The 224,521-nt window shown below is 74.0% G+C and carries 199 protein-coding genes, 2 pseudogenes and 1 riboswitch (1 of these 202 running past the window's edge); of the genes and pseudogenes, 127 read left to right on the top strand and 74 right to left on the bottom strand.

Translation table 11 applies throughout. From position 1 onward, the window contains the following. Nucleotides 1–162 precede the first annotated feature (162 nt). From secY to truA, 11 genes are all read left to right on the top strand, one after another. Nucleotides 163–1,491, top strand: a complete 1,329-nt coding sequence (gene secY, locus ACVMYR_RS12560) for a preprotein translocase subunit SecY (protein WP_043965532.1) — start codon at nt 163–165, stop codon at nt 1,489–1,491. Next, entirely contained in the window at nt 1,492–2,145 is a 654-nt protein-coding gene (locus ACVMYR_RS12555; protein ID WP_043965534.1) for an adenylate kinase, read from the top strand. A gap of 133 nt (nt 2,146–2,278) precedes the next feature. After that, a complete protein-coding gene (map, locus tag ACVMYR_RS12550; protein ID WP_043965536.1) occupies nt 2,279–3,130 on the top strand; it encodes a type I methionyl aminopeptidase in 852 nt (283 codons plus the stop codon). A 285-nt stretch (nt 3,131–3,415) separates the two neighbouring features. Next, on the top strand, nt 3,416–3,637 hold the full coding sequence (infA, locus tag ACVMYR_RS12545) for a translation initiation factor IF-1 (RefSeq protein ID WP_007073013.1): 222 nt from the start codon (nt 3,416–3,418) through the stop codon (nt 3,635–3,637). Nucleotides 3,638–3,733: 96 nt separating this feature from the next. After that, on the top strand, nt 3,734–3,847 hold the full coding sequence (gene rpmJ / locus ACVMYR_RS12540) for a 50S ribosomal protein L36 (RefSeq protein WP_043965539.1): 114 nt from the start codon (nt 3,734–3,736) through the stop codon (nt 3,845–3,847). Between the two features lie 256 nt (nt 3,848–4,103). Further along, on the top strand, nt 4,104–4,484 hold the full coding sequence (gene rpsM / locus ACVMYR_RS12535) for a 30S ribosomal protein S13 (protein ID WP_043965541.1): 381 nt from the start codon (nt 4,104–4,106) through the stop codon (nt 4,482–4,484). A gap of 18 nt (nt 4,485–4,502) precedes the next feature. Beyond that, nucleotides 4,503–4,910 (top strand): 30S ribosomal protein S11, encoded by a 408-nt coding sequence (rpsK, locus tag ACVMYR_RS12530; protein WP_007073011.1) that lies wholly within the window; start codon nt 4,503–4,505, stop codon nt 4,908–4,910. 14 nt (nt 4,911–4,924) lie between these two features. Continuing rightward, entirely contained in the window at nt 4,925–5,551 is a 627-nt protein-coding gene (gene rpsD / locus ACVMYR_RS12525) for a 30S ribosomal protein S4 (RefSeq protein ID WP_043965544.1), read from the top strand. A 98-nt stretch (nt 5,552–5,649) separates the two neighbouring features. Beyond that, nucleotides 5,650–6,672, top strand: a complete 1,023-nt coding sequence (locus ACVMYR_RS12520) for a DNA-directed RNA polymerase subunit alpha (RefSeq protein ID WP_007073009.1) — start codon at nt 5,650–5,652, stop codon at nt 6,670–6,672. A 34-nt stretch (nt 6,673–6,706) separates the two neighbouring features. Continuing rightward, entirely contained in the window at nt 6,707–7,273 is a 567-nt protein-coding gene (gene rplQ / locus ACVMYR_RS12515; RefSeq protein ID WP_077938302.1) for a 50S ribosomal protein L17, read from the top strand. A gap of 70 nt (nt 7,274–7,343) precedes the next feature. Then, entirely contained in the window at nt 7,344–8,189 is an 846-nt protein-coding gene (truA, locus tag ACVMYR_RS12510; protein ID WP_396792862.1) for a tRNA pseudouridine(38-40) synthase TruA, read from the top strand. A gap of 29 nt (nt 8,190–8,218) precedes the next feature. Here truA and ACVMYR_RS12505 read toward each other — a convergent pair whose 3' ends face one another. After that, nucleotides 8,219–9,301, bottom strand: coding sequence for a hypothetical protein (locus ACVMYR_RS12505; protein ID WP_228986891.1), 1,083 nt, complete (start codon nt 9,299–9,301; stop codon nt 8,219–8,221). A gap of 148 nt (nt 9,302–9,449) precedes the next feature. On the opposite strand from ACVMYR_RS12505, the gene ACVMYR_RS12500 reads away from it, so the two are divergent. From ACVMYR_RS12500 to ACVMYR_RS12490, 3 genes are all read left to right on the top strand, one after another. Beyond that, nucleotides 9,450–10,055, top strand: coding sequence for a class I SAM-dependent methyltransferase (locus ACVMYR_RS12500; protein ID WP_396792858.1), 606 nt, complete (start codon nt 9,450–9,452; stop codon nt 10,053–10,055). 56 nt (nt 10,056–10,111) lie between these two features. Continuing rightward, entirely contained in the window at nt 10,112–11,788 is a 1,677-nt protein-coding gene (locus tag ACVMYR_RS12495) for an ABC-F family ATP-binding cassette domain-containing protein (protein ID WP_077938305.1), read from the top strand. A gap of 86 nt (nt 11,789–11,874) precedes the next feature. Next, nucleotides 11,875–12,819, top strand: a complete 945-nt coding sequence (locus ACVMYR_RS12490) for an aldo/keto reductase (protein ID WP_457122048.1) — start codon at nt 11,875–11,877, stop codon at nt 12,817–12,819. A gap of 117 nt (nt 12,820–12,936) precedes the next feature. On the opposite strand, the gene ACVMYR_RS12485 is transcribed toward ACVMYR_RS12490, so the two are convergent. Together ACVMYR_RS12485 and ACVMYR_RS12480 are read right to left on the bottom strand one after the other, a co-directional pair. Continuing rightward, complete coding sequence (locus ACVMYR_RS12485) at nt 12,937–13,485, bottom strand: hypothetical protein (RefSeq protein ID WP_091276459.1); 549 nt, start codon at nt 13,483–13,485, stop codon at nt 12,937–12,939. Between the two features lie 79 nt (nt 13,486–13,564). Further along, nucleotides 13,565–19,384, bottom strand: a complete 5,820-nt coding sequence (locus ACVMYR_RS12480) for a ThuA domain-containing protein (RefSeq protein WP_457121864.1) — start codon at nt 19,382–19,384, stop codon at nt 13,565–13,567. Between the two features lie 485 nt (nt 19,385–19,869). Beyond that, nucleotides 19,870–19,978, top strand: a riboswitch (TPP riboswitch). Between ACVMYR_RS12480 and ACVMYR_RS12475 the strand changes: the two genes are divergently transcribed. From ACVMYR_RS12475 to thiC, 7 genes are all read left to right on the top strand, one after another. Beyond that, entirely contained in the window at nt 19,973–20,599 is a 627-nt protein-coding gene (locus tag ACVMYR_RS12475) for a thiamine phosphate synthase (RefSeq protein ID WP_091276452.1), read from the top strand. It overlaps the preceding riboswitch by 6 nt. Before the next feature lie 89 nt (nt 20,600–20,688). Beyond that, a complete protein-coding gene (gene thiO, locus ACVMYR_RS12470; protein WP_077938309.1) occupies nt 20,689–21,774 on the top strand; it encodes a glycine oxidase ThiO in 1,086 nt (361 codons plus the stop codon). 150 nt (nt 21,775–21,924) lie between these two features. Continuing rightward, a complete protein-coding gene (thiS, locus tag ACVMYR_RS12465) occupies nt 21,925–22,125 on the top strand; it encodes a sulfur carrier protein ThiS (RefSeq protein WP_457121863.1) in 201 nt (66 codons plus the stop codon). A gap of 4 nt (nt 22,126–22,129) precedes the next feature. Then, nucleotides 22,130–22,915: a thiazole synthase gene (locus ACVMYR_RS12460; protein WP_396792848.1), complete on the top strand. Its 786-nt coding sequence runs from the start codon at nt 22,130–22,132 to the stop codon at nt 22,913–22,915. A gap of 74 nt (nt 22,916–22,989) precedes the next feature. Then, the gene (locus ACVMYR_RS12455; protein ID WP_457121862.1) at nt 22,990–23,841 is read left to right on the top strand and encodes a thiamine phosphate synthase; all 852 of its coding nucleotides are present in this window, start codon (nt 22,990–22,992) and stop codon (nt 23,839–23,841) included. Then, entirely contained in the window at nt 23,838–24,623 is a 786-nt protein-coding gene (thiD, locus tag ACVMYR_RS12450; RefSeq protein WP_457121861.1) for a bifunctional hydroxymethylpyrimidine kinase/phosphomethylpyrimidine kinase, read from the top strand. Before ACVMYR_RS12455 ends, thiD begins: the two co-directional genes overlap by 4 nt. Before the next feature lie 20 nt (nt 24,624–24,643). Continuing rightward, entirely contained in the window at nt 24,644–26,236 is a 1,593-nt protein-coding gene (thiC, locus tag ACVMYR_RS12445) for a phosphomethylpyrimidine synthase ThiC (RefSeq protein WP_228986889.1), read from the top strand. 172 nt (nt 26,237–26,408) lie between these two features. On the opposite strand, the gene ACVMYR_RS12440 is transcribed toward thiC, so the two are convergent. The 4 genes from ACVMYR_RS12440 to ACVMYR_RS12425 form a co-directional block, all read right to left on the bottom strand. Beyond that, nucleotides 26,409–28,862, bottom strand: coding sequence for a hypothetical protein (locus tag ACVMYR_RS12440; RefSeq protein WP_457121860.1), 2,454 nt, complete (start codon nt 28,860–28,862; stop codon nt 26,409–26,411). A 77-nt stretch (nt 28,863–28,939) separates the two neighbouring features. Further along, nucleotides 28,940–29,248, bottom strand: a complete 309-nt coding sequence (locus ACVMYR_RS12435; RefSeq protein WP_043965575.1) for a cupin domain-containing protein — start codon at nt 29,246–29,248, stop codon at nt 28,940–28,942. Between the two features lie 4 nt (nt 29,249–29,252). Beyond that, nucleotides 29,253–30,221, bottom strand: coding sequence for an LLM class F420-dependent oxidoreductase (locus ACVMYR_RS12430; RefSeq protein ID WP_457122047.1), 969 nt, complete (start codon nt 30,219–30,221; stop codon nt 29,253–29,255). A gap of 2 nt (nt 30,222–30,223) precedes the next feature. After that, nucleotides 30,224–31,039: an ABC transporter ATP-binding protein gene (locus ACVMYR_RS12425; RefSeq protein ID WP_457121859.1), complete on the bottom strand. Its 816-nt coding sequence runs from the start codon at nt 31,037–31,039 to the stop codon at nt 30,224–30,226. A 266-nt stretch (nt 31,040–31,305) separates the two neighbouring features. Here ACVMYR_RS12425 and ACVMYR_RS12420 point away from each other — a divergent pair, with 266 nt between their 5' ends. Then, nucleotides 31,306–32,334 (top strand): ABC transporter substrate-binding protein, encoded by a 1,029-nt coding sequence (locus ACVMYR_RS12420; RefSeq protein WP_077938317.1) that lies wholly within the window; start codon nt 31,306–31,308, stop codon nt 32,332–32,334. 100 nt (nt 32,335–32,434) lie between these two features. After that, the gene (locus ACVMYR_RS12415) at nt 32,435–33,295 is read left to right on the top strand and encodes an ABC transporter permease (protein WP_077938321.1); all 861 of its coding nucleotides are present in this window, start codon (nt 32,435–32,437) and stop codon (nt 33,293–33,295) included. A 54-nt stretch (nt 33,296–33,349) separates the two neighbouring features. Here the strand turns inward: ACVMYR_RS12415 and ACVMYR_RS12410 are convergent, their stop codons facing one another. Next, complete coding sequence (locus tag ACVMYR_RS12410; RefSeq protein ID WP_396792839.1) at nt 33,350–34,531, bottom strand: ABC transporter substrate-binding protein; 1,182 nt, start codon at nt 34,529–34,531, stop codon at nt 33,350–33,352. Nucleotides 34,532–34,979: 448 nt separating this feature from the next. On the opposite strand from ACVMYR_RS12410, the gene ACVMYR_RS12405 reads away from it, so the two are divergent. The 5 genes from ACVMYR_RS12405 (at nt 34,980) to ACVMYR_RS12385 (ending at nt 40,864) form a co-directional block, all read left to right on the top strand. After that, nucleotides 34,980–38,171: a nitrate- and nitrite sensing domain-containing protein gene (locus ACVMYR_RS12405; protein WP_457121858.1), complete on the top strand. Its 3,192-nt coding sequence runs from the start codon at nt 34,980–34,982 to the stop codon at nt 38,169–38,171. Beyond that, nucleotides 38,168–38,575, top strand: coding sequence for a roadblock/LC7 domain-containing protein (locus ACVMYR_RS12400; protein WP_007072984.1), 408 nt, complete (start codon nt 38,168–38,170; stop codon nt 38,573–38,575). The genes ACVMYR_RS12405 and ACVMYR_RS12400 overlap by 4 nt, the downstream gene beginning before the upstream one ends. Nucleotides 38,576–38,645: 70 nt before the next feature. After that, complete coding sequence (locus ACVMYR_RS12395) at nt 38,646–39,011, top strand: DUF742 domain-containing protein (RefSeq protein WP_007072983.1); 366 nt, start codon at nt 38,646–38,648, stop codon at nt 39,009–39,011. Next, a complete protein-coding gene (locus ACVMYR_RS12390; protein WP_043965589.1) occupies nt 38,992–39,615 on the top strand; it encodes a GTP-binding protein in 624 nt (207 codons plus the stop codon). Before ACVMYR_RS12395 ends, ACVMYR_RS12390 begins: the two co-directional genes overlap by 20 nt. 268 nt (nt 39,616–39,883) lie before the next feature. Then, a complete protein-coding gene (locus ACVMYR_RS12385) occupies nt 39,884–40,864 on the top strand; it encodes a ferritin family protein (protein WP_457121857.1) in 981 nt (326 codons plus the stop codon). Between the two features lie 191 nt (nt 40,865–41,055). Here ACVMYR_RS12385 and ACVMYR_RS12380 read toward each other — a convergent pair whose 3' ends face one another. Genes ACVMYR_RS12380 through ACVMYR_RS12360 form a run of 5 tightly spaced genes read right to left on the bottom strand, consistent with a single transcriptional unit; the run spans nt 41,056 to nt 48,741 of the window. Next, on the bottom strand, nt 41,056–42,144 hold the full coding sequence (locus ACVMYR_RS12380; protein ID WP_077938323.1) for a uroporphyrinogen-III synthase: 1,089 nt from the start codon (nt 42,142–42,144) through the stop codon (nt 41,056–41,058). Continuing rightward, nucleotides 42,145–42,522, bottom strand: a complete 378-nt coding sequence (gene nirD, locus ACVMYR_RS12375; protein WP_077938324.1) for a nitrite reductase small subunit NirD — start codon at nt 42,520–42,522, stop codon at nt 42,145–42,147. It abuts the gene before it with no gap. After that, a complete protein-coding gene (nirB, locus tag ACVMYR_RS12370) occupies nt 42,519–45,119 on the bottom strand; it encodes a nitrite reductase large subunit NirB (RefSeq protein WP_457121856.1) in 2,601 nt (866 codons plus the stop codon). The genes nirD and nirB overlap by 4 nt, the downstream gene beginning before the upstream one ends. Continuing rightward, entirely contained in the window at nt 45,119–46,630 is a 1,512-nt protein-coding gene (locus tag ACVMYR_RS12365) for an FAD-dependent oxidoreductase (RefSeq protein ID WP_357747132.1), read from the bottom strand. Before ACVMYR_RS12365 ends, nirB begins: the two co-directional genes overlap by 1 nt. Then, nucleotides 46,627–48,741: a molybdopterin oxidoreductase family protein gene (locus ACVMYR_RS12360; RefSeq protein ID WP_457121855.1), complete on the bottom strand. Its 2,115-nt coding sequence runs from the start codon at nt 48,739–48,741 to the stop codon at nt 46,627–46,629. The genes ACVMYR_RS12365 and ACVMYR_RS12360 overlap by 4 nt, the downstream gene beginning before the upstream one ends. A 544-nt stretch (nt 48,742–49,285) precedes the next feature. Here ACVMYR_RS12360 and ACVMYR_RS12355 point away from each other — a divergent pair. The 6 genes from ACVMYR_RS12355 (at nt 49,286) to glmM (ending at nt 54,008) form a co-directional block, all read left to right on the top strand. After that, a complete protein-coding gene (locus ACVMYR_RS12355) occupies nt 49,286–49,543 on the top strand; it encodes a DUF6364 family protein (protein WP_043965603.1) in 258 nt (85 codons plus the stop codon). Then, on the top strand, nt 49,533–49,826 hold the full coding sequence (locus ACVMYR_RS12350; protein WP_043966519.1) for a type II toxin-antitoxin system PemK/MazF family toxin: 294 nt from the start codon (nt 49,533–49,535) through the stop codon (nt 49,824–49,826). The genes ACVMYR_RS12355 and ACVMYR_RS12350 overlap by 11 nt, the downstream gene beginning before the upstream one ends. Nucleotides 49,827–50,030: 204 nt before the next feature. Continuing rightward, the gene (locus ACVMYR_RS12345; RefSeq protein WP_457121854.1) at nt 50,031–51,398 is read left to right on the top strand and encodes a NarK family nitrate/nitrite MFS transporter; all 1,368 of its coding nucleotides are present in this window, start codon (nt 50,031–50,033) and stop codon (nt 51,396–51,398) included. A gap of 210 nt (nt 51,399–51,608) precedes the next feature. Next, entirely contained in the window at nt 51,609–52,052 is a 444-nt protein-coding gene (gene rplM / locus ACVMYR_RS12340; RefSeq protein WP_043965607.1) for a 50S ribosomal protein L13, read from the top strand. Nucleotides 52,053–52,072: 20 nt separating this feature from the next. Further along, the gene (gene rpsI, locus ACVMYR_RS12335; protein ID WP_043965609.1) at nt 52,073–52,537 is read left to right on the top strand and encodes a 30S ribosomal protein S9; all 465 of its coding nucleotides are present in this window, start codon (nt 52,073–52,075) and stop codon (nt 52,535–52,537) included. A 115-nt stretch (nt 52,538–52,652) separates the two neighbouring features. After that, a complete protein-coding gene (gene glmM / locus ACVMYR_RS12330; protein WP_457121853.1) occupies nt 52,653–54,008 on the top strand; it encodes a phosphoglucosamine mutase in 1,356 nt (451 codons plus the stop codon). Between the two features lie 122 nt (nt 54,009–54,130). Here glmM and ACVMYR_RS12325 read toward each other — a convergent pair whose 3' ends face one another. Continuing rightward, nucleotides 54,131–55,321, bottom strand: a complete 1,191-nt coding sequence (locus ACVMYR_RS12325; protein ID WP_077938330.1) for a pyridoxal phosphate-dependent aminotransferase — start codon at nt 55,319–55,321, stop codon at nt 54,131–54,133. 245 nt (nt 55,322–55,566) lie between these two features. Here ACVMYR_RS12325 and glmS point away from each other — a divergent pair, with 245 nt between their 5' ends. Then, nucleotides 55,567–57,480, top strand: coding sequence for a glutamine--fructose-6-phosphate transaminase (isomerizing) (gene glmS / locus ACVMYR_RS12320; protein ID WP_077938331.1), 1,914 nt, complete (start codon nt 55,567–55,569; stop codon nt 57,478–57,480). 93 nt (nt 57,481–57,573) lie between these two features. Here glmS and ACVMYR_RS12315 read toward each other — a convergent pair whose 3' ends face one another. After that, a complete protein-coding gene (locus ACVMYR_RS12315) occupies nt 57,574–59,295 on the bottom strand; it encodes an alpha/beta hydrolase (RefSeq protein WP_457121852.1) in 1,722 nt (573 codons plus the stop codon). Continuing rightward, the gene (locus tag ACVMYR_RS12310) at nt 59,292–59,588 is read right to left on the bottom strand and encodes a hypothetical protein (RefSeq protein ID WP_077938333.1); all 297 of its coding nucleotides are present in this window, start codon (nt 59,586–59,588) and stop codon (nt 59,292–59,294) included. Before ACVMYR_RS12310 ends, ACVMYR_RS12315 begins: the two co-directional genes overlap by 4 nt. A gap of 332 nt (nt 59,589–59,920) precedes the next feature. Here ACVMYR_RS12310 and ACVMYR_RS12305 point away from each other — a divergent pair, with 332 nt between their 5' ends. The 10 genes from ACVMYR_RS12305 to ACVMYR_RS12260 all read left to right on the top strand — a co-directional run bounded on the left by ACVMYR_RS12305 (nt 59,921) and on the right by ACVMYR_RS12260 (nt 68,869). After that, entirely contained in the window at nt 59,921–61,411 is a 1,491-nt protein-coding gene (locus ACVMYR_RS12305; protein WP_396792816.1) for an NAD(P)H-hydrate dehydratase, read from the top strand. A 101-nt stretch (nt 61,412–61,512) separates the two neighbouring features. Then, nucleotides 61,513–62,631 (top strand): alanine racemase, encoded by a 1,119-nt coding sequence (gene alr / locus ACVMYR_RS12300; protein WP_077938335.1) that lies wholly within the window; start codon nt 61,513–61,515, stop codon nt 62,629–62,631. Continuing rightward, nucleotides 62,628–63,725 carry an alpha/beta fold hydrolase gene (locus ACVMYR_RS12295; RefSeq protein ID WP_457121851.1) on the top strand — a complete coding sequence of 366 codons (1,098 nt, stop codon included), beginning with the start codon at nt 62,628–62,630 and terminating at the stop codon, nt 63,723–63,725. The genes alr and ACVMYR_RS12295 overlap by 4 nt, the downstream gene beginning before the upstream one ends. Next, nucleotides 63,722–64,228, top strand: coding sequence for a tRNA (adenosine(37)-N6)-threonylcarbamoyltransferase complex ATPase subunit type 1 TsaE (gene tsaE, locus ACVMYR_RS12290; protein ID WP_229404695.1), 507 nt, complete (start codon nt 63,722–63,724; stop codon nt 64,226–64,228). The genes ACVMYR_RS12295 and tsaE overlap by 4 nt, the downstream gene beginning before the upstream one ends. 135 nt (nt 64,229–64,363) lie before the next feature. Continuing rightward, entirely contained in the window at nt 64,364–65,065 is a 702-nt protein-coding gene (locus ACVMYR_RS12285) for a uracil-DNA glycosylase (RefSeq protein WP_043965627.1), read from the top strand. Between the two features lie 219 nt (nt 65,066–65,284). Then, on the top strand, nt 65,285–66,145 hold the full coding sequence (locus ACVMYR_RS12280) for a maleylpyruvate isomerase family mycothiol-dependent enzyme (RefSeq protein WP_396792806.1): 861 nt from the start codon (nt 65,285–65,287) through the stop codon (nt 66,143–66,145). Nucleotides 66,146–66,260: 115 nt separating this feature from the next. After that, a complete protein-coding gene (tsaB, locus tag ACVMYR_RS12275; protein ID WP_457121850.1) occupies nt 66,261–66,938 on the top strand; it encodes a tRNA (adenosine(37)-N6)-threonylcarbamoyltransferase complex dimerization subunit type 1 TsaB in 678 nt (225 codons plus the stop codon). Between the two features lie 91 nt (nt 66,939–67,029). After that, complete coding sequence (rimI, locus tag ACVMYR_RS12270; protein ID WP_077938351.1) at nt 67,030–67,476, top strand: ribosomal protein S18-alanine N-acetyltransferase; 447 nt, start codon at nt 67,030–67,032, stop codon at nt 67,474–67,476. Nucleotides 67,477–67,482: 6 nt separating this feature from the next. Next, nucleotides 67,483–68,529, top strand: coding sequence for a tRNA (adenosine(37)-N6)-threonylcarbamoyltransferase complex transferase subunit TsaD (tsaD, locus tag ACVMYR_RS12265; protein ID WP_077938340.1), 1,047 nt, complete (start codon nt 67,483–67,485; stop codon nt 68,527–68,529). A gap of 85 nt (nt 68,530–68,614) precedes the next feature. Continuing rightward, nucleotides 68,615–68,869: a hypothetical protein gene (locus ACVMYR_RS12260; protein ID WP_043965635.1), complete on the top strand. Its 255-nt coding sequence runs from the start codon at nt 68,615–68,617 to the stop codon at nt 68,867–68,869. Nucleotides 68,870–68,945: 76 nt separating this feature from the next. On the opposite strand, the gene ACVMYR_RS12255 is transcribed toward ACVMYR_RS12260, so the two are convergent. From ACVMYR_RS12255 to ACVMYR_RS12220, 8 genes are all read right to left on the bottom strand, one after another. Further along, on the bottom strand, nt 68,946–69,689 hold the full coding sequence (locus tag ACVMYR_RS12255) for a DUF4142 domain-containing protein (protein ID WP_457121849.1): 744 nt from the start codon (nt 69,687–69,689) through the stop codon (nt 68,946–68,948). Nucleotides 69,690–69,918: 229 nt separating this feature from the next. After that, on the bottom strand, nt 69,919–70,206 hold the full coding sequence (locus tag ACVMYR_RS12250; RefSeq protein ID WP_077938342.1) for a DUF1707 SHOCT-like domain-containing protein: 288 nt from the start codon (nt 70,204–70,206) through the stop codon (nt 69,919–69,921). A gap of 56 nt (nt 70,207–70,262) precedes the next feature. Then, complete coding sequence (locus tag ACVMYR_RS12245; RefSeq protein ID WP_077938343.1) at nt 70,263–71,444, bottom strand: ROK family transcriptional regulator; 1,182 nt, start codon at nt 71,442–71,444, stop codon at nt 70,263–70,265. A 25-nt stretch (nt 71,445–71,469) separates the two neighbouring features. After that, complete coding sequence (locus ACVMYR_RS12240) at nt 71,470–72,729, bottom strand: sugar ABC transporter permease (RefSeq protein ID WP_457121848.1); 1,260 nt, start codon at nt 72,727–72,729, stop codon at nt 71,470–71,472. After that, nucleotides 72,726–73,547, bottom strand: a complete 822-nt coding sequence (locus ACVMYR_RS12235; RefSeq protein WP_077938345.1) for an ATP-binding cassette domain-containing protein — start codon at nt 73,545–73,547, stop codon at nt 72,726–72,728. Before ACVMYR_RS12235 ends, ACVMYR_RS12240 begins: the two co-directional genes overlap by 4 nt. 119 nt (nt 73,548–73,666) lie before the next feature. Further along, nucleotides 73,667–74,767, bottom strand: a complete 1,101-nt coding sequence (locus ACVMYR_RS12230; protein ID WP_077938346.1) for a sugar ABC transporter substrate-binding protein — start codon at nt 74,765–74,767, stop codon at nt 73,667–73,669. 367 nt (nt 74,768–75,134) lie between these two features. Beyond that, complete coding sequence (ybaK, locus tag ACVMYR_RS12225) at nt 75,135–75,614, bottom strand: Cys-tRNA(Pro) deacylase (RefSeq protein ID WP_074472570.1); 480 nt, start codon at nt 75,612–75,614, stop codon at nt 75,135–75,137. Between the two features lie 9 nt (nt 75,615–75,623). Continuing rightward, nucleotides 75,624–76,895 (bottom strand): THUMP-like domain-containing protein, encoded by a 1,272-nt coding sequence (locus ACVMYR_RS12220; protein ID WP_457121847.1) that lies wholly within the window; start codon nt 76,893–76,895, stop codon nt 75,624–75,626. A gap of 341 nt (nt 76,896–77,236) precedes the next feature. Between ACVMYR_RS12220 and groES the strand changes: the two genes are divergently transcribed. The 3 genes from groES to ACVMYR_RS12205 all read left to right on the top strand — a co-directional run bounded on the left by groES (nt 77,237) and on the right by ACVMYR_RS12205 (nt 81,022). Beyond that, the gene (gene groES, locus ACVMYR_RS12215; protein WP_018222648.1) at nt 77,237–77,551 is read left to right on the top strand and encodes a co-chaperone GroES; all 315 of its coding nucleotides are present in this window, start codon (nt 77,237–77,239) and stop codon (nt 77,549–77,551) included. A gap of 70 nt (nt 77,552–77,621) precedes the next feature. Continuing rightward, nucleotides 77,622–79,268, top strand: a complete 1,647-nt coding sequence (groL, locus tag ACVMYR_RS12210; protein ID WP_396793131.1) for a chaperonin GroEL — start codon at nt 77,622–77,624, stop codon at nt 79,266–79,268. 158 nt (nt 79,269–79,426) lie between these two features. Continuing rightward, nucleotides 79,427–81,022 (top strand): molybdopterin-dependent oxidoreductase, encoded by a 1,596-nt coding sequence (locus tag ACVMYR_RS12205; RefSeq protein WP_457121846.1) that lies wholly within the window; start codon nt 79,427–79,429, stop codon nt 81,020–81,022. 102 nt (nt 81,023–81,124) lie between these two features. Here ACVMYR_RS12205 and ACVMYR_RS12200 read toward each other — a convergent pair whose 3' ends face one another. Further along, nucleotides 81,125–81,508 carry a WhiB family transcriptional regulator gene (locus ACVMYR_RS12200; protein ID WP_043966530.1) on the bottom strand — a complete coding sequence of 128 codons (384 nt, stop codon included), beginning with the start codon at nt 81,506–81,508 and terminating at the stop codon, nt 81,125–81,127. Between the two features lie 254 nt (nt 81,509–81,762). Here ACVMYR_RS12200 and ACVMYR_RS12195 point away from each other — a divergent pair, with 254 nt between their 5' ends. Then, nucleotides 81,763–82,584: a helix-turn-helix transcriptional regulator gene (locus ACVMYR_RS12195; RefSeq protein WP_091276357.1), complete on the top strand. Its 822-nt coding sequence runs from the start codon at nt 81,763–81,765 to the stop codon at nt 82,582–82,584. Between the two features lie 530 nt (nt 82,585–83,114). On the opposite strand, the gene ACVMYR_RS12190 is transcribed toward ACVMYR_RS12195, so the two are convergent. Beyond that, entirely contained in the window at nt 83,115–83,519 is a 405-nt protein-coding gene (locus ACVMYR_RS12190) for a DUF5319 domain-containing protein (protein ID WP_043965658.1), read from the bottom strand. 233 nt (nt 83,520–83,752) lie between these two features. Here ACVMYR_RS12190 and guaB point away from each other — a divergent pair, with 233 nt between their 5' ends. From guaB to ACVMYR_RS12170, 4 genes are all read left to right on the top strand, one after another. Further along, nucleotides 83,753–85,315, top strand: coding sequence for an IMP dehydrogenase (guaB, locus tag ACVMYR_RS12185; protein WP_077940130.1), 1,563 nt, complete (start codon nt 83,753–83,755; stop codon nt 85,313–85,315). Nucleotides 85,316–85,349: 34 nt separating this feature from the next. Continuing rightward, nucleotides 85,350–86,468 (top strand): GuaB3 family IMP dehydrogenase-related protein, encoded by a 1,119-nt coding sequence (locus tag ACVMYR_RS12180; protein WP_457121845.1) that lies wholly within the window; start codon nt 85,350–85,352, stop codon nt 86,466–86,468. 165 nt (nt 86,469–86,633) lie between these two features. Then, on the top strand, nt 86,634–88,049 hold the full coding sequence (locus ACVMYR_RS12175) for a M1 family metallopeptidase (RefSeq protein ID WP_457121844.1): 1,416 nt from the start codon (nt 86,634–86,636) through the stop codon (nt 88,047–88,049). 179 nt (nt 88,050–88,228) lie between these two features. Continuing rightward, nucleotides 88,229–89,680: a M1 family metallopeptidase gene (locus ACVMYR_RS12170; protein ID WP_457122046.1), complete on the top strand. Its 1,452-nt coding sequence runs from the start codon at nt 88,229–88,231 to the stop codon at nt 89,678–89,680. A gap of 41 nt (nt 89,681–89,721) precedes the next feature. Here ACVMYR_RS12170 and ACVMYR_RS12165 read toward each other — a convergent pair whose 3' ends face one another. Then, nucleotides 89,722–90,453, bottom strand: a complete 732-nt coding sequence (locus tag ACVMYR_RS12165) for an SDR family oxidoreductase (protein WP_457121843.1) — start codon at nt 90,451–90,453, stop codon at nt 89,722–89,724. A 93-nt stretch (nt 90,454–90,546) separates the two neighbouring features. Here ACVMYR_RS12165 and ACVMYR_RS12160 point away from each other — a divergent pair, with 93 nt between their 5' ends. Continuing rightward, the gene (locus tag ACVMYR_RS12160; RefSeq protein ID WP_457121842.1) at nt 90,547–91,395 is read left to right on the top strand and encodes a LysR family transcriptional regulator; all 849 of its coding nucleotides are present in this window, start codon (nt 90,547–90,549) and stop codon (nt 91,393–91,395) included. 6 nt (nt 91,396–91,401) lie between these two features. On the opposite strand, the gene ACVMYR_RS12155 is transcribed toward ACVMYR_RS12160, so the two are convergent. Continuing rightward, nucleotides 91,402–92,523: an LCP family protein gene (locus tag ACVMYR_RS12155; protein WP_457121841.1), complete on the bottom strand. Its 1,122-nt coding sequence runs from the start codon at nt 92,521–92,523 to the stop codon at nt 91,402–91,404. Between the two features lie 139 nt (nt 92,524–92,662). Between ACVMYR_RS12155 and ACVMYR_RS12150 the strand changes: the two genes are divergently transcribed. Together ACVMYR_RS12150 and guaA are read left to right on the top strand one after the other, a co-directional pair. Next, complete coding sequence (locus tag ACVMYR_RS12150; protein ID WP_457121840.1) at nt 92,663–94,357, top strand: FAD-dependent oxidoreductase; 1,695 nt, start codon at nt 92,663–92,665, stop codon at nt 94,355–94,357. Between the two features lie 55 nt (nt 94,358–94,412). Next, nucleotides 94,413–95,969: a glutamine-hydrolyzing GMP synthase gene (gene guaA, locus ACVMYR_RS12145; RefSeq protein ID WP_396793143.1), complete on the top strand. Its 1,557-nt coding sequence runs from the start codon at nt 94,413–94,415 to the stop codon at nt 95,967–95,969. 18 nt (nt 95,970–95,987) lie between these two features. On the opposite strand, the gene ACVMYR_RS12140 is transcribed toward guaA, so the two are convergent. Continuing rightward, complete coding sequence (locus ACVMYR_RS12140) at nt 95,988–96,254, bottom strand: PspC domain-containing protein (protein WP_043965673.1); 267 nt, start codon at nt 96,252–96,254, stop codon at nt 95,988–95,990. A gap of 144 nt (nt 96,255–96,398) precedes the next feature. Between ACVMYR_RS12140 and ACVMYR_RS12135 the strand changes: the two genes are divergently transcribed. The 3 genes from ACVMYR_RS12135 to ACVMYR_RS12125 all read left to right on the top strand — a co-directional run bounded on the left by ACVMYR_RS12135 (nt 96,399) and on the right by ACVMYR_RS12125 (nt 99,663). Beyond that, nucleotides 96,399–97,346 carry an NUDIX hydrolase gene (locus tag ACVMYR_RS12135; protein ID WP_043965675.1) on the top strand — a complete coding sequence of 316 codons (948 nt, stop codon included), beginning with the start codon at nt 96,399–96,401 and terminating at the stop codon, nt 97,344–97,346. A 138-nt stretch (nt 97,347–97,484) separates the two neighbouring features. Beyond that, nucleotides 97,485–98,396, top strand: a complete 912-nt coding sequence (locus ACVMYR_RS12130; protein WP_228986536.1) for an NUDIX hydrolase — start codon at nt 97,485–97,487, stop codon at nt 98,394–98,396. 346 nt (nt 98,397–98,742) lie between these two features. Further along, nucleotides 98,743–99,663: a CDP-alcohol phosphatidyltransferase family protein gene (locus tag ACVMYR_RS12125; RefSeq protein WP_043965676.1), complete on the top strand. Its 921-nt coding sequence runs from the start codon at nt 98,743–98,745 to the stop codon at nt 99,661–99,663. A 60-nt stretch (nt 99,664–99,723) separates the two neighbouring features. On the opposite strand, the gene ACVMYR_RS12120 is transcribed toward ACVMYR_RS12125, so the two are convergent. The 3 genes and pseudogenes from ACVMYR_RS12120 to ACVMYR_RS12110 form a co-directional block, all read right to left on the bottom strand. Beyond that, nucleotides 99,724–100,977 (bottom strand): phosphatidylserine decarboxylase, encoded by a 1,254-nt coding sequence (locus ACVMYR_RS12120; protein ID WP_457121839.1) that lies wholly within the window; start codon nt 100,975–100,977, stop codon nt 99,724–99,726. 468 nt (nt 100,978–101,445) lie between these two features. Further along, nucleotides 101,446–101,629 (bottom strand): annotated as a pseudogene (locus ACVMYR_RS12115) (hypothetical protein); the annotation flags it as partial. Beyond that, a complete protein-coding gene (locus ACVMYR_RS12110; protein WP_457121838.1) occupies nt 101,626–103,452 on the bottom strand; it encodes a PspC domain-containing protein in 1,827 nt (608 codons plus the stop codon). The pseudogene ACVMYR_RS12115 and the gene ACVMYR_RS12110, both read right to left, overlap by 4 nt. Nucleotides 103,453–103,714: 262 nt before the next feature. Here ACVMYR_RS12110 and ACVMYR_RS12105 point away from each other — a divergent pair, with 262 nt between their 5' ends. From ACVMYR_RS12105 to ACVMYR_RS12075, 7 genes are all read left to right on the top strand, one after another. Then, nucleotides 103,715–104,911 (top strand): PspC domain-containing protein, encoded by a 1,197-nt coding sequence (locus ACVMYR_RS12105; RefSeq protein ID WP_228986552.1) that lies wholly within the window; start codon nt 103,715–103,717, stop codon nt 104,909–104,911. 2 nt (nt 104,912–104,913) lie between these two features. Further along, entirely contained in the window at nt 104,914–105,600 is a 687-nt protein-coding gene (locus tag ACVMYR_RS12100) for a response regulator (protein ID WP_043965680.1), read from the top strand. A 642-nt stretch (nt 105,601–106,242) separates the two neighbouring features. Then, a complete protein-coding gene (locus ACVMYR_RS12095) occupies nt 106,243–107,883 on the top strand; it encodes a peptide ABC transporter substrate-binding protein (protein ID WP_077938357.1) in 1,641 nt (546 codons plus the stop codon). A 147-nt stretch (nt 107,884–108,030) separates the two neighbouring features. Then, nucleotides 108,031–108,957 (top strand): ABC transporter permease, encoded by a 927-nt coding sequence (locus ACVMYR_RS12090; RefSeq protein WP_077938358.1) that lies wholly within the window; start codon nt 108,031–108,033, stop codon nt 108,955–108,957. 75 nt (nt 108,958–109,032) lie between these two features. Next, nucleotides 109,033–110,016: an ABC transporter permease gene (locus ACVMYR_RS12085; protein ID WP_077938359.1), complete on the top strand. Its 984-nt coding sequence runs from the start codon at nt 109,033–109,035 to the stop codon at nt 110,014–110,016. Nucleotides 110,017–110,042: 26 nt separating this feature from the next. Beyond that, complete coding sequence (locus ACVMYR_RS12080; protein WP_077938360.1) at nt 110,043–111,071, top strand: ABC transporter ATP-binding protein; 1,029 nt, start codon at nt 110,043–110,045, stop codon at nt 111,069–111,071. Further along, nucleotides 111,064–112,077, top strand: coding sequence for an ABC transporter ATP-binding protein (locus tag ACVMYR_RS12075; RefSeq protein ID WP_077938361.1), 1,014 nt, complete (start codon nt 111,064–111,066; stop codon nt 112,075–112,077). The genes ACVMYR_RS12080 and ACVMYR_RS12075 overlap by 8 nt, the downstream gene beginning before the upstream one ends. Before the next feature lie 108 nt (nt 112,078–112,185). Here ACVMYR_RS12075 and ACVMYR_RS12070 read toward each other — a convergent pair whose 3' ends face one another. Next, on the bottom strand, nt 112,186–112,530 hold the full coding sequence (locus ACVMYR_RS12070) for a chorismate mutase (protein WP_077938362.1): 345 nt from the start codon (nt 112,528–112,530) through the stop codon (nt 112,186–112,188). 338 nt (nt 112,531–112,868) lie between these two features. On the opposite strand from ACVMYR_RS12070, the gene ACVMYR_RS12065 reads away from it, so the two are divergent. Next, entirely contained in the window at nt 112,869–113,249 is a 381-nt protein-coding gene (locus ACVMYR_RS12065; RefSeq protein ID WP_144082693.1) for a hypothetical protein, read from the top strand. A gap of 134 nt (nt 113,250–113,383) precedes the next feature. On the opposite strand, the gene ACVMYR_RS12060 is transcribed toward ACVMYR_RS12065, so the two are convergent. Next, nucleotides 113,384–115,234 carry a bifunctional metallophosphatase/5'-nucleotidase gene (locus ACVMYR_RS12060; protein WP_077938364.1) on the bottom strand — a complete coding sequence of 617 codons (1,851 nt, stop codon included), beginning with the start codon at nt 115,232–115,234 and terminating at the stop codon, nt 113,384–113,386. Between the two features lie 205 nt (nt 115,235–115,439). Here ACVMYR_RS12060 and pcrA point away from each other — a divergent pair, with 205 nt between their 5' ends. Continuing rightward, complete coding sequence (gene pcrA / locus ACVMYR_RS12055) at nt 115,440–117,839, top strand: DNA helicase PcrA (protein WP_457121837.1); 2,400 nt, start codon at nt 115,440–115,442, stop codon at nt 117,837–117,839. A 14-nt stretch (nt 117,840–117,853) separates the two neighbouring features. Then, nucleotides 117,854–118,186, top strand: a complete 333-nt coding sequence (locus ACVMYR_RS12050; protein ID WP_091276312.1) for a tetratricopeptide repeat protein — start codon at nt 117,854–117,856, stop codon at nt 118,184–118,186. A gap of 54 nt (nt 118,187–118,240) precedes the next feature. Here the strand turns inward: ACVMYR_RS12050 and ACVMYR_RS12045 are convergent, their stop codons facing one another. Beyond that, on the bottom strand, nt 118,241–118,972 hold the full coding sequence (locus ACVMYR_RS12045) for a M23 family metallopeptidase (RefSeq protein WP_457122045.1): 732 nt from the start codon (nt 118,970–118,972) through the stop codon (nt 118,241–118,243). A 330-nt stretch (nt 118,973–119,302) separates the two neighbouring features. Continuing rightward, nucleotides 119,303–120,016, bottom strand: coding sequence for a M23 family metallopeptidase (locus tag ACVMYR_RS12040; RefSeq protein ID WP_077938368.1), 714 nt, complete (start codon nt 120,014–120,016; stop codon nt 119,303–119,305). Nucleotides 120,017–120,408: 392 nt separating this feature from the next. Here ACVMYR_RS12040 and ACVMYR_RS12035 point away from each other — a divergent pair, with 392 nt between their 5' ends. The 3 genes from ACVMYR_RS12035 (at nt 120,409) to sucD (ending at nt 123,305) form a co-directional block, all read left to right on the top strand. Next, nucleotides 120,409–120,813, top strand: coding sequence for a cobalamin B12-binding domain-containing protein (locus ACVMYR_RS12035; RefSeq protein WP_043965699.1), 405 nt, complete (start codon nt 120,409–120,411; stop codon nt 120,811–120,813). A gap of 423 nt (nt 120,814–121,236) precedes the next feature. Next, nucleotides 121,237–122,415, top strand: a complete 1,179-nt coding sequence (gene sucC / locus ACVMYR_RS12030; RefSeq protein ID WP_043965701.1) for an ADP-forming succinate--CoA ligase subunit beta — start codon at nt 121,237–121,239, stop codon at nt 122,413–122,415. Between the two features lie 2 nt (nt 122,416–122,417). Beyond that, nucleotides 122,418–123,305, top strand: coding sequence for a succinate--CoA ligase subunit alpha (sucD, locus tag ACVMYR_RS12025; RefSeq protein WP_077938369.1), 888 nt, complete (start codon nt 122,418–122,420; stop codon nt 123,303–123,305). A gap of 85 nt (nt 123,306–123,390) precedes the next feature. Here sucD and ACVMYR_RS12020 read toward each other — a convergent pair whose 3' ends face one another. Next, a complete protein-coding gene (locus tag ACVMYR_RS12020) occupies nt 123,391–123,654 on the bottom strand; it encodes a hypothetical protein (protein ID WP_043965704.1) in 264 nt (87 codons plus the stop codon). Between the two features lie 159 nt (nt 123,655–123,813). On the opposite strand from ACVMYR_RS12020, the gene ACVMYR_RS12015 reads away from it, so the two are divergent. Next, the gene (locus ACVMYR_RS12015; RefSeq protein WP_396793161.1) at nt 123,814–125,094 is read left to right on the top strand and encodes a cell division protein PerM; all 1,281 of its coding nucleotides are present in this window, start codon (nt 123,814–123,816) and stop codon (nt 125,092–125,094) included. Nucleotides 125,095–125,220: 126 nt separating this feature from the next. Here ACVMYR_RS12015 and ACVMYR_RS12010 read toward each other — a convergent pair whose 3' ends face one another. Both ACVMYR_RS12010 and ACVMYR_RS12005 read right to left on the bottom strand, forming a co-directional pair. Then, nucleotides 125,221–125,754, bottom strand: coding sequence for a DUF4190 domain-containing protein (locus ACVMYR_RS12010; RefSeq protein ID WP_363628788.1), 534 nt, complete (start codon nt 125,752–125,754; stop codon nt 125,221–125,223). Nucleotides 125,755–125,782: 28 nt separating this feature from the next. After that, complete coding sequence (locus ACVMYR_RS12005; RefSeq protein WP_228986539.1) at nt 125,783–126,037, bottom strand: CD225/dispanin family protein; 255 nt, start codon at nt 126,035–126,037, stop codon at nt 125,783–125,785. Nucleotides 126,038–126,332: 295 nt separating this feature from the next. On the opposite strand from ACVMYR_RS12005, the gene purN reads away from it, so the two are divergent. The 4 genes from purN (at nt 126,333) to mdh (ending at nt 130,665) form a co-directional block, all read left to right on the top strand. Next, on the top strand, nt 126,333–126,953 hold the full coding sequence (purN, locus tag ACVMYR_RS12000; protein WP_229404680.1) for a phosphoribosylglycinamide formyltransferase: 621 nt from the start codon (nt 126,333–126,335) through the stop codon (nt 126,951–126,953). Then, nucleotides 126,950–128,521: a bifunctional phosphoribosylaminoimidazolecarboxamide formyltransferase/IMP cyclohydrolase gene (purH, locus tag ACVMYR_RS11995; RefSeq protein WP_457121836.1), complete on the top strand. Its 1,572-nt coding sequence runs from the start codon at nt 126,950–126,952 to the stop codon at nt 128,519–128,521. The genes purN and purH overlap by 4 nt, the downstream gene beginning before the upstream one ends. 131 nt (nt 128,522–128,652) lie before the next feature. After that, entirely contained in the window at nt 128,653–129,513 is an 861-nt protein-coding gene (locus tag ACVMYR_RS11990; protein WP_043965711.1) for a bifunctional methylenetetrahydrofolate dehydrogenase/methenyltetrahydrofolate cyclohydrolase, read from the top strand. A 201-nt stretch (nt 129,514–129,714) separates the two neighbouring features. Continuing rightward, nucleotides 129,715–130,665, top strand: a complete 951-nt coding sequence (gene mdh / locus ACVMYR_RS11985) for a malate dehydrogenase (RefSeq protein WP_043965712.1) — start codon at nt 129,715–129,717, stop codon at nt 130,663–130,665. Between the two features lie 95 nt (nt 130,666–130,760). Here the strand turns inward: mdh and ACVMYR_RS11980 are convergent, their stop codons facing one another. Next, nucleotides 130,761–131,558 (bottom strand): MBL fold metallo-hydrolase, encoded by a 798-nt coding sequence (locus ACVMYR_RS11980; protein WP_363628864.1) that lies wholly within the window; start codon nt 131,556–131,558, stop codon nt 130,761–130,763. Nucleotides 131,559–131,694: 136 nt separating this feature from the next. On the opposite strand from ACVMYR_RS11980, the gene ACVMYR_RS11975 reads away from it, so the two are divergent. After that, nucleotides 131,695–132,912 carry an NADP-dependent isocitrate dehydrogenase gene (locus ACVMYR_RS11975; protein WP_077938374.1) on the top strand — a complete coding sequence of 406 codons (1,218 nt, stop codon included), beginning with the start codon at nt 131,695–131,697 and terminating at the stop codon, nt 132,910–132,912. A gap of 315 nt (nt 132,913–133,227) precedes the next feature. Here the strand turns inward: ACVMYR_RS11975 and galT are convergent, their stop codons facing one another. The 4 genes from galT to ACVMYR_RS11955 all read right to left on the bottom strand — a co-directional run bounded on the left by galT (nt 133,228) and on the right by ACVMYR_RS11955 (nt 137,608). Then, entirely contained in the window at nt 133,228–134,313 is a 1,086-nt protein-coding gene (galT, locus tag ACVMYR_RS11970; RefSeq protein ID WP_077938375.1) for a galactose-1-phosphate uridylyltransferase, read from the bottom strand. Then, entirely contained in the window at nt 134,310–135,179 is an 870-nt protein-coding gene (locus tag ACVMYR_RS11965) for a DeoR/GlpR family DNA-binding transcription regulator (protein WP_043965718.1), read from the bottom strand. Before ACVMYR_RS11965 ends, galT begins: the two co-directional genes overlap by 4 nt. A 205-nt stretch (nt 135,180–135,384) precedes the next feature. Next, nucleotides 135,385–136,914, bottom strand: a complete 1,530-nt coding sequence (cysC, locus tag ACVMYR_RS11960) for an adenylyl-sulfate kinase (RefSeq protein ID WP_043965720.1) — start codon at nt 136,912–136,914, stop codon at nt 135,385–135,387. A 97-nt stretch (nt 136,915–137,011) separates the two neighbouring features. Continuing rightward, nucleotides 137,012–137,608 (bottom strand): DM13 domain-containing protein, encoded by a 597-nt coding sequence (locus ACVMYR_RS11955; RefSeq protein WP_396789157.1) that lies wholly within the window; start codon nt 137,606–137,608, stop codon nt 137,012–137,014. A gap of 249 nt (nt 137,609–137,857) precedes the next feature. Between ACVMYR_RS11955 and ACVMYR_RS11950 the strand changes: the two genes are divergently transcribed. The 4 genes from ACVMYR_RS11950 to ACVMYR_RS11935 all read left to right on the top strand — a co-directional run bounded on the left by ACVMYR_RS11950 (nt 137,858) and on the right by ACVMYR_RS11935 (nt 142,044). Then, nucleotides 137,858–138,814, top strand: a complete 957-nt coding sequence (locus ACVMYR_RS11950) for a polyphosphate polymerase domain-containing protein (RefSeq protein ID WP_396789156.1) — start codon at nt 137,858–137,860, stop codon at nt 138,812–138,814. A gap of 13 nt (nt 138,815–138,827) precedes the next feature. Continuing rightward, on the top strand, nt 138,828–139,505 hold the full coding sequence (locus ACVMYR_RS11945) for a DUF4956 domain-containing protein (RefSeq protein WP_077938378.1): 678 nt from the start codon (nt 138,828–138,830) through the stop codon (nt 139,503–139,505). Beyond that, entirely contained in the window at nt 139,505–141,247 is a 1,743-nt protein-coding gene (locus ACVMYR_RS11940) for a CotH kinase family protein (protein ID WP_457121835.1), read from the top strand. The genes ACVMYR_RS11945 and ACVMYR_RS11940 overlap by 1 nt, the downstream gene beginning before the upstream one ends. Nucleotides 141,248–141,396: 149 nt before the next feature. Beyond that, nucleotides 141,397–142,044 (top strand): hypothetical protein, encoded by a 648-nt coding sequence (locus ACVMYR_RS11935; RefSeq protein WP_457121834.1) that lies wholly within the window; start codon nt 141,397–141,399, stop codon nt 142,042–142,044. An 87-nt stretch (nt 142,045–142,131) separates the two neighbouring features. On the opposite strand, the gene valS is transcribed toward ACVMYR_RS11935, so the two are convergent. From valS to ACVMYR_RS11910, 5 genes are all read right to left on the bottom strand, one after another. Next, a complete protein-coding gene (gene valS, locus ACVMYR_RS11930) occupies nt 142,132–144,696 on the bottom strand; it encodes a valine--tRNA ligase (RefSeq protein WP_457121833.1) in 2,565 nt (854 codons plus the stop codon). 56 nt (nt 144,697–144,752) lie between these two features. Then, nucleotides 144,753–146,591 carry an ABC transporter ATP-binding protein gene (locus tag ACVMYR_RS11925; RefSeq protein WP_457122044.1) on the bottom strand — a complete coding sequence of 613 codons (1,839 nt, stop codon included), beginning with the start codon at nt 146,589–146,591 and terminating at the stop codon, nt 144,753–144,755. An 86-nt stretch (nt 146,592–146,677) separates the two neighbouring features. Then, nucleotides 146,678–148,528 (bottom strand): ABC transporter ATP-binding protein, encoded by a 1,851-nt coding sequence (locus ACVMYR_RS11920; protein WP_457121832.1) that lies wholly within the window; start codon nt 148,526–148,528, stop codon nt 146,678–146,680. A 17-nt stretch (nt 148,529–148,545) separates the two neighbouring features. Further along, nucleotides 148,546–149,112, bottom strand: a complete 567-nt coding sequence (locus ACVMYR_RS11915; RefSeq protein WP_457121831.1) for a methylated-DNA--[protein]-cysteine S-methyltransferase — start codon at nt 149,110–149,112, stop codon at nt 148,546–148,548. Then, nucleotides 149,109–150,533: an AlkA N-terminal domain-containing protein gene (locus ACVMYR_RS11910; RefSeq protein ID WP_457121830.1), complete on the bottom strand. Its 1,425-nt coding sequence runs from the start codon at nt 150,531–150,533 to the stop codon at nt 149,109–149,111. The genes ACVMYR_RS11915 and ACVMYR_RS11910 overlap by 4 nt, the downstream gene beginning before the upstream one ends. 254 nt (nt 150,534–150,787) lie before the next feature. Here ACVMYR_RS11910 and ACVMYR_RS11905 point away from each other — a divergent pair, with 254 nt between their 5' ends. After that, nucleotides 150,788–151,246, top strand: a complete 459-nt coding sequence (locus tag ACVMYR_RS11905; protein WP_228986542.1) for a hypothetical protein — start codon at nt 150,788–150,790, stop codon at nt 151,244–151,246. Between the two features lie 215 nt (nt 151,247–151,461). On the opposite strand, the pseudogene ACVMYR_RS11900 reads toward ACVMYR_RS11905, so the two are convergent. Then, nucleotides 151,462–152,232 (bottom strand): annotated as a pseudogene (locus ACVMYR_RS11900) (EamA family transporter); the annotation flags it as partial. A gap of 92 nt (nt 152,233–152,324) precedes the next feature. Between ACVMYR_RS11900 and ACVMYR_RS11895 the strand changes: the two are divergent. The 9 genes from ACVMYR_RS11895 (at nt 152,325) to ACVMYR_RS11855 (ending at nt 158,387) form a co-directional block, all read left to right on the top strand. Then, entirely contained in the window at nt 152,325–152,864 is a 540-nt protein-coding gene (locus ACVMYR_RS11895; protein WP_228986543.1) for a MarR family winged helix-turn-helix transcriptional regulator, read from the top strand. 150 nt (nt 152,865–153,014) lie between these two features. Further along, nucleotides 153,015–153,779, top strand: a complete 765-nt coding sequence (locus ACVMYR_RS11890) for a Type 1 glutamine amidotransferase-like domain-containing protein (protein ID WP_077938389.1) — start codon at nt 153,015–153,017, stop codon at nt 153,777–153,779. Nucleotides 153,780–153,836: 57 nt separating this feature from the next. Next, nucleotides 153,837–154,922: a redox-regulated ATPase YchF gene (gene ychF / locus ACVMYR_RS11885; RefSeq protein ID WP_043965744.1), complete on the top strand. Its 1,086-nt coding sequence runs from the start codon at nt 153,837–153,839 to the stop codon at nt 154,920–154,922. A 72-nt stretch (nt 154,923–154,994) separates the two neighbouring features. Then, on the top strand, nt 154,995–155,234 hold the full coding sequence (locus tag ACVMYR_RS11880) for a hypothetical protein (RefSeq protein ID WP_077938390.1): 240 nt from the start codon (nt 154,995–154,997) through the stop codon (nt 155,232–155,234). Continuing rightward, a complete protein-coding gene (locus ACVMYR_RS11875) occupies nt 155,231–155,626 on the top strand; it encodes a PIN domain-containing protein (protein WP_457121829.1) in 396 nt (131 codons plus the stop codon). The genes ACVMYR_RS11880 and ACVMYR_RS11875 overlap by 4 nt, the downstream gene beginning before the upstream one ends. A gap of 150 nt (nt 155,627–155,776) precedes the next feature. Beyond that, a complete protein-coding gene (locus ACVMYR_RS11870; protein ID WP_091277208.1) occupies nt 155,777–156,304 on the top strand; it encodes a dihydrofolate reductase family protein in 528 nt (175 codons plus the stop codon). Nucleotides 156,305–156,357: 53 nt separating this feature from the next. Beyond that, on the top strand, nt 156,358–156,984 hold the full coding sequence (locus ACVMYR_RS11865; protein ID WP_043965748.1) for a histidine phosphatase family protein: 627 nt from the start codon (nt 156,358–156,360) through the stop codon (nt 156,982–156,984). Nucleotides 156,985–157,022: 38 nt separating this feature from the next. Beyond that, entirely contained in the window at nt 157,023–157,358 is a 336-nt protein-coding gene (locus ACVMYR_RS11860; RefSeq protein WP_457121828.1) for a glyoxalase superfamily protein, read from the top strand. A 135-nt stretch (nt 157,359–157,493) separates the two neighbouring features. Next, nucleotides 157,494–158,387: an alpha/beta hydrolase family protein gene (locus tag ACVMYR_RS11855; RefSeq protein ID WP_457121827.1), complete on the top strand. Its 894-nt coding sequence runs from the start codon at nt 157,494–157,496 to the stop codon at nt 158,385–158,387. 10 nt (nt 158,388–158,397) lie between these two features. On the opposite strand, the gene ACVMYR_RS11850 is transcribed toward ACVMYR_RS11855, so the two are convergent. Continuing rightward, on the bottom strand, nt 158,398–159,123 hold the full coding sequence (locus ACVMYR_RS11850; RefSeq protein ID WP_396789147.1) for a vancomycin high temperature exclusion protein: 726 nt from the start codon (nt 159,121–159,123) through the stop codon (nt 158,398–158,400). A gap of 99 nt (nt 159,124–159,222) precedes the next feature. Between ACVMYR_RS11850 and ACVMYR_RS11845 the strand changes: the two genes are divergently transcribed. The 3 genes from ACVMYR_RS11845 (at nt 159,223) to ACVMYR_RS11835 (ending at nt 162,008) form a co-directional block, all read left to right on the top strand. After that, complete coding sequence (locus ACVMYR_RS11845; RefSeq protein ID WP_457121826.1) at nt 159,223–159,558, top strand: DivIVA domain-containing protein; 336 nt, start codon at nt 159,223–159,225, stop codon at nt 159,556–159,558. Further along, a complete protein-coding gene (locus ACVMYR_RS11840; RefSeq protein ID WP_457121825.1) occupies nt 159,558–159,815 on the top strand; it encodes a hypothetical protein in 258 nt (85 codons plus the stop codon). Before ACVMYR_RS11845 ends, ACVMYR_RS11840 begins: the two co-directional genes overlap by 1 nt. 327 nt (nt 159,816–160,142) lie before the next feature. Beyond that, nucleotides 160,143–162,008 carry a hypothetical protein gene (locus ACVMYR_RS11835; RefSeq protein ID WP_457121824.1) on the top strand — a complete coding sequence of 622 codons (1,866 nt, stop codon included), beginning with the start codon at nt 160,143–160,145 and terminating at the stop codon, nt 162,006–162,008. 155 nt (nt 162,009–162,163) lie between these two features. Here the strand turns inward: ACVMYR_RS11835 and ACVMYR_RS11830 are convergent, their stop codons facing one another. The 3 genes from ACVMYR_RS11830 to ACVMYR_RS11820 are packed head-to-tail and all read right to left on the bottom strand — an operon-like array spanning nt 162,164 to nt 163,691. After that, the gene (locus ACVMYR_RS11830; protein WP_043965760.1) at nt 162,164–162,526 is read right to left on the bottom strand and encodes a PH domain-containing protein; all 363 of its coding nucleotides are present in this window, start codon (nt 162,524–162,526) and stop codon (nt 162,164–162,166) included. A gap of 27 nt (nt 162,527–162,553) precedes the next feature. Beyond that, entirely contained in the window at nt 162,554–163,348 is a 795-nt protein-coding gene (locus ACVMYR_RS11825) for a class I SAM-dependent methyltransferase (RefSeq protein ID WP_457121823.1), read from the bottom strand. Between the two features lie 34 nt (nt 163,349–163,382). Then, nucleotides 163,383–163,691, bottom strand: a complete 309-nt coding sequence (locus ACVMYR_RS11820) for a 4a-hydroxytetrahydrobiopterin dehydratase (protein WP_043965764.1) — start codon at nt 163,689–163,691, stop codon at nt 163,383–163,385. A gap of 183 nt (nt 163,692–163,874) precedes the next feature. Here ACVMYR_RS11820 and ACVMYR_RS11815 point away from each other — a divergent pair, with 183 nt between their 5' ends. Continuing rightward, the gene (locus ACVMYR_RS11815; protein WP_077938398.1) at nt 163,875–164,315 is read left to right on the top strand and encodes a (deoxy)nucleoside triphosphate pyrophosphohydrolase; all 441 of its coding nucleotides are present in this window, start codon (nt 163,875–163,877) and stop codon (nt 164,313–164,315) included. A gap of 115 nt (nt 164,316–164,430) precedes the next feature. On the opposite strand, the gene ACVMYR_RS11810 is transcribed toward ACVMYR_RS11815, so the two are convergent. The 6 genes from ACVMYR_RS11810 to ACVMYR_RS11785 form a co-directional block, all read right to left on the bottom strand. Next, the gene (locus tag ACVMYR_RS11810) at nt 164,431–165,495 is read right to left on the bottom strand and encodes a succinate dehydrogenase/fumarate reductase iron-sulfur subunit (protein WP_091277095.1); all 1,065 of its coding nucleotides are present in this window, start codon (nt 165,493–165,495) and stop codon (nt 164,431–164,433) included. Then, complete coding sequence (locus tag ACVMYR_RS11805; RefSeq protein ID WP_077938400.1) at nt 165,495–167,411, bottom strand: fumarate reductase/succinate dehydrogenase flavoprotein subunit; 1,917 nt, start codon at nt 167,409–167,411, stop codon at nt 165,495–165,497. The genes ACVMYR_RS11810 and ACVMYR_RS11805 overlap by 1 nt, the downstream gene beginning before the upstream one ends. A gap of 10 nt (nt 167,412–167,421) precedes the next feature. Continuing rightward, nucleotides 167,422–168,228 (bottom strand): hypothetical protein, encoded by an 807-nt coding sequence (locus tag ACVMYR_RS11800; protein ID WP_077938401.1) that lies wholly within the window; start codon nt 168,226–168,228, stop codon nt 167,422–167,424. A 286-nt stretch (nt 168,229–168,514) separates the two neighbouring features. Then, on the bottom strand, nt 168,515–169,996 hold the full coding sequence (locus tag ACVMYR_RS11795) for a TldD/PmbA family protein (RefSeq protein WP_457121822.1): 1,482 nt from the start codon (nt 169,994–169,996) through the stop codon (nt 168,515–168,517). A gap of 76 nt (nt 169,997–170,072) precedes the next feature. Further along, the gene (locus ACVMYR_RS11790) at nt 170,073–171,509 is read right to left on the bottom strand and encodes a TldD/PmbA family protein (protein ID WP_074472625.1); all 1,437 of its coding nucleotides are present in this window, start codon (nt 171,507–171,509) and stop codon (nt 170,073–170,075) included. 110 nt (nt 171,510–171,619) lie between these two features. Continuing rightward, nucleotides 171,620–172,168, bottom strand: coding sequence for a Uma2 family endonuclease (locus tag ACVMYR_RS11785; protein WP_457121821.1), 549 nt, complete (start codon nt 172,166–172,168; stop codon nt 171,620–171,622). 223 nt (nt 172,169–172,391) lie between these two features. On the opposite strand from ACVMYR_RS11785, the gene ACVMYR_RS11780 reads away from it, so the two are divergent. The 6 genes from ACVMYR_RS11780 (at nt 172,392) to ACVMYR_RS11755 (ending at nt 179,224) form a co-directional block, all read left to right on the top strand. Further along, entirely contained in the window at nt 172,392–173,447 is a 1,056-nt protein-coding gene (locus tag ACVMYR_RS11780) for an ABC transporter ATP-binding protein (RefSeq protein WP_457121820.1), read from the top strand. Beyond that, the gene (locus tag ACVMYR_RS11775; RefSeq protein ID WP_457121819.1) at nt 173,444–174,511 is read left to right on the top strand and encodes an ABC transporter ATP-binding protein; all 1,068 of its coding nucleotides are present in this window, start codon (nt 173,444–173,446) and stop codon (nt 174,509–174,511) included. The genes ACVMYR_RS11780 and ACVMYR_RS11775 overlap by 4 nt, the downstream gene beginning before the upstream one ends. Then, nucleotides 174,508–175,509, top strand: a complete 1,002-nt coding sequence (locus ACVMYR_RS11770; protein ID WP_457121818.1) for an ABC transporter permease — start codon at nt 174,508–174,510, stop codon at nt 175,507–175,509. Before ACVMYR_RS11775 ends, ACVMYR_RS11770 begins: the two co-directional genes overlap by 4 nt. A 12-nt stretch (nt 175,510–175,521) precedes the next feature. Beyond that, nucleotides 175,522–176,508 (top strand): ABC transporter permease, encoded by a 987-nt coding sequence (locus ACVMYR_RS11765; protein WP_431972776.1) that lies wholly within the window; start codon nt 175,522–175,524, stop codon nt 176,506–176,508. Nucleotides 176,509–176,545: 37 nt separating this feature from the next. Beyond that, nucleotides 176,546–178,288: an ABC transporter substrate-binding protein gene (locus ACVMYR_RS11760; protein WP_457121817.1), complete on the top strand. Its 1,743-nt coding sequence runs from the start codon at nt 176,546–176,548 to the stop codon at nt 178,286–178,288. Nucleotides 178,289–178,450: 162 nt separating this feature from the next. Next, on the top strand, nt 178,451–179,224 hold the full coding sequence (locus ACVMYR_RS11755) for a hypothetical protein (RefSeq protein ID WP_457121816.1): 774 nt from the start codon (nt 178,451–178,453) through the stop codon (nt 179,222–179,224). A 60-nt stretch (nt 179,225–179,284) separates the two neighbouring features. Here the strand turns inward: ACVMYR_RS11755 and ACVMYR_RS11750 are convergent, their stop codons facing one another. Further along, complete coding sequence (locus ACVMYR_RS11750) at nt 179,285–181,429, bottom strand: prolyl oligopeptidase family serine peptidase (protein WP_457121815.1); 2,145 nt, start codon at nt 181,427–181,429, stop codon at nt 179,285–179,287. A gap of 86 nt (nt 181,430–181,515) precedes the next feature. Here ACVMYR_RS11750 and mshB point away from each other — a divergent pair, with 86 nt between their 5' ends. The 3 genes from mshB (at nt 181,516) to ACVMYR_RS11735 (ending at nt 183,449) form a co-directional block, all read left to right on the top strand. Further along, a complete protein-coding gene (gene mshB / locus ACVMYR_RS11745; protein WP_091277068.1) occupies nt 181,516–182,445 on the top strand; it encodes an N-acetyl-1-D-myo-inositol-2-amino-2-deoxy-alpha-D-glucopyranoside deacetylase in 930 nt (309 codons plus the stop codon). Nucleotides 182,446–182,462: 17 nt separating this feature from the next. Next, the gene (locus ACVMYR_RS11740) at nt 182,463–182,903 is read left to right on the top strand and encodes a hypothetical protein (protein ID WP_043966549.1); all 441 of its coding nucleotides are present in this window, start codon (nt 182,463–182,465) and stop codon (nt 182,901–182,903) included. Between the two features lie 81 nt (nt 182,904–182,984). Beyond that, on the top strand, nt 182,985–183,449 hold the full coding sequence (locus ACVMYR_RS11735; RefSeq protein WP_457121814.1) for a hypothetical protein: 465 nt from the start codon (nt 182,985–182,987) through the stop codon (nt 183,447–183,449). 18 nt (nt 183,450–183,467) lie between these two features. Here ACVMYR_RS11735 and ACVMYR_RS11730 read toward each other — a convergent pair whose 3' ends face one another. Continuing rightward, nucleotides 183,468–184,520, bottom strand: a complete 1,053-nt coding sequence (locus ACVMYR_RS11730; RefSeq protein WP_457121813.1) for a GNAT family N-acetyltransferase — start codon at nt 184,518–184,520, stop codon at nt 183,468–183,470. A 78-nt stretch (nt 184,521–184,598) separates the two neighbouring features. Here ACVMYR_RS11730 and fdxA point away from each other — a divergent pair, with 78 nt between their 5' ends. The 5 genes from fdxA to ACVMYR_RS11705 are packed head-to-tail and all read left to right on the top strand — an operon-like array spanning nt 184,599 to nt 188,465. Beyond that, complete coding sequence (fdxA, locus tag ACVMYR_RS11725; RefSeq protein WP_007072862.1) at nt 184,599–184,925, top strand: ferredoxin; 327 nt, start codon at nt 184,599–184,601, stop codon at nt 184,923–184,925. Beyond that, nucleotides 184,922–186,037, top strand: a complete 1,116-nt coding sequence (gene dapC / locus ACVMYR_RS11720; protein ID WP_091277200.1) for a succinyldiaminopimelate transaminase — start codon at nt 184,922–184,924, stop codon at nt 186,035–186,037. The genes fdxA and dapC overlap by 4 nt, the downstream gene beginning before the upstream one ends. Nucleotides 186,038–186,046: 9 nt before the next feature. Further along, on the top strand, nt 186,047–187,108 hold the full coding sequence (locus tag ACVMYR_RS11715) for a prephenate dehydrogenase (RefSeq protein ID WP_457121812.1): 1,062 nt from the start codon (nt 186,047–186,049) through the stop codon (nt 187,106–187,108). A 59-nt stretch (nt 187,109–187,167) separates the two neighbouring features. Next, nucleotides 187,168–187,818 carry an SIMPL domain-containing protein gene (locus ACVMYR_RS11710; RefSeq protein WP_396789135.1) on the top strand — a complete coding sequence of 217 codons (651 nt, stop codon included), beginning with the start codon at nt 187,168–187,170 and terminating at the stop codon, nt 187,816–187,818. Then, nucleotides 187,818–188,465, top strand: a complete 648-nt coding sequence (locus ACVMYR_RS11705) for a nucleoside/nucleotide kinase family protein (protein WP_077938417.1) — start codon at nt 187,818–187,820, stop codon at nt 188,463–188,465. The genes ACVMYR_RS11710 and ACVMYR_RS11705 overlap by 1 nt, the downstream gene beginning before the upstream one ends. Nucleotides 188,466–188,582: 117 nt before the next feature. On the opposite strand, the gene ACVMYR_RS11700 is transcribed toward ACVMYR_RS11705, so the two are convergent. Continuing rightward, entirely contained in the window at nt 188,583–191,213 is a 2,631-nt protein-coding gene (locus ACVMYR_RS11700) for a hypothetical protein (protein WP_457121811.1), read from the bottom strand. A gap of 117 nt (nt 191,214–191,330) precedes the next feature. After that, nucleotides 191,331–191,888, bottom strand: a complete 558-nt coding sequence (locus tag ACVMYR_RS11695) for a sugar O-acetyltransferase (RefSeq protein ID WP_457121810.1) — start codon at nt 191,886–191,888, stop codon at nt 191,331–191,333. Nucleotides 191,889–192,078: 190 nt separating this feature from the next. Here ACVMYR_RS11695 and ACVMYR_RS11690 point away from each other — a divergent pair, with 190 nt between their 5' ends. Continuing rightward, on the top strand, nt 192,079–195,414 hold the full coding sequence (locus ACVMYR_RS11690) for a S8 family serine peptidase (protein ID WP_457122043.1): 3,336 nt from the start codon (nt 192,079–192,081) through the stop codon (nt 195,412–195,414). A gap of 106 nt (nt 195,415–195,520) precedes the next feature. Here the strand turns inward: ACVMYR_RS11690 and dapD are convergent, their stop codons facing one another. Continuing rightward, the gene (gene dapD, locus ACVMYR_RS11685; RefSeq protein ID WP_457121809.1) at nt 195,521–196,480 is read right to left on the bottom strand and encodes a 2,3,4,5-tetrahydropyridine-2,6-dicarboxylate N-succinyltransferase; all 960 of its coding nucleotides are present in this window, start codon (nt 196,478–196,480) and stop codon (nt 195,521–195,523) included. Nucleotides 196,481–196,504: 24 nt separating this feature from the next. Here dapD and dapE point away from each other — a divergent pair, with 24 nt between their 5' ends. Continuing rightward, the gene (gene dapE, locus ACVMYR_RS11680) at nt 196,505–197,578 is read left to right on the top strand and encodes a succinyl-diaminopimelate desuccinylase (protein ID WP_077936743.1); all 1,074 of its coding nucleotides are present in this window, start codon (nt 196,505–196,507) and stop codon (nt 197,576–197,578) included. A 113-nt stretch (nt 197,579–197,691) separates the two neighbouring features. Here dapE and ACVMYR_RS11675 read toward each other — a convergent pair whose 3' ends face one another. Then, a complete protein-coding gene (locus tag ACVMYR_RS11675) occupies nt 197,692–197,859 on the bottom strand; it encodes a hypothetical protein (RefSeq protein WP_176734749.1) in 168 nt (55 codons plus the stop codon). Between the two features lie 161 nt (nt 197,860–198,020). Between ACVMYR_RS11675 and ACVMYR_RS11670 the strand changes: the two genes are divergently transcribed. From ACVMYR_RS11670 to ACVMYR_RS11640, 7 genes are all read left to right on the top strand, one after another. Next, the gene (locus ACVMYR_RS11670; protein WP_077936744.1) at nt 198,021–198,905 is read left to right on the top strand and encodes an LOG family protein; all 885 of its coding nucleotides are present in this window, start codon (nt 198,021–198,023) and stop codon (nt 198,903–198,905) included. A gap of 4 nt (nt 198,906–198,909) precedes the next feature. Further along, nucleotides 198,910–199,455, top strand: coding sequence for an LOG family protein (locus ACVMYR_RS11665; protein ID WP_077936745.1), 546 nt, complete (start codon nt 198,910–198,912; stop codon nt 199,453–199,455). Nucleotides 199,456–199,625: 170 nt separating this feature from the next. Further along, complete coding sequence (locus tag ACVMYR_RS11660) at nt 199,626–203,504, top strand: ATP-dependent helicase (RefSeq protein ID WP_457121808.1); 3,879 nt, start codon at nt 199,626–199,628, stop codon at nt 203,502–203,504. A gap of 37 nt (nt 203,505–203,541) precedes the next feature. Next, nucleotides 203,542–207,039, top strand: coding sequence for an ATP-dependent helicase (locus ACVMYR_RS11655; protein WP_457121807.1), 3,498 nt, complete (start codon nt 203,542–203,544; stop codon nt 207,037–207,039). 222 nt (nt 207,040–207,261) lie between these two features. After that, nucleotides 207,262–207,465: a cold-shock protein gene (locus ACVMYR_RS11650; RefSeq protein ID WP_043965813.1), complete on the top strand. Its 204-nt coding sequence runs from the start codon at nt 207,262–207,264 to the stop codon at nt 207,463–207,465. A 197-nt stretch (nt 207,466–207,662) separates the two neighbouring features. Further along, entirely contained in the window at nt 207,663–209,075 is a 1,413-nt protein-coding gene (locus ACVMYR_RS11645; RefSeq protein ID WP_457121806.1) for a DEAD/DEAH box helicase, read from the top strand. A 222-nt stretch (nt 209,076–209,297) separates the two neighbouring features. Continuing rightward, nucleotides 209,298–209,519 carry a hypothetical protein gene (locus ACVMYR_RS11640; RefSeq protein WP_043965817.1) on the top strand — a complete coding sequence of 74 codons (222 nt, stop codon included), beginning with the start codon at nt 209,298–209,300 and terminating at the stop codon, nt 209,517–209,519. A 107-nt stretch (nt 209,520–209,626) separates the two neighbouring features. On the opposite strand, the gene ACVMYR_RS11635 is transcribed toward ACVMYR_RS11640, so the two are convergent. The 4 genes from ACVMYR_RS11635 to ACVMYR_RS11620 are packed head-to-tail and all read right to left on the bottom strand — an operon-like array spanning nt 209,627 to nt 212,849. After that, nucleotides 209,627–210,136 carry an RrF2 family transcriptional regulator gene (locus ACVMYR_RS11635; protein ID WP_431894035.1) on the bottom strand — a complete coding sequence of 170 codons (510 nt, stop codon included), beginning with the start codon at nt 210,134–210,136 and terminating at the stop codon, nt 209,627–209,629. 1 nt (nt 210,137) lies between these two features. Next, nucleotides 210,138–211,019 (bottom strand): ABC transporter permease, encoded by an 882-nt coding sequence (locus ACVMYR_RS11630; protein WP_077938422.1) that lies wholly within the window; start codon nt 211,017–211,019, stop codon nt 210,138–210,140. Beyond that, the gene (locus tag ACVMYR_RS11625; RefSeq protein ID WP_043965821.1) at nt 211,009–211,788 is read right to left on the bottom strand and encodes an ABC transporter ATP-binding protein; all 780 of its coding nucleotides are present in this window, start codon (nt 211,786–211,788) and stop codon (nt 211,009–211,011) included. Before ACVMYR_RS11625 ends, ACVMYR_RS11630 begins: the two co-directional genes overlap by 11 nt. Continuing rightward, nucleotides 211,785–212,849, bottom strand: coding sequence for an ABC transporter substrate-binding protein (locus ACVMYR_RS11620; RefSeq protein ID WP_091277022.1), 1,065 nt, complete (start codon nt 212,847–212,849; stop codon nt 211,785–211,787). The genes ACVMYR_RS11625 and ACVMYR_RS11620 overlap by 4 nt, the downstream gene beginning before the upstream one ends. Nucleotides 212,850–212,992: 143 nt before the next feature. Here ACVMYR_RS11620 and ACVMYR_RS11615 point away from each other — a divergent pair, with 143 nt between their 5' ends. From ACVMYR_RS11615 to nudC, 4 genes are read left to right on the top strand one after another with little or no spacing between them, the layout of a single operon-like run. Further along, on the top strand, nt 212,993–214,072 hold the full coding sequence (locus ACVMYR_RS11615; RefSeq protein WP_077938424.1) for an LLM class flavin-dependent oxidoreductase: 1,080 nt from the start codon (nt 212,993–212,995) through the stop codon (nt 214,070–214,072). 22 nt (nt 214,073–214,094) lie between these two features. Beyond that, nucleotides 214,095–215,405 carry a M16 family metallopeptidase gene (locus ACVMYR_RS11610; protein WP_091277019.1) on the top strand — a complete coding sequence of 437 codons (1,311 nt, stop codon included), beginning with the start codon at nt 214,095–214,097 and terminating at the stop codon, nt 215,403–215,405. Beyond that, nucleotides 215,402–216,742 (top strand): M16 family metallopeptidase, encoded by a 1,341-nt coding sequence (locus tag ACVMYR_RS11605; RefSeq protein WP_457121805.1) that lies wholly within the window; start codon nt 215,402–215,404, stop codon nt 216,740–216,742. The genes ACVMYR_RS11610 and ACVMYR_RS11605 overlap by 4 nt, the downstream gene beginning before the upstream one ends. Then, nucleotides 216,739–217,716: an NAD(+) diphosphatase gene (gene nudC / locus ACVMYR_RS11600; RefSeq protein ID WP_457121804.1), complete on the top strand. Its 978-nt coding sequence runs from the start codon at nt 216,739–216,741 to the stop codon at nt 217,714–217,716. Before ACVMYR_RS11605 ends, nudC begins: the two co-directional genes overlap by 4 nt. A gap of 490 nt (nt 217,717–218,206) precedes the next feature. On the opposite strand, the gene ACVMYR_RS11595 is transcribed toward nudC, so the two are convergent. The 3 genes from ACVMYR_RS11595 to ACVMYR_RS11585 form a co-directional block, all read right to left on the bottom strand. Beyond that, entirely contained in the window at nt 218,207–218,452 is a 246-nt protein-coding gene (locus tag ACVMYR_RS11595) for a hypothetical protein (protein ID WP_043965829.1), read from the bottom strand. A gap of 221 nt (nt 218,453–218,673) precedes the next feature. Then, a complete protein-coding gene (locus tag ACVMYR_RS11590; RefSeq protein WP_077938428.1) occupies nt 218,674–218,913 on the bottom strand; it encodes a DUF397 domain-containing protein in 240 nt (79 codons plus the stop codon). Nucleotides 218,914–218,978: 65 nt separating this feature from the next. Beyond that, a complete protein-coding gene (locus ACVMYR_RS11585; RefSeq protein WP_077938429.1) occupies nt 218,979–219,956 on the bottom strand; it encodes a helix-turn-helix domain-containing protein in 978 nt (325 codons plus the stop codon). A 168-nt stretch (nt 219,957–220,124) separates the two neighbouring features. Between ACVMYR_RS11585 and ACVMYR_RS11580 the strand changes: the two genes are divergently transcribed. Then, complete coding sequence (locus tag ACVMYR_RS11580; RefSeq protein ID WP_457121803.1) at nt 220,125–221,405, top strand: MFS transporter; 1,281 nt, start codon at nt 220,125–220,127, stop codon at nt 221,403–221,405. Nucleotides 221,406–221,465: 60 nt separating this feature from the next. On the opposite strand, the gene ACVMYR_RS11575 is transcribed toward ACVMYR_RS11580, so the two are convergent. Beyond that, nucleotides 221,466–221,708 carry a mycoredoxin gene (locus tag ACVMYR_RS11575; RefSeq protein ID WP_043965836.1) on the bottom strand — a complete coding sequence of 81 codons (243 nt, stop codon included), beginning with the start codon at nt 221,706–221,708 and terminating at the stop codon, nt 221,466–221,468. Between the two features lie 88 nt (nt 221,709–221,796). Here ACVMYR_RS11575 and ACVMYR_RS11570 point away from each other — a divergent pair, with 88 nt between their 5' ends. From ACVMYR_RS11570 to ACVMYR_RS11560, 3 genes are all read left to right on the top strand, one after another. Beyond that, nucleotides 221,797–223,959 (top strand): ATP-dependent DNA helicase UvrD2, encoded by a 2,163-nt coding sequence (locus ACVMYR_RS11570; RefSeq protein ID WP_457121802.1) that lies wholly within the window; start codon nt 221,797–221,799, stop codon nt 223,957–223,959. Nucleotides 223,960–224,085: 126 nt separating this feature from the next. After that, on the top strand, nt 224,086–224,340 hold the full coding sequence (locus ACVMYR_RS11565) for a hypothetical protein (RefSeq protein WP_043965840.1): 255 nt from the start codon (nt 224,086–224,088) through the stop codon (nt 224,338–224,340). A gap of 132 nt (nt 224,341–224,472) precedes the next feature. Beyond that, nucleotides 224,473–224,521: the 5' portion of a WhiB family transcriptional regulator gene (locus tag ACVMYR_RS11560; protein WP_043965842.1), read on the top strand. 317 nt of this gene lie beyond the right edge of the window; 49 of the gene's 366 nt are visible here — the first part of the coding sequence; it begins with the start codon at nt 224,473–224,475; the stop codon falls past the right edge of the window.

Below are 224,521 nucleotides of genomic sequence, written 5' to 3'. Positions count from 1 at the left end.
GGGTAATATCGGATTCGATTTATGTAGCCGGGCACACCTGCCCGGACCGGGACGGGGCTGTTAGGCTCCCATCCCAGCTATGGATATCGGGCGCTCGCCCGGCACCCACCCCGATCCGCCAGGGACCACCACCGGCGGCCCGCCTCGCGCAGGAGGAAGAAGTTGCTGTCCGCCTTTCTCAGTGCGTTCCGTACGCCTGACCTGCGCAAGAAGCTGCTGTTCACGGTAGGCATCATTGCCGTCTACCGGCTCGGCGCCACCCTGCCCAGCCCTGGTGTCTCGTACGGCAACGTCCAGAAGTGCCTCGACACCATCGGCAGCGCGAACACCGGGGTGCTGAACCTGCTGGACCTCTTCTCCGGCGGGGCGCTGCTGCAGCTCTCGGTCTTCGCGCTGGGCATCATGCCCTACATCACAGCGTCGATCATCCTGCAGCTGCTCACCGTGGTCATCCCGCGGCTGGAGCAGCTCCGCAAGGAGGGCCAGGCCGGCCAGGCGAAGATCACGCAGTACACCCGCTACCTCACGCTCGGCCTGGGCATCCTCCAGTCGTCGGCGTTCGTGGCGCTGGCCCGCTCGGGGCAGCTGTTCAACAACCAGTGCGACCAGTTCCCGATCGTGCCCAAGGGCACCGGCATCCCGGACTGGCTGACGCTGACGATCCTGGTCATGACGATGACCGCCGGCACCGGCGTGGTGATGTGGCTCGGCGAGCTGATCACCGACCGGGGCGTCGGCAACGGCATGTCGGTGCTGATCTTCACCTCGATCGCGGCCCGCCTCCCCAGCGAGGGCTGGCGGATCAAGACCCAGCAGGGCTGGTGGAAGTTCTTCCTGGTCCTGGCTCTGGTCCTGGTGGTCATCACCGCGGTGACGTTCATCGAGCAGGCGCAGCGCCGGATCCCGGTGCAGTACGCCAAGCGGATGATCGGCCGGCGGATGTACGGCGGCACCTCGACCTACATCCCGCTGAAGGTCAACCAGGCGGGTGTCATCCCGGTCATCTTCGGCTCGTCGCTGCTCTACCTGCCGCAGCTGGCGCTCCAGTTCTTCGACCAGACGAACCCTGGCAAGACCCAGGCCTGGATCCAGAACAACGTGGTCGACCCGTCGAGCCCGCTGCACATCGCGATCTACTTCCTGCTGATCATCTTCTTCACGTACTTCTACGTGTCGATCACGTTCAACCCGACCGAGGTCGCGGACAACATGAAGAAGTACGGCGGCTTCGTGCCGGGCATCCGCCCCGGCAAGCCGACCGCCGACTACCTCGACTTCATCCTCAGCCGGATCACCCTGCCGGGCGCGCTCTACCTGGGCATCGTCTCGATCCTGCCGAACTTCTTCTTCATCTGGCTGAACAGCGAGCAGTTCCAGAACTTCCCGTTCGGCGGCACCGCTGTGCTCATCATGGTCGGCGTCGGTCTGGAGACCGTGAAGCAGATCGAGAGCCAACTCATGCAGCGGAACTACGAAGGGTTCCTGCGGTAGATGCGACTCGTTCTGGTTGGCCCGCCGGGTGCGGGCAAGGGCACACAGGCGGAGTTCATCGCCGCTCACCTCTCGGTGCCGAAGATCTCGACCGGTGACATCTTCCGGGCGAACGTCTCGCAGGGCACGCCGTTGGGTGTCGAGGCGAAGCGCTACATGGACGCGGGCAAGCTGGTCCCGGACGAGGTGACCATCAACATGGTCCGGGACCGGCTCGCCGAGCCGGACGCCTCGGAGGGCTTCCTGCTCGACGGCTTCCCGCGCACCACGCCGCAGGCCGCCGCGCTGGACAAGCTCCTCGCCGACCTGGGCACCGCGCTGGACCTGGTGCTGGAGCTGGTCGTCGACGACGACGAGGTGATCCGGCGGCTGTCGGGCCGGCGCACCTGCCGGGGCTGCGGCAAGATCTGGCACGTCGAGTTCGACGCGACCACCCGGGACGGCATCTGCGACCGCTGCGGCGCCGAGCTGTTCCAGCGCGACGACGACAAGCCCGAGACCATCGCCGCCCGGCTGCGCGAGTACGCGGACAAGACCGCGCCGCTGGTCGACTACTACGGCGCCCAGGGCAAGCTGGTGGGCATCGACGCCACCGGCCCGGTGGAGGACGTCACCGTCCGCGCCATCGACGCCCTGCGCTCGTACGGCGGCTGACGAACGGTCGCACCGCGGCTGACGGAAGGTCGTCCGGCGACTGGCGGACGCCGGGGTCCCGGCGGATAGAGTGCGAACAGCGGGGTACGTGCGACGTGCCCCGCTGCTCCGCGCGACGAAAGGTAACGGCCCCATGCGTCGTCCCCAGCTGGACATCCAGCTGAAGACCCCCGACCAGATCGAGAAGATGCGCGCCGCCGGCCTCGTGGTGGCCGAGGCGCTGCGTCGGATGCGGGAGGCGGTGGCCCCCGGGGTCAGCACCGCCGACCTGGACGCGATCGCCGAGTCGACCATCCGGGAGGCGGGGGCGGTCCCGTCGTTCAAGGGCTACCACGGCTTCCCGGCCTCGATCTGCTCGTCGGTCAACGAGCAGGTGGTGCACGCGATCCCGTCGCCCGCCCAGGTGCTCCGCGAGGGCGACCTGATCTCGATCGACTGCGGCGCGGTGCTCGACGGCTGGCACGGCGACGCGGCGATCACGGTCGGCGTGGGGGAGGTCGACCCGGCGCTGCTGAAGATGGCTGCGGTGGCCGAGGACGCGATGTGGGCCGGGATCGCGGCGGCGGCGCGCGGGGCGGCCAACGGTCGCGGCCGGCTCACCGACATCTCGCACGCGGTGGAGAACGCGGTCCGCCGGGGCGGCCGGTACGGCATCGTCGACGGGTACGGCGGGCACGGCATCGGCACCGAGATGCACCAGGACCCGCACGTGCTCAACCACGGCCGGCCCGGCAAGGGCCCCCGGCTGGTGCACGGCATGGCGCTGGCCATCGAGCCGATGATCACGATGGGCTCGCCCCGCACGGTCGAGCTGGCCGACGGCTGGACCGTCGTCACCCGGGACGGGTCGATGGCGGTGCACGTCGAGCACTCGATGGCGCTGCTCCCGGACGGGGTCTGGGTGCTGACCGCGTTCGACGGCGGCCGGGGGCGCCTGGGCGATCTGGTCACCGCCCGCCAGCCCGCCGACTCGCCGGCGATCTGACCGCCGGGGCCCCTCCGGTCGGCGAGCAGGGGTGACCCCGGTCACTTCCGACTCGGGTCGGGGCGGGAAGTAATCCGGCCGGGTGACCTGACGGGTGGCCGGTTTGGCGGCGGCGTGCAGGCGGGCGTACACTTTCTGATCGGCGCACAGCGTCCACTCCGGCATGCCCACCCTGCGCTTCGGTGGGGCCGGAGCCGCGGCTGGCGCGGGCACCCGACAAGCGTCGGGGCCCGTGTAAGACGTTGTGGGCCGTCCGGAGTAACCGACGTCAGGACAGCGGAGGACATGCCGAAAAAAGACGGAGCCATCGAGATCGAGGGTCGGGTCATCGAGCCCCTGCCGAACGCCATGTTCCGGGTGGAGCTCGCGAACGGTCACAAGGTGCTGGCTCACATCAGTGGCAAGATGCGGCAGCACTACATCCGCATCCTGCCGGAGGACCGCGTCGTCGTCGAACTCTCGCCGTACGACCTGACCCGCGGGCGCATCGTCTACCGCTACAAGTAAGCGACCTGACGACGGCCGGGTAGTCCCCGTGTCCGTCCTCGACGTCCGGCGTCGCGCGTCGTCGCGCCTCCGGGCCAGATGGGAAGTAAGGCAACCGTGAAGGTCAAGCCGAGCGTCAAGAGGATCTGCAACAAGTGCCGGGTCATCCGCCGGCACGGCCGGGTCATGGTCATCTGCAGCGACCCGCGCCACAAGCAGCGCCAGGGCTGATCCAGCCCGACCGACCGTGAATCCACGGCCGGTCGGTCCGGTCCCGGCGTCGCAGATCCAGCCAACACATCATCAGCTCGTCCCAGCCGCGAGCGGTGCGCATCGCGTACCCCTGCGTGGTTGACCCCCGGTCGGAGGCCGGGGCCCGCTCGGGCAGCGGTCGTTCCTCCCGGCGCCACGGCGCCGGTCGGACGACCGGAGCGGGGTGGGGCGGGTGCAGACCTCCGCCAGGAAACCACAAGGAGTACGCCCGCACATGGCTCGTCTAGTCGGCGTGGACCTCCCCCGCGAGAAGCGGATGGAGATCGCGCTCACCTACATCTTCGGGGTCGGCCGCACCCGTGCCCTGGAGACGCTCGCCGCGACCGGTATCTCTCCGGACAAGCGCGCTCGGGACCTCACGGACGAGGAGCTGGTCCAGCTCCGCGACCACATCGAGGGCAACTACAAGGTTGAAGGCGACCTGCGCCGCGAGGTCGCCGCTGACATCCGCCGCAAGGTCGAGATCGGCTGCTACGCCGGTATCCGCCACCGCCGTGGTCTGCCGGTGCGTGGCCAGCGGACGCGGACCAACGCCCGCACCCGCAAGGGCCCGAAGCGGACCGTCGCCGGCAAGAAGAAGCCCGGCAAGAAGTAATTAGGAGCGCACAGACTTATGCCACCGAAGGCTCGTGCCGGAGCCGCCGTCAAGAAGGTCCGGCGCAAGGAACGCAAGAACGTCGCCCACGGGCAGGCGCACATCAAGAGCACCTTCAACAACACCATCGTGTCCATCACGGACCCGACCGGTGCGGTCATCTCCTGGGCCTCGGCCGGCCAGGTGGGCTTCAAGGGCTCCCGCAAGTCGACCCCGTTCGCCGCGCAGCTGGCCGCCGAGGCCGCCGCGCGTCGGGCGATGGAGCACGGCATGCGCAAGGTCGACGTGTTCGTCAAGGGCCCCGGCTCCGGCCGGGAGACCGCCATCCGTTCGCTGCAGGCCGTCGGGCTGGAGGTCGGTCAGATCTCCGACGTGACCCCGCAGCCGCACAACGGGTGCCGTCCGCCGAAGCGTCGCCGGGTCTGAGAGGTTAGAGAGAGATGGCTCGTTACACCGGTGCTGACTGCCGCCGTTGCCGGCGGGAGAAGATGAAGCTGTTCCTCAAGGGCAGCAAGTGCGATGGCCCGAAGTGCCCGTTCGAGTCCCGGCCGTTCCCGCCCGGGCAGCACGGCCGCGGCCGCACGAAGGAGACGGAGTACCTGCTCCAGCTCCGTGAGAAGCAGAAGGCCCGCCGCGTGTACGGCGTGCTGGAGAAGCAGTTCCGCGGTTACTACGAGGAGGCCGTGGCCAAGCAGGCCAAGACCGGTGAGGTCCTCCTGCAGATCCTCGAGTCGCGGCTGGACAACGTGGTCTACCGGGCCGGCTACGCCAAGTCCCGGGACATGGCCCGCCAGCTGGTCAAGCACGGTCACTTCACGGTGAACGGCAAGAAGGTCGACATCCCGTCGTACCGCGTCAAGGAGCACGACATCATCGAGGTCCGGGGCAAGAGCAAGGAGCTCACCCCGTTCATCGTGGCGCAGGCCGAGGCCGGCTCCAAGACGGTTCCGGCGTGGCTGGAGGCCATCCCGAGCCAGATGAAGGTGCTCGTGCACTCGCTCCCGGCCCGCCAGGTGATCGACACCCAGGTCCAGGAGCAGCTGATCGTCGAGCTCTACTCCAAGTAGTCGGGCTCGTTGCGGTGGTCCGCCCTGCGGGGCGGGCCACCGGAACGGTTTGTGTCGCGGACGTCAAATAGCGGGCGTCCCGGAAGAGAAGAGAAGACATGCTCATCAGCCAGCGACCGTCTCTGTCCGAAGAGTCGATCAACGAGACCCGCTCCCGGTTCACCATCGAGCCGCTGGAGCCGGGCTTCGGGTACACCCTGGGCAACTCGCTGCGGCGCACGCTGCTGTCGTCGATCCCGGGTGCGGCGGTCACCTCCATCAAGATCGACGGCGTGCTGCACGAGTTCACCACGATCCCCGGTGTCAAGGAGGACGTGGTCGAGCTCGTCATGAACATCAAGGAGCTGTGCGTCAGCTCCGAGCACGACGAGCCGGTCAGCATGTACCTGCGTAAGCAGGGCCCGGGCGACGTGACGGCGGGCGACATCCAGCCCCCGGCCGGCGTCTCGGTGCACAACCCGGACCTGAAGCTCGCCACCCTCAACGGCAAGGGCCGGCTCGACATGGAGCTGACCGTCGAGCGGGGTCGTGGCTATGTGACGGCGGCGCAGAACAAGCAGGCCGGCGCCGAGATCGGCCGGATCCCGGTCGACTCGATCTACTCGCCGGTGCTGAAGGTGACGTACCGCGTCGAGGCGACCCGGGTCGAGCAGCGGACCGACTTCGACCGGCTGATCATCGACGTCGAGACCAAGCCGTCGATGGGCCCGCGCACCGCGCTGGCCTCCGCCGGTTCGACGCTGGTGGAGCTCTTCGGGCTGGCCCGGGAGCTGGACGAGACCGCCGAGGGCATCGACATCGGGCCGTCCCCGCAGGACGCCCAGCTGGCGGCGGACCTGGCCCTGCCGATCGAGGAGCTGGACCTGACCGTCCGCTCCTACAACTGCCTCAAGCGCGAGGGCATCAACTCCGTCGGTGAGCTGATCGGGCGCACCGAGGCCGACCTCCTCGACATCCGCAACTTCGGCCAGAAGTCGATCGACGAGGTCAAGATGAAGCTGGCCGGGATGGGTCTGGGGCTGAAGGACTCGGCCCCGAACTTCGACCCGGCGCACGTCGTGGACGCCTTCGGTGAGGCCGACTACGACACCGACGACTACCGCGAGACCGAGCAGCTCTAGTCCCCGCTGCCGCCACACCTGAGGAGCACCAAGCATGCCCACGCCCACCAAGGGCCCCCGCCTCGGCGGCAGCCCCGCGCACGAGCGGCTGATGCTGGCCAACCTGGCCACCGCGCTGTTCCAGCACGGCAAGATCAAGACCACCGAGACGAAGGCCCGGCGGCTGCGTCCGCTGGCCGAGCAGCTCATCACCAAGGCCAAGCGGGGCGACCTCGCCTCCCGTCGGCGGGTGCTGGGCGTCGTCAAGGACAAGGACGTGGTCTACTCCCTGTTCGACCAGATCGCGCCCCGGTACGCGAACCGTCCGGGTGGCTACACCCGGATCGTGAAGACCGGTCCGCGCAAGGGCGACAACGCTCCGATGGCGATCATCGAGCTGGTCGAGGAGCTTCAGGTCGCCGAGCCGAAGGCGAACAAGAAGACCGCGACCCGCAAGGCCGCGCAGCAGGACAAGGTCGAGGCGCTCGCCCCGGCCGAGGAGACCCCCGCGTCGGCCGAGGCCGACCAGGACTCCGAGGCGCCGGTGTCGGCGTCCGGTGACACCGCCGCCGCCCGCGAGGACAGCGACGAGGCCGCCGAGGGCACCGAGAACAAGGCCTGAGCAACGGCAGCACCGTCGGGCCCGGCATCCCTTCCTGGGGTGCCGGGCCTGACCCGTGAGGAGGTACGAGGTGGACGATCGGGTCCGGCTGCGGCTGGCGGTCGCGTACGACGGGACCGGTTTCTCCGGTTGGGCGGCCCAGCCGACCCGGCGGACGGTGGCCGGCGTGCTCGCCGAGACCCTGGACCTGGTCCTCGGCGCGGGCGTGGCGACGGGGCTGACCGTGGCCGGGCGGACCGACGCCGGGGTGCACGCGACCGGCCAGGTCTGCCACCTCGACCTGCCGGCCGCCGTGTGGGCCGAGCACGAGGGGCGGCTGCTGCGCCGGCTGGCCCGGCTGCTCCCCACCGACGTGCGGGTGCGGGCGATGACGCCGGTGCCGGCGGACTTCGACGCCCGGTTCTCGGCGACCTTCCGGCGCTACGAGTACCGGGTGACCGACGCGCCCTTCGGCGCCGAGCCGCTGCGCCGGCACGAGGTGCTGGCCTGGCCGAGGCCGCTCGACCTCGACCTGCTCAACGCCGCGGCGGCGGGGCTGGTGGGGGAGCACGACTTCGCCGCGTACTGCCGGCGCAAGGAGCACGCCACCACCCTGCGCGAGGTGACCCGGCTGGACTGGCGGCGCGACCCCGACGGCCTGCTGGTCGCCACCGTCCAGGCCGACGCGTTCTGCCAGGCGATGGTGCGCAGCCTGGTCGGGGCGATGCTGGTGGCGGGGGACGGGCGGCGTCCGGTGCAGTGGCCGGGCAGCCTGTTGACCCGGCGGGAGCGGTCCAGCGAGGTGACGGTGGCCCCGGCGCACGGGCTCACGCTGGTCGCCGTCGGCTATCCCGACGACCCCGCCGAGTACGCCCGCCGCGCCGAGGCGACCCGCCGGCTCCGCGTGCCCACGGGCGGGCTCGCCGTCGAGGGCTGAGAGCCGCCCCGGCCGTTCCCGCCGTCGCCTCAGTCGTCCTCGCTGTCGCTGTCGTCCTCGTCGCTGCCGCTCGGGGTGGTCGTCGGCTGGCCGGCGCTGCCGCCGGTGGCCCGGCGCTCCAGCACCCCCTTGGTGAGGTGCGTCTCGATCAGGTCGAAGAGGATCTCGCGTACCTTCGGGTCGGCGGACTTGACCGGTTCACCGTCGGCGCGGACCACGAGGCAGTACGCGAGGTAGTGGCCGCGTACCTGCCAGCCGACCCGGGCGGGGGCCTCGGTCAGCGCCTCGGTGTCGTCCCCGGCCGGCAGGCCGCGGAACCGGCCCTCCCGCTCGTCGAGCAGTTGCCGCAGCCGGTCCCGGACGCGCTGGGCGGTGGCCTTGTCGGTCAGGTTGAACAGCCCGGCGGTGAGCAGGTGGTCCCCGTCGGGGGAGCGCAGGCTCGCCCGGACCACCTGGTTGCAGCCGAGCGTGGCGAGCAGGTCCGCCACCTCGCCGCTGGCGGCGACCGCGCAGCTGCCGCTGGACTGGGTCTTGAGCACCTCGTACGGGTCCGCGCCGTCGCCGACCGTGACCTGCCGGCCGGGGAAGACCTCCTTGACCGTCAGGGGAGCGGAGTCGGTGTCCCGCGAGTCGATGTCCTGCCGTTCGGTCTGGGACGGCGACGGGGCGGCGGCGGCCGGCGGGCTCGGCGCGACCTGGGGGTCGGTGGCCCGGTTGGCCAGCAGCGCGGCACCGCCGAGGCCGCAGAGGGCGAACAGCGCCAGAACCGCCGCCCCGCCGAACACCACCTGCCAGAGCCGGGCGCCGTGGCGGCCGGTGTCCCGGGCGCGCCGGGACCGGGGCAGGTGCAGCGGTTGCGTGGTGGCGTACCCGCCGGCCGGCGGGGCGGGGCGGGGCGCGGCCGGCGGCGGTGCGAAGGCCGACGCCGGGGGCGGGGGCGGGGCGGCCGCGGGCAGCGCGATCCGGCTGGTCCGGGGCAGTGACGGCGTCGGGAAGCGGGACGGCGCGGGCCCGGTACGGGCGGGCGGGCGGTTCCAGGCCACCGACAGGTCCGACCCCGGCCCGGGGTGCCCCTCGAAAGCGTCCTCATCGGACTCGTACCGATACACCATGCGACCCAGAGTAGGGGCTATTGTCCCTTTAGGGGGTAATACCCGGAAACTGCGGCGGGTCCGTCGGGCCGCCCCGGCGGGCACGCGGCTGGGCCGCCGCCCCGGACCCCGCCCGGCGGGCGGCGACGCCAGTGCGAGAATGCCGGGCGTGACCGGCGACCACTACTTCTCCGCTGAACCCGGAACCGCCGCCCGCCCCCGGGAGGTCGAGTTCACCGTCGCCGGGCGCGACTACACGCTGACCTCGGCCGGCGGCGTCTTCTCCGCCGACCGCCTCGACTCCGGCACCGCCGTGCTGCTGCGCAAGGCCGACCTGCCGGCCCCCGACGCCGCCGGGAACCTGCTGGACCTGGGCTGCGGCTTCGGCCCGATCGCCTGCGTGCTGGCCGGCAGCGCCCCGGCGGCCACCGTCTGGGCCGTCGACGTCAACGAGCGGGCCCGGGCGCTCACCGCCGCCAACGCCGAGCGGGTCGGCGCGGCCGACCGGGTCCGGGTCGCCGCCCCCGACGACGTGCCGGACGACGTGACGTTCGCCCAGCTCTGGTCCAACCCGCCCATCCGGATCGGCAAGGAGGGCCTGCACGAGCTGCTGCTGCGCTGGCTGCCCCGGCTCGCCCCCGACGGCGTGGCCTGGCTGGTGGTCGCCCGCCACCTCGGCGGCGACTCGCTGCACCGCTGGCTGACCGAGCAGGGCTGGCAGGTGGGCCGGCACGCCAGCCAGAAGGGCTACCGGGTGCTGCGGGTCACCCGCTGACCTGCGCACCGGTAATCGGCTGTCGCCGGGCCGGCCCGCTCAGGCAGGATGCCCGCGTGGGATACGTGGACGTGGCAGCCGTGGGGCACATCCTCCCCGACGGCCGGGAGCTCTTCACCGACGTGTCGTTCCGGGTCGGCGAGGGCGCCAAGGTGGCCCTGGTCGGGCCGAACGGCGCGGGCAAGACGACGCTGCTGCGGATGGTCGCCGGCGACCTGCCGGTGCGCAGCGGCGGGATCGCCCGCTCCGGCGGGCTCGGCGTGATGCGCCAGTTCATCGGCATGATCGGCGACGACTCCACCCTCGCCGACCTGGCCCTGTCGCTCGCCCCGCCGGCGCTGCGCGACGCCGGCCGCCGGCTCACCGAGACCGAGGCGGCCATGCGGGCGGCCGAGCTGCGCGGCAAGTTCGGCAACGCCGCCGCCAAGGCCCAGCTCGCGTACGCGGACGCGCTCGCCGCCTGGGGCGAGGCCGGCGGGTACGACGCCGAGGTCGTCTTCGACACCGTCGCGACGATCGTCCTCGACACGCCCTGGGAGGTGGCCCGGGAGCGTCCGGTGCGTACCCTCTCCGGCGGCCAGCAGAAGCGGTTCGCCCTCGAACTGCTGCTGCGCGGCCCCGACGAGGTGCTGCTGCTCGACGAGCCGGACAACTTCCTCGACGTGCCCGGCAAGCGGTGGCTGGAGGACCGGCTGCGCGAGTCGGCCAAGTCGGTGCTCTACGTCTCGCACGACCGGGAGCTGCTGGCCCGCACCGCAGACCGGGTCGTCGCCGTCGAGGGCGGCAGCGCCTGGGTCCACCCGGGCGGCTTCGCGAGCTGGCACGAGGCGCGGGTGGCCCGGCACGCCCGCCTCGACGAGCTGCGCCGCCGCTGGGACGAGGAGCACCAGAAGCTGCGCGAGCTGATGCTGATGTACAAGCAGAAGGCCGCGTACAACGACGGGTTGGCGTCGCGGTACCAGGCCGCGCAGACCCGGCTGCGCAAGTTCGAGGAGGCCGGGCCGCCGCCCGTACCGCCGAAGGACCAGGACATCCGGATGCGCCTGACCGGCGGGCGGACCGGCAAACGCGCGGTGATCGCCGAGCAGCTGGAGCTGGACGGCCTGACCTACCCGTTCGACCTGGAGATCTGGTTCGGCGACCGGGTCGCGGTGCTCGGGGCCAACGGCACCGGCAAGTCGCACTTCCTGCGGCTGCTGGCCCGGGGCGGCACCGACCCGGACCCGGCCAACGGCCCGGTCGACGGGGCCGCCGCGCTGGCCCCGGTGGCGCACGACGGGGTGGTCCGGCTCGGCGCGCGGGTCCGGCCCGGCCACTTCTCGCAGACCCACGACCGGCCCGAGCTGATGCAGAAGACCCTGGTCGAGGTGCTGTGGCGCGGCGACGACCACCGGGCCGGGATGGACCGGCACGCGGCGATGGCCGCGCTGAGCCGGTACGAGCTGGCCGGGCAGGGCGACCAGCGCTTCGGCACCCTCTCCGGCGGCCAGCAGGCCCGTTTCCTGGTGTTGCTGCTGGAGCTGTCCGGGGCGACGCTGCTGCTGCTCGACGAGCCGACGGACAACCTGGACCTGGCCAGCGCGGAGGCGCTGGAGGCCGGCCTGGCGGCGTTCGCGGGCACGGTGATCGCGGTGACCCACGACCGCTGGTTCACCCGCTCCTTCGACCGCTTCGTGCTGTTCGGCAAGGACGGCGAGGTCACTGAGACCCCCGACCCGGTCTGGGACGTGTGAGGAGTAAGGAAGGGCCCCCTGTTAACGCATAACGGTGTAGAAGGGGCCCTTCCTTGCACCTGGCATAGGGTTGGCGCGTGACTGAGATGACGTACCGCCGGCTGGGCGACTCCGGGCTCGTGGTGTCCGTGGTCGGCATCGGCTGCAACAACTTCGGCCGCAAGCTCGACCTCGACGGCACCCGGGCGGTGGTCGACGCGGCGCTCGACGCCGGCATCACCCTGTTCGACACCGCCGACATCTACGGCGAGCCGCAGGGCGCCTCCGAGGAGCTGCTCGGTCAGGCGCTCAAGGGCCGCCGCGACGAGGTGGTGCTGGCCACCAAGTTCGGCATGGACATGCACGGGGCCAACGGGGCGGACTTCGGCGCCCGGGGCTCCCGGCGCTACATCGCCCGCGCGGTCGAGGCGTCGCTGCGGCGGCTCGGCACCGACCACATCGACCTGTACCAGATGCACGAGCCCGACCCGGGCACCCCGGTCGACGAGACGCTCGCCGCCCTCGACGACCTGGTGCGCGCCGGCAAGGTGCGCTACCTGGGCAACTCCAACTTCGCCGGCTGGCAGATCGCCGACGCCGACTGGGTCGCCTCGTCCAACGGGCACACCCGGTTCGTCAGCGCGCAGAACCACTACTCGCTGCTGGAGCGGGGCGTCGAGGCCGAGGTCATCCCCGCCTGCGAGCGCTTCGGCCTCGGCATGCTGCCGTTCTTCCCGCTGGCGAACGGCCTGCTCACCGGCAAGTACCAGCGCGGGGAGGCCGCCCCGGCCGGCAGCCGGCTCTCCGGCGGCGGCCGGTACGCCGAGCGCCTCGCCGCGGCCCGCTGGGACACCATCGAGGCGATCGGGGCGTACGCCGCCGAGCGGGGGCTCACCATGCTGCAGGTGGCCATCGGCGGGCTGGCCGCCCGGCCCGCGGTGACCTCGGTCATCGCCGGGGCCACCACCCCGGAGCAGGTGCGCGCCAACGCCGGCGCCGGCGTGTGGCAGCCCGACGACGACGACCTGGCCGCGCTCGACGCCATCCTCTGAGCCGGTCGACGGGACGGGGCCGGCCGACGAGGGACCGGGCCGACCGGCAGGGCCGAAACGAAAGAGGGACGCCGGGGCGACTCGCCCCCGGCGTCCCTCGTCCGGCTTCCGGCCCGGTCAGGCAGCCGGCCCCCCGGGCCCGGCCGGCCGACGCCGCCGCACGAGCAGCAGCGGCACCGCCGCCAGCAGCGCGACGGCGACGAGCCCGCCGGCCGCGTACGTCCACCAGCCGCCCCCCGACCGGTCCCGCTCGTCGGGCCCGGCCTGCACGGCGACGGGCCGTGGCGCGGGCGCCGTCTGGGCGGGGCGGGCCTGCACCGTCGCGGTCGCCGACGTCTTGTACGGGGCCGGCGCGGTGACCGTCACCCGCCAGCGACCGGGGGAGAGCAGCGGGCCGCTGGAGTAGAAGCCCTGCCCCTCCCCGGACATTTCGAGCTGCACCGGACCTGCCGTCCGGTCGCCCTCGCCCTTGGCGGTGAGGGTCAACCGCACCGGCTGATCCAGTCGGTGGCCGTCGGAGTAGACGGCCAGCACGGTGACCCCGCCGGCCCCGTCGCCGCCCACCGACAGCTTGAGCTTTCCGCCGTGCGCCGCCGCCGGGCCCGCCGGCAGCGCCACCAGGCACGCCGCGACGAGCGCGGCGGCGAGGATCCTGAGGGTACGCATCACACGTGCTCCACTCGTTCGGTTCGGGTGGGGCCGCCCCCGCCGTCGTGGTGCACGGCGGGAGCGGCCCCGTCTTCCGTTACAGCGAACCGCCCTCGGCGATCCGGGTGGGGTCGGCGCCGAGCCGGCCCGCCCCGTCGACCGACTTGTTGTCGTTCGCCTTGACGCCGGCCTTGGTGGCCGCGCCACCGAGCCGGACGATCATGGCGTCGGCGTCCCGGACCAGCACGTCCCGGACGTCCGTGTCGGTCACCAGGGCGGCATCGGTGGCCAACGCCTTGAAGGCGGTCAACTGCTGCACCGCCCGCTTGTCGTTGCCCTCCGCCTCGGAGGCCCGCACCGCGTCCAGCTTGTTGGACAGCTTGCGGTGCGCCACGTTGGAGAGTCGTCCGGTCGCCTTGAACCGGTCCAGCAGGTTCTGCATGTCCCGGAACGAGGTGGTGACGTAGAACCGGACCGTCGAGGAGGTGGAGTTACCCGCCTTGTCGGTCGCGGTCACGACCAGCTCGTGCAGGCCGAGCGGCAGCTCGTACATGGGCTGCAGGGTGCCGCTGGCGTACGTCTTGCCGTCCAACTTGCCGGACATCGTCTTGACGCCGGAGGTCGGGTCGACCGCCTGCCACGAGATCCGCACGTCCTGGCTGTCGCCGTAGAGCTGGCCGTCGGCGATGCCGGAGACCAGCAGCGTCGGCTTGTCACCGTCGATCTTCACGACGGCCGACTTCAGCGACTCGGCGTTGCCGGCGGTGTCGGTGGCCCGGTAGAGCAGCTCGTGCGAGCCGTTCCCGGTCACCTCGACCGGCGCGGTGTACGCCGTCCAGGCCCCGCCGTCGAGCGACCACTCCAGCTTCTTGACCCCGGAACCGGCGTCGGTGGAGGTGAGCACCACCGGAACCGTGCCGGCGTGCCAGCCGTCGTCGTTCGCCGGGGCGAACGCCGCCGAGCTGACCGGCGCCGTGGCGTCGATCTTCACGGCGACCTTCTTGGCCTCCTCCACGTTGCCGGCCTTGTCGGTCGACCGGAACCGCACCTCGTGCGCGCCGTCACCGGTGACCTGCACCGGCTCGGTGTACGCGGTCCACGTGGTGGCCCCGTCGAGCTGGTACTCGGTGGCGGCCACCCCGCTGCCGCCGGCCTCGTCGGCCGCCGCGAGGGTGACCGTGACCGGCGCGGTGTGCCAGCCCTCGGTCGGGGTGCCGGAGACCGTGGCGGTGGTCACCGGCGCGGCCGTGTCGGCCACCTTGGTGGAGAGCCGGAAGTAGTCGAACGACGCGGTCTTCGACGTGGCCGCGTTGGCCCCGAGGGTGAACAGACCGATCTTCGGGGTGGCCCCGACGGCGGTGTTGCTCACCGTGCCGAGCGTCGTCCACTCCTGCCCGTCAGCCGAGTACGACCCGGTGAAGTCGTTCCCGGTGCGCGCCACCCGCAGGTACCACACGCCCGAGGTCAGGTTGGAGACCTGCGGCTGCGGGTTCTGCACGGTACCGCCGACCTCGCTGCGGAACTCGAGCCGCCGGGAGACCGTCTGACCGGCCTGGTTGTCCACGATGAAGTCGAACTTGACGTAGTTGTCGTCGTCGGCGTGGACGATCAGACCCGCCTGCTGGTACTGCTCGGCCAGCAGGCTGCCGTCGACCTTCGTCTCCAGGGTCCAGTCGCCCGAGGGCGCGGTCTGGAGGATGAAGTTCGTCGGGCCGGTGTTGCCGGTGCCGTAGATGTCACCCTTCGGCACGTCGATCTGCAGCGCGCCACCGGTCACCCGGTAGGTGGCCGCGTCCTCCCGCAGGATCGCGTTCCAGCGGCACTTGTCGAGCGCGGTGCCGCCGAACTCGTCCGACGGGTCGACCGGGCCGGCCGGCTCGTCGGGCGTAACCTGGAAGAAGTCGAACTGTGCGTCCACCACCGGGGCGGTGGTGCCGCCGTTGAGGGCGAACAGGCCGATCCGGGGGTTGCTGATCCCGGCGAGCGCGGCGGACCGGCCGACCGGGGTGAACGTGGTCCCGTCGCCGGACATCTCCGCCGTCAGGTTGGTGCCGTCGCTGGTCATCCGCAGCCAGATGGTGTCACCGGCCGGCGCGGCGGTGGCGTCCGCCCCCTCGTTGCGGGGCGACCCGGCCGTCTCCCGGATGAACTCCACCCGGCGGGAGCCGGAGTAGAGCAGGTCCAGCTTGGCGTAGTTGTCGTCGTCGCCGTAGATCAGCAGGCCGGCCTGCTGGTAGTTGGCGGTGACGGGCAGCGTGACCTTCGTGGTGGCCTGCCAGGACCCGCTGGGCGCGGGCTGGAGGACCAGGTTGGTGGCGCCGTTGGTCGTGCCGTACAGGTCACCGGAGGCGGTGGGCAGCCGCAGCGACCCGCCGGAGACCGAGTAGAGCTGGTTCTCCCGGACCACGGTCCAGCGGTCCTTGTCCAGGCTGGTGCCGACGAAGTCGTCCGAACGCGCCCCGAAGCAGGACGTGTTGGCCGCCTCCACCTTCACCGGGACGGTCACGTACGCCTTCGCGCCCCGGGCGTCGGTCACCGTCAGGGTGGCGGTGAAGGTGCCCGGCACGGTGTACGTGTGGGTGGCGTCGAGGGTCGACGCCGTCTTGCCGTCGCCGAAGTCCCAGGCGTACGTCAGCGGGGTGTCGCCCTCGGCGTCGGTGGCCGTGCCGTCGAAGGCGACGGTGACCGGCGCGATGCCGGTGGTCGGCGTCGCCGTGGCGCTGACCTGCGGCGGCGCGTTCTCGGTGACGCCGCGGCCGATGAAGTCCATCCAGTTGACGTTGAACAGCGAACCGGTGCCGCCGGCCGGGTCCTTGGCGAGGAAGTACAGCGTGCCCTCAGCCGGACCGGTGACCGGCGCGGTCACGTCGACGAACTGCTGCCAGCCGCCGGTGCCGGGCACGTCCGCGGACGCGACCAGCGGGCCGTCGACCGTGCCCGAGCGGACCTCGATCCGCCCGCCCTGGACCGACGAGGCCGCCCGGAAGCGGATCGAGTCGATCCCGGTCAGGCTCGCCGGGGCGAGCGACCACCAGTCACCGTCCTCGATGAAGCCGATGTTCTGGTTGCCGCCGGCGGTGTCGGTGGTGGTCTCCTTCTGCACGCCCGGGTCGCCGCCGCCGGTGCTGCCGGGGGCCCGGCCGGTGGCGGTGAAGTACTCGGCCTGCTTGCGCTTGGGCTGGAGCTGCTCGATCGCCCGGCCGGTCAGCTCGCCGGCGCCGCCGGCGCCGCCCTTGTCGGTGTACGTCGCCTCGAAGACGCCGAAGACGTTCGCCTCCGCGCCGTGGCCGGAGGCCAGCGAGGTCTGCACGGTGCCGGTGCAGCCGGTGTGCTGCTCCAGCGGGTGGGCGTGCTCGTCGTGGCCGAGCAGCACCTGGAGCTGGACCCGGTCACAGTCGATGGTGCCGTCCTCCGGGTCGGTCACCTTGATCGTGTACTTGACCTGGTCGCCCCACTCGAAGAACCCGCCGTTCGGCGGGAACTCGATGGTCACCGTCGGGGCGGTGTTGCCGACCGTCACCGGCACGTTCGCCACGGCGGTACGACCCGACGGGTTGGTGACGGTGAGCTGGGCGGTGTAGTCGCCGGCGGTGGCGTAGGTGTGCGTCGGGTTCGCCTCGGTGGAGGTCTGCCCGTCGCCGAACTTCCAGGCGTAGGTCAGCGTGCCGCCGTCGGGGTCGCGGGAACCGGCGCTGGAGAAGTTCACGGTCAGCGGCGCGGGCCCGGAGGTGGGGTCGGCGCTGGCCTGGGCGATCGGGGCCCGGGAACCGGCGGTGTAGTCGATCCGGTAGACCCCGGAGTTGTCGTTGTTGCCGCCGAAGCCGCTGCCCCACTCGATCAGGTAGAGCGCGCCGTCCGGCCCGAACTCGAAGTCCATCGGGCGGACCATGGTCATGCCGGTGAGCAGCTGGTTGATGTCGATCAGCGACTTGCCGTCCTGGCTGACCTGCATCGTGTACATCTTCGACTGGTTCCACTCGCCGAGGAGCGCCTTGCCGTCGTAGTACGCCGGCCACTTGCGGTCCGACGTGCTGTCGGCGTCGTACCGGTAGACCGGGCCGCCCATCGGGGCGCCGCCGCCGCCGATCTCGGGGAAGCGCGGGTCACCCGCGTAGCCGTAGTCCACGGTCGCCGGGATGGCCGGCGGCAGGTTGGTCAGGCCGGTGTTGTTCGGCGAGTCGTTCACCGGCGCGGCGCAGTTGAACTTCGCCCCGCTCGGCCCGTTCGGGAAGGTGTAGTCGTTGTACGCCTTGTTGTTGCCGGTGCAGTACGGCCAGCCGTAGTTGCCGGCGGTGGCGACGATGTTCCACTCCACCAGGCCCTCGGGGCCGCGGTCCGGGTTGGCCGAGTTGGCGTCCGGTCCGTAGTCGGCGACGTAGAGGGTGTCGGTCTTCTGGTCGACGCCGATCCGGAACGGGTTACGGAAGCCCATGCCGAAGATCTCGGGACGGGTCTTCGCGGTGCCCGGCGCGAACAGGTTCCCCGTGGGGATCGTGTACGTGCCGTCGTCCTCCGGGTGGATCCGGATCACCTTGCCGCGCAGGTCGTTGGTGTTGCCGGCGCTGCGCTGCGCGTCGTAGTCCTGCCGGCCGGCCCGCTCGTCGATCGGCGTGAACGCGTTCGACTCGAACGGGTTGGTGTTGTCGCCGGTGGCCAGGTACAGGTTGCCCTTCGAGTCGAAGGTCATGCTGCCGCCCGCGTGGCAGCAGGTGTTGCGCTGCGTGTCGACCTGGAGGACGACCTTCTCGGTGGCCTTGTCGATGGCGTCACCGTTGACGGTGAACCGGGACAGGTAGTTGCGGGGGCCGCCACCGGCCGGCGCGTAGTAGAGGTAGATCCACTTGTTGGTGGCGAAGTCCGGGTCGAGGCGGAGGCCGAGCAGGCCGTCCTCGTTGCCGGTGAAGACGTCCAGCTTGGTCGCGGTGACCGTGTTGCTGGTGTCCGGCTTGATGATCTGCACCCGGCCGTCACGCTCGGCGTAGAACACCCGACCGTCCGGAGCGATGTCCAGCTCCATCGGGTTGTTGGTGTTGCTGTCCAGCGTCACCTTGTCGAAGTTCGAGGTCTTCGAGGCGCCGCAGTCGGCCTTCTCCACGCCCGCGGCGGTGCGGATGCCGCCGAGCAGGTGGGTGAGGAACTCGGGCTCGACGTACGACTGCTGGGTGTGGCCGCCACCGGTGTACCAGGCCCGGCCGCCGTCGTAGTCCTGGCACCAGGCGGTGGGGTGGTCGGCGCCCATCGCGCCGCTGCCCGGGGTGTAGGACTTCTCGTCCAGGCTCGCCAGGACGTGCACGTTGGCGCGCGGGTTGGTCCGGAAGTTGTACCACTCGTCGAACCGGGACCACTTGTCCGGCAGCGTGGCCGTGGACGGGTGGGCGTGGTCCTCGACCTTGACGGTGGCCTGCTGGTTGGCGGGGTGGTTGTTGAAGTACGCCCCGACCAGCTTGCCGTACCAGGGCCAGTCGTACTCGGTGTCCGAGGCCGCGTGGACGCCGGCGTAGCCGCCGCCGGCCTTGATGTAGCGCTCGAACGCGGCCTGCTGGTCGGCGTTGAGGACGTCACCGGTGGTCGACAGCCAGATCACGGCCTGGTACTTCGCGAGGTTGGCGTCGTTGAACGCGGCGCCGTCCTCGGTCGTGTCGACGGTGAAGCCGTTGTCGACGCCGAGCTTCTGGATCGCGGCGATGCCGGCCGGGATCGCGTCGTGCCGGAAGGCGGCGGTCTTGGAGAAGACGAGCACCGAGAACGGGTCGGTGGCGGCGGCCGCTACGGGGGCCGCCAGGGGCGCCGCCTGCGCGGCGGCCGGTGCGGCCTGCGCGGGGGTGCCGGCGACCAGGCCGGTGGCGACGAGGGACAGGCTGAGAAGTGAGGAACTCAGGATGCCGCGAGGTATGCGGCGGCGGCGGGATGGAGACACTCCATGCTCCTTTTGTCCGAGCTGGACAGTGGTGGGCTCGGGGAGGACTTCGCCGCAGACCGTCCCCGGTCGGTGCGGTGCCTGGGTCAGACCAGGGCCCAGGCACCTGTAACGTCGGTGCGGGCCGGGCCCGCACCTGTCGGACCGGTACGCGAGGGGGTCGCGTACCGCTGGTCGGTGCGCGGCCACGCCAGGGCCGCTCACCGGTCGGATCGGGTGCGCGACCACGCCAGGGGCCGCGTACCGGTAGGTCGGTGCGGGCCACGCCGAGGCCACGCGCCGAAATATGTCGATCGGTTGAACAAATTAGCGCCGCTGGACTCGTTTCCGGCAAGGCGTCGGCGTGTAACGATTCGGTATCGGCGATCGACCTATCCGGCGCATGCGGAGGAATGGGGAGAAGCGGCTCGCCGGCCGGCTGACCGTGGTCTGGACCACCGGTCGGATCCCTTGGCGGATCAGCCGATTCGTCGTACGGTGACACGGACGTAACCCACGGGAGCCCGGTGTACCGGGCTGAGAGGGGGGCTGGAGCCCCCGACCGTCGAACCTGATCCGGGTAATGCCGGCGCAGGGAGGAGAGTTGCCGTGCCGTCCCTTGGGCGACTGCATCTGATCACCGACACCCGGCCGGGGCGGGACCCGCTCGCCGTGCTGCGCGCCGCCCTGCCGGTGGCCCGCGCCGAGCTGGTCGTCCAGGTCCGCGTCACCGACGACGCCACCGACCGCGAGGCGTACGACCTGGCCCGGCGGGCGGTCGCCCTGTGCGCCCCGTACGGAGCGATGTGCCTGGTCAACGACCGGCTGCACGTGGCGCTCGCGGTCGGCGCGGCCGGCGGCCACGTCGGCGCGGACGACCTGCCGGTCGCGGCGGCCCGCCGGGTCCTCGGCCCCACCGCGGTGCTCGGCGCGACCGCCCGCGCACCGGGGCCGGCCGCCGAGGCGGTGGCCGGCGGGGCCAGCTACCTCGGCGTCGGCCCCTGCCACGCCACCGACACCAAGGCTGGCCTGCCGGACCCGATCGGCCCCGAGGGGGTACGCGCCGTGACCGGGGCCGTGGCGGTGCCGGTGATCGCCATCGGCGGGGTGACCGCCGCAGCGGTGCCGGCGCTGCGCGCCGCCGGGGCGTACGGGGTGGCGGTGGTCGGGGCGCTCTCCGCCGCCGCCGATCCCGCGCGGGCCACCGCCGAGCTGCTCGGGGCGTTGACGTGCTAGCCCGCGCCGAGGTGCCAGCCCGCGCCGACGAGTTAGGAAGGGACCCTTCCTATGCAGAAAGCGTTAACAGGGGGCCCTTCCTTGCCGACGTGGCGGTGGTGGGGGGCGGGGCCGTCGGGCTGGCGGTCGCGTGGCGGTGCGCGGCGCGCGGGCTGCGCGTCACCGTGCACGACCCGGCCCCCGGGTCGGGCGCGTCCCACGTCGCCGCCGGGATGCTGTCGCCGGTCGCCGAGGCCTACTTCGGCGAGCGGGAGCTGACCGGGCTGCTGGTCGCCTCGGCCGCCCGCTGGCCCGCGTTCGCCGCCGAGCTGACCGCCGCCAGCGGCGTCGACCTCGGATACCGCACCGAGGGCACCCTCGTCGTCGGGCTCACCGGCGACGACCTGGCCGAGGCACAGCGGCTCTGGTCGTACCAGCGGGACCTCGGGCTGCCCATCAGCCCACTGCGCCCGTCGGAGCTGCGCGACCGCGAACCGGCGCTCGCCACCCGGGTGCGCGGCGGCGCGGTCGCCCCCGGCGACCACCAGGTCGACCCCCGGCGGCTGGTCACGGCGCTGCGCACCGCCGCCGAGCGGGCCGGCGCGACCCTCGTCACGGGCGCGGTGCGGGCGCTGTCCGACCTGGACGCCAGGGTCACCGTCGTTGCCGCCGGCTGCGGGGCCGCCGCCCTCACCGGGCTGCCGGTCCGGCCCGTCAAGGGCCAGATCCTGCGGCTGCGCGCGCCCGATGGCGGCCCGCCGGGCTTCCGGCACGTCGTCCGGGGGTACGCCGACGGCGAACCCGTCTACCTGGTGCCCCGCGAGGACGGGGAGGTGGTGGTCGGCGCGACCGTCGAGGAACGCGCCGACACCGACGTCACCGCCGGGGCGGTGCTGCGGCTGCTCCGCGCCGCCGTGGATCTCGTCCCCGAGCTGGCCGAGTACGAGCTGGTCGAGGCGACCGCCGGGCTGCGCCCCGGCACCCCCGACAACGCCCCGATCATCGGGCCGCTGCCCGGCCGGCCCGGCGTGCTCGTCGCCACCGGCCACCACCGGCACGGCATCGTGCTCACCCCGGTCACCGCGGACCTCGTCACCGACCTGATCGTCACCGGGCCGACGGCCCCCACGACGGCGGACCCGCTGCTCGCCCCCTGCACCCCCGAACGGTTCGCCGGCCAGCGACTGCCCGGCTGACCGTCGTCGCCCCGACCGACCCGACCGATCCGCGTCACCGATCCGCGTCACCGGTCCGACCGCGCCGCCGCCGGCCCGGCCGATCGCGTCCGGCCCGGCGCATCCCGTCCCGGTGGCGGGCCGAGGACGCATCCGAGGAGGAGCACCCACATGGAACTGACGGTGAACGGCACCGGGCGTACGCTGCCCGCCGGCGCGACCGTGGCCGACGCGATCGGCCTAGTCACCGACCAGCGGCGCGGCCTCGCCGTCGCGGTCAACGGCGAGGTCGTGCCGCGCGGCGGCTGGCCGGCGACCCCGCTGCGCGACGGCGACCACGTCGAGGTGCTCAGCGCCGCCCAGGGCGGGTGACGACATGTCCCACGAGGGCTCCTCGTTCGAGCTGGGCGGCGTGACGTTCGGGTCCCGGCTCATCCTCGGCACCGGCGGCGCGGCCAGCCTGCACGCGCTGGAGCAGGCGATCCGGGCGTCCGGCACCGAGCTGGTGACGCTCGCGCTGCGCCGCGTCGACACCGCCCCCGGCATGGGCGGCGGGCTGCTCGACCTGCTGGACCGGTGCGGGGTGCGGCTGCTGCCGAACACGGCCGGCTGCTACACGGCCGGCGAGGCGGTGAAGGTGGCCCACCTGGCCCGCGAGGCGTTCGGCACGGACTGGGTGAAGCTGGAGGTGATCGGCGACGAGCGCACGCTGCTGCCCGACGGGGTGGAGCTGCTGCGCGCCGCCGAGACCCTGGTCGCGGACGGGTTCACCGTGCTGCCGTACACGTCGGACGACCCGATCCTGGCGCGGCGGCTCGCCGACGTCGGCTGCGCGGCGGTGATGCCGGCGGGCGCGCCGATCGGCTCCGGCCTGGGCGTGAACAACCCGCACCACATCCGCCTGATCCGGCAGAGCGTCGACGTGCCGGTGATCCTCGACGCGGGAATCGGCACGGCGTCCGACGCGGCGCTGGCCATGGAGCTGGGCTGCGACGCCGTGCTGCTGGCCAGCGCCGTCACCCGCGCCGCCGACCCGGTCGCCATGGCGAGCGCCATGCGGTACGCGGTCGAGGCGGGCCGCCTGGCGGCCGGGGCGGGCCGCATCCCGCGCCGCTTCCACGCGCTGGCCTCCACCCCCGACGAGGGAAGGCCCGTCCTATGACCCCACCCCCCACCCCGCCCCTTGCGGATCTTGGAAGGAAATGGCCCCTCCAGGGGCCGGAATCTTCCAAGATCTTGCCACCGACGCCCTGCGGCGTCGTCCTGCTCGCCGATCGGGGAGGGGACGCCACGGGAGGGAGCGCGCCGGGGGCGCTCGTGCGGGTGGTGGCGGGTGCCGTGGCCGGGGGAGTGCGCTGGGTGGTGCTGCGGGAGAAGGACCTGCCCCGCGCCGAGCGGGCCGCGCTCGCCGCCGACCTGCGCCCGATCCTCGCCGAGGCCGGCGGCACCCTGATCGTGGCGGGCCCCGACCCGCTCGGCGGCGACGCCGTGCACCTCCCGGCCGCCGGCCGGTACCCGCCGCCGCGCCCCGACCACCCCGACCGCGCCCTCGCCGAACCGGTCCATCGCGCCGACCGTGCCGACCGCCCCGGCCCCGCCGGTCGCCCCGGCTACCCCGGCCCCGCTGATCGCCCCGGCCCCGCCGGTCGTCCCCGCACTTGGCTCGTCGGCCGCTCCTGCCACGACGCGGCCGAGCTGGCGCGACTGACCACCGAGGACTACGCGACCCTCTCCCCGGTGTATCCGAGCAGGTCGAAGCCCGGCTACGGCCCACCCCTCGGGCCGCGGCGGCTCGGCGAGCTGATCCGGTTCAGCCCCGTGCCGGTCCTCGCCCTCGGTGGCATCGAGACCCCGGAGCAGGTGCGCGCCTGCCTGGCGGCAGGCGCGGCGGGGGTGGCGGTGCAGGGCGCGATCATGCGCGCCCCGGAGCCGGCCGAGGCAGCCGCCACGCTGACGACCGCCTGGGCCGAGGCGCGAGCCGGCCAATCGTGCGCGCAGCCCTCCATCGCAACCACCGCCACAGTCCCGACCGCGACCCCGACCACCGACGCGACCACCGACCGCCGAGCGAGCGAGGCGACCAGGTGACCCCGACGACCGTGCTCACCATCGCCGGCTCAGACTCCGGCGGGGGCGCCGGCATCCAGGCCGACCTCAAGGTCTTCGCGGCGCTCGGCGCGTACGGCACCAGCGTCCTCACGGCCGTCACCGCACAGAACACCCGGGGCGTGGACGCCGTCCTGCCGCTGCCGCCGCGCACGGTCACCGAGCAGCTCGACAGCGTGCTCGGCGACTTCCGGGTGCGGGCGGTGAAGACCGGGATGCTCGGCAACCCGGCCGTCGCCGAGGCGGTCGCCGACGCCGCGCGGGCGGGGCGCCTGCCGCACCTCGTCGTCGACCCGGTGCTCGTCGCCACCAGCGGGCACCGGCTCGGCGTGGTCGAGGCGGTCGAGCGGCTGCTGCCGTACGCCGAGGTGGCGACGCCGAACTGCGCGGAGGCCGCCGCCCTCACCGGACGCCCGGTGACCACGGTCGAGGAGATGGTGGCCGCCGCCGAGGCCCTCGCCGCCGGCGGCCCGGCGCACGTGGTGGTCACCGGCGGCGATGTGGACGCGGCCGGCGAGTCGGTGGACGTGCTGGTCGGCGGCGGGGCGACCACGCTGCTGCGCGCCCGGCGGGTGCGCACCCGGCACAGCCACGGCACCGGCTGCTCGTTCTCGGCGGCGATCGCCGTGCGGCTGGCGGCCGGGGACCCGGTGCCGGCGGCGGTCGCGGCCGCCAAGGAGTACGTCACCCGCGCGCTGACCGGCGCACGGGACTGGGAACTGGGCGCGGGACGCGGCCCGCTGGACCACTTCGGCTGGTCCTGACCACCACCTGGGAGGCAGTCATGCAGGCACGACGCAAGGTCTACGTCGAGGGGGCCCGGCCGGACGTCCGGGTGCCGTTCGCCGAGGTCGACCTGACCGGCGACAACCCGCCGGTCCGGCTCTACGACACCTCCGGCCCCGGCTCCGACCCCGAGGTGGGGCTGCCGCCGCTGCGCGGGCCGTGGATCGCCGGGCGCGGCGACGTCGCGCCGGTGCGGGGGGCGGGCACCCCGCTCGCGGGGGCGGACGGGAAGCGCCCGACGCAGCTCGCGTACGCGCGGGCCGGGGTCGTCACCCCGGAGATGGAGTTCGTGGCGATCCGGGAGGGGATGGCCCCCGAGTTCGTCCGCGACGAGATCGCCGCCGGCCGGGCGGTCCTGCCGCTCAACGTCAACCACCCGGAGTGCGAGCCGGCGATCATCGGCAAGGCGTTCCTGGTGAAGGTCAACGCCAACATCGGCACCTCGGCGGTCACCTCCTCGGTGGCCGAGGAGGTGGAGAAGCTGACCTGGGCCACCCGGTGGGGCGCGGACACCGTGATGGACCTGTCCACGGGCAAGCGGATCCACGAGACCCGCGAGGCGATCGTGCGCAACTCGCCGGTGCCGATCGGGACGGTGCCGATCTACCAGGCCCTGGAGAAGGTCGGCGGCGACCCGGTGAAGCTGAGCTGGGAGGTGTTCCGCGAGACGGTGATCGAGCAGGCCGAGCAGGGCGTCGACTACATGACGGTGCACGCCGGGGTGCTGCTGCCGTACGTGCCGCTGGCCGTGGACCGGGTGACCGGGATCGTCTCCCGGGGCGGGTCGATCATGGCGGCCTGGTGCCTGGCGCACCACGAGGAGAACTTCCTCTACACCAACTTCCGCGAGCTGTGCGCGATCCTCGCCCGCTACGACGTGACGTTCTCCCTCGGCGACGGGCTGCGCCCCGGCTCCATCGCCGACGCCAACGACGAGGCCCAGTTCGCCGAGCTGCGCACCCTCGGCGAGCTGACGAGGATCGCCTGGGAGTACGACGTGCAGGTGATGATCGAGGGCCCCGGCCACGTGCCGATGCACAAGATCAAGGAGAACGTGGACCTCCAGCAGGAGTGGTGCCACGAGGCCCCGTTCTACACCCTCGGCCCGCTGACCACCGACATCGCCCCCGCGTACGACCACATCACGTCGGCGATCGGCGCGGCGATGATCGGCATGTTCGGCACCGCGATGCTCTGCTACGTCACGCCCAAGGAGCACCTCGGCCTGCCCGACCGGGACGACGTGAAGGCCGGCGTGATCGCGTACAAGATCGCGGCGCACGCGGCGGACCTCGCCAAGGGCCACCCCGGCGCGCAGGCGTGGGACGACGCGCTGTCGAAGGCGCGGTTCGAGTTCCGCTGGTCCGACCAGTTCAACCTCTCGCTGGACCCGGAGACGGCGCGGTCGTACCACGACGCGACCCTGCCGGCCGAGCCGGCGAAGACCGCGCACTTCTGCTCGATGTGCGGCCCGAAGTTCTGCTCCATGAAGATCACCCAGGAGCTGAAGGAGTACGCGGCGCGCGGCATGCAGGACAAGTCGGCGGAGTTCGTCTCCTCCGGCGGCCGGGTGTACCTGCCGCTGGCCTGACCCCGGCCCGCCCGCGCCCCGCCGGCTGGCCTTGCCGGCGCCCGGGGCCCGACGCGCGGAGCCCTGCGCCCGACGCGCGGCGCCCGTGGCGCCCGGAGCCCGGCGCCATGTCGGCGACGTGGGGGTGTCCCGCCGGGGCTGACCCCGCCACGTCGCCGACATGGCGGCGGGGTCAGTCCCGGTGGTGCCGGCCGGAGGGGCGCAGCGAGCGCCGGTCGGCGTCCGTCGACCCACCGTCCTCGCCCGACACGGGGCGGGCGAGGCCGGTGACCCAGTCGACGTACTCCTCGTCCTGCGCCGGCAGCGGTTCCGGGTCGTGGCGGTCGTCCCGCTCGGCCGCCGGGCCCACGTCGTCTCCCGCCCGCGTCCGGCCGCGCCGGAAGAGGGGCCGCAGGAGCCGGGACCGGCCGGCGGGCGCGTCCTCCGGAGACGTACCGGCATCTGCGGGGAGGGCGGCATCGGGCTCGCCGGCCGGGGCCGGTCCCGCCCCGTCGGCGGGGGCCGCGCCAGTCGTCCTCGCTGCGGCCTGCCAGAGCCCGCCCGGTTCGCCCGGTTCGACCGGTTCACTGCGTGGAAGCTGCGTCTCGCCGACCACGTGGCGCTCGGACGCCGGCCTGGCGAACCGCCGGGCGGCGTTGCCGAACGCGTCCCAGCTCGCCGCCTGGTCGAGGTCGGGCAGGGGCAGCCGGGGGCGGGGCCGCAGGGCCGGCTCGGTGGCCTGGCCGGTCAGGGCCGGGTCGATCAGCTCGCCGGTCGGGACGGGGTCGCTCAGTCCGCCGGTCGGGACCGGGCCGCTCAGTCCGCCGGTCAGGGCCGGGTCGGCGGCCTCGCCGGTCCCGCTCACGCTGGTGGCCTCGCCCGCCGACGCGGCGGGGACCTGACCCGCGGCGGCGACCTCACCGGCCTGGGCGGGGCCGGCGGCCTCGCCGGCTTCGGCGAAGGTGGCGGGCCCACCAGCTCGGGTGAAGGTGACGGGCTCGCCGGCTTGGGCGGCGGCGGGCTCGCCAGCCGGGGTGGTGTCGACGACCCCGCCGCTCGGGGTCGGATCGGTCGCCCCGCCGGTCCCGGTCGCGTCGGTGGGCCTGGTCGCCTCGCCGGTCCCGGCCGCGTCGGTGGTCCTGGCCGCCTCGCCGGTCCTGGTCGCCTCGCCGGTCCCGGCCGCGTCGGTGGTCCTGGCCGCCTCGCCGGTCCTGGTCGCCTCGCCGGTCCCGGCCGCGTCGGTGGGCCTGGCCGCGTCGGTGGATCGGGCGGCGGTCGTGCCGGAGGCCATCGGCCACTCCCAGTGGGCGGGGGGAGCGCCCGCCGGACCGTCGACCCCGACCCGGCCCTCGTCGCCCCGACTGCGGGGGCCTCCGCTGCGGGCGGCGTCGCCGGTGCGGTCGTCCGGCAGCGGGTCGCCGATGGTCGCCGGGACCCGGCGGGCCGTGGTCACGCCCGGCGGGGCGGCCAGGTCGGCCGGGCCGTCGGGCCCGTCAGCGTCGCCGGCCACCGGCGGGGTGGGCCCGGTCGGCAGCGGCCGGAGGATGTCCGTCGGCTCGATCGCGCCCTGCTGCCCGCCCGCGCGGGGCGAGCCGGGCAGGCCGACGCCGCGTCCCCTGGTCAGGCCGGCGGCGCGCATCCCGGACAGGGCCGCGCGGAGCGTCCCGGGCGGGCGGGCGCCGAGCGCTCCGGGCAGGGGCGCGCCCCCGGCCCGGGCCAGGTCGGCCGCCGGCACACCGGCTGCGGGATCGACGCCGGCCGGCCCGTCGGCCAGCGGGTCGGCGCCGGCGGAGCGGGCGAAGAGGGGCCAGCGGGCCAGGGCGGCGGCCGTGGCGCCGAGCAGGCCGGTGGCGACCGCGAGCAGGGCACCGTAGTAGGGCGCGAGCTGGTACCGGTCGGCCGAGTCGCCGGGGCCGGCGGTCAGATAGGCGAAGGCGACCAGCACGGGGCCCGCCGCCCCGGTCGCGCCGGCGATCAGCGGTGGGTGCCCACGTCGGCGGGCCAACGCGCCGGAGGCCGCGCCCGCGAGCAGGGCCACCAACGGCAGGACGATGGTGGCCAGCCCCTGCGCCGCGTCGGCGGCGAGCCAGCCCGGCTCGAACACCCCCAGGCGTACGGTCGGCAGCGGGCCGGTGCCGGCGAGGGCCGGCAGGGCCGAGACCAGGGCGACGAACCAGACCGTGCCGGCGACCGCCGCGACGTTCCAGCCCAGCGGTGGGCGCAGCAGCACGGCGAGCGCCGCGCCGGCACCGACCACCGCGCCGAGGGTCGCGCAGATGCCCATCGCCCAGACCGGGTCCACGCTGTTGAGCTGGGTGGCCCGGGCCGGCTGCATGCACAGCGGCGCGACGACGGTCGCGCCCAGGGCCGCCGCGCCGGCCAGGGCGAGCCGCCCGGTCGTGGTGCCGGTGACCGGGTCGGCGCTGACGAGCCGCTCGGTGACCACCGCGCCGACCACGGCGGCGAGCGCCGCGCACCAGCCCACCCAGACGAGCTGGGCGGGCCACCGGTTGACGGTGGCGTCGGTGAAGTCGCCGGCGATCCGCACGATGCCGAAGCCGTACGCGACGCCGAGCTGGCCGGCCCCGGCCAGCATGCTCACCCCGAGCGCGGTGGACAGCGGCTTGCCCCACGTCCGAAAGGCCATGTCGGGCACGTTACGGCCCGGTGCGCCCGATCGCCACCTTGGCACCGCGCGGCGCGCCCGACGCGCCCGGCCTGGGACTACTTGAGCTCGACCAGCCGCGCCAGGTACGTCGTATCCCCGACATTGGTGAGCATGTGGACGGCACCCGGGTCGCGGTAGACGACGCCGCCGGTCGGCTCGTCCGCGTCGATGGTGGTGCCGTCGATCGTCTGCACCACGTTCTTCGCGCCCTGGACGGCGATCACCAGGTACGGGTGGTCGTGCCGGTGCAGCGGCTGCCGCTCGCCCGGCTCCAGCCGGATGTGCCACACCCGCACCCGGTCGTTCTCGTAGACGATCTCCTGGCCCACCGGGCCCAGCTCGGTCCCGTCGATCACGTCGGTCATGCGGTCAGCCTCCAGTGGCGGGAGCGTCGGCGTGCCCCAGGTGCGGGAGCACCTCGGCGGCGACGAGCTCCAGGTGGTCGAGGTCGGCGAGGTTGGTCAGCCGCAGGTGCACCCGGGTCGCCCCGACGGCGGCGAACTCGCCGATCCGGTCGACGAGCCGGGCGGGCGAGCCGACCACCGCATCCTCCGGCGGCAGGGCGCTCCTGGCGTGCAGCGGCGCGGCCCGCAGCCGCGCCTCGGCGTCGGTGCGCCCGATCGCCACCGCGATGGCGGCGGAGAGGACGAGCGGCCCCCGCCCCGACGTCGGGCGGCCGTGCCGGTCGCACGCCTCGACCACCCGCTCGTACGCGGCGGCGGTCTCGGCGACGCTCTTGAACGGCACGTTGAACTCGTCGGCGTACCGGGCGGCCAGCTCGGGGGTGCGCCTGGGGCCGCTCCCGCCGACGATCACCGGTGGGCCGGGCCGCTGGACCGGCTTGGGCAGGGCGGGCGCGTCGACCAGGCGGTAGTGCTCGCCGGTGAAGCTGTACGTCTCGCCGACGGGGGTGCGCCACAGGCCGGTGACCACTTCGAGCTGCTCGGCGAGCCGGTCGAAGCGCTCGCCGACGGCGGGGAACGGGATGCCGTACGAGGTGTGCTCCCGCTCGTACCAGCCGGCGCCGATGCCCAGCTCGACCCGGCCGCCGCTCATCTGGTCGACCTGGGCGACCATGACGGCGAGCGGCCCGGGGAGCCGGAAGGTGGCCGAGGTGACGAGGGTGCCGAGGCGGATCCGGGTGGTCTCCCGGGCCAGCGCGGCGAGGGTGAGCCAGGCGTCGGTGGGGCCGGGCAGGCCGGGGTCGTCGCCCAGGAACTGGTAGTGGTCGGCCCGCAGGAACCCCTCGAAGCCGCCCGCCTCGACGGCCCGGGCGAAGCGCAACTGGTCGTCGTAGGTGGCGCCCCGGTGCGGCTCGGTGAAGACGCTGACCCGCATGGTCACCGCCCCTCCGCGCCGGCCCCGGTGGCGGCGGGCGCGGAGGCGGCGGGCGCGGCGGGGACGTCGCGCTCCATCAGCAGCTCGTGCAGCTCGGCGCTGACCCGGGCGACGTCGGCGAGGTGGGCGTTGCGGCCGAGGGTCCGGGGCCGGGGGATGTCGACCTCGACGATCGCGCGGATCCGGCCCGGCCGGGGGCTGAGCACGACCACCCGGTCGGCGAGCAGCACCGCCTCGTCGATGGAGTGGGTGACGAAGACGACGGTGGCCCCGCTGGTCATGTGCACCCGCTGGAGCTCACCGGAGAGCTCCTCGCGGGTGAGCGCGTCCAGGGCGGAGAACGGCTCGTCCATGAGCATCACCCGGGGGTCGCCGATCAGCGACCGGCACAGCGAGACGCGCTGCTGCATGCCGCCGGACAGCTCGTGCGGCAGCCGCTTCTCGAACCCGGCGAGCCCGGCCAGGTCGAGCAGCTCCCGGGCGCGCTCGCGGTGCCCGGCCCGCTTCCACCCGAAGATCTCCACGGGCAGCAGCACGTTGTCCAGCACCGACCGCCAGGGCAACAGGGCGGGGCGCTGGAACAGCATGGCGATGTCGCGGCGGGGGCGGGTGATGGGCGTGCCGGCGACGGTGATCTCCCCGGCGGTGGCCGGCAGCAGGCCGGCGATCATCCGCAGCAGGGTGGACTTGCCGCAGCCCGAGCGCCCGAGCACGGCGACGAACTCGCCCTCGGCGACGTCGAGGTCGATGCCCCGCAGCGCCTCGACCCGGCCGGCCCGGCCGTCGAAGGTGCGGGACACGCCGGACAGTCGGATCATCGCCGGTGTCCTCCCTGAGTGGACCATCAGGATCGCAGCTAGAGTAGCCCGCCGCCGTCCGGAGGCAACGGTCCGGGGTGGAGATCAGTTCGTTTCCGTTCCGAAACACACACTCCTCGCTACACCGGCAGGTCTCTTGCGTAGTCTGTGCCGGCGAAGAGTCCCCTCACGACGATGGCGTCGGCTCCCCCCTCTGTCGACGCCGTTGCTCTCGACGACCCGCCCGGAGGCGCATCGCCCCTGGTCGGAAAGGACATGGTGCACAGATGAACAGGCTGACCCGCACGGTCGCCGCGGCCCTCCTGGCCTCCGCCCTCACCCTGGTGTCCGCGTGCAGCAGCGACTCGGACGCGTCCGACGCCAAGGGCGGCGACGGCAAGTCACTGGAGAAAGTGACGTACCTCACTTCCTTTGGCAACTTCGGCCGGGACTCCTACGCCTGGGTGGCGAAGGAGAAGGGCTTCTTCAAGGAAGCCGGCTTCGACGTCGAGATCAAGCCCGGTCAGGGTACGGGCGCGGTGATCCAGACCATCGTCGGTGGTCAGGCCGACTTCGGCCCCATCGACCTCACCGGTGGTCTGCTCCAGCTCGGCAACGGCCAGGCCAAGGACTTCGTCGCCGTCGCGGCGATCCAGCAGCGCACCATGGCGGCCATCGTGACGGTCGAGGGCAAGAACATCGCCTCGCCGAAGGACCTGGAGGGCAAGAAGCTCGCCGACGCCCCGGCGTCCGTGGTCCGCAACCTCTTCCCGACGTACGCCCGGCTCGCCGGCGTGGACGTCAACAAGGTGACCTGGGTCAACGGCGAGCCGCAGACCCTGATGGGCACCCTCGCCTCCGGCTCCGTCGACGGCATCGGCCAGTTCGTCGTGGGCCAGCCGACGGTCGAGGCGGTCACCAAGAAGAAGGCCGTCCTGCTGCCCTACAGCAACGTGATGCAGGACCTCTACGGCAACGTGCTGATCACCTCCAGCAAGATCGCCAAGGAGAAGCCGGAGATGGTCAAGCGGTTCAGCGCCGCGCTGATCAAGGGCCTGGAGTACTCCCTGGCGAACCCCCAGGAGGCCGCCGAGCTGCTGAAGAAGAACGTCGACGCCACCAACCCGGCGGCGGCCGCCGCCGAGCTCCAGCTGATGGCCGGGTACGTCCGCTCCAACAACTCCGGCACCAAGATCGGCACGCTGGACAGCGGCCGGGTCGCCAAGAGCATCGCGATCCTCCAGGGCGCGGGCTCGCTCAAGCAGAACATCACCCCCGACCAGATCATCGACTTCAACCTCGTGCCGCAGTCCTGACCGGCCCGACAAGTCAGCAGGGGTACGTCCCGCCGGCCTCCGGCGGGACGTACCCCCGTTCCGTTCCCGGCCGCCGCGCCGGATGGATGAGGAGAAGAAGATGACCGACCTCCGGTCACCGGAACCGGCGCTCGCGGGCCCGCCCGCCGTCCAGCGCCGCACCGCCGTGGGGCGCGGCGCCCTCGGCACCGGCGCGCGGGCCGGCGCGAACGGCCTGCTGCTGCCCGGCGCGGGCCTGCTGGTCGCGTTCGCGGTGTGGTGGCTCACCGCCCGGCTGGAACTGGTGCACCCCGCCGCGCTGCCCACCCCCGGCTCGGTGCTGTCGGCGTTCACCGACAAGCCCGACCGGATGCTGGAGCACACGCTCGACACCATGCTGGAGATCCTGATCGGCTTCGCGCTCTCCGCCGTGGCCGGCGTCCTGCTCGGGCTGTCGCTGGCCGCCTCGCGCACCGTCGAGCGGATGTTCACCCCGCTGCTCGTCGCGGTCAACGCGGTCCCGAAGATCACCCTGGGGCCGCTGCTGGTGGTGGCGCTCGGCTGGGGTCAGAAGCCGATTCTGACCATGGTCTTCCTGCTCTGCTTCTTCCCGATCGTGCTCTCCACCGCGACCGGGCTGACCACCACGCCGTCCGACCTGGCCGAGCTGGTCCGCTCCCTGAACGCCTCCTGGTGGCAGGCGTTCCGCAAGGTGCGCTTCCCGGCCGCGCTGCCGCAGATCTTCGTCGGCCTGAAGGTGGCGATGCCGCTGGCCGCCATCGGCGCGGTGATCGGGGAGTTCCAGGCCGGCGAGAGCGGCCTCGGGTACGTCATCACCCAGTACGCCGGCATCGGCGACACCGCGACCGCCTGGGCGGCGATCATGCTGGTGGCGCTGGTCAGCATCCTGCTTTACTCGGCGCTGGTGTTCGTGGAGCGCCTGGCCCTGCCCTGGGTGCGGGCGACCACCTCGTCGAGGTGAGACGACGATGGGCCCGCCGGTCGACCGGCGGGCCCATCGTCGTCGTGCGTGCCGTCAGCCGGCGAGCCGCCAGCGGCCGCCCCGGGCGACCAGCGTCGTGAGGGCTTGCGGCATCAGCCCCGAGTGGTTGTCCGGCGTCATCCGGATCGGGCCGGAGAGGCCGTCCATCTGGGACGTCTCCAACACGTTGCGCAGCCCGTCGCGGCCGGCCTTGCCGGGCGCGCCGCCGGCCCGCAGTTCGGCATCGGCGATGAGCTGCACGGCGTCCGCGGCGAACGAGGAGAAGCCGTTGTAGCCGCCGAAGCGGGCCGTGTAGTCCTGGAACCACTGGCGGCGGGCCGCCTTGGCCGGGGTGGTGGCGATGACATCGTCGATGACCATCGTCTGGGTGAAGATCAGGGTGGCCCGCTCCGCCGACCGGGACGCCGCGCCCAGGAACAGCTCCCCGGCGGCCGAGGCGTCGAAGAACAGCGAGCCGGTGAACCCGGCCGTCTGGGCCGCGCCCGCGGCGAGCATCGCCTGCTCCGGCGGGGTCCAGACCACCATCGCCTCCGGCTCCCGCGCGGCCAGCGTGGCGACCTGCTGGCTGACGTCGGTGTCGGTGGTCTTCACCGACTGGTCGCTGAGCAGCTTGATGTTGGTCTTGTCGAACTCGCGGCGCAGCACGTCCAGCCCTTCCCGGCCGTAGCTGTCGTCGCTGTTGAGCACGGCCACCTTGCGGATCCCACGGCGGCGCAGCTCGGTGGTGAGGGCGGCGGCGCTGTCGGCCGCGTTCGGGGCCAGCTTGAACAGGTATCGCCGGTCGGCGACCGGGGTGGCCACGGCGCTGGACGAGGCGAGCGCGATCGTCGGGATCTTCTTCTCGTTGATCGTACGTGCCGCGCCGACGGCGCACTCGTTGCAGCCGCCCATGATGATCGCGCTCACCTGGGAGTCGTTGCTGAAGTCACCGATGTTGCGCAGCGATTCGCTCGCGTCCGACCGGTTGTCCTTCACCTTGAGCTCGATCCTGCGGGCACCGAGCGCGCCCGAGGCGTTCATCTGGTCGACCTTCAGTTCCAGCGCGCGCTGGTAAGCCTTGCCCACCGGGGCCGCGGAGCCGGACAGCTCCAGGTCCACGGCGATCACGATCGGGCTCGTATCCTGCTCCGCCGCGCCGAACTGGCAGCCGGTGAGCGTGGTGGCCAGGACGGCCGAGGCGAGCGCCGCGATGGTCGCGGAGCGGATGGGAGTCAACTCTGTCCTCCAGGTGCGGCGCGGGCAGATGCCCGGTCACCGCCGCTTGTTCCGTCCTCAGTGGAGAAACGGGATTGGTCTGCCGTACGGTGTGCGCGAAGCCTGCAAAACCTTGCCAATGCCGGGCCCTGTGGTCAAGCGCGGATGCTCCGAAGCTTTTCGGGACGGGCGTCCCACATGTTGGGGTAACCCGATGTTTGCAAACGCTTACTTTGCATAAGCGCGCGACCACTCTGGAGTCACATCCCCTGATCAGGGGCTTGGGGAAATGAAGGTATTAGTTGACCGGATCACGCGATGAGTGCCGTGCGACCGTTTCCTACCTCACCGCGGCTTCCCAAACACGATCTTCTCTGATGAAATCGCGGCCGTGCCGCGCGCGGCGCTGTCCGCTGCACCGGGCACGGGTCGGCGGTTCAGGCGTGGAAGAAACGACGGAGGCGATGTCGTGAGCACCGGACCTACGACCCTGCCCGAGAGCGGCGAGTCGAACGAGCGGGGCCGGCGACGGCTGCCCCGCCTCCGGGATGCCCGGATCCGCTCGAAGCTGGCGCTGATTCTGGTGGTGCCCGTCGCGGCGGTGATCCTGCTCGCCACCATCCGGCTCATCTCCACCGGTGAGGGCGCGCTGGAGGCGACCCAGCTGCGGTCGCTGACCGCCCTGTCGATCGACGTCTCGGCGCTGACCCAGGACCTGCACAAGGAGCGGATGGCCGCGGCCACCCTGCTGGCCCGTCCCGGGGAGAAGGGCCGGGTCGACGAGTTCAACCTGCGGGTCCGCAGCACCGACGCGCGCATCGAGGCGTACAACGCCGAGCGGGCCGGCATCGGCGAGGTCCCGGCCGACGTGCGGGACCGGCTCAAGGTCATCGACGACCACCTGAAGACGCTGAACAGCACCCGCCAGGAGGTGCTGGACCGCAAGCAGATGCCGGTGGCCGAGGCGTCGCTGCGCTACGGCGTCATCGTCACCGACCTGGTCTCCTACAACGACACGCTCGCCCAGCTGCCCGGCCAGGAGGCCCTGGCCGACAACCGCCGGGCGGTGGCCGCGTTCGCCCACGCCAAGGCCGCGGTCGCCGAGGAGCAGGCCGTCGCCTACACGGCGCTGTCCTCCGGCCGGCTCGACGAGGAGCAGTTCTCCTCCTTCGTGGCCACCCTCACCAGCCAGCAGGAGGCCCTGGTCTCCTTCTCGCTGTCGGCCGACCCGGCCCAGCGGGCCCTGGTCGACGGCACCGTCTCCGGCGACGCCGTCGTGCTCGCCGACCGGGTGGCCGCCGACCTGACCCGGTCGGTCGGGCAGACCCCGCTGGTCACCGCCGCCGACGTGTCCGCCTCCGTCGGCTCGGTCAACGACCTGATGCGGTGGGCGGAGATCCAGCTCCAGCGGCGGCTGCTCGACCAGACCGAGCAGGCCCGCGCGGACGTCATCCAGCAGGCCGTCATCGAGTCGGTGCTGGTGCTGCTGACCCTGATCATCGCCGTCACGCTGGCCGTGGTGCTGGCCCGCTCGCTCAACCACTCGCTGCGCCGGCTGCGCGAGGGCGCGCTGTCGGTGGCCAACCACGACCTGCCCGACGCGGTGCAGCGGCTGCAGTCCATCGGCAACGTCGGCGACGGCGGCGTGGAGGAGATCGTCCGGCAGGTCCGGGACCCGATCAAGCTCACCAACCGCGACGAGGTCGGCCAGGTGGCCCTGGCGTTCAACGTCGTCCACCGGGAGGCGGTCCGGGTCGCCGCCGAGCAGGCCGCGCTGCGCACCAGCGTCTCCGCGATGTTCCTCAACCTGGCCCGGCGCAGTCAGACGCTGGTCGACCGGATGATCGGCGAGCTGGACGCGATCGAGCGCGGCGAGGAGGACCCGAAGCGGCTCGCCCAGCTCTTCGAGCTGGACCACCTGGCCACCCGGATGCGCCGCAACGACGAGAACCTGCTGGTCCTCGCCGGTGCCGACTCCGCCGTGCCGCGCCGCGACGACGCCCTCCTGATCGACGTGCTGCGGGCGTCCCAGTCCGAGGTCGAGCAGTACAACCGGATCGAGTTCGGCACCGTCGACACCGACATCTCGGTCGCCGCGCACGCGGTGAACGACGTCGTCCGTCTGGTCGCCGAGCTGCTCGACAACGCCACCCGCTTCTCGCCGCCGAACACGGTGGTGGTCGCCGACGGCCGGCGGATCCGCGACTACGTGCTCATCCAGGTCGAGGACCGGGGCCTCGGCCTCACCGACGAGCAGCTCGACTCGCTCAACCGCCGGCTCTCCGCGCCGTCGACGGTGGACGTGGCCGCGTTCCGGCTGATGGGTCTGGCCGTGGTGAGCCGCCTCGCCTCCCGGTACAGCATCCGGGTGGAGCTGCGGCGCAACGTGGAGGGCGGCACCGTCGCCCAGGTGACCCTGCCCGCCTCGACCGTCGTGCTGCCGTCGCTGCGGGGACGCGAGCCGGCTCCGGCCCCGCTCACCCCGGCACGCCAGCCGGCCGCGGTGGAGCAGGCCCCGCCGAGCCCGGCCAGCTTCGGTGAGCCGGCGACCGCCGGCCGCACCGCCACCCTGACCGACCAGTGGCGCACCGCGGCGCCGACGCCGGCCCGGTGGCAGGTGCCCGGCGACGCCCGGGACGCGGCGCCGGCCGCGCCGTTCGGCAACCCGACCGTGTCCCAGCCGACGATCCCGACCGTGACACCCGTGTCGCAGCCGCCCGCCTCGCAGCCGGCCGGGCCGGCCCAGCCGGCGTACGCGCCCGGCGGTGGCGCGATCGGTAGCCCGACCGTGGCGTTCCCGGCGATCGATCCGCTGCCCCGACGGTCGCCGAACGGGGAGTCCGCCCAGCCGGCCACCCCGCTCGCCCCGGCCACCCCGACGGCGTCGTTCGCGCCGGCCGCTCCGCTCGCGCCGGCGACCCCGGCGTCGTTCGCGCCGGCGGCCCCGGCGCTGCCGGGTGGGCCGGTCGCCGGGATGGCACCCTCCGCCCCTTCCGCCCCGCCCGTGTCGGCAGCCCCGGCCACCCCGGTGGTCGCTCGCCCGGCCCAGCAGGCGGAGGCGCCGATCTTCCGCGAGATGGAGGCGGTATGGTTCCGCTCGCACGGTGATGACGTGACCGCGATCTTCCAGCGCCCCAACTTCGACGACGCGCCCGCCCCGGCACAGGCCACCGCCCTGCCGCAGGCCACCGCGCCGGCGCAGGCCACCGCCCCGCCGCGGGCTCCGCTGCCCACCCGTACCCCGGGGGCCACCGCCACGGACGGCCCGAGCGCGACGACCGCGCCGCCGGCCAGCACCATGCCGGTGGCACCGCCCCCGCAGCCGGCAGCCTCCGCGACCGGCGGGCCGGCGGCACCCACCCCGCCGCCGGCGGTGGACCCGGAGGCGTGGCGGACCGCCGCCGACGAGGGCTGGTCCCGGGCCAGCCGGGCAGCCGAACCGCCGGCCGCCGGCACCACCCGCTCCGGCCTGCCCAAGCGGGTGCCCCAGGCCCAGCTCGTCCCCGGGGGGATCGAACAGAAGAGCGGCCGGGACCGCAGCCGGCGCACCCCCGACGAGGTACGCGGCCTGCTGTCGGCCTATCACCGCGGCGTGCAGCGGGGGCGGACGGCCGGCGGGGCGGACCAGACCAGCAATTCGACCAAGGAGACGAGCCGATGAACAGGCCAGCGGCCATGCAGGACATGGGTTGGCTGCTCACCAACTTCGCCGACAGCGTGGCGGGCATCGCCCACGTGGTGGCGGTGTCCGCGGACGGGCTGCTGCTCGCCTCGTCCCGGGACCTCCCCGCGGACCGGGCCGACCAGCTCGCCGCCATCACCTCCGGCGTGGTGAGCCTGACCGAGGGCGCGGCCCGCATGTTCAGCGCCGGCGGGGTGCTCCAGACGGTCATCGAGATGGACAGCGGATACCTGTTCCTCATGTCGATCAGCGACGGCTCGTCGATGGCGGTGCTCGCCGCCCGCAGCTGCGACGTGGGGCAGGTCGGCTACGAGATGGCGCTGCTGGTCGAGCGGGTGGGCGCCGCGCTGGTGCCGCTGCCCCGCGACGCGGTGCGCGCGTAGCGCGGCCGGGCTGCACGGACAGATGACCAGACGTCGAGCGACGACGTCGACCGGGAGGAGGTGATCGCGGATGGACCAACGACGGGAGGACCCGCGCGGCGCGCTGGTGCGTCCGTACGCGGTCACCCGGGGCCGTACCGAGCCACGCCAGGACATCGCGCTGGAGGCGGTGCTGACGGCCAGCCCGACAGCCGTCGCCGAGTCCAGGTTCGCCGGTCACGACAAGCACCGGATCGCCACGATCTGCGAGGGTCGGCCCCAGTCGCTGGCCGAGGTTGCCGCGTACACCCGGATGCCCCTGGGTGTCGCCCGGGTCATCGTCGCCGACATGGTGGCCGAGGGCCTGCTGACCCTGCATACTGCCGCTCCCGCCGAGGGATACGAGGAGCGGATGGAAATTCTTGGAAGGGTGCTAAGTGGACTTCGCAGGCTATGACCCCGCCGGGGCGCGCCGCAACCGCGGGATCACCTCCGCGAAGATCGTGGTTGCGGGCGGCTTCGGCGTGGGCAAGACGACCCTGGTCGGCGCGGTCTCGGAGATCACTCCGCTGACCACCGAGGCGGTGATGACCTCGGCCGGCGTCGGCATCGACGACCCGTCGAAGGTGCCGGGGAAGCAGACGACGACGGTCGCCATGGACTTCGGCCGGATCACCATGGCCGAGGACCTGATCCTGTACCTCTTCGGCACGCCCGGCCAGACCCGGTTCTGGTTCATGTGGGACGAGATCATCAAGGGCGCGGTGGGCGCGGCGGTGCTGGTCGACACCCGCCGGATCACCGACGCGTTCGCCCCGCTGGACTACTTCGAGAACCGCCGCCTGCCGTACGTGGTGGCGCTCAACCGGTTCGACGGAGCCCCGCAGTACGAGCTGGAGGAGGTCCGCGAGGCCCTCGCCATCTCGCCCCAGGTGCCCCTGATCATGACCGACGCCCGGCACCGTGAGCCCGTCAAGCAGGTGCTGGTGACGGTCGTCGAGCACGCGATGATGCGCCTGCAGGCCGAGCACGGCCGGGGCTTCCCGACCCCGGTCGGCTGACGTCGGAAAGGCTGGCGGCGGTCCGGGTCGTCCGGACCGCCGCCAGCGCCGTCTGGCGGCCCCCTGCCTCGCAAGGCCGGCCGGGCGTGGCGCTGCCGCGCGGGTCCGGTTTGTCGTTACGGGCGCGACCCTCCGCGTTCACGTTCGCGGGCCCACGCGTGAGCCAGCGCGCCCCACACCGCCTTTGACCTGCGGCAACATACGCTTCTCCAAGATATTGACGCAGCGTGACCAGTGCGCCACGGCACGCTCGACACAGGAGGAGCACATGCGCAGAGCCACAGTGGTGTCCGCCGTCGTGGCGGGCGCGGTGATCGGCCTCGCCGGCCCGGCCCAGGCCGCCGGCCTGGACCCGCAGACCCGCCGCAACGCCCTGACCGCGATGGAGGGCGAGGCGTACGCCCACGCCAGTTACCTCGCGTACGCGCAGGAGGCGGAGCGGACCGACCAGGAGGGCATCGCCAGCCTGTTCCGCGCCACGGCGGAGACCGAACGGTACGACCACTTCGCGGCCGAGGCCGAGCTGATCAACTTCGTGCACGGCAACGCCGACAACCTGCGCGAGTCGATCGCCGGGGAAGAGCGCGAGGCGACCGTCGTCTACCCGTCGTACGCCGAGCAGGCCCGCCTGGACGACTGCCCCGAGGCGGCCGACCTGTTCACCGAGCTGGCCGGCGACGAGGCCACGCACGCCGCCCGGTTCCGGGTCGCGCTCGAAGCGGTGCTGAACCCCGGGTCCGGCATCGTCGTCCCCGTCGGTGAGGTGGTGCCGCCGGTGCCGATCGTCCGCAGCACGCCGGCCTGCTCGGGGCGGACCCAGGACAACCTGGAGACCACGCTGCGCGGCGAGGCGTTCGCCAACGCCAAGTACACCCTGTACGCCGAGCACGCCCGCGCCACCGGGCAGCGCCGGCTGGCCCGGCTCTGGGACAACACCGCCGGGCAGGAACTCGGCGAGCACTTCGCCCAGACCGCCATCCTGGCCGGGCTGGTCGGCAGCGACGCCGACAACCTGCGCAAAGCGATCGCGGGCGAGGAGCACGAGGCGACCACCATGTACCCGACCTTCTCCCGGCAGGCGGCGGCGGCCGGCGACGACCGGGCGGCGGCGCTGTTCGCCGAGATCGCCCACGACGAGGCCGACCACGCGTCGGCGTTCCTGCGGGCGCTGGTCGACCTGTCGCTCGGCGGGTCGGGCGGCGAAGAGGCGAAGAAGGGCGGCCGGCAGCCGACGAGCCCCAAGGTCTGACCGGGCCGGGCGCGGCGCCCCCGAAGGCGGTGCGGGCCGCCGGGGGTGCTGCGGGAGACACGATCGATGGCCGGCTGCGGTGCACTCGCGTCGGCGTGTCGTGTCCCGGAGGCAGCCACCGTTCCCGGCCCGTGGTCGGCGCACTTCGCCGCCGGCAGCCCCACGGGCCAGCCGGCCCCAGCGCAGGCCGGTCAGTCGACCCGGAGGCGGTAGCCGCGCTTCACCACCGTCTGCACCACCCGGGGGGCCTTCAGCCCGGCCCGCAGCCGGGCCACCGCCATCTCCACCGCGTGCTCGTCCGCGCCGCGCGGCAGCGTCCGCAGCAGGGCGGTGCGGGACAGCACCCGACCCGGTGAGGTGGCCAGGGCCCGCAGCACCGCCATCGGCGCCGGGGCCAGGGGGCGCAGCTCCCCGTCGACCACGGCCGCGTGCCCGCGCAGGGTCAGCAGGTGCCCGGCGGCCTTGATGCTGACCGTACGCCGTGGCAGCTCGTCCACGATGGTCCGGACCAGCGCGCCCAGCCGGGCCCGGCTCGGCGCGCTCACCGGCACCCCCCGCCGCACCAGCGGCTCGGCGGTGACCGCGCCCACGCAACTGGCCAGCACGTCGCCGCGCAGCGCCTCCAGCACCGTTTCGGTGCGGTCCCCGGCGGCGCGCAGCAGCGCCTCGGCAGCCGGGGCGGAGGTGAACGTGACCGCGTCCACCAGCCGGCCCGCGACCAGGTCGATGAGCCGGTGCAGCGGCGCGGGGTCGGTCGGCGGGGCCCACCGGTACACCGGGACCTCGATCACGGTCGCCCCTGCGTCCTCCAGCGCGCTCGTGCACTCGGGCTGCCGGTCGCCGTGCAACTGCATGGCGATCACCTGCCCGGCCACCCCGCGCCGCACCAGGTGCTCGACGACCTCCTCGCAGCTCTCCGAGTCCGGCGACCACTGGTCGTGCAGGCCGGCGGCGCGGATCGCCCCCCGCGCCTTGGGACCCCGGGCCACCACGTACGCCTGCGACAGCACGCCGCGCAGCGGCTCCGCCAGCCCCCAGCCCTCGGCGGCCTCCAGCCAGCCGCGCATCCCGATGCCGGTGTTGGCCATCAGCACGTCCGGCGGGCGGGCCAGGCACTCCCGGGTCGCCTCGCGCAGGTCCGTGTCGTCGGTCAGCGGCACGATCCGCAGGGCCGGCGCGATGACCACCCGCGCGCCGCGCCGTTGCAGCAGGGCGGCCAGCTCGTCGCGCCGGCGGTCAGCGGTGACCCCGATGGTGAAGCCGGCCAGCTCGTCGGCCATTCACCCCTCCCGTCTCAACCGCACCTCGACCAGGCCGTCCCGGCAGCGCACGTCGTGCCGGGGCACCGCCACGCCGGGCAGGTCCAGGCAGGCGCCGGTGCGCAGGTCGTACACCTGCTTGTGCAGCGGGGAGGCGACCGTCGGCGTGCCGCCCCGGCTGCCCACGATGCCCCGCGACAGCACGTACGCGCCGCCGACCGGGTCGAGGTTGTCCAGGGCGAACAGCTCGTCGCCGGCGCGGAACAGGGCGACCTGCGCCCCGTCGACCAGGGCCGCCACGCCCCGCTCCGGCTCCAGCTTCTCCAGCGGGCAGACCGGGCTCCAGCCCTGCGTGTCCGCCGCCGGGCGGCGCGTGTACGTGTCCGTCGCGATGCTCATCGCCGTACCTCCGGGAGGCCGAGGGTGACCGGTTGCCGGCGGCGGGCGGGCGCCTCGCCGTCGGGTGCCGCTGCCGCCGCGACCGGCCGGGCCCGGCCGGCGGGCACGGGCTGGCCGCGTTCGACGGCGAAGGTGATCGACGGGTCCGGCACGTCGGGCGCGTTGACGAACGACGAGAAGCGGCGCAGCCGCTCCGGGTCGTCGAGCACGTCGCGCCACTCATCCGAGTACCCCGCCACGTGCCGGGCCATCTCCGCCTCCAGCTCGGCGCAGAGGCCCAGCGAGTCGTCCACGATGACGGCGCGCAGGTGGTCGAGCCCGCCCTCCATCGCCTCGATCCAGGCGGCGGTGCGCTGCAAACGGTCCGCCGTGCGGATGTAGTACATGAGGAACCGGTCGATCAGCGGGATCAGCTCCGCCGTGGACAGGTCGGTGGCGAACAGGTCGGCGTGCCGGGGCCGGAAGCCGCCGTTGCCGCCGACGTAGAGGTTCCAGCCGGTGTCGGTGGCGATGATGCCGAAGTCCTTGCTGCGGGCCTCGGCGCATTCCCGGGCGCAGCCCGACACCGCCGACTTGAGCTTGTGCGGTGCGCGCAGCCCCCGGTAGCGCAGCTCCAGGGCCACGGCCAGGCCGACGGAGTCCTGCACCCCGTACCGGCACCAGGTCTCGCCGACGCACGACTTCACCGTGCGCAGCGCCTTGCCGTACGCGTGGCCCGACTCGAAGCCCGCGTCCACCAGCCGCCGCCAGATCTGCGGGAGCTGGTCGACCCGCGCCCCGAACAGGTCGATGCGCTGCCCTCCGGTGATCTTCGTGTAGAGCTTGAACTCCTGCGCCACCTGACCGATCACGATCAGCTTCTCCGGGGTGATCTCGCCGCCGGGGATCCGGGGCACCACCGAGTAGCTGCCGTCGCGTTGCAGGTTCGCCAGGTACGCGTCGTTGGTGTCCTGCAACGACGCCCGCTCGCCGTCGAGCACGTGCCCGGTGCCCAGCGACGCGAGGATCGAGGCGACCACCGGCTTGCAGATGTCGCAGCCCCGGCCCCGCCCGTGCTCGGCGATGAGCCGCGAGAAGGTGCGGATGCCGCGCACCCGCACCACGTCGAACAGCTCCTGCCGGCTCAGGTCGAAGTGCTCGCACAGCGCGGTGGACTGCTTCACCCCCGCCGCGTCGAGGAGCTGCTTGAGCATCGGCACGCACGACCCGCAGCTCGTGCCGGCCCGGGTGCACGCCTTCAGCGCCGGCACGTCCGCGCAGCCGCCGGCGATCGCCGCGTCGATGTCGTCGCGGGTGACCGCGTTGCACGAGCAGACCTGCGCGCTGCCGGGCAGCGCCCCGGCCCCGGCCGCCGCCCCGCCGGCCGGGGCCAGCAGCGCCAGCGGCGCGGCCGGCAGCGGCCCGCCGACGCTGGCCCGCAGCGTCGGGTAGGCGCTCGCGTCCCCGACCAGCACGCCGCCGAGCAGCGTCTTCGCGTCGTCGGAGAGGACCAGCTTCGCGTACGACCGGGTCGCCGGGTCGGTGAACGTCACGTCCAGGCTGCCCTCGGTGGTGCCGTGGGCGTCGCCGAACGACGCCACGTCCACCCCGAGCAGCTTCAGCTTCGTCGCGGTGTCCGCGCCGGGGAACGTCGCCGCGCCGCCCAGCAGCCGGTCGGCCACCACCTCCGCCGTGGCGTACCCGGGGGCGACCAGGCCGTGGCAGACCCCGTCGACGGCGGCGCACTCGCCGACCGCCCAGATCCGCTCGTCGCCGGTGCGGCACGTCGCGTCGACCAGCACCCCGCCGCGCGGGCCCAGCTCCAGGCCGGCCGCGCGGGCCAGGTCGTCGCGGGGCCGGATGCCGGCCGCCACCACCACCAGCTCGGCGTCGACCGTGCGGCCGTCGGACAGCTCCAGCGCGGTCACCGCCCCGTCCGCGCCGGGCCGCAGCGCGGTGGTCGCCACCCCGAGGTGGGTGGTTACCCCCAGCTCCTCGACGTAGCGGCGCAGCATCGCCCCGCCGGCCTCGTCGACCTGCACCGGCATCAGCCGGGGCGCGAACTCGATCACGTGGGTGACCAGGCCGAGCAGGCGCAGCGCGTTCGCCGCCTCCAGGCCGAGCAGGCCGCCGCCGATCACCGCGCCGACGCGCCGGCCCCGGGCGTGCTCCCGGATCGCCTCCAGGTCGTCGAGCGTGCGGTAGACGAACACCCCGGGCAGGTCCCGGCCCGCCACCGGCGGCACGAACGGGTACGAGCCGGTGGCCAGCACCACCGCGTCGTACGGATGCTCGCCGGTCGCCGTGACCACCACCCGCCGCTCGCGGTCGATGGCGGTGGCCGGCTCGCCGAGGCGCAGCTCCACCCCGTCGTCGGGGGTGTGCAGGTTCAGCTCCTCGGCGGACACCCCGTCGAAGAACGCCGACAGCCGCACCCGGTCGTACGCGGGCCGGCGCTCCTCGGCGAGCACCGTGACCTGCCAGCGGCGGTCGGTGTCCCGGGCGCGCAGCGCCTCGGTGAACCGCTGCCCCACCATGCCGTTGCCGATGACGACCACCCTGCCGCCGGTGGCGGCGTCGCCTCCGGCGGTGCCCGGCCCTGTCGTGTCGCCGTTCATCACGCCACCTCCACGCGGTCGTGTCGCGCCCTCGGGCTGTCGTCGTCGGTCGGGTCCGCCGGTTCGTCGGCCGCCGGGTCGACCTCGGCGAGCCAGCCGACGATGCCGGCGAGGGCGTCGCGGCACCCGCCGCAGCCGGTGCCGGCCCGGGTCGCCGCCGACATCGCCGCGACCGTCCGGGCCCCGGCCCGCCAGCAGGCCACCAGCGCGCCCTTGCTGACGTCGTTGCACTGGCACACGGTGGCCGCGTCCGGCATCAGCGCCGGTGACGCGGCCGGGGCGGCCGGCGCGCCGCCGAGCGCCCGGCCCAGCAGCAGCGCCCGCCGGTCGGACGGCACCGGCGCGCCCCGGTCGAACAGCTGCACCACCGTGCCGACGGCCGGGTTGTCGCCGAGCAGGATCGCCCCGGTCAGCCGCTCGTCGCGGATGCGCAGCCGGGCGTACGTGCCCCGGGCCGGGTCGGCGAAGGTCAGCTCCTCCACCGGCCCGTCACCGGCCCGGTCGCCCCCGGCGGCGGTGTCGCCCATCGCGGCGAGGTCGATCCCGGCCGCCTTGAGCCGGGTCACCGCCGGCCGGGGCCGGTACGCCGCGTGCGCGTCCGCGCCGCTGAGCAGCTGCGCCACCACCCGGGCCTGCGCCCAGGCCGGCGCGACCAGCCCGCTGGGCGTGCCGTCGTGCTGGGCGCAGTCGCCGATCGCCGAGACGTGCGGGTCGCTGGTGCGCAGCCGGTCGTCGACCACGACGCCCCGCTGCACCGCCAGCCCCGCCGCGGCGGCGAGGGCGGTGTCGGGGCGCACCCCGCAGGAGAGCACCAGCAGGTCGGCGGCGAGCGACGAGCCGTCGGACAGGTCGAGCCGGACGCCGTCGGCGTCGGCGGCGAGCCCCGTCGCGGACGCGCCGAGGTGGGCGCGCACGCCGAGGTCGGCGAGCGTGCCGGCGAGCACCGCGCCGGCCGTCGGGTCGAGCTGCCGCTCCATCAGGTGCCCGTTCGGGTGGACCACCGTCACGTCCAGCCCCCGGGCGGCGAGCCCCCGGGCCGCCTCCAGCCCGAGCAGGCCACCGCCGAGCACCAGCGCGCGGCGCGCGCCCCGGGACAGGGCCAGGATGCGCCGGCAGTCGTCCAGGGTGCGGAACACGGCCACCCGGTCCGGCAGGCGCGCGGGGTCCAGCCCCGGCAGCGGCGGCACCACGGCCCGGCTGCCGGTGGCGAGCACGAGGTGGTCGTACCCGATGCGTTCGCCGTCGCCGGTGCGCACCTCGCGGGCGGCCCGGTCGATCGCGGTCACCGCGACCCCGGTGCGCACGTCCACGCCGTGCCCGGCGGCCTCGGTCAGCTCCACGTCCGGCTCGTCGACCTTCCCGGCCAGCAGGGTGGAGAGCATGATCCGGTTGTACGCCCGGTGCGGCTCCGCCCCGAGCACGGTGACCTTGCGGTCCCCGGGGCGGGCGTGCAGCTCGGCGGCGAGCCGCGCGCCGGCCATCCCGTAGCCCACGATCACGACGGCGGTCATGGCTGAGCCCTCTCCACCCGGACGGCGCAGATCTTGAACTCCGGCATCCCGGAGACCGGGTCGACGGCGTCATTGGTGACCGAATTGGCCCGCGCGGCCCCGCCCCAGTGGAACGGCGCGAAGACCGTGTCGGGGCGGATCGTCGGGGTGAGCCGGGCCGGGGCGCGCAGCTCGCCGCGCCGCGAGGTGACGCGTACGTCCTCGCCGTCGCCGACGCCGAGCCGGGCGGCCAGGTCCGGGTGCAGCTCGACGAACGCACCCGGCGCGGCCCGGCGCAGCGCCGCCACCCGGCGGGTCTGCGCGCCGGACTGGTACTGGGCGAGCACCCGGCCGGTGGTCAGCCGCAGCGGATACTCGGCGCACACCTCCTCGGCCGCCGGCCGGTGGTCGACGGCGCGGAACCGGGCCCGCCCGTCGGGGGTGGGGAACGCGTCGGCGAACAGCCGCGGGGTGTCCGGCGCGTCCGCATCCGGGCAGGGCCAGAACACCCCGCCGGTGGCGTCGATCCGGTCGTAGCTCACCCCGGCGTAGTCGGCGACCCCGCCGGCCGAGGCCCGGCGCAGCTCGCCGAAGACCTCCGCCGGGTCGTCGCCGAAGCCCGCCTTCGCGCCGAGCCGGTCGGCCAGGTCGGCGATGATCGCCAGGTCGGTCCGCACGCCCGCCGGCGGCGTACGCACCGCGCGGCGGCGCAGCACCCGGCCCTCCAGGTTGGTCATCGTGCCGTCCTCCTCGGCCCACTGGGCGGTGGGCAGCACCACGTCGGCCAGCTCGGCGGTCTCCGAGCGCACCAGGTCGGCGACGACCAGCAGGTCCAGGTCGCGCAGCCGGCCCTCGACCCGGGCCGCGCGGGGCGCGGACACCACCGGGTTGGAGCCGAACACCAGCAGCGCCTTCGGGCCCGCCGGGGTGCCGAGGGAATCCAGGAGCTGGTACGCGGGCACGCCCGGCCCGGGCAGCTCGTCGGCGCTCACCCCCCACACCCCGGCGACGTGCGCGCGGGCCGCCGGGTCGGTGATGCTGCGGTAGCCGGGAAGCTGGTCGGCCTTCTGGCCGTGCTCCCGCCCGCCCTGGCCGTTGCCCTGGCCGGTGAGGCAGCCGTAGCCGGAGCCGGGCCGGCCGGGCAGGCCCAGCGCCAGGGCCAGGTTGATGAACGCCGTGACCGTGTCGACGCCCTTGGCGTGCTGCTCGGCCCCCCGGGCGGTGAGGATGATCGCGCCGCCCGCCGTCGCCAGGGCCCGCGCGGTGGCCTCCAGGTCGGCCACCGGCACGCCGGTCAGCCGCTCCACCTCGGCCGGCCAGTAGCCGGCCACCGTCCGCCGCACCTCGTCGAAGCCGGTGGTGCGCTCGGCGACGTACGCCCGGTCGACGTAACCCTCGGTGAGCGCGATGTGCAGCAGCGCGTTGGCCAGCGCGAGGTCGGTGCCGGGCACCGGTTGCAGGTGCAGGTCGGCCTGCCGGGCGGTGGCGGTGGCCCGGGGGTCCACCACGATCAGCGTCCCGCCGGCGGCCTGCTGGTCGGCGACGTGGCGCATCAGCGGCGGCATCGTCTCGGCCGGGTTCGCGCCCACCATCAGCAGGGTCCGCGCCCGGCCCAGGTCGGCCAGCGGGAACGGCAGCCCCCGGTCGACGCCGAACGCGCGGTTGCCGGCCGCCGCCGCCGACGACATGCACCAGCGCCCGTTGTAGTCGACGTGCCGGGTCCGCAGCGCCACCCGCGCGAACTTGCCCAGCGCGTACGCCTTCTCGTTGGTCAGCCCGCCGCCGCCGAAGACGGCGACCGCGTCGCGGCCGTGCCGGTCCTGGACGGCGCGCACGCCCCCGGCGACCCGCTCCATCGCCTCGGCCCAGGACGCCGGGCGCAGCTGCCCGGTGCCGGCGTCGCGCACCAGCGGGGTGGTCAGGCGGTCGGGGTGGTCGAGCAGCTCGGCGGCCGTCCAGCCCTTCTGGCAGAGGCCGCCACGGTTGGTGGGGAAGTCCCGGGGAAGGACCTCGACCCGCCCGCCGGTCTCGCGCAGCGTCATGCCGCACTGGAGGGCGCAGTACGGGCAGTGCGTCGCCGCCTCCCGGGGGGAGCCCCCCGGGGCAGTCGCCGGTCGCGCACCGTCTGTCATGTCGGCAAAGCGTGCCGCCGGGCGGTTTCGGGTCAGCGTCCCGTTTGTTTCGGTCCTGTCAAGAGCACCTCACACCGCACAGGAGAAACCCGCCGGACCTCCTGTTCGATCATCCAGGGCTGCCGGATCAAGGGGAGCGGGCGCCCCTTCTCGTGCCACATAGGGAGCTGAGTCACCTACGCCATCACGGCCGACGGATGATCATCGCGATCGCGATCGCGATCGCCGTCGCCGGTCGGCCCCTGGCCCCCGCTCCCCGCTCCCCGCTCCCCGGCCCCCGGCCCCCGGCCCCCGGCCGGTCGGTCGTCGGTCCGTCGGTCGTCGGTCGGTCGTCGGTCGGTGGTGGGCATGGGCTCGCGGGTCGGGGGTCGTCGACAGTGTGGGTCGGGGTGGGCCCTGATGTCGTATTCGACTCAGCTGCCTAGTGGCGACAGGAAGCCCTTCCGGCCAGACCCACCTCTCGACGGCGCGAGCTTTTCGCCGGTGCTGATGGCCCGGGGCAAGGGGGATGACCTGTGGTCATACCGGGAGTAGGGTGGGTGGCATGACTGCGAAGGTGACACTCTCGTTCTCCGACGACACGATCGAGGAGGCGCGCCGGTTCGCCAAGCGCGAGGGGCTGTCGCTCTCCGCCTGGATGGACCAGGCCGCCCGGGAGAAGGCGCTGCGCGAGGTCTTCACGGCGCACGCCGACGCCGTCAACCGGGCCGGGCTCGACCTGGAGACCGCCGCCGTCGCCGACGCACGCGAGGTGGCGATGGTCGACGACGTGCTCTTCGGCGGGCGGCCGCGTGCTGCGTAGGGGAGAGGTCTGGCGCATCTCCGGCGCCCGGGAGCGGCTCGGGCTGGTGATCAGCTCCGACGTCTACAACTCCACCGACGTGCCCATCGTGATGGTCGCCGAGGTGGTCGAAGCGGCGCTGCTGCGCGACTCGCCGCTGGCCGTGCCGATGGGCGGGCACGTGGTGATGCCCGACCGGCTCTCCTCGCCCATGAAGCAGTGGTTCACCGAGTGCGTGGACGTGGCCGACGCGGACACCATGCAGCGGGTCGCCCGCGCGTTGCGTATCCTGCAACAGCTCTGACCGCACCCCGCGCCGCTGGCCCCGCCCTGACCGGGATCTCACCATTGTCCCGACCCGCCCTGTGCGGCGGCTGTTGCGTCGGCGACTCCCGCGACGAATCTTCCGGTAATCCCGGCCTCCTAACTTGCTGGCGGAACCGCCCGTCGCCCGTCCCCTCGGCGTCGGGTGACGTGGACGCAGCGCCCGGCCGGGAGGAGACAGCGGATGACCAGCACGGTGGTCGAGACCGAACCCACAGGTGAGATCGACCTGCAACGCCGGCCGGGCCGGTGGATCGGGCACTGGGACCCCGAGGACCAGGGCTTCTGGCGGACCGTCGGCCGGTCGATCGCCCGCCGGAACCTCGTCTACTCGATCTTCGCCGAGCACATCGGCTTCTCGGTCTGGCTGCTCTGGAGCATCGTCGTCGTCCGGCTCGACGACGTCGGCTGGCAGCTCAGCACCAGCCAGGCGCTGTGGCTGACCGCCGTGCCCAGCGGGGTCGGCGCGCTGCTGCGGCTGCCGTACACCTTCGCGGTGCCGATCTTCGGCGGCCGTAACTGGAACGTCGTCTCCGCGCTGCTGCTGGTCCTGCCCTGCCTCGGCCTGGCGTGGGCGGTCGAGAACCCGGAGATCGGGTACGTCCCGCTGCTGCTGATCGCCGCCACCGCCGGCCTCGGCGGCGGCAACTTCGCCTCCAGCATGGCCAACATCTCCTTCTTCTACCCGGAGCGGGAGAAGGGCTGGGCGCTGGGCCTCAACGCCGCCGGCGGCAACATCGGCGTCGCGGTCGTGCAGTTCCTGGTGCCCCAGGTGGTCGTGCTGGGCGGCGGGCTCGCGCTCTCCCGGGCCGGCCTGATGTACGTCCCGCTCGCCGTCGCCGCGGCCGTCTGCGCGTACCTGTTCATGGACAACCTGGCCGAGGCGAAGGCGGACGTGAAGCCGGTCCTGTCCTCGCTGCGGCACGCCGACACCTGGATCATGTCGTTGCTGTACATCGGCACCTTCGGCTCGTTCATCGGCTACTCGGCCGCCTTCCCCACCCTGCTCAACTCGGTGTTCGGCCGGCCCGACATCGCGCTGAGCTGGGCGTTCATCGGCGCTGGGATCGGCTCGTTCTTCCGCCCGCTGGGCGGGCGGCTGGCCGACCGCATGGGCGGGGCCCGGGTCACCATCGGCAGCTTCGTGCTGATGGCCGTCGGGGCGTACGGCGCGCTCTGGTCGGTGCAGGAGCGCAGCCTGGGCGTGTTCTTCGCCGCGTTCATGCTGCTGTTCGTGGCGACCGGGATCGGCAACGGGTCGACGTACCGGATGATCTCCAAGATCTTCCGGGTCAAGGGGGAGGACCTGGGCGGCTCCCCGGAGACCATGCTGGCCATGCGCCGGCAGGCGGCCGGGGCGCTGGGCATCATCTCCTCCGTCGGCGCGTTCGGCGGCTTCCTCGTCCCGATCTGCTACGCCTGGGCCAAGTCCACCTATGGCGGCATCCAGCCGGCGCTGCGCTTCTACGTCGGCTTCTTCCTGGTGCTGCTGGTGGTCACCTGGGTCGCGTACGTGCGGCCCGGCTCCCGGATGGCCCGCGCCGGAGTGTGACCCTGGTCATGATCGAAACGGAGGGCCGCGCCGGGCGGCCCCCCGTTTTGACCTGCCGACCCGGCCCCGGGTATCGTTGCCTGCTGTTGTACGACATCTAGAGGCGTGCCGCATCAGGTACGCTTGGTCGTTCGTGCGCGCTGGTCCGGCCGGGTTGTCCTGGTCACCTCGGCGCGCGACCCCAGACCGACGACGAGACAAGGTAGACCTGTGCGTACGTACAGCCCGAAGCCGGGTGAGATCGAGCGTCAGTGGCACGTCATCGACGCCTCTGATGTCGTGCTGGGCCGCCTCGCGACCCACGCCGCCACGCTGCTGCGTGGCAAGCACAAGCCGACTTTCGCGCCGCACGTCGACACGGGCGACTTCGTCGTCGTCGTGAACGCGGGCAAGGTCGCGCTGACCGGCAACAAGCGCCAGCAGAAGGTCGCCTACCGCCACTCCGGTTACCCGGGCGGCCTCAAGCAGGTCGGCTACGAGGAGCTGCTCAGCAAGCGCCCCGAGCGGGCCATCGAGCTGGCCGTGAAGGGGATGCTCCCGCACAACAAGCTCGGCCGTCAGCTCATCAAGAAGCTGAAGGTCTACGCCGGTGCCGAGCACCCGCACGGCGCGCAGCAGCCGACGCCGTTCGAGATCAAGCAGATCGCGCAGTGAGCGCGGGCGAAGGAAACAGCATGACCGACATCACCGAGACCGAGGTTGCCCCCGAGGCCACCGAGGCGCCGGCGCCCGTCGTCCGCGCGCCCCGCGGCGACCGCCCGATCCAGACCGTTGGCCGCCGCAAGGAGGCCATCGTCCGGGTGCGCATCGTCCCCGGCAGCGGCAAGATCACCTGCAACGGCCGCGACCTCGAGGCCTACTTCCCGAGCAAGGTGCACCAGCAGCTCATCAAGGACCCGCTGGTGACCGCCGAGAAGCCCGAGGCCTTCGACGTCATCGCCAACCTGCGGGGCGGCGGCACCACCGGCCAGGCCGGTGCGCTGCGGCTCGCGATCGCGCGGGCGCTGATCGTCAGCGAGCCCGACGACCGCCCGGCCCTGAAGAAGGCCGGCTTCCTGACCCGTGACGCCCGGGTCAAGGAGAGCAAGAAGTACGGCCTCAAGAAGGCCCGTAAGGCTCCCCAGTACTCGAAGCGCTGACCAACAGCGGCACGTTGTACTTCTGACGAAACGGCCGGGTCCACCTCTCCTCGCCGGGAGGTGGCCCGGCCGTTTCGCTTTCTCTCTTGCACCATTTCATCGGAGGTTGGCGGGTATGGGCCGGTTGTTCGGCACGGACGGCGTACGCGGACGCGCGAACGCGGATCTCACCCCGGAGCTCGCGCTCGCGGTGGCGGTGGCCGCCGCCCACACACTGGCCGAGACGGACCGCAGCCATCCGCCGCTGGCCGTGGTCGGCCGGGACACCCGGGCCAGCGGCGAGATGCTGGAGGCCGCCGTGGTCGCCGGCCTCACCAGCGCGGGCGCCAACGTCGTGCGCGTCGGCGTGCTGCCCACCCCCGCCGTGGCGTTCCTCACCGCCGAGGCCAAGGCCGACCTGGGCGTGATGCTCTCCGCCTCGCACAACCCCATGCCCGACAACGGGATCAAGCTCTTCGCGGCCGGCGGCCACAAGCTGCCCGACGAGATCGAGACCCGGATCGAGGCGGCCGTCGAGGCGAACGCCGTCACCGCGTGGGACCGGCCGACCGGCGCCGGGGTGGGGCGCGTGCACGACCTGCTCGACGGCGCGGACCACTACGTGCAGCACCTCGTCGGCACGGTGCCGCACCGCCTCGACGGCATCAAGGTCGTGGTCGACTGCGCCAACGGTGCGGCGGCCGAGGTCGCGCCGGTGGCGTACCGGGAGGCGGGGGCCGAGGTCGTCGCCATCCACGCCGAGCCGGACGGCCTCAACATCAACGACGACTGCGGCTCCAACCACATCGACGCGCTGCGCGAGGCCGTGGTCGAGCACGGGGCGCACCTGGGCATCGCCCACGACGGCGACGCCGACCGGTGCGTGGCGGTCACCGCCGACGGGGTCGAGGTCGACGGCGACCAGGTGATGGCGATCCTCGCCGTGGCCATGCGGGAGGCCGGCGCGCTCACCGACGACACGCTCGTCGCCACCGTGATGAGCAACCTCGGCCTGCGGCTGGCCATGTCCGCGCAGGGCATCCGGCTGATCGAGACGAAGGTCGGCGACCGGTACGTCCTGGAGGAGCTGCGCGGCTCCGGCTTCGCCCTCGGCGGCGAGCAGAGCGGGCACATCGTCATGCCGGCCTACGCGACCACCGGCGACGGGGTGCTCACCGGGCTGCACCTGATGGCCCGGATGGCCGCCACCGGCCGCACCCTCGCCGACCTGGCCGCCGTGGTGACCAAGCTGCCCCAGGTGCTGATCAACGTGCCGGTCGGGGACCGCTCGGTGGGCGCCGCCGCGCCGGCCGTCCGGGCCGAGGTCGAGCGGGCCGAGGCGGAACTGGGCGAGACCGGCCGGGTGCTGCTGCGCCCCTCGGGCACCGAGCCCCTCGTCCGGGTGATGGTCGAGGCGGCCACCGAGCAGGCCGCCCGCGAGGTCGCCGAGCGCATCGCCGAGCAGGTCCGCGCCGCCAGCCCCGCCCAGTAGGGGTAAGGAAGGGCCCCTTGTTAACGCTTTCTGCATAGAAGGGGCCCCTTCTCACACCCGCCCGGCGGGAACGCCGGCGTTGTGGTGGCGGGTTCGGGTGCGGGCGGGTCGGGGAGCCCGGGTCAGGTCAGGTCGCGCAGCCGGGTGACGGCCTCGGCGAGCACCTCCGGTCGCTTGCAGAACGCGAACCGGACCAGCCGCCGGCCCGCCTCGGCGTCGTCGTAGAACACCTGCGTCGGCACGGCCACCACCCCGCACCGCGCCGGCAGCGACCGGCAGAACTCGACCCCGTCCCGCCCGCCGAGTGGGCCGATGTCGGCCGTGACGAAGTACGTCCCCTCGGGCGTGAGAACGCCGAAGCCCGCGTCGGTCAGCCCGGCGACCAGCTGGTCCCGGCGGGCCTGCATCCCGGCCGCGAGCTCCGCGAAGTAGGCGTCCGGCAGGGCCAGCGCCACCGCCACCGCCGGCTGCAGCGGCGCGCCGTTGACGTAGGTGAGGAACTGCTTGACCCGCAGCGCCGCCGAGACCAGCGGCGCCGGCCCGCTGATCCAGCCCACCTTCCACCCCGTGCAGGAGAACGTCTTGCCGGCCGACGAGATCCGCAGGGTGCGCTCGCGCATGCCGGGCAGGGTGGCCAGCGGCACGTGCGGCGTGGCGGCGTCGGCGAAGACCAGGTGCTCGTACACCTCGTCGGTCACCGCGTACGCGCCGTGCTCGCGGCACAGCTCGGCGACCAGGGTCAGCTCCTCGCGGGTGAAGACCTTGCCCGTCGGGTTGTGCGGGGAGTTCAGCAGGACCAGCCGCGTACGCGGCCCGAACGCGGCGCGCAGCGCCGCCGGGTCGAAGGCGTACCGGCCGTCGGCCTCGGGCCGCAGCGTCACCGGCCGCCGCACCGCGCCGGCGAGGGCGATCGAGGCCGCGTACGAGTCGTAGTACGGCTCGAAGCAGACCACCTCGTCGCCCGGCTCGCAGAGGGCGAGGATGCTCGCGGCGATCGCCTCGGTGGCCCCGGCGGTGATCACGACCTCGCCGTCCGGGTCGTACTCCAGGCCCCAGAACCGGCGCTGGTGGGCGGCGACGGCGGCCCGCAGCGCGGGAATGCCCGGACCGGGCGGGTACTGGTTCTGGCCGCCGCGCAGCGCCTCGGCGGCGGCGGCGAGCATCTCGGGCGGCCCGTCGGTGTCGGGGAAGCCCTGCCCCAGGTTGACCGCGCCGGTGCGGACGGCCAGGGCGGACATCTCGGCGAAAATGGTCGTCCCGAACGGCCGCATCCGGGCCACCAGCGGATCGACATCGGCGGGCGTCGTCGTCACCCGCGTCAGCCTACGGGCTCGCCCGGACCGCGCCCACCCTCGGCCGGCCGGCGGAGGGTGCCCGGTGGGCCCGCCTCGGGGGTACGGCCGGGTGGCCGCCAGCGGGCACGCGTCGGCACGGTGCCCGGGCGGGCCGGGAGATTCGTCCCCGGAGCGGCCCGCCCCACCAATTCGCTCAAGCTCGATGCTTGTTTACCCGGCTTCTGCGCACGCGTGGTGAGCGAAACTGGGTTAGGCTGCGGACCATGTGTGGAATCGTGGGTTACGCCGGCGCGCGCCCGGCGCTCGGCATCGTGCTCGACGGCTTGCGCCGCCTGGAGTACCGGGGCTACGACTCGGCCGGGGTGGCCGTCGTGTGCGCCGACGAGCTGCTGATGGAGAAGAAGGCGGGCAAGCTGGCCAACCTCGAGAAGGTGCTCGCCGAGCGGGCCGCCACCGACCCGGAGGCCTGCGCCGCCAGCCCGATCGGCATCGGGGACGGCACCACCGGCATCGGGCACACCCGGTGGGCCACCCACGGCGGCCCCACCGACCGCAACGCCCACCCGCACCTCGCCCCGGACGGGCGGGTCGCCGTGATCCACAACGGCATCATCGAGAACTTCGCGAAGCTCCGCGCCGAGCTGGAGGACGACGGCGTCCAGTTCAGCAGCGACACCGACACCGAGTGCGCCGCCCACCTGCTCTCCGCCGCGCTGGCCGACCTGCGCGCCGCCGGCGAGCCCGACGGCCCGCAGCTGCTCGCCGCCGCGATGCGGGTGGTCTGCCAGCGCCTCGAAGGCGCGTTCACGCTGCTCGCCGTCGACGCGGCGGTGCCCGGCGCGGTGGTCGGGGCCCGCCGCAACTCGCCACTGGTGGTCGGCCGGGGCGACGGGGAGAACTACCTCGCCAGCGACGTCGCGGCGTTCATCGAGCACACCCGCGACGCGGTCGAGCTGGGCCAGGACCAGATCGTCCTGATCACCGCCGACTCGATCGAGATCACCGACTTCGCCGGCCTGCCGGCCACCGGCAAGGACTTCCACATCGACTGGGACTCCTCGGCCGCCGAGAAGGGCGGCTACGACTGGTTCATGCTCAAGGAGATCGAGGAGCAGCCGCAGGCCGTCGCCGACACCCTGCTCGGCCGGCTCACCGACAGCGGCGAGATCATGCTCGACGAGGTCCGCCTCAGCGACCAGGACCTGCGCGACGTCGACAAGATCTTCATCGTCGCGTGCGGCACCGCCTACCACTCGGGTCTGGTCGCGAAGTATGCCATCGAGCACTGGACCCGGATCCCGTGTGAGGTGGAGCTGGCCAGCGAGTTCCGCTACCGCGACCCCGTCCTCGACCGGTCCACGCTGATCATCGTGATCTCCCAGTCGGGCGAGACCATGGACACGCTCATGGCGCTGCGGCACGCCAAGGAGCAGAAGGCCCGGGTGCTCGCCATCTGCAACACCAACGGCTCGACCATCCCGCGCGAGTCCGACGCCGTCCTCTACACCCACGGCGGGCCCGAGATCGCCGTCGCCTCCACCAAGGCGTTCCTCACCCAGCTCGTCGCCTGCTATCTCATCGGCCTGCACCTCGCCCAGGTGCGCGGGATCAAGTTCGCCGACGAGGTGGCCGCCGTCGTGGACCAGCTCCACCAGATGCCCGGCAAGCTGCGCGAGCTGCTGGGCCGGATCGAGCCCGTGCGGGAGCTGGCCCGGGAGATCAGGTCCGAGCCGACCGTGCTGTTCATCGGCCGGCACGTCGGCTACCCGGTCGCACTGGAGGGCGCGCTCAAGCTCAAGGAGCTGGCGTACATGCACGCCGAGGGCTTCGCCGCCGGCGAGCTCAAGCACGGCCCGATCGCGCTCATCGACCAGGGCACCCCGGTGATCTGCATCGTGCCGTCGCCCGTCGGCCGGGGCATGCTGCACGACAAGGTCGTCTCCAACATCCAGGAGGTACGCGCCCGGGGGGCCCGCACCATCGTGATCGCCGAGGAGGGCGACGAGGCGGTCGTCCGCTACGCCGACCACCTGATCCGGGTGCCGCGTACGCCGACGCTGCTCGCGCCCCTGGTGACCACCGTGCCGTTGCAGGTGCTCGCGGCGGAGATCGCGGCGGCCCGGGGCCACGACGTCGACCAGCCCCGCAACCTCGCCAAGTCCGTCACCGTCGAGTAGCGGCCCGGGGCCGGCCCTCCCGGAGCGTCGCGCGCCACCGGCCTGCCCGCCAGGGCGACGGGCCGGCGGCTCGCCGCCTGCGGGAGGGGCCGGTCACCGGCCCAGGACGACGCGGGCCATGCCGTCCAGGGCCGGGTTGGCCGGGTCCCAGTAGCCGGTGTGGCCGTACCGGCCGCTGGGGAAGGTGCGCCCGCCGAAGCCCGGGTCGGCCGGATCGTGGCCGAACCACAGCGCGTGGTCGTCCCGGCCGGTCAGCACGGCCGCCAGCGGACTGAGCCCGCGCAGGACGCGGCGGGGCAGCTCGTCGGGGGCGGGGGCCAGCCGGATCCCGTCGTCGGGCGCCGTGCTCGCCCAGACCTCGCCGCTGGGCAGCCGCAGCCCGTCGGCCCGGTCCACGCCGACGCCCGGCGAGCCGACGAAGACCAGCGCGTCGGCGGCGAGCCCGTGGTCGCGGGCGGCGGTGCCCACGACCAGCGAGCCGTAGCTGTGCCCCAGCACCGTCTGCCGGGCCGGCGGGCCCTCGTGCGTCGCCCGCAGCCCCTCCTGGAACCGGTGCAGCGCCGGGCCGGCGTCCCGGGCCTGGTGGGGCAGCACGGCCTCGTGCAGGAAGTCCGGCGCGTCGTAGTCCAGCCAGAGCACCGCCGCGGTGGACGCCGTCGGGTCCAGCGCCGCGCAGCGGGCCTGCACCCGGGCGGCCCGGCCCAGCTCACCCGTGGCGTCGGCGAGGCCGGCGGTCATCCCCGGCACGTAGGTCAGCACCCGGTCGGCCCGGTCCGGGTCGCCCAGCGCCACGACCGTCCGCCCCTCGCCGCCCGTGTCCAGCCCCAGCAGGTACGCCCGGGGCTGCCCGCCGCCGGTCAGCCGGGCCGCCAACGCGTCCAGCCCCGTCAGGGCCCCCTCCACCCGGGCCAGCCCGGCCAGCTCCACCGGCCCGCGCGGCAGCCGGTCGAGCAGCCGGCGGCGCTCGGCCAGCAGCACCGCCCGCCGCCGGTCGACCAGCAGCCGGTTCGCCTGGTCCCGGGCCGCCGCGGGCACCCCGTCGAGGCGGCCGACCAGCTCGGGCTCCCGGGCCACCAGCCAGCGGCGCTGCGCGGGCGTGAGCCCGGCCCACCAGGACCGGACGGTCGCCGGACTGGCACCCGGCGGCGGACGCCAGGGTGGGGGCGGGGCCACCCAGCCCGCGCCGGCCGCCCGGGTCAGCTCGTCGAGCCGGCCGGCGGCCTCCCGGTCGGCCGCGTCGGCCAGTTCCAGGGCCGCTGCCACGGCGGCGGCGACCCGCGCCACGGGGGCGGGCCCGCCGGGCTGCGCCCGCGCCGGGTCGGCGCTCGCCCGGCCCCGCCGGTCCAGCCGCACCCCGCCGGCGTCGGCGAGGGCGACCGCCTCGGTCAGCCGGGCCTTGGCCCGCTGCAACCGCACGGCCAGCTTGGCGAGCACCTGGTCGGTCTCGATCACCGCCGGCGCGAGGGCCGCCAGCTCGGACCGGAGCGCGCCGATCCGCCCGCCCGCCGCCCCGGCCGCAGCGCCCGCCCAGCCGCCCCGCAGCGCCCGGGCCGCCCCGTCCAGCTCGGCCGCCCGCCGGTCGACCAGCCCGGTCAGCCCCCGCCAGGCCGCGCCGGCCGCCGCCCACCGGCCCGGGTCGGCCGCCCACAGCCGGGCGTAGGCGTCGCCCCCGACGTCGGGGGACGCCCGCCCGCCGGCCGCGTCGGTGCCGCCGGCACGGCCAGCCCCACCGGCACCGGCCCTGGCCGGGCCGCCTTCCCCGCCGGCCGCCGCCGGGCTCCCGCCGCCCGCGCGCCCGCGCGCCGCCGTGCTCACCGGGGCAGCGTCGTGAGCCGGTGGGCGGCCCGCTCGTCGGCCGCCTGGTAGCCCTCGGCGGCGACGGTGAGCGCCCCCTGGGCGGCGGCGACCCGTGCGCCGAGCGCGCCACACCAGGCGTGCGCGGCCGACTCCAGGCCGGCCAGGGCGCCCGCCGACCGCCAGCCGGGCGCCGGCACCGCAAGCCCGGGCACGCCGGACAGCCCGTGCCCGAGCTGGTACGCGAGGTCGCCCAGCGCGCCGGCGACCTCCCGCAGCAGCTCCGGGCGGACGGTGAACGGCTCCTCGGTCATCGGCGGACTCCTCCGGCTCGGTGCCCCGTCACGAGATGACGGGCGGCGCGGCCGGCCCGGGTGGGCCGGCGACCCCGCCGTCGACGGGTGGACAACGACGCCGTCGACGCTAGGCAGCCGCCCCGCCGACCGGAACGCCCTGTGGACAACGGGCGACGGTCGTACCCTCGGGTTGTCCACAGGCATTGCCCACAGTCGACCCGACGGGTAATCTGCGGCCGCCTCCGCCGGTAGGGTGAGGCCATGATCCTCGACGGGCCGGGGCGGACCCGGCACGCGGACGATGCCGGCGACGGCGGCCCCGGCGCGACCGCCGGACGGGGCGTGGCGGCATGAAACCGGTGTGGCGGGTCGCGGACGTCCGGGCGGCGGAGGCCGGGCTGATGGCCACCCTCCCCGCCGGCACGCTGATGCACCGGGCGGCGGCCGGGCTGGCCCGCCGCTGCGCGCTGCTGCTCGCCGACCGGGGCGGGGTGTACGGGGCCCGGGTGCTGCTGCTGGTCGGCACGGGAGACAACGGCGGCGACGCCCTGTACGCGGGCCAGCGCCTGGCCCGCCGGGGTGCCGCCGTCTCGGTCCTGCTGCTCACCCCTGGCCGGGCGCACGCGGCGGGGCTGGCCGCGCTGCGTGCCGCCGGGGGCCGCCTGGTGGACCGGCCGCCCGCCGTGGTCGACCTGGTGGTGGACGGGATCGTCGGGATCGGCGGCACCGGCGGGCTGCGCGAGGCGGCCGACCGGCTGGCCGGCGAGCTGCCCGGCCTGCGCGGCCGCGACGGCGGGCGGGCCGCGGTGGTCGCCGTGGACGTGCCCAGCGGCGTGGCCGTGGACACCGGCCACGTGCCGCCGGCCGCCTCCGGGCGGCCGACCGCGATCCGGGCCGACGTGACGGTGGCGTTCGGCGCGCTGAAGCCCGCCCTGGTGGTGGGCCCGGCGGCGGCGCTGGCCGGCCAGGTCGAGCTGGTCGACATCGGCCTGGGGCCGTGGCTGCGCGGCACGCCCGCGCTGCGGGTCACCGAGCGTTCCGACGTCGTCGACTGGTGGCCCGAGCTGGGCCCGGCCGCCGAGAAGTACACCCGGGGCGTGGTGGGCCTGGCGACAGGCTCGGCGGCGTACCCGGGTGCGGCCGTGCTCTCCGTCGGCGGCGCGCTCGCCGGCCCGACGGGCCTGGTCCGCTACGCCGGCAGCGCCCGCGCCGACGTGCTGCTCCAGCACCCCTCCGTGATCGCGAGCGGCCGGGTCGCCGACGCCGGCCGCGTCCAGGCCTGGGTCTGCGGCTCGGGGCTGGGCACCGGCGAGGAGGCCGCCGCCGAGCTGCGGGCGGTGCTCGCCGCCCCGGTGCCGGTGGTGCTCGACGCCGACGCGCTGACCCTGCTCGTGGACGGGTCGATGGCGGACCGGCTGCGCCAGCGGGACGCGCCGATCGTGGTCACCCCGCACGACCGGGAGTTCGCGCGGCTCTGCGGGGAGGAGCCGGGCGCGGACCGGGCCGCCTCCGCGCTGCGGCTGGCCGCCTGGATGAACGCGGTGGTCCTGCTCAAGGGGGACCGCACGATCGTCGCCACCCCCGACGGCCGGGCGTACGTCAACCCGACCGGCACCCCCGCGCTGGCCACCGGGGGCACCGGCGACGTGCTCGCCGGGCTGCTCGGCTCGCTGCTCGCCGCCGGCCTGGCCCCGGAGCGGGCGGCCGCCGCGGCGGCGTACCTGCACGGGCTGGCCGGGCGGGAGGCGGCCCGGTCGGGCCCGGTGACCGCGCCCGACGTGGCCGCCGCGCTCCGCCCGGTCGTGGCCGGCCTGCTCCACGGGCGGCCGGACGCGGACTGATCGACACCATGCCGGCGACATGGCGGGGTCCTTCGCCCCCGGATACCGCCATCCGCCCGACATGGCAAAGCCTCCGGCACCCCGGTCAGTAGGCTGGGCACATGTGGCAGTCCGAGGTGCGGGTCGATCTTGACGCGATCCGGGAGAACGTGACGCGGCTGCGGGCCGGCACCGGCGCCGAGCTGATGGCGGTGGTCAAGGCCGACGGCTACGGCCACGGCATGGTGCCGTCGGCCCGCGCCGCGCTCGACGCCGGCGCGGACTGGCTCGGCGTCTGCACCCTCGACGAGGCGCTGACGCTGCGCCGGGCCGGCCTCGACGCGCCCGTGCTGGCCTGGCTGCTCGCCCCCGGGTTGCCGCTGCATGAGGGCGTCGCGGCCGGGGTGGACCTGGCCGCCGCGAGCCTCACCCAGCTCGACGAGATGGTCGAGGCCAGCCGGCTCGCCGACCGCCCGGCCCGGCTGCACCTCAAGATCGACACGGGGCTGGCCCGTGGCGGGGCCACCGTCGCCGACTGGCCGGCGCTGCTGGAGGCCGCCGCGAAGGCCCAGGCCGACGGCCTGGTCGAGGTGGTCGGCGTGTGGAGCCACTTCGTCTACGCGGACCTGCCCGGCCACCCGACGACCGACCGTCAGCTCGCGGTCTTCCACGAGGGGCTGGCCATGGTCGAGCGGGCGGGGCTGCGCCCGCGCTACCGGCACCTGGCCAACTCCGCCGCGACCCTGACCCGCCCCGACACCCACTTCGACCTGGTCCGGCCCGGGCTCGCGACCTACGGGCTGTCCCCGGTGGCCGGCGAGCGGTTCGGGCTGCGCCCGGCGATGACCGCCCGGGCCCGGGTCATGCTCACCAAGCGGGTGCCCGCCGGCAGCGGCGTGTCCTACGGGCACACCTACCTCACCGACGCCGACGCCAACCTGGCCGTGGTGCCGCTCGGCTACGCCGACGGGGTGCCCCGGCACGCCTCCAACACCGGCCCGGTGCAGCTCGCCGGCCAGCGGCGGACGGTCTCGGGCCGGGTCTGCATGGACCAGTTCGTGGTCGACTGCGGCGACGACCCGGTGGCGGCCGGCGACGTGGCGACCCTGTTCGGCCCCGGGGCCGACGGCGAGCCCACCGCCGACGACTGGGCCGAGGCGGTCGGCACGATCAACTACGAGATCGTCACCCGCTTCGGCGGGGTCCGGGTGCCCCGCGTCTACGACGGCGAGCGGCCGTGAGCGAGCGCAGGGGCTTCCGCATCCCCCGGCCCCGCACCGCCGCCGGCCGGGTGGCCGGGGTCGTCGGAGCGGCCGTCGGGGTGGCCGCCGCCGGGCTCGCGGCGGGCGTGGTGAGCGAGCGCGCCCTGGTCCGTCGGCTCAAGGCGGATCCCGCCGACCCGTACGCCGACGAGGTCTTCGGCCAGCAGCGCTACGACGAGGCGTTCCGGCTGGAGCTGCCCGACGGCACCGACATCCACGTCGAGGTGGTGGAGCCGACCCGGCCCGTCCCCGGGCACCCGACGGTGGTGCTGGTGCACGGCTTCTGCCTGGACATGGGCACCTTCCACTTCCAGCGCAAGATGCTCGCCGAGCGGGGCGAGCACCGCATCGTCGCGTACGACCAGCCGGGGCACGGCCGGTCGGGGCGGCTGGAGACCGGCGAATACGATCTCGCCGCGCTCGGCCGCACGCTGCGTCGGGTCATCGACCGGACCGCCCCGGAGGGCCCGCTCGTGCTCGTCGGCCACTCGATGGGCGGCATGACCATCATGGCGTTCGCCGAGCTCTACCCGGAGCTGTTCGGCGACCGGGTGGTCGGCACGGTGCTGATGGCCACCTCGGGCGGGCTGCTGGCCGAGACGAAGCTCGTCGCCCCGGCCCTGCTCGGCCGGGTCGGCGCGCCGGTGCTCTACATGGTGAGCAACGCCACCCGCTACGGCGGGCCGGCGATCGACGCCGCGCGCAAGTCGACGTCCAACGTGGCCTGGCTGCTCACCCGCAAGTACGGCTTCGGCACCCCCAGGCCCAGCCCGGCCCTCGTGTCGTACGTCGAGCTGATGAACTCCCGCACGTCGGCCGACACGGTCACCCGCTACCTGCGCACGCTGGCCACCCACTCCCGCTATCCGGCGCTGGCCGCGTTGGCCGGCACCCCGGTGCTGGTGGTGGTCGGCGACAAGGACATGATCACCCCCGTGACCCACTCGGAGGAGATCGTCCGGCGGCTGCCGCACGCCGAATACCTCAAGATCCACGACAGCGGGCACGTGGTGATGCTGGAGCACGCCGACGAGGTCAACGGAGCCCTGGCCCGCTTCCTGGAGGGGCTGTGAGCCGAGCCGACGCGGCCGGTGCCGGTGTGCGCGTGACGCTGCCGACGGTGGCGGACACCCACGCGTTCGGCCGCCGGCTCGCCGGGGTGCTGCACGCCGGTGACCTGCTGCTGCTCACCGGTCCACTCGGTGCCGGCAAGACCGCGTTGACCCAGGGCATCGGCGCGGGCCTCGGCGTGCTCGGCGACATCACCTCGCCGACCTTCGTGATCGCCCGGGTGCACCGGCCCGATCCGGTGCGGGGCCGGGGCGTCGCGCTGGTGCACGCCGACGCGTACCGGCTCGGGGACGCGGCCGACCCGCGCGCCGAGATCGACGACCTCGACCTGGACGCGTCGGTCGACGACTCGGTCACCGTCGTCGAGTGGGGCGAGGGGCTGGTCGAGCAGCTGGTCGACGCACACCTGCGGGTCCGGATCGACAGGCGCGACGACGACACCCGGCTGGTCGAGCTGGAGCCGGTCGGCGGCGACTGGGCTGCGAGGCTGGCCGCCCTCGCCTGACCGGACGCCGTCGGCCCGAGGCTTTCCGTGGTCTTTCGTCGGCCCGAGGCTTCCGTGTCCGCCGTCGGCCCGCCCCGCGCGGGGTGTCGGACCGGGCTGGTAGGAAGGGGGCCGACCGACTGCGAAAGGTTGCCGATGCCCCACGACGCCCCCACCCTCGACCTGCTCTCCCTGCTGCCCGAGGAGTGGCGCGCCCTGCTCACCCCGCACCTCGACCCGGCCCGCACGGCCGCGCTGGCCGAGTTCGTCGCCGGGGAGTACGCCACCCAGACCGTCTTCCCGCCGGTCGAGGATCTGTTCTCCGCGTACCGGCTGTGCGGGCCGGGTCAGACCCGGGTGCTGATCCTCGGGCAGGACCCCTACCACAAGGCGGGGCAGGCGCACGGGCTGAGCTTCAGCGTCCGCGAGGGAGTGTCCGTCCCGCCGTCGCTGCGCAACGTCTTCAAGGAGCTGACCGAGGACCTCGGGGTGGCGAAGCCGCGCAGCGGCAACCTCGACGGCTGGGCCGCGCAGGGGGTGCTGCTGCTCAACTCGGTGCTGACCGTCCGGCAGGCCACCCCCGGCTCGCACGCCAACAAGGGGTGGGAGGAGTTCACCGACGCGACGATCCGCGCCCTCGACGCCCTCGACCAGCGGGTCGTCTTCCTGCTCTGGGGCGGGTACGCCCGCAAGAAGGCGGCGTTGGTCACCAACCCGCAGCACGTGGTGCTGGAGGCCGGTCACCCGAGCCCGATGAACCCGCGCGGGTTCCTCGGCAGCCGCCCGTTCAGCGCGACCAACAAGGCCCTCGCCGACGCGGGCCTGCCGACCATCGACTGGGAGCGTTCGGCGGGCTGAGCGGGCTCCACCGCCGGCCGGGCGGGCCGCCGGGCAGGCCGCAGATGGACCGCTCGGCCCGGCAGACCGCCGGGTGGACCGCCCGGCGGGGAGGGCTGCCCGGCGCGTGGGTCGCGTCGCCCGGTCACACCGCACTTTCGGAGTGACCGGGCGATCACCGTCTGATTTAGACTGTCGGCATCCCGGTATCCCGGCGGCTCCACGGATCGGAGGCGGCACGTGGCGGCTACGGCGACGGTCAACCCGCAGCAGTGGCGCGCGGCCCAGGAGGCGCTGGCGGCGGCCACCGACCGGTTCGCCCGGCTCGTCGAGTCGGTCGACCGGCCGCAGACCATGGTGACCGCGCACTGGTCGGTCGCCGACACCGTCGTCCACCTGGTCTCGGTCGCCTGGTGGTATGCGACGAAGCTCGACCCGGAGCACCCGCCGCTGCCGATCCCGGGTCTCGACGCCCGGCTGCCGACGGTCACCGTGGACACCATCGAGGGCGTCAACGACCTGGTCCTGGCCCACCTGACGGAGCGCGATCCCGCGCCGCTGCTGGCGCAGTTCCGCGCCGACGTGGCGAAGATCCTCTCGATCGCCGCCGACCGCGGCCCCGACGAGTTGCTGCCCTGGTTCGGCGACGCCCGCGCCCCGCTCGCCGGCCTCTTCGGCCACCTCGTCAACGAGCTGCTCGTGCACGGGTGGGACATCGCCCGCGCCACCGGCCGGCCGTGGGAGATGCCCGGCCGGGAGGCCGTGCTGTTCTTCGAGGTGTTCCTCGTCGGGGTGGTCCGTGCCGGCTACGGGCGGCTGCTCGACAACGACGAGCCGCCCCGGGACCGCCCGATCACGGTGGAGTTCCGTTCGGCGTACTGCGCCGACGTCACCCTCGTCCTGCACCGGGGGCTGGTGTCGATCGCCGCGCCGGGCGCCCGCCCGGACGTGCGGGTGCGGTTCGACCCGGCGGCGCTCAACCTGATGCTGTTCGGCCGCGTGAGCCGCGTCCGCACCGCCCTCACCGGCGGCGTTTCGATCCGGGGCCGCCGCCCCTGGCTCCTGTTCCCCTTCCTCCGGGTCCTGCGCACCCCCAGCTGACTCCGCCCCGCCTGTCGATCAAGGGTTCGCGCCATCGTCGAGATCGGCCCCGCCAGGACGGGGCGCGGCGTGGGGGTGCGGGAGGGGCGGTGGGCGGGCGGTTAGGGTTGCGTTCGTGCTCGTACTGGTGGTGGACTCCTCGACCCCTGCGGTGACCGCGGCGCTGGTGGAGGTCACGGCGGACGGCGTGACGCCGCGCGCCCAGCGGCGCACCGTCGACGCCCGCGCGCACGGCGAGCTGCTCGCCCCACAGGTGCACGCCGTCCTCGCCGAGGTCGACGCCCGCCCGACCGACCTGACCGCGATCGTCGCCGGCCTCGGCCCCGGCCCCTTCACCGGGCTGCGGGTGGGGCTGGTCACCGCCGCCACCATGGCCCAGGTGCTCGGCGTCGCGGCGTACGGCGTCTGCTCGCTGGACGGGATCGGCCACCCGGCGGCGGCCGGCGAGCCGGTCCTGGCGGTCAGCGACGCCCGCCGCCGGGAGGTCTACTGGGCGGTGTACGACGGCGCGGGTCAGCGGATCGCCGGCCCCGACGTCGACGCCCCGGCGGTCGCCGCGCAGCGCGCCCGCGACCTGGGGGTCACCGCCGCGGTCGGCGACGGCGCCCACCGGTACGCCGACGTGCTCGGCCTGCCGCTGCGCGACGAGCCCCGCTACCCGGACCCGACCGCGCTGGTCCTGCTGGCGGCCGAGCGGATCCGGGCCGGCGCGCCCGGCGAGCCGCTCACCCCGCTGTACCTGCGCCGCCCCGACGCCGTGGCCGCCACCGCCCGCAAGTCGGTCCTGCCGTGAGCGGGCGGGAGGCCGGGCGGACAGGAACGCCTGCCGTGAGCGGGCGGGAGCGCCGGCCGTGAGCGGGACCGAGCGGCCCGGCCCGGACGGGATCCGGCTGGGCCGGTTCCGCTGGTGGCACGTCGACGAGGTGCTGCCGATCGAGGCGGACCTGTTCGGGGCCGAGCGGTGGTCGCCGGCGATGTTCTGGAACGAGTTGGCCAACGGCCACTTCTACCTGGTCGCCACCCCGGCCGACGGGGAGCGGGTGCTCGGCTACGCCGGGCTCGCCGTCGCCGCCCCGGACGAGGCGTGGGTGCAGAACATCGCCGTCGCCCGGGACGCCCAGCGGCGCGGGGTGGGCCGGGCGCTGCTGGAGGCGCTGCTCGCCGAGGCGGCCCGCCGGGGCGTACGCAGCACGCTGCTGGAGGTGGCGGCGGACAACGGCCCCGCCCAGCGGCTCTACGCAACGTACGGCTTCGAGCCGATCGGCGTCCGCCGCGGCTACTACCAACCCAGCAACACCGACGCGCTGGTCATGCGGCGCGACCAGGACTGAGGAGCCATGGCCGACGCACCGCTCATCCTCGGCATCGAGACCTCCTGCGACGAGACCGGCATCGGCATCGTGCGCGGGCACACCCTGCTCGCGGACGCGCTGGCCTCCAGCGTCGCCGAGCACGCCCGGTTCGGCGGGGTGGTGCCCGAGGTGGCCAGCCGCGCCCACCTGGAGGCCATCGTGCCCACCATGGACCGGGCGCTGGCCGAGGCGGGGGTGACCATCGCCGACATCGACGCCATCGCGGTGACGGCCGGCCCGGGGCTGGCCGGCGCGCTGCTGGTCGGCGTGGCCGCCGCGAAGGGCTACGCGCTGGCCGCCGAGAAGCCGGTGTACGGGGTGAACCACCTCGCCGCGCACGTCGCCGTGGACACTCTGGAGCACGGGCCGCTGCCCGAGCCGGCGATCGCCCTGCTGGTCTCCGGCGGGCACTCGTCCCTGCTGCTCGTCGACGACCTGGCCCGGGGCGTGACCCCGCTCGGCGCGACGATCGACGACGCCGCCGGTGAGGCGTTCGACAAGGTGGCCCGGCTGCTCGGCCTGCCGTTCCCCGGCGGCCCGTACGTCGACCGGGAGGCCGCCGCGGGTGACCCGGCCGCGATCGGCTTCCCGCGCGGCCTCACCGCCGCGAAGGACCTCGCCGCCCACCGCTACGACTTCTCGTTCTCCGGCTTGAAGACGGCCGTGGCCCGCTGGGTGGAGGCCCGCCAGCGGGCCGGCGAGCCGGTGCCGGTGGCCGACGTGGCCGCGTCCTTCCAGGAGGCGGTGTGCGACGTGCTCACCGCGAAGGCGCTGGCCGCGTGCCAGGCCCACGGGGTGGACACGCTGGTGATCGGCGGGGGAGTGGCGGCGAACTCGCGGCTGCGGGTGCTGGCCGAGCAGCGGGCGGCGAAGCTCGGCATCCGGGTGCGGGTGCCCCGGCCGAAGCTGTGCACCGACAACGGGGCGATGGTGGCCGCGCTGGGCTCGCACCTGGTCGCGGCGGGGGTCGCGCCCAGCCGGCTGGACCTGCCGGCCGACTCGGCCCTGCCGCTGACCACGGTCAGCGTGTGACGGCTCGACCTGGCCGGGGAGCGCCGCCAAAGGCTCGACCCGGGAGCGCCGCCGGCGGCCCGACAGGAGCGAGGGGAGTGACGACGTGATCGTACGGATGTGGGAGGCGCGGGCGGAGCCCTACGGCTTCGCCGACCTGATCACCTGGGTCTGCGACACGGCGCTGCCGGAGGTCGAGCACGACCCGCTGCACGTGTCCAGCGAGGTGTTCAGCTCCACCGACCACCGGGTGGTGGTGATCTCGAAGTGGCGCAGCAGCCCTCGGCCGCTGCCCGACCCGCCCGCGACGCTGCTGGCCCGCCCCCCGCACGCGTGGGACTTCACCGAGGTCGACCGCTGACGGCGCAAGGACGCAAGGAAGGGCCCCCTGTTAACGCTTTCTGTTGCACAGGGGGCCCTTCCTAACCAGGCAGCAGTCAACTCCGGCGCAGGATGCGGTACGTGGCGATGCCACCGGTGCCGAGCGCGGCGATGAAGACCAGCCACACCACCGTCGTGCTGACGCCGAGCCGGCCGCCGCTGCCGACGTTCGCGGCTGCCGCCGCGACCAGCGAGTCGCTCTGTGCCGGCGGGAGGGCGGCGGGCGGGAGCTGCTCCCAGCGGACCAGGCCGGTGCTCTCCAGCATCGCCATGTGGTCGGAGACGAAGTCGTTGGCCTCGTCGGCGAGCTTGCGGACGGTCGCGTCCCGGGTGCTGGCGCGCACCGCGCCGATGACCGGGAAGATCTTGCCGTGCGCCACCCGGAGCCGGGTCACGAAGATCTGGTCGAACCGGCCGCCGGTGGACTCCTGCATCTCCTTGAGCCACCCCTTCTGCTCGGCGGTGGCGTCCGTCGGGAGGGTCGCGCCGAGCTTGTTGGCGGCGTCCACGACGAGCTGGTCCAGCACCCCGTGCTGCCGGGAGATCTCCGCGCCGATCTCGCGTACCCGGGCCGACTGGCCCTTCTCGGCGGCCATCTCGCCGGCCGGCATCTCCCATAGGCCGGCCAGCCGTACGCCGGCGAGCAGCGTCATGTCGGCGGCGTTGAGCTGGGCGTTGGCGGGTGCGGCGACGGCCACGCCGGGTAGCACCCCGAGCGCGGCGACGAAGGTGACCACCAGCGCCGCCATCCGGTGGGTCCGGTGCCCTGGCCGGCGACGTGCGGATCTGAGCGGTGCCATGGGTGCGGTGCCTCCTCGGTCCGGGCCGAACGCGTCCGTCCGGGCGGCCGGGTCTCCCGGGCCGCCCCTCCGGTCACTGGTACGGATCGCCGCCGCGATCAGTTCATCCGAATCCCGGAAGAGCGTCTCGCGAAATCAGGCGGGGGGAATCGGGCGGAGTGAATCCGGCGGCGGGCGCGCGGCGGCGGGGAGGGCGCGGGCGCGGCGGGTCAGGTGCGGCGGGAGCGGGTCAGCGGGTGGCGGCCATCAGCAGGCCGAGCAGGATCAGGGTGGCGACGGCGACCGCGAAGACGACCAGCAGGTCCCGCCGGCCGTGCGCGGGCGAGGCGGACAGGACCGGGTCGGCCGGCAGGTCCCGGGTCACCGCGGCCAGGTCGCCGAGGGTGCGGGCGGCCCAGGCGTCGGCGGCCCGCTCGGAGAACTCGTCCAGGGTGAGCCGGCCCGCCGAGGCGTGCCGTTGCAGGTCGGCGACCACCCGCTGCCGGTCGTCGTCGGAGGCGCGCAGCTCGACGTCCACGCCGGACAGCGTACGCAGCCGCGCCCGCCCGGGGCACCCCACGCGGAACGGGGCGGTCAGGCCGCGTCGAGGGGGTCGGCGAGGAGCCGTTCGAACGCCAGCTCGGCCGCGCCGATCAGCGCCGCGTCGTCGCCGAGTTTCGGGGTACGCAGCCGCACGTGCTCCAGGCAGGCCGGGAGCCCCATCGAGTTGAGCCGGCTGCGCACCTGGGCCGCCGCGGCCAGGTAGAGGTCCCGCATCGTGCCGCCGAAGATGACCATCTCGGGGTTGAAGATGTTGACCAGGTTGGCCACGCCGAAGCCGAGCCAGTCCCCGGCCTGCCGTACCGCCGTCTGGGCCCGTGCGTCGCCCCGGTCGGCGGCCTCGAAGACGGCCAGCACCGCGTCGGGCCCCCGGGCGTCGGACCGGCCGGCGGCCCGCAGCAGCCCGTGCTCGCCGATCTCGGTCTCCCAGCAGCCCCGGGAGCCGCACTCGCAGGGCTCCCCGCCGCGAACCACCACCATGTGGCCGACCTCGCCGCTGTACCCGCCGTGCCCGGTCAGCCGCCGGCCGCCGGCGATGATGCCCGCGCCGACGCCGACGTCCCCGTACAGGTAGATGACGTTGTCGCAGCCGGCGGCGACGCCCCGGGCGTGCTCGGCGAACGCCGCCACGTCGGCCACGTTGCCGACGGTGATCGGCACGTCGATGCCCAGCTCGGCGGCGAGCGCCGCGCCGATCGGTTCGTCCACCCAGCCGGTGGTCGGGCTGAGCCGGACCAGACCGTCGTCGCGGCGGACCATGCCGCAGACCGCGACCCCGGCGCCGACGCAGACCGCGCCCGGGGGCACCGACTGGTGCATCTCCTTGACCGCGCCGGCCAGCAGCGGCGCGGCCTCCCCGGCCACCAGGTTGCGGGGCCGGTCCAGTTCCCGGCGATCGAGCACCGCGCCGCCCAGGCCGACCCGTGCGGCCCGCAGCCGGTCCACCTCCACGCTGTACGCGTACGCGTAGACCCGTTCCGACTCGGGCCGGACGACCAGCGACGGTCGTCCGGCCCGGCCGGTCTCCTTCGGTGCGCCCTCGCTGACCAGCCCGGCGCCGGCCAGGTCGGCGGTCAGCGCGCCGATGGTGCTGCGGTTGAGCCCGAGCGTGGTGGTCAACTCGGCGCGGGTCGTCGCGCCGTGGACGTGCACGTAGCGCAGCAGGGCACCGAGGTTCTGCCGACGGATCTCGTCCTGACTCGGTCCCACGCGCATCGTTACCGGTACTTCCGTGCGGGCGTCAACGGTTGCCGGTGGCGGCCGACCGGCGGCGGGACAGGGCGTCCACGCTCGCGGCGAGCAGCAGCACGACGCCGGTGACCACGTACTTGACCCCCGAGCTGTAGCCCATCAGACCCATGCCATTGTCGATCACGGCGACCACCGCGCCGCCGAGCACGGCGTCGAGCACCCGGCCCTTGCCGCCGAAGAGGCTGGTGCCGCCGATCACCGCCGCGCCCACGGCGTAGAGCAGCACATTACTGCCACCCGTGTTGGGGTCGACAGAGTTGGCCCTGCTCGCCGCCACGATGCCGCCGATCGCGGCCATCGAGGAGCAGATGACGAAGACCGAGATGCGGATCCGGTCGACGTTGATGCCGGCGCGGCGGGCCGCCTCCTTGTTGCCGCCGACCGCGTAGACGTGTCGGCCGTAGCTGGTGCGCTGGAGCACGAACGTCCAGACGATCAGCAGCACCGCGATGATCGGCACCACGATCGGCACGCCCTTGAGCGAGGTGATCAGGACGTTGCGGCTGCGCTCCAGGTTGAGCACGTACACGGCGACGCCGAGGATGACCGCCAGCACGCCCACCCGGGCGGCCACGACGGCCAGCGGGTCGGTGACGAGTCCCCGGGAGGACCGGTTGCGGTGCCGCATGAGCTGCACCGCCGCGTAGCCGGCGACGGCGACGGCGGCCAGCGCCCAGCCGATCGCGGGCGGCAGGTTGCGGTTGGAGATCGCCACCAGCGTCTCGTCGCGTACGGAGATGTTGGCGCCCTCCTTCATCAGCATCAGCACGATGCCCTGGAAGGCGAGGAAGCCGGCGAGGGTGACCACGAACGACGGGATGCCGACCTTCGCCACCAGGAAGCCCAGCGCCGTGCCGATGAGCACGCCGGTGACGAGCGCGGCGAGCACCGCGACCCACCAGGGGTAGCCGAGCACGGTGACGACGTTGGCGAGGACGGCCGCGCAGACGCCGCTGGCGAAGCCGGCGGAGAGGTCGATCTCGCCGAGCAGCAGGACGAAGACCAGCCCCATCGCGATCAGCGTGACCGCCGCGCCCTGGGTGAACAGGTTGGCGAAGTTGCCGGCGGACAGGAACGACGGGCGCATGATCGCGAAGACCGTGCAGAGCACGATCAGGCCCAGCACGGCCGGCAGGGAGCCGATGTCGCCGCCGCGTACCCGGCTGAGGTAGCCGCGCACGTGGCCGCCGACGGTGACGGGCGGGGTGACCGCCGCCGGTCCTACCTTCTTCACGACGGTGGTGGTCATCGGAGGGCTCCCGGGGTCGTGCCGACGGCCGCGCCGCCGGTGCCGTTGCCACCCGTCAGCTCGGCGGCGAGCCCGAGGGCGCCGGAGCGCCCGGCGGTGATCAGCTCGACGACCTGCGAGTGGGTGATGTCGGTGGTCTTCACCTGGGCCACCATCTGGCCGAGGTAGAGGGCGGCGATCCGGTCGGAGACCGCGAAGACGTCGTTCATGTTGTGCGAGATGAGCACGACGGCGAGGCCGTTGTCGGCCAGCCGGCGGACCAGCTCCAGCACCTGGGCGGTCTGCGCGACGCCCAGCGCGGCGGTCGGCTCGTCGAGGATGACCAGCCGGCTGTTCCAGAGCACCGCCTTGGCGATGGCGACGGTCTGCCGCTGGCCGCCGGAGAGGCTGGAGACGTGCTGGCGCAGCGACTTCACCGTGCGGACGCTCAGCCCGGCGAGGGTCTCGGCGGCCATCTGCTCCATGGTCGGCTCGTCGAGGACGATGCCGGTGTGCTTCTCCCGGCCGAGGAACATGTTCTGCACGATGTCGAGGTTGTCGCAGAGCGCGAGGTCCTGGTAGACGACCTCGATGCCCAGGGCGGCGGCGTCGCGGGGGCTGTTGATGCTGACCGGGCGGCCCTCGAAGAGGAACTGGCCGGAGTCGGTCGGGTAGATGCCGCTGATGCACTTCACCAGGGTCGACTTGCCGGCGCCGTTGTCGCCGACCAGCGCGGTGACCTCGCCGGGGTGGGCGGTGAGGGCGACGTTGCGCAGCACCTGGACGGGACCGAAGCTCTTGTCGATCCCTCGTAGTTCCAGCAGGGGGGTTGCGGACACAAGGGTCTCCTAACGCGCGGAGGGGAGATCGCGGAGCCCGTCCGGCGCGGGCCGCCGCCCGGCACGGGGTCACCGTGCCGGGCGGCGTCGCCTGGCGGGTACGACGGTCGGCGTACGGGTCAGCTGATGCCGGCTTCGGTGCAGAGCTTGGTGTAGGCGGCGGTGCAGAGCTCTTCCTTGGTGACGAAGCCGTCGGCGACGACGTCCTTGACGTTGTCCTTGTAGATGGCCTTCGGCTCCAGCAGGACGGCCGGGACGTCCCGGTTGCCCTCGACGTCCTTGACGGTCTGCCCGGTGTCCTTCTTCTCGCCCTTGGCGACCGCGATGGCCAGCTCGGCGGCGGCGTCCGCCTCCTTCTTGACCGCCTTGTAGACGGTCATGCACTGGTCACCGGAGAGGATGTTCTGCAGGCCCTGCACGGTGGCGTCCTGCCCGGTCACCGGGACCTTGCCGTTGAGCTTGTTCTTCTTCAGCACGGAGATGGCCGCGTTGCCGAGGCCGTCGTTCGCGGCCAGCACGCCGTCGATCTTGCCGCTGGCCTTGGTGTACTGCTGCTCGAAGATCGTGGCGGCCTGCGTGTTGTCCCAGTCCGGCACCGAGTCGTCGGCGACCTTGGTGTACTCCTTCGAGTCGAACTTCGGCTTGAGCACCGAGTCGTACCCGTTCTTGAACAGGGTCGCGTTGTTGTCGGTCGGCGAGCCGTTGAGGTAGGCGATGGCCGGGTTCTTGACGCCCTTGTCGGTCAGGCACTTGGCGAGGCCCTCGCCCTGGAGCTTGCCGACGGCCTCGTTGTCGAAGCTGACGTAGTACTGCGCGGAGCCGCCCAGCGTGAGCCGGTCGTAGTCGATCGTGGCGACGCCCTGCGACTTGGCCTTGTCGAGCACGGCCTTGCCGGTGCCCGAGTCCAGGTTGACGATCATCAGGGTGGTCACCCCGTTGGTGATCATCTGGTCCGCGATGGTCTGGAACGCGGTCTTGTCGCCCTGCGCGTTCTGGATGTCGTACTCGACGTTGGCGGCCTTGAACGCGGCCTCCAGGAACTTGCGGTCGGCACCCTCCCAACGGGCGGAGGACTTGCTGTCCGGCAGGATCACGCCGATCTTCGGCTTCTTCTCGGAGGATCCGGCCTGGTTGCCGCCGTCGGAGTTCTCGCCGCAGGCGGCCATGCTGCCGGCGGCCAGCAGGCCCACGGCGGCGAAGGTGAGGAAGCCCTTGCGCATCTGCACGGGTCCTTTCGGGGGTGGGGGAGTGGGAGTGGAGCGGTGTTTTGTTGTGTCCGGCAACGTATTGCGCACCGCGCTGCCGGCACAAGGCCGCCGAGGTCAGAAGTTTGTTGGCGGCGGTAACAATTCAGCAACGTGATCGACACTCTGCCCTAACCGCCCCGAAAGCGGGCAGGCCGAAGGGCCGCGCCTCGACGCGGCGATCATGAGAATCACCGATGCCGCAGGCCGCCAAACCTGCCGCAGGCCGACGCCTCGGCTCGGGGGGTGCCGGCCCGGGACGCCGGGCGCGGGGTGTCGGCCTGGGTGCCGCTCGGCCGGGGTGCTGCTCGGCCCTTGGTGCCGCTCGGCTCGCGGCGTCGCGTCAGCCGGCGGCGATGGGGGCGGCGGTGGCGTCGGTGAGCGCGACCAGGTCGGCCGGGGCGAGCTGGAGCTGGAGGCCGCGCCGGCCCGCCGAGACGTACACGGTGTCGTGGGCCAGCGCGGAGGCGTCCAGCACCGTGGGCAGCCGCTTGCGCTGGCCGAGCGGGCTGATCCCGCCGCGCACGTACCCGGTGGCCCGCTCCGCCACCGCCCGGTCGGCCATCGTCGCCCGCTTGCCGCCCAGCGCGGCGGCGAGCGCCTTGAGGTCCAGCTCGCCGGTCACCGGCACCACCGCCACCGCGAGCGCGCCGTCGACCTCGGTGACGAGGGACTTGAACACCCGCTCCGGCGGCACACCCAGGGCCGCCGCGACGAGCGCGCCGTAGTTCGGCGCGTCCGGCGACACGTCGTACGGGTGGGTGCTGTGCCGGATCTTCCGCTTTGTCAACAGCGCCGTCGCCGGAGTCCCCTGTCCCGCCATGCCGACAAGCTAGCCGGCCGCCGCCTCCTGATCCAGCGGATACGTCACCGGGCGGCAGACCAGCACGGTCGGCGCGCCGGCCACCCGGGTCAGCACCAGGCTCGCCGCCTCCGGGCCGGCCAGCCGCAGGTCACGCCGCAGCCGCTCCGGCTCCAGCGCCGAGCCGCGCTTGAGGATCTCGACCCGGCCCACCCTGCGCTCGCGCAGCAGGGCGCGCAGCCGTTTCAGCGAGAACGGCAGCACGTCGGTCACCTCCAGGCAGCGGGCGAACGGCGTCGCGCCGGGAGTGTCGGCGTACAGGTAGGCGATGGTCGGGTCGGCGAGCGTGGCGTCCAGCTCGCCGGCCAGCTCCGCCACGAGGTGCGCGCGGACGACGGCCGGGTCGGGGTCGTGGACGTACCGCCGGACGGGCCCGACGGCGGCCTCTTCCGTGCCGGAACCGGTGAGCTGGTGGTGGCAGGCGGGCCGGGGGTGATTGCAGGGGGCCCTTCCTATACAGAAAGCGTTAACAGGGGGCCCTTCCTTCAGCACGGTCGCGCGGCGGGGGACCTCGGCGAGTCGGCCGCACCACAGGGCGGCCTCGACCAGGTCGCCGCCCACGCTGACCCACTCCGCCTCCGCGCCGGCCGGGATCAGGCTGTGGTCGAGCCCCGGGGCCACCTTCACCACCGTGTGCGGCACCCGCTCGGCCAGCGCGGTGACGAAGTCCCACGGCGGCGAGTAGGCGTTCGGGTCGAAGATCCGCCGGCCCGTGCCGGCCCTGCGCCGCGCCGGGTCGCAGAACGCCGCGTCGACGGCGGACACGTCGAACGCCGTGGCGTCGCCGCACTCCACCGTGAAAACGTCGGCCAGCCCGGCGGCCTCGGCGTTCGCGGCGGCCATCGCGGCGGTGACCGGGTCGGCCTCCACCCCGTACACCCGGATGCCGGCGCGGGCGGCGGCGAGCGCGTCGGCGCCGAGGCCGCAGCCCAGGTCGGCCAGGGTGCGCACCCCGGCGGCGCGCAGCCGGTCGGCCCGCCGGGCCGCGACGACCCCCCGGGTCGCCTGCTCCAGCCCCGCGCGGGTGAGGAACATGCCGGCCGCCGCCGGCCCGAACTTGGCGACGGCCCGGCGGCGCAGCTCGGCCTGGGTCAGCGCGGCGGCGGCCAGCCCGGCGGGCACCCCGGCCGAGCGGAGCGCGGCCGCCGCCGCCAGCGGGTCGCCGCCGGCCACCTCGGTCGCCGCGGCGAGCGCGGCCGACCCCTCGGGGGTACGCAGGGCGGCGAGCTGGTCGAGATCCACGCGCCCATTGTCGGGCCCGGGCGGCGGCGGACCGACGGCGGTGGTGGTGTCGGAGGTCGACGAGGTCCGGGGGCGGCGGTGGCGGCGTGTCGCGGTGACGAGTGGCGAAACTGTGGCGACACGACGGGCGACGCGTTGGCACTCTCCTTGACGGAGTGCTAGCCACGGCCTAACCTGCGATTAGCACTCTCCCATCGAGGGTGCCAGCTTCCGGGCCCCGTGCCCGGGGGTTGACGCCAGGCGGACCGGCACCCGCGACGACGGCCCCGCCCGGTGGCATGTGGCAGATTGACGCTGGTCGGCCCCGCCGTCCGGCAACGAAACCAGTACCCCAGGAGGGTATGCCCGTGACTACCGCGACCAAGGTTGCGATCAAGCCGCTCGAGGACCGCATCGTGGTCCAGGCGAACGAGGCTGAGACCACCACGGCGTCGGGCATCGTGATCCCCGACACCGCCAAGGAGAAGCCGCAGGAGGGCACCGTCCTCGCTGTCGGCCCGGGCCGGATCGACGACAAGGGCAACCGCGTGCCGATCGACGTGAAGGTCGGCGACACCGTCCTCTACTCGAAGTACGGCGGCACCGAGGTCAAGTACGCCGGCGAGGAGTACCTGGTGCTCTCCGCCCGCGACGTCCTCGCGGTCATCGAGAAGTAAGCAACCGATCCGCGTCACTGCCCCGGTCCGGCTCGCCGGGCCGGGGCAGTGACGCTTCGAAGGGATACAGATGGCGAAGATCCTGAGCTTCTCGGACGACGCCCGGCACCTGCTGGAGCACGGTGTCAACGCCCTCGCGGACGCGGTCAAGGTCACTCTCGGCCCGCGCGGGCGCAACGTCGTCCTGGACAAGAAGTTCGGTGTGCCCACGATCACCAACGACGGCGTGACCATCGCCAAGGAGATCGAGCTCACCAACCCGTACGAGAACCTCGGCGCGCAGCTGGTCAAGGAGGTGGCGACCAAGACCAACGACGTCGCCGGCGACGGGACCACCACCGCGACCGTGCTGGCCCAGGCCATGGTCCGCGAGGGCCTGCGCAACGTGACCGCCGGCGCCAACCCGTCCGGCCTCAAGCGCGGCATCGACGCGGCGGCCACGAAGGTCTCCGAGGCCCTGCTCGACCGGGCCGTCGAGGTCGCCGGCAAGGAGTCGATCGCGCACGTTGCGACGATCTCCGCGCAGGACGCGACCATCGGCGACCTGATCGCCGAGGCGATGGAGCGGGTCGGCCGCGACGGCGTCATCACCGTCGAGGAGGGCTCGGCGCTCACCACCGAGCTCAACGTGACCGAGGGCCTCCAGTTCGACAAGGGCTTCATCTCCCCCAACTTCGTCACCGACGCGGAGGGTCAGGAGTCGGTCCTGGAGGACCCGTACATCCTGATCACCACGCAGAAGATCTCGGGGATCGAGGAGCTGCTGCCGCTGCTGGAGAAGGTCCTCCAGAACAACAAGCCGCTGCTGATCGTCGCCGAGGACGTCGAGGGTCAGGCCCTGTCGACGCTCATGGTCAACTCGGTCCGCAAGACCCTCAAGGTCTGCGCGGTCAAGGCCCCCGGCTTCGGCGACCGCCGCAAGGCGATGCTCCAGGACATGGCGATCCTCACCGGCTCCGAGCTGGTCGCCCCTGAGCTGGGCTACAAGCTTGACCAGGTCGGCCTGGAGGTGCTCGGCACCGCCCGGCGCGTCGTGGTCGACAAGGAGACCACCACCATCGTCGATGGCGGTGGCCAGGCCAGCGAGGTCGCCGACCGGGTCGCCCAGATCCGCAAGGAGATCGAGGCCTCGGACTCCGACTGGGACCGGGAGAAGCTGGCCGAGCGGCTGGCGAAGCTCTCCGGCGGCATCGCGGTCATCAAGGTGGGCGCGGCGACCGAGGTCGAGATGAAGGAGCGCAAGCACCGCATCGAGGACGCCATCGCCGCGACCAAGGCCGCCGTCGAGGAGGGCACGGTCCCGGGTGGCGGCGCCGCCCTGGCGCAGATCCTGCCGGTGCTCGACGACGACCTCGGCTTCACCGGTGACGAGAAGACCGGCGTCTCGATCGTGCGCAAGTCGCTGGTCGAGCCGCTGCGCTGGATCGCCCAGAACGCCGGCCACGACGGCTACGTGGTGGTGCAGAAGGTCGTCGGCAGCGAGTGGGGCCACGGCCTCGACGCCGCCATCGGCGACTACGTGGACCTGGTCAAGTCCGGCATCATCGACCCGGTGAAGGTGACCCGCAACGCCGTCACCAACGCCGCCTCGATCGCCGGCCTGCTGCTCACCACCGAGAGCCTGGTGGTGGAGAAGCCGGAGAAGGCCGAGCCGGCCGCCGCCGGTGGCCACGGCCACTCGCACGGCCACGGCCACCAGCACGGCCCGGGTTTCTGACCCGCGACGGCTGACCCAGCCACACCACACGGTCAAGGCACGCCGGCTCCCCACGGCGTGCCTTGACGCGTCTCCGCCCCGCGTTCGCCCGGGGCCGGTTGCTTACGGAACGCTGACGTGCCTGTCGCTTCCCCGGCCCCGTCGGAAACACTGGGCGGATGGGCACCATCTCGCGCGGGTACGCCGCGCTGGCCGGGATCACCGCCGCCGCCGTGGCGATCGGCACCGCCGAACCGGTGGCGGTGCTGACCGGCCCCCGGTCGGCACCACTGGTCGCGGTCGGCGGGCTGGTCGTCGACACCGTCCCCGAACCGGTCAAGCAGTTCGGCATCGCCGTCTTCGGCACGTACGACAAGATCGCCCTGCTGGTCGGGACGGCGCTGCTGCTGGCCGGCTTCGCGGCGCTGCTCGGCGTCCTCGCCGCCCGCCGGCTGTGGCTCGGCCTGGCGGGCATCGGGGCGTTCGCGGCTCTCGGGGTGGCCGCCGCGCTGACCCGGGCCGGCGCGGACGCCACCGACGCGCTGCCGGCGCTGGCCGGGGCGGCCCTCGGCGCGCTGACGCTCTGGCTCCTGCTGGCCGGCCCCCTGCACCCCGACCCCTGGCCGTGGACCCCGCCCGGTGAGAAGGAAGGGCCCCTTGTTAACACCCCCCTGTTAACAAGGGGCCCTTCCTTGCACCCCGAGCGCCCGGAGGGGCGGCGGCGGTTCCTCACCGGCGTGGGCGCGCTGGCCGGCGCGGCCGTGGTGACCGGGCTGGGCGGGCACTGGCTGGCCGGGCGGCGCGGGGTGTCGCAGGCCCGGCAGGCGGTCGCCCTGCCTGCGCCGGCCTCGCCCGCGCCGGCGGTGCCGGCCGGGGCGGACCTCTCCCTCACCCAGCTCGCCCCCTACGTCAGCCCGACGTCCGGGTTCTACCGCATCGACACCGCCCTGGTGGTGCCGCAGGTCGACCCGGACACCTGGCGGCTGCGCATCCACGGCCGGGTGCGCAACCCGATCGAGCTGAGCTTCGCCGACCTGCTGGCCCGCCCCATGGTCGAGCGGTACGTCACCCTGGCCTGCGTGTCGAACGAGGTCGGCGGGGACCTGATCGGCAACGCCCGCTGGCTGGGCGTGCCCATCCGGGAGCTGCTCGACGAGGCGCAGCCGGAGGAGGGCGCGGACCAGGTCGTCGGGCGCTCCGTCGACGGCTGGACCTGCGGCACCCCGACGGCGGCGCTGCGCGACGGCCGGGACGCCCTGCTCGCGGTGGGGATGAACGGCGAGCCGCTGCCGGTGGAGCACGGTTTTCCCGTACGCATGGTGGTGCCCGGCCTCTACGGCTACGTCTCGGCCTGCAAGTGGGTGACCGAGCTGGAGCTGACCAGCTTCGCCGACTTCGACGCGTACTGGGTGCCCCGGGGCTGGTCGGCGCAGGGGCCGATCAAGACCCAGTCGCGGATCGACACGCCCCGCCCCCGCAACCGGCTCACCGCCGGCCCGGTCATGGTCGCCGGGGTGGCCTGGGCGCAGCACCGGGGCATCCGCCGGGTCGAGGTACGCGTGGACGACGGCCCGTGGCGGGAGGCGACGCTCGCCCCGACGGTGTCGGTGGACACCTGGGTGCAGTGGTCCTGGCAGTGGGCGGCCACCTCCGGCGAGCACACCCTCCAGGTGCGGGCCACCGACGCCAGCGGCGAGACGCAGACCGAGCGCCGGCAGCGCGTCGACCCGGACGGCGCGACCGGCTGGCACACCGTCCGGGTCACCGTGGGCTGACCGCCGGGCGGAGCCGCGCCGGCAGGCGGGTCGCCCGGCCGTGGGCGTGGCGGGCGGCCCGCCGGTGGCCCGGTCACCCGACGGTGGGCGTGGCGGCGGTCGTCAGGCGACGCTGCGCTGCGCCGGCACGGTGGACTTGTGCGGACGGCCCAGGCGGGCCTCCAGGCGGGCCACGTCGACGCGGGAGTGCCGGCGGTCGGCCAGGTCCTCCCAGCCCACCGCGAGCAGCCGCAGCCGCTCCGCCTCGCTGAAGCCGCCCCACACCCCGTAGGGCTCACGGACGGCGAGGGCGTGCGCGGCGCACTCGGCGCGTACCGGGCAGGCCCGGCAGACCGTCTTGGCGCCGGACTCCCGGCGCAGCCGGGAGGAGCCGCGTTCGCCGTCGGGGTGGAAGAACTGGGCGCTGTCGCGGCCCCGGCAGGCACCGAGCCGCTGCCAGTCCCAGAGGTCGACGATGGGTCCGGGCAGCCTGCGTACGTTCGACATCAGCACCCCTCCTCCCGCGCGGCACCGCGGAGATCCTCAGTTGACCGGTGTCCGGGCGGCGGCCGCGCTGGCGCACCGTTTCCGGCTCGGGCTCCCCGTTACCCCGCCTCGCTTCCGCTCACACGTCTGTGATCGAAAAGGTCGGACAACCTGACTGATATGCCCTAACTGTCGGAAAAGTTCGAAGGATTGCCGGGAACGCCCACCCGACGCCGCCTCCCCATGGTCTGCTCGGGGTCGGAGAGGAGACCACAGTGCGTACTGTCCTCGTGTGCGTTCGGACACCGCTCGCCGCGCAGCAACTGAACTCCGCGGCGGCGCGGCTAGGGCTGTCCGCCGCCGTTCGTACGGCCGTCTCCGATCCCGAGGTGATGCTGCGCCTGGCGGAGGTCCCGGCGGACGTCGTGCTCGCCGACACCGCCCTCACCCGGCCGGACAGCGCTGGCTTCGTCCGGCGGGTGCTGGCCCGCGCCCCGCAGGCCGCGGTGCTGCTGCTCGGCGCGGAGGAGTCCGAGGCCGCCGCCGCGACCATCGGCGCCGGCGCCCGGGGGCTGATCCAGGGCACCGACCACGATCTGACCAGCGCGGTGGCGAAGGCGCTGCTGCTGCTCTCGGCGCCCGGCCGCGCCACCCGCAGCCGGGTGACCGACCCGGCCCGCGACGCCGCCTCCGTCGGCGGACCCGCCCGCCCCGCCCCGGCCGGACGTCCCCCGGCCAAGCCCGGCCCGGCCTGGCCGGCGGGCCCCGAGGAGCCGCCCGGTGGTACGCCGCCGGTGGTGCCGGTGCAGCGCGGCGACGACGAGGTGGAGGCGGGCGGCGAGGGCGAGACCCCGGCCGCGGCGGGGCAGCGTCCCGCCCCGGCCAGGGGCGGCCGGAGCGCGATCGGCCTGACGGAGCGGGAACTCCAGGTGCTGCTCGGCATGGCCGAGGGCAAGAGCAACGCCGAAATCGGCCGTGAGCTGTTCGTCTCGGAGGACACCGTCAAGACGCACGCCCGCCGGCTGTTCCGCAAGCTCGGCGCCCGGGACCGCGCGCACGCGGTGGCCGCCGGCTTCCGCGCCGGGCTGGTCACCTGACCCACCCAGCTGCCCGCCCACCCGCGCGCCTTCCCGCCCACCCCGCAGGAGGTACGGCCTGGGCAGAAGCCGCGAGACCGGCCCATCGGGCCGCGAGTGCACGATCGCCGTGGCGCTGTCCGCTGCCGTCCGTCTCGCCCCGCTGGTGACACAACGTGGTCTCCCTGCCCGGCAACACCAACCCCACCGCTCCCTTTGCTCTGCACCCGGATACGCAACGCTTCACGCTGGGTGTCCGGCCATGGCGGGTGCGTGCCGTGTGCGATTGGCGTATCGCCAGCTCAGCGCCGGTGATGCGTGGGTGGGTGCAGAGCAAAGGGAGGGGGCGATGTGTGGGGAGTCCGGCGACCCTTACTCAGGGTCAGGTGGCGGGCTGCGGTGGCCCGCCCCGGCGATCGTGACGGAAAGTCTTCGACGGGGGTTCGGGTGTCGGGTCCGGGTGCCGCGTAGGTGCCGCGCGGGAGCCGGGTGGCGCGCAGACGTGGCGACGCGGCGGACGGCCGCGCGGTAGGGGTGTGGTGACGGGGACCCTAGGGGGTCGGGTCGTCGTCGGTGCCCTCGGTGAGGGTGTCGTGCACACCGTCGGCGTATCCCCGGGCGTAGTCCCACGTGACGTAGTGGTCCGGATCCGGGTCGTAGGCCGGCTCGTGCACGCGGGGGCGGCCGGAGCTGAGCAGGTGGCGCAGGTTGCCCCGCAGCAGGTCCCAGTCGAAGTAGTGCGGCTCGCGGCAGTCCTCGCACTCGATGACCAGCCCGCGCACGCCGACGGGGGCCAGCAGGGCCTGGTAGATCTCCAGGTCGGCCAGGTCCTCCAGCACGTCCTGCCGCTCGACCTCGGTCAGCGGGTCGAGCGTGTCGTCGTCCGCCGGGTCGTGCAGCTCCGCCGCCGGATCGGCCGGGTCGCCGTTGAACGGGTCGATGGGCTCGTCGTGCACCCCCTCACCGTAGACCCCGCGCCGGACGGACGCCCGCCCCCGTCCGGCCGGTCACCCCGCGTCGGCCTCGGCGGGGGTGAACGTCACGCAGCGTCGTCCACCGGCCCGGCACCGGCGGGGCCGGCCTGGGCCGATGGGTACGATGACACTGACGCGTCCTCACCCGGCGCGCGCCGGACGTCCGCGCGCGCCTCCTCGCCGAAGCCCGCCCGACCCAGCTCAGGAGAGCAATCGTGGACAATTCGCCCAGCATCGATCTTCCGGCCGGCGCCGACACCGGCGAGCTGGGCGGCCACCTGCCGGAGCTGCCCGCCGGCTCGGCCCGGGTGGTCCCGCTCGGCCTCACCTTCGACGACGTGCTCCTCCAGCCCGGCGAGTCGGACGTGGTGCCCAGCCGGGTCAACACCCGCACCCGGCTGACCCGCAACGTCGAGCTGACCGTCCCGCTGCTGTCCAGCGCGATGGACACGGTCACCGAGGCGCGGATGGCGATCGCCATGGCCCGCCAGGGTGGCATCGGCGTGCTGCACCGCAACCTCTCCCTGGAGGACCAGGCGCTCCAGGTCGACCTGGTCAAGCGCTCCGAGTCCGGCATGATCACCAACCCGGTGACCGCCAGCCCCGACGACACCCTGCGCGACGTCGACGCGCTCTGCGGGCGCTACCGGATCTCCGGCGTCCCCGTGGTCGACGGCGAGGGGCAGCTCGTCGGCATCGTCACCAACCGGGACATGCGCTTCGTCTCCGAGCCGGCCACCCCGGTCCGCGAGATCATGACCCGCACGCCGCTGGTCACCGCCCCGGTCGGGGTCAGCAAGGACGAGGCGCTGGCCCTGCTGCGTCAGCACAAGGTCGAGAAGCTGCCGATCGTCGACGGCTCGGGCCGGCTGCGCGGGCTGATCACCGTGAAGGACTTCACCAAGAGCGAGCAGTACCCGAACGCCACCAAGGACGACGCCGGCCGGCTCCGGGTGGCCGCCGCCGTCGGCGTGGGCGAGGACGCGTACAAGCGGGCGCGGGCGCTGGTCGACGCGGGCGTCGACGTGATCATCGTGGACACCGCCCACGGCCACCAGCGGGCGGTGCTGGACATGGTCCGCCAGCTCAAGAAGGACGTGACGATCGACATCGTCGGCGGCAACGTGGCCACGTACGCCGGGGCGAAGGCCCTGGTCGAGGCCGGCGCGGACGGGGTGAAGGTCGGGGTGGGTCCGGGCGCGATCTGCACCACCCGGATCGTCGCCGGGGTCGGCGTGCCGCAGATCACCGCGATCATGGAGGCGGCGCGGGCCGCCCGCCCGGCCGGCGTGCCGGTCATCGGCGACGGCGGCATCCAATACTCGGGCGACATCGCCAAGGCCCTCGTGGCCGGCGCCGACACCGTGATGCTCGGCAGCCTGCTGGCCGGCTGCGAGGAGAGCCCCGGCGAGCTGATCTTCATCAACGGCAAGCAGTACAAGGCGTACCGGGGGATGGGCTCGCTCGGCGCGATGCAGTCGCGGGGGCAGGCCAAGTCGTACTCGAAGGACCGCTACTTCCAGCAGGACGTGCTCGCCGAGGACAAGCTGGTCCCGGAGGGCGTGGAGGGCCAGGTTCCCTACCGGGGGCCGCTGGCCGCCGTCGCCCACCAGCTCACCGGCGGGCTGCGGGCCGCGATGGGGTACGTCGGCGCGGAGAGCATCCCCGAGCTGCACCGGCGCGGCCAGCTCATCCGGATCACCGCGGCCGGGCTCAAGGAGAGCCACCCGCACGACATCCAGATGACCGTCGAGGCGCCGAACTACCACTCCCGCTGACCCCACCACCACCCCGACACCACCTGGAGCCACCATGCGTGACGTGGTCGAGATCGGCCTGGGCAAGACCGCGCAGCGCGGTTACCACCTGGACGACATCGCCATCGTGCCGAGCCGCCGCACCCGGGACGTCGACGACGTCTCCACCGCCTGGCAGCTCGACGCGTACCAGTTCGGCATCCCCTGCGTGGGGCACCCCTCGGACGCGACGATGAGCCCGGGGTCCGCCGTGCGGCTCGGCCAGCTCGGCGGGCTGGGCGTGCTCAACGTCGAGGGCCTGTGGACCCGGTACGAGAACCCGACCAAGATCCTGGAGGAGCTGTCGGGCCTCGGCGAGGACGCCCGCGCCACCAAGCGGCTCCAGGAGGTGTACGCCGAGCCGATCCGCCCGGACCTCATCGCCGAGCGGGTCCGCGAGCTGCGGGCCGGCGGCGGCACGGTGGCCGTGCGGGTCTCCCCGCAGCACACCCTGGCGCTGGCCCCGGTGATCCTCGACGCGGGCGTGGACATCCTGGTCATCCAGGGCACCATCGTCTCGGCGGAGCACGTCTCCACCACCGACGAGCCGCTCAACCTCAAGGAGTTCATCGCCGACCTCGACCTGCCGGTCATCGTCGGCGGCTGCACCGACTACAAGACGGCGCTGCACCTGATGCGCACCGGCGCGGCCGGCGTGATCGTCGGCATCGGTGGCGACGGCTGGTCGACCACCGAGTCGGTGCTGGGCATCCGGGTGCCGATGGCCACCGCGATCGCCGACGCCGCCGCGGCCCGCCGCGACTACCTCGACGAGACCGGCGGCCGGTACGTGCACCTGATCGCCGACGGCGACATCCAGACCTCCGGCGACATCGCCAAGGCGCTGGGCTGCGGCGCGGACGCGGTGATGCTCGGCGAGCCGCTGTCGCTGTGCGCGGAGGCCCCGGCAGGCGGCGCGTGGTGGCACTCGGCGGCCAGCCACCCGTCGCTGCCGCGCGGCGCGTTCGAGGTGGCCGGCGAGCCGCTCGGGGAGATGGAGCGGCTGCTGTTCGGCCCGGCCGACGAGCCGGACGGCCAGCTCAACCTGTTCGGTGGGCTGCGCCGGGCGATGGCCAAGTGCGGCTACCGCGACCTCAAGGAGTTCCAGAAGGTCGGCCTGGTCCTCGACCGCTGACCCTGGCTCCGGGGCGACCCGGAAGAGCACGGGGAACGGCCCCGCCGCGGGAGAGCGGCGGGGCCGTTCGCGTCGGGCGGGGTCGATTGTGGGCCTATTGCCGGTTATAGACGCTTCTGTCGGCCGGCGTGGGCTAGGCTCGCCCCCGACAGGCGAGGGAGAGCGATGGTCCGCACAGGAAGACGACCGGTCGGCCGCGCCGTCCTGGCCGCCTGCCTCGTCGTGGGCGCCCTCGCGGCCTGCACCGGAACGCCGCCCGACGCCGACCGCGCCCGCCGTGGGGCGGCCGACGCGGGCGACCCGTACGTCCCCGGGCGCGGCAACGGCGGCTACGACGTGGCCGCGTACCGGCTGCGGGTCCGCTACGACCCCGCCGACGACCGGCTCACCGGGCACGCCACGATCACGGCCACCGCGACGGCCGGGCTGTCCCGGTTCAACCTGGACCTGTCCGGCCTGACCGTCGGCGCGGTCCGCGTCGACGGCGCGAAGGCCGGGCACGCCCGCGAGGGCGAGGAACTGGTGGTCACCCCGGCGCGCGGCCTGGCCCGGGGCGCCCGGTTCACCGTCGACGTGGAGTACGCGGGGGTGCCGCAGCCGGTCGAGAGCAGCACGCTGGGCCTCGGCGGCTTCCTCGCCACCGCCGACGGCGCGGTCGCGCTCGGCCAGCCCGACTCGGCGAGCACCTGGTACCCGGTCAACGACCACCCGTCCGACAAGGCCACCTACGACGTCGAGGTGACCGTCCCCGACGGGCTGGCCGCGCTCGGCAACGGCGTGCCGGTGGGGCGCACCAGCGCCGGCGGCTGGACCACCTGGCGCTGGGCCGAGCGGTCCCCGATGGCCAGCTACCTGAGCACGCTGGTGATCGGCGACTACCGGGTCACGACCGGCACCCACCAGGGCAAGCCGATGGTCACGGCCGTCGCGGCGAGCCTGCCCGCCGACGGGCCGGCCGCCGCCTCGCTGGCCCGCACCGGCGAGGTCGTCGACTTCCTCGCCGACCGCTTCGGGCCGTACCCGTTCGAGTCGTACGGCGGGATCGCGCTCGCCGAGGGCCGCATCTCGTACGCCCTGGAGACCCAGTCCCGCCCGGTCTACGGGCCGGGCTTCTTCCGCTCCGGCCGCCCCGACACCGGGGTCGTCGCCCATGAGCTGGCCCACCAGTGGTTCGGCGACAGCGTCTCGCTGGCCCGGTGGAGCGACATCTGGCTCAACGAGGGCTTCGCCACGTACGCCGAATGGCTCTGGCTGGAGCACGACGGCGGCCGGACCGTCGAGCAGACCGTCGCGGCCCGCTACGCCGCGACGGACTGGTCGCAGCCGTCGGTCGACCCGGGCCGGGCGAACATGTTCGGCGACGCTGTCTACCAGCGGGGCGCCCTCGCGGTGCACGCGCTGCGGCGGACCCTCGGCGACGACGTCTTCTTCCGGGTCCTGCGCGCCTGGACCACGGAGCGGCGCGGCGGCAACGCCACCACGGCGGACTTCGTCGCCCTCGCCGAGCGGGTCTCCGGCCGGCGGCTGGGCGCGCTGCTCGACGCCTGGCTCGTCGGCGGCACCGCGCCCGCGCTGCCCTGAGCCGCGCCGGCACCCAAGGCCGCCGGCCCGGTGGCCCGCAGCGCCCGCGCCACCCCGAGTCGCGCCCGCGCTCGGTAGGCTGCCGCGGGTGGAGCGGCCCGGACGAGCCGGGCCGGCCGGGCGGGCCGAGGGCCGCCGCCGGGCCGGGGGCCTCCGCCGGGAGGGACGACGCGATGACGCTGCGCCTGTGGGGCCTGCGCCTGCGCACCGGGCTGCTGTTGGCCGGCGCGCTCGGGCTGGCCGCCTGCTCCTCGACGCCCGAGCCGGCCGCCCGGGAGGCCACCCCGTCGCCGACGGCGTCGCGGCAGTTCACGCCCGGCGCGGCCGGGCTGGGCGACGAGTACTTCCCCCGGTACGGCAACGGCGGGTACGACGTGACCCGGTACGTGGTGAAGGTCCGCTACGACCCGGCGACGGACCGCCTCACCGGCACCACCACCGTGCAGGCCACGGCCACCGCGAGCCTGTCCGCGTTCCACCTGGACCTGGCCGGGCTCACCGTGCGCGGGGTGACGGTCGACGGCGTCGCGGCCCGGCACGCCCGCGACGGCGACGAGCTGGTCGTCACCCCCGCCGCCGGCCTGACCTCCGGCAACGGCTTCACCGCCGAGATCCGGTACGAGGGCTCGCCGAAGCCGCTGACCAACGAGGCGCTCGGCGAGGGCGGCTTCCGGCACACCTCCGACGGCGCGGTGGCCCTCGGCCAGCCCGAGTCGGCGAGCACCTGGTTCCCGGTCAACGACCACCCCGCCGACAAGGCCACCTACGACTTCGAGATCACCGTCCCGGAGGGGCTGACCGCCGTCAGCAACGGGGTGCCGGTGGGCAAGACCACCCGCGCCGGCTGGACCACCTGGAAGTGGGCCGAGCGGTCCCCGATGGCCAGCTACCTGAGCATGGTGGCCATCGGGAACTTCCGGGTGACCCGCGCCGAACACAAGGGACGGCCGGTGTTCAGCGCGGTCACCACCGGGCTGCCCGAGGGCGCGGCGGACGCCTCGATCGCCCGCACCGTCGAGGTGGCCGACTACCTGGAGGGCGTGTTCGGGCCGTACCCGTTCGGGTCGTACGGCGGGGTGGTCGTCGACGATCCGGGCATCAGGTTCGCCCTGGAGACGCAGAGCCGCCCGGTCTACTCGGCCAACTTCTTCCGCCGCGGCGCGAACAGCGGGGTGGTCGCCCACGAGCTGGCCCACCAGTGGTTCGGCGACAGCGTCTCGCTGGCCCGGTGGAGCGACATCTGGCTCAACGAGGGCTTCGCCACGTACGCCGAATGGCTCTGGCTGGAGCACGACGGCGGCCGGACGGTGCAGCAGTCGTTCGACGGGGAGTACGTCGGCGCGTCGGCGTCGGTGTGGCGGACGCCGCCCGGCCGGCCGGGGGCGGCGAACCTGTTCGGCGACTCCGTCTACCAGCGGGGCGCGATGACCGTGCACGCGCTGCGCACCACCGTCGGCGACGAGGCGTTCTTCCGGATCGTCCGGGGCTGGGCGGCCGACCGGCGCGACGGCAACGTCACCACCGCCGACTTCGTCGCCCACGCCGAGCAGGTCTCCGGCAGGCAGCTCGACGCGCTCTTCGACGCCTGGCTCTACGGCACCGAGCAGCCGGAACGCCCCACGGCCCGCTGACCCACGGGGTGCGCGCCGCACCCTGTCACCTCGTCACGCCGTCACCAGGGCACCACCCCGGCGTCCTCGAAGAAACCGCCGGTCGGGCCGTCGTCGGGCAGGGTCGCGAGCCGGATCGCGATCGCCGCACCCTGCTCCGGGGTACGGACCCCCTGGAAGTTGTTGAGGTCGGTGGCGACGTAGCCGGGGCAGGCGGCGTTGATCAGGATGTTCGTGCCGCGCAGCTCCCTGACGTACTGCACGGTGACGGCGTTGAGGAACGTCTTCGACGGCGAGTACGCGACGGCGACCGGACCCGTGGTGAGGTCACCCTCGGCGGCGGACTGCCGGGCGAGGGAGCCGACGCCGCTGGACATGTTCACGATCCGGGGCGACGCCGACCGGCGCAGCAGCGGCAGCATGGCGTTGGTGACCCGGATGACGCCGAGCACGTTCGTCTCCACGACGGCCCGCACCACCGCGAGGTCGACGGTGGTGGGCAGCTGCGCCCGGCCACCGGTCACCCCGGCGTTGTTGACCAGCGCGTCGAGGCGGCCGGCACGCTGTTCGACCAGCGCGGCGGCGGCGGTGACGCTCGCGTCGTCGGTCACGTCCAGCGGCACCCCGAACGCGTCGACGCCGGCCGCGCGCAGCTTCGCCACGGCGGTCTCCCGGCGCTGCCCGTCCCGTGCGCCGACGCCGACGCTGAAGCCGAGGGCGCCCAGGCCGGCGGCGATCTCGTACCCGATTCCCTTGTTGGCGCCGGTGACCAGCGCGATCTTCGCCTCGCTCATGCGGTCGATCCTGGCCGGGCCCGGCCAGGCCACCAACACCGACTGAGTGCGCAGCGATACCCGGCGGGTATCGGCCCCGGGTACCGTGGGGGCATGGAGACGCGGGAGTTGCGGTACTTCGTCGCCGTCGCCGAGGAGCTCCACTTCGGGCGGGCGGCGCAGCGGCTCGGCATCGCGCAGCCGCCGCTGTCGCGGGCGATCGCGCAACTCGAACGGCGGCTCGGGGTGACGCTGCTGGAACGCAGCAGTCGCAGCGTCACCCTGACCGAGGCCGGCTCGGTGCTGCTGGTCGAGGGCCGGGCGGCCCTCGACGCCGTCTCCGCCGCCGACCGGCGCACCCGCCGCGCCGCCCGCGCCGCGACCGGAGACCCCGGCCTGGTCCTGGTCACCAAGGCCGGAGCGTCCAGCGAACTGCTGGCGAAGCTGCTCGACGCCTACGCCGCCGAACCCGGCGCGGTCGCCGTCGACGTGCACCTGTGCGGGATCGGCGAGCAGGAGCGGCTGCTGCGCGACGGACGGGCGGACGTGGCGCTGCTGCACCGGCCGTTCGACTCGGCCGTCGGGTTCGACACCGAGGAGTTGTACACGGAGGGGCAGGTGGTGCTGCTGCCGGCCGGGCATCCCCTCGCCGGCCGGGCCGAGCTGCGGGAGGCCGACGTCGCCGACCTTCCCGGCCTGCCGCTGCCGCGCTGGCCGCGCCGCGACGGCACCTACCCGGACGGTCCCGGTCCGCAGGTCCGCGACCAGGTGCAGCTGTACGAGCTGATCGCGCTCGGCCGGGCGTCGGCGGTGCTGCCCGAGTCGTGTCGGGTCCACCTGCGCCGCGACATCGCCGCCGTGCCGGTGCAGGACGCGCCGAGCGTGACGACGGTGATCGCCTGGCCGCCGCACAGCCGGTCCAAGGCGCTGGCCGTGCTGATCCGGACGGCGCTCGGCCTCTAGCCGGGCCTAGTTCTTCACCACCAGCTCCGGGTGGTCGGCCAGGTACTGCTCGGCCCGGCCCTCCTTGAGCGCGGTGAGGAACTGCCGGCCGACCGGCTTGAGCTGTTCGCCGCGGTAGCCGCTGCCCTTGCCCACCCCCTCGCCGGGCAGGCCGACGAGGACGAGCCGGTCGGCGGGCAGCCCGCCGAGGGCGTACGCGAGGTCGACGATCCGTGGCCCGCCGGCGTAGAGGAGGGTGTCGCCGAGCGCCCCGACGACCTGCTCGACCCGGTCGGGCTGCCGGGGCAGGCTCTCGGACTGCATCTTCGCCACGATGGCCCGGATGAGCTGCTGCTGGTGGCGCTGCCGGTCGTAGTCCCCGTTCTTCAGGCCGTAGCGCTGCCGGGCGTAGTCCAGCGCCTGCCAGCCGTTGAGGTGCCGCTCGCCCTTCTCGTAGACCATCTGCGGGCCGACGTAGCCGCCGCCGCCCGGCGCGGCCTCGCGGTGCCGGCCGTCCGGCCGCCGGTGCAGCGAGACGGTCCGCTGGTCGACGTAGAGGTCGACCCCGCCGACGGCGTCCACCAGCTTCTCGAAGCCGGTGAAGGTGACCACGGCGCCGGCGTCGAAGCGTAGCCCGGTGTAGCCGCTGACGGTGCTGCGCAGCAGCTCGTACCCCTGGGCGGTGCTCGGCTTCTTGGGCTTGCTAGGCACCCGGCTGCCGTAGCTCATCGCGTGGGTGAGCTTGGTCTTCCCGCCGGAGTAGCCGGCCTTCGGGTAGGCCGGGATGTCGACCAGCAGGTCCCGCGGCAGCGAGAAGAGGTACGCCCGGTCCAGCCCCGCCGGCACGTGCGCCACCAGCACGGCGTCGCCGTGCGGCTCCCAGCCGGGCACGCTGACCCGGGTGTCCACGCCGACGAGCAGCAGGTTCAGCGGCCCGGTGACGTCGGCCCCCGGCGGCGGGGTCGGGCTCGGTGTCGGCGACGGCGTGGGGGTGGGCGCGGCGGTGACCCGCCCCGCCCCGCGTTCGGTCTGCCGGTCGGCGACCAGCCGGGCCGCCACCGTGCCGCCGACCGCCAGCACGACGGCCGCCGCGACGACGGCCAGCCCCACCCGCCACCGCCGCCGTCCGGTACCCGTCTGTCCGGCCATGTCCGCACCCCCGCCCCTACAACGCTCCGAGGGCCACGCCGGGTTGCGGCCGCTGAGCCGCGGATCACCGGCGGCGGGGTGCATGGTCCCGCGAAAACCGGCTATGGCGCGAGAGCTACTCGTCGGTAATGATGCGTTCATGCGGTACGACGTGCTCGTCATCGGGTCCGGCTTCGGCGGCAGCGTCACCGCGCTCCGGCTGGCCGAGAAGGGCTACTCGGTCGGCGTCCTGGAGGCCGGGCGGCGCTTCGCCGACGACGAGTTCCCCGAGACCTCGTGGCGGCTGCGGCGGTTCCTGTGGGCCCCGCGGCTCGGCTGCTACGGCCTGCAACGGATCACCCTGCTCCGCTCCGCCGACCGGAAGGCCGGCGGCGGGGTGCTGGTGCTCTCCGGCGCGGGGGTCGGCGGCGGCTCCCTGGTCTACGCGAACACCCTCTACGAGCCCCTCGACGCGTTCTACGCCGACCCGCAGTGGCGGGACGTCACCGACTGGCGGGCCGAGCTGGCCCCGCACTACGACCAGGCGAAGCGGATGCTCGGCGTCACCACGTACCCGCTGCATACCCGGGCGGACACCGCGATGCGGGCGGTCGCCGACCGGATGGGGGTCGGGCACACCTTCCACCCCACCCCCGTCGGCGTGCACATCGGCCGGCCGGGGGAGCGGGCCGCCGACCCGTACTTCGGCGGCGCCGGCCCGGAACGCACCGGCTGCACGCACTGCGGGGCGTGCATGACGGGCTGCCGGCAGGGGGCGAAGAACACGCTGGTCAAGAACTACCTGTGGCTGGCCGAGCGGCTCGGCGTGCAGGTGCACCCGCTGACCACCGTCACCGCCGTGCGCCCCGCCGACGGGGGCGGCTACCGGGTCGAGACCGTGCGCACCGGGGCCTGGCTGCGCAGGCGCCGCCGGGTGTGGCACGCCGACCAGGTGGTCCTCGCCGCCGGGGCGCTCGGCACCCAGCGGCTGCTGCACGAGATGAAGGCCACCGGGGCGCTGCCCCACCTGTCCGACCGCCTCGGCGAGCTGACCCGGACGAACTCCGAGGCGATCCTCGGCGCGTCCGTGCCACCCGGGCCGGCCCGCGCGCAGGGGCTGGACTTCACCGAGGGGGTGGCGATCACCAGCTCGTTCCACCCCGACCCGCAGACCCACATCGAGCCGGTCCGCTACGGGCGGGGCTCCAACGCGATGGGACTGCTCCAGTCGCTGCTGGTCGACGGCGGGCCGCACCGGGTCCGCCGCTGGCTGGTCGGGCTGCTCACCCAGCCCCGCCTCGCGGCGCGGATGCTCACCGTCCGCGACTGGTCGCGGCGCACCGTCATCGCGCTGGTCATGCAGTCGGCCGACAACTCGCTGACCACCCGCTGGCGGCGCGGCCCGCTCGGGCGGCGGCTGGTCGCCGGCCCCGGTCACGGCGAGCCCAACCCGACGTGGATCCCCGCCGGCAACGCCGCCGCGCGGCTGCTCGCCGAGGAGATCGGCGGCACGCCGGGCGGGTCGCTCACCGAGCCGTTCGACATCCCGATCACCGCGCACATCCTCGGTGGGGCGGTGATCGGGGCCACCCCGGCCGACGGGGTGATCGACCCGTACCACCGGGTGCACGGGCACCCGGGGCTGCACGTGGTGGACGGGGCGGCCGTGTCGGCGAACCTGGGGGTGAACCCGTCGCTGACCATCACCGCCCAGGCGGAACGGGCGATGTCGTGCTGGCCCAACCGGGGCGAGGCGGATCCCCGGCCGCCGCTGGGGGAGGCGTACCGGCGGGTGGCGGCGGTGCCGCCGGTGCGTCCGGCGGTGCCGGCGCACGCCCCGGGCGCGCTGCGCTGAGCGCGCGGCGGGGTCCGTGCCGGGGCGGGGGTGACTGTCGGTAGGCTTCCTGCCCATGAGCACGCCTCGCCCCGTCCTCGTGGTGGACTTCGGAGCCCAGTACGCCCAGCTCATCGCGCGCCGGGTGCGTGAGGCGCGGGTCTACTCGGAGATCGTGCCGCACTCGATGCCGGTGGCGGAGATGCTGGCGAAGAACCCGGCCGCGATCATCCTGTCCGGTGGCCCGGCCAGCGTCTACGCGCCCGACGCCCCCCAGGTCGACGCGGGGATGTTCGACGCGGGCGTGCCGGTCTTCGGCATCTGCTACGGCTTCCAGGCGATGGCCCAGGCCCTCGGCGGCACGGTCGCGCGCACCGGCAATCGCGAGTACGGCGGCACCCCGCTGCGCCCCCGCCTCACCGAGCCCGGGGTGTTGCTGCGCGACCTGCCGGCCGACCTGCCGGTCTGGATGAGCCACGGCGACTGCGTGACCGAGGCCCCGGCGGGCTTCGCGGTGACGGCCGAGTCGGCCGGTGCCCCGGTCGCCGCGTTCGAGGACCTGGCCGGGCGGCGCGCGGGCGTGCAGTTCCACCCGGAGGTGGGGCACACCGCGCACGGCCAGGAGATGCTCACCCGGTTCCTCTACGACATCGCCGGCATCGAGCCGACCTGGACGCCCGAGAACATCATCGACGAGCAGGTGGCCCGCATCCGCGCCCAGGTGGGCGACAAGGAGGTCATCTGCGGCCTGTCCGGCGGGGTCGACTCGGCCGTCGCCGCCGCGCTGGTGCACAAGGCCGTCGGCGACCAGCTCACCTGCGTCTTCGTCGACCACGGCCTGCTGCGGGCGGGCGAGGCCGAGCAGGTGGAGAAGGACTACGTCGCCGCCACCGGGATCAAGCTGAAGGTGGTCGACGCGGCCGACCGGTTCCTCGGCGCGCTGGCCGGGGTGACCGACCCGGAGCAGAAGCGCAAGATCATCGGCCGGGAGTTCATCCGGGTCTTCGAGGCCGCCGCCCGGGAGATCGCCGCGCACGGCGACGTCGAGTTCCTGGTGCAGGGCACCCTCTACCCCGACGTGGTGGAGTCCGGGGGCGGCACCGGCACCGCCAACATCAAGAGCCACCACAACGTCGGCGGCCTGCCGGAGGACCTGAAGTTCGCCCTGGTCGAGCCGCTGCGCACGCTGTTCAAGGACGAGGTGCGCACGCTGGGCCTCCAGCTGGGCCTGCCCGAGGCGATGGTCTGGCGGCACCCGTTCCCGGGCCCGGGCCTCGCCATCCGGATCATCGGGGCGGTCGACCGGGAGCGGCTGGACCTGCTGCGCCAGGCCGACCTGATCGCCCGCGAGGAGCTGACCGCCGCGGGCCTGGACCGGGGCGTGTGGCAGTTCCCGGTGGTGCTCCTGGCCGACGTGCGCAGCGTCGGCGTGCAGGGCGACGGGCGCAGCTACGGCCATCCCGTGGTGCTGCGCCCGGTCTCCAGCGAGGATGCGATGACCGCCGACTGGTCCCGGCTGCCCTACGAGGTGGTGGCCAGGATCTCCACCCGGATCACCAACGAGGTGGCCGAGGTGAACCGGGTGGTCCTGGACGTCACGAGCAAGCCGCCGGGCACCATCGAGTGGGAGTGACCCCACCCGCCCGCCGGCTCAGCCGCCGGTGGGTGACGCGGGGTCCGTCGGGTGCGGCCACGCCGGGGCGTCGGCCGGCTCCTCCGGCATGAGGAACCACATGATCGGGTACGCGAGCGCGGCCACCCCGGCGGTGGCGAGCGTCGCGACGGCGAAGAGCACCCGGACGAGGGTGGGGTCGACGGCGAAGTAGCGGCCGAGGCCGCTGGCCACCCCGGCGACCATCCGGTCGGTGGTGGGTCGGCGGAGTTGCTTGTACGGGGCCTGGTGCGGTGTCGAGGTCATGCCTCCACGTTCCGCGCCGGGCGGCGGGGCGACCTCGGTGACGGCCCGGATCATTACCCTGACCGATCCCTGATGATCCAGTATTCAGTCAGGAATCTGACACTTTTCGATGCCGGTAACGAGGTGCGGGGAGAATTTGGCCCCGTGACCACCATGCTGGAGCCGCTCCGCAGGATCGCGGCATACGCAGTCTGTGCTGACTCAGTCGGCCGAGTGTTGCTGGTCCGCGCATCGGAGCGCTCCGGCACCCCCGGCACGTGGTCCCTCCCCGGCGGGGCGGTCGACCACGGCGAGGACCCCAACCACACCGTCGTCCGGGAGACCGCCGCCGAGACCGGGCTCTCGGTCGCCGTCTCCGGCCTCGACGACGTGCTGGCCGACATGCGGGCCCTGCCCGAGCGCGGCATCACCATCCACACCGACCGGCTCATCTACCGGGTGTCGGTGCGCGGCGGCACGCTCACCGACCGGGTCGACCGCCCCACCGACCTGGCCCGCTGGGTCACCCCCACCGAGGCGCGCGAGCTGCCGCTGCGCGCGTTCACCGCGCGGGCCCTCGGGCTGCCCGCCTCCTCGGCCGACGTGGTGCCCGACGAGCCCCCGGAGTTCCCCTCCTTCTACGCGGTGCCCGGCCCCGACGGGCTGCACCGCGCCCAGCGCTTCGCCGCGTACGCGGTGGCCACCGACCCCGACGGCCGGGTGCTGCTCACCCGGGTCTCCGACGGCTACCCGGGGGCCGGCTGCTGGCACCTGCCCGGGGGCGGCACCGACTACGGCGAGCAGCCGGGCGCGGCGCTGATCCGGGAGCTGGTCGAGGAGACCGGTCAGCGGGGCCGCCTCGTCGAGCTGCTCGGGGTGGCCAGCCACCGCGACGCCGCCTCCCTCGGCCCGGAGGGCTACCCGATCGACTGGCACGGCGTGCGCGCCTTCTACCGGGTGATGGTCGACCAGCCCGCCCCGCCCACGGTGACCGACGTCGGCGGCTCCACCTGCGAGGCCCGCTGGTTCGCCCGGGAGGAGCTGGGCGCGCTGCCCGCCGACCGGCTCACCGAGGTCACGGCCGAGGCCGTCCAGGCCGCCCGCCTCGCCTGACCGCCGCCCGAGCCGGGCCCGACCGGTCGCCCGACCCGGGGTGCGGCCCTACGGCCCCACGTCGTCGCCCGCGCGGCCGTCGTCCGCGATAGCTTCTTGATCGACCGGGCGTCCCGCCCGGGGACCGGGAGGCGCGGGGTGCGGGAACAGCGACGGCGGGTGGGGGTCTACGGGGTGTGCCGGGGCCGCGACGGGCGGGTGCTGCTCGTGCGCGGCTCCGCGTCGGCCGACCACCCCGGCGTGTGGCAGCTGCCCGGGGGCGGGCTGGAGCACGGGGAGCACCCCGAGGCCGGCGTGGTCCGGGAGTTCGCCGAGGAGACCGGCCTCGACGTCCGGGTGACGGGCCTGCTCGCCGCCGTCTCGGACGTCACCGGGCTGCCGGGCGTGGCGCTGCACACCGACCGGATCGTCTTCGCCGTCGAGGCGACCGGCGGCACGCTGCGCGACGAGCCCGACGGCACCACCGACCTGGCGCGCTGGTCGACCCTCGACGAGGCCGCCGGGCTGCCGCTGCTGCCGTTCACCGCCGAGGCGCTCGGCCTGCCGGTCACCCCGCTCCGGCGGCCCGATCCCGGGGCGTCCCCCGACACGCCGTACCCGCCGGTCCCGGCCGACCGGCGGCAGCGTTTCGCGGCGTACGGGCTGGTCACCGACCCGGGCGGGCGGGTGCTGCTCACCCTGATCGCCGACGGCTACCCGGGGGCCGGGCTGTGGCACCTGCCCGGCGGCGGCACCGACCACGGCGAGCAGCCGGCCGCCGGCCTGCTCCGCGAGCTGGTCGAGGAGGCCGGGCAGCTCGGCCGGGTCGTCGAGCTGCTCACCGTCCACCACCGCTACGATCCCGGCGCGCTGGGGCCGGAGGGCCGGCCGATGGACTGGCACGGGGTGCGGGTGGTCTACCGGGTGGTGGTCGACGACCCCACCGAGGCCCGGGTCACGGAGCTGGCCGGGGGGTCGACGGCCGCCGCCGCCTGGTTCCCGCCGGACGCGCTCGGCGACCTGCCGCTGACCGAGGTGGCGGCCCTGGTAACCGGACATGGGGTCGCATAGCGCCCGCCCGCCGAGCCGGTATCGACGACCTCCGGTAGGCTGAAGGCGGGGTTGATGGAGGATCGGGCGATCAGGCCCGAGATGGGAATAGAAGAGGCGATTCGCGCGGTTTAACGGAGATATAAGGTCCGCCGGCAGCTATCGCCAAGCCCCCTACCCCTGTGCAATGGTGTACTCCGCTTTGACGGCTGCCGGGCCCGAAGCGGTCCGGCACGAGACAGCCGGACACCCGCCCTCGTGGCGGCCAGCCCGATCCGGTGATGGAGGAAACGTGCCGAGAGCCCCATGGCGCCGGCGTCGTACGACTGACAGTCCGCGCCCCGCAGGGCGTCGCTGGGCGGGCCCGTTGCGCCGCAGCAGCACGTTCGCCCGCCAGGTGCTGCTCGTCCGGGTGGGACGCCGTGACGGCGTCGCCGCCGCGGGCACCGACCTGACCTCGCCCGAGCACCGCTACCTCGACCGGCAGCGCCGCCGCTACGGCCTCGACCGCTACCAGCGCACCGAGGTCGAGGCGGTCGTGCCGGTGAGCCCGGCCGTGGGCCCCGCCGCCCCGGTCGACGACGCGGCGTCGATGTCGATCCCGCTGCTGCCCGGCGCGCGGACGACGGCCCGCCGGGTCAAGTTCGCCCTGGTCAACGCCTGCACCCTGGCCAGCCTCGTGCTGGGCATCAACGCCATCTTCGTGGCCATGCAGGGCCAGGTGCGCCTCGCCGCGCTCCTGCTGATCGCCTGCGTGGCGTTCGACGGGCTCGACGGCGCGCTGGCCCGCCGGTTCGGGGTGGCCAGCCCGTTCGGCGCCCAGATGGACTCGCTGGCCGACATGTGCTCGTTCGGCCTGGCCGCCCCCGTGGTGGTCTACGCCTCGCTCGCCGGCGAGGCGCCGCGCGCCGCCGCCGCGGTCGCCGCCGCGCTCGTCGCCGCCTGCGCGGCGATCCGGCTCGCCCGGTTCAACGTCTCGCCGAAGGACGGCCGCTTCTTCTGCGGCGTGCCGACCACGATGGCCGCGGCCGTGCTGGCCCTGACCGTCGCCCTGGGCCTGCCGCTGCCCGGCCTCGTGCAGATCGCCGGGGTGGCGCTGCTGGCGTTCGCGATGGTCTCCAGCTTCCCGTACGCGAAGCTGGCCCGGCTGGTGAAGCTGCCGCCGTGGCTCTGGCTGGCCCCGGTGGTCGGCGCGCTGGTCGACATCCGGCTCACCTTCGCCCTGATCGTGGTGGGCTACCTGGTCAGCGGCCCCGTGCTCTGGCTGCACCAGCGCCGCACCGCCTGATCCGACGCTCGACGACGAAGGGGGCGCCGCAGTCGCGGCGCCCCCTTCGTCGTGCCCGGCTCAGCGCCAGCGGGCGATGACCGTGGACCCGCCGACCACCCGGTCGCCCGGCCCGACCAGCGGGTCGGCGGCGTCGGCCGGCAGGTAGACGTCGGTGCGCGAGCCGAACCGGATCAGGCCGAACCGCTCGCCCCGGGCCAGCAGCGACCCGATCGGGGCCCGCTGCACGATGCGCCGGGCGATCAGCCCGGTGCGCTGCGCCACGACGACCGTCCCGTGGTCGGTGTCGAGCACCGTGTACGCCGCCACGTTGTGCTCGGCGTCCGGCTTCATGGCGTTGACGAACCCGCCGTCGGCGACGAAGTAGTCGACCACCTTGCCGGCCACCGGGGAGCGGTTGACGTGCACGTCCAGCACCGACAGGAACACCGCGACCCGCAGCCATTCACCGTCGCCGAACCGCTCGTCGTGCAGCCGCTGCACCGACAGCACCTGACCGTCGGCGGCGGCCACGACGGCCGACGGGTCCTCGGGGACGTCCCGCTGCGGGTCCCGGAAGAACGCGGCCACCGGGACGGCGGCGAGGGCCGGCACCAGCCACAGCTTCGACTTGGGCCGGGCGAGGCGGGTCAGCGCGGCCAGGCCGAGGGTGATGCCGGCCGCCGCGACCCCGTTGGAGTCGATGTGCATGCCCCGCGTCAGCGAAACGCTCGACGGCCGGTGGGCCGGGGCGAGGCGGGCGGCGACCGCCGCGTCGGCCGGGGTGAACCGGAGCCGGTGCACCCGCACCGGCGGGGAGTTGCGCAGCACCAGGTCGCTCCCGGCGCCGTGCAGGGCGGCCTGCCGCTCCAGCTCGGCCGCCGCGCCGGCCGTCCGGGCCGGGGTCGCCGGCACCGCCACGGCGAGCACCGCACCGTCGGCCAGGTATTTCGCCAGGCCGTCGACGGTCGTGCGGGTCTCGTCGGCGGTGCCGGTGAGCGGCTCGGCGGCGATCACCACCTCGACGGCGTCGGCCTCGGCGAGGGAGTCCACCACGCGTACCCGGTCGGCGACCCAAGGGCCCTGGGCCGTCACGTGCTCGCGCAGCGCGGCCGGCGTCGCCGACCCGGCCGGCACGACGGTGAGAGCGTCGCCGGGCAGCAGGGCGTCGATCGCCGCGGCGAGGACCGCGGAGTCCGGGGTCGCGCCGACCAGCAGGGCGGCCTTCGGGTCGTTGCGCCGGGCGAGCTCGGTGACGAGGGTACGGGCGGCACGCTCGCCGATGCGGACCGGACCGGGCCGGCCGGAGGTGCGCACGGCGGGGGACTGGGTCATGTCGGACGGGCTCCTGACGGGGTAGAGACGGCAATCGCGGCGGGATCGCCACGGCGAACCGGTCGGGGTCGACCGCGGACGGGCCCGACGACCGGGCGGCGGGCCGGGGCGAGGCCCCGCGACGCGGCCCGGTCGTCGACGGCCCGGCGGCTCGTCGCGGGCGAGGCCCGCGGCGTGGGCCGGCCGGCGGAGGCGAGATCTCCACGGCCAGCATATGCGCCCTCCGCCGGGGCCCGCACCGCAGCGGTCAACCGCCCGCCCGCTCGCCCCCGCGGGGCGCCCCGCCGTCGCTGACCGGCCGGTCCTCGACCGCCTCGGGCAGGTCGTCGGAGACGGCGGCGGTCGGCCACTCGTCGGTCCGCGCGGCACCCGGCTCCTCGGCCTCCGTCGCGACACCGGCTCCGGCACCGGGCTCGGCGGCCGGTGCCGTCCCGGGGGTGGCCCCCTGCGGGCCGGCCGCCCGGTTGCCCCGGCCGGAGCGCAACGCGCCGACCAGCCCCAGCACGCCGATCAGGAGCAGCCCGCCGGCCAGGAACCAGCCGACCGGGGGGAGGGCCAGGCCGAGCAGCTGGGCGAGCAGCCACCAGGCGGCCAGCGCGACGAAGAACAGGCCGAAGCCGAGCGATACGACGTCGGTGCGGTGCGCCTTCACCGGGCCACCTCCAGGTCTCCGGCGTTGACGTGGACGTAGAGGCGCAGCTTCCCGCCGCCGGGACCGTCCGCGCCGAGGTCGGTGATCTCCCGGAGCCGACCGTCCAGGGCGCCCGAGCGGTTGCCGAAGATGGTCGAGTCCCCGGCGTTGACGTCGGCGATCGTGGTGACGTCGACGTTCGGCGGCACCACCACGGTCGCCTTGCCGAAGTTGATCGCGACGGTGATCTGGGTCTCCTGCTTGTCGAAGTCGATGGCGCGCAGGTCCAGCACGGCGTCGCCGAAGTTGTTCTCGTACCGGTCGGCCAGGTCGCGGCGGTCCGTGGGGGCCCAGGTGACGTCCCCGTCCACGCCCCGGACCCGGTCGTAGGACTCGGCGACCGTGGCGACGCCGAGCGCCGCCGCGGTGACCAGCCCGAGCGCGATCAGCCACCGCGCCCGGCCGAACCAGGCGCCGACGAGCAGGCCGAGCCCGATGGTCGCCAGGGCCGCCGCGAAGTACGCCGCCGCCCCCACCTCGACCACGTCCAGCAGGTCGAGCACGGCCACCACGCCGAGCGCCAGGAAGATCAGCGAGAAGGTCACGGCACCCAGCGGGGACCGCTCCCGGGGCCGCTTCGGCGGCCGGGCCGGCGGGTGCGGCGCCGCCGGGGTCGGTTGCGGCCCCTGGGCGTACGGGCCGTGCGGGGCGAACGGCGGCCGGTAGCCGGGCGGCGCGGGCGGGGTGACCGGCGGGTAGGCGACCGGGGCGGGCGGACCGGTCGACGGGGCGGGCGCGGGCGGCCAGGCCGGCAGCCCGGCGGTCGTCCCGCCCGGGGGCCGGGCGGGTGCGGCCCACCCGGTGGCGGGCTGCCCGGGGACGGGCGCCCCGAACGACTGCCTCGGCAGGGCCCCGGCGGGCTGTCCCGCGAGCGGTGCTCCGGACGGCTGACCGGGGACGCCGGGGCCGGCCGGCGGCGTCGGAGGCACGGCCCCGTGGCCGGCGGGCGGGGTGAACAGCCCCGGCGCGGGCGGGACGACGGTGCCCCGCGTGGGCCACGCGGCCGGCGGCACCGGCCCCGGCGGGGCGGCGGCGGGCGTGCCGGGGGCCGCGCCCCGGCCTGCCGCGGCGTGGTCCCGGTTGAGCAGCAGCGCGCCGCCGACCAGGATGGCCGCGCCGAGCAGCACCGCCCGGAACGCGTCGGTGACGATGTAACCGAAGCTCACCGCGACCAGGATGCTCAGCACGATCACGGTGACCGGGGACATGCTGGACCGGCCCCGGCCGAGCATCGACTCGACGGGGGAGGCGGTGTCGCCCTCGCCGGGGATGATCAGCCAGGCCGTGACGTACACCAGGATGCCGATGCCGCCGAAGAAGCCCAGCACCGCCAGCAGCACCCGCCAGAGCACCGGGTCGGTGTTGGTGGCCCGGCCGATCGCCGCGCAGACGCCGGCCAGGTAGCGACCCTCGCGCGGCCGGACCAGCCCGTACCGGGAGGTGAAGCTGGCTCCCTCGGGCGGCGGGGGCGGCGGGGCCGCGTACCCCCCGGGTGGTGGGCCGCCCGCCCCCGGACCGTCACCCCCGGGCGGCGGCGGTGGCGCGCCCGGGCCCGGCGTCCGCGGCGGCGGCCAGCCCCCGGGGGCCTGGCCGGTCTGCCCGGGCGGGCCCGGCACGGCGGTCGCCTCCGGGTCACCGGGCGCGGCCGCCGCCGGGCCGAAGTCGGTCGGCGCGGTCCAGGCGGCGGGGGTGGTGGGGGCCGCCGGAGCCGGCGGCGGGGGCGGTGGTGGCCCGCCCGGCGGTGCCGTCCCGGGGCGGGGCGGCGGGGCAGCTTCCTCGGTCATGCCTCGATCCTGCTGCGCGGGCCGGCGAGAGACCTCCGGAACCGACCCTGACCCCACCCTGAGATCGGGCGGGCCCGGATGTCCGGGCGTTCCCCGTGGTCTGCGGCCCTCGCGGCGTGTGACGATCGGATCGGCGTCGCCGGCCCCGGCGCGCCCGCGCCCGCGCCGCACGGCGGCCCGGCGTGCGCCCCGCCCGAGCAGGGAGCCTCCGATCAGCGCCGTGACCCAGCCGCCCCGCCTCTACCGGGCGCCCGAGCACCGGATGGCCGCCGGCGTCGCCGCCGGCATCGCCGAGCACCTCGGCATCTCGGTGGTCCGGGTGCGGATCGCGTTCATGGTGCTGCTGGGCCTCAGCGGGCTCGGGCTGTTGCTCTACGCCGCCTTCTGGGCGGTGGTCCCGCTGCGGCCCGGTGACGCCGCCGTCCCGGCCCGCCGGGATCTCGGCCAGCTCCTGCCGTTCGTGGCGATCGGGCTGGTGGTGCTGGTGCTCCAGACGGTGCTCTTCGACTCCGTCGGCGCGGCGGGGACCGCCGGCTGGCTGGTCGCGATCATCGCCGTCGGGGCCGGGGTGATCTGGCACCAGTCCGCGCCGGAGCGCCGCCGGCAGTGGGACGAGCGGATGCCGGTGCCCTGGCTCGGCGCGGTGATCGAGGAGAACGACCGGCGCGCGTTCGTGCTGCGGTTCATCGGCGGCGGGGTGCTGGTCGCGGTCGGCATCATCGGCGTGGCGGCGGTCTACTCGCCCGCGCAGAACTTCGACGCGGTGGTCAACGGCGTCATCTTCGCGCTGGTGGGGCTGGCCGGGGTGGGGGTGGTGGCGGCCCCGGTGCTCTGGCGGACCTACAACCAGCTCCGCTCGGAGCGGGAGGGGCGCATCCGCGAGCAGGAGCGGGCGGAGCTGGCCGCCATGGTGCACGACCAGGTGCTGCACACCCTCGCGTTGATCCAGCGCAACGCCGCCGACACCACGACCGTGCAGCGGCTCGCGCGCGGGCAGGAGCGGTCGCTGCGCAACTGGCTCTACAAGCCGACCGCCTCGCCGACGGAGCGGTTCGCCGCGGCCCTGGAGCAGGCGGCGGCCGAGGTCGAGGACACCTACGCCATCACCGTGGAGACGGTGGTGGTGGGCGACCGGGGCACCGACGAGCGGGTCGGCGCGCTGGTCGCGGCGGCCCGCGAGGCGCTGGTGAACGCGGCCCGGCACGCCGGGGTGCGGACGGTCTCGCTGTACGCCGAGGTCGAACCGGAGCAGGTGAGCGTCTTCGTCCGGGACCGGGGCAAGGGCTTCGATCCCGATACGGTGGAGGACCACCGGCACGGGGTCCGGGGGTCGATCGTCGGGCGGATGAGGCGGCACGGCGGCCGGGCGGAGATCCGCTCCGAGCCGGGTGAGGGGACGGAGGTCCGGTTGATCCTGCCGATCTCCCGCGACCAGTCCACGGCGGAAAGGGACAGATGACCATGGCCGAGCAGCCGACCGGACCGGTCGAGGGCGGGGCGGGCGCGCCTGCGCGCCTGCGCGTCTTCCTCGTCGACGACCACGCCATGTTCCGCGCGGGGGTCCGCGCCGAGCTGGGCGTGCACGTCGACGTGGTGGGCGAGGCCGGCACGGTGGCCGAGGCGGTCGCCCGGATCGCCGCCAGCGTCCCCGACGTGGTGCTGCTGGACGTGCACATGCCCGACGGCGGCGGCCGGGCGGTGCTGGAGGCGATGCGGCGCAGCCACCCGCAGGTGCGCTTCCTGGCGCTGAGCGTGTCCGACGCCGCCGAGGACGTGATCGGCCTGATCCGGGCCGGCGCCCGGGGCTACGTCACCAAGACGATCTCCCCGGACGAGCTGGCCGCGGCGATTCGCCGGGTGGCCGACGGGGACGCCGTGTTCAGCCCCCGGCTGGCCGGGTTCGTGCTGGACGCGTTCGCCGCCCGGCCGGACGCCCCGGTGGCCGATCCGGAGCTGGACCAGCTCACCAACCGGGAGCGCGAGGTGCTCCGCCTGCTCGCCCGGGGGTACGCGTACAAGGAGATCGCCAAGGAGCTCTACATCTCGATCAAGACGGTCGAGACGCACGTGTCGAACGTCCTACGCAAGCTCCAGATGTCCAACAGGTATGAATTGTCGCGCTGGGCTGCGGACCGCCGCCTGGTGTGATCGACTCCTGGTTCCGGCCGGGCCCCGGCGATGATCCTGGGTGTCGGCCGGTGTGACGCAGCGTAACTGTGAGCCTGGTCATTCGGCTCGCATCCCCCGCTCGGTCGGTGCTGCTCCCCGGGCGGCCGAAGGCCGCCTCGCCCGGACGGGCAGACCGTGTCGGTGTCCGTCCCGCTCCACCCTGCCCGCAGCACGGGGGCGGGGAAGCTCACAGGCTGGTCGCGGGCGTTGGGCGGAACGCGAAAGTCGGTTGTATCTTGGCTGTTCAGCGGGGCGCGGCCGGCTTGTTTCAAGATCATTTCCCAAGTATCGGCCGCACTGCGGGCAACTAACGGCTTGATAACGGCACCTTCACGTAACGGGCCGGCAGGTGTCACAGTTGCAGCACCTCACCCCCGGTGTGAGGCGCCCATGCACGGTCGCGCGACCACGGATGTGTCGAGAAGTCACGGTTCGTGGTCGTCGATTCCTGCGCGGGGGCCGAATCCGGTACGGTGCGGCAGCCCGGCGGATCGGTACATCAGGGGTGTCCCGATTTCCTGCGGTAACCGGCGGTCGGTGGTTGCGACCGCCGGCGGTGTCACCCCCCATGCGTGCGTGAAACCCACGACGGAACAGGTTAGAAAGAGGAGGCCCCTCGGAATGAGAGTCTCGAAGCGGGCGAGTGGCGCGATCGCGCTGGGCGCGGCTTTCGCGCTCGTCGCGTCCGGCTGCTCCAGCAGCGACGGAGAGGGTGGCGAAGCCACCAGCGCGGACGGCGCGATCACGGTCGACGGCACCGAGCCGGAGAACCCGCTGGTTCCGTCGAACACCACCGAGACCGGTGGCGGCAAGATCATCGACTGGATGTGGACCGGTCTGGTCGAGTACCCCAACAACGGTGGTGCCCCGCAGAACGCCCTGGCCGAGTCGATCGAGACGGCCGACTCCAAGGTCTACAAGATCAAGATCAAGCAGGACACGAAGTTCCACGACGGCACCGTCGTCAAGGCCAAGAACTTCGTGGACGCTTGGAACTGGGGCGCCTACTCGCCGAACGGCGCGCAGAACTCCAGCTTCTTCGCCGACATCGAGGGCTTCGCCGACGTCAACACGGCGGACCCGGACGGCCCCGAGGGCCCGCAGAAGGCCCCGGAGCCGAAGGCCAAGGAGATGTCCGGCCTCAAGGTCGTCGACGACTGGAACTTCGAGGTCACGCTCGCCGCGCCGACCGCCGTGTTCCCGACCAAGCTCGGCTACAGCACCTTCATGCCGCTGCCGGACGCCTTCTTCTCGGGCAGCGCCGAGGAGTTCGGCAAGAAGCCGATCGGCAACGGGCCGGTCAAGTTCGTGTCCTGGGAGAACAACGTCCAGATCAAGCTGACGCGGTTCGACGACTACCAGCTGCGCGACAAGATGAAGGTCAAGGACGTCACCGTCAAGATGTACCAGGAGGACACGGCCGCGTACAGCGACCTGGTCTCCGGGAACCTCGACTTCATGCAGCAGGTGCCGGTCGCAGCCCTCGCCGGCGACAAGTGGAAGTCGGACCTCGCCGACCGCGCCATCGCGTCGACCACCCCGTCGACCGGCATCATCGCCTTCCCGATCTACGACAAGCGCTTCCAGAACCCGAAGCTGCGTCGCGCCATCTCCCTGTCGATCAACCGGCAGGAGATCACCGACAAGATCTTCTTCGGTAACCGGAAGCCGGCCGACAGCTGGGCCAACCCGCTGACCCCGGGCGCGGCGCCGGGTAACTGCACCGCGTGCCAGTTCAACGTGGACGAGGCCAAGAAGCTGCTCGCCGAGGCCGGCGGCTTCTCGGGTGAGCTGGTCATGTACTACAACGCCGACGCCAGCCACAAGGAGTGGATGGAGGCCGTCGCGCAGCAGGTCAAGACCAACCTCGGCATCAACGCCCGCGCCGAGGGCGTGCCGACCTTCGCGGTGTTCCGCCAGAACATCAACGCCCACAAGATGAAGGGCGCCTACCGCGCCGGCTGGCAGCAGGACTACCCGGACGTGGAGAACTGGATCAACCCGCTCTACGTGACCGGTGGCTCCTCGAACGACGGTCTGTACAGCAACAAGCAGGTCGACGCCCTGGCCAAGGAGGCCAGCTCCGCGCCGAGCCTCGACGCCTCGCACGCCAAGTTCGCTGAGGCCGTCAAGCTCATCGACCAGGACGTTCCGTCGATGCCTATCTACTTCGGTGGCCAGCAGTCCGGCCACTCGGAGAAGATCAAGAAGATGGAGCTGAGCAACGTCGGCGAACTCGACATCACCTCGGTCGAGCTCTGATCCGTTCGGTCTGACCCCGGGTCGGGCTCACCTACCGGTGGGTCCGGCCCGGGGCCGTTCCGCGAGGAGTGCACAACACTCCCCGCCACGTTGACGTCACCCCGTGTCGGCGGTCGTCCGACGCGCCCCCTGTCAGGAGGACCCCCCATGGGCCGTTATCTGTTGAGACGGCTACTGCAACTCGTCCCGGTCTTCATCGGTACGACGTTCCTGATCTACTGGCTCGTCTGGTCCGTGCCGGGCGACCCGTTCGCCGGCAAGTGCGGCGACCGCCGGTGCCCGGACTCGTACATCAACTTCATGACCGAGAAGTACCAGCTCGACCAGTCGATCTGGGTGCAGTACGCCACCTACATGAAGAACCTGTTCCAGGGGGACTTCGGCGTCACGTACAACAACCGCGCGGTCGGCGACATCATCGCCACCGCGTACCCGAACACCCTGAAGCTCGCCGTGGTGGCCCTGGCGATCGAGGCGGTCATCGGCCTGACCGCCGGCGTCCTGACCGGCCTGCGGCGCAACGGCTTCCTCGACAACCTGGTGCTCGTCTCGACGCTCTTCCTGATCGCGCTGCCGGTCTTCGTCGTCGGCTTCGTCCTCCAGTGGCTGCTCGGCGTCAAGTGGGGCATCGTCCACCCGACCGTCTCCAGCGAGATGCGGCTGTCCGAGCTGCTCCTGCCGGGCTTCGTCCTCGGCAGCGCCTCCATGGCGTACGTCGCCCGGGTGGCGCGCACCAGCATCGCCGAGAACCGCCGCGCCGACTACGTCCGCACCGCCATCGCCAAGGGGCTGCCGATGCGGCGCGTCGTCGGCGTGCACCTGCTGCGCAACTCGCTGATCCCGGTCGTCACCCTCCTCGGCACCGACCTCGGCGCGCTCATGGGCGGCGCCATCGTCACCGAGGGCATCTTCGGCATCAACGGCATCGGCCGGGCCGTGCTCCGGGCGATCGTCACGAAGGAGAGCGCTACCGTTGTCTCCATCGTGGTGGTCCTGGTGCTCGTCTACCTCCTGATGAACCTCCTGGTGGACCTGCTCTACGCCGCTCTCGACCCGAGGATCCGCTATGAGTGAGCAGCGTCGCGAACGAGTCAAGAACGCAGCGTGCCGGGGCCACCGCCCCGGCACCGAGCGCAGCGAGGTGGCGGCATGAGTGACCCCAGCACCGCATCGATCGTCTCGACCCCGCCGGCGACCATGCCCACCGAGGCGGGCTCCGGCGCGCCCGTCGACGCCGGCCTGCCCGCGAACGCCCGCAAGGAGAAGCCGCGCGGCCTGCTCGGCGACGCCTGGCGCGACCTGCGCCGCAAGCCGCTGTTCTGGGTCTCCGCGGTCCTCATCCTGATCTTCGTGCTGATGGCGGCCTTCCCGTCGCTGTTCACCTCCGGGGACCCGGTCAACGGCGCCTTGGCCAACAGTCAGGTCAAGCCGTCCGCCGACGCCTGGTTCGGCTACGACGTGCAGGGCCGCGACGTGTACGCCCGGACGATCTACGGCGCCCGCGCCTCGATCGTGGTGGCCCTGATCTCCACCATCGGCACGCTGCTGATCGGCGGCGCGATCGGCATGATCGCCGGCTACGCCGGCGGCTGGGTCGACGCCCTGCTGTCCCGCTTCGCCGACATCTTCTTCGGCCTGCCGTTCGTGCTCGGCGCGATCGTCATCCTGACCACCTTCAACGGCGCCGGGGCGAGCAACTCCGAGTGGCAGATCATGGGCCTGGTCATCATGTCCCTGGTCGTGCTGAGCTGGCCGGTGGTGATGCGGCTGATGCGCTCCTCGGTGCTGGCCACCAAGGAAGCCGACTACATCGTCGCGGCCCGGGCGCTGGGCGCCGGCCACGGCCGGATCATTCTCAAGCACCTGCTGCCGAACTGCCTCGCCCCGCTGCTGGTCTACGGCACGATCATGGTCGGGTCGTTCATCGGCGCGGAGGCCACGCTGTCGTTCCTGGGCATCGGCCTGAAGACCCCGGTGGTCTCCTGGGGCATCATGATCAGTGAGGCGCAGAACTACATCCGGGTCTCGCCCTTCCTGCTTTTCTTCCCCTCCGCGTTCCTCGTCACCGCCGTGCTCAGCTTCGTGATGCTCGGTGAGGCGGTCCGCGAGGCCCTCGATCCGAAACTGCGCTAGGGGAGATTGAGTTGTCCGACATTCTCGTGTCCGAGCAGTCCAAGCCGGGTGCCGCCGGATCCGGCGGCCCCTCGGGTCGCCTCCTGGAGGTCGAGGACCTGCGGGTCGAGTTCCGCACCCGCGACGGCGTCGCCAAGGTCATCAACGGCGTCACCTACCACGTCGACGCGGGGGAGACCCTCGCCGTGCTCGGCGAATCCGGCTCCGGCAAGAGCGTCACGGCGCAGACCATCATGGGCATCCTCGACACGCCGCCCGGCTTCGTCACCGGCGGCCAGGTGCGCTTCCACGGCAAGGACATGCTCACCATGTCCGCCGAGGAGCGCCGCCGCATCCGCGGCGAGGGCATCGCGATGATCTTCCAGGACGCGCTCTCCGCCCTGAACCCCGTCTTCACCGTCGGGTTCCAGATCGCCGAGCAGTTCCGCATCCGGCGCGGCCTCAGCCGCGCCGACGCCAAGAAGCGCGCGATCGAGATGCTCGACCAGGTCAAGATCCCGAACGCCAAGGGCCGGTTCAGCAACTACCCGCACCAGTTCTCCGGTGGCATGCGGCAACGCGCGATGATCGCGATGTCGCTGGCGCTCGACCCGGAGGTGCTGATCGCCGACGAGCCCACCACCGCGCTCGACGTGACCGTGCAGGCCCAGATCATGGACCTGCTCGCCGAGCTCCAGCGCGAGCGGCAGATGGGCCTGATCCTGATCACCCACGACCTCGGCGTGGTCGCCGACGTCGCGGACCGGATCGCGGTCATGTACGCGGGCCGGATCGTCGAGGAAGCCAACGTCTACGACCTGTACGCCAAGCCGGCGCACCCGTACACGATGGGCCTGATCGACTCGATCCCGCGGATGGACGAGCGGGGCCAGCAACTCCGCACCATCAAGGGCCTGCCGCCGAACCTGATGAACATCCCGCCGGGCTGCCCGTTCAACCCGCGCTGCCCCATGGCGCAGCCGGTCTGCCGGGAGAAGCTGCCACCGCTGCTGCAGATCGGCACCGACCGGGCGAGCGCCTGCCACTTCGCTGAGGATCTGGTGAACCGTGACTGAGAACATCCTCGAAGTCCGTGACCTGGTCAAGCACTACCCCGTCACCCGCGGCGTGGTGTTCAAGAAGACCATCGGGCACGTCAAGGCCGTCGACGGGGTGTCGCTGGAGCTCAAGGCCGGCGAGACGCTCGGCGTGGTCGGCGAGTCCGGCTGCGGCAAGTCCACGCTGGCCCGGGTGCTGATGAACCTGGAGCGGCCGACCGCCGGCAGCGTCAACTACAAGGGCCAGGACATCTCCAAGCTCTCCGGCGGCGCCCTGCGCCGGCTGCGCCGTCAGATCCAGCTGGTCATGCAGGACCCGTACACCTCGCTGAACCCGCGGATGACGGTCGGCGACCTGATCGGCGAGCCGTTCGAGATCCACCCCGAGGTGGCCCCGAAGGGCAGCCGGCGGGACAAGGTCAAGGAACTGCTCGACCTCGTCGGCCTGAACCCGGAGCACATCAACCGGTACCCGCACCAGTTCTCCGGCGGCCAGCGGCAGCGCATCGGCATCGCCCGGGCCCTCGCACTGCGGCCGGAGATCATCATCTGCGACGAGCCGGTGTCGGCCCTGGACGTGTCCATCCAGGCCCAGGTGATGAACCTGCTGGAGAAGCTCCAGACCGAGCTCGGTCTGTCGTACGTCTTCATCGCCCACGACCTGTCGGTGGTCCGGCACCTGTCGGACCGCGTCGCGGTCATGTACCTCGGCAAGATCGTCGAGATCGGCACCGAGGACGAGATCTACGAGCGCCCCACCCACCCGTACACGCAGGCGCTGCTGTCGGCGGTGCCGGTGCCGGACCCGACGCTGCGCGACCAGAAGGCGATCATCCGGCTGACCGGCGACGTGCCGTCGCCGGTCAGCCCGCCCTCAGGCTGCCGGTTCCGCACCCGGTGCTGGAAGGCGCAGGACGTCTGCGCCGAGCAGGTCCCGCTGCTGGAGATCCGCTCCGGCTCGGACCACCCGAGCGCCTGCCACTTCGCAGAGAAGCGCGAGATCGTCGCCAGCCACGAGGCGTGAGCCTGCCCGGCTGACCGACCGATCCCGGCTGACCTGACGAACCTTCGGCTGGCCTGCGACATCCGACCGCCTGCCGGCGTCCCCGCGACGCCGGCAGGCGGTTTCTTTCTACAGCGGGCCGCGGCCGGCGCGGAGCAACAGCAGGGCCAACTGGGTGCCGTCAGCCCCCAGTGCCTGCCGGAACCGCTCCAGGATCTCCCGCTCCCGCGACAGCACCAGCCGGGTGCCCCCGGAGGCCATCCGGGTCGCGCCGACCTCCTGCGACAGGGCGGCCCGTTCCTGCCACAGCGCGATCAACGTGCTGTCGATCTCGTCGATCCGCTCCCGGATGGCGACGATTCGCGCCGCAGCGGCCGAGTCCTCGGTCCCGGTGCCCTGAGGCGGGTTGGTGTGACCGTGGCCCGAACGGGATGGCTCCGGGCTGCTGTTCTGCTGCATCACATCTGTCATCATCGCCGTATCCCTCGGATGTCGGGCCCGGTGCCCGGATCCCGGAACGGAGAAGCCCCGGGCTCCAGAGGCCCGGGGCTTTCGTAGGTCTGATCTGGTCAGACGCGACCCACGGCTACCGGGCTTCCGGTGCCGTAGAAAAAGTAGTGGCGCTGACCGAACACGCCGTTGAGTATGCCCAGCCTGGCTGTTGGTTCGCAAGGAATCCCGCCATGCGGTCCCCGCCGACGCGCGGCGGCAGGGTGGGACGGCTCTGCGCCGCATGTAGGGGCGACATGCGGCGCGGGCGAAGTCGATGGACGGCGATCAGGAAGATCGATATAATTCCTATCAATGTAAAGGTGGCCGGTGGAGTGTGGCTGGCGGCCGACATCATGCCGGAAGGCTCGGCATCCAAGAAACGGGGTTGCATGAAGAACTGGACGAATGTGACGCGAATGGTGGCTGTCACCGCGCTGGTGGCTGGCGGTCTCGTCGGTACGGGCACCGCCGCGCAGGCTGCACCCACGAACTGCAACTCGTCTACCCTCGCCAACGGCTACTGGGTGTTCTGCGGCAGCGGCAGCGGGGAGTACCGAGCGGCCATCACCTGTTGGTACAACAACGGTGCGTCGAGCCGCAACAGGTTCGGCCCGTGGCGCCTTGCCGGTGCGCTGCCGTCTGAGGTCAGCTGCACGAGCAGCGAGGAGCTGGGCGGCTACTGGATCGAGAAGCGGGGCTGACCCGTCCAGAAGGCACCTGAGAGTCCCCGCCCCCGTTCACGGGGGCGGGGACTCTCAATTATCCCCACGTGACGGAATGAGAAGGGGCCCCTTCTCGACCGTATGCGTTAACAAGGGGCCCCTCCTTACACAGCTCAGCCGAGGCGGGTGATGCGGTTCGCCGGGCCGGGGGCGACCGGGTCGCCCGCGCCCACGTACGCCACCAGCGCGTCGACGTCGAAGCCGGGGGCGGTGGTGCGGCCGGTGCCGCCCTTCAGCTCGGTGAAGCCGTCGCCGCCGTTGGCCAGGAAGTCGTTCGTGGTGACCTTGTAGCTGGCCGCCGGGTCGATCGGGGTCCCGTTCAGCGCCAGGGCGCTCACCCGGGAGCCCGCCGGGGCGGTGCTGTCGTACGAGTAGGTCAGCCCGGCCGAGACCTGGAGGATCCGCTGGGCGGTCTGCCCGTTGAAGCCCACGAACTGCTGCTCCAGCACGTTCTTGAGCTGCGCCCCGGTGAAGGTCTGGGTGACCACGAGGTTGTTGAACGGCTGCACGGCGAACGCCTCGCCGTACGTCACCTCGCCCGGCGCCTCGCCGCCGGCCGACGCCCCGTACGACATGGAGGCCCGCACGCCGCCCGGGTTCATGAGCGCGATCTGCGCCCCGTTGCTCTTCGTGTACGCGAGCTGCGCGTCGGCGATCACGTCGCCGAGCGGGCTCTCGCCGTTGGGCAGGGCGTCGCGGACGATGTCGGCGCTGATCTTGCCGACCACCTTGTTGGCGATCGGGGCGACCGCCGTGCGGTACTTGTCGGCCAGCGCCTTCGCGCCCGCGTCCACCAGGTCGGGGTTGCGGGCGTACACGCCGGGGCTGGTCTGCTGCCAGGTGCCGTCGGCGTTGCGGACGCCGTTCTCGACGATGACGTTGCGGGCCGAGATCCCGGTGAACCGGCCGGTGCGCCGGTTGAGGGAGTAGTCGACGTCGGTGATCAGCTGGCCGTTGTTGCCGGCGCTGGTGACCACGCTGGGCTGGCCGGACGAGTTCGGCAGCGAGCACGAGTAGAACCGGTGGGTGTGGCCGGAGACGACGAGGCCGAACTCGGGCCGCAGGCCCTTGACGATGTCGACGATCGGGCCCGAGAAGTTGGCGCAGTCGGAGACGCCGGGGGTGCTCGGCGGCGGGGACTGCGCGCCGCCCTCGTGCACCAGCAGCACCATCGCCTTGACGCCGAACAGCTTGAGCAGGCCGCCCCACTTGTTGGCGGTCTCCACCTCGTCCTTGAAGGTGACGCTGGTGATGCCGGCCGGGTTGACGATGCCGGGGGTGCCCTCCAGGGTGACCCCGACGAAGCCGACGGGCACGCCGCCGACGAACTTGACGTCGACCGGGGGCAGGATCGGCAGCTTGGTCTTCTTGCTGATGGTGTTGGCGGCGAGGTAGGTGAACTTCGCGCCCTTGAAGCCGTCGCCGTCCTGGCAGCCGTCGACCGGGTGGCAGCCGCCCTTGTTGAGCCGGATCAGCTCGTCGACGCCCTCGTCGAACTCGTGGTTGCCGACGGAGCTGATCTCCAGGCCGATCTGGTCCATCAGCTCGATGGTCGGCTCGTCGTGGAACGCGGCGCTGACCAGCGGCGTCGCGCCGATCAGGTCGCCCGCGCCGACGGTGGTGGTGACCCGCCCCTCGGCCTTGGCCTCGGCGCGCAGCTTCTTGAGCCAGGTGGCGAGGTATTCCACGCCGCCGGCCGGGGTGCCGTTGACCACGGCACCGCTGCCCGCCGGCGGGTCGATCGCGCCGTGGAAGTCGTTGTAGCTGAGGAAGTTGCCCTTGACCTCGCCGCCGGTGGGCTTGGCGTAGGAGACCGAGACCGGGGCGAGGGCCGCCCAGGGGTCGGCGGCCGGGGCCGGCGCGGGCCGCGTGGCGGCCGGCAGCGTGGCGACGACAGCCAGTGCGAGGGCCGGCGCGGCGAGGTGACGCAGCACCGCCCGACCGCGCGAGCGCGGTTGACTCATGGTTTTTCTCCCAAAATCGTGTACGGGGGAGGAAGTGGGGGTTCACCAGCCATCGTTGTGGATCGGGGACGGCCGCGCCAGAGCCGGACGGGTGACGGGTTGGTCTCTTCCTGGTGTCTCCCGGTCTCCCCGCTCGCCCCGACCGGTCGCGTCGGGGGCCGCGCTGTCGGGAAGTGTCCGGCCGGCGGCATAGACTCGCCGTGCGATGCAGCCTCTCTTCGACATCCCCGCGTCCCCGTCCGAGCCCGAGCCCGCGCAGGCCCCGCCGCGCCGGTCCGGCCCGGCCGTCCGCCTCGACCCGCAGGCCCTGGTGGAGGGCCTGAACGGCCCGCAGCGCGACGCCGTCGTGCACGCCGGCTCGCCGCTGCTCATCGTGGCCGGCGCCGGCTCGGGCAAGACCCGGGTGCTCACCCATCGGATCGCCTACCTGCTGGCGGCCCGGGACGTCCACCCCGGCGAGATCATCGCGATCACCTTCACCAACAAGGCCGCCGGCGAGATGAAGGAGCGGGTGACCCACCTCGTCGGCCCGCGCGCCCGGCTGATGTGGGTGTCGACGTTCCACTCGGCGTGCGTGCGCATCCTGCGGGCCGAGCACGAGCACGCCGGCCTGAAGTCGAGCTTCTCGATCTACGACGCCGACGACTCCCGCCGCCTGATGCAGCTCGTCGCCCGCGAGCTGGACCTGGACCCGAAGCGCTACCCGGCGCGCGGGCTGGCCGCCCAGGTGTCCAACCTGAAGAACGAGCTGGTCGACCCGGAGGAGTTCGCCGGCCGGGCCAAGGGGCCCAACGAACGGGCCCTCGCCGAGGCGTACACGCTCTACCAGCGGCGGCTGCGCGAGGCGCACGCGCTGGACTTCGACGACCTGATCATGACGACGGTGCACCTGTTCCAGTCGCACCCGCACGTCGCGGAGGGCTACCGCCGCCGGTTCCGGCACGTGCTGGTCGACGAATACCAGGACACCAACCACGCGCAGTACACCTTGATCAAGGAGCTGGTCTCCGGCACCGAGGGCATCGAGCCGGCGGAGCTGTGCGTGGTCGGCGACGCCGACCAGTCGATCTACGCGTTCCGGGGCGCGACGATCCGCAACATCCTGGAGTTCGAGCGTGACTTCACCGACGCCCGGACGATCCTGCTGGAGCAGAACTACCGCTCCACCCAGACCATCCTCAACGCCGCCAACGCGGTGATCGACCGCAACACCTCCCGCAAGCCCAAGCGCCTGTGGAGCGACGCCGGTGCCGGCGAGCAGATCGTCGGATATGTCGCCGACACCGAGCACGCCGAGGCCGACTGGGTGGGCCGGGAGGTCGACCGGCTGGTCGACGACGACGAGGCCCGCCCCGGCGACGTGGCGGTGTTCTACCGCACCAACGCCCAGTCCCGGGTGTTCGAGGAGGTGTTCATCCGGATCGGCCTGCCCTACAAGGTGGTCGGCGGGGTGCGCTTCTACGAGCGCAAGGAGGTCCGCGACGCTCTGGCTTACCTGCGGGCGGTGGTCAACGACGACGACACGGTCAGCCTGCGCCGCATCCTCAACACCCCCCGCCGGGGCATCGGCGAGCGCGCGGAGGCGTGCGTGGAGGCCCTGTCCAGCCGGGACCGCATCTCCTTCGGGGCGGCCCTGCGCCGGGCGGGCGACGCGCCGGGCATCTCCACCCGGGCGGCCAACGGCATCGGCGACTTCGTGGCGCTGCTCGACGGGGCCCGGGAACTGGCCGAGACCGGCACCCCGGAGGAGGTGCTGGAGGCGCTGCTGACCCGCTCGGGCTACCTGACCGAGCTGGAGGAGAGCCTCGACCCGCAGGACGCCGGCCGCGTCGACAACCTCCAGGAGCTGGTGAGCGTCGCCCGGGAGTACACGGAGCGGGTCGAGGCGCTGGGGGAGGAGGGGGAGCGGGCCACCCTCGCCGGCTTCCTGGAGCAGGTGGCGCTGGTCGCCGACGCCGACCAGATCCCCTCCGACGACCCCGACCACCAGGGCGTGGTCACCCTGATGACCCTGCACACCGCCAAGGGGCTGGAGTTCCCGGTGGTGTTCCTGACCGGGCTGGAGGACGGCGTCTTCCCCCACCTGCGCGCGCTGGGCGACACCCGGGAGCTGGAGGAGGAGCGGCGGCTGGCGTACGTGGGGATCACCCGCGCGCGGCAGCGCCTCTACCTGTCCCGGGCGGTGACCCGCTCGGCGTGGGGGCAGCCGGCCTACAACCCGCCGTCGCGGTTCCTGGAGGAGCTGCCGCCGGAGCTGGTCCGCTGGGAGCGCACCGAGGGGACGTACACCTCGTGGGGCGGCGGTGGCGGCGGCGTCGGCGGGCGCGCGGACCGCACGCCGCGCGGCGGCGGCTTCACCGGGGGCACCCCGAAGGCCGCGCAGCTCGCCAAGCGGCTCGGCGTCGACGGCAGCCGGCTGGCCACGGCCAGCGAGCTGCCCCAGGGCCCGAAGGTCGCGGCCGGGGACCGGGTCAACCACCAGCGGTACGGCCTGGGCCGGGTGCTCGCCGTGGAGGGGCACGGCCCGGGGGCGCGGGTGCAGATCGACTTCGGTGACCAGACGATGTGGCTGGTGCTGCGGCACGCCCCGATCGACAAGCTCTGAGCCGGCCGACGACCATGGACGAGACGCTCACCCGGATCAACGAGGGCGTGCAGTTGCACCACCAGCAGGGCCGGCGCGAGGAACTGCTCTGGGACCAGCGTGCCCTGGCGGCGGCCGACCTGCTCACCGACGACCGGGTGGCGCAGGCCGGGGTGCCGATGTCGGTGGCCGCTCTCTATCCGTCGCTGCACCTCAACCTCGGTGAGTGCTACCGCCGGCTCGGCGACCTCGACCGGGCCCGCGAGTGCCTCCGGCAGGCGCGGGCGGGCATCGGCGCGCTCGGCGACGACGCCTACGGGCAGCTGATCCGGGGCGGCCTCGACAGGCTGGCGCAGCAACTGGGCTGACCGGTGCGCCGGCCGCCGGTGGTTCCCTTCGGCGGCCGGCGCGTCGCCGGGCGGTCAGCAGGCCACGTCGATGCCCCGGGCGCGCAGGAACGGCGCCGGGTCGATCTGGTTCCACATCTGGCCCTCGTGCACCTCGAAGTGCAGGTGCGGGCCGGTCGAGTCGCCGGTGGAGCCCTCGTAGCCGATGACCTGGCCCGCCTTGACCTTGTCGCCGACGCCGACGGCGGTGCGGCTCTGGTGGGCGTAGTGGGTCAGGTAGCCGTTGCCGTGGTCGACGAAGACGGAGATGCCGTAGCCGTCGCCGACGTCGCCGGCCTTCACGACCGTGCCTGCGGCGGCGGCGTGGATCGGGGTGCCGGCGGGCATGGCGAAGTCGATGCCGGCGTGCAGGGCACCCCCGCGCGGGCCGTAGCAGGAGGTGATCGTCGCCCCCGCCATCGGGATGACCCAGGCGGGTGCGGGCTTGCTGGTCTTCTTCGGCGCGGGCTTCGGGGTCGGCTTGGGCTTGGGCTTCGGCTTGGCGCTGGCCTTCGTCGCCGTCGGGCTGGGGCTGGCGCTCGACGGGCTCGGCGAGACGGTGCTGGGACTGGCGGCGGGGCTGGCCGACTCACGGGCGGCGCGGTCGGCGCGGGCGGCGGCCTCGGCGCGGGCCGGGGCGTCGACCGCCACGGTGGCGGGGGCCGGGTCGTCGCCGGCGGTGGTGGCGACGGCGGCACCGGCGAGACCGAGCCCGAGCAGGGCGACCGCGCCGACGACCAGGGCCCGGGTGCCGGGCCGGGGGCGCATCCGGTGGCGGGCGGGCGCGTCGGGGGTGCTGCTGTTGCGGATGTTCTCTTCGTGCACGGCGGACCTACACCTTCGAGGGGACGTGGACCTCGAAATACTGGTGTTCGTGCTGGTGAGGAGGCGGGTGGGGGGACTGGGGAACCGGCGTGGGCGCGGGAGGACGGTGTCCGTAGCGTCCCGTGGTCGACCCGCCCGTCCGGATAATTGATCACCAGCGATGTGTGGCTGGTCACATCAGGGCCTGTGACGCAGCAGACATTCCGGCGCGGGCGCAACACGAAGAACCGCCCGGATCGGCTGATCCGGGCGGTCAACGGTCGATGCGTAGCGTCAGGAAGCGGCTACGTCGCTGTAGTACAGCTCGATTTGCATCTTGATGTCCACTCCGCGCTCCAGCAGCCACGGCACCGGGTCCAGCGGGTCCCCGTTGACATGGATCTCCAGGTGCAGGTGGGAGCCGTAGGAGTGGCCCGTGTTGCCGACCAGGCCGAGCTGGTCGCCGGCCTTGACCTGCTGCCCCTCCTTGACGCTCACCGCGGAGGAGTGGCCGTAGATGGCCTCGGTGCCGTCGGCGTGCTTGACGATCACCGCGTAGCCATAGCCGCCGAACCAGCCGGCCTTGGTGACGGTGCCCTCGTGGATGGCCACGTACGGGGTGCCCTCGGGGGCCACCAGGTCGATCCCGGTGTGCAGCTTGCCCCAGCGCATGCCGTAGGGGGAGTTGAAGTCGTAGCCCTGCAGCGGCAGGAGCCAGGTCTCCTGCTCGCCGGCCGCCTTCGTCTCGACCCGGCTGTCGCGGGAGGCCCGGTCGGCGGAGTCCGCGCGGGCCGCCGCGTCCTGGCTGGTGATGGAGGCCTGCTTCAGCTCGTCGAGGACCGACGGGCTGACGCTCTTGGCGTCCGGCAGGGCTCCCGCGCCGATCGCGACGATGCCGGCACCGACGAACGCGGTGGTGACGACGGCGGCGTAGCGGCTCCGCGGCGGGGTGGGTACGCGGCGGCGGCCGCGATATCGATCGGGCTCAGACGACAGGCGCTGGCGCACGCACACCCTCCGTTGTCGGGGTTCCGATGCGGTCGGCCGGCGCTCGTGAAGCGGTGGTGAACGTCGGCTGGCCGCGTCGTCACCCGTCCGTGGACCTGATGACAACCGTGGACACGGTAGCCAACCACCACGCCCGTCACAAGCCAGACGGGGTAATTGGCGTGTCGATCTGTCCGTTTACGTCCTTTATTGTCACGCCTCGTCACTTGGTCATACGTGCCCTCACCTGCCCGTTCGTCGCGCACCGTGACCGCTGTCGCCCGAATGTCCGACCCCCCGCCCCGGACCCCTAGGCTCCTCCTTCGAAGGGCCGGTCGGATTCCCTGCCGACGACCCGCCGGGTTACCGTTCGTTCAGGTGACAGTCGTAGCGCCCTCGAAAGGTGTCCGCTGATGAGCTCTCGTATCCGGGTCGTCGTCGCGAAGCCGGGCCTCGACGGCCACGACCGGGGGGCCAAGGTCGTCGCCCGCGCCCTCCGCGACGCCGGCATGGAGGTCATCTACACCGGCCTGCACCAGACCCCGGAGCAGATCGTCGAGACGGCCATCCAGGAGGACGCCGACGCGGTCGGGCTCTCGGTGCTCTCCGGCGCGCACATGACCCTGTTCCGGCGGGTCGTCGAGCTGCTGGGCGAGCGGGACGCGCAGGACATCGTCGTCTTCGGCGGCGGCATCGTCCCCGACGCCGACATCCCCGAGCTGGAGCAGCTCGGCGTCAAGAAGATCTTCACCCCGGGCGCGACCACGCAGTCGATCGTCGAGTGGGTGCGGGCCAACGTGGCCCAGCCGGTCGCCTGACCCGCGCCCCGGCACCTTTCCCCGGGCAGGGGGAGGGGCCGGACGCACCCCTCACACGTCCGGCCCCTCTATGCACGATGCCCCGCCGCCACCCCTCGACCGACAGGGCATCGGCCGTCTCCCGTCTTCGCGCTCAGCAGCACTCCGACACCTGACTCAACGACGCCCTGACCGTGGGGTTACGCCGACCTGGGAACATCGTCTGCGGAATTCCCACGCGCGCTGTTGCGCACCCCGCCGACGGCCGCGATCCCGCTGGTTGTGGAGTAGGGCACACCGCGCACCCGCTCGGTTGCCGCCGGTGCCGACCTCGCTAGGCTGCGCCCAATGGCCTGTTTCAACTGATGACAGGCGTCAAACTGATTCCACAACGCTGGTGGCGGCGCGACGGCGCGCCGCGGAGACGGGACGGGACGCGCAATCGTGGACCTGTACGAGTACCAGGGGCGGGACCTGTTCGAGCGGCACGGCTTGCCCGTGCTGGCCGGCGGCGTCGCCAACACCCCGGAGGAGGCCCGCGCGATCGCCGAACGCCTCGGCGGCCGGGTGGTCGTCAAGGCACAGGTGAAGGTCGGTGGCCGTGGCAAGGCCGGCGGCGTCAAGCTGGCCGAGGGCACGGATGAGACGGTGGCCCGCGCCACCGACATCCTCGGCATGGACATCAAGGGTCACACGGTCCACAAGGTCATGATCACCGTGACGGCGGACGTGGCCGAGGAGTACTACTTCTCCTACCTGCTCGACCGGGCGAACCGCACCTTCCTCTGCATCGCCAGCGTCGCCGGCGGCATGGACATCGAGCAGGTCGCCGCCGACACCCCGGACAAGGTCGTCAAGGCCCCGATCGACGCCGTCAAGGGCGTCGACGAGGCGAAGGCCCGCGAGATCGTCACCGCCGCCGGCTTCCCGGCCGACGTCGCCGACCAGGTCGTCGAGGTCGCCGTGGGCCTGTGGCAGGCGTTCGTCGCCGAGGACGCCACGCTGGTCGAGGTGAACCCGCTGGCCAAGACCGGCGACGGCAAGCTGCTGCTGCTCGACGCGAAGGTCACCCTGGACGAGAACGCCGCGTTCCGGCACCCGGACCACGAGGCGCTCGTCGACCAGGCCGCCGTGGACCCGCTGGAGCAGGCCGCGAAGGAGAAGGACCTCAACTACGTCAAGCTCGACGGCGAGGTCGGCATCATCGGCAACGGCGCGGGCCTGGTCATGTCCACCCTCGACGTCGTGGCCTACGCGGGCGAGCGGCACGGCAACGTCAAGCCGGCCAACTTCCTCGACATCGGCGGCGGCGCGAGCGCCGCGGTGATGGCCAACGGGCTGGAGATCGTCCTGTCCGACCCGTCGGTGCGCAGCGTCTTCGTCAACGTCTTCGGCGGCATCACCGCCTGCGACGAGGTCGCCAACGGCATCGTGCAGGCGCTGGCCCTGCTGGAGCAGCGCGGCGAGAAGGTCACCAAGCCGCTCGTCGTCCGGCTGGACGGCAACAACGCCGAGGCCGGCCGGGCGATCCTCGACGGCGCGAACAACCCGCTGGTGCAGCGGGTCGACACCATGGACGGCGCGGCCGAGCGGGCCGCCGAGCTGGCGGCTGCGGGGGTCTGACAATGGCTATCTGGCTGACCAAGGACTCGAAGGTCATCGTGCAGGGGATGACCGGCTCCGAGGGTTCCAAGCACACCCGGCGGATGCTCGCCGCCGGCACGAACGTCGTCGGCGGCACCAACCCGCGCAAGGCGGGCCAGAGCGTCGACTTCGACGGCACCGCGCTGCCGGTCTTCGCGACCGTCGCCGACGCGATGGCCGAGACCGGCGCCGACGTGACGGTCATCTTCGTCCCGCCGCAGTTCACCAAGGCCGCCGTGATCGAGGCGATCGACGCCGGGATCCCGCTGGCCGTGGTCATCACCGAGGGCGTGCCGGTGCACGACACCGCCGCCTTCTGGGCGTACAACGTGGCCAAGGGCGAGCGCACCCGGATCATCGGGCCGAACTGCCCCGGCATCGCCTCGCCGGGCGCGTCCAACGCCGGCATCATCCCGGCCGACATCACCGGCTCCGGCCGCATCGGCCTGGTCAGCAAGAGCGGCACCCTGACCTACCAGATGATGTACGAGCTGCGCGACATCGGCTTCTCGACCTGCGTCGGCATCGGCGGTGACCCGATCATCGGGACCACCCACATCGACGCCCTGGCCGCGTTCGAGGCCGACCCGGACACCGACGCCATCGTGATGATCGGCGAGATCGGCGGCGACGCCGAGGAGCGGGCCGCCGAGTTCATCAAGTCCCACGTCACCAAGCCGGTGGTCGGCTACATCGCCGGCTTCACCGCGCCCCCCGGCAAGACCATGGGCCACGCCGGCGCGATCATCTCCGGCTCGGCGGGCACCGCCGAGGCGAAGAAGGAGGCGCTGGAGGCCGTCGGCGTGAAGGTCGGCAAGACCCCGACCGAGACCGCCAAGCTCATGCGGGAGATCATGTCCGCCGGCTGACCGCCGCGAGACGCGCCGAGGGGGTCGACCGAGCCGGTCGGCCCCCTCGCGTCGTCACGTCGCCCGATCGTCGCGCATTGACGGGTCAGTTGTTGTTCCAGAACGGGTAGTTGCCGCTCGCCCGCAGGATCGCGCTGCCGATGATGTTGATCACGCCGAACGCGATGGCGAGGTAACCCAGCACCGGGGACTGGCCGTACCGCTTGGCGTCCCGGATCGACAGGTACCCGAAGATGATCCCCAGGATGCCGCAGCAGAGCAGGCCCAGGATGATGCCGAGCACGCCCCACAGCGTGGTGCGGTCCCGGCCCCCGGCCTGCGCAGGGGGCGGTGGATACGGAGCATTCACGGCTTCCTCCGAGCGGTCCGCGGCCGCGACAGGAATTCGCGTCCTGGGGCCGAGGCTAGACCGGATCGGGGGTGCCAGGTCGGTGGATCACCGAACTTCCGGCCGGTCGGGGGCGGTATCGGACTGCCCGCGACGGCGCGACGTGCCAGAGTAGAGCCGATGTCCTCCGTCACCCCTGACCAGCCCCGCCGCCCGGCCGCCAGGGTCGGCGCCGACGCCCGGCCCGCCGGCCGCGTCCCGGGCCCCCGGGGGCCCGCGCCCCGGCCCGGGGAGTCCCCCCGCGGTCGGGCCCCGCTCGCGGTGGCCGCCGGGGTCGCCGCAGCCTGGGCCGCGCTCACCTCCTACCTGCCGGTCGCCCTCGTGCTCGGGCTCGCCCAGCTCACCGAGGACGCCGGCTCCGTCACCGGCGCGCTGCGCGCCGGGCTCGCCGGCTGGCTGCTCGGCCACGGCGTCCCGCTCACCACCGACGCCGGGCCGTTCGGCCTGACCCCGCTCGCGCTGACCGCGCTGGCCGTCTGGCGGCTCACCCGCGCCGGGGTGCACGCCAGCCGGGCCATCGGGGCGCGGGGCGGGGGCTCCCCGCGCCAGGCGCTCACCGCCGCCGGCGCGGTCGGCATCGGGTACGCGCTGCTCGGCGCGCTCGCTGCCGTGCCCGCCGGTGCCGCCCCGGCCCGCGCCGGGGCGACGTTCGCCCTCGTCGGCACGCTCGCGGCCCTGGCCGGGGCGCTGCGGACCACCGCCGTGGCCCGCCTGCTCGCCGCCCGGGCCCCCACGCAGCTCCGGGACGGGGTGCGCACCGGCCTCGTCGCCGGGCTGCTGCTGCTCGGCGCGGGGGCCGGAGCAGCGGGGCTCGCGGTGGCCACCGGGGGCGGCGACGCCGCCGACATGATCGGCGCCTACCGCACCGGGGTGGCCGGGCAGGCCGGGATCACCCTGGTCAGCCTCGCCTACGCGCCGAACGCGACGATCTGGTCGGCCAGCTACCTGCTCGGCCCCGGGTTCGCCGTCGGCGTCGACACCGCCGTACGCACCAGCGAGGTCTCCGTCGGCGCGCTGCCGGCCGTGCCGCTGCTGGCGGGGCTGCCCAGCGGGCCCGTCGACGGCTACGGTGCGGGCCTGCTCGCCGTGCCCGTCCTGGCCGGTATGGCCGCCGGGTGGCTGCTCGCCCGCCGGCTGCTGCGGATCGCCGCCGAGGACCGCGCCGAGGTGGCCTGGCCGGCCCTGCTCGCCCCGGCGGCGCTGGCCGGCCCGGTCGCCGGGCTGCTGCTCGGCGCGCTCGCGGCGGTCTCCGGCGGCCCGCTCGGCGGCGGCCGGCTGGCCGAGATCGGCCCGGTCGGCTGGCAGGTGGCCGGGGTGGCCACCGCCGTGATCGCGGCCGGTGCCCTGCTCGGCGCCGCCGCCACCCGCGCGCTGCGCGGGAAAGGAAGGGCCCCCTCTTAACGCATACGGTAGAGAGGGGCGCCCCGCTCACACCTGCGCGAGGCGGGCGGGATGCGTCGAGGGGCGCCCCGGAGAACTCCGGAACGCCCCTCGCATGCCGTGCGACCAGGTGGCCTGGTGCCCGCCTCAGGTGGTGGGCAGGGTCACGTTCCCCACGATGCCGAGGATGAACAGCAGGACGCCGAGCCCGGCGCCGATCGCACCACAGATCAGGCCGGTCTTGGCCTGGCTGCCGTTGCTGGCCAGCCCCTGCGCCGCCTTCTGCTGGCCCAGGTAGCCGGTGACCACGGCGGCGATGCCGACCGGGACGCCCAGGTAGAGGCAGCAGACCAGCGGGATCGACGCGATGCCGAGGATCATCGACACCAGGCCGAGGGTGTTGTTCTGCCCCTGCGGCTGCGGGTAGCCGGCGTTCGGGTAGCCCGGCGCGGCCCCGTAGGGCGGCTGCTGAGCATACGGGTCCTGTCCGTACGGCTGGCCCGAGGTGGGCTGCCCGTACGGCGGCGGGGGCGGCGAGGCGTACGGGTCCTGCCCGTACGGCTGACCCGATGTCGGCTGCTGCCCGTACGGCGCCGGGGGCGGCGGGGCGTACGGGTCGTGGTACTGCGGCTGGTTCGGGTCGTGTGGCTGCTGGCCGTACGGGTCCTGACCGGGCTGCATGCGTCGGTGCTCCTTGCTTCGGGCTGAATCAGTAGCTGCTGGTGCTGCTGGCTCCACCCATGATCCCGGCAAGACCACCCAGCGCGCAGCACACGAGGACGATCACGAGCCAGACGATGCCGACGATCAGGGCCCACTTGGACCACTTCTTCGACTCGGCCGCCGCCGCCTGCGCCCCCGCGTAGTCACCCTGCTGGATCAGCGGGTTGACCTTCGACGCGTTGATGATGGCGGGGATGGCCAGCGGCCAGAACAGGAAGATGGCCACGATGGACATCGTCATGTTGTTATTGATCTGTTGCGGTTGGGGGGACTGGTAACCGGGCTGCATCCTGGGTGCTCCTCATTCCGTCGACACACCGCGCGTGTCGCGTCACTGACAGGTGCGGGACCCGGCCTGCGCCGGGCACCGAGCGACCGGCAGCGTACAGGGTCCGGGCGACAGGAAGTGTCACCGATTTCGGCCCGGACCTGGCCGCCCCGCGGGTTGCTGTGCGGCCCCGGGCCGTCTGCCCCGCGCGGCCCCGACCTGGACGCCCGCCCGGGGGTGGGCCCGACCTGCCCGATAGGGTGGCCGCGTGACCGAGCCCGCGTCCGTCGCCCGCATCGTCGTCCTCGTCTCCGGCTCCGGGAGCAACCTCCAGGCGCTGCTCGACGCCGCCGCCGACCCCGCGTACGGTGCCCGGGTCGTCGCCGTGGGCGCGGACCGTGACGGGATCGCGGGCCTGGACCGGGCCGCCGCCGCCGGGGTGCCGACCTTCGTCGAGCGGGTGAAGGACCACCCCACCCGGGCGGACTGGGACGCCGCGCTGACCAGGCAGGTCGCCGCGCACCGTCCCGACCTGGTGGTCTCCGCCGGCTTCCTCAAGCTGGTCGGCCCGGAGTTCCTCGCCGCCTTCGGCGACCGCTACCTCAACACCCACAACACGCTGCTGCCGGCGTTCCCCGGCATCCACGGCCCCCGCGACGCCCTCGCCTACGGCGTCAAGATCACCGGGGCCACCCTCTTCTTCGTCGACGCCGGCATGGACACCGGGCCGATCGTGGCCCAGGTCGCCGTCCCCGTGTGCGACGACGACGACGAGGAGACGCTCACCGAGCGCATCAAGTCCGCCGAGCGGCGTCAGCTCGTCGAGCAGGTCGGTCGGCTGGTCCGCGAAGGTTGGACGATCACCGGAAGAAAGGTCACGGTCCCGTGAGTTCCAGTCAGGACGAGCGCCGCCCGATCCGGCGGGCGCTGGTCAGCGTCTACGACAAGAGCGGCCTGGTCGAGTTGGCCCAGGCCCTGCACGCGGCCGGCGTGGAGATCGTCTCGACCGGCAGCACCGCGTCGACCGTCGCCGCCGCCGGGGTGCCGGTGACCCCGGTGGAGTCGGTGACCGGCTTCCCCGAGATCCTCGACGGCCGGGTCAAGACCCTGCACCCGCTGGTCCACGGCGGGCTCCTGGCCGACCTGCGCAAGCCCGCGCACGCCGCCCAGCTCGACGAGCACGGCATCGTCGGCATCGACCTGCTGGTGTCGAACCTCTACCCGTTCCAGGACACGGTCGCCTCCGGCGCCGACGTCGAGGAGTGCGTGGAGCAGATCGACATCGGCGGGCCGGCGATGGTGCGCGCCGCCGCCAAGAACCACGCGTCCGTCGCGGTGGTCACCGACCCGGCCGCGTACCCGGAGCTGGTGGCCGCCCTCGGCGCGGGCGGGTTCACCCTGGCCCAGCGCCGGGTGCTGGCGGCCCGCGCGTTCGCCGCCATCGCCGAGTACGACGTGGCCGTGGCGCAGTGGTGCGCGGCCACGCTCGCCCCCGACGCCGCCGGGTGGCCGGAGTTCGCCGGGCTGTCGCTGCGCCGCTCGGCGGTGCTGCGCTACGGCGAGAACCCGCACCAGGCCGCCGCCCTCTACGCCGACCCGGCCAGCCCCGCCGGCCTGGCGCAGGCGGAGCAGCTGCACGGCAAGGAGATGTCCTACAACAACTACGTCGACGCGGACGCCGCGTGGCGGGCGGCGAACGACTTCGCCGACCGGCCGGCCGTGGCGATCATCAAGCACGCCAACCCGTGCGGGATCGCCGTCGGGGCCGACGTCGCCGACGCGCACCGCAAGGCGCACGCGTGTGACCCGGTGTCGGCGTACGGCGGCGTGATCGCCGTCAACCGGCCGGTGACCGCCGAGCTGGCCCGGCAGGTCGCCGAGGTGTTCACCGAGGTGCTGGTGGCGCCGGGCTTCGACGAGGACGCGCTGGAGCTGCTGCGGGCGAAGAAGAACCTGCGGCTGCTGCGCGCCCCGGCGTACGCCCCGCTGCCGGCGGAGTGGCGGCAGGTCACCGGCGGGATGCTGGTGCAGACGCGCGACGCCGTCGACGCCGACGGCGACGACCCGGCCAACTGGCGGCTCGCCACCGGCGAGGCGGCCGACGAGGCGACCCTGCGCGACCTGGCGTTCGCCTGGCGGGCGGTGCGCGCGGTGAAGAGCAACGCGATCCTGCTGGCGAAGGACGGCGCGACCGTCGGCGTCGGCATGGGCCAGGTCAACCGGGTCGACTCGGCGCAGCTCGCCGTCACCCGGGCCGGTGCCGAGCGGGCGGTCGGCTCGGTCTGCGCCTCGGACGCGTTCTTCCCGTTCGCCGATGGCGCGCAGGTCCTCATCGCGGCCGGGGTGAAGGCGATCGTCCAGCCGGGCGGCTCGATCCGCGACGAGGAGGTCGCCGCCGCCTGCAAGGAGGCCGGCGTCACGCTCTACCTCACCGGCACCCGCCACTTCTTCCACTGACCCCGCCGGCTCGACCCGCCGATCCTGGCGGGTCGAGCCGCTGATGCCGCCGCCGCGCCCGCCCCGCTGCCTCGACCGGCCCGCCCCGGGTCCGCAGGCAGCGGGGCGGGCGGACGTGAGACGATCTGGGCGTGACGGCGACGATCCTGGACGGCAAGGCGACCGCGGCGGAGATCAAGGACGAGCTGCGGGCGCGGGTGAAGGCACTGGCGGAGCGGGGCGTCGTCCCCGGGCTGGGCACGGTCCTGGTCGGGGCCGATCCGGGCTCCCAGGCGTACGTCAACGGCAAGCACCGCGACTGCGCCGAGGTGGGGATCGCCTCGATCCGCCGCGAGCTGCCCGCCGACGCCACCCAGCAGCAGGTCGACGACGTCCTCGCCGAGCTGAACGCCGACCCGGCCTGCCACGGCTACATCGTCCAGCTTCCGCTGCCCGGTCACCTGGACACCCAGCGGGCGCTGGAGATGATCGACCCCGACAAGGACGCCGACGGCCTGCACCCGGTCAACCTCGGCCGGCTGGTCCTCGGCTACGACGGCCCGCTGCCCTGCACCCCGCGCGGCATCGTCGAGTTGCTCCGCCGGCACGACGTGCCGCTGCGCGGCGCGAACGTCGCCGTCGTGGGCCGGGGCAACACCGTCGGCCGTCCGCTGGGCCTGCTGCTGACCCGGCGCAGCGAGAACGCCACGGTCACCCTCTGCCACACCGGCACGCTCGACCTCGCCGGCCACACCCGCGCGGCCGAGATCGTGATCGTCGCGGCCGGGGTGCCGGGCCTGCTCACCGCCGACATGGTCACCCCCGGCGCGACGGTGGTCGACGTCGGCATCACCCGGGTGATCGGGGCGGACGGCAAGGGCCGCTACACCGGCGACGTCGACCCCGAGGTCGCCGAGGTGGCCGGCAAGGTGGTCCCGATGCCCGGCGGCGTCGGCCCGATGACGCGCGCCATGCTGCTGACCAACGTCGTGGAGCGGGCCGAGCGCGGCTGAGCCCCCCGCCGGTCCGGCGCGGCCGGGTCGTCCCGCCCTGCCGGGCCGGGCGCGGCTGAGCCCGACCCGGCAGTCGCCGGGGCGAACCCGGCGACGGTGACGTTCGCCCCATCCCGCCGATGGCCGCCGCCCCTGGCCGGTGGGCTGCCAGGATGACTGATACGGTCCGGAAAACGACTGGTAACAGGGAGTGGGACGACCATGGGTAAGAAGGTCACTGTCGTCGGGGCCGGCTTCTACGGCTCCACCACCGCGCAGCGCCTGGCCGAGTACGACGTCTTCGACACCGTCGTGATCACCGACATCGTGGAGGGCAAGCCCGCCGGCCTGGCCCTGGACCTCAACCAGTCGCGGGCCGTCGAGGGCTTCGAGACCAAGGTCGTCGGTGTCACCACCGGCCCGAACGGCGAGGGCTACGAGGCCATCGAGGGCTCGGACGTCGTGGTGATCACCGCCGGCCTCCCGCGCAAGCCGGGCATGAGCCGGATGGACCTGCTGGAGACGAACGCCAAGATCGTCCGCCAGGTCTCCGAGAACGTCGCCAAGTACGCCCCGAACGCCGTCGTCATCGTCGTGTCGAACCCGCTCGACGAGATGACCGCGCTGGCCCAGCTCGCCACCCAGTTCCCCAAGAACCGGGTGCTCGGCCAGGCCGGCATGCTCGACACCGCCCGGTTCACCAACTTCGTCGCCGAGGCGCTCGGCGTGCCGGTGCGGTCGGTGAAGACGCTGACCCTGGGCTCGCACGGCGACACCATGGTCCCGGTGCCGTCGCAGAGCACCGTCGACGGCAAGCCGCTGCGCGAGGCCATGCCGGCCGAGCAGATCGAGGAGCTGGTCGTCAAGACCCGCAACGGCGGCGCCGAGGTGGTCGCGCTGCTGAAGACCGGCTCGGCCTACTACGCCCCGTCGGCCGCCGCCGCCCGGATGGCCAAGGCCGTCGCGGAGGACTCCGGCGAGGTCATGCCGGTCTGCGCCTGGGTCGACGGCGAGTACGGCATCTCCGGCGTCTACCTGGGCGTCGAGGCCCAGATCGGCGCCGAGGGCGTCAAGCGGGTCGTCGAGACCGACCTCGACGCCGACGAGCTGGCCAGCCTCAAGGAGGCCGCCGAGGCCGTCCGCGCGAAGCAGGCCGACGTCGCCAGCATGTGAGTTCCGCGGAAGGGGCGGGCCGGCGACGCCGGGCCCGCCCCTTCGCCGTTTCCGCCGCCGTCCGAGCGGCCGGGATGTGGCAGGGCCGTCGGCGCTCAGAGCGCCACGAACGGCTCGCCCAGGTGCGGTGTGGCCAGGGCCGCCGGGCCCCGCGCGGCCAGGTCGCGCAGCAGCGCCGCCCGCGAGGCGCGCGCCGTCTCCGGCTGCTCCTCGTGGGCGTACGCCAGGTCGGGGTCGACGAGCTGGACCGCGTGCACCAGCAGGTCGCCCGTGACCAGCAGCCGCTCGTCGCCGGAGTCCACCAGCACCGACTGGTGGCCGGGGGTGTGCCCGGGCGTGCTCAGCACGCGTACCCCCGGGGTGAGCGGGGTGTCGCCGTCGAGGACCCGGAGCTGGCCGGCGGCGCGCAACGGCGCGACCAGGCCCGCCTCCAGCCCGGGGTTGAGCGAGGCGAGGGCGGCCAGCTCGGCGCGCTGGACGAGGTAGTCGGCGTTGCGGAACCAGGGGGTGCCGACGACGGCCCAGCCGACGTGGTCGGTGTGCAGGTGGGTCAGCACCACCGTGCGGACGTCGGCCGGGTCGATGCCGGCGGCGGCCAGCTCGGCGGGCAGCCGTCCGGGCACCGGGGCCCAGCTCGCGGCGGGCGCGTCGGCCGGGCCGATGCCGGCGTCGACCAGGGTGACCGGGCCGTCCCCGGCGCGCAGGGCGAAGCAGCGGAACGGCAGCCACCAGCGGCCGTCGTCGGTGACCGTGGCCGGGTCGCGCCGGTCGGCGGCGGCCCACTGCCCGGCCGTGGCGGCCGGGAACGCCTCCTCGCGCGGCTGGAAGAACGGCCCCTCCCCGTCGGTCAGGGCGGTGACCGTGATAGACCCGAGGGTGCGGCGCGGCGGCATCCGGCGATCGTGTCAGCCGTCGGCTGTGCCGTGCATCCCGTTTTCCCCGGCCAGCGCGGGCCGGCTGGGGACTGCGAGCCGGTTTCCAGTACGCTCGTACTGTTGAGCACGTGTCCCCCGAGAGGAGCGCCGGTCGATGGCGAAGATCAAGGTAAACAACCCGGTCGTTGAGCTCGACGGCGACGAGATGACCCGGATCATCTGGAAGCAGATCCGGGAGCAGCTGATCCTGCCCTACCTCGACGTCGACCTGCACTACTACGACCTCTCGATCCAGTACCGCGACTCCACCGACGACCAGGTCACCATCGACGCCGCCAACGCCATCAAGGAGCACGGCGTCGGCGTCAAGTGCGCCACCATCACCCCGGACGAGGCGCGAGTGGAGGAGTTCGGCCTCAAGAAGATGTGGCGGTCGCCGAACGGCACCATCCGCAACATCCTCGGCGGCGTCGTCTTCCGCGAGCCGATCATCATGTCGAACGTGCCGCGTCTCGTCCCGGGCTGGACCAAGCCGATCATCATCGGCCGGCACGCCCACGGCGACCAGTACAAGGCCACCGACTTCGTCGTCCCCGGCCCGGGCACGGTGACCATCACCTACACCCCGGCCGACGGCTCCGCCCCGGTCGAGATGGAGGTCGCCAACTTCCCCGGCGGCGGCGTCACCATGGGCATGTACAACTTCGACGACTCGATCCGCGACTTCGCCCGCGCCTCCATGCGCTACGGCCTGGACCGCGGCTACCCGGTCTACCTGTCGACGAAGAACACCATCCTCAAGGCTTACGACGGCCGGTTCAAGGACATCTTCGCCGAGGTGTTCGAGAACGAGTTCAAGGCCGAGTTCGAGGCCGCCGGCATCACCTACGAGCACCGGCTCATCGACGACATGGTGGCCGCCGCGCTCAAGTGGGAGGGCGGCTTCGTCTGGGCCTGCAAGAACTACGACGGTGACGTGCAGTCCGACACCGTGGCGCAGGGCTTCGGCTCGCTGGGCCTGATGACCTCGGTCCTGATGACCCCGGACGGCCGCACCGTCGAGGCGGAGGCCGCACACGGCACGGTGACCCGGCACTACCGGCAGTACCAGAAGGGCGAGAAGACCTCGACCAACCCGATCGCCTCGATCTACGCCTGGACCCGGGGCCTGGCCCACCGGGGCAAGCTGGACGGCACCCCGGCGGTCAGCGAGTTCGCCAACACGCTGGAGCAGGTCATCATCGACACCGTCGAGGGTGGCCAGATGACCAAGGACCTCGCGCTGCTGATCTCGCGCGACGCCCCGTGGCTGACCACCGACGAGTTCATGAACGCGCTGGACGAGAACCTGGCGCGTCGGCTCGCCGCCTGATCGCACCGCCGTACCGCCGAAGCCCGCCGGCCGCCCGCCGGCGGGCTTCGCCGCGTCTACGGCCGTCGCGCCGTCACCCCGGGTGAGGTGGCTCGTTGTGCAGGATGGACGTGGTGCCAGTCGCGTCCAGGGAGGTTGACCGCGGTCGCCGCGCGGCACGAGTGCCGATGAGCCAGCCTCCCCGGCTGTCGCACACAGCCAGCCGTCCCTTCCCTGCGGGGGGCCCGTCCCGGGCCCCCCGCGCCCTGTTGCGCTGCGTCCGCCTGCCCCGCCTGCCCCGCCTGTTAGCAGGGGGCCCCTGCTATACAGAAAGCGTTAACAGGGGGCCCCTCCTTTCAGCAGGGCGGCGGCGCGCTCCGGGGCGATGTCGTTGATGAACACCCCCATGCCCGACTCCGAGCCAGCCAGATACTTCAGCTTGTCCGTCGCCCGCCGGATGCTGAACAGCTGCAGGTGCAGGTGCCCCAGCTCACGGTCGATCCGCACCGGCGCCTGGTGCCAGGCCGCGATGTACGGCATCGGCATGTCGAACAGGGCGTCGAAGCGGCGCAGCAGGTCCAGGTAGAGCGGGCCGAACGCGTCCCGCTCGGCGTCGGTCAGGGCGGGGATGTCCGGCACCGGCCGGTGCGGCGCGACGTGCACCTCGAACGGCCAGCGGGCCGCCGCCGGCACGTACGCCGTCCAGTGCTCGTTGGCCGCCACCACCCGTGTGCCGGCGGCGCGCTCGGCGGCGAGCACGTCGGCGTAGAGGTTGCCGCCGCCGGTGCGCTCGGCGTGGCGGCGGGCCGCGCCGAGCATCGCCCGGGTGCGCGGCGTGACGAACGGGTACGCGTAGATCTGGCCGTGCGGGTGGTGCAGGGTCACCCCGATCTCCACGCCCCGGTTCTCGAAGCAGAAGATCTGCTCCACCCCGGGCAGCTCGGCCAGCGCCGCCGTGCGGTCGGCGAGGGCGTCGAGGACCGTGCGTACCCGGGCCGGCGGCAGGCCGGCGAACGAGGTGTGGTGGTCGTCGGTGAAGCAGACCACCTCGCACCGCCCCTGGCCCGGCCGGACCGGGGTGAACGGGGTGATCTCCGCCGGTTCGGAGGCGATGCGCTGGCTCAGCGACGGGAACCGGTTCTCGAAGACGGCCACGTCGTAGTCCGGGGCCGGGATCTCGCTGAGCCGGTCGCCCCGGGACGGGCAGAGCGGGCACTGGTCGGCCGGGGGGAGGAAGATCCGGCTCTGCCGGTGCACGGCGACCGCCACCCACTCGTCGGTGAGCGGGTCGTACCGCAGCTGGGACGCGGGCGGCGGCGGCGGAAGCTCGCGCCGGTCCGGCTGGTCGCGGACCGCGTCGTCCCGCTCGTCGAAGTAGATCAGCTCCCGGCCGTCGGCCAGCTCGATCGTCGTACGCTTCACTCCGCCGTTCCCTCCCTCGTCGGCGCGGCCACGCGGCCGGGGCCACGATCCGGGGCCGGCGTCCGACCCGGTGCCGATCTGCTCGTCGTCCCCGCCCCCGCGACCAGGACCAGCTCGCCGACCCGCTCGTCGAGCACCTGTCGGGCCTGCGGGTCGAGCCGGTCGTCGGTGACCAGCACGTCGGCGGCGGACAGCTCGACGATCGAGGAGATGCCGACGGTGCCCCACTTGGTGTGGTCCGCGAGCACGACCAGCCGGTCGGCGGCGGCCACCAGGGCCCGGTCGGTCTCGGCCTCCATCAGGTTGGGGGTGGTGAAGCCGGCCCGCTCGCTGATCCCGTGCACGCCGAGGAAGAGCAGGTCCAGGTGCAGCGACCGGATCGCCGCGACCGCGAGGGGCCCGACCAGCGCGTCGGACGGCGTCCGCACCCCGCCGGTGAGCACCACGGTCTGGTCGGTGCGGTCCCCGGCGTGCAGGATCTCGGCGACCGGCAGAGAATTGGTCACCACGGTCAGCCCCGGCACGTCGACCAGCCGGCGGGCCAGCTCGGCCGTGGTGGTGCCGGCGGAGAGGGCGACCGCCGCGCCGGGACGCACCAGCTCGGCGGCGCGGGCGGCGATGGCCGCCTTCTCCGGCAGCTGGCGCACCGACTTCGCGTGGAAGCCCGGCTCGTGGGTGGAGCCGGGGCCGGTCGTGGTGGCGCCGCCGTGCACCTTGGCCAGCACGCCCTGCTCGTGCAGCGTGTCCAGGTCGCGCCGGATCGTCATGTCGGAGACGCCGAACTCGGCGGCCAGCTCGGTCACCCGGACGCCGCCGGTGGCCCGGACGCGCTCCAGGATGGCCGCCTGCCGTTGCCGCGCCAGCATTCCGCACCTCCGGTTCCCGCGCCCACTTCTCACGTGGTCGCACGCGTTCCAACAAAGGTGAACACTAGCGCGGTGGGTGGCCGTTGCGGAAGCGGAGCCGTAGGGGGCGGTGGGCACCGGACACGTGCCCGGCGCACGCACCGCCGCCCGGCCCCCTCGACGGAGAGGAGGACCGGGCGGCGGCGACGGGTCGGGAGGCGGCGGGTCAGGTGGACTGGAGGCGCGGCTCCACCCAGCCGGTCTCGGTCAGGTGGTGCATCACCGCCTGCACCGCCTCGTCGATCGACATCCCGGTGGTGTCGACCACGACGTCGGCGTCCGTGGGCACCTCGTACGGGTCGTCGATGCCCGTCATGCCCGTGAGCAGGCCGGCGCGGGCGCGGGCGTACAGGCCCTTGCGGTCACGCTGCTCGCACACCTCGATCGGGGTCGCCACGTGCACCAGCACGAAACCGGCCCCGGCCGCGTGCGCCATCTCCCGGGCGGTGGTCCGCGCCGCCGCGTACGGGGCGATCGGGCAGCAGATGCCGACCCCCCGGTGCCGGGCGATCTCGGCCGCCACCCAGCCGATCCGCCGGACGTTCAGGTCCCGGTCGGCCTTGCTGAAGGTCAGCCCGGCGGACAGCTCCCGGCGCACCACGTCGCCGTCGAGCAGGGTCACCGTGCGGTCGCCGCCCTCGCGCAGCACGTCCGCCAGGCCCCGGGCGATGGTCGACTTGCCGGAGCCGGAGAACCCGGTGAGAAACACCACGAGCCCCCGGTGCCGCCGGGGCGGCCGGGCCCGCACCAGTTCCTTCGCCACGGCCGGCGGGGTGTGCCACTCGGGCAGCGGGAAGCCCCGGTCGAGCAGGTCGTCGATCTCCGCCTGGCTGAGCGCCAGCCGGCGGTTGCGCGGCGGGATGTCCTCCCGCCAGCGCCACTGCCCGTCCCGGTTGTCGTAGGCCAGCTCGCGGGGCACCAGCACCCGCAGCCCCGCGCCGGAGAGCATCTCGCCGGTGGAGAGCAGGTGGGTCACCCCGTACGCGGCGGCGACCCGGGCCTGGAGCAGGGCGTCGCTGATCTCGTCCCGGCGGCGGGCCAGCGGCACCGCGACCAGGGTCGCCGGGGGCATCCGGTCCCGGGCGGCGAAGACCGCCCGCACCAGCGACTCGGAGGGCAGCCCGTTGATCGGCCCCTCGCCGACCGGGATCATCACCAGCAGGTGCGCGCCCAGCGTGCGGGCCGCGTGGGCGATCTGCGCGAGCTGCGGTCGGTGCAGCGGGCGGTCGGCGAGCACCCCCAGCACCCGGCCCGGGGGCAGCAGCGCCCGGATCTCCTCCGGGCTGCGGCGCAGCCGCTGGAACGGGCCGTGGCCGCCGTCGCCGAGCCGGCGCACCGTGCCGCCCACCCCGGCGACGCCCTCGCGGGCCGACCACACGTCGGTCACCTCCAGCGAGGCCACCGGGGCGCCCTCGCCGTCGGACAGCACCAGCACCCGGCGGGCCGGATCGGCCGGATCCAGACCGTCGGCGACCGCCGCCGGCACCTGGAGGGCCACCGGCACCTGCCACGGCGCCCCGTCCGCGAGCCGGCCCCGCCGGCTCACCGAGGCCAGATCCGCCCGGGTCATGAAGCCGGTCAGGGGCGCGTACGCCCCCGAGACCAGCAACTCGAGATCGGCCAGCTCCCCGGGCCGCGGCGTGTACGCCGGCGCGTCCCGAAGCACCTCGTCGGGCAGCACCCACCCGTTGCTCATCGCACCCCCAACTTTCGGCCGGCTCACAGTTTCTCAGCCCGTCGCCGATCGGTCGAGAGTGCCATTCCCATCACTAGGGGTTGATCCCCGCCACGGATCAGGCGGCGGCCCGCAGCGGAGCCGCGCCGAACGAGACCGAGAACCGCTTGCACCAGATCGAGACGCTGGTCAGGGCGGTCAGGTCGGTGCCCGCCGGGATGTCGTACGCCTGGTCGCCCCGGTTTCCCTTCAGCCGGCCCAACTCCACCCGACGACCGTCGTCGAAGACCCGCCAGCCGGCGACCCCCTCGCGCACCGGCTGATCGGTGAGCCAGACGCGGAGGTCCGGCCCGTTGCTGGTGTCCAGCCCGACGAGTTCCAGGCGGTGCCGCCCGTCGGCGGTCCGGACGATCCGGGCGCTGCCCGACGTGTCGTGCTCGTGGGTGACGAAGTCGCCCCGGCTCACCAGCGTGGGCCCGGCGGGGGTGGGCGCGGCGGCCGGGCTGCCGGCGGAACCGGGGCCGGTCGTGGGCGTGCCGGCGGGACCCGGCGCGGCCGGGACGGTGGTGGCCGCCACGGCCGACAGCGTCTCGTCGACCTCGGTGTCGGTGACCAGCTTCCAGGGTTGGAACCAGGCCAGGCCGGCGGCGGCCCCGGCGGCGACCACGGCGACCGCGAACCAGGTCAGCGGCTTGTGCAGCAGGCGGGCGATCATGCGTCCAGTCTCGCCCGGCCCGCGCCCGGCGGCACCGGTCGCGCCGGTTACGGAAGCCTTACCGGCGCGTCGGCCGCCCGTCACCTGCCGTCCATAGCCCGTCCACAGGTCGTTCATACGCCGTTCGCATGCCCGACCGGTTGGCTGCCCTTCGACCGATCCGCGCCGTCAGGCCGCGAACCGCGCCGCCAGAGGGCGATCCGCGCAGACAGAGGCGATCCGCGCCGCCAGACCGGAGGAAGTGCGTCCATGCGTCTACGGTTTCCCCGCCGAGCCCGCCCCCCGGAGCCGGCCGCCGACCGCCGGTACGAACCGGCCCCCGCCCGGCCCGACGGCGATCCGGCCCCCGACGCGGGCCCACCGACCGCGGACCTGTCGCCCGCCGGCCGGGACCGGGCGGGGCACGCGCTGCGCGCGCCGAGCAAGCTGCACGCCTTCAACCGGTACGAGATCAAGTACCTCGTGGACGCCGCGAAGGTGCCGGGGCTGCGGCGGGAACTGGCCGCGCGGATGGCCCCGGACAGCTTCGCCGGCACCGCCGGGTACGGCGTGTGGAGCGTCTACTACGACACCGCCGACCTGCGGTTCTACTGGGAGAAGATCGAGGGGCTCAGGTTCCGCCGCAAGCTGCGCGTGCGCCACTACGGCGACCGGTCCACCATCGACGACGACACCACCGTGTACGTCGAGATCAAGCAGCGGGTCAACCGGGTCACCCAGAAGCGTCGCATCGCCCTGCCGTACCGGGTGGCGAGGCGGCTGCTCGACGAGCGGGCGCTGATCGAGCACGACCCGTCCCAGCGGGGGTTCGTCGAGGAGGTCCTCGAACTCGTCTCCGGGCTCGACCTGCGGCCGGTGGCGATGACCGGGTACCACCGCGAGGCGTACGTCGGCCAGGACGCCGACCTCGGCCTGCGGGTCACCCTCGACCACCGGGTCCGGGGCCGGGACCGCGACTTCCACCTCGGCGCGGACGCCGAGAACCGGCTCATCGTGCCGGCCCGCCTCGCGGTCGTCGAGATCAAGGCCAACGAGCGGGTGCCGTACTGGCTCACCGACCTCGCCGCCCGCGCCGAACTGTCGGTGGTGCGGGTCTCCAAGTACTGCCAGAGCGTCGAGGCGTTCGGCCGCGCCCCGCGCTCGCTCTTCCATGTCCAGGACGACGACCCCGCCGCCGCGCTGGCGGCGGCCACCTTCGAGAAGTGAGGCCCGAACCCTGATGGACATCACGTTCCAGGACCTGTCCGGCACGTTCAGCGTGGGCGACATCGCCATCGCGCTGTCGCTGTCGTTCCTGCTCAGCGCCATGATCGGCTGGGTCTACCGGGCCACCCACCGCAACGTGTCCTACAGCCAGTCGTACGTGCAGACGCTGATCATCCTCGGCATGCTGATCTCGCTGATCATGCTGGTGGTGGGCTCCAACATCGCGCGGGCGTTCGCCCTGGTCGGGGCGCTGTCGGTCGTACGGTTCCGCAACGCCATCAAGGAGACCCGCGACGTCGGGTTCATCTTCCTGGTGATGGGCGTCGGGATGGCCTGCGGCACCCGCTTCTACACCCTGGCGGTCGTCGCCGCCGTCGCGATCAGCCTGATCATCGTGGTGATGTACCGGTTCAACTGGTTCGCGCTGAACGTGCAGCGGCAGGTGGTCAAGGTCCAGGTGCCGGCCGGCGGCAACCACACCGCCGACATCCAGGACGTGCTGGTCCGCTACACCACCGAGTTCGAGCTGGTCAGCCTGGAGTCGATCCGGGCCGGCGCGCTCACCGAGCTGATGTTCACCGTCCGGCTCAAGAAGGGCACCGAGCCGGGCGACCTGATTTCGGCGCTCAGCGAGCGGACCTCCGGCCAGCGGGTGACGGTGCTCACCGGCTACGACCAGACGGACCTGTGATGGCCGAGCCGCCCCGGGCCCGGTCCCCGCTGCCCCGGGCGCTGCGCCGCCGGCTGCCCGCCCGGGTCCGCCAGAACTGGAAGCTGCTCACCACCTGCGCGGCGTTCCTCGCCGTCCTCACCCTGGTGCTCGGCACCGAGCGGATCCGACCGTACGTGACCAGCGCCGGCGACACCTCGGCGGACACGGTGACGGTGGACATCGCCGGCACGACCGACCTGTTCGACGCCGGCGTCGCGCACTCGATCTCGCTGACCTTCGCCGACGCCGACTACCAGCGGATGCTGGAGACCTACTGGAAGGAGGGGGAGAAGGAGTACGTCGAGGCGGACCTGACCGTCGACGGCACCACCCTGCCCAGCGTCGGCATCCGGCTCAAGGGCAACTCGACCCTGCAGAGCCTCACCTGGAAGGGCGAGTCCAGGCCGCGCGGCACCGGCGCCGGCCCGGCCGGCGGGATGCCCAACGGCGGCGGGCGCCCCGCCGACGCCGGCCAGCGGCAGGGCGGTCAGCAGGGCGGCCAGACGGGTCAGCAGGGCGACCAACAGACGGGCCAGCAGGGCGGCCAGACCGGCCAGCAAACGGGCCAGCGGCAGGCCGGTGGCGGGTTCCCCGGCGGCGGGATGACCCGCACCAGCCTGAAGGCCGAGGAGCCCGAGACGCTGCCCTGGCTGATCAGCTTCGACGAGTTCGTCGACGGCCGCCGCTACCAGGGACACCGCGAGGTGGCCGTCCGGGTGGCCGGCATGGGCGGTGGCTCCACGGTGCTCAACGAGGCGCTGTCGCTGTCCCTGCTCGACAGCACCGGCGAGGCCGCCCAGCGGTACGCGTACTCGTCGTTCACGGTCAACGACCGGCCCACCACGGCCCGGCTCCTGGTCGAGCACCCGGACGAGAACTTCGCCGACCAGATGGGCGGCACCGGCGTGCTCTACAAGTCCCTGGCCAGCAGCAGCTTCACCGACCAGGGCGACGACCAGACCGACTACACCGACGACTTCAAGCAGATCACGATGAAGGGCAGCCAGGATCTCCAGCCGGTGATCAACCTGATCAGGTGGGTGAACTCGGCCAGCGACGAGGAGTTCGACGCGCAGCTCGCCGACCGGGTCGACGTGGAATCGTTCGCCCGCTACGTCGCGCTGCAGAACCTGCTGCTCAACTTCGACGACATGTCCGGGCCGGGGAAGAACTACTACCTCTGGTACGACCTGGAGACGAAGAAGTTCAGCGTGATCAGTTGGGACCACAACCTGACCTTCAGCGGCAACGCCTCCCAGGGCCCGCACGACAGCGGCGGCTTCGGCATGCGGGGCGGCGCGCAGGCCCCGGGCGGGACGCAGCCCCAGGACGGCGCACAGCTCCCCGAGGGCATGCAGCTCCCCGAGGGCGCGCAACTGCCGGAGGGCAGGCAGGCGCCGGGCGGCGGGGCCACGGAACAGGAGGGCGGCGAGGCCGGTCCGGTGCGCATGGGCGGCATGATGACCGGCCACAAGCTCAAGGAGCGGTTCCTGGCCAGCGACGCGTTCAAGGAGGTCTACGAGGACGCGTACCGCGAGCTGTACCAGCAGGTCTACGCCAGCGGCCGGGCGACCGGGGCGCTCGAGGCGATCACCGGCGTGCTGAAGACCGTCGACGGGGTCGACGCGGCGGCGGTGGACTCCGACGCCGAGCGGCTGCGCACCCTCGTCCAGCAGCGCACCGAGAGCCTCAAGAACAACGAGGTGATCACCCGGAGCTGAGCCCGGGGGAGCCGGGAGAGCGGGGAGCCGGAGGATCGGGGGAGCCGGCACGGCGGGCCCGTCGCGCCGGCTCCCCACCCGGCCGCCGGAACGGAGAAGGTAGGGCCTGCCGGATGGCTCCCGCCGGCGCCGCCCGGCAGGCTGGGAGCATGGTGGCCGACACGGGCCGGGCAGCGCCCCGGCGGACGTACCCGAAGCACACCCGGCACTGGGTGACCAGCCTGGCGGCCGCCGGCGTGGCCGTGGCGGCGACCACCTCGGTCGCCCAGACGGCCGGCCGGTTTCACTGGTGGGCGGGCTTCGTGCTGATCCCCGGCGCGCTGATCGGCGCGGCCGGCGGGGCGCTGCTGGCGCGCGGCGGCGGCCGGGCCTTCGCCGGGTACGTCGTCGGCTGCGTCGGCCTGCTGGTCTTCGCGGTCGGGGCGCTGCTGATGACCGGCACGATGGGCGGGGGCTGGCCCGTCCTGGTCATGCTGCCCTGCCTCGTGGTCGCCGGCACCTATTTGTGGCGGCCCGCCGACCCGCTGGCGCGCGGGCTGCACCGCACGGTCGCCCTGCTCGCCGTGGCCGGCGCGGGGGTCGGCGTGGCCCTGATGCTGATCCGGCACCGCCTGGTCGACCCGGGGGAGACCCACTGGTGGGGCGGTTTCGTGCTGGCCGCCGGCCTGCTCGTCGGCGGGAACGCCGTCGAGGTGGCCCGGCACCGGATGCCGTACCGGCTCCAGGCGGTCACCCTGCTGCTCGGGCCGGCCGTGGTCGCCGCCCTGCTCGGCGTGCGCATGCTGCGCGGCTGGTGACCCGCCCGTCGCCCCACCGCCGGTGTTAAGAGGGGGCCCCTGCTATGCAGAATGCGTTAACAAGGGGCCCCTCCTTACCTGCCCCCCTTACACGGCGCAGGCGATCACCAGTTCCGGGGTGCGGCCGGGCAGCAGGTCCAGCCGGCCGATCCGCCCCGCCGCCCGCACGTCGTCGGCGACCAGCGTCAGCCGGTCGAGCAGGTCGGCCGGGCCGAGCGCCTCGGCCAGCGGCACCTCCGCCTTCATCGACAGCTTCCGCTCCGACTTTGCGCGACGCACCTGCCCCAGCGCGTCGGACGCCAGCCGCAGCAGCCCCGCGTCGGCCCCGCCCCCGATCGCCCGGTCCACCTCGTACGTGGTGGGCCACGGCGCGCGGTGCACCGAACCGTAGCGCCACCACGACCACACCTCCTCGGTGACGAACGGCAGCACCGGGGCGAACAGCCGCAGCTGCACCGACAGGGCGGTGGCCAGCGCCGCCCGCGCCGAGTCGGCCCCCGGCCCGGTGCCGTAGGCGCGTTCCTTCACCAGCTCGATGTAGTCGTCGCAGAACCGCCAGAAGAACGACTCGGTCGCCTGCAGGGCGGCCGTGTGGTCGTACGCGTCGAAGGCCGACGTGGCGGCGGCGACCACGCCGGACAGCTCGGCGAGCATCGCGGTGTCCAGCGGCTGCGTCGCCGGGGCGCGCAGGGCGTCCGCCGCGCCCAGCCCCAGGGCGAACCGCGACGCGTTGAGCAGCTTGGTGGCCAGCCGCCGGCCCACCCGGATCTGCGCCGGGTCGAACGCCAGGTCCATCCCCGGCCGGCCGCTGGCCGCCCAGTAGCGGACCGCGTCGGAGCCGTACTGCTCCAGCAGCGCCATCGGGGTGACCACGTTCCCCTTGGACTTGGCCATCTTCTTGCGGTCCGGGTCGAGGATCCAGCCGGACAGCACCGCGTCCCGCCAGGGCAGCACCCCGTGTTCGAGATGGGCGCGGGCCACCGTGGCGAACAGCCAGGTGCGGATGATCTCCTGCCCCTGCGGGCGCAGGTCCATCGGGAAGACCCGCCCGAACAGGTCCGGGTCGGTCTCCCAGCCGCCCACGATCTGCGGGGTCAGCGACGACGTGGCCCAGGTGTCCAGCACGTCCGGGTCGCCGACGAAGCCGCCCGGCAGTCCGCGCAGCGACTCGTCGTGGCCGGGCGGCGGCTCGCCGGACGGGTCGACCGGCAGCGCCGACTCGTCCGGTGTGAGAGGGTGGGCGAAGTCCGGCTCGCCAGTGTCGTCGAGCCGGTACCAGACCGGCACCGGCACCCCGAAGAAGCGCTGCCGGCTGACCAGCCAGTCACCGGTCAGCCCGCCCACCCAGTGCTCGTAGCGGCTGCGCATGTGCCCCGGCACCCAGCGCAGCTCCCCGCCCCGGGCCAGCAGCTCCGCGCGCAGGCCGGCGTCGCGGCCCCCGTTGCGCAGATACCACTGCCGGGTCGAGACGATCTCCAGCGGCCGGTCGCCCTTCTCGTAGAACTTCACCGGGTGCACCACCGGGCGCGGCTCGCCCACCAGGTCGCCCGCGTCGGCGAGCAGCCCCACCACGGCCCGCCGGGCCCCGGCCACGGTCTGCCCGGCCAGCGCCGCGTACGGCCCCGCCGGCACCCCGGCCGGCGGCTCCGGCAGCAGCCGGCCGTCGCGGCCGATCACCACCCGCGTGTCGAGCTGAAGCTCCCGCCACCAGGTCACGTCGGTCAGGTCGCCGAACGTGCACACCATCGCGACGCCCGTGCCCTTGGCCGGGTCCGCCAGCGGGTGCGCGCGCACCGGCACCGCCACCCCGAACACGGGGGTACGCACGACCGCGCCCACCAGGTCGGCGTAGCGCTCGTCGTCGGGGTGGCAGACCAGCGCCACGCACGCCGGCAGCAGCTCCGGCCGGGTCGTGTCGATCAGCACCTCCCGCCCGCCGGGCCCGGCGAACCGCAGCCGGTGGTACGCCCCCGGCCGTTCCCGGTCCTCCAGCTCCGCCTGCGCCACGGCGGTGGCGAAGCCGACGTCCCACAGCGTCGGGGCCTCCGCCTGGTACGCCTCGCCCCGGGCCAGGTTGCGCAGGAACGCCCGCTGCGACGCGACCCGGGCCGCCCGCCCGATCGTCGTGTACGTCAGCGACCAGTCCACGCTCAGCCCGAGCCGCCGCCACAGCGCCTCGAACGCCTGCTCGTCGACGACGGTCAGCGTCCCGCACAGCTCCACGAAGTTGCGCCGGGAGATCGGGGTCGGGTTCTTCCGGGCGGCGTCGTCCACGGGCGCGGCGGGCGGCCGCCACTGCGGGTCGTACGGCAGCGTCGGGTCGCAGCGCACCCCGTAGACGTTCTGCACCCGGCGCTCGGTGGGCAGGCCGTTGTCGTCCCAGCCCATCGGGTAGAAGACCGTCCGGCCGCGCATCCGCTGGAACCGGGCCACCGTGTCGGTGTGCGTGTAGGAGAAGACGTGCCCCATGTGCAGCTCGCCCGATACGGTCGGCGGCGGGGTGTCGATGGAGTACACGTCGGCCCGCGTCTTCGTGCGGTCGAACGCGTACGTGCCGTCGTCCTGCCAGCGGCGCGCCCAGGTGTCCTCGATCCCGTCGAGCGTGGGACGCTCGGGGACACCGGCGCGGGCCGACCTGCCCGGTTCAGTCATCGGTCGATGGTAGGCACCGTGGACCGCACCGACCACGGCTTATCGCCGGCCCTGGGTCAGACCAGGGAGTCGCGCCACTGGCGGCGCAGCGCCGCGTACCGGCCGCCGGTGGCGGTGAGCCGCTCGGGCGGGCCGTCCTCCACGACCCGGCCCCCGTCGAGGACGAGCACCCGGTCGGCCGTCTCGACGGTGGAGAGCCGGTGCGCGATCACCAGCGCCGTGCGGTCCCGCAGCACGGTGGCGAGCGCCCGCTGCACCAGCCGTTCCGTGGGCACGTCGAGCGACGACGTCGCCTCGTCGAGGATCAGCACGCGGGGGTCGGCGAGGAACGCGCGGGCGAACGCCACGAGCTGCCGCTGCCCGGCGGAGAGCCGGCCGCCCCGGCGGCGCACCTCGGTGGCGTACCCGTCGGGGAGGGCGGCGATGAAGTCGTGCGCGCCGATGGCGCGGGCCGCCGCCTGCACCGCCGCGTCGTCCGCGCCCGGCCGGCCGAACCGGATGTTCTCCGCCACCGAGCCGCTGAACAGGTGGTTTTCCTGGGTCACCAGCACCACCGCCCGGCGCAGCTCGGCGTCGGCCAGGTCCCGCAGGTCGACCCCGTCCAGGGCGACCGTGCCGGCGTCCGGGTCGTGGAACCGGGCCAGCAGCTTGGCGATGGTGGACTTGCCCGCCCCGGTGGCCCCGACCAGCGCGACGGTCTGCCCGGCCGGCACGGTCAGGTCCAGGCCAGACAGGATGGGGGCGCCGGCCCGGTAGCCGAAGGAGACCGACCGGAACTCCACCGCGCCGCGCGCGTCGCCGCCGGGCAGCGGTGCCGGGCGCGCCGGCTCGGCGACCCCCGGCCGTTCGTCGAGCACCCCGGCGAGCTTCTCCAGCGCCGCCGTCGCCGACTGGAGCGAGTTGTAGAACTGGCTCAGCTCCTGCATCGGCTCGAAGAAGCGGCGCAGGTAGAGCAGGAAGGCGGCGAGCACCCCCACCTCCATCGCGCCGCCGAGCACCCGGGCCCCGCCGTAGCCGAGCACCACCGCCACGGTCACGTTCCCGATCACCTTGATCCCCGGGGAGTACGTGGCGATCAGCCGGAACGCGCGCAGGCTGGCCTGCCGGTAGTCGTCGTTGACGGCCGCGAAGATCCGCTGGTTGCGCGGCTCCCGCCGGTACGCCTGCACCGCCCGGATGCCGCGCAGCGACTCGACGAAGTGGACGATGACCAGCGACACGGCCTCCCTGGTCCGCCGGTACGCGCCGGCCGAGGCGCGGGCGAACCAGCGGGACAGCAGGAACAGGAACGGGAACGCCAGCAGCGTCACCGCCGCCAGCGGCAGGTCCAGCCAGAGCAGGATGCCGGCCACCGACAGGATCGACAGCCCGGCGAGGACCAGGCTGTCGACGCCCCCGTCGAGCAGCTCGGCGATGGAGTCCAGGTCGCTGGTGAGCCGGGAGATCATCCGGCCGGACGTGTAGCGCTCGTGGAAGCCGACGGACAGCCGCAGGAAGTGGCCGTACACCCGCTGGCGCAGCTCCAGCAGCACGGCCTGGCCGATCCGGGCGGAGAGGGTGAGGAAGCCGCGCCGGGCCGCGTACTCGACGACCGTGGCGGCGGCGAACGCGCCGGCGATCGCGGCCAGGGGCCCGCTGTCCCCGGCCCGCAGCGGCCCGATGGCCCGGTCGATGCCGAGCATCACCAGGTACGGCCCGGACATGGCGGCGGCGTTCTGGGCCAGCAGCAGCCCCACGGCCAGCCCCAGCCGCCCCCGGTGCGGGCGCAGCAGGTCGCGCAGCAGCGCCCGGCTGCGCACCCGCAGCCGCGCGATGGCCTCGGGGGTGGCCTCCTCGGCCCGGCTCCGGTCGGCCTCCGGGTCGGTGGCCCGCCCCCGCCACCGCTGGAGGTCCAGGTGCTCCGCCGCCTCGTGCCGCTCGGCGTCGTCGGCGGTGCCCCCGGCGGCGTCGGCGGCATTGGCGTCGGCGTCGGCGGTCGTGGTCACGAGCGCACCAGCCCACGGCCGTCCGGCCCGGCCAGCGCCGCTCCCGCCCGCGGCCCCGCGTCTGCCGGTAGGGCCGGGTCGGCGGAGAGCACCGCCCGGTACGCCGGCACCGTGGCCAGCAGCCGCGAGTGGGTGCCGACCGCCGTGATCCGCCCCCGTTCCAGCAGCGCCACCCGGTCGGCCAGCGCGACCGTCGACGGCCGGTGCACCACGAGCAGGGCGGTGGTGTCCCGCAGCACCCGCCGCAGCGCCGCCTCGACCAGCGCCTCGGTGTGCACGTCGAGGGCGGACAGCGGGTCGTCCAGCACCAGCAGCGCCGGCCGGCCGAGGACGGCCCGGGCCAGCGCCAGCCGCTGCCGCTGCCCGCCGGAGAGGGTGAGCCCCTGCTCGCCGACCCGGGTGGCCAGCCCCCACGGCAGCTCGTACGCGAAGTCCGCCTGGGCCAGCGCCAGCGCCGCGCGGACCTCGTCGGCGTCGGCGTCGGGGCGGCCCAGGGTGAGGTTCTCCCAGACCGACATGGAGAACAGCGTCGGCTCCTCGAAGGCCACCCCGACCAGCCGGCGCAGCGAGGCCAGCCGCAGGTCCCGCACGTCGTGGCCGTCGAGGGTGATCCGGCCGGCGGACACGTCGTGCAGCCGGGGCACCAGCGAGAGCAGGGTGCTCTTGCCGACCCCGGTGGCACCCACCAGGGCCAGCGTCTCGCCCGGCTCCACGGTCAGGTCGATGCCGCGCAGCACCGGCGCGGGCGTGCCGGGGTAGCGGAACGACACGCCCTCGAACGCCAGCCGGCCCCGGACGCCCGCCCGGGCCAGGCCGACGGCGTGCGGGGCGTCCACGATCGCCGGCTCGGTGTCCAGCACCTCCTGGATGCGGTCGGCGGCCGTCGCGGCCTCCTGACCGTTGGCGATGATCCAGCCCAGCGACTGCACCGGCCAGATCAGCATCAGCTGCAGGCTGACGAACGCGACCAGCTCGCCGATGGTCAGCGCGCCCCGGGCGGCGGCGACCGCCCCGGCGACCAGCACCACGCCGAGGGTCAGGTTGGGCACCAGGTCGAACAGCGCGGAGGTGCGGGCCAGCAGCCGGCTCTTGGCCACGCCGGTGTCGTGCAGCGCCCGCGCGCCGTCGGCGAACCGGGCGGCCAGTTCCGGCCCCCGGCCGTACGCCTTCATCGTGCGCAGGCCCTGCGCGGTCTCCTCGACGAGGGTGGCCACGTCGCCCTGCTGGTCCTGCATCCGCCGCGACGCCGCGTGGTAATACCGGCCGAACCGGCGGCTGATCAGGAACAGCGGCACGGCGCTGGCCGCCACCAGCAGCCCCAGCATCGGGTGCAGCCGGACCAGCAGCACCACCACGGCGACGTACGTGACCAGGTTGAGCACCAGGAACAGCAGCCCGAAGGAGAGGAACCGGCGGATCACCGACAGGTCGCTGGTGACCCGCGACAGCAGTTGCCCGGTCTGCCACCGGTCGTGGAAGCCGGCCGGCAGCCGTTGCAGGTGGGCGTAGATGTCGGCCCGGATCGTCGCCTCCATGCCCACCGAGGACGAGGTCTGGGCCCACCGGCGGATGAAGATCAGCAGGGCCTCGGCCAGGCCGAGGAGCAGGGCCAGCCCGCCGAGCCGGACCAGGCCGCCCGGGTCGTGCCGGGCGACCGGACCGTCGACCACCCGCTGCACCACCAGCGGCACGGCCAGGCTCGCCCCGGTGGCCGCCAGCGCCGCCACGAGCAGCCAGCAGAACGCGACGGCGTGCGGGCGGAGGTAGTGGCGCAGCCGCCACAGGTTGCGCAGCGGGCGAGCGGCGTCGACACGGTGGGTCGGGACGCCGTCGCTCTCCGCAGGCACCAACCGACGGTAACGCCTCAGTGGATGATTGATGCTGTCAACTTTCGGCAGTTCTCTTTGTCCGCAACGGTTTCCGCCGCCGGCCGGGCCTCGTGGGCGAGCAGCCAGCGCTTCACGTCCAGCCCCCAGCGGTAGCCGCCGAGGCCCCCGTCGGTGCGCAGCACCCGGTGGCACGGGACGAACAGGGCGGCGGCGTTGCGGGCGCAGGCCGCCGCCGCGGCGCGCACCGCCGCCGGCCGCCCGGCCAGCCCGGCGTACGCCGTGTAGGTGACGGGGCGGCCGGGCCCGACCTCGCGCAGCACCCGCCACGCGTGCGCCTGGAACGCCCCGCCGGTGTGCTGTTGCACGGGCACCGCGTCGATGGCGGTCAGCTCGCCGTCGAGGTACGCGGCGACGGCGGCGGTCACCGGCCCGAGGTCGGCGCGCCGCCGCACCGGGCCGCGCAACCCGGGGTGCACGAGCGGCAGCAGCGACTCCGGCTCGGCGGTGAAGCCGGCCGCCCGGACCGCCCCGTCGGGGCCCGTCACGATGCTCAGCGGGCCGGCGGGGGTGCCGACGACCGCGCCGTCGAGGGTGGTGGTCATGCTGCTCTCCAGAGTCGGATCACCGCGTACGAGCGCCAGGGGCGCCAGCGCCCGGCGTACGCGTCGAGGGTCGATGGGTCGTGGGGCAGGCCGAGCGCGGCGGCACCGCGCCGGACGGCCAGGTCGGTGGTGAGGCCGACGTCCGGGTCGCCGAGGGCGCGCATGGCCACGTAACCGGCCGTCCAGGCGCCGATCCCGGGGAGCGCCAGGAGCCGCCGCGCGGCCTCCTCCCGGTCCCCGCCCGGGTCGAGGTCGAGCGAGCCGTCGGCGACGGCCCGCGCGGCGGCCCGGATCGTCTCCCGCCGCGCCGCCGGCATCCGGAACGCCTCGTCCGGCAGCGCCAGCAGCTCCTCCGCGCCGGGAAAGCCCCGCAGCCCGCCGTCGGTGGCTGCGGCGGGCAGCAGCCGGGTGAGGGTGGTGCGGGCCGAGGCCAGGGAGACCTGCTGGGTGGCGACGGCGCGGACGAGCATCTCCAGGCCGTCGACGGCCCGGGGCAGGCGTACGCCCGGTTCCGCCGCCACCGCCGCGGCCAGCGCGGGATCGGCGGCGAGGGTGCCGTCGACGGCCGCCGGGTCGGCGTCGAGGTCGAACAGCCGGCGGCAGCGGGCCACCGCCGGGGCCAGGTCGCGCAGGTCGGTCAGCCGCAGCGTCGCCGAGACGTGCCCGTCCGCCGGGGTCAGCGCCACCTCCGCCGCGCCGTGCGGCAGCCGCAACCCCCGGTGGTACGTCCCGTCGCGCACCTCCTCCACGCCGGGCAGCGCCCGCAGCGCCAGGAAGTCCAGCAGCGCCGCCGCGTGCAGCGGCGGCCGGTACGCCAGCCGCAGCGTGATCGTGCCCGCCCCGCCCGGCGTCGGCCGGCCGCCCCGGGCGACCCGTAGCTGCGACGGCGCGGCGGCGTAGACCTCCCGCACCGTGTCGTTGAACTGCCGGACGCTGCCGAACCCGGCCGCGAACGCGATCTCGGCCATGCCCAGGCCCGTGGTCTCGATGAGGATGCGGGCGGTCTGGGCGCGCTGGGCCCGGGCGAGCGCCAGGGGCCCGGCCCCCAGCTCGGCGCGGAGCATCCGGTGCAGGTGCCGCTCGGTGTAGCCGAGCCGGGTGGCCAGCCCGGGCACCCCGTCCCGGTCGACCACCCCGTCGGCGATGAGCCGCATGGCCCGGCCCACCACGTCCGCCCGGACGTCCCACTCGGGGGAGCCCGGGGCGGCGTCGGGGCGGCACCGGCGGCAGGCCCGCAACCCGGCCGACTGGGCGGCGGCGGCCGACGGGAAGAACCGGACGTTGCGCCGCTTCGGCGTCGTCGCCGGGCAGGACGGCCGGCAGTAGATCCCGGTCGACGTCACGCCCGTGTAGAACCAGCCGTCGAACCGCTGGTCGCGGCTGTCGACGGCCCGGTAGCAGCGCTCGAACTCCAACTCCACGCCACCGATACTGCCCCGCCCTCCCCGCGCCCGGCTCGCGGAAATCGGACCTGGTTGCAAGGAGGGGCCCCTTGTTAACGCCTTCTGTAGAGGAAGGGCCCCCTGTTAACAACGGTGCTCCAGGTCAGCCCGGCCGCGTGCGCCCGGGCGGGCGGATCCGGGCGGGAAAGTGTCGGTCGTGGCCGGTACCGTCCCGCCACCAACTCAAGAAGGGGTGCGGCGATGGCGAGCGTGGCCGGGCGAGGGGTGCGCTGATGCGGTCGGGGCGGGCGCGGCTCGACCGCACGGTGGTCCAGGGCTTCTACGACCGGATGCGGGCGGTCGCCCCGGCGGCGTACGGGGCGATCGAGCGGGACCGGGCGGGTGACCCGGGGCGGGCGTTCCCGGACACGGCCTGCGGCCGGCTCGTCGCCTCGCTCGACGCCGCCGGCCTGCGCGCGCTCGGCATGTGGGCGCACCACTGGTGCATGCGCTTCTACGACGACGACACCCGGGTGGGGCTGCGCCTGGTGCGGGAGATCGCCGGTCGCACCGGGCTGGGCTGGACGGTCGACGAGGTGCGCTGGATGCTCGGGGAGTCGGAGGCGGCCGGCCCGTCCGCCGCGCACCGGTTCACGCTGCCGGGCGCGGCGGCCGGGGAGCTGCCGCCGACGGTCCGCCGGGAGTTCGCCACCGACGTGTTCTCCGGTGCCGGCAGCCGCGAGTTCGGATAGCCGGCGGCCGGCGGCGCGCCGGCGGACGGCGTCGTCCCGGGGCCCGGGTGGCCGGCGGGCGGCGACGTGTCTGCGGAGAGCGTCGTCGGGGGACGCCGGCGGCCGGCGGCGCGTCGTCCGGGCCGGGCGCCCGGCAGTGCCGGGAGCTGACCGACGACGGTCGCGGCGATCGCCAGGGCGAAGCCCGCGAGCTGCGTCGCGCTCAACGCCTGGCCCAGCACCAGCCAGCCGAGCGCGGCGGCGGTCAGCGGGCTCAGCGCGCCGAGCACGGAGACCTGGGTCAGGGGCAGCCGCGCCGCGCCGCGGAACCACAGGGCGTACGCGGCGGCGGTGCCGACCAGCCCGAGCCAGGCGTACCCGAGCAGGGCCGGACCGTCGACGGGCGGCGGCGGTCCCTCGACCGCGACCGCGAGCGGCGCGATCAGCAGGCCCCCGGCGGTGAGCTGCCAGCTCGTCGCCGCGAGGGTGCCGACGCCGGGCGGGCGGCCCCAGCGGCGGGTCAGCACCAGCCCGGCCGCCATCGCGGCGGTGCCGATGAGCCCCGCGGCCACGCCCAGCGGGTCGGTGCCGGCGTCGGGGCGGAGCACGACCAGCGTCACGCCCAGCGGCGCGGCGATCGCGGCGAGCAGGGCCGGCGGCCGGGGGCGCTCGCCGAGGGCGCCCACGGCCAGCGCGGCGACCAGCAGCGGCTGCGCCGCGCCGAGCACGGCGGCGGTGCCGCCGGGCAGCCGGTACGCGGCGTAGAAGAGCAGCGGAAAGAACGCGCCGATGTTGAGCGCGCCGAGCGCGGCGGCCCGCCACCACCACGCGCCGTGGGGGCGGCGTCGGGTCACGGCGAGCAGCAGCAGGCCGGCCGGGAGGGCCCGCACCACCGCCGACCAGAGCGGCCGGTCGGGCGGCAGCAGCTCGGAGGTGACCAGGTAGGTGGTGCCCCAGGCGGCGGGCGCGGCGGCGGTGGCCAGCAGGTCGGCGGTGCGACGGGGCATGGGAGACCAATCATTAGTAGCTAAGTAGCTTGGATGTAAGCTAATCACCTCCGAGTCAACAGCGCCAGTGCGAGGTGGGGCACAATGCCGGGGTGACCGAGCGGGACGACGTCGACGCCATCGTCGAGCAGTGGCGGCGCGAGCGCGCCGGGATGCGGCCCGAGCCGATGGCCGTCTTCGGCCGGATCTTCCGCCTGGCCCGGCTGGTCGGCGACGAGCAGGAGCGGGCGTACGCGGCCTGGGGCATCAGCCGGGGCGAGTTCGACGTGCTGGCCGCCCTGCGCCGGGCCGGCGCCCCGTACACGCTCGCCCCCAAGGCCCTGGCCGCCGGGCTGATGCTCACCTCGGGCGGGATGACCGGCCGCCTCGACCGCCTGGAGCGCGCCGGCCTCGTCCGCCGCGCCCCCGACCCGGCCGACCGGCGGGGTCTCCAGGTGACCCTCACCGACACCGGCCGGCAGGTGGCCGAGGAGGCCGCCGACGCCGGGCTGGCCACCCAGCGGCGGCTGCTCGACGCCCTGCCGCAGCGGGACCAGGAGCGGCTCGCGGAGCTGCTGCGCGACCTGCTCGCCGCTGCCGCCCCCACAGCCGCCCCGGACGTCACCAACCGTCGCCCCCGCACCCGCCCCTGACCCCACCCGCCCCTGACCCCACCCGCCCTGACCCCACCCGCCCTGACCCCACCCGCCCTGACCCCACCCGCCCTGACCCCACCCGCCCTGAGGCCGCGCCGCGCGCCCGACGCGCGTCACGACGGCCCGCCGAGGAGAGGACCGACCGCCGTGCCCGCCAGCGAACCCACCATCGTCGCCACCAGCATGGGCTTCCTCAGCCGCCGGCGCGGGCCCTACGACCTGCGCCCCGGGCCGGTCTTCGAGCTGGCCGCCGAGCTGGCCGAGGCCGGTCCCGCACCCCGGCTGTGCTACCTCGGCCAGGCCGTCGGCGACCGGGACTCCTCGATCGCCGCCGTCCACGCGGCGTTCGCCGGCACCCGGTTCCGCGCGTCGCACCTGGCGCTGTTCCCGATGCCGAACGTCGACGACGTCCGGGCGCACCTGCTCGCCCAGGACGTGCTCTGGGTCGGCGGCGGCAGCGTCGCCAACCTGTGCGCGGTGTGGCGCGTGCACGGCCTCGACGAGATCCTGCACGAGTGCTGGCAGGCCGGGGTGGTGCTGGCCGGGGTCTCCGCCGGCTCGATCTGCTGGCACCTCGGCGGTGCCACCGACAGCTTCGGCCCCCGGCTGCGCGGCTTCACCGACGGCCTGGGCTGGCTGCCGTACGGCAACGGGGTGCACTACGACAGCGAGGAGCAGCGGCGACCCCTGATGCACGCGCTGGTCGCCGACGGCACGCTGCCGACGAGCCACTGCACCGACGACGGCGTCGGGCTCGTCTACCGGGGCACCCGCCTGGTCGAGGCGGTCGCCGACCGGCCGGGCGTCGCCGCGTACGAGGTCGCGCGCGCCGCCGACGGGGAGGTCCGGGAGACCCGGATCGAGCCGCGGCTGCTGCCCGACCGAGGTGAGCCGACCGGAGGCGGCCGGTGACCCGGTGAGGCGAGCTGACGGGAGGCGGCGGGGGTCGGCCGCGTAGACTGGCCGGCCGTGAGCCTCACCATCGGGATCGTCGGCCTGCCCAACGTCGGCAAGAGCACCCTGTTCAACGCGCTGACCAAGAACGACGTGCTCGCGGCGAACTACCCGTTCGCCACGATCGAGCCCAACGTCGGCGTCGTCGGGCTGCCGGACGAGCGGCTGACCAAGCTGGCCGAGATCTTCTCCTCGCAGAAGGTCCTGCCCGCGCCGGTGTCGTTCGTCGACATCGCCGGCCTGGTCCGGGGCGCGTCGAAGGGGCAGGGCCGGGGCAACGCGTTCCTGGCGAACATCCGGGACGCGTCGGCGATCTGCCAGGTGGTGCGGGCCTTCTCCGACCCCAACGTGGTGCACGTCGACGGCAAGGTCTCCCCGGCCGACGACATCGAGACGATCAACACCGAGCTGATCCTGGCCGACCTCCAGACCCTGGAGAAGGCGCTGCCCCGGCTGGAGAAGGAGGCCAAGCTCCGCAAGGACCGGGCCGCCGCCGTGACCGCCGCGAAGCAGGCCGTCGAGGTCCTTGACGGCGGCACCACCCTGTACGCCGGTGCCGCCGCCGCGAAGATCGACCTGGAGCACCTGCGCGAGCTGCACCTGCTCACCACCAAGCCGTTCCTCTACGTCTTCAACGTCGACGAGGCCGAGCTGGCCAACGCCGAGTTCCTCGACGAGCTGCGCGCCCTGGTCGCGCCGGCCGAGGCGGTCTTCATGGACGCCAAGATCGAGTCCGAGCTGGTGGACCTGCCCGAGGAGGAGGCCCGCGAGCTGCTGGAGTCCATCGGGCAGTCCGAGCCGGGGCTCGACCAGCTCGTCCGGGTCGGCTTCCGCACGCTCGGGCTCCAGACGTACCTCACGGCCGGGCCCAAGGAGGCGCGGGCCTGGACGGTGCCGGTCGGCGCGACCGCCCCGGAGGCCGCGGGGGTCATCCACTCCGACTTCCAGCGCGGCTTCATCAAGGCCGAGGTGGTCTCCTACGACGACCTGGTCGCGGCCGGTTCGATGGCGGCGGCGAAGGCGGCGGGCAAGGTCCGCATCGAGGGCAAGGAGTACGTCATGCAGGACGGCGACGTCGTGGAGTTCCGCTTCAACGTCTGAGGCCGGTCAGGTCATGCGAGCGGCTCGGATCGGTTCCGCTCAGCGGTGGTAACACCGTGGTATGGTCGGTGAATGGCGAGGACGAAGAAGGTCACCATCACGCTGCCGGCAGAGCTGCTGGAGAGCATGAAGACCCACACCGACAACGTCTCCGGCTACCTCACCGAGCTGGCCGAGCGGGCCGAGCGGCGCCGACTTCTCCGGGAGGAGTTGGACCGTTACCAAGGCGAGCTCGGGGCGTTCACTGACGAGGAGATGGCCGAGGCTCGGGCGCTGTTGCACGGGACCGAGGAGATCGGGCGTGCGGCGTGAGCCTTGAGTCGCTGGTGCTCGACTCGCAGGGCTTCTCAAGGTGGATCGACCAGGATCGAAAGGTAATGCGCCTGTTCGAGCAGGCGGAGCGTGATGGGGTCGACCTCGCCATGTCGGCGGCCACGATCATCGAGGTCTCCCACTCCGGTCTGGACATCGCGCGGCTGAACTGGTTGCTGTCCCGAATCCGAGTGGAGGCGGTGACGAAGGAGAGTGCCCGTCGCAGTGCCGGGCTGCTGAAGGCGGCAGGGCTACATGGGCACAAGTACGCCATCGACGCCATGGTCGCCGAGGTGGCGCTACGGCTACCCGCACCGGTGGCGGTCCTGACCTCCGATGTCAACGACATGGTCAAGCTGTGCGGGCGGCGGGTGCGGACCATAGCGCTGTAGGTGGGGTTCTCCGACGGTCGCGACGGTGCGTCAAGCTGTTGATCGGCGACGCAACCCGGTGAAGTGCCGCTTCAACGTCTGAGGCCGCCCGCCGACGGGTTCACCGGCCGGCGACGGTCCACCCGGCCGACCACCGACGAACGGAGCACCATGGCCAAGCTGCTGTACTCGGCGACGGCGTCGCTCGACGGCTACATCGCCGGCCCCGGCGGCGACATGTCCTGGCTGACCGAGCACCTGACCGGCGAGAACCCGACGGCGGAGCGCCTGCTGGCCCAGGTCGGCGCGATCCTCGCGGGAAACGGCACCTTCGGCGGCGGCGACCCCAACCGGGGCACCGACAAGGAGGGCGCGTTCGGCGGGCAGTACCACGGCCCGGTGTTCGTTCTCACCCACCGGCCGCCGGCCGAGCCGCACCCGGGGATCACGTTCGTCGGCGACCTGCCCGGCGCCGTCGCGCAGGCCAGGGAGGCCGCCGGCGACAGGTACGTCAACGTCCTCGGCGCGGACGTCGCCCGGCAGTGCGTCCGGGCCGGGTTGCTCGACGAGGTCCTGATCTTCTTCGCTCCGGTGCTGCTCGGCGCCGGGGTGCGCATCTTCGACGACCCGGGCGGGCCTGCCGTTCGACTGACGCCGATTCCCGGCGAGACGGCCCACTGGTACCGCGTCACGTACTGAACGTTGCCGCTGCTTGATCGACAGGGTGCCCCGGGGCAGGACATGATGTCCTGATGCGAACTCGGCTCCTCTTCGTCCGGCACGGCGAGTCGGTGCACAAGGTCGAGGATGTCGTGGGCGGCCCCGGTGGCTGCCGGGGACTGACCGACTCTGGCCATCAGCAGGCGCGCCGGCTGGCCGACCGACTGCGCGACGAACTCGCCGTCGCCGGTCCGGTGGCGGTCTACTCGTCGGTGCTGCGCCGGACGGTGGAGACCGCGTGGCCCATCGCCGAGGCGCTGGGCGTCAGCCCGGTGCCCGACTGCGGGCTCTGCGCCTGGCACACCCCGCCGTACGCCGACGGGCTGCCCACCGCCCAGTTCCAGACCGAACACGCGGTGGAGGGCGGCGGGGTGTTCCGGCCGTTCGAGGAGGGCAACGAGAGCTGGGCCGAGCTGGTCGTCCGCGTCAGCCGCGCGATCATGGACATCGCCCACCGGCACTGGGGTGGCACGGCCGTGCTGGTCGGGCACACCGAGACGGTCGAGGCGTCCTTCCACGCGCTCGCCGCGCAGCCGCTGTTCCGGGCGTTCGACATGGAGGTGGCGCCGGCCTCGATCACCGAGTGGACCACCGACGGCGATCCCACCGGCTGGCCGCCGCCCCGCTGGACCCTGCGGCGCTTCAGCGACGTCTCCTGAGCCCTGGGGGTGTCGGTCCTGACGTGCACACTGTGCGGATGACGGAACGACTGGCACCCGTGCTGCGGGTCGCGGACGCGGAGGCCACCGCCGGCTGGTATGCCCGGCTCGGCTTCCGTAAGCAGTGGGAGCACCGGTTCGCGCCGGAGCTGCCGAGATACGTGAGCATCGCGCGGGGCGGCATCGAGGTGCACCTGTCGGAGCACGCGGGGGAGGCCCGGCCGGGCACCTCGCTCTACCTGTACGTCGACGACGTCGACGCGGTCGCGGCGGCCTGCGGCGGCGTCGAGGTCGCGGAGCGGGACTGGGGCCGCGAGTTCCAGCTAACCGACCCCGACGGCAACCGCATCCGGGTCGGCACCGTCCCCGCCTGATCCGGCCCGCATTCCTGGACGGTTGTCGTCACCAGCCGACTGTCATCAGCCGACGCCAACCGTCCAAGGTCGGGAAACGCCGGGGTGCCGGGGGCGGGGCAGCGCGGGCCGGGCCGGCGTGGTGGGGTGTCGCGTGTGGAGTTGAGCGTCGACGTCGCCGGCACGCGGTTGCCGGCCACGCTGAGCCTGCCGACCGGCCCGGTGCGGGGCGGGCTGGTCGTGCTGCACGCGGCCGAGGCGGGGCACCGGTCGCACTTCTGCTACGAACACCTGGCCCGGCTGCTGCCCGGCGCGGGGGTCGCGGTGCTGCGCTTCGACCGCCGGCCCCGCGTCGACGGCCACGACGTGCCCCTGGCCGACCAGGCCGCCGACGCGATCGCGGCGGTCGAGGTGCTGCGCCGCCACGTCGGCGACGTGCCGGTCGGGCTGTGGGGGCTGAGTCAGGGCGCCTGGGCCGCCCCGCTGGCCGCCGGGCTCCGGCCCGACCTGGTCGCCTTCCTCGTGCTCGTCTCCGGCAGCGGGGTCAGCCCCGCCGTCCAGATGCGCTACGGCACCGCCGAGCAGCTGCGCCGCAACGGGTACGGCGACGACGACCTGGCCGAGCTGGGCCGGGTGCGGGCCGCGACGGAGGCGTACCTTCGGGGCGACCTCGACCGCGCGACCGCGCAGGCGGCCGTGGACGCTGTCGCCGCCCGCCCCTGGTTTCCGCTGGTCTACCTGCCGCGCGCGCTGCCCGACCAGCCGGGCACCTGGCGCGACATGGACTTCGACCCGGTCCCGGTGTTCTCCCGGGTGGGCTGCCCCGTGCTGCTGTTCTACGGTACGACCGACGCGTGGATCCCCATCGACGACAGCGTCGCCGCCTGGCGGCGCGCCACCGCCGGGGCGGCCGATCCGCCCACCGTCTGCCGGCTGGACGGCTGCGACCACTACCCGACCCTCGGCGAGGGCACGAGCCTCGACAGCATCAGCCCGCAGTACAGGGCCGCCCTGCTGAGCTGGCTGGACGCCCGGCTGCCCGCCGGCTAGCGAGTCCGGCTCAGGCGCTGCGCAGGGCGTCGTCGACGCCGGTCTCGCGGCGGCCGAGGTGCGCGGGGTCGCGGCCGGAGAGCAGGTCGACGGCGGCCTTCACGCAGGCCCCGTACTCCCGGGTGGAGCTGATCTGCCACGTCCTGGCGTACGCGCGGGCGGTCTCGTCGCCCACCCCGCTGGCGTCGACGCCGAGCCGCCGGCACACCGCCACGGCGCGGGGCAGGTGGAAGGACTGCGTCACCACCGTGGCCCGCTCCACCCCGAAGATCCGCTTCGCGCGGGCGCACGAGTCGTACGTGTCGAAGCCCGCGTAGTCCAGCACGATCTTCTCGGCCGGCACCCCGTTGTCGAGCAGCCAGCGCCGCATCGCGGTCGGCTCGTCGTAGTCGGCGTTCATGTTGTCGCCGGAGACCAGGACGGCGCGGACCTTCCCGGCGACGAACAGCCGCCGGGCGATCTCCAACCGGGCGGTGAGGAACGGCGACGGCGTCCCGTCCGGGTGCACCTTCGTGCCGAGCACCAGCGCGACGGGGGCCTCCGGGACGTCCGCCTCGGCGAAGACGTGCCCCTGCGCGCCGTCGCGGATCCACGTCACGCTGGCCACGGTGCCGCCCGTCAGCAGTGCCACCCCGACGACGCCCGCGACGGCGGCGCGGCGCAGCCAGCGCCAGCGCCGGCGCGTGCCGCCGGCCGTTCGCAGCCTGCCGATCATGGTGGACAGTCGACGCCGCATACCGCCGAGTATTCCTGATCAACTCAACTTTGATCGACTTCATGCCGCCGACATGGCGGTATCAACCGGCCCCCGACCGGACCATGTCCCCGACATGGTGTGGATCAAGGGCAATCAGGCCGGGCGGGTCAGCTCGACCTCGTCGCCGGGCAGGACCTGCACGCCGCCGTCCGGGCCGCGCCCGGCCCGCGCCCCTCGGTGTACGTGTCGATGCAGCCCTGGCAGGTGCGCACGCAGCGGTTCCGGGCGACCCGGTTCGGGCGACGCGGCCTGGACCCGGGGGAGGTGCGGGCGTTCCTGGACCGGCTGGCCACCGAGCTGACCGCCCAGCACGAGGCGCTGCGGGCGGCCCGGCTGGAGGCGGCGCGGCTCGGCGGCGAGGTGCGCCGCCTGCGGGCCGAGCGCGCCCGCCGACCCAACGCGGGCCGACGCTGATGGCGGCCCGGGGGCGGTACGTGATCCACCTGCCCGTGCTCGCCGCCGACCTGGTCGGCGCGGTGCGCCTCGCCCGGGTGGTGGCCCGCTGGGCGGGCGTGCTCTCTTGCGCCGACCCCGGGGAGACCACGGTGTCGGCGGAGGACGAGCAGGGCGTACGGCATCGGGTCTTCTGCGACCTGCGGCTGCCCGGCGGCCGGCGCTGCCTGCTCCGCGCCGACCACGACGGCCCCTGCGCCCGCCGTCCGGCTCGCTGACGGGGGCGACCGCCGCTCGGATCGTCGGCATTCGGGGAATTCGACAACGAAGCTCCTGGTAGTCGGCCGGCGCCTTTGGGTGCTGACAAGAGCAGTTGCCGACGGTACGCTATGAGCGCTCGAAATCAGAGCGAGCTATCCATCAGAGTCGTTGTGCCGAATCGCCACCAAGATGTATTGCGGGCAATGCTCGTGCGCCGATTGCTGCAACCGGAAACCATGCCTCCGTCCCCGTGGTCGACGCGGCTCTCGTCGAGCAATGCCATTGCCAGGCATCACTACGAATAGGCTTCGTCCAAGGAGAGGGTAGCGATGCATCGGCCCAGAATGTCTCGATGGCGTCTACTGTCCGCCGTGCTGCTCGGCGTCCTGCCGGTTCTTGCCGCCGTCCCGCCCGCAGCCGGCGCTGGGCTCGGGGGGCTGTTGCCGGTTTCGACCCCGACCTTCCGGCACCAACTGCTGGCGAAGGCCACCCCCGACGAGTGCTTCGCCGGGGTCGGGGTGCCCTACCCGGCCGGGCCGCCCTGCGCGCAGGGGCAGGCCAAGGTCAACCAGGCGTACGTGTGGTCGCTCGCCCAGGCGAACAATCGCCTGTGGTTCGGCACCGGGGCGAATGTGAACTGCATCGTCGCCGGCACGACTCTCGCCCAGCCGACGCCCCGGCTGTACGACGACTACGTGTGCGAGTACGCGAACAGTCAGATCGTGGTGCAGAATCCGACCATGCCGACAAATGTCGGCGATCACCGGCAACCCCGGGTGTACGTCCACGATCTCTCCTCCGGCGTGCTCACCGAGAAGACGGACGTCATCAAGAACCGGTCTGCCGATGACCTGAACCGGTTGAAGCGCACGCTGGGACTGCGCGCGGGCGGGACCAACCAGGGAGTCGTCTTCCTCGCCGGCCCGGCCCTCGGCGCGACGGTCAACATGTTCGCGTTCGACACGGTCACCGGCGACTACCTCGGCTCGGCCAACTTCACCAGGTACGGCAACATCCGCCACTTCCTGGTGGCCGACGGCGTCCTCTACGCGGGCGTGGGTGTGGGGGCCAACGGCAAGGACGGCGGATACCTGCTGCGCTGGGCCGGCGACCGGGCCAACCCGTTCAACTTCGTCGAGGTCGGCAAGCTGCCGGCCCAGATCGCCGACCTGACCGAGCACGACGGCCGGATCTTCGTGAGCACCTGGTCGGCGTGGAGCGGCGGCGGCTCGCTGGCTGGCGGACCGGCTGGCGGATCGGCGGGCGGGAACCCGCCACACACCGTCGTCGACCCGCTGCTCGAACGCCTCGGGGTCCGGCCGATCCAGGACGTCGACCCCACCATCGCCGGGGTGTGGATGAGCCCGCCGCTGAAGAACGGCGCGCCCGGCCTCACCACGGACGACGCCGCCGGCTGGGAGCAGGTCTGGAGCGTCCAGCAGTACGAGCCGGATCCGCTGATCGCCACCACGTACGGGCTCGGCGCGCTGGTCTCCTACGGCGGCTACCTCTACTGGGGCACGATGCACGTGCCGATGAAGTCGACGAGCGTGGTCGCCGCCATGTACCCGCCGGCCGACGAGTATGCGGCCCGGGACACGCTGGAGAACACCCAGCGCGCCGTGAGCATCTTCCGGGGCCGGGGGTTCGGCCCGCTCCTCGGCGGGATCGACCTGATCGAGGACGTGGACCTGCTCTACGGCGAGCCGCAACTGCCGGCCTACAACGCGCAGGCGAACGGCGGCGCGGGCGGCTGGGAGAACCTGTCCACCGGCTACAGCGCGCAGTTCGGGCGTATGGGCTTCGGCAACATCTACACGAACTACACCTGGACCATGGCCGTCACCGACGGCCGGCTCTTCGTCGGCACCATGGACTGGAGCTATCTCGCCAAGGACCTGCTGCCCCAGACGGCGGCGCAGATGGGCTTCGGCGGCGCGGTCGAGGGGCTGAGCGACGGGCTGGACCCGATCACGATCGACCCACAGCTCTACGGCGGCGACCTGTTCATGTTCGACTCGAACGCGCGGCCCGCCACGGCGGTGGACACGAGAGGGCTGGGCAACCACCTCAACTACGGCTTCCGCACGATGATCACCGATGGGAAGACCCTCTACCTCGGCATGGGCAACCCGATGAACCTGCGTACGGACCCGACCGACGACATCCCGGAAGGCGGCTGGGAACTGCTCAAGCTGACCTGGAGCTGACCCTGAGCTTCGGGGGCCGCCCGGCCTGCCGGGCTGCCCCCGAGGTGCGACTGAGCCGGAGCAGGGGCCGGAGTCGGGCAGATCTTGGTGAGTTTCGGCCCCTCCGGGGGCCGTTTCGTACCAAGATCTCCGCCCATCCCGCGCCTCAGGCCCGGTCAGGAGATGTAGTGCAGGATCACGTTGTGCACGTGGTGGCTCTTCTGCGCGCCCCGGAACTCGACCTCGTACGTGTGCGTGCCGACGTGGATGGCGATCGAGCCGGTGGAGAAGAACTCCCCGCCCCACGACTTGTTGCTCACCACGCTCACGCTGGTGATCTTCGAGTACGGGATGCTGGTGATCGCGTACCGCTTGCCGACGAAGGAGCGGTCCTGGATGATCACCCGCCGGTCGGTGAGGCCGATGAACCCGGTGCCGGTGCCGACGGCGTCGTAGACGGCGATGATCTGCTCACCCGTGAGCAGGCCGCTCTGGATCTGCTGGAACTGCTCCTTGCGGTCGTATGTCGCATTCGCCATGACCCCACGGTAAGCGGACGTGCCAAGTCAGCCCGGGGCCGAGAGCCTGCGGGCCACCACGACCAGCTCCCCGTCACCCGCGCCGACCGGTTGCCGGGCCCAGCCGCCGTACACCCGCTCGACGGCGAAGCCGGCTGCCTCCACGGACGCGCGCAGCTCCGCCTCGCCCCGGAAGCGCAAGGTCGACGAGCTGCGCCGCGCGTCGCCACCGGGGAACGCGTAGTGGTGGGTGAAGTCGACGACCCCGGCGCGCACGGCGGTGACCTCCGTCCAGGCCCGCACCTCGCGGCCGTCGGGCAGGCGGACGACCCGCCGCGAGTCGACCGGGTTCCAGCGTTTCCAGGCCCGGGCCGCCGGGTCGCGGGAGTCGAAGGCCAGCCGGCCGCCGGGCCCGAGCGCCCGCGCCAGGTCGGCGAGGGTACGCGCCCACTCGTCGTCGGTCACGAAGACCTGCGCCACGTGGCTGGTCAGGACGGCCACGTCGAACGCCGCGCGGGGCAGCGAGGCGGAGGTGCCCTCGACCCAGGTGACCCGGTCCGCGCCGGGTCGGCGGCGGGCCGCCGCGAGGGCCGGGCCGGCCGGGTCGACGCCGGTGACGGGGTGCCCGGCGGCGGCCAGGGCGACGGTGAGGCGGCCGGTGCCGCAGCCGAGGTCGAGCACGCGCGCGGGAGGCGTGCCGGCCGACGCCGGATCGGTCACCGGGGAACCGGTCATCAGGGACGCGGTCACCAGCGAGAGGAAGAAGTCGTCGTCGGGCCCCCACGGGCACTCGGCGTCGTAGACGGGCACGAGCTGCGGGTCGCGGAACTCCCCGTCGCGCACGGCAGCCGGACCGGGAGTCAGCGGGGAAGGTGGATCAGGAGCCGGTGACGGTGCGGTACGCGTCCTCGATGCGGGCGGCCAGCAGGACCTCGCCCTCGCTCAGCGGCGCGCCGTCGCCGTGCCCGACCCGGATCTGCGTCCGGTCGTCGCGGCGGCTGATCTCGGGGCGCAGGTGCAGGGCGTCGGCGACCACCTTGACCCGTTCGGTCAGCGCGGCGTGCTGGGTGTCGTCGATCACCAGCGTGCGCCGGATCTGCTCGCCCTCGCGGGTCCACCCGGTCAGCAGGGTGAGTGCGTCGCTCAGGTAGTCGTGCTTCGCCCGGCTCCTGAACAGCACCCGCATCACCGCACCTCCCAGGCGTCGTTGCCGGCTTGTGGCCAAATCGTCGCCGTCCCGTGTCTAAGTCGGTAACCCCAGTCTGTCGTCCGACCGAGGGTGTGTCCACGCCCACACTTCCCACTTCTACTGGCCTAGCGGACGGCCACGGTACCCAAACCGCCGATTGATCTGGCACGCTGGGAGCCCGTGCGGACCGAACGGGCTAACGAAAGCGGACAGACCGAGCGACGGGATCCGAAGGTGGTCGTCGGCGCGGCGATCATCGCGGACGGGCGGGTGCTCGCCTGCGCCCGGTCGGCCCCGCCCGAGGTGGCCGGCATGTGGGAGTTCCCCGGCGGCAAGGTCGAGCCGGGCGAGAGCGAGACCGCCGCGCTGGTCCGCGAGTGCGCCGAGGAGCTGGCCGTACGCGTGGAGGTCGGCGACCGGGTCGGCCGCAACGTGCGGATGGCCCACGGCCGTTCGGTGCTGAAGGTGTACGCGGCCCGCCTGCTGCACGGCGACCGGCCGAAGGCCCTGGAGCACTCGGCGCTGCGCTGGCTCTCCGCGGCCGAGCTGGACACCGTGACCTGGCTGCCCGCCGACGCCCCCATCGTCGCCGCCCTGCGCCCCCTGCTCGCCGCCGACTGAGCCGCCGCCCGAGCCGCCGACTGAGCCACCGACTGGACCGCAGGCGCAGCAGCCCGCGGAAACGCCGACGGGGGCCGGCGGCCTGTGCCGCCAACCCCCGCCGTCGCTGTCGTCGTCAGTGCTTGTCCTGCTCCGGGTGGGCGAAGTTGAGGTGCTCCGGAGGCAGCGGGAACTGCACGTCGTCGCCGAACGGCGACGGCGCGGCGGCCCGGTCGAAGGTGAGCTCCGTCAGCGGCAGCTTGCCGTTGTCGTCCACGGCCGGGGCCGTCGGCTTCGGCACCTCGCGGTGCCAGTTGACGCCGGCCTGGGCCTGCGCCTCGGCGGCCGGGTCGTGGGAGCCACCCGCGTGCGAGTGGACCCCGCCGGCGGCGGCGTGGGAGTGCACGGCGCCGCTGTGCGAGCCGCTGGTCACGCTGGTCTGAGGCACCTGACCCCTCCGGAAGATCTTGCTACCGAGCCATACCAGGGGATCGTACCTGCGGTCGACCACGCGCTCCTTCATGGGGATGATCGCGTTGTCAGTGATCTTGATGTGCTCGGGGCAGACCTCGGTGCAGCACTTGGTGATGTTGCAGAAGCCGAGGCCCTGCTCCGCCTGCGCGTACTCCTTGCGGTCGGTCTTCGCGTCGAGCGGGTGCATGTCCAGCTCGGCGGCCCGGATGAAGAACCGGGGACCCGAGAACGCCTGCTTGTTCTCCTCGTGGTCGCGGACCACGTGGCAGACGTTCTGGCACAGGAAGCACTCGATGCACTTGCGGAACTCCTGCGAGCGCTCGACGTCGACCTGCTGCATCCGGTACTCGCCCGGGGCCACCCCGGCCGGCGGCGCGAACGCCGGGGTCTCCCGCGCCTTCTCGTAGTTGAACGAGACGTCGGTGACCAGGTCCCGAATGATCGGGAACGTGCGCAGCGGCGTGACCGTGACGGTCTCCGCCTCCTCGAAGGTCGACATCCGGGTCATGCAGCCCAGCTTGGGCATCCCGTTGATCTCCATCGAGCAGGAGCCGCACTTGCCGGCCTTGCAGTTCCACCGGCAGGCCAGGTCCGGCGCGTCGGTGGCCTGCAGCCGGTGGATGACGTCGAGGACCACCTCGCCCTCGTTGACCTCGACCTGGTAGTCCTGCAGGTCGCCGCCGCTCTCGTCGCCCCGCCAGATCCTGAAGTGACGCTTGGTTCCCATTACTTGCCCGCCTCCTCAGCGAGGGCGTCGAAGTCCGCGAGCTCCTCGTCGGTCAGGTACTTGGCCAGTTCGGCCCGGTCGAACAGGCCGACCAGCTCGGCGCGCATCTTCGGCAGCGGCTTGTGGGTCAGCCGCACCGTGTCGCCGTCCAGGGCGCAGACCAGGTTGACCCGGCGCCACTTCGGGTCCATCGCCGGGAAGTCCTCCCGGGTGTGGCCGCCGCGCGACTCCTGCCGCTCCAGCGCCGCCTTCGCGGTGCACTCCGACACCACCAGCATGTTGCGCAGGTCCAGCGCGAGGTGCCAGCCCGGGTTGTAGCGCCGCCCACCGGCCGCGCTGACCTTCGCCACCCGCTCGCGCAGCTCGGCCAGCCTGACCAGCGCGTCGGCCAGCTCGCCCTCCCGGCGGATGATCCCGACCAGATCCCCCATGACCGCCTGGAGGTCCTGCTGGAGGTGGTACGGGTTCTCCCCGGTGTCGCGCTGCAACGGCGCGAGCGCCGTCTCCACGGCGGCCTCGACCGCGCCGATCGACACCTTCGGGCGCGAGGTCAACTGATCGGCGTACGACGCCGCGTGACCGCCCGCCCGCTTGCCGAAGACCAGCAGGTCCGACAGCGAGTTGCCGCCGAGCCGGTTGGAGCCGTGCATGCCGCCCGACACCTCACCGGCGGCGAACAGCCCGCGCACCGTGCCGTACGCCGCGCCCGAGTCCGGGTCCACCTCGACGCCGCCCATCACGTAGTGACAGGTCGGCCCGACCTCCATCGGCTCCTTGGTGATGTCGACGTCGGCCAGCTCCTTGAACTGGTGGTACATCGACGGCAGGCGACGGCGGATCTCCTCGGCCGGCAGCCGGGACGCGATGTCGAGGTAGACGCCGCCGGCCGGCGTGCCCCGGCCGGCCTTGACCTCGCTGTTGATCGCGCGGGCCACCTCGTCGCGGGGCAGCAGCTCCGGCGGACGCCGGTTGTTGTCCGGGTCCTTGTACCAGCGGTCCGCCTCGGCCTCGTTGTCCGCGTACTGCTTGCGGAACACGTCCGGGACGTAGTCGAACATGAACCGCTTGCCGTCGGAGTTCTTCAGGATGCCGCCGTCGCCGCGCACCGACTCGGTGACCAGGATGCCCTTCACCGAGGGCGGCCACACCATGCCGGTCGGGTGGAACTGGAGGAACTCCATGTTGATCAGCGTCGCCCCGGCGCGCAGGGCCAGCGCGTGCCCGTCGCCCGTGTACTCCCAGGAGTTCGACGTGACCTTGTACGACCGGCCGACGCCGCCGGTGGCCAGCACCACGGCCGGGGCCTCGAACAGGATGAACTCGCCGGACTCCCGGTAGTAGCCGAACGCCCCGGCGACCTTCTCGCCGTCGAGCAGCAGCTCGGTGATCGTCGTCTCGGCGAACACCTTGATCCGGGCGTCGTACGAGCCGAACTCGGCCTTGTCCTCCTGCTGGAGGGAGACGATCTTCTGCTGGAGGGTGCGGATCAGCTCCAGGCCCGTCCGGTCGCCGACGTGCGCCAGCCGGGGGTACTCGTGGCCACCGAAGTTGCGCTGCGAGATCTTCCCGTCCTTGGTGCGGTCGAACAGCGCACCGTACGTCTCCAGCTCCCAGATGCGCTGCGGCGACTCCTTCGCGTGCAGCTCGGCCATCCGGAAGTTGTTGAGGAACTTGCCGCCGCGCATGGTGTCGCGGAAGTGCACCTGCCAGTTGTCCCGGCTGTTCACGTTGCCCATGGCGGCGGCCGCGCCGCCCTCGGCCATCACGGTGTGCGCCTTGCCGAACAGCGACTTCGAGATGATCGCCGTCTTCTTGCCCGCGAGCCGGGCCTCGATCGCCGCGCGCAGGCCGGCGCCGCCGGCCCCGATCACGACGACGTCGTAGTGGTGTCGTTCGATGCGATTCGTGGTCGTCATGTCAGGCCCTCTAGTTGATGAACCGCAGGTCGTTGAACCAGTTGGCCGAGACCGCCATGACGTAGAAGTCGGTCAGCGCCAGGGTGCCGAGGGTGATCCAGGCGAGCTGCATGTGCCGGACGTTCAGCCAGGACACGCCGGTCCAGGCCTTGTATCGCACCGGGTGCTTGGAGAAGTGCTTGAGCCGCCCGCCGATGATGTGCCGGCAGGAGTGGCAGGAGATCGTGTACGCCCACAACATGACCACGTTGACCAGCAGGACGATGTTGCCCAGCCCGAAGCCGAAGCCCTCCGGCGAGTGGAAGGCCAGGACCGCGTCCCAGGTGTTGATCAGCGAGATGATCGCGGCGGCGTAGAAGAAGTAACGGTGCAGGTTCTGGCCCAGCAGCGGGAACCGGGTCTCGCCCGAGTAGCTGTCGTGCTTGTCCGGCACGGCGCAGGCCGGCGGCGACAGCCAGAACGACCGGTAGTACGCCTTGCGGTAGTAGTAGCAGGTGAGCCGGAACAGCAGCAGGAACGGCAGCGTCAGCGCCGCGTCCGGGATGATCCACCAACCGGGCAGGAAACGGCCGAAGTGGGCGGCCCCCTCGACGCACCGCTCGGTGACGCAGGGGGAGTAGAACGGGGTCAGGTAGTGGTATTCGTCGACCCAGTAGAAGTCGTGCATGAAGACCCGGACCGTCGCGTACGCCACCCAGGCGCTGAGCCCGATGACGGTGATCAGCGGAGCGAACCACCACCGGTCCGTCCGCAACGTCTTCGCCGCTATGGCGGCGCGCGCTCGCGCTCCCCGCGGCCTCGTTGCCGTTGAAGTCATTCGGTCGTCTCCCTGACGGGGCCCTCACGGGCGGCAGTTGTTCCGGTCGGCACGCGGACCGGCGACCCCGTACCCGCTGCCACCTCACCGCGCACACCAACGACCACACCGGCCGTACCGGCGCAGCTAGTTGACACACGTTACGCCGATCTCCGTGGGCCGTCCGCGCAAGGGAGTGTCCCGTGTGTCCGGCCTGCGGAAAAGTCTCCGCAACACGATCGATGTCGGATGTTAAGAACCTCACTCTCCGGCCGCCGCCAGAACCGGCGAGGATCATCCGCCCGGGTCAGCCGGATGCGCCCCCGGTGAAGTTCCAGGCCGCCAGGCGCAGCGCCGGCGCGTCCCACCAGACGCCGTCGACGCGGTCCGGCTGCCGGACCGCCCGGCGGCCGATCCCGAGCACGGCCCCCGGCCCCAGCGCCCGGGGGTAGGACTCGGTGAACCGGAAGTTCTGCACCGCCCGCACCGGCACCCCGCCCTCCACGAGCCAGACCCCGTTGCGGGTCAACCCCGTGATCACCAGGCTCTTCGTGTCCAGCACCCGGGTGTACCACAGGTCGCTGACCAGCAGGCCGCGTTCCATCCCGGCGACCAGGTCGGCCGTGGAGTCGTCGACCAGCGGCCCCGCCGGTGCGGGCGACCCGTGCTGAGCCCCGTCGCCGTTCTCTGCCCCGGCGGCGTGCTGAGCCCGGTAGCCGCCAGCCGGCGCGTGCGCCGGAGCACCGGCGTCGCCCGCCGGGGCGGGGCCCGACAGCCGCAGGTTGACCGGCATCGGGCCGAAGGTGGCCGCGTCCGGCGACGCGTGCCCGGTGGAACCCACCCCGGCCGCCGCGCCGCTGCGCCGGTCGTGCGCCACCGCGACGGTGGTGCCGGCGTCGACAAGCGTCAGGGCCCGCCGGCCCGTGCCCTCCACGTCGAACGGCAGCCCCGACCCGGCGAGCGGGTCGTCGACCAGCGTGACCGCCGGGTCGAACTGGGCCACGCCCGGCTCGGCGAAGGACTGCCGCTCGGCGTGCCGCTTGCCGTTGAAGCCCCACAGGGCGAAGTTGTGCAGCAGATCGGCGACGGCGGCCGGCTCCAGCACCACCTCGTAGCGGCCCGGAGGCAGCTCGACCGGGTCCACGGCCGCCCGTGCCTTCGCGGCGGCCCGGGCCCCCAGCGCCGCCCCGTCGAGGTCGGCCAGCCGGTCGACGTGCAGCCGGGCCACCCCGTCCGCGCCGCCGGTGCGGGCGATGCCGTCCATCGCGGCCTCGGCGGCGACGCCCTGCGCCGAGTGCCCGGTGGAGTTGGCGAACGCCGCCGCCCGGTAGCCGGTGCGGCAGTAGCCGGCGGCCTCCAGCCCACCCACGGCGTCGACGAACGCGCGCACCCGCTCGGCCCGCTCGCCCGGCTCGGCGAAGGCCGTGGCCTCGTCCCAGGCCGGGGCGGCGGGCACCGGCGAGCGCGGGGTCAGCCCCGGCCAGGCCGGATCCGGCGGGCAGAGGCGGGCCGCCGCGAGGGCCCGCTCGACCAGGGCGGCCAGCCCGTCCGGGGTGACCACGCTGCCGCCGCCGGCCGCCGTGCGCCCCTCGGCGTGCACGCGCAGCCGCACGGAGACGCCCGACTCGGCGACGTTCTGGTGCACGAAGGAGTTGGCGAACCGGGTCAGCGCCAGGTCGGCGCGGGTGACCACCACCTCCGCCTCGGCCCGCGGCCCGGCCAGCCGGCGGACCAGGTCGACCACCTGGTCGGCGAGCCCCAGCACCTCACCCGAAGCGTCCAGCCTCATGCGACCACCTCGCTGCGCTCGGCGGCCGCATGAGACCTCACCGCACTGAGCCTGATGATTCGCTCGCTCCGCTCGCTCATGCGCGCACCCCCACTCGGACGTTGCGGAACCGGGCCGGCGCGGCCGGGTGACCGGTGTGGCCGACCTGGCCGGGCTGGCCCTTGCCGCAGTTGGGCGTGCCCCAGGCGACGGTCTCGGCGGAGAGCATGTCCATCGAGCGCCAGAACAGCGGGCCGATGCCCGTGTAGGTCGGGTTGCGCAGCATCCGCCCCCGCCGGCCCCGCTTCACCTCCCAGCCGATCTCGCAGCCGAACTGGAAGTTGAGCCGCTTGTCGTCGATCGACCAGGAGCGGTTGATGTCCATCAGCACCCCGTCGTCGGTGGCGGCGACGATCTCGTCGAGGGTGTGCGGGCCGGGCTCCAGCCCGACGTTCGTCATCCGCACCATCGGCAGCCGGGCCCAGCCGTCGGCGCGTACGCTGCCGCCGTAGTCCAGGCCGGCGACGGCGGCCGAGTCGCGGCCGGCGAGCACCCCCACCCACCGGCCCTCGCGCACCGCGTCCCGCCGCACCGCCGGGGAGCCCTCGTCGTCGAAGCCGAAGCTGCCCAGCGCGCCGGGGATGGTCGGGTCGATGGTGACGTTCATCAGCTCGGAGCCGTAGCGCAGCGAGCCGAGCTGCGCCAGGTCCAGCCAGGAGGTGCCGGCGAACGCGGCCTCCCAGCCGAGGATGCGGTCCAGCTCGATGGCGTGCCCGACGGACTCGTGGATCTGCAACGCGAGCTGCTCGCCGCCGAGGATCAGGTCGGTCTCGCCCGCCGGGCACTCGGGCGCGGTGAGCAGCGCGCGGCTCTCCTCGGCGACCCGGGCGGCGTGCGCGGCCAGGTCGAGCCGGGTGACCAGCTCCCAGCCGGTCGTGCCGTACTGCCCGCGGTAGCTCGGATAGGACCGGCGCTGGGTCTCGCCGTCGCCGATCGAAGTGGCCGAGATGCCGCCGCCGCACTCGCGGATGCGCTGGTCGATGCGGTGCCCCTCGCTGGAGACGAACCACTTCGTGGTGTCCCACACCTGGTAGAGGCCCTCGGCCAGGTCGGCGCCGTGCTCCCGCATGGTCGCGGTCGCGCCGACCAGCAGGTCGCCCTTGTCGGACAGGGCCACCCCGAGCGGGTCCACCTCGCACGCCGAGGACCAGCTCGCGACGACCGGCTCGGCCGGCACCAGGTCGACCGGCGGGCCGGGGACCCGGGCGCTCGCGGCGGCGATCAGCGCGGCCCGCCGGCCGGCGTCGCGGGCGGCGGCGTCCGACAGCTCCGGTACGGCGTGGAAGCCCCAGCCCGACCCGACCAGCGCCCGGACGCCCAGCCCGAGGCTCTCGTCCTGGGTCAGCTCCTCGACGTCGCCGTTGCGGGCCGACATCGACTCGTAGCGGCGGTGCATCACCCGGGCGTCGGCGTACCGCGCGCCCGCGTCCAGGGCGGCCTGCACGGCGGCGGACGCCGCATCGAATCCGGTCATGACGACGCCCCGCTGCGCTGCGCGCCGCCCTGGGACACCGGGCCAGATGGATGGTTCGCTCGCTGGCGCTCGCTCATGCGCCCGACCCTAGGGGACGGGGCCGACATCCGTCAGGGGACGAGATCCTCGGGTCGGATCTTCGCCCGGACGGGCTCGACCAACTCCAGCACCTCGCCCACGGTGGCGACCGACTGCTCGATGTAGTGCCCGCCCTGCCGGCGGTAGAGGTGCAGCGTCCCGATCTGCTGCTCGATCAGCAGGTACCACGGGATGCCGGCGGCGGCGTAGTAGTGCATTTTGAGCACCTTGTCGGTGGCCGCGTTGCTCGGCGAGATGATCTCGCAGACCAGCCGCACGTCGCTCGCCTCGATGTTGGGCTCGTCGAAGTCGATCTCACCGGTGATCACGAGGTCGGGGATGGGGATGCGACCGGGCTTCAACCGGACGTTCACGGCTTCCAGGACGCGTAGCCCGGCGTCGCGGGCCGGCGTCCGTAAGGCGGCGCGTAGCTCGCCGGAGATGTTCTGGTGCCGTGGGGTGGGGGCCGAGGTCAGGTGGAGGCTCCCGTCGAAGAGTTCGACCCGTTGCGACGTCCTGCCGAGGGCGAGGTACTCCTCCTCGGTCCACGGTCCGTCGTGGTCGAACACCGCCGCGGTCATGGTCACCCCACCTCGATCGATCGGGCACGGATCCTCTCCCGGCCACCCCCATCATGGTCGCACCCGACGTGCGACCCGTGCGGCTTCGCCGGTCTCGCGATCAGGGGTGTCGGAGGCAGTTGCCGAGTCGTTACGCTCAGCACCGCTGACAGCCCTCGATCTGTAGCTTATTTTCAGCCTCAGTGATCTGTTGTAGTTTCTCTTCGTCACTGGGGAGGTGGTCGTGGGCGAGCCAGCACCGGCGTCCGACCCGTACCTGCGGGTCGACGAACTGCGGGTGCGCTTCGACACCGCCGACGGCACCGTCCGCGCGGTCGACGGGGTCTCCTTCGCCGTCGAGCGGGGCCGCACCCTCGCCGTCGTCGGCGAGTCCGGCTCCGGCAAGAGCGTCACCTCGCTGGCGATCCTCGGCCTGCACGACCCGAGGCGCACCACCGTCACCGGCGGGATCTCCGTCGGCGGCCGGCAGCTCGTCGGCCTGCCCGAGGAGGACGTCCGCCGGCTGCGCGGCCGGGACGTCGCGATGATCTTCCAGGACCCGCTGTCGGCGCTGCACCCCTACTACACGGTGGGCCGGCAGATCGCCGAGGCGTACCGGGTGCACCACCCGCGGGCCGGGCGGCGGGAGGCCCGGCGGCGGGCCGTCGACATGCTCGGCCGGGTCGGCATCCCCCAGCCGGCGAGGCGCTACGACCAGTACCCGCACGAGTTCTCCGGCGGCATGCGGCAGCGGGCGATGATCGCCATGGCCCTGGTCAACGACCCGGCCCTGCTGATCGCCGACGAGCCGACCACCGCCCTCGACGTCACCGTGCAGGCGCAGATCCTGGACCTGCTCGCCGACCTCCAGGCCGAGTTCCGCTCGGCGATCATCCTGATCACCCACGACCTCGGCGTGGTCGGCCAGGTCGCCGACGAGGTGCTGGTCATGTACGCCGGCCGGGCCGTCGAGCACGGCAGCGCCGAGCAGGTGCTGCGCCGGCCCCGGCACCCGTACACCTGGGGTCTGCTCTCCAGCGTGCCGTCGCTGCACGGCGACGCCGACGCGGACCTGGTGCCCATCCCCGGCAACCCGCCCAGCCTGATCGACCTGCCGCCCGGCTGCGCCTTCCACCCCCGCTGCCGGTACGCCGACCGCACCGGCGGCCGCTCGCACGCCGAGGTCCCGGCGCTGGCCCCGGCCGGCGAGCCCGGCCACCTGGCGGCCTGCCACCTGCCGGCCGGCGAGCGCGCCCGGCTGCACGCCGAGGGCGTCGGGCGGACGGGGGCGGCCCGATGAGCGAGCCACTGCTGCGGGTCAGCGGGCTGACCAAGCACTTCCCGGTGCGCACCGGGTTCCGCGCCACCGGCCTGGTGCGGGCCGTTGACGGCCTCGACTTCGCGGTGTGCCCCGCCGAGACGCTGGGTCTGGTCGGGGAGTCCGGCTGCGGCAAGAGCACCACCGGCCGGATGCTGGTGCGGCTGCTGGAGCCGACCGCCGGGCGCATCGAGTTCGCCGGCCGCGACATCACCCACGCCGGGCGGCGGGAGCTGCGCCCGCTGCGCCAGGACCTCCAGATCATCTTCCAGGACCCGTACGCGTCGCTGAACCCCCGACACACCGTGGGCCGGATCGTGGCGATGCCGCTGCAGGTCAACGGGATCGACCCGCCCGGCGGGGTGCGCCGCCGGGTGCAGGAGCTGCTGGAGCTGGTCGGGCTCAACCCCGAGCACTACAACCGCTACCCGCACGAGTTCTCCGGCGGGCAGCGCCAGCGCGTCGGCATCGCCCGGGCCCTCGCGCTGCGGCCGAAGCTGATCGTCGCCGACGAGCCCGTCTCCGCCCTCGACGTGTCGATCCAGGCGCAGGTCGTCAACCTGCTGCGCGACCTGCAACGCGACCTCGGCCTGGCGTTCGTGTTCATCGCCCACGACCTCGCGGTGGTGCGGCACTTCTGCCAGCGGGTCGCCGTCATGTACCTGGGGCGGATCGTGGAGATCGGCGACCGGGCGGACATCTACGAGCGGCCCCGGCACCCGTACACCCGGGCCCTGCTGTCGGCGATCCCGGACGCGACGCGGCTCGGCCCCGGCGGGCGGATCCGGCTCACCGGCGACGTGCCGACACCGCTGAACCCGCCGTCGGGCTGCCGGTTCCGCACCCGCTGCCCCAAGGCCCGCGACATCTGCGCCACCGAGGAGCCGGCGCTGGTTCCCCGCGACGGCAGCGGGCAGTCGGTCGCCTGCCACTTCCCGGAGCCGGACGGGGCCGGCGGCTTCCCTGGGCACGACGGGGCCGGCGACTTCCCGGAGCCGGGCGGGCGCGACGCGGCCGGCGCGAGCGGTGCGGAGGTGACGGCGTGAGCCTGTCCCCGGTCGAGGGCGTGGCCCTCGCGGAGATCGAGTCCACCGGCGACGGCCCCGGGGGCTCCCGCGTCGTCGGCCGCTCGCCCGGCCAGCTCGCCTGGGCCCGGCTGCGCCGGGACCGCACGGCGCTGGTCAGCGCCGCCATGCTGGTCTTCTTCCTGCTCGTCGCGCTGGCCGTGCCGCTGATCGAGGCGCTGTACGGCATCGGCCCCCGCGAGCAGTTCCAGAGCCGGCTCGACGGCTTCGGCATGCCGCTGGGCTACGCCGGCGGCGTCACCGGGGAACACTGGTTCGGGCTGGAGCCGGGCCTGGGGCGGGACATCTTCATCCGGATGGTGCACGGGCTGCGCACGTCGCTGTTCATCGCGATCGCCGCCGCCGTGATCACCGCCGCGATCGGCGTCGTGCTCGGCACCCTCGCCGGCTACCTCGGCGGCTGGCTCGACGCGGTGGTCAACTGGGTCACCGACCTGACCCTGGCCATGCCGTTCCTGATCATCGCGCTGGCGCTGACCCCGACGATCGCGCTGCGCTTCTACGGCCAGCGCGAGGAGGTGCCGCCCGCGTTCCAGATCGGCGTGCTGATCGCCATCTTCGCCCTGTTCGGCTGGACCAGCACCGCCCGGCTGGTGCGCGGGCAGGTCATCGCGCTGCGCGAGCGGGAGTTCGTGGAGGCCGCCCGGGCCAGCGGCGCCGGGCTGGGGCACATGCTGTTCCGCCAGCTCCTGCCGAACCTCTGGGCACCGATCCTGGTGTCGTTCTCGCTGGCCGTGCCGTCGTACATCACCAGCGAGGCGGCGCTGTCGTTCATCGGGGTCGGGCTCACCGACGCCACGCCGAGCTTCGGCCGGATGATCTACCGCAGCCTCGACTACCTCCAGACCGACCCCGCGTACGTCTTCTTCCCCGGCGTCACGATCTTCGCGCTGGTCTTCGCCTTCAACCTCTTCGGGGACGCGCTGCGCGACGCGCTCGACCCGAAGTCGTCCCGGTAGGAGGGCTGCACGATGGCGCGGTTCCTGGTCAAGCGGCTGCTCTCGGCGACGCTCACCCTGTTCGCGGTGAGCGTGCTCAGCTTCCTGATGTTCTTCGCCCTGCCCCGCGACCCGGTCAGCGGCATGTGCCCCAAGAACTGCAACCCGGAGCGCCTGGAGCGGGTCCGCCAGGAGTTGGGCCTGCGCGACCCGCTGATCAGCCAGTACGCCGGCTACATGAAGGGCATCGTCACCGGGCGGGACCTCGGCAGCGCCCAGGGCGGCCGGTGCGACGCACCCTGCCTGGGCTGGTCGTACGTCACCAACGAGGCCGTCAGCGACACCATCGCCCGGGTGCTGCCGGTGACCCTGAGCATCGTGATCCCGGCGGCGGTGCTGTGGCTGCTGCTCGGCGTCGGCCTCGGCATGGTCTCGGCGCTGCGCCGGGGCACCTGGCTGGACCGGCTGGCCATCGGCTTCTCGCTGACCGGCGCGTCGTTGCAGCTCTACTTCGTCGGGGCGGTGCTGCTGCTGGTCTTCGTCTACCACCTGCGGCTGCTGCCGGTGCCGAGCTACACGCCGCTGCTCGACAACCCGCTCAAGTGGGCCAGCGGCCTCGTGCTGGCGTGGGTCTCGCTGGCGTTCCTCTTCTCCGCCATCTACGCGCGGCTGTCGCGGGCGCAGATGCTGGAGACGCTGTCGGAGGACTTCGTCCGCACGGCCCGCGCCAAGGGCCTGACCAAACCAAGGGTGTACGGGCGGCACGCGCTGCGCGCGGCCATCACCCCGGTGGTGACCATCGCGGGGCTGGACGTGGGCGGGGCGCTGGGCGGCACCGTCATCACGGAGACCACGTTCGGCATCCAGGGGCTGGGGCGTACGGCCGTCGACGCCGTCCGCGCCGGTGACCTGCCCACCATCATGGCGACCGTGCTCATCGCCGCGGTGTTCGTGGTGCTGGCCAACGTCGTGGTGGACCTGCTCTACGCGGCGATCGACCCTCGGGTGCGGCTGCGCTGATCGTTTCGACCGGATTCATCGACAGAGGAGGTAGGAGATGCGACCACGCGCAGCGGCCGGCGTCGGCGGCGCCATCGCACTGGTGGTGGCGTTGGGGGCGTGCTCGGAGAACACGGGCGAGGGCACCACGGTCGACACCGGCCGGCAGCAGACCGGCGTCATCGCCACCGACCCGAAGGACTCGCAGGGCCCGGCGGCCGAGGTGAGCGGGGCGCGCAAGGGCGGCACGTTCACCATCATCCGGGAGACCCCGATCTCCCACCTGGACCCGCAGCGGACGTACTCGTTCGCGGGCCTGATGGCCAACCCGCTCTTCGCCCGCTACCTGACGACCTGGAAGGACGACGGCAAGGGCGGCCTCGTGCTCGTCGGCGACCTGGCCGAGACCCCGGGGACCAACGTCAACAACGACTGCAAGGTCTGGCAGTTCACGATCAAGCAGGGCGTGAAGTTCGAGGACGGCAGCCCGATCACGTCGAAGGAGATCGCGTACGGCATCGCCCGCTCCTTCGACCCGGACCTCGCCGGCGGCCCCACCTACCTGCAGGAGTGGCTGGCCGACACCCCGCAGTTCGACACGAGGTGGGACTTCAAGAAGAACAAGGGCGCGCTCCCGCCCGGCCTGACCACCCCGGACGAGCGGACCCTGCGCTTCGAGTTCGCCAAGCCCCGCTGCGACCTGCCGTTCGCCGTGTCGCTGCCGACCACCGCGCCGCTGCGGCCCGACAAGGACACCGGGGTCAACCTGGACCAGCGGCCGTTCTCGTCCGGGCCGTACAAGATCGCCAACAACCAGGTCGGCGTGCAGCTCACCCTCGACCGCAACCCGAACTGGGACCCGGCCACCGACCCGGTGCGCCACCAGTACCCGGACCAGTTCGTGTGGAGCTTCGGCCCGACCGCCGACGCCGCCAACAACCGGGTGATCGCCGACAACGGCCCCGACCAGAGCGCGCTCGCCTTCAACTCGGTGCCGCCCTCGCTGGTCGCCCGGGTGGCCCAGGACGCGGCGCTGAAGTCGCGCACCATCCTCTCGCCGACGCCGAGCGCCAACCAGCTCGTCATCAACAACCAGCGGGTGACCGACCTGAAGGTCCGCCAGGCGCTGAACTACGCCATCGACCGGGAGGGCCTGGTCAAGGCGCTCGGCGGGCAGACCGTCGCCCAGCCGCTGACCACCCTGATGCCGCCGGCCACGATCGGCTTCCAGGCGTACGAGGCGTACCCGGCCGGGGCGAACGGCGACGTCGACAAGGCCAAGGAGCTGCTCGGCGGGCAGACGCCGGAGCTGGTCCTCGGCGTGGCCGACAACACCGACGAGCAGGTGCAGGCGACCCAGCTCAAGGGCAACCTGGAGCGGGCCGGCTTCAAGATCACTGTGCGGAACATCCCGGACGACGCCAAGCTCGACGAGGTCAAGAAGAAGAACAACCCCTGGGACCTGTACATCGGCAACTGGGCGGCGGACTGGCCCAGCGGCGCGTCGATCCTGCCGGTGCTCTACGACGGCCGCACCATCAAGGCCGAGGGCAACAGCAACCAGTCGTACTTCAACGACCCGGCGATCAACGCCGAGTTCGACCGGATCCTCGCCCTGGAGCCCGCCAAGCAGGGCCCGGAGTGGGCCAAGCTCGACCAGCGGATCATGGAGGAGCACGCCCCGGTGGTGCCGCTCTACGTCGACGTGGCGTACAACGTGCACGGCTCCAAGGCCGGCGGGGTCTTCATCTCCAGCGTCTTCGGCTACCCGTCCTTCGTCAACGCGTACGTGAAGGGCTGACCCCCACCCCCCCCGCTGCCCCGCCCCGCCTTGGTGATCAAGAGGTTTGCGTCATCGTCGAGATCAAACTTGACGCTTTCCTCTTGATCGCTGAGGGCGGGGCGGGGCGCGGCTGGTGGGTGGGGTAGGGGATCATGTCGCCTTCGACTCAGAGAAGTCCTGGTGTTCAGCATGATGGTGCGTGGCTCAGTCGCGGTGGTGGCCGTCTGCTTGGCGACCGCGTGCGGTCCTTCGACGGCTCACCCAACGGATCGGTCAGCGGGCGAGACGATCCCCGCCACGGCGCGGGCAACAGGCTCCGCCCCAGCCACGAAGCCCGCCTCCCCGGCCGTGCCGGCGACCGGCGGACCCGGCTACTCCGCGACCCTGTCCGCGCGCCTGCTGACCACGGACTCGCTGCCGCCCGGGTTCACCGTGCAGATCGCGACGGTCATGGCGCGGGATGCAGGGAATGCGGGGGATCGGCGCGCAGACAGCGGCTGCTCGGACCACATGATCCCGCTGCTGTCGGCATCGCGGCTGACGGGGACTCCGTCTGCGATGGCAGCAGCCACCCTGAGCCGTGACGGAAATCCCGACAACTCCTGGCTCTGGGTGGGAACCGAGATCATCCGGACGTACGCCGACGACGGGGCACGACGGGCGATGACCGACCTGCGTACCTTCGTCGGCCGTTGCCCCACCGTCGCGTCTGGTCCGGGCGGCGGCAGCTACCGCTTCGCACTGGCACCAGGGCCAGGGCTGGGCGATGACAGCCTGCGGGTCAGCAGCAGCTCGACATCCGGTGCCGACACGCTGACCTTCGACAGCATTCTCGTCCGGACCGGCACCGCTCTGATCGTCGTGAAAGAGCAGGGCAACAACCCTGGCGACGACAAGCTCCTGGCCCAGGTCGCCGAGGCCGCGCTCCGCAGATACCAGGCGACCGGGTCCTGACCACGGCGTCGTTAACAAGGGGCCCCTGCTATACAGAAAGCGTTAACAAGGTGCCCTTCCTTACCCCAAGTGGGTGCGGAGGAAGTCGAGTTCCAGGCGCAGCAGGCGTTCCGACAGGCCACCGGCCGCCAGGTGGGTGCCCCCGGGCAGCGGCAGCACCGAGTGCGGGCGGCCCGCCGCCAGCAGCGCCGCCGACAGCCGCAGCGTGTGCGCGGCCACCACGTTGTCGTCGACCAGGCCGTGCACCAGCAGCAGCGGCCGGGCGGGCTCACCTGACACCGGCGGCTCGGCCGCCAGCTCCAGCAGCGAGTGGTGCGCGTACACGTCCATGCCGTCCTCCGGCAGGCCCAGGTAGCGCTCGCTGTACGCCGTGTCGTACAGCGTCCAGTCGGTGACCGGGGCGCCGGCGATCCCGCAGCGGAACAGCTCCGGGTGGCGCAGCACCGCCAGTCCGGCCAGCCAACCCCCGAACGACCAGCCCCGGATGCCGACCCGCTCCAGGTCCAGGTCGGGATGCTTGTCGGCGAGCGCGGTCAGCGCGTCGACCTGGTCGGTCAGCACCACGTCGGCGAGCCGGCGGTGCACCGCCTTCTCGAACGACGGGGCCACCCCCGGGGTGCCCCGGTTGTCGACCGTCACCACCGCGAAGCCCGAGTCGGCCCACCACTGCCGCTCCAGCCAGGCCGCCCGCGCGGCCACCACCTCCTGGTGCCCCGGCCCGCCGTAGACGTCCAGCAGCACCGGCAGCCGGGTGCCCTTGACGTGCTGGGTGGGGTAGACCACCGCGCTGGGCAGCCGCCGGTCGGTCACCCGCACCATCGTCGGCCGGGGCGCGTACGGCGGGGCGGCGGCCAGCGAGCGGAGCTGGGCGACCTCCCGGTCGCCGCGCCACACCGCCCAGGTGGTGCCCGGCTGGTCCAGCGACGCGGTGCCGACCACCAGCGTGTCCCCGCCCACGGCGGCCGTGTGCCAGCCGGGGGTGCCGCTCATCCGGCGGGCGTCCACCCCGCCGCCGATCAGGGTGCGCACCCGGTAGAGGTGCCGCTGGCTGGGCTCGCCCTCGCTCGCCTCCACCAGCAGGTCGGCCGGGCCGTTGCCGGCGGGCAGCCGGCCCACCACCCGGCGCACGTACAGCGACGGCGGGGTGAGCAGGGTGCCGTCGGCGAACAGGCAGCGGGCGTCGTACCCGTCGTGGGCCAGCTCGCCGCCGACCAGCACCCGCCCGTCGGGCAGGTGGGCCGGGGTGCCGGGGATCGGCTCGACCCAGCGCGGGTCGGCCAGCTCGGCGTGCACCTGCGTCTCGCCGGTACGCGGGTCGACGGCGAGCACCAGGCCGTGCTGCTGCGACCGGCGCAGCACCGTGAGCAGGGGGTTGCCGTCGGCCCAGTCGACCGAGGCGAGGTACGGGTAGGTCTCCCGGTCCCAGTGCACGTCGACCCAGCCGTCGTCGAGGTCGAGCAGGTGGAGACTCACCTCCGCGTTGGGCCCGCCCGCCTGCGGGTACGCCACGGTCGTCGGCGGGCTGGCCGGGTCGGCCGGGTCGTGCAGGTGCCAGCGGGGCAGGCGGGACTCGTCTACGCGGGCGGCCAGCACGCCGCGCCCGTCGGGCGCCCACCAGTAGCCCCGGAACCGGTGGAACTCCTCGGCGGCGACGTGCTCGGGCAGCCCCCAGGTGACCCCGCCGTCCTCGCCGGCCAGCAGGCTGTCGGTGCCGTCGGGGGCCACCACCCGCAGCTCGCCCCGGCGGACCCCGTCGGCGGCGTCGGTGACGTACGCCAGCCGCTCGCCGGTGGGGTCGGGACGCGGGTCGAGCGCCGGGCCGACGGTGGCTACCTCGACCACGTCGCCGTGCACCAGGTCGGCCCGGAACAGCCGCCCGGCCAGCGCGAACACCGCGATCCGGCCGGCCGCGTCCAGCGCGTACGAGCCGATGCCGGCGGCGCTGAGCCGCCGCCGCTCGCGCAGCGCCCGCTCGCCGGGGGTGAGCGCGGCCGGGTCGCCGCCCGCGCCGAGCAGGGCCCTCGGGTCGGCGACCAGCCGTTCCTCGCCGGTGGCCGTGTCGAGCAGCCAGAGCGCGTCGGCGGGATCCTCCGGGCCGGCCGAGCGCAGGAAGATCACCCGGGAGCCGTCGCCGGCCACGGTGACGGCGCGCGGCGCCCCGTGGCCGAACCGGCGGGTACGAGCGGCCAGCTCCGGAAAGTCCACACGTCGGATCGTAGAGCCGCCCCGGGGGTGATGTGGCGGACCTGGCGGGACGCGTCAGGGCCGGCGCGGGCGAACCGCCGGTTAGAGTGACCGTCGTGACGACGCTGCCCGACCGCCGCCTCCTGCTGGTCCACGCGCACCCCGACGACGAGTCCATCGGCACCGGTTCGACGATGGCCCACTACGCCGCCGCCGGTGCCCACGTCACGCTGGTGACCTGCACGCTCGGCGAGGAGGGCGAGATCCACGTGCCGGAGCTGGCGCAGCTCGCCGCCGCCGAGGCCGACCAGCTCGGCGGGTTCCGCATCGGGGAGCTGACCGCCGCCTGCGCCGCGCTCGGCGTCACCGACCACCGGTTCCTCGGCGGCGCGGGCCGCTACCGCGACTCCGGGATGATGGGGATGGCCACCAACGAGCACCCCCGGGCGTTCTGGCAGGCCGACCTCGACACGGCCGCCGGGTTCGTCGTGGAGGTCATGCGGGAGGTACGCCCGCAGGTCATGATCACGTACGACCCGAACGGCTTCTACGGCCACCCCGACCACATCCAGGCGCACCGGGTGGCGATGCGGGCGCACGAGCTGGCCGCCGCCGAGGGGTTCGCCCCGGCCAAGGTCTACTGGACGGCCATGCCGCGCAGCGTGCTGGAGGCCGGCCTGAGCCACTTCACCGAGGCGGCGGACAACCCGTTCGAGGGCATCGGCAGCATCGACGACCTGCCCTTCGGCACCCCGGACGAGCAGATCGCCGCCCGGATCGACGCCACCGACCAGCACGCCGCGAAGGAGGCGGCGATGCGGGCGCACGCCACCCAGATCCCGGCCAACTCCTGGCTCTACTCGATCGCCGGCAACTTCGGGGCCGAGTTCATGGGCGTGGAGTACTTCACGCTGGCGGTGGGGGAGAAGGGGCCGGGCAGCGGCCCGTACGGCTGGGAGGACGACCTGTTCGCGGGGCTCGACCTCGACGGGGACGGCGCGGGGCGGACCCCGGTCGCGGCGGCCGGCGTCCGGTGACCCTGCCCGCCGCGCCGATGTCGGTCCTCCCGCCGCAGGCCCCCGTCCCGTCCCCGCCGGGGCGGTCGTGGCGGCTGCTCGACCTCGCCCTGCGGGTCGCCGGTGGCGTGGTGGCCGTGGTGGGCGCGGTGGCGACGGGCCTGCTGGAGCTGATCCTGTCCACCGTCCGGGTCTCCGGGACGCTGGTCGGCGCGTCGGTGCCGGTGGTGGTCCTCGCCAACGTGGCGTTGAGCTGGTTCGCCCACGCGGCGGTGGGCCGCCGCTGGGCGGTGGTGCTGCCCGCCACGCCGTGGTTCGTGCTGATGGGCGCGGCGGCGATCCGGACCAGCGAGGGCGACCTGCTGCTGGCCGGGGACAACTGGGTGGGGCTGGCGATGATCGTGGCGGGCGCGATGACGTTCGCGGTGATGGGGTTCCGGCAGGTGCTCGCACCGCCACCGGCCCGTCGCGACGGGTGATGACGACGCACAGGTTGCGGTGGTAGATATTCCTGCCAGGAGGCCCGCCGTCGGGGCGGGCGGTGCGGCGGGAGGCGTGCGATGAGGGATTGGTGGCGGGCGGTCGGGCTGCTCGCGGTGGCGTTGTTCGCGGTCAACGTGGTCGCCCGGGTGGTCATCCGGCTCGGTTTCGACGGCGACGACACCGCCGCCGACCGGGTGTCGCTGGCGATGTTCCTGGTGATCGGGCTGATCCTCGCCGGGCTGGCGTTCCGCTGGGGGCAGGACCGCCCGCTGGGCCGCTGGGCGGCCGACGTGGCCGCCGGCGTCGGGGTCGCGCTGCTGCTGACCGTCCTGGTCGGGCCGCTGCTGGTCGGGCAGAACCCGTTCGGCGGTGGGGCGGGCACCTTCTTCGCCCAGATCTGGCTCTACCTCGCGGCGACCGCCGCCGGTGTCCTCGTCGGCTACCTGACGGTCACCGCGCTCGGCCGCGACCACCGCTCCCGGATGCTCAAGCGCTACGCCGAGATCAAGACCGCCAAGCCGCGCCGCCCCGTGCGCCGCTGACCGTCTGCCCGTCGAGGGTCAGGGCGCGACGCGGGTGAGGTAGGTGTGGTGCGTGGTGAAGCCCAGGCGTCGGTAGAGGGTCACCGCCGGGGTGTTGCGCTGCTCCACCTGGAGGAACGCGCCGGAGGCGCCCAGGGCGGCGCCCCAGTCGGCCAGGGCGCGGACGACGTGGGTGGCCAGGCCCTGGCGGCGGGCGTGCGGCAGCGCCTCGATCAGGCTCAGCCCGAGCCAGCGGCCGTCGCCGGTGACCGTGCCCCGGCCGACGGCGAGTAGCACGCCGTCGGCGTACACGTGGGCGAAGCGGACCTGGCCCACGGCGGTGAGCACGTGGCGGGCGGCGTCCGGGAGGCCGCCCTTGCGCCCGGCGGCGACGGCGAGCCAGTCGTCGGACGGCGCGGCGGCCAGCTCCACCGGCGGCAGGCCGGCGCGGCCCGGTGCGGCGGGCGGGGCGCCGGCCCCCGGCTCGACCTCGCCGTGCCGGCCCGGCGGCGCGTCGACCTGGTCCGGCGGCGTGTCGGGGCGGCCGGGCGGTGGGCCGGCGCGCAGCGGGGCGAGGGGCGCGGTCTGCACCAGCGTCAGCGGCCGGGAGGTCCAGCCCCGCGCGTCCAGCTCGGCGCCGACCGGGGCGGCGAGCGGCAGCGGCGTGTTGACCAGGGCGGGCTGCCCGAGGTCGGCATACCAGCGTTCGACGGCGTCCAGCGCGGCCGGCAGCGGCCGGTCCGGGTCGCCGACCGGCAACGCCGAGTTCGCCCGGCCGGTCCAGCCCTCCGCGCTGCGCAGCAGCCAGTCGCCGAGCCGGCCCCGGGTGGGCGCCGGCCACGCCTCGTCGGAGGCCAGCTCCAGCGCCACGACGGCGGCGGCGGTCGGCCGCCGTGCCGGCGGCACCCGCTTGGCCCGGTGCACCTCGGCCACCGGCACCCGCAGCCGGCCCTGGTCGGTGGCCAGGGTGACGTGGGTCTCGGTCAGCTCGACCAGCTCGCCGAGGGCATCGGAGAAAAGCGGGCGACCCTCGCGAACCCCCACAATCCGGCGGACCACGATCCGGTGTCCCACATCCTGCTGTCGGAGCACGATCGACCCCCTCCCCGGCGAGATACTAGGCTCTAACCGTCGCGGTGATCGCGGCGTGTCTTGCGGAGGAGAAGACCGGTGACCTACATCATCGCCGAGCCCTGCGTGGATGTGCTCGACAAGGCATGCATCGAGGAATGCCCGGTCGACTGCATCTACGAGGGCAACCGGATGCTCTACATCCACCCCGACGAGTGCGTCGACTGCGGTGCCTGTGAGCCGGTCTGCCCGGTCGAGGCGATCTTCTACGAGGACGACGTCCCGGAGCAGTGGAAGGACTACACCGGGGCGAACTACGAGTTCTTCGAGGACCTGGGCTCGCCCGGTGGCGCCTCGAAGATCGGCAAGGTGGAGAAGGACGCGACGTTCGTCGCGGGCCAGCCGCCGCGCGGAGAGGGCCACTGAACCGGCCCGCGCCGGTCTCGTCGCGGCTGCCCGAGTTCACCTGGGACACCCTGGACGCCGCGGCCGCCCTGGCCGCGGCGCACCCGGACGGCCCGATCAACCTGTCGATGGGCACTCCGGTCGACCCGGTGCCCCCGGTGATCCGGCAGGCCCTGGCCGACGCGTCCGACGCACCCGGATACCCGCTGACCGCCGGCACCCCCGCCCTGCGGGACGCCGTCGCGACGTGGGTGGCCCGGTCCTGCGACGCGCGCGTCGACGGCCTCGGCGTGCTGCCCACCATCGGCTCCAAGGAGCTGGTGGCGTGGCTGCCCACCCTGCTCGGCCTCGGGCCCGGTGACGTCGTCGTGGTGCCGTCGATCTGCTACCCGACGTACGAGGACGGGGCGCGGATCGCCGGGGCCACCACCGTGCGCACCGACTCGCTGACCGCGCTCGGCCCCGACCCCCGGGTCCGCCTGGTCTGGGTCAACTCGCCCGGCAACCCGACCGGCCGGGTGCTGCCCGCCAACCACCTGCGCAAGGTGGTCGACTGGGCGCGGGAGCGGGGGGCCGTCGTGGCCAGCGACGAGTGTTACCTGCCGCTGGGCTGGTCGGCCGCCGCCGAGCCGGTCTCGGTGCTCGCGCCCGAGGTCAGCGGCGGGTCGTACGACGGGCTGCTGGCGGTGCACTCGCTGTCCAAGCGCTCCAACCTGGCCGGCTACCGCGCGGGCTTCGTCGCCGGGGATCCCGCCCTGGTGGCGGAGCTGCTGAAGGTGCGCAAGCACGCCGGCATGATCGTGCCGGCCCCGGTGCAGGCGGCGATGATCGCCGCGCTGGGCGACCAGGAGCACGCCGACGCCCAGCGGGAGCGCTACCGGGCCCGGCGAGAGCGGCTGCTGGCCGCGTTCACCGGGGCCGGGTTCACCGTCGAGCACTCCGAGGCCGGGCTCTACCTGTGGCTGACCCGGGGCGAGGACTGCTGGGCGACCGTCGACTGGCTGGCCCGCCGGGGCATCCTGGTCGCGGCCGGCGTGTTCTACGGGCCGGGCGGCGCGCAGCACGTCCGGGCGGCGCTGACCGAGTCCGACGAGCACGTCGCGGCGGTCGCCGCCCGCCTCGCCCAGCCCTGACGGCACGTGATGGTGGACAGTCTCCGGGCCGCGGTGGTGGGCACCGGGCTCATCGGCGGCTCGATCCTGCTCCGGCTGCGGGAGCGGGGCGTCGACGTCGCCGGCTGGGACCCGGACGCCGCCACCCGGGCGGAGGGCCGCGCGCGGGGGATCGACTTCCCCGACGCGCTCGCCGACGCCGTCCGCGACCGGGACGTGGTGTTCCTCTGCGGCCCGCTGTCCAGCCTGCCGGAGACCCTGCGCACCGTCGGCGGGCTGACCGGCACCGACTGCGTGCTCACCGACGTCGGCAGCACCAAGGGCGGGATCGCCGCGTACGCGGCGGGGCACGGGCTGACCGGCCGGTTCGTGCCGGGTCACCCGATGGCGGGGACGGAGCGCGCCGGGCTGACCGCCGCCAGCCCCGCCCTCTTCGACGGGGCGGCCTGGGTGCTCTGCCCCACGGCAGCGGGCCTCGACCGGTTCCGGACGCTGGCCGCCCTGCTCGTGGACGTGTTCGGCGCGCGGATCGTACCGCTGGATCCGGACGCCCACGACGCAGCGGCGGCCCTCGCCTCGCACCTGCCGCACCTGCTGGCCGGCACCCTGGCCGCGACGGTGGCGGAGGCCGACCTGCGCGACGCCGCGCTGGGGCTGGCCGCCGGCAGCTTCCGCGACGGCACCCGCGTCGTCGGCACGCCGGCCGCCCGCACGGTGGACATGCTGCTGAACAACCGCGACCAGGTGCTCGCCCAGCTCGACCGGGTGCGCGGTCTCCTCGACCGGTATGCTGCCGCGCTGCGCGGCGGCGACGCGGCGGCCCTGGTCGACCTCCAGCAGCGGGCGCGCGGGCTCCGGCTGGCGCTGCTCGACCGGGAACTGCCCGCCGCCGCCCCCCGCACCTTCCCGCGCACCCTCCCACGCGGCGCGGAGCCCGACGACGCGGCGGCCGACGACGCGGCGCGTGGCGCGGCGGCCGACGGCGAACTGGCGTATCTGCTGTCGCTCGGTGCGGCCGGCGGCTACCTGACCGGCTGCGCGGTCACGGACGTCACGGTCACCTACGCCGCCCACCTGCCCCGCGGGTGTTAAGAAGGGGCCCCTGCCCTACAGAATGCGTTAACAGGGTGCCCTTCCTTTAGGGTGAAAGCATGGTGGACGGACCGGTCGTGGCGGTGCGCGGCGAGGCGTACCGGGAGGTTCCGCCCGAGCTGGCGCGGTTCACGGTGACCGCGACGGCCCGGGACCGCAGCCGGGAGGCCGTGCTGAGCCGGCTCGCCGAGCGGGCCGCCGCCGTGCGGGTGCTGCTCGACGCCGCCGAGCCGGCCGTGGACCGCCGGGAGACCGGCGACCTGCGGGTGTGGCCGCAGACGCGCCGCTCCGGCGAGCGGGTGGTGGCCTGGCACGGCAGCGTCGGCACCACCGTCACCGTCACCGACTTCACCGCGCTGGGCGAGCTGATGCTGCGGCTGGCCGACCAGGACCAGGTCGAGATCGCCGGCCCGTGGTGGTCGCTGCGGCCGGACAGCCCCGCCCACCGCGACGCCCGGCACGCCGCGATCGCCGACGCGCTGGCCCGCGCCCGGGAGTACGCGGAGGCGCTCGGCGCCCGGGTGACCGCCCTGCTGGAGTTGGCCGACACCGGGGCGGCCCCGCAGCCGATGTTCGCCCGCGCCGCGTTCGCCGGTGGCGGCGGCGGGGAGTCCGGCGGCCCGCCGGAGCTGGACCTGGACCCGCAGCCGCAGTCCGTGCACGCGGCGGTGGAGGCCCGGTTCACGATCTCCGAGCCGGTGCTGGGCTGATGCCGACCGCCGACGTGCTGGCCGCCGAGGAGCTGGTGGCGCGGGCCCGCGCCCTGGCCGACGCCGGCCCCCGCCAGCTGCTGGGCATCGCGGGCGCGCCCGGGGCGGGCAAGTCGACGCTGGCCGAGCGGGTCGTCGCCGAGCTGGGCGGGGTGGCCCGGCTGGTGCCGATGGACGGGTTCCACCTGGCCCAGGCGGAGCTGCGCCGGCTCGGCCGGGACGCGCGCAAGGGCGCGGTGGACACGTTCGACGTGGTCGGGTACGTGTCGCTGCTGCGCCGGCTGCACCGGCTGGAGCCGACCTCGGTGTGGGCGCCGGAGTTCCGCCGGGACCTGGAGGAGCCGGTCGCCGGGGCGATCGAGGTGCCGCCGGAGGTCCGGCTGGTGGTGACCGAGGGCAACTACCTGCTGCTGCCGGACTACCCGTGGGACGAGGTGCGGTCGCTGCTGCACGAGGCGTGGTTCCTGGACCTGGACGCCGACGTGCGGCACCGCCGGCTGACCGCCCGGCACGAGGCGTACGGGCGGTCGCCGGAGCAGGCGCGGGCCTGGGCGCTGGGCAGCGACGAGACCAACGCGGCCCTGGTGGCCGGCACCGCCGGCCGGGCCGACCTGGTGGTCCGGCTGGCCGACCCGCCGCCGGCCTGAACGGGGCGGCGGCACCGACCGCACCCCGGCGGGCGGTCCGGCCGACGCCGTGCCAACCGTCGCCCCGGGCGAACGGAACCTGCCCGGGCACGTCAGCCGACGTCCTGCCCGGGCAGGTCAGCCGACGCCCTGCCGGGGCGAGGGGACGCCGCGCCGCAGCAGCCAGGTCACCCGGGCCCGCTCGCGGCGGAACTCGGCGGCGTCCGGGTAGGCGCTGTGGTTGCGGATCGGCGGGTCGGCGACCTCCCCGCCGGTGGGGTGCAGCGCGTCCGGGTCGTGGACGGGCAGGTTCCGTTCGCCGGCCGTGACCGGCCAGCCCAGCGGGTCGGTGTCCCGCCAGAAGTTGGTCCAGCCGGGCCGCCCGGACGGCCCGCGCAGCGCGTCGGCCAGCGCCGGCAGCCGGTCCGGCCCGAAGTACGCGGGAAAGATCCGCCCGTACAGCCGGGTGAGCTGGCAGCCGTAGGAGAAGAACCAGATCCGCCGTCGCCACCGGGCGGGGAGCTGGAGGAGCACCGCCGCGCAGATCACCGCGCCCTGGCTGTGCCCGGAGAGGATGATCCCGTCGACCCGGCGGGGGTCGTGCTCGCCGAGCGCGAGCAGGCCGGCGGTGCGGGTCTGGAGTTCCGGCACGGCCCGTTCGGCGTAGCTGGGCGGGGCGAGGGGGTGCGCGGCCCGGGGCCAGAAGGTGCCGATGTCCCAGAGCACGCCGACCGAGCGGCGCACGGTGTCGTTGCGGTAGACCATGAGCCCCACGGCGGCGATGGCCACCGGCAGCCAGCCGAGCAGGGTGTCGCCGGCGTCGGCCACGGCCTTGACCACCGTCGGCCAGCCGGTCACGGCGGTCACGTCCGGCGGGACGTGGGAGAGGGCGGCGGCGGAGCCGAGGGTGGCCAGGGCGGCGCCGACCGCCGCGTACCAGCCGATGAGGCGCAGGGCGTGCTCGCCCACCAGCCGGTGCAGCGCCCGGTACGCGCTCACGTCGCGGCAGCGCCGCCGGTCGTGCGCGGAAAGGGTGTTGTCGGCGGGCACCAGGGCGGCGTACTCCTGCCAGCGGAGCCGGTGGAACAGCAGGCCGGCGCGGAGCGCGACGCCGGCCAGGGCGAGCACGGCGACGGCGAAGGCGAGGCCGGCCCACATCACCGGCAGCGGTGGGATCACCCCGGTCCGGCCGCCCGCCGGGTTGCCGTCGGTGAGCCGGTCGGTGACCCAGTAGAGCACCCCGGAGCAGTACGCGATGCCGAGCAGCCAGCCGAACCCGGCGATCACGGCCGGCCCGCGCCCGCCCCAGGCGAGGTCGGCGTGCGGCTGCCCGGGTCGGGGCGGCGCGGCGGGGCCGGTGCGGGGCAGCAGCAGGCCGCCGCCGGCCAGCGCGATCGCGGGGACGGTGAGCATCCAGTCGTCCAGCCGTTGCGGGGCCGGCGGGGTGGCGGGCAGCCAGCCGGCGATCCAGGCAACGCCGAGCGGCAGGAGCAGCGCGGCGGCGACCGGCGCGGCGAGCGCCCGCCGGCCGGACCGGGCCACCGCGCCGATGGCGGCGAGCAGGAGCACCTGCCCGGTGCCGTACCAGGCGATGATCCAGTCGTAGCCGGGCAGCGAGCGGTCGATGAGGCAGCCGGCCTGCGCCGGGTCGCGGATGCACCCGGCGGGTGGGCGCAGTTGCGCCAGCGGGGTGCCGGCCGGGCCGTCGGGCAGCAGCAGGAGCAGCACCGTGCCGGTCACCCCGGCGCAGGTCAGCACGATGACCGTCGCGCTCCACGGGCCGAGGGGGGTGTCCCCGGCGCGGCGGCTCAGCCAGGGGCGGCCCAGGGCCACCACGGCGATCAGCACCACCGCGCCGAGCAGCGCCACGGTGGGCCAGGCGACGGCGGCCCGTACGCCCAGCGGCGGGTCCATGGCGAGCACCGCGCCGAGCGGCACGGCCACCGCGACCACCGCGCCGACGCAGAGGTGCAGCACCCCGGCGCGGCGCAGCTGCCCCTCCCCGCACCAGAAGGTGGGGTCCTGCAACGGGTTGGCGCTGGCGGCCTGCTCCTGTGGGGGGCCGTCGTCGGGAGGCGGCCCGCCGGCGGGGTCGCGGGGCGGGGCCGGGTCGTGGGAGGGTTCGGCGGCCGGACGGGCGGCCGGCGCGGCGGGCATCTCCGCCTCGTACTGGTAGGTGCGCCAGGCGAGCAGGCCGAGCAGCGCCAGCAGGCCGAGGGGGATCACGAGGCCGACGACGAGGGAGTGCGCGCCCTGCCGCCACCAGCCGTGGGCGAGGAACTCCCACACGCCCGGGACGCGGCGCAGGCACTCCTCGTCGACGCACTGCCAGGCGACGAGGTCCACGCCGATGCCGGTGGCGGCGAGGACGAGCGTCCCGGTGAGGCTGAGGCAGAACAGCCGGACGAGCCAGGCGGTGATCCCGGACCGGCTGCCCCAGCGTTCCTCGTCCGGGTCGGGCGGGATGCCGGGCCGGGCGTGCAGCGCCACGTTGGCCAGGGTGAAGGGCAGCAGCAGCGTCCAGAGGGCCCGCTCGACGTCCCGCGCGGTCCGCGCGCCGGAGGTCAACTGCCCCCAGCTGTACGCCTCGACGACCACCGAGTCGTCCGGCCCGACGTCGGTGGAGCGGTAGAAGCCGGTGACCTCGTCGCCGGCGACGAGCCAGGGGCGGGGGCCGTCGTCGCCGGGTTGTGGGTCCAGGCCGAGCACCTGGTCCGGGGGAGTGTTGGACACCCCGTGTACGCGTAGTTCGAGCACCCGACCGGCCATCGGTACCTCCTAGTGATGGCTCCACTACCCAGAGTGCACCTCCCGGGCTCGCTTCTGCCACCCCTGGGGCGAGATGTTTTCGCAGGTAAGCGCCGTGTTGACCGGATCTTCGGTCGCTCAGCCGATGGGGCGTACCACCCGGGCGGGGTTGCCCACGGCGACGACGTTCGCCGGCAGGTCGCGGTTCACCACGGCCCCGGCGCCGACGACCGTGTTGTCGCCGATGGTGACCCCGGCGAGCACGATCACCCCGCCGCCGAGCCAGACGTTGTCGCCGAGGGTGATCGGCTGTGCCGCCTCCCACTTCTGCCGTCGGGGCTCCGGGTCGACGGGGTGGGTGGCCGTCAGGAGCTGCACGTTCGGTCCGATCTGGACGTCCGCGCCGATGGTGATCGAGGCGACGTCGAGGAAGACCCCGTTGAAGTTGACGAACCCGCGCGGCCCGAGGTGGATGTTCCAGCCGTAGTCGCAGTGGAACGGCGGGCGGACCGAGGTGCCCTCGCCGACCGAGCCGAGCAGTTCGCGCAGCGCGGCCAGGCGGGCCTCGGGGCCGGTGGTGGAGGTGCGGTTGAACGCCTCGTTGCGGCGCGCGGCGAGGTCCAGGTCGGCCAGGAGTTCGGGCCCCTCGGCGCGGTAGAGCTCGCCGGCCAGCATGCGGTCCTTCATGGAGGTCATCGGACGATGATGCCCCGCCGGGTCTCGACTCTGTGCGAAGTTCGTCACGTTTATGTCTTCACCTATGCATACCGAGTATGCAATTCTTCTCCTGTCAATGCGACCCCGTCATTGATGACGCCTCATGAGGAGGATCGAGTTGCATCGAAAGGGAAGAAAACCGGCCAGCCTGGCGCTGGCCCTGGGCCTGGTGCTCGCCGCGCCCCTGACCGGCCCGGCCGCCGCCGCCCCGGCCACGGCCCCCGCAGCCGGGTCACCGGCGACGCCCGCCGCCGCGACCGGCGGCACCGGTCCGGCGGGGCCCGTCGCCGGCCGACCGGCCACCGTCACCCTGGTCACCGGCGACCGGGTGACCGTCACCGGCTCCGGCACGGTGAGCATCCGCCCCGGGTCGGGGCGCGACAAGCTGCGCTTCCTGGTCCGGCGCGACCGGGGCCACGTCACCGTGCAGCCACAGGACGCCCTGCCCCTGCTGCGCTCCGGCCGGGTGGACCCCCGGCTGTTCGACGTGACCGAGCTGATCGCCGCCGGCTACGACGACGCCCGCCGCGACAGCCTGCCGCTGCTGGTGTCGTACCGACCGGGTGACGCCCGCCGGGCCGTCGCCGGCATCGCCGGCACCCGGGTGACCCGCGACCTGCCGGCCATCCGGGGCGCGGCCGTGACGGCCGAGAAGGCCCGGGCCGGCACGGTCTGGGGCGCGGTGACCACCGGCCGGGCGGCGGCCCGTGTCGACACGGCGGGGGGTGTCGACCGGCTCTGGCTGGACGGCAGGCGCCGGGTCACCCTCGACCACAGCGTGCCGCAGATCGGCGCCCCCACCGCGTGGGCGGCCGGTCTCACCGGCAGGGGCGTCACCGTCGCCGTGCTGGACACCGGCGTCGACGCCGAGCACCCCGACCTCGCCGGCCGGCTCGCCGAGTCGCGCAACTTCAGCGAGGTCGCCGAGCCGGGCGACACGATCGGCCACGGCACCCACGTCGCCTCCACCATCGCCGGCAGCGGCGCGGCCTCCGGCGGGAAGTACCGCGGCGTCGCGCCGGACGCCACGCTGGTCTCCGGCAAGGTGTGCGAGGACAACGGCTGCTCCGACTCGGCGATCCTCGCCGGCATGCAGTGGGCCGCCGTCGACAAGCGGGCCACCGTGGTCAACATGAGCCTCAGCGGCTGGGACACCCCGGAGGTCGACCCGCTGGAAGAGGCGGTGCAGACCCTCACCGCGCAGACCGGCACCCTGTTCGTCCTCGCCGCCGGCAACTACGGCACGGACGCCTCCGTCGGCTCCCCGGCCAGCGCGGACGCCGCCCTCGCCGTCGGCGCGGTCGACCGGGACGACGAGCTGGCCGACTTCTCCAGCCGCGGCCCCCGCACCGGCGACGACGCCCTCAAGCCGGACATCACCGCCCCCGGCGTGGACATCGTCGCGGCCCGCGCCGCCGGCACCACGCTCGGCGAGCCGGTCGGCGACCAGTACGTGGCGGCCTCCGGCACGTCCATGGCCACCCCGCACGTCGCCGGCTCGGTGGCGCTGCTCGCCCAGCGGCACCCCGACTGGAAGGCCGGCGCGCTGAAGGCCACCCTCATGGCCGCCGCGAAGCCGCACCCCGAGCAGACCGCATACCAGCAGGGCGCGGGCCGGGTCGACGTGGCCCGGGCCATCGGGCAGCAGGTCACCAGCGACCCGGCGAGCGTGTCGTTCGGCCGGGCGCAGTGGCCGCACGACGACGACCCGGTGCTCGACCGCACGGTCACCTGGCACAACTCCGGGACCGCCCCGGTCACCCTCGACCTCACGATCGAGGCCACCGGGCCCGACGGCAAGCCGGCCCCCGCCGGTCTGTTCCGCCTCGGCGCGTCCCGCGTCACCGTGCCGGCCGGCGGCACGGCCGGGGTGCAGGTCAGCGCCGACACCCGGGTCGACGCCCCGGACGGCTACCACACCGGCCGGGTCGTCGCCCGCTCCGGCGACACCGTGGCGGTCACCCCGATCGCCGTGCACCGCGAGGTGGAGAGCTACGACGTCACCGTCAGCCACCTCGGGGCCGACGGCAAGCCCACCACCGACTACGGCACCAGCCTGATGAACCTGGACGGCTTCACCTTCCCCATCGACATCTACGGCGGCGTCTCGACGACGACCGTGCGCGTGCCGAAGGGCCGCTACGGGCTGGCCAGCTACCTGTTCGCCACCGACGAGGCGGGGGAGCCCACCGGGGCCACCCTGCTCGCCCGGCCCGAGCTGGTCGTCGACGGGCCGGTCAAGCTCACCCTCGACGCCCGCGCCGGCAAGCCGGTGCTGGCCACGGTGCCGCAGCGCGGCGCGACGGCGGAACTGGTCGACGTGAGCGCGATCTTCTACGGGGCCGACGACAGCATCTACTCGTTCAGCCTGTGGAGCTCCGGCTTCGACGGGCTGACCAGCGCGCAGCTCGGCCCGGCGAGCACGCCGGACCGCTTCGTCGCCACCATCGGCAGCCAGTGGGTCGACGCGGACGCCGAGAGCAGCCCGTACCTCTACGCGCTGCTGGAGGCGTTCCCGGGTCGGCTGCCGACCGGCTTCGTCAAGCACTACCGCGCCAAGGACCTCGCCACCGTCGTGCACACCTTCCGGGACGCGTACCCGGGGATGGAGGCGGAACGGATCGTCTACGGCGAGCCGGAGTACAACACCGGCACGTCCGCGCTGGTCGTGCCCACGGCGGTGCCCGGCAAGCGGGTCGAGCACTACAGCACCAACGCCGTGAGCTGGAGCACCGAGCTGGACTTCGGCACCCCGACCGAGGACGGCTGGCTGGACGTGAAGGCGCTGCTGATGTCGCCGCTGACGAGGTACCGGGCCGGCAGCACCGGGCACGAGACGTGGGGCGCGGCCCCGTTCGCGCCGTCGTTCCCGGCGCGGCGCTGGGGGACCGAGGGGATCACCCGCCAGGGCGACCTCATCGTGGTCGACCTGGCCGTGCACAGCGACGCGGCCGGGCACGTCGGCGGGTCCCTCAACGAGACCCAGTGGACCCGGCTCTACCGCAACGGGAAGCTGGTCGGCGAGAGCGGATACCCCGGCTACGGCGAGTTCGAGGTGCCCCCGGGCGCGGCGAACTACCGGGTGGAGACCCTGGCCACGCGCGACATCGCCGACCTGAGCACCGAGGTGACCGCCGCGTGGACGTTCCGCTCGAAGCACGCCGCCGGTGACGAGTTCGTGCCGCAGCCGGCGGCGGCGGTGCGCTTCGCCCCGGCGCTGGCCGCCGACAACAGCGCCCCGGCCGGCCGCACCTTCACCGTGCCGGTGCGGGTCGAACCGCAGGAGGGCGCGCCGCCGGCGAAGGTGGCCTCGCTGACCGTCGACGCCTCCTACGACGGCGGCAAGACCTGGCGCAAGGCGGAACTGCGCCGCCAGGGCGCCGGCTGGGTGGCGACGCTGCACCACCCGGCGGGCACCGGCTACGCGTCGCTGCGCGCCACCGCGAAGGACACCGCCGGCAACACGGTGACCACGCGGATCATCCAGGCGTACCGGCTGAAGTGAGCCGGCGTCCGGGCCCGGCGGTCCCATCCCGCCGGGCCCGGACGTGCGTCCCTACCGTCGCCCGTCGGCGCGCAGGCCGCCGTCGCCCGTCGCCCCGCGCGGGGCGTCAGTCGTTGGCGTGCAGGGCGGCGTTCAGCTCGATGCCCCGGCCCGTGCGCGGGCGGGCCTCCAGCGCGCCGGTGACCGAGTTGCGCCAGAACAGCAGCCCGTCCACCCCGGACAGCTCGCGGGCCTTGACCACCCGGCCGTCCGGCAGCGTGATCTTCGAGGCCGCCGTGATGTAGCAGCCGGCCTCCACCACGCAGTCGTCGCCGAGCGAGATGCCGACGCCGGCGTTCGCGCCGACCAGGCTCCGCTCGCCGATGCGCACCCGGTCGGTGCCGCCGCCGGAGAGGGTGCCCATGATCGACGCGCCGCCGCCGATGTCGGAGCCGTCGCCGACCACCACGCCCTGCACGATCCGCCCCTCGACCATCGAGGTGCCCAGCGTGCCGGCGTTGAAGTTGACGAAGCCCTCGTGCATGACCGTGGTGCCGGCGGCCAGGTGCGCGCCGAGCCGCACCCGGTCCGCGTCGGCGATCCGCACCCCGGAGGGCACCACGTAGTCGGTCATCCGGGGGAACTTGTCCACCCCGTGGACGGCCAGGTGGCGGCCGGCGGCCCGCTCGATCACCCGCAGCTCGTCAACCCGCTCCGGCGGGCACGGCCCGGCCGACGTCCAGGCCACGTTCGCCAGCTTGCCGAAGATGCCGTCGAGGTTCAGCTCGTTGGGCCGCACCAGGCGGTGGGACAGCAGGTGCAACCTGAGGTACGCGTCCGCGGCGTCCTTGATCGGGTCGTCCAGCGAGCCGATCACGGTGACCACCTGGACCGTACGCAGCCCCGGCAGCGTCCTCTCGCCGACCGCCCCCGGCGGCAGGTCCAGCACGTCCGCCTCGTCCTCGCCCGGGACCAGCGGCAGCTCGCCGAGCCCCAGCTTGCCCGTCGGATACCAGGTGTCGAGCACCTGCTCGTCAGCGGTGATCGTGGCCAGGCCGATGCCCCACGCAGGCTGTGCAGTCGTCACGCCTGTGACGGTACCGTGCGAACCATGGAGAACCCGCTGACCCCCGAGGTCCTCGCCGATCCGGTGGCGTTGACCCGTGCACTGGTCGACATAGAGTCCGTCTCCCTCCACGAGAAGGCCATCGCCGACTGCGTCGAGGAGGTGCTGCGCGGGGTGCCGCACCTGACCACGTTCCGGCACGGCAACACCGTGATGGCACGCACCGACCTGGGGCGGGCCTCCCGGGTCGTGCTCGCCGGGCACCTGGACACCGTGCCGCTGAACAACAACTTCCCGTCGACCATGCGCGGCGACCTCATGTACGGCTGCGGCACCTCCGACATGAAGTCCGGCGTCGCGTACGCGCTGCACCTGGCGGTCACCCTGCCCGACCCGCGATACGACGTGACGTACTTCTTCTACGAGGCCGAGGAGATCGAGTCCAAATACAACGGGCTCTTCCTCGTCGCCGAGGCGCACCCGGAGTGGCTCCAGGCGGACTTCGCCGTGCTGCTGGAGCCGACGTACGGCATCGTCGAGGCCGGCTGCCAGGGGACCATGCGGTCGGTGGTGACCACCACCGGCGTACGGGCCCACTCGGCGCGCTCCTGGCACGGGGTGAACGCCATCCACGGCGCGGGCGAGGTGCTGCGCCGCCTGTCGACGTACGAGGCGCGGCGCGTCACCATCGACGGCTGCGACTACCGCGAGGGCATGAACGCGGTGCGGATCAGCGGCGGCGTCGCCGGCAACGTGGTGCCCGACCGGTGCGAGATCGAGGTCAACTACCGGTTCGCGCCCGACCGGACGCCGGCCGAGGCGGAGGCGCACCTGCGCGAGGTCTTCGACGGCTTCGAGCTGCGGGTGACCGACGTGGCCGCCGGGGCGGCGCCCGGGCTGGAGGCGGCCCCGGCGAAGGAGTTCCTGGCCGCCGTGGGCGCCGCGCCGATCGGCAAGCTCGGCTGGACGGACGTGGCCCGGTTCGCCGCGATGGGCATCCCCGCGCTCAACTTCGGCCCGGGCGACCCCAACCTGGCCCACCACCCCGACGAGCACGTCGAGATCGGCAAGATCCGCGACGGCGCGGCGACCCTGCACCGCTGGCTCGCCCCGGCCTGAGCGCCCCGGGGCCGGCGCGGCCTGAGCGCACGGGAGCCGGCGCGGACGCGCCGGGGCGGCCCGCTGCACCGCGCTGCGGTGGGCGGACCGCCCCGGCGACGTGCGTCGGTCGGTCAGGCGGTCGGGGTCAGGGACGACTCGGGGCGGGTGTCGGTCGGGTCGCCGGTGAGGTCGGCGACGGGGGCTTCCATCTGCCGGGCGCGGCGGCGCTCGGCCACCACGTCCCGGATCCGCCGCTGCATCTGCCGACGGATCCGGATCATCTCGCTGTTGCTGATCACGCTGGCTCCTCCCCCGAAGGCGCGTGCCGGGGCATACCCGGTATATGAATGGTAAGACGTACGGGCGAGCGAATTAGTTGCCCTGGTCGCGGAAATTTCTCCGACCCGCCCCTGGTGCGGGCGCCGCACCCCGCTACCGCCCCTCCACTACGGTTGCTTCCATGAGTGACAGGGCTGCCAGGAGCGACAGCAGCGGGCGCGGTCCGGCCCGCGAGCCGGGGCGGGAGCGGCACCGGGGCGCGGTCACGCTGCGTCGCGGCGCGATCCCGACCAGCACCGCCGACCAGCGGCTGCTGGACTCGCGCGGCCGTGGCGACTGGAAGACGAAGGACGCCTGGCGGGCGCTGCGCATCCTGTCCGAGTTCGTGGAGGGTTTCGACACCCTGGCCGACCTGCCGCCCGCGGTCAGCGTCTTCGGCTCTGCCCGCAGCAAGCCGGACAGCCCCGAGTGTCGGCTGGCCGAGGAACTGGGCGCCGCCCTGGCCCGCGCGGGCTACGCCGTGATCACCGGCGGCGGGCCGGGCGTGATGGAGGCGGCCAACCGGGGCGCCAGCGAGGCCGGCGGGCTCTCCGTCGGGCTCGGCATCGAGCTGCCCTTCGAGCAGGGCCTCAACGACTGGGTCGACCTGGCCATCGACTTCCGCTACTTCTTCGCCCGCAAGACCATGTTCGTCAAGTACGCCCAGGCGTTCGTGGTGCTGCCCGGCGGGTTCGGCACCATGGACGAGCTGTTCGAGGCGTTGACGCTGGTGCAGACCGGCAAGGTCACCCGGTTCCCGGTGGTGCTGATGGGCACGGACTACTGGCGGGGCCTGCTCGACTGGCTGCGCGACACGATGGCCGCCGACGGCAAGATCGGGCCGGTCGACCTGGAGCTGATCTGCCTCACCGACGACGTGGACGCCGCCGTGCGGCACATCGTGGCCGCCGAGGCGGCCCTCTCCGCCGAGCAGGAGGCGATCCGCGAGGAGGCGGTCGCGCGCACCGAGGCCGACCAGCGGGCCGCTGCCGAGGGTGCCGCCGCCGACCAGGCCCGGGAGGGCTGAGCCGGTGGCCGCGATCTGCGTGTTCTGCGCGTCCTCCCGCACCCTCGACCAGCGCTGGCTGGACCTCGCCGCCGAGACCGGCCGGGAGATCGCCCGGCGCGGGCACACCCTGGTCAGCGGCGGCGGCTGCGTCGGGATGATGGGGGCGGTGGTGGACGGTGCCCGGTCGGCCGGCGGCCGCACGGTCGGGGTGATCCCGCAGTCCCTGGTCGACCTGGAGGTCGCCGACCTCGCCTCGGACGAGCTGCTGGTCACCGCCAGCATGGCCGACCGCAAGACGCTGATGATCGAGAAGTCGGACGCCTTCCTCACCCTGCCCGGCGGGCTGGGCACCCTGGACGAGCTGTTCGAGGTCTGGACGACCGCCACCCTCGCACTGCACACCAAGCCGATGGTGCTGGTCGACGCGGACGGCTTCTACCGCCCCCTGCTCGACTGGCTCACCACTCTCACGGACCGCCACTTCCTCAAGCCGGCGGGCCAGGACCTCCTCCTGGTGGCCGACACCATCCCCGCCGCCCTGACCACCCTGGAATCCCACCTCCCCTGACCCGCCCCCTTGCCCCTTGCCCCTTGCCCCTTGCTCCACCCCGCCTCCTCCCGCCCCCCCGCAGGGCGAGGCTGCGGAGGGAGGGGCCGGGGCGGGGGTGGGAGGAGGCGGAGCGGGGCGGGGAGGCACGGGGTGGGGTGAGTGTCGGTGGGGCGTGGTGGGATGGGGGGATGCAGGCGTACCGGCTGGTGCGCCGGCCTGTCGAGGCGGCCCGGGGGGACCGCCGGTCCGACGGGGCGGCGTTGGGGGACGGTCGGCCCGAAGGGGCGGCCGGGCGGGAGCGGCGGGCCGGCGGGCCGGGCGGCGATGGCGCGCAGGCCGACCACGGCGGGCAGACCGGTCACGGCGGGTTCGACAACGGCGCGCGGCAGGGCGTTGGCGTGCGGCCGGGCGACGACGTTCGGCAGCCCGTTGGCCTGCGGCAGCGCGTTGACCTGCGGCAGGACGTCGACGTGCGGCAAGACGATGACACGCGGCAAGACGATGACACACCGCCGGGCGACGGCGTGCGGGGTGGCGCGGCGGGGCTGGCGTGGGGCGACGGGTGGCGGGACGACCCGGTGCAGGCCGAGGTCGTGGCGCACACCGACGGGCCGATGCTGGTCGTCGGTGGGCCGGGCACCGGCAAGAGCAGCGTGCTGGTGGAGGCGGTCGCCGCCCGGGTGGCCGAGGGGGTCGACCCGGAGCGGGTCCTGGTGCTCACCTTCGGCCGGCGGCAGGCCACCGACCTGCGCCGCCGGATCGAGGCCCGGGTGGCCGGCGACGGGCAGCGGGTGCTGCGCGAGCCGCTGGTGCGCACCTTCCCGGCGTACGCCTACGGGCTGCTGCGCCGGGCCGCCGCCGAACGGGGCGAGCCGTCGCCGCGCCTGCTCACGGGTCCCGAGCAGGATCTGATCATCCGGGAGCTGCTGGACGTGGTCGGCGAGGAGCCCGACGACGACCCGGTCGGCTGGCCGGAGGACCTGCGGCCGGCCCTGCGTACCCGGGCGTTCGCGGCCCAGCTCCGCGACCTGCTGATGCGGGCGGCGGAGCGCGGGGTGGGCCCGGTGGAGCTGGCCCGGTTGGGCGAGCGGCTGGGCCGCGCCGACTGGCCGGCCGCCGCGCGTTTCCTGCGGGAGTACGTGGCCGTGCTCGCGCTGCGCGACGTCAGCAACCGTGGCTCGGTCGCGTACGACCCGGCGGAGCTGGTCCGGGCCGCCACCGGCCTGCTGCTCGACGACCCGGGGCTGCTGGACGCCGAGCGCCGCCGCCTCGCCCACGTCTACGTCGACGAGCTGGCCGACACCGACCCCGCCCAGCTCGACCTGCTCGCCGTGCTGGCCGGCGGCGGCAAGTCCCTGGTCGCGTTCGCCGACCCCGACTCGGCCACGTACGCGTTCCGGGGCACCGACCCGGCCGGGGTGGCCGCCTTCCCGCACCGCTTCCGCACCGCCTCCGGGGCGCCGGCCGCCCAGGTCGTGCTGACCACGTCGTACCGGGCGGGGCCGGGGCTGATCGCCGCGACCCGGCGGCTCGCCGGCCGGCTGCGTGGTCCGGCGGCCCACCGGCGGCTGCGCCCGCTGCCCGACGCCCCGCCCGGCACGGTGGAGGTGCGCACCTTCCGCTCGGCCACCAGCGAGGCCGCCTGGCTGGCCCAGGCGCTGCGCGCCGCGCACCTGCTCGACGGGGTGCCGTGGTCGCGGATGGCGGTGCTGGTGCGCTCGACGGCCCGGCAGTTGCCGGCGCTGCGCCGGGCCCTGCACACGGCCGGGGTGCCGACCGTGGTGCACGGCGAGGACCTGCCGCTGCACCTCCAGCCGGCGGTCGCCCCGCTGCTGCTCCTGCTGCGCTGCGCCCTGGAGCCGGCCCGGTTGGACGAGGAGGCGGCGGTGGCGCTGCTGCACTCGCCGCTGGGCGGGGCCGACCCGCTGGCCGAGCGGCGGCTGCGCCAGGGGCTGCGGGCGCTCGCCCTGGCGGTCGGTGACCGCCGCCCCTCCGGTGAGCTGATCGTCGACGCGCTGCGCGACCCGGAGGAGCTGTCCGGGATCGACCGGCACTGGGCGGAGCCGGCGCAGGCGGTGGCCGGGCTGCTGGCGATCGCCCGGGAGGCGGCCCAGCGACCGGGTGCCACCGCCGAGGACGTGCTCTGGGCGGTGTGGGACGCCAGCGGGCTGGCCGAGCGCTGGGCGGGCGCGATCGCGCTCGGCCGGGCGGCGACCGGGGAGCACGAGACCGCGCGGCGGTGGCGGGCCGAGGCCGCCGACCGGGATCTCGACGCCGTGCTGGTGCTCTTCGACGCGGCGGCCCGGTTCGCCGACCGGCTGCCCGGTGCGCGCACCGAGGTCTTCCTCGACCACGTGCTCGGCCAGGATCTGCCGGCCGACACCCTGGCGCCGACGGCGGACCGGGGGGAGGCCGTCCGGCTGCTCACCGCGCACGCGGCGAAGGGGCTGGAGTGGGACCTGGTCGCCGTCGCCGGGGTGCAGGAGGGCGTCTGGCCGGACCTGCGGCTGCGCGGCAGCCTGCTCGGCTCCGAGCGACTGGTGGACGTGCTCGCCGGCCGCGACGCCGGCGGGAACGACATCGGCGGGTACACCATCGGCCAGACCGGGCGGGCCGCCGGCGACGGCGGCCGCCGTGGGCACGCTCCGGGCGACGGCGGCCACGGTGGTCGGGGCCCGGGCGACGGCGGGCGGGCGGTCCTCGTCGGGCAGACCTCCGCCCTGCTCGACGAGGAGCGCCGGCTCTTCCACGTGGCCGTGACCCGGGCCCGCCGCCGGCTGCTGGTCAGCGCGGTCGCCTCGGCCGCGGTGGGCGGCGACGACCACGAGGAGCAGCCCAGCCGGTTCCTGTACGAGCTGGACCCGACCCCGCCGCCGGGCGGCGACTCCGCCGGCCCGGCCCCCGACGGCGGCCCGGACGGCGGTGGCGACACCGGCCCTGCGACGAGCGGCGAAGCGGGGGCCACCCCTGTGGCGAGCGGCAGCCATGCGGGCGGCGAGGCGGGGGCCGGCACGCCGGCCGACGGCGGTGCGGAGCCCGGCCGGGGGAGTCTGCCGGTGGCCGGGCCGCCCCGGGCGCTGACCCTGCCGGCGTTGGTGGCGGAGCTGCGTACCGCCGTGGCCGACCCGGCCGCGCCCTACCACCGGCGCAGCGCGGCGGCGGCCGAGCTGGCCCGCCTCGCCGCCGCCGGGGTGTCCGGCGCGCACCCCGACGACTGGTGGGGGCTGCGCGGCCTCTCCGACGACCGGCCGCTGGTCGACGAGGGGGAGCCGGTGCGGGTCACCCCGTCGGGCATGGAGAGCGCTTTGCGGTGCAGCCTGCGCTGGCTGCTGGAGCGGCACGGCGGCAGCGGCCCGGCCAGCGCCGCGCAGGGGGTGGGCAACCTGGTGCACGCCGCCGCGATGCTCGCCGAGGACGCCAGCGCCGACCGGTCGGCGCTGCTGGAGTACGTGGCGGCCCGGTTCGACGCGATCGAGCTGGCCGCCCGGTGGATGGTGGGCCCCGAGCGGGAACGCGCCGAGGCGATGGTGGACAAGCTGCTGCGCTGGCTGGCGGGCAACCCGCGCCGGCTGTTGGCCATCGAGCACGAGTTCGCCGTGCGCCTGGACGACCCGCAGCGGCCCGTCGAGCTGACCGGCCGGGTCGACCGGCTGGAGGTCGACGCCGACGGCCGGCTGGTGGTGGTCGACCTGAAGACCGGCAAGTCCACCGTGGTCACCGAGCGGGAGATCGGCGAGCACCCGCAGCTCGGGGCGTACCAGGCGGCGGTCGAGGCGGGGGCGTTCGCCGAGTACGGCGACGAGTCCGGCGGGGCGGCCCTGGTGCAGCTCGGCACGGGGGCGCGCGACGCCCGGGAGCAGAGCCAGCCGGCGGCGGGGCAGGGGCCGGCGGCCGGCTGGGCGACCGCGCTGGTCCGGCGCACCGCCGATACGATGGCCGCCGCCACCTTCGCCGCGGTCGCCAACTCCAAGTGCCGGGTCTGCCCGGTGCGCACGAGCTGCCCGGTGTCCGGGCAGGGGCGCCAGGTGGTCGAGCCGCCGACCCTCCGCCGGGAGCAGCCAGAGTGAGCTTGCGAGTCGCGCAGTCGCGAACTGAGGACCTCCCGTGACCCAGCCCGCCCTGTTCAGCGCCGCCACCCCGGCGCCCCGGGCCGCCGACTCCGGCCCCCGCTACACGCCGGTCGAGCTGGCGAAGCTGCTCCGGCTGCCCGCGCCCACCCGGGAGCAGGCCGCGATCATCGCCGCGCCGGTCGAGCCGCTGCTGGTGGTCGCGGGGGCCGGCTCGGGCAAGACCGAGACGATGGCCGCCCGGGTGGTCTGGCTGGTGGCCAACGCGTACGTCCGGCCGGAGCAGGTCCTCGGCCTGACGTTCACCCGCAAGGCGGCCGGCGAGCTGGCGCACCGGGTGCGTACCCGGCTCGACCAGTTGGTGCGCCGGCTGGGGCGGCGGGGCCGTGACCCGCTCGACGACCCGCTGGCCGGCGAGCCGACGGTGTCCACCTACCACTCGTACGCGGGGCGGATCGTCACCGAGCACGGGCTGCGCGCCGGGTACGAGCCGACCACCCGGCTGCTCACCGAGGCGTCCCGCTGGCAGCTCGTGGACCTGCTGGTGCGCAACTACGACGGCGACATGACCGGCGTGGACCGGATGCCCAGCACGATCACCGACGCGGTGCTGGCCCTGGCCGGCGAGCTGGACGAGCACCTGGTCGACCCGGACGCCCTGGCCGCCTGGACGGGCCGGTTCTTCGCCGACGTGCAGTCCCGCCCCGGCCGGGTCTACGCCGACGTGCGCAAAGCGCTCGCCCTGCAGCAGACCCGGCTGAAGCTGCTGCCGCTGGTCCGCGCGTACGGCCGGCGCAAGGACGACTTCGAGGCGATGGACTTCGCCGACCAGCTCGCCCGGGCGGCCCGGGTGGCCCGGGACCACCCGGCGGTCGGGGCGATCGAGCGGGACCGGTTCCGGGTGGTGCTGCTCGACGAATACCAGGACACCAGCCACGCGCAGGTGGTGCTGCTCAACGCGCTGTTCGGCGGCGGTCACCCGGTGACCGCCGTCGGCGATCCCTGCCAGTCCATCTACGGCTGGCGCGGGGCCAGCGCGGGCACCCTGGACCGCTTCCCGGCCGAGTTCGCCCGCGTCGACGGCACGCCCGCCGCTGTGCTGGGGCTCACCACGAGCTGGCGTAACCGCCCGGAGATCCTGGGGGTGGCGAACGCCCTGGCCACGCCGCTGCGGGCGGCGGGGGCCCGGGTGCCGGAGCTGCGCGCCGCGCTCAGCGTCGCCGACCCGATCGGCCACCGCACGCCGGGTGGCCTGGCCGCCGGCACCGTGCACTGCGCTCTCCTGCCGACGTACGCCGACGAGGCCGACTGGATCGCCGACAGCGTTCTCGCGGCGTGGCGGGGGGCGGCGGGGATGCCGGGCGCGCTGCCCGAGCACGTACCGGTGCCGCTGCGGCCCACCACCGCCGTGCTGGTGCGGCTGCGCAGCCAGATCCCGGCGCTGGCCACGGCGCTGCGCGCCCGGGGGCTGCCCGTCGAGGTGGTGGGGCTGGGCGGGCTGCTGGACACCCCCGAGGTGCGGGACGTGGTGTGCACCCTGCGGGTGCTGGCCGACCCGACCGACGGGGCGGCGCTGCTGCGGCTGCTCACCGGGGCGCGTTGGCGGATCGGGCCGCGCGACCTGGTGGCCCTGCACCGGCGGGCCCGGTCGATCGCCGCCCAGCGTCGCCGGCTCGCCGCCGGGGACGAGCCGGAGGTCGCCGTGGACCTGCTCGACGAGGCCACCCTCGTGGAGGCGCTGGCCGACCTCGGGCCGGCCCAGGCGTACTCCGACCAGGGGTACGCGCGGCTGCGCGCGTACGGCGAGGAGCTGGCCCTGCTGCGCTACCGGCTGGACCAGACGCTGCCGGAGCTGATCGCGGACGTGGAGCGGACCATCGGCCTGGACGTGGAGGTGGCGGTGCGGGCGGGCCGGGACGGCACCGGCGACGCCGGCCTGGCCCGGGGCCACCTGGACGCCCTCGGCGACGTGGCGGCCCGGTTCAGCGGTGAGTCCCCGGCGGCGACCCTGTCGGGGTTCCTCGCCTACCTGGCCGCCGCCGAGGACGAGGAGCGCGGCCTCGCCCCGGGCGAGGTGGAGGTGGTCGACGGCGCGGTGCAGATCCTCACCGCGCACGCCGCGAAGGGCCTGGAGTGGGACGTGGTGGCGGTCGCCGGCCTGAGCCGGGGCGTCTGGCCGGGGCCGGTGCGCAACTCCGACCACTGGCTGGGCGGGCTGGGGGTGTTGCCGTTCCCGCTGCGCGGGGACGCCGACGGGCTGCCCGAGCTGGGCCTGGCCGACGCCGCCGACCAGCGCGCGGTGGCGCGGGCGCTGGCCGACTTCACCGACGCGTGGCGGGCGCACGACGAGCGGGAGGAGCGCCGCCTGGCGTACGTGGCGGTGACCCGCCCCCGGCGGCTGCTGCTCTGCTCCGGCTACTGGTGGGGCGAGGGGACGAAGCGCCCGCGCGGCCCGTCGGCGTTCCTGCGGGAGGTGTACGACGCGTGCTCCGGCGGCGGCGACGGGCTGCTGGTGGACCGGTGGGCCCCGGAGCCGGCCGGTGACGCGGTGAACCCGACCACGAAGGTGGTGCTGCGCGCCGAGTGGCCGGCCGATCCGCTGGGCGGGCGTCGTCCGGCGCTGGCCGAGGCCGCCGCGCTGGTGCGCCGTTTCCTCGCCGACCCGGACGCAGAACCGATCGCCCCGGGTGCAGGCCCGGCCGCCCCCGGCGGCGAGGCCCCCGTCCCGGGTGGACGCTCCGGCCGCGCCGGCGACGAGCGGGGGCCGGTCGTCGCCGAGGACCCGGAGGTGGCGCGCTGGCGGCGGGAGGCCGACCTGCTCCTCGCCGAGCGGGCCGAGCTGGTTGCCGGGGCGGGGGCGGTCGAGGTGGTCCTGCCCGGGCAGCTTTCCGTCACCCAGCTGGTGGCGCTGCGCCGCGACCCGGGTGAGTTGGCCCGCGCCCTGCGCCGGCCGATGCCGAGCGCGCCGAACCCGTACGCCCGGCGGGGCACCGCGTTCCACACCTGGCTGGAGCAGCGCTTCGGCGCGGACCGGCTGCTCGACGTGGACGAGCTGCCCGGGGCGGCCGACGCCGACGCCGCGCCGGACGAGGCGCTCGCGGAGTTGCAGGCGCGCTTCCTGGCCGGCGAGTGGGCGCAGCGGGTGCCGGTGGAGGTGGAGGTGCCGTTCGCCACGGTGATCGCCGGGGTGGTGGTGCGGGGCCGGATGGACGCGGTGTTCGCCCGGCCGGGCGGGCGGTTCGACGTGGTGGACTGGAAGACCGGGCGGCAGCCGGTCGGGGTGGAGGCCGAGGCGGCGGCGGTGCAGCTCGCCGTCTACCGGCTGGCCTGGGCCGAGCTGGCCGGGGTGCCGGTCGACCGGGTCGGCGCGGCCTTCCACTACGTGCGGGACGGGGTGACCGTCCGCCCGGCGGACCTGCTGGACGCCGATGGGCTCACCGCGCTGGTCGCGGGCGTGCCGGAGGCCGGCCGCGGCCACGTCGCCACGACCGCCGACGCTCCGGCGGCCGGGGCGCGGCCGGAAATTTCCGGGTGACGGGCGACAAGATCCGTGCTAGCCTTGCTGCGTTGCAGTTATGGTTCCCAGAGACTCTGTGTGCGCCTGGCGGATTGTGGCCCCAGGCGCTCTTTGTTGTGTCCGGAGTTCTCCGGGCGGGGCGACCAGAAGCGACAGGCGATTCGCGCATCCCGCGCGGAGCGCTCCTCTTCGGGCCCGCAACAGGTGCGGGTCCGACGTTCCGTCAAGGAGACGAAACACATGGCAATTGGCACCGTCAAGTGGTTCAACGCTGACAAGGGCTTCGGCTTCATCACCCCGGACGGCGGCGGCGCCGACGTCTTCGCCCACTTCTCGGCGATCCAGACCTCCGGCTACCGGAGCCTGGACGAGAACCAGCGGGTCGAGTTCGAGATCACCCAGGGCCAGAAGGGCCCGCAGGCGGAGAACATCCGCCCGCTCTGATCTCCGGCACCCGTTCCACCCGTAACATCCGTCGCGCCCTCCGGGCGTGACGACGTGGCCGGTCCGCCCCTCGTGCGGCGGGCCGGCCACGACCCCATTCGGTTCGTGCTTGTGAGTCCCGGCGGCCCCGGCCGCCGGTCGACAGCGCCATCCCGGCGCCCTCCCTCGACACGTGCCGCGTCGAGGAAGGCTTTGCCATGACCACCGTTCTGCCCTCTTTCTCCGCCACCGGCCTGGCGCCCGCGCTGCTCGCCGAGCTGACCGTGCAGGGCATCACCGAGCCGTTCCCGATCCAGTCGGCGACGCTGCCGGATTCGCTGGCCGGCCGGGACGTGCTCGGCCGGGGCCGCACCGGCTCGGGCAAGACCCTCGCCTTCGGGCTGCCGCTGCTGCACCGCACCGCCGGCCGCCGCGCCCGCCCCGGGCGTCCGCTGGCGCTGGTGCTGGTGCCGACCCGTGAGCTGGCCCAGCAGGTGACCACCGCGCTCGCCCCGTACGCCCGGGTGTTGGGGCTGCGCGTCGCCACCGTGGTCGGCGGCCTGTCGCTGGGGCGGCAGGCGGACGCGCTGCGCGCCGGCGCCGAGGTGGTCGTGGCCACCCCCGGCCGGCTGCACGACCTGATCAACCGCGGTGACGCCCGGCTCGACCAGGTGGCCGTGACGGTGCTGGACGAGGCCGACCAGATGGCCGACATGGGCTTCCTGCCGCAGGTCACCAAGCTGTTGGAGCAGGTGGCCGGCGACGGCCAGCGGATGCTCTTCTCCGCCACCCTCGACGGCGGCGTGGACAAGCTGGTCCGCCGGTTCCTCACCGACCCGGTCTCGCACTCCGTCGACCCCGGCACGGCCACGGTCACCGCGATGACCCACCACGTGCTGCACGTCGAGGCGGAGGACAAGCCGGCCACGCTGACCCGGATCGCGGCCCGCGAGGGCCGCACCATCCTGTTCATGGGCACCAAGCACCGCGCCGACCGGCTGGCCCGCCAGCTGCTGGCCAAGGGCGTGCGGGCCGCCGCCCTGCACGGCGGCAAGTCCCAGCCGCAGCGCACCCGGATCCTGGAGCAGTTCCGCACCGGTCAGGTGACCGCGCTGGTCGCCACCGACGTGGCGGCCCGGGGCATCCACGTCGACGGCCTCGACATGGTGGTCAACGTCGACCCGCCGACCGAGGCGAAGGACTACCTGCACCGGGGTGGGCGCACGGCGCGGGCCGGCGAGTCGGGGACCGTGGTCACCCTGGTTCTGCCCGAGCAGCGCCGGGAGGTGTCCCGGCTGATGGCCACCGCCGGCATCCGGCCGCAGGCCACCCAGGTCCGCCCGGGCGAGGAGGCGGCGCTGGCCCGGGTCACCGGTGCCCGCGAGCCGTCGGGTGTGCCGGTGACCGTCGTCGCCCCGCCGCCGCAGCGGTCCGCCCCGGCGGCATCCGGCCGGGGCTCCCGGTCCGCCCGCGCCGCCCACGGCACCGCCGCGTCCGGCGGCACGCCCCGTTCCGCCGCTGCCCAGGGGGACACCCCGGCCGGCCGTGACGCGGCGGGCGGTGACGGGCGACGCACCGGGCACCGCGCGTCGGGCCGGTCGCGTCGCCCGCGTCGCCCCCGTTCCGCCTGACCCGTCGCCGCCCGGAGGGGCCGTGCCCCGGCTCCTGGCTGCCCCACTCGCCGGTCGTGGACCGCGCCCCGGTTCCTGGCTGAGTCGATAATCAGGCTACTGAGTCGGGAATCAGGCAGGCGCGGGTCCGATCGGTGACTGTCGCCCGCGCGCCTGGTGGAAGATGCTAGCCGTGGGGGAACACGGCCGGTGGGGACCGGCCTTGCTGGGGGGAGGAAGACCATGACGGGCGACGTCGAGTCGGGGGCGGCACGGGAGCTGCTGGTGGTGTTGGCGGTCGCGGGGGCGGGGCTGCTGCTCGCCACGGCGGCGGCCTTCTCGCCGTGGCATCCCACCCGCAGTGCCCGACAGCCCGCCGGGGTGGTGGGGCTGCACAACCCGGACGGGGCGGACGCGAAGCTCACCGGCGCCGTCATCGGGGTGACCGACCGGTCCGCCGGCTGAGCCCGCACCTCCGACTGCCGGGGTGCTGCTGCCGGCCGGCGACCAGCCGGCGAGCCCGTGCCGCCCAGCCCGCTGAGCCGGCACCGCCTCGCCGGTGGACCGGCCGGTCAGGCCCCGCCGACCGGGTCGGCGACGGGCGCGGCGGCGGCCCCGGCCGTCGCCGCGGCCCCGTCCCGGGCGGCCGGCTCCCGGCCCTCACCGGTGAGCAGGTCGGCCAGGGTCGTCCGGTCCACCACCAGGGCGATCGCCCCGTCGACGGCCAGCCACACGTCGCGCAGTCCGGCGGCCACGCCGTGATAGCCGGCGACCTCGGCCGGCAGGCCGCGCACCGAGGTGAGCGACCCGCCGACCGCGCGGAGCACGTCTCCGACGCTGATCTCGGTGGCCGGCCGGGCCAGGGCGTAGCCGCCGTCGGTGCCCCGGTGGCTGAACAGCAGCCCGGCCCGCCGCAGGTCGAGCAGGATGCCCTGGAGGAAGCTCAGCGGGATGGCCTGGCTCTCCGCCAGGGCCGCAGCCTTGGCGAGTTCGCCGCCGGGCGCGGGGCCCGAGCCGTGGGCCGTGGCGGCGACGGCCAGCATGGCCCGGAGCGCGTAGTCGCTGCGCGCGGAGACGTACACGTCACTGCCCGGCCTGGTCCAGCACGCCCCAGCGGCGGCGGATCGCCTGGTCCGCCGCCCCGAACGCGGCGTCGACCCCGAGGCCGACGACCAGGATGACGATCATCGTGGAGAGCAGCCAGGGCGCGTCGGCCAGCTCCCGGGCGTACGTCAGCTGCGCGCCGAGCGAGGTCTGCGAGATGCCCACCACGATCAGCTCGCCGGCCATCAGGCTGCGCCAGGAGAACGCCCAGCCCTGCTTCAGCCCGGCGACGATGGCGGGCAGGGCGGCCGGGGCGATGACGTACCGGTAGAGGTTGAGCCCCCGGGCGCCGAGGTTGCGCCCGGCCCGTTGCAGCAGCGGCGGCACGTAGTCCACCCCGCTGATCACCCCGTTGGCGATGGACGGGGCCGCGCCGAGCACCACGACGAAGAAGATGGCCTTCTCGCTCAGCTCGAACAGCAGGATCGCCAGCGGGAACCAGGCGATCGACGGCATGGTCTGCAACGCGGTGATCATCGAGCCGATGGCCGCCCGCAGCACCCGGAACCGGGCCACGGCGAGGCCGAGCAGCAGGCCGACGCCGACGGAGAAGACGTACCCGAGGGCGGCCCGGCGCAGGGTGGTGACCAGGCCGTCCCAGAGCTGCGGCCCGCTGGCCTGACGGACCAGCTCCTGCCAGACCGGGCCGGGCCCGGGCAGCGAGTACGGCGGCCAGATCTCCGCCCACACCACGACCTGCCAGACGGCGATGGCGATGGCGAGCGCGGCCAGCTTCGGCCAGGTGGACGCCCAGAGGGTCGCGGCCCGGGTGGTCGTCTTCTGCCGGCCGGCGATCTCCAGCGCGTCGAGCCCGGAGATCTCCGCGTCGGCGCGCGCCTCGGCGATCGTGTCACTGGCCATGGCGGCCCACCTCCGTACGGAGCCGGTCGGTGACGTCGGCGGCGATCGACGCGATCTCCGGGGAGTCGATGCGTCGGGGCCGGGGCACGTCGACCCGGGTGGAGTAGATGATCCGGCCGGGCCGGCTGGACAGCAGGATGATCCGGTCGGCGAGCCGCGCCGCCTCCCGGACGTTGTGGGTCACGAAGAGCACGGTGAGCTTGCGCTCGGCCCAGATCCGCTCCAGCTCGTCGTGCAGGATGTCCCGGGTCATCGCGTCGAGCGCGCCGAACGGCTCGTCCATCAGCAGGACCGGGGTGTCCAGGGCGAGGGTGCGGGCGAGCGCGACCCGCTGCCGCATGCCGCCGGAGAGCTGGTGCGGGCGCTTGCGGCCGAACTCGGCCAGGTGCACCGTGCGCAGCAGCTCGGCGACCCGTTCCCGGCGCTGCGCCCGGGGCAGCCGGCGCAGCTTGAGCGGCACGTCGACGTTGCCCTCGACGGTGAGCCACGGGAAGAGGGCGGACTCCTGGAACATCAGGCCGGGGTTGACCCCGTCGCCCAGCTCGATCCGCCCGCCGCTGACCTTGTCGAGGCCGGCGACCAGGTTGAGCAGGGTGCTCTTGCCGCAGCCGGAGGCGCCCACGAGGCAGACGAACTCGCCGGGCGCGACGTCGAGGGAGACCCCGTCCAGGGCGAGGACGGCGTGCTCGCCCTGCCCGTACACCTTGGTCACGCCGTGCAGCGCGACCGAGCCGGTCGCGCTGCGGGGCGTCGTCGTGGTCGACGTCATGGTTGGGTGACCTCGGGCTTGCCCTGGGTCTTGAGCACCTCGTTGAGGTACTTCAGGTCGTAGAGCCCGTCGAGGCTGACCGGCTGGGTCAGCTCGACGGCGACCGCGTGGTCCAGGCCGGCCTTCAGCGAGGAGGCGATGGGGTCGTTGGTGAACTCCAGCGTCGGCCACGCCTGCTTGATGAGCTTGACGTCCAGCGGCTTGCCGGTGATCTTGCCGATGTGGTCGGAGATGGCCTGCTGCGACTCGTCGGGCTTGGTGTTGACGAACTCGTTGGCCGCAACCTGGCCCTCGACCAGCTTCTTCACCACGTCGGGGTGGGCCTTGAGGAACTTGGTGGAGACGATCAGGTTGGTGATGACGAACTTCTTGTCCGGCCACAGGTCGCGCTCGTCGACGAGCACCTTGCCGCCGGCGTTGACCAGCCGGGAGACGAACGGCTCGGGCACCCACGCCCCGTCGATCGTCCCGCTGTTGAACGTCTCCACGGTCTGGGCGTTCTCCTGGGGGACGACCTTGACGTCGCCGCCGCCCTCCTTGGTGGCGGTGAGCCCCTTTTCTTTGAGCCAGTAGCGCAGCGCCACGTCCTGGGTGTTGCCGAGCTGCGGGGTGGCGATCTTCTTGCCCTTGAGCTGCTCGACGGAGGTGATCTCCGGCTTGACCACCAGGGCCACGCCGCCGGACGCCGCGCCGGAGATCACCCGGACCGCCTCGCCCTTGGACTTGGAGAACGCGTTGACCGTCGGGTTGGGGCCGATGTACGTCGCGTCGAGCGCGCCGGAGAAGATCGCCTCGATGGCGGCCGGGCCGGCGTTGAAGGTCTTCGTCTCCAGCTTGACGTCGCCGCCGAGCTTCTCGGCGAAGATGCCCTTCTCCACCCCGACGACGGCCGGTGCGTGGGTGATGTTGGGGAAGTAGCCCAGCCGGAGCGTGACCGGGCCGGAGCCGCCCGCGGCCGCGCCGTCGTCCTCGCCGCAGGCGGCGGTGGCTCCCAGGGTCGCCGCGCCCAGCACGGCGAGGGCGGCCAGGGTCACCGTCCGACGGAGGGGTAGCCGTCTCATCGTCTGTCCAATCCGCAGTATTCCTACTTAGTTGGTAGGAAGACTGGGGCAGCGTTCCGATGGCGTCAAGAGCCGTCCACATCGCGGGATTCGCGCTCGGGATTATTCCCGGTTTTCCTACCTTCTTGCTAGGTTTGGTCGACGTGACCTACCACTGGTTTCTCCCCACGTCCGGCGACGGGCACCAGGTCGGCGCCGCCACCGTCACCGCCGGCGCGGCCCGGCACGAGCGGGCCGCCACCGTCGGCTACCTGGCCGAGGTCGCCCGGGCCGCCGAGGCGGCCGGCTTCGCCGCGCTGCTCACCCCGGTCGGCTCCGGCTGCCCCGACCCGTGGATCGTCTGCGCCGCCGTCGCCCAGCACACCGACCGGATCGGCATGCTGGTCGCCGTGCGGACCGGGTTCGCCCTGCCCACGCTCGTCGCCGCCCAGGCCGAGGCATTCCAGGCCGTCTCCGGCGGGCGGCTCGCGCTCAACGTCGTCACCGGCGGCGACCCCGCCGAACAGCGGGCGTACGGGGACTTCCTCGACCACGACGACCGGTACGCGCGCACCGGCGAGTTCATCGACGTGCTCCGCCGGACCTGGCGCGGTACCCCGTTCGACTTCACCGGCGCGCACTACCGGATCGCCGGCGGCGGCCTGACCGCCCCGCTGACCGAGCCGCCGCCCGTCTACCTCGGCGGGGCGTCCCCGGCCGCCGAGGCGGTGGCGGCGCGGCACGCCGACGCGTACCTCATGTGGGGTGAGCCGCCGGCCGCGATCGCCGCCCGGGTGGCCCGGGTGCGGGCCCTGGCCGCCGAGCGGGGCCGCACCCTGCGCACCGGCCTGCGGCTGCACGTCATCGCCCGGCCGACCGCGGGCGAGGCGTGGGCCGAGGCGGACCGGCTGCTGGCCGGGATGAGCCCCGAGCGGATCGCCGCCGCGCAGGCCCGGTTCCACCGGATGGACTCCGTCGGCCAGGCCCGGATGGCCGCCCTGCACGGCGGGTCCGCCGACGCGCTCACCGTCGCGCCGAACCTGTGGGCCGGGATCGGCCTGGTCCGCGAGGGCGCGGGCACCGCGCTCGTCGGCAGCTACGCCGAGGTCGCGGCCAGAATCGACGAGTACGCCTCGCACGGCGTCGACGAGTTCGTGCTGTCCGGCTGGCCGCACCGGGAGGAGGCCGAGCGGGTCGGCGCGGAGGTCCTGCCCCGGGTGGCCGCCGTCGCACCCGTGGGCTGACCCGACGCGCTAGGGTCGACCCGTGGCGGCGCGGAGATCCAGAATTCCAGCGACGAAGTACCCGGTCGAGCGGTTCACCCTCGACAACGGCCTGCGGGTGGTGCTCACCCCCGACCGCAGCGCACCGGTGATCGGGGTGGCGGTCGTCTACGACGTCGGCATCCGCTCCGAGCCCGAGGGGCGCACGGGCTTCGCCCACCTCTTCGAGCACCTGATGTTCCAGGGCTCGGAGAACCTGGAGAAGCTGGCCCACTTCCGGCACGTGCAGGGCGCGGGCGGCACCTTCAACGGGTCGACCCACCACGACTACACGGACTACTACGAGACGCTGCCGAGCAACGCCCTGGAGCGGGCGCTGTTCCTGGAGGCCGACCGGATGCGCGGCCCCCGGCTGACCGAGGAGAACCTGCGCAACCAGGTCGACGTGGTCAAGGAGGAGATCCGGGTCAACGTGCTCAACCGGCCGTACGGCGGGTTCCCCTGGCTGACCCTGCCGCCGGTCATGTTCGACACGTTCCCCAACGCGCACGACGGCTACGGCTCCTTCGACGACCTGGAGTCCGCCACCGTCGACGACGCGGCCGACTTCTTCCGCCGCTACTACGCCAGCGGCAACGCCGTCCTCGCGATCAGCGGGGACGTCGACGTGGCCGAGGCCACCGCGCTGGTGCAGCGGCACTTCGGCGATGTGCCGGCCCGGCCCGCCCCCGACCGCCCCGACTTCGCCGAGCCCGACCTGACCGCCGAGCGGCGCTCGTCGTACACCGACGCCCTGGCCCCGCTGCCGGCGGTGGCCTCGGCCTGGCGGGTGCCCGATCCGATCACCGACTTCGCCGGCTACCTGCCCTACGTGGTGCTCGCCGAGGTGCTCACCGACGGCGACGCGTCCCGGCTGGTCGAGCGGCTCGTCCAGCGGGACCGCGCGGTCACCAGCCTCGGCGGGTACGTGGGCTTCATGGGCGACCCGTTCGACGTGCGCGACCCCACCGCCCTGCTGCTCCAGGCGCACCTGCCGCCCGGCGGGGACGTCGACAAGGTGCTGCGCACCGTCGACGAGGAGCTCGACCGGCTGGCCACCGACGGCCCGACCGACGGCGAGCTGGCCCGCACCCAGGCCCGGATGGCCACCCACCTGCTGCGCGACACCGACGCGGTGCTCGGCCGCGCGCTGCGGATGGCGGTGCTGGAGCAGCAGCGCGGCGAGCCGGGGCTGCTCAACGACCTGCCCCGGCTGGTCGGCGAGGTCACCGACGAGCAGGTCCGGGCCGCCGCCGCCACCCTGCGGCCGGAGCGCCGCGCGTCCATCGAGGTTGTTCCTGGGGGTGCCCGATGAGTGTGGCAGACGTGTCGCCGCGGGCGTTGCCGCCGCTCGGCCCGAACCGCAGGCTCAAGCTGCCCAAGCAGGCCGAGCGGAGGCTCGGCAACGGGCTGACCGTCATCGCGGTACGCCGCCCGGCCGTCCCCCTGGTCGAGCTGCGGCTGTGGATGCCGACGGGCCGGACCCACCTGGCCCGGGGGGCGATGCTCGCGCAGACCATGCTCTCCGGCACGCAGTCGATGACCAGCGTGCAGATCGCCGCCGAGCTGCAGGCGGTCGGCGGCGGGCTGTCGGCCGGCATCGACCCGGACCGGCTGATGCTCTCCGGCGCGGGCCTGGTCACCGGGCTGGACCGGATGCTGGAGATCCTGGCCGACGTGCTGACCGGCGCGACGTACCCGGGTCAGGAGGTCGGCACCGAGCGGGACCGGCTGGTCGACCGCATCCAGGTGGCGCAGAGCCAGCCGGCCCACCTGGCCCGCACCGCCCTGCTGCGCCGGGTCTACGGCAAGCACCCGTACGCGGTGCAGACCCCCGAGCCGGAGCAGGTGCGCGCGGTCCGGCCGGCGGCGCTGCGCCGGCTGCACGCCGAGCGGGTGCACCCGGCCGACGCGGTGCTGGTGCTGGTCGGCGACGTGCAGCCCGAGCGGGCCCTGGGCGCCGCCGAGAAGGCCCTCGCCGCCTGGAACGGCGCTGGCCACACCGCCGAGCTGCCGCCCGCCCCGCCGCTGGAGCCGGGCCCGCTGCTGCTGGTCGACCGGCCCGGGTCGGTGCAGTCGTCGCTGCGCATCGCCCTGCCGGCGGTGCCCCGCACCCACCCCGACCACGCCGCGCTGCAACTGGCCAACCTGCTCTTCGGCGGCTACTTCTCCTCCCGCTGGGTGGAGAACATCCGGGAGGACAAGGGCTACACGTACGGGCCGCACTCGCTGGTCGAGCACTCGGTGGCCGGGTCGGTGCTGGTCGCCGGTGCCGAGGTGGCCACCGAGGTGACCGGGCCGGCGCTGCTGGAGACGACGTACGAGCTGGGCCGCCTCGCCACGCTCCCGCCGAAGCCGGACGAGCTGGAGCAGGCCCGCCAGTACGCCCTCGGCACCCTCCAGCTCGGCATGTCCACCCAGGCCGGGCTGGCGTCGCTGACCAGCGCGTACGCGGGCAGCGGGCTGCGCCTGGAGTTCCTCGCCGAGCACGCCGCCCGGCTGGCGAAGGCCACGGTCGACGACGTGGCCGAGGTGGCCCAGCGCTACCTGGCCCCGGCCCGGGCGGTCACCGTGGTGCTCGGCGACGCCGAGCGGGTCGCCCCCGCGTTGTCGGCCCTCGCCCCCGTCCGCACCGAGCCGGTCCGGCCGTGACCGCCGGGGGCGGGCCGGCCCGGGGCGGGGGCGGGGAGACCGCCCCGCCGCTGGCCCGGTCCACCCTGGACCGGGCCGCGCACCGGCGCACCGACCCGCAGTGGCTGGCCGAGGCGTGGGAGCGGGCCCGGGTCCTGGTGCTCGACTCCGCCGCCCACGGCCGGGCCCTGGTCCGCGCCGACGCGTCCCCGCCGGAGCTGGTGCTCCTCGGCTCGGGCGAGCTGCCCGAGGTGCCCCGCTCCGTGCCGATGTTCCTCGGCGTCGAGCCCGACGGCGCGCCCGTGTTCGCGGTGGACTCGCCGCTGCCGGAGCTGCCGGGCACCCGGGCCGTGGGCCTGCGGGAGGTCGGGCACCTGCTGTTGGACCGCGACGCCGGCATCTTCACCGCCGCGCTGGCGCTGACCAACTGGCACGCCCGGCACGGCTACTCCTCAGTCACCGGCCAGCCGACCCGGGTCGACGAGGCCGGCTGGTCCCGCGTCGACGAGACCGGCGACCGGGTCTGGCCGCGCACCGACCCGGCGATGATCGCGCTGGTGCACGACGGGGTGGCCGGGCCCGAGGGCACCTGCCTGCTCGGCAGCAACGCGGCCTGGCCGCGCACCGGGGGCGGCCTCCGCTTCTCCTGCTTCGCCGGCTACGTGGAGCCCGGCGAGTCGGCCGAGGACGCCGTCGTGCGCGAGGTCCACGAGGAGGTCGGCGTCGCGGTCGGGACCATCACGTACGCGGGCAGCCAGTCCTGGCCGTTTCCCGGCTCGCTGATGCTCGGCTTCGTCGCCCTGGCCGACCCGGCGCAGCCGGTGCGCGTGGACCCGACGGAGATCGCGTACGCCCGCTGGTTTAGCCGCCGGGAGATCGGCGCGGCGCTGGCCGGGCGGCCGGTGGCCGTCGACGGCGGCGAGCACCTGCTCCTGCCCCCGCCCTCGTCGATCGCGCTCTTCCTGATCCACCGCTGGCTCGACGGCCACTGCTGACACCGGCTCGGCTCGGCTCGTGCTCGCGGCGACCTGGCGGCGACGGCTGCGGCCGCGGCGGGCGCGGCGGGTGCGGCGAGTGCCTGACGCTCGGCCCGCAGGGGCGGCTCGCCGTCACCCTGAGTTCGCACAATTCGCCCGCGTGGCTCCGGCGGCAACCCTGCGCTCCGCCCCCTTTGCTCTGCACCCGGATCCGCAACGGTTGCCGAAAGTAGCGGAACCATCTGGCCGCCGCCGGCCATCCTCTTGCAAAGTCGCTGCTCACCACGGGTGCTGCGTGGGCGGGTGCAGAGCAAAGGGAACGCGGGATGTGTGGCGGGGGCCGAGAGGCATGACGGAGGGTGAGATCGGCCAGAGCCCGGGAGTGCCTCGGCCGTCAGTGCGGAGAGTGAGCGGCGCAGGGGTCAGGCCCAGCAACGGGTCGGGTCCAGCAGGGAGCAGGTCCAGCAGCGGGCCGGGTTCGGCGGGGCCGGCTCCAGCGGGGCCGGGCTCAGCGGGGAGGGGCGTCGTCGAGCGGCAGCACCTTGACGCGCTGCCTGCCGCGGCGGACCGCGCCCACCGTGGACAGGGCCCGGGCCAGCAGCAGGGCGGCCTCCCGGTCCTCGGCGTGCACCACCTGGCGGCGCGGTTCGGGGGAGACGATCTCGTCGCGCACCCGGCCACCGCCGGCCCAGGCGACCGCGATGTCGACGTCGGCGGCGGCGCGGATGTCGGTGCGAACGATCAGGAACCGCATGATGGTCTCCGGATGCGACGGTGACGCACGGCACTCGGTGGAAGTTCCACGTCACTCTGTCGACACATGTTACGCGCGGCCCGCGTCCCAGCAAATGGAACGAGACGGTCGGAGCGCCGTATCCCCCGATCGGATGACGTCGCGCCGCGCGTGGTCGCGGGCCTGAACGGCAGATCGGGGCCGCCGGCACAAGGCCGGCGGCCCCGATCGGGCCGGGACGATCAGCTCAGGTCGAACTGCCCGTCCTTCGTGCCGGCGATGAAGCCCGCCCAGCCGGCACGGTCGAAGAGCAGCACCGGCCCGCCGCGGTCCTTGCTGTCCCGCAGCGCCACGGCCGCCGGGCCGCCGGGCAGCGGAGCCACCTCGACGCAGTTGGAGGTCTGGCTGCGGGTGCTGGTCCGCCAGGGCGCGTCGGCCAGCCGCCGGGCGAGAACGGAGGACATGTCGGGGATCTCGTTCATGGTCTGCTCCTGATTGGACTGTACCGATGGAACGAGTGGCTTCGCGCGCCCGGGCGAGCCGGTCCTCACCGATCCGTCAGGCGGTCGGAGTGCCGGCGGCGTTGGGCCGGCGCCGTTGCCGACCCGTGGGCCGCCGTGGACGGGCCTGCCGCCTCGGCCAGCCGCCCCGCCGCCTCGAAGAGCCAGGAGGTGGTGTCCGTCGCGGAGAGCGCCGCCGAGCGCAACCACTCGAAAGCCACTTTATAGGCATTTAGGGTGTTTACCTCGGTCGACATGGCGTTGGTGAAGCCACCTTCTATCGCCAGCGTCTCCGGGTCGAGCGGGTCGGCGAACCGGTAGATCGAGAACGCGGTCGGCGGGAGATACCAGTTGCCGATCGGGGTGTCCCGCAACAGCACGTGCAGCGTGACGTGCGGCAGCATGGCCAGGTCGCACAGCTGGGCGAGCTGTTCCCGCAGCACCTCCGGCGGACCGGCCCGCCGGCCCAGCGCCGACTCCTCCAGCACCGCCGTGTAGCGCGGCGCGTCGGGATGGCTCAGCAGCGACTGGCGGGCCACCCGGGCGGCCACCTCGTCCTCCGGCGTCCCGCCGTGCTCCGACTCGCCGGCCCAGGACTCGATCTGGCGGGCGGAGACGATCCGCAGCCGGGCGTACCCGATGGTCTGCAACAGCCCCGGAACCAGGACCGGGTTGTACTCCAGGATCTCCGCGCAGCCCGCCTCCAGCTCGGCGAAGCTCCGCTGCTGCGGGGTCATCACCGAGTACTTGCGCAGCCAGCCCCGCATGTCCCCGGCCTCGCCGGTGATGCCGAGCAGCTCGCCGCGCTGCGCCTCGGTCACGCCGAAGAGGTCGAGCAGCGCGGCGACGTCGGCGGGGTCGGGACGGCTGCGGCCGTTCTCCAGCCGGGACAGTTTCGACGCGGATGCCCAGCCGACCCGCGCGATGACCTGGTCGCCCGTCAGGCCGGCGGCTTCGCGCAGCTTACGCAGCTCAAGGCCCAACCTGCGGCGGCGCAGCACTGGGCTCGGTCCGGTAGGAGGCACGGTGTCCTCATCTCCGTCGACCGCCGCGGGACGCGACGGTAACTGTATGAAATTCGCCCCCCACGGTCAGTATGGACGGCGCGGCCGGCGTCGGGAGCCTCCGACAGGCGCGTGTCTTCCAGAAACCCGAGAACAGAAACCCCTCCCCGCCCCGAGAAGAGGAACCCGATGCGCACCGTCCTGGGTCGCCCCGACTTCCGCCTGCTGTTCGGCGCACTCCTGGCCAGCATGGCCGCCGAGTCGATCCTGCTGCTCGCCCTGGCGATCTGGGTCAAGGACCTGACCGGCTCCGACGGGCTGGCCGGCGCGACCATCTTCGCGATCATCGCGCCGATGGTGCTCGCGCCGCTGGTCGGCTGGGCCGTCGACCGGTACCCCCGGCGGCCCTTCTTCGTCGCCGCGAACCTCGCCACCGCCGCCCTGCTCACCCCGCTGTTCACGGTCTCCCGGGCCGGCGACGTCTGGGTCATCTACGTGGTCGCGGGCCTCTACGGGCTGTCGTACCTGACGCTGAGCGCGGCGCTGGCCGGGCTGATCCGGCAACTCGTTCCGGTCGAGCTGCTCGCCGACGCCAACGGCGTCCTGCAGACCGTGCGGCAGGGGCTGCGGCTGGTCGGCCCGCTCGCCGGGGCCGCGCTCTACGCCGCCGTCGGCGGCTGGCTGCTGACCGGGCTGGCGATGACCGGGTTCGTCACGGCCGCCGCCGTGGTCGCCCTGCTGCGCGCGCCCGAGGCCACGCCCGCCGACGGCGGGTCGCGCTGGACGGCCGAGCTGGGCGCCGGGCTGCGCCACCTGGCCGGCGAGCCGGCGCTGCGCCGCGCCCTGCTCGGCTACGGCCTCGGTTCCCTGGTGATGGGCTTCACCGAGTCGCTGATCTTCGCGTACGTCGACCAGGGCCTGCGCCGCGACGCCGCGTTCGTCGGCGTGCTGGTCACCGTGCAGGGCATCGGCGGCCTGGTCGGCGGGCTCTTCTCCGCCGCCCTGGTGCGCCGCGCCGGCGAGGTCGGCGCGCTGGCCACCGGGGTGACCCTGTTCGGCCCCGCCGCCGTCGCCCTGGCCTACCCGAGCATCTGGCTGGGGTTCGCGGCGCTGCTGCTGGCCGGGCTCTCGCTCCCGCTGATCACGGTGGGCCTCAACACGCTCATCCAGCGCCGCACCCCGCCGGGTCTGCTCGGCCGGGTGGTCGCGGCGGCGGAGGCGCTGGTCAGCGGGCCGCAGGCGATCTCCATCGGGGCCGGCGCGCTGCTCGTCGGCGTGCTCGACTACCGGGTGCTGTTCGTGCTCGTCGGCGTGGTCACCACCGCGGCCGGCGTCTTCCTCTGGCGGGGCCGCCGGCTCTCCGCGCCCGCGCCCAGCGTGCCCCGGATCCCGCTGCAACGCCGGCCCGCCGCAGCCGCCGCCGGGGCCGAGCCCGAGCCTGAGCCGCAGGTGGCGCACCCCACCCGCTGACGCGCGAAGGTGGCCGCCCCGCAGCTCGGGGCGGCCACCTTCGGGCGGCGCGGGTCCGGCTCAGCCGGGCAGACCGGCGAGGTGCTGCTTGACCTGGGTGATCGACGGGTTGGTGAGCGCGCTGCCGTCGGCGAAGCGCAGCGTCGGGACGGTCTGGTTGCCGCCGTTGACGCTCATCACGAACTCGGCCGCCTTCGGGTCCTGCTCGATGTCGACCACCTGGTAGGCGATGCCCTCCCGGTCGAGCTGCGACTTGAGCCGGTGGCAGTAGCCGCACCACGGGGTCGAGTACATCGTCAACATGATCGCGTCCTCCAAGGTCCGTTCCGCCCGTCCGGTCAGGCCAGGCTAACCGCTGCAACATCCGGGACAGCTGAGATGATTCCTCGCTGTGGGGGTTCACTCAGGCTCGGAACGGGTGCTCGCCGGGCTGGACCCGGAGCAGCGCGCCGCGGTGACCGCCCCGGCCGGCCCGGTCTGCGTCCTGGCCGGCGCCGGCACCGGCAAGACCCGGGCGGTCACCTCCCGCATCGCCCACCGCGCCCTGACCGGCGAGGTCTCCGGCCGGCACGTGCTCGCGGTGACCTTCACCGCCCGCGCCGCCGCCGAGCTGCGGGCCCGGCTCACCGCGCTCGGGGTCGGCGGGGTGCAGGCGCGCACGTTCCACGCTGCCGCGCTGCGGCAGGTGCGCTACTTCGCGCCCCGCCTGCTCGCCGGGCGGGCGATGCCGGAGCTGCTGGACAGCAAGGCGCGGATCGTCACGCTCGCCGCCGCCCGGGTGGGCCTGCGCGCCGACCGGGCCGCCGCCCGGGACCTGGCCGGCGAGATCGAGTGGGCCAAGTCGTCCCTCGTGGAGCCGGGGGAGTACGTGGTCGCCGCCGCCAAGGCGCTGCGCGACACCCCGCACGAGCCGGCGAAGGTGGCCGAGGTCTTCGTCGCGTACGAGAAGCTAAAGCGGGCCAACGGCGTGATCGACTTCGAGGACATGCTGCGCGCCGCGGTCTGGGGCATCGAGGAGCACCCGGACGTCGCCGAGCAGGTCCGGGGGCAGTACCGGCACTTCGTGGTCGACGAGTACCAGGACGTCAACCCGCTGCAGCAGCGGCTGCTGGAGGCGTGGCTCGGCGGCCGGGACGACGTGACCGTGGTCGGCGACGCCAGCCAGACCATCTACTCGTTCACCGGGGCCACCTCGGCGTACCTGGTCGACTTCCCCCGCCGCCACCGGGGGGCGACCGTCGTCCGGCTGGTCCGCGACTACCGCTCCACCCCGCAGGTGGTCGGCCTGGCCAACGCGGTGATCTCCCAGGCCCGGGGCACCGAGGCGCGGCTGCGCCTGGAACTGGTCGGGCAGCGCCCGCCGGGCCCCGAGCCGGAGCTGCGGATCTTCACCGACGAGCCGGCCGAGGCCGCCGCCGTGGCGACCCGCTGCAAGGCCCTGGTCGACGCCGGCACCCCGGCCCGGGAGATAGCCGTGCTGTTCCGCACCAACGCCCAGTCCGAGGCGTACGAGAAGGCGCTCACCGAGGCCGAGGTGCCGTACGTGGTGCAGGGGGCCGAGCGGTTCTTCGAGCGGGCCGAGGTGCGCCAGGCGATGGTGGCGCTGCGGGCCGCCACCCGCTCGATCCCCGGCGAGACCCCGCTGCGCGACGCCGTGGTGGAAGGGCTCGCGGCGGTCGGCTGGACCCCCGACGCCGCCCCGGCCGGCGGCGCGGCCCGGGAACGCTGGGAGGCGCTCGCGGCCCTGGTGCAGCTCGCCGAGGAGCACGCGGCCAGCCCGCCCGTGCTGCCGATCGGGGAGGCCGCCGCCGTGCAGCGCCTCGTGACGCTGGCCGACTTCAACGACGAGCTGGCCCGCCGCGCCGCCGCGCAGCACGTGCCGACCGTCGAGGGGGTGACCCTGGCGTCCCTGCACTCGGCGAAGGGCCTGGAGTGGGACGCCGTCTTCCTGGTCGGGCTCTCCGAGGGCACCCTGCCCACCACGTACGCGCGCACCGCCGAGCAGGTCGAGGAGGAGCGCCGGCTGCTCTACGTCGGCATCACCCGCGCCCGGCAGTGGCTCTGGCTGTCGTACGCGGTGGCCCGCTCGCCGGGCGGCCGGGCCCGGCGGCCGTCGCGGTTCCTGCCCCAGCTCGACCGCTCCGGCGGTGGGACGGAGCGGGCCGGCGCGGCGGCGCCCAAGCGGGCCGAGCGTCGCCGCAACCAGGTGGTCTCCTGCCGGATCTGCGGCGCGACGCTGCTCGCCGGCCCCGACCGTAAGCTCGGCCGCTGCCCCACCTGCCCCTCCGACATCGACGAGGAGCTGTACGAGCGGCTGCGCGACTGGCGGGCCCGGGTGGCCGCCGCGCAGAAGGTCCCCGCGTACGTGGTCTTCACCGACGCCACCATCACCGCGCTGGCCGAGCGGCGGCCCGGCCGGGCCGAGGAGTTGGTCGCGATCGCCGGCATCGGCCCCCGCAAGATCGGCCTGTACGGCGAGCCGGTGCTGGCCCTCGTGGCCGGCGCGGCGGTCGACGAAGTCTGCCCAGAGAAAACTTTGGAAATCGACCCGTAAATTCGTTTGCCCTCGCCCCGGGGCGAGGAATAGCCTCAGGACACACCTCGCGAGCAGCGCCATTCCGGCTGCTCACGGGGGTGGAGACCCAGTCGGCATCGAGGAAACGTCAGGGAGGTGGCACCAATGGAGATCTACATCAACGAGCGTCCGCTGGCGCTGCCCGCTGCCGTCGTCCCGCTGTCGGCTGTCCGGGTGGCCCCGGCCGCTCGACCGTCGGCTCCGTGGGCGCACCAGGTCCGGGTTCAGGCCGAGCTGAACCTGACCGTCGCGCCGCTCACCGAAGCCGAGGGGACCAGTGGCTTCACGGGCATGGGCATCGACGGCGCCAAGCAGCGCACTGATGTCCGCGGCGTTCCACCTCGAGGTAGACCGGTCTGATCACCAGACCAACCGGCTCACCTCGAGGCCGCGGAACCCGCTACCGGGATCCGCGGCCTCAGTTTTTTGCCCCGCCGAAGTACGTCGGAAATCCGATCCACGAGATCGAAGTGAGAGAGAGGTGACCGGGAGATGAGTCTGGCGTTGGCCCCCGTCGACCTGAGCGTCGAGCTGGAGGCGA

The organism is Micromonospora sp. PTRAS2, from assembly GCF_054052245.1.
The sequence above is the reverse complement of the archived record's forward strand: the minus strand, read 5'-3'. Positions and strand labels throughout refer to the sequence as shown.

What these genes read in the sequence shown, in the direction of transcription:
- ACVMYR_RS11580 (WP_457121803.1), top strand. Translation starts at nt 220,125, where the DNA reads ATGCGCACCGTCCTGGGTCGCCCCGACTTCCGCCTGCTGTTCGGCGCA.
- ACVMYR_RS12100 (WP_043965680.1), top strand. Translation starts at nt 104,914, where the DNA reads ATGGCCGAGCAGCCGACCGGACCGGTCGAGGGCGGGGCGGGCGCGCCT.
- ACVMYR_RS12415 (WP_077938321.1), top strand. Translation starts at nt 32,435, where the DNA reads ATGACCGACCTCCGGTCACCGGAACCGGCGCTCGCGGGCCCGCCCGCC.
- ACVMYR_RS12035 (WP_043965699.1), top strand. Translation starts at nt 120,409, where the DNA reads ATGAGCTCTCGTATCCGGGTCGTCGTCGCGAAGCCGGGCCTCGACGGC.
- ACVMYR_RS12060 (WP_077938364.1), bottom strand. Translation starts at nt 115,234, where the DNA reads ATGAGTCAACCGCGCTCGCGCGGTCGGGCGGTGCTGCGTCACCTCGCC.
- ACVMYR_RS12355 (WP_043965603.1), top strand. Translation starts at nt 49,286, where the DNA reads ATGACTGCGAAGGTGACACTCTCGTTCTCCGACGACACGATCGAGGAG.
- ACVMYR_RS12045 (WP_457122045.1), bottom strand. Translation starts at nt 118,972, where the DNA reads ATGCGCCCCCGGCCCGGCACCCGGGCCCTGGTCGTCGGCGCGGTCGCC.
- nirD (WP_077938324.1), bottom strand. Translation starts at nt 42,522, where the DNA reads ATGAGCATCGCGACGGACACGTACACGCGCCGCCCGGCGGCGGACACG.
- ACVMYR_RS12285 (WP_043965627.1), top strand. Translation starts at nt 64,364, where the DNA reads ATGCCCCACGACGCCCCCACCCTCGACCTGCTCTCCCTGCTGCCCGAG.
- ACVMYR_RS11640 (WP_043965817.1), top strand. Translation starts at nt 209,298, where the DNA reads ATGACGGGCGACGTCGAGTCGGGGGCGGCACGGGAGCTGCTGGTGGTG.
- ACVMYR_RS11915 (WP_457121831.1), bottom strand. Translation starts at nt 149,112, where the DNA reads ATGACCACCACCCTCGACGGCGCGGTCGTCGGCACCCCCGCCGGCCCG.
- ACVMYR_RS11950 (WP_396789156.1), top strand. Translation starts at nt 137,858, where the DNA reads ATGCGTCTACGGTTTCCCCGCCGAGCCCGCCCCCCGGAGCCGGCCGCC.
- ACVMYR_RS11710 (WP_396789135.1), top strand. Translation starts at nt 187,168, where the DNA reads ATGGTGGACGGACCGGTCGTGGCGGTGCGCGGCGAGGCGTACCGGGAG.
- ACVMYR_RS11880 (WP_077938390.1), top strand. Translation starts at nt 154,995, where the DNA reads ATGGCGAGGACGAAGAAGGTCACCATCACGCTGCCGGCAGAGCTGCTG.
- sucD (WP_077938369.1), top strand. Translation starts at nt 122,418, where the DNA reads ATGGCTATCTGGCTGACCAAGGACTCGAAGGTCATCGTGCAGGGGATG.
- cysC (WP_043965720.1), bottom strand. Translation starts at nt 136,914, where the DNA reads ATGAGCAACGGGTGGGTGCTGCCCGACGAGGTGCTTCGGGACGCGCCG.
- rpsD (WP_043965544.1), top strand. Translation starts at nt 4,925, where the DNA reads ATGGCTCGTTACACCGGTGCTGACTGCCGCCGTTGCCGGCGGGAGAAG.
- ACVMYR_RS11820 (WP_043965764.1), bottom strand. Translation starts at nt 163,691, where the DNA reads ATGCGGGTGCTGTTCAGGAGCCGGGCGAAGCACGACTACCTGAGCGAC.
- ACVMYR_RS12505 (WP_228986891.1), bottom strand. Translation starts at nt 9,301, where the DNA reads ATGGTGTATCGGTACGAGTCCGATGAGGACGCTTTCGAGGGGCACCCC.
- pcrA (WP_457121837.1), top strand. Translation starts at nt 115,440, where the DNA reads ATGCAGCCTCTCTTCGACATCCCCGCGTCCCCGTCCGAGCCCGAGCCC.
- ACVMYR_RS12395 (WP_007072983.1), top strand. Translation starts at nt 38,646, where the DNA reads ATGGACCAACGACGGGAGGACCCGCGCGGCGCGCTGGTGCGTCCGTAC.
- ACVMYR_RS12365 (WP_357747132.1), bottom strand. Translation starts at nt 46,630, where the DNA reads ATGACCGCCGTCGTGATCGTGGGCTACGGGATGGCCGGCGCGCGGCTC.
- rpsK (WP_007073011.1), top strand. Translation starts at nt 4,503, where the DNA reads ATGCCACCGAAGGCTCGTGCCGGAGCCGCCGTCAAGAAGGTCCGGCGC.
- ACVMYR_RS12345 (WP_457121854.1), top strand. Translation starts at nt 50,031, where the DNA reads ATGACCAGCACGGTGGTCGAGACCGAACCCACAGGTGAGATCGACCTG.
- ACVMYR_RS12435 (WP_043965575.1), bottom strand. Translation starts at nt 29,248, where the DNA reads ATGACCGACGTGATCGACGGGACCGAGCTGGGCCCGGTGGGCCAGGAG.
- alr (WP_077938335.1), top strand. Translation starts at nt 61,513, where the DNA reads ATGTGGCAGTCCGAGGTGCGGGTCGATCTTGACGCGATCCGGGAGAAC.
- ACVMYR_RS11630 (WP_077938422.1), bottom strand. Translation starts at nt 211,019, where the DNA reads ATGGCCAGTGACACGATCGCCGAGGCGCGCGCCGACGCGGAGATCTCC.
- ACVMYR_RS11715 (WP_457121812.1), top strand. Translation starts at nt 186,047, where the DNA reads ATGGTGGACAGTCTCCGGGCCGCGGTGGTGGGCACCGGGCTCATCGGC.
- ACVMYR_RS11965 (WP_043965718.1), bottom strand. Translation starts at nt 135,179, where the DNA reads ATGCTGGCGCGGCAACGGCAGGCGGCCATCCTGGAGCGCGTCCGGGCC.
- mdh (WP_043965712.1), top strand. Translation starts at nt 129,715, where the DNA reads ATGGGTAAGAAGGTCACTGTCGTCGGGGCCGGCTTCTACGGCTCCACC.
- ACVMYR_RS11605 (WP_457121805.1), top strand. Translation starts at nt 215,402, where the DNA reads ATGAGTGTGGCAGACGTGTCGCCGCGGGCGTTGCCGCCGCTCGGCCCG.
- tsaD (WP_077938340.1), top strand. Translation starts at nt 67,483, where the DNA reads ATGGCCGACGCACCGCTCATCCTCGGCATCGAGACCTCCTGCGACGAG.
- ACVMYR_RS11870 (WP_091277208.1), top strand. Translation starts at nt 155,777, where the DNA reads ATGGCCAAGCTGCTGTACTCGGCGACGGCGTCGCTCGACGGCTACATC.
- ACVMYR_RS11945 (WP_077938378.1), top strand. Translation starts at nt 138,828, where the DNA reads ATGGACATCACGTTCCAGGACCTGTCCGGCACGTTCAGCGTGGGCGAC.
- ACVMYR_RS11835 (WP_457121824.1), top strand. Translation starts at nt 160,143, where the DNA reads ATGTCTCGATGGCGTCTACTGTCCGCCGTGCTGCTCGGCGTCCTGCCG.
- ACVMYR_RS12090 (WP_077938358.1), top strand. Translation starts at nt 108,031, where the DNA reads ATGGGCCGTTATCTGTTGAGACGGCTACTGCAACTCGTCCCGGTCTTC.
- ACVMYR_RS11865 (WP_043965748.1), top strand. Translation starts at nt 156,358, where the DNA reads ATGCGAACTCGGCTCCTCTTCGTCCGGCACGGCGAGTCGGTGCACAAG.
- ACVMYR_RS11795 (WP_457121822.1), bottom strand. Translation starts at nt 169,996, where the DNA reads ATGAGGCTGGACGCTTCGGGTGAGGTGCTGGGGCTCGCCGACCAGGTG.
- ACVMYR_RS11565 (WP_043965840.1), top strand. Translation starts at nt 224,086, where the DNA reads ATGGAGATCTACATCAACGAGCGTCCGCTGGCGCTGCCCGCTGCCGTC.
- rpsI (WP_043965609.1), top strand. Translation starts at nt 52,073, where the DNA reads ATGACCGACATCACCGAGACCGAGGTTGCCCCCGAGGCCACCGAGGCG.
- ACVMYR_RS11650 (WP_043965813.1), top strand. Translation starts at nt 207,262, where the DNA reads ATGGCAATTGGCACCGTCAAGTGGTTCAACGCTGACAAGGGCTTCGGC.
- thiS (WP_457121863.1), top strand. Translation starts at nt 21,925, where the DNA reads ATGGAACTGACGGTGAACGGCACCGGGCGTACGCTGCCCGCCGGCGCG.
- rplQ (WP_077938302.1), top strand. Translation starts at nt 6,707, where the DNA reads ATGCCCACGCCCACCAAGGGCCCCCGCCTCGGCGGCAGCCCCGCGCAC.
- ACVMYR_RS12245 (WP_077938343.1), bottom strand. Translation starts at nt 71,444, where the DNA reads ATGCGCGTGGGACCGAGTCAGGACGAGATCCGTCGGCAGAACCTCGGT.
- ACVMYR_RS11695 (WP_457121810.1), bottom strand. Translation starts at nt 191,888, where the DNA reads ATGACCTCCATGAAGGACCGCATGCTGGCCGGCGAGCTCTACCGCGCC.
- ACVMYR_RS12420 (WP_077938317.1), top strand. Translation starts at nt 31,306, where the DNA reads ATGAACAGGCTGACCCGCACGGTCGCCGCGGCCCTCCTGGCCTCCGCC.
- ACVMYR_RS11935 (WP_457121834.1), top strand. Translation starts at nt 141,397, where the DNA reads ATGGTGGCCGACACGGGCCGGGCAGCGCCCCGGCGGACGTACCCGAAG.
- ACVMYR_RS11810 (WP_091277095.1), bottom strand. Translation starts at nt 165,495, where the DNA reads ATGGGAACCAAGCGTCACTTCAGGATCTGGCGGGGCGACGAGAGCGGC.
- ACVMYR_RS11905 (WP_228986542.1), top strand. Translation starts at nt 150,788, where the DNA reads ATGCGGTCGGGGCGGGCGCGGCTCGACCGCACGGTGGTCCAGGGCTTC.
- ACVMYR_RS12120 (WP_457121839.1), bottom strand. Translation starts at nt 100,977, where the DNA reads ATGACCCAGTCCCCCGCCGTGCGCACCTCCGGCCGGCCCGGTCCGGTC.
- ACVMYR_RS11800 (WP_077938401.1), bottom strand. Translation starts at nt 168,228, where the DNA reads ATGACTTCAACGGCAACGAGGCCGCGGGGAGCGCGAGCGCGCGCCGCC.
- ACVMYR_RS11660 (WP_457121808.1), top strand. Translation starts at nt 199,626, where the DNA reads ATGCAGGCGTACCGGCTGGTGCGCCGGCCTGTCGAGGCGGCCCGGGGG.
- glmS (WP_077938331.1), top strand. Translation starts at nt 55,567, where the DNA reads ATGTGTGGAATCGTGGGTTACGCCGGCGCGCGCCCGGCGCTCGGCATC.
- ACVMYR_RS11590 (WP_077938428.1), bottom strand. Translation starts at nt 218,913, where the DNA reads ATGAACGAGATCCCCGACATGTCCTCCGTTCTCGCCCGGCGGCTGGCC.
- ACVMYR_RS12385 (WP_457121857.1), top strand. Translation starts at nt 39,884, where the DNA reads ATGCGCAGAGCCACAGTGGTGTCCGCCGTCGTGGCGGGCGCGGTGATC.
- ACVMYR_RS12180 (WP_457121845.1), top strand. Translation starts at nt 85,350, where the DNA reads ATGCGTGACGTGGTCGAGATCGGCCTGGGCAAGACCGCGCAGCGCGGT.
- ACVMYR_RS12230 (WP_077938346.1), bottom strand. Translation starts at nt 74,767, where the DNA reads ATGCGCAAGGGCTTCCTCACCTTCGCCGCCGTGGGCCTGCTGGCCGCC.
- ACVMYR_RS12150 (WP_457121840.1), top strand. Translation starts at nt 92,663, where the DNA reads ATGCGGTACGACGTGCTCGTCATCGGGTCCGGCTTCGGCGGCAGCGTC.
- infA (WP_007073013.1), top strand. Translation starts at nt 3,416, where the DNA reads ATGCCGAAAAAAGACGGAGCCATCGAGATCGAGGGTCGGGTCATCGAG.
- ACVMYR_RS12380 (WP_077938323.1), bottom strand. Translation starts at nt 42,144, where the DNA reads ATGGCCGACGAGCTGGCCGGCTTCACCATCGGGGTCACCGCTGACCGC.
- ACVMYR_RS12140 (WP_043965673.1), bottom strand. Translation starts at nt 96,254, where the DNA reads ATGACCTCGACACCGCACCAGGCCCCGTACAAGCAACTCCGCCGACCC.
- ACVMYR_RS11975 (WP_077938374.1), top strand. Translation starts at nt 131,695, where the DNA reads ATGGCGAAGATCAAGGTAAACAACCCGGTCGTTGAGCTCGACGGCGAC.
- ACVMYR_RS11860 (WP_457121828.1), top strand. Translation starts at nt 157,023, where the DNA reads ATGACGGAACGACTGGCACCCGTGCTGCGGGTCGCGGACGCGGAGGCC.
- ACVMYR_RS11980 (WP_363628864.1), bottom strand. Translation starts at nt 131,558, where the DNA reads ATGCCGCCGCGCCGCACCCTCGGGTCTATCACGGTCACCGCCCTGACC.
- ACVMYR_RS11830 (WP_043965760.1), bottom strand. Translation starts at nt 162,526, where the DNA reads ATGGCGAATGCGACATACGACCGCAAGGAGCAGTTCCAGCAGATCCAG.
- ACVMYR_RS12430 (WP_457122047.1), bottom strand. Translation starts at nt 30,221, where the DNA reads ATGCGGGTCAGCGTCTTCACCGAGCCGCACCGGGGCGCCACCTACGAC.
- glmM (WP_457121853.1), top strand. Translation starts at nt 52,653, where the DNA reads ATGGGCCGGTTGTTCGGCACGGACGGCGTACGCGGACGCGCGAACGCG.
- ACVMYR_RS12175 (WP_457121844.1), top strand. Translation starts at nt 86,634, where the DNA reads ATGGTCCGCACAGGAAGACGACCGGTCGGCCGCGCCGTCCTGGCCGCC.
- ACVMYR_RS11645 (WP_457121806.1), top strand. Translation starts at nt 207,663, where the DNA reads ATGACCACCGTTCTGCCCTCTTTCTCCGCCACCGGCCTGGCGCCCGCG.
- ACVMYR_RS12400 (WP_007072984.1), top strand. Translation starts at nt 38,168, where the DNA reads ATGAACAGGCCAGCGGCCATGCAGGACATGGGTTGGCTGCTCACCAAC.
- ACVMYR_RS12305 (WP_396792816.1), top strand. Translation starts at nt 59,921, where the DNA reads ATGAAACCGGTGTGGCGGGTCGCGGACGTCCGGGCGGCGGAGGCCGGG.
- ACVMYR_RS12110 (WP_457121838.1), bottom strand. Translation starts at nt 103,452, where the DNA reads ATGACCGAGGAAGCTGCCCCGCCGCCCCGCCCCGGGACGGCACCGCCG.
- ACVMYR_RS12085 (WP_077938359.1), top strand. Translation starts at nt 109,033, where the DNA reads ATGAGTGACCCCAGCACCGCATCGATCGTCTCGACCCCGCCGGCGACC.
- groL (WP_396793131.1), top strand. Translation starts at nt 77,622, where the DNA reads ATGGCGAAGATCCTGAGCTTCTCGGACGACGCCCGGCACCTGCTGGAG.
- ACVMYR_RS11765 (WP_431972776.1), top strand. Translation starts at nt 175,522, where the DNA reads ATGGCGCGGTTCCTGGTCAAGCGGCTGCTCTCGGCGACGCTCACCCTG.
- ACVMYR_RS11850 (WP_396789147.1), bottom strand. Translation starts at nt 159,123, where the DNA reads ATGCGGCGTCGACTGTCCACCATGATCGGCAGGCTGCGAACGGCCGGC.
- ACVMYR_RS11670 (WP_077936744.1), top strand. Translation starts at nt 198,021, where the DNA reads ATGAGTGACAGGGCTGCCAGGAGCGACAGCAGCGGGCGCGGTCCGGCC.
- ACVMYR_RS12105 (WP_228986552.1), top strand. Translation starts at nt 103,715, where the DNA reads ATGGCCGCCGGCGTCGCCGCCGGCATCGCCGAGCACCTCGGCATCTCG.
- ACVMYR_RS11775 (WP_457121819.1), top strand. Translation starts at nt 173,444, where the DNA reads ATGAGCGAGCCACTGCTGCGGGTCAGCGGGCTGACCAAGCACTTCCCG.
- ACVMYR_RS11940 (WP_457121835.1), top strand. Translation starts at nt 139,505, where the DNA reads ATGGCCGAGCCGCCCCGGGCCCGGTCCCCGCTGCCCCGGGCGCTGCGC.
- ACVMYR_RS12460 (WP_396792848.1), top strand. Translation starts at nt 22,130, where the DNA reads ATGTCCCACGAGGGCTCCTCGTTCGAGCTGGGCGGCGTGACGTTCGGG.
- ACVMYR_RS12490 (WP_457122048.1), top strand. Translation starts at nt 11,875, where the DNA reads ATGACGTACCGCCGGCTGGGCGACTCCGGGCTCGTGGTGTCCGTGGTC.
- ACVMYR_RS12160 (WP_457121842.1), top strand. Translation starts at nt 90,547, where the DNA reads ATGGAGACGCGGGAGTTGCGGTACTTCGTCGCCGTCGCCGAGGAGCTC.
- ACVMYR_RS11790 (WP_074472625.1), bottom strand. Translation starts at nt 171,509, where the DNA reads ATGACCGGATTCGATGCGGCGTCCGCCGCCGTGCAGGCCGCCCTGGAC.
- ACVMYR_RS12155 (WP_457121841.1), bottom strand. Translation starts at nt 92,523, where the DNA reads ATGGCCGGACAGACGGGTACCGGACGGCGGCGGTGGCGGGTGGGGCTG.
- ACVMYR_RS12200 (WP_043966530.1), bottom strand. Translation starts at nt 81,508, where the DNA reads ATGTCGAACGTACGCAGGCTGCCCGGACCCATCGTCGACCTCTGGGAC.
- nirB (WP_457121856.1), bottom strand. Translation starts at nt 45,119, where the DNA reads ATGAACGGCGACACGACAGGGCCGGGCACCGCCGGAGGCGACGCCGCC.
- ACVMYR_RS12015 (WP_396793161.1), top strand. Translation starts at nt 123,814, where the DNA reads ATGTCCTCCGTCACCCCTGACCAGCCCCGCCGCCCGGCCGCCAGGGTC.
- ACVMYR_RS11700 (WP_457121811.1), bottom strand. Translation starts at nt 191,213, where the DNA reads ATGGCCGGTCGGGTGCTCGAACTACGCGTACACGGGGTGTCCAACACT.
- ACVMYR_RS11705 (WP_077938417.1), top strand. Translation starts at nt 187,818, where the DNA reads ATGCCGACCGCCGACGTGCTGGCCGCCGAGGAGCTGGTGGCGCGGGCC.
- ACVMYR_RS12070 (WP_077938362.1), bottom strand. Translation starts at nt 112,530, where the DNA reads ATGATGACAGATGTGATGCAGCAGAACAGCAGCCCGGAGCCATCCCGT.
- ACVMYR_RS12440 (WP_457121860.1), bottom strand. Translation starts at nt 28,862, where the DNA reads ATGGCCTTTCGGACGTGGGGCAAGCCGCTGTCCACCGCGCTCGGGGTG.
- ACVMYR_RS12555 (WP_043965534.1), top strand. Translation starts at nt 1,492, where the DNA reads ATGCGACTCGTTCTGGTTGGCCCGCCGGGTGCGGGCAAGGGCACACAG.
- thiC (WP_228986889.1), top strand. Translation starts at nt 24,644, where the DNA reads ATGCAGGCACGACGCAAGGTCTACGTCGAGGGGGCCCGGCCGGACGTC.
- dapE (WP_077936743.1), top strand. Translation starts at nt 196,505, where the DNA reads ATGGAGAACCCGCTGACCCCCGAGGTCCTCGCCGATCCGGTGGCGTTG.
- ACVMYR_RS12095 (WP_077938357.1), top strand. Translation starts at nt 106,243, where the DNA reads ATGAGAGTCTCGAAGCGGGCGAGTGGCGCGATCGCGCTGGGCGCGGCT.
- ACVMYR_RS12310 (WP_077938333.1), bottom strand. Translation starts at nt 59,588, where the DNA reads ATGACCGAGGAGCCGTTCACCGTCCGCCCGGAGCTGCTGCGGGAGGTC.
- ACVMYR_RS12005 (WP_228986539.1), bottom strand. Translation starts at nt 126,037, where the DNA reads ATGACGATGTCCATCGTGGCCATCTTCCTGTTCTGGCCGCTGGCCATC.
- ACVMYR_RS12010 (WP_363628788.1), bottom strand. Translation starts at nt 125,754, where the DNA reads ATGCAGCCCGGTCAGGACCCGTACGGCCAGCAGCCACACGACCCGAAC.
- ACVMYR_RS12050 (WP_091276312.1), top strand. Translation starts at nt 117,854, where the DNA reads ATGGACGAGACGCTCACCCGGATCAACGAGGGCGTGCAGTTGCACCAC.
- ACVMYR_RS11620 (WP_091277022.1), bottom strand. Translation starts at nt 212,849, where the DNA reads ATGAGACGGCTACCCCTCCGTCGGACGGTGACCCTGGCCGCCCTCGCC.
- ACVMYR_RS11760 (WP_457121817.1), top strand. Translation starts at nt 176,546, where the DNA reads ATGCGACCACGCGCAGCGGCCGGCGTCGGCGGCGCCATCGCACTGGTG.
- rpsM (WP_043965541.1), top strand. Translation starts at nt 4,104, where the DNA reads ATGGCTCGTCTAGTCGGCGTGGACCTCCCCCGCGAGAAGCGGATGGAG.
- ACVMYR_RS12205 (WP_457121846.1), top strand. Translation starts at nt 79,427, where the DNA reads ATGGGCACCATCTCGCGCGGGTACGCCGCGCTGGCCGGGATCACCGCC.
- ACVMYR_RS12520 (WP_007073009.1), top strand. Translation starts at nt 5,650, where the DNA reads ATGCTCATCAGCCAGCGACCGTCTCTGTCCGAAGAGTCGATCAACGAG.
- ACVMYR_RS11955 (WP_396789157.1), bottom strand. Translation starts at nt 137,608, where the DNA reads ATGATCGCCCGCCTGCTGCACAAGCCGCTGACCTGGTTCGCGGTCGCC.
- ACVMYR_RS11735 (WP_457121814.1), top strand. Translation starts at nt 182,985, where the DNA reads ATGAGGGATTGGTGGCGGGCGGTCGGGCTGCTCGCGGTGGCGTTGTTC.
- guaA (WP_396793143.1), top strand. Translation starts at nt 94,413, where the DNA reads ATGAGCACGCCTCGCCCCGTCCTCGTGGTGGACTTCGGAGCCCAGTAC.
- ACVMYR_RS11805 (WP_077938400.1), bottom strand. Translation starts at nt 167,411, where the DNA reads ATGACGACCACGAATCGCATCGAACGACACCACTACGACGTCGTCGTG.
- ACVMYR_RS11625 (WP_043965821.1), bottom strand. Translation starts at nt 211,788, where the DNA reads ATGACGTCGACCACGACGACGCCCCGCAGCGCGACCGGCTCGGTCGCG.
- ACVMYR_RS11575 (WP_043965836.1), bottom strand. Translation starts at nt 221,708, where the DNA reads ATGTTGACGATGTACTCGACCCCGTGGTGCGGCTACTGCCACCGGCTC.
- ACVMYR_RS12255 (WP_457121849.1), bottom strand. Translation starts at nt 69,689, where the DNA reads ATGGCACCGCTCAGATCCGCACGTCGCCGGCCAGGGCACCGGACCCAC.
- ybaK (WP_074472570.1), bottom strand. Translation starts at nt 75,614, where the DNA reads ATGGCGGGACAGGGGACTCCGGCGACGGCGCTGTTGACAAAGCGGAAG.
- ACVMYR_RS12240 (WP_457121848.1), bottom strand. Translation starts at nt 72,729, where the DNA reads ATGACCACCACCGTCGTGAAGAAGGTAGGACCGGCGGCGGTCACCCCG.
- ACVMYR_RS12360 (WP_457121855.1), bottom strand. Translation starts at nt 48,741, where the DNA reads ATGACAGACGGTGCGCGACCGGCGACTGCCCCGGGGGGCTCCCCCCGG.
- ACVMYR_RS11595 (WP_043965829.1), bottom strand. Translation starts at nt 218,452, where the DNA reads ATGCGGTTCCTGATCGTTCGCACCGACATCCGCGCCGCCGCCGACGTC.
- groES (WP_018222648.1), top strand. Translation starts at nt 77,237, where the DNA reads ATGCCCGTGACTACCGCGACCAAGGTTGCGATCAAGCCGCTCGAGGAC.
- map (WP_043965536.1), top strand. Translation starts at nt 2,279, where the DNA reads ATGCGTCGTCCCCAGCTGGACATCCAGCTGAAGACCCCCGACCAGATC.
- ACVMYR_RS12485 (WP_091276459.1), bottom strand. Translation starts at nt 13,485, where the DNA reads ATGCGTACCCTCAGGATCCTCGCCGCCGCGCTCGTCGCGGCGTGCCTG.
- valS (WP_457121833.1), bottom strand. Translation starts at nt 144,696, where the DNA reads ATGACTGAACCGGGCAGGTCGGCCCGCGCCGGTGTCCCCGAGCGTCCC.
- ACVMYR_RS12425 (WP_457121859.1), bottom strand. Translation starts at nt 31,039, where the DNA reads ATGATCCGACTGTCCGGCGTGTCCCGCACCTTCGACGGCCGGGCCGGC.
- ACVMYR_RS11740 (WP_043966549.1), top strand. Translation starts at nt 182,463, where the DNA reads ATGTCGGTCCTCCCGCCGCAGGCCCCCGTCCCGTCCCCGCCGGGGCGG.
- ACVMYR_RS12165 (WP_457121843.1), bottom strand. Translation starts at nt 90,453, where the DNA reads ATGAGCGAGGCGAAGATCGCGCTGGTCACCGGCGCCAACAAGGGAATC.
- ACVMYR_RS11840 (WP_457121825.1), top strand. Translation starts at nt 159,558, where the DNA reads ATGGCGGCCCGGGGGCGGTACGTGATCCACCTGCCCGTGCTCGCCGCC.
- ACVMYR_RS11785 (WP_457121821.1), bottom strand. Translation starts at nt 172,168, where the DNA reads ATGACCGCGGCGGTGTTCGACCACGACGGACCGTGGACCGAGGAGGAG.